At 52.1% G+C, this 230686-nt stretch carries 223 protein-coding genes, 2 tRNA genes, 1 pseudogene and 1 riboswitch (1 of these 227 cut by a window edge); of the genes and pseudogenes, 106 read left to right on the top strand and 120 right to left on the bottom strand.

Annotation, left to right across the window (positions count from 1 at the left end; all coding sequences use genetic code 11):
* The first annotated feature begins 56 nt into the window (after positions 1-56).
* The 5 genes from EHSB41UT_RS01685 to EHSB41UT_RS01665 all read left to right on the top strand — a co-directional run bounded on the left by EHSB41UT_RS01685 (position 57) and on the right by EHSB41UT_RS01665 (position 4562).
* The gene (locus EHSB41UT_RS01685) at positions 57-1907 is read left to right on the top strand and encodes a long-chain-acyl-CoA synthetase (protein WP_087106267.1); all 1851 of its coding nucleotides are present in this window, start codon (positions 57-59) and stop codon (positions 1905-1907) included.
* A gap of 179 nt (positions 1908-2086) precedes the next feature.
* Entirely contained in the window at positions 2087-3586 is a 1500-nt protein-coding gene (gene sctD, locus EHSB41UT_RS01680) for a type III secretion system inner membrane ring subunit SctD (protein ID WP_087106265.1), read from the top strand.
* Positions 3573-3824, top strand: a complete 252-nt coding sequence (locus tag EHSB41UT_RS01675) for an EscE/YscE/SsaE family type III secretion system needle protein co-chaperone (RefSeq protein ID WP_087106263.1) — start codon at positions 3573-3575, stop codon at positions 3822-3824. Before sctD ends, EHSB41UT_RS01675 begins: the two co-directional genes overlap by 14 nt.
* Positions 3825-3861: 37 nt before the next feature.
* Complete coding sequence (sctF, locus tag EHSB41UT_RS01670; protein ID WP_087106260.1) at positions 3862-4110, top strand: type III secretion system needle filament subunit SctF; 249 nt, start codon at positions 3862-3864, stop codon at positions 4108-4110.
* Between the two features lie 47 nt (positions 4111-4157).
* Positions 4158-4562 (top strand): tetratricopeptide repeat protein, encoded by a 405-nt coding sequence (locus tag EHSB41UT_RS01665; protein ID WP_087106258.1) that lies wholly within the window; start codon positions 4158-4160, stop codon positions 4560-4562.
* 11 nt (positions 4563-4573) lie between these two features.
* Here EHSB41UT_RS01665 and EHSB41UT_RS01660 read toward each other — a convergent pair whose 3' ends face one another.
* The 8 genes from EHSB41UT_RS01660 to EHSB41UT_RS01625 form a co-directional block, all read right to left on the bottom strand.
* Positions 4574-6922, bottom strand: a complete 2349-nt coding sequence (locus tag EHSB41UT_RS01660) for a glycosyltransferase family 4 protein (protein WP_087106257.1) — start codon at positions 6920-6922, stop codon at positions 4574-4576.
* Positions 6922-7353, bottom strand: coding sequence for a CesT family type III secretion system chaperone (locus EHSB41UT_RS01655; RefSeq protein WP_087106255.1), 432 nt, complete (start codon positions 7351-7353; stop codon positions 6922-6924). The genes EHSB41UT_RS01660 and EHSB41UT_RS01655 overlap by 1 nt, the downstream gene beginning before the upstream one ends.
* A 128-nt stretch (positions 7354-7481) precedes the next feature.
* Complete coding sequence (locus tag EHSB41UT_RS01650; protein WP_087106253.1) at positions 7482-9065, bottom strand: Na+/H+ antiporter NhaC family protein; 1584 nt, start codon at positions 9063-9065, stop codon at positions 7482-7484.
* Positions 9066-9236: 171 nt separating this feature from the next.
* A riboswitch (Lysine riboswitch) is annotated at positions 9237-9484 on the bottom strand.
* 116 nt (positions 9485-9600) lie between these two features.
* Positions 9601-11178: a glutamine-hydrolyzing GMP synthase gene (gene guaA / locus EHSB41UT_RS01645; RefSeq protein WP_087106251.1), complete on the bottom strand. Its 1578-nt coding sequence runs from the start codon at positions 11176-11178 to the stop codon at positions 9601-9603.
* 121 nt (positions 11179-11299) lie between these two features.
* The gene (guaB, locus tag EHSB41UT_RS01640) at positions 11300-12769 is read right to left on the bottom strand and encodes an IMP dehydrogenase (RefSeq protein ID WP_087106873.1); all 1470 of its coding nucleotides are present in this window, start codon (positions 12767-12769) and stop codon (positions 11300-11302) included.
* A 339-nt stretch (positions 12770-13108) separates the two neighbouring features.
* Positions 13109-13645 carry a response regulator transcription factor gene (locus EHSB41UT_RS01635; RefSeq protein WP_207626536.1) on the bottom strand — a complete coding sequence of 179 codons (537 nt, stop codon included), beginning with the start codon at positions 13643-13645 and terminating at the stop codon, positions 13109-13111.
* Between the two features lie 20 nt (positions 13646-13665).
* Complete coding sequence (locus EHSB41UT_RS01630; RefSeq protein WP_087106250.1) at positions 13666-14979, bottom strand: ATP-binding protein; 1314 nt, start codon at positions 14977-14979, stop codon at positions 13666-13668.
* Positions 14980-15074: 95 nt separating this feature from the next.
* Complete coding sequence (locus tag EHSB41UT_RS01625; RefSeq protein ID WP_087106248.1) at positions 15075-15929, bottom strand: hypothetical protein; 855 nt, start codon at positions 15927-15929, stop codon at positions 15075-15077.
* Between the two features lie 152 nt (positions 15930-16081).
* Here EHSB41UT_RS01625 and xseA point away from each other — a divergent pair, with 152 nt between their 5' ends.
* Both xseA and EHSB41UT_RS01615 read left to right on the top strand, forming a co-directional pair.
* Entirely contained in the window at positions 16082-17458 is a 1377-nt protein-coding gene (gene xseA / locus EHSB41UT_RS01620; RefSeq protein ID WP_087106246.1) for an exodeoxyribonuclease VII large subunit, read from the top strand.
* A gap of 119 nt (positions 17459-17577) precedes the next feature.
* A complete protein-coding gene (locus tag EHSB41UT_RS01615) occupies positions 17578-18429 on the top strand; it encodes a hypothetical protein (protein ID WP_087106244.1) in 852 nt (283 codons plus the stop codon).
* 41 nt (positions 18430-18470) lie between these two features.
* Here EHSB41UT_RS01615 and der read toward each other — a convergent pair whose 3' ends face one another.
* The 9 genes from der to EHSB41UT_RS01570 form a co-directional block, all read right to left on the bottom strand.
* A complete protein-coding gene (der, locus tag EHSB41UT_RS01610; protein WP_087106242.1) occupies positions 18471-19949 on the bottom strand; it encodes a ribosome biogenesis GTPase Der in 1479 nt (492 codons plus the stop codon).
* Positions 19950-20157: 208 nt separating this feature from the next.
* Complete coding sequence (bamB, locus tag EHSB41UT_RS01605) at positions 20158-21348, bottom strand: outer membrane protein assembly factor BamB (protein ID WP_207626535.1); 1191 nt, start codon at positions 21346-21348, stop codon at positions 20158-20160.
* 8 nt (positions 21349-21356) lie between these two features.
* Entirely contained in the window at positions 21357-22013 is a 657-nt protein-coding gene (locus EHSB41UT_RS01600) for a YfgM family protein (RefSeq protein WP_087106238.1), read from the bottom strand.
* 106 nt (positions 22014-22119) lie between these two features.
* Entirely contained in the window at positions 22120-23397 is a 1278-nt protein-coding gene (hisS, locus tag EHSB41UT_RS01595; RefSeq protein ID WP_087106236.1) for a histidine--tRNA ligase, read from the bottom strand.
* Between the two features lie 149 nt (positions 23398-23546).
* On the bottom strand, positions 23547-24569 hold the full coding sequence (locus EHSB41UT_RS01590) for a RodZ domain-containing protein (RefSeq protein WP_087106234.1): 1023 nt from the start codon (positions 24567-24569) through the stop codon (positions 23547-23549).
* Positions 24562-25365, bottom strand: coding sequence for a type IV pilus biogenesis/stability protein PilW (pilW, locus tag EHSB41UT_RS01585; RefSeq protein WP_165767118.1), 804 nt, complete (start codon positions 25363-25365; stop codon positions 24562-24564). Before pilW ends, EHSB41UT_RS01590 begins: the two co-directional genes overlap by 8 nt.
* Positions 25366-25440: 75 nt before the next feature.
* Positions 25441-26595 (bottom strand): dual-specificity RNA methyltransferase RlmN, encoded by a 1155-nt coding sequence (gene rlmN, locus EHSB41UT_RS01580; protein ID WP_087106230.1) that lies wholly within the window; start codon positions 26593-26595, stop codon positions 25441-25443.
* Positions 26596-26726: 131 nt separating this feature from the next.
* Entirely contained in the window at positions 26727-27158 is a 432-nt protein-coding gene (gene ndk / locus EHSB41UT_RS01575; RefSeq protein WP_087106228.1) for a nucleoside-diphosphate kinase, read from the bottom strand.
* Positions 27159-27428: 270 nt separating this feature from the next.
* Positions 27429-28610: a tyrosine-type recombinase/integrase gene (locus EHSB41UT_RS01570; RefSeq protein WP_087106226.1), complete on the bottom strand. Its 1182-nt coding sequence runs from the start codon at positions 28608-28610 to the stop codon at positions 27429-27431.
* A 218-nt stretch (positions 28611-28828) separates the two neighbouring features.
* Between EHSB41UT_RS01570 and EHSB41UT_RS24580 the strand changes: the two genes are divergently transcribed.
* The gene (locus tag EHSB41UT_RS24580; RefSeq protein WP_165767117.1) at positions 28829-29005 is read left to right on the top strand and encodes a hypothetical protein; all 177 of its coding nucleotides are present in this window, start codon (positions 28829-28831) and stop codon (positions 29003-29005) included.
* 226 nt (positions 29006-29231) lie between these two features.
* On the opposite strand, the gene EHSB41UT_RS01555 is transcribed toward EHSB41UT_RS24580, so the two are convergent.
* The 16 genes from EHSB41UT_RS01555 to EHSB41UT_RS01445 form a co-directional block, all read right to left on the bottom strand.
* A complete protein-coding gene (locus EHSB41UT_RS01555; protein ID WP_165767116.1) occupies positions 29232-29888 on the bottom strand; it encodes a helix-turn-helix domain-containing protein in 657 nt (218 codons plus the stop codon).
* Positions 29889-29997: 109 nt separating this feature from the next.
* A complete protein-coding gene (locus tag EHSB41UT_RS01550; RefSeq protein ID WP_133060353.1) occupies positions 29998-30405 on the bottom strand; it encodes a hypothetical protein in 408 nt (135 codons plus the stop codon).
* Positions 30406-30651: 246 nt separating this feature from the next.
* The gene (locus EHSB41UT_RS01545; RefSeq protein ID WP_133060352.1) at positions 30652-31308 is read right to left on the bottom strand and encodes a hypothetical protein; all 657 of its coding nucleotides are present in this window, start codon (positions 31306-31308) and stop codon (positions 30652-30654) included.
* A 125-nt stretch (positions 31309-31433) separates the two neighbouring features.
* Positions 31434-31817, bottom strand: a complete 384-nt coding sequence (locus EHSB41UT_RS01540; RefSeq protein ID WP_087106215.1) for a hypothetical protein — start codon at positions 31815-31817, stop codon at positions 31434-31436.
* 295 nt (positions 31818-32112) lie between these two features.
* Entirely contained in the window at positions 32113-32577 is a 465-nt protein-coding gene (locus EHSB41UT_RS01530; protein WP_087106211.1) for a hypothetical protein, read from the bottom strand.
* Between the two features lie 205 nt (positions 32578-32782).
* The gene (locus EHSB41UT_RS01520; RefSeq protein WP_087106207.1) at positions 32783-34147 is read right to left on the bottom strand and encodes an SNF2-related protein; all 1365 of its coding nucleotides are present in this window, start codon (positions 34145-34147) and stop codon (positions 32783-32785) included.
* Positions 34148-34157: 10 nt separating this feature from the next.
* Positions 34158-34928, bottom strand: coding sequence for a RecB family exonuclease (locus EHSB41UT_RS01515; protein WP_087106205.1), 771 nt, complete (start codon positions 34926-34928; stop codon positions 34158-34160).
* Between the two features lie 26 nt (positions 34929-34954).
* Positions 34955-37504, bottom strand: a complete 2550-nt coding sequence (locus EHSB41UT_RS01510) for a primase-helicase family protein (protein ID WP_087106204.1) — start codon at positions 37502-37504, stop codon at positions 34955-34957.
* A gap of 288 nt (positions 37505-37792) precedes the next feature.
* A complete protein-coding gene (locus EHSB41UT_RS01500; RefSeq protein ID WP_087106201.1) occupies positions 37793-39721 on the bottom strand; it encodes a DNA polymerase in 1929 nt (642 codons plus the stop codon).
* On the bottom strand, positions 39718-39966 hold the full coding sequence (locus tag EHSB41UT_RS01495) for a hypothetical protein (protein ID WP_087106199.1): 249 nt from the start codon (positions 39964-39966) through the stop codon (positions 39718-39720). Before EHSB41UT_RS01495 ends, EHSB41UT_RS01500 begins: the two co-directional genes overlap by 4 nt.
* 242 nt (positions 39967-40208) lie before the next feature.
* Positions 40209-40433 carry a hypothetical protein gene (locus tag EHSB41UT_RS01490; protein ID WP_087106197.1) on the bottom strand — a complete coding sequence of 75 codons (225 nt, stop codon included), beginning with the start codon at positions 40431-40433 and terminating at the stop codon, positions 40209-40211.
* A complete protein-coding gene (locus EHSB41UT_RS01485; RefSeq protein WP_087106195.1) occupies positions 40417-40881 on the bottom strand; it encodes a hypothetical protein in 465 nt (154 codons plus the stop codon). Before EHSB41UT_RS01485 ends, EHSB41UT_RS01490 begins: the two co-directional genes overlap by 17 nt.
* 415 nt (positions 40882-41296) lie before the next feature.
* Positions 41297-41491: a hypothetical protein gene (locus EHSB41UT_RS01475; protein WP_087106191.1), complete on the bottom strand. Its 195-nt coding sequence runs from the start codon at positions 41489-41491 to the stop codon at positions 41297-41299.
* A 199-nt stretch (positions 41492-41690) separates the two neighbouring features.
* Positions 41691-42287, bottom strand: a complete 597-nt coding sequence (locus EHSB41UT_RS01465) for a 3'-5' exonuclease (protein WP_087106187.1) — start codon at positions 42285-42287, stop codon at positions 41691-41693.
* 209 nt (positions 42288-42496) lie between these two features.
* The gene (locus EHSB41UT_RS01455) at positions 42497-42763 is read right to left on the bottom strand and encodes a hypothetical protein (protein ID WP_087106184.1); all 267 of its coding nucleotides are present in this window, start codon (positions 42761-42763) and stop codon (positions 42497-42499) included.
* A 339-nt stretch (positions 42764-43102) separates the two neighbouring features.
* The gene (locus EHSB41UT_RS01445; RefSeq protein ID WP_087106180.1) at positions 43103-43372 is read right to left on the bottom strand and encodes a hypothetical protein; all 270 of its coding nucleotides are present in this window, start codon (positions 43370-43372) and stop codon (positions 43103-43105) included.
* A gap of 52 nt (positions 43373-43424) precedes the next feature.
* On the opposite strand from EHSB41UT_RS01445, the gene EHSB41UT_RS01440 reads away from it, so the two are divergent.
* On the top strand, positions 43425-43703 hold the full coding sequence (locus EHSB41UT_RS01440; RefSeq protein ID WP_133060351.1) for a hypothetical protein: 279 nt from the start codon (positions 43425-43427) through the stop codon (positions 43701-43703).
* Here the strand turns inward: EHSB41UT_RS01440 and EHSB41UT_RS01435 are convergent.
* From EHSB41UT_RS01435 to EHSB41UT_RS24915, 10 genes are all read right to left on the bottom strand, one after another.
* Positions 43700-44059 (bottom strand): hypothetical protein, encoded by a 360-nt coding sequence (locus EHSB41UT_RS01435; RefSeq protein ID WP_133060350.1) that lies wholly within the window; start codon positions 44057-44059, stop codon positions 43700-43702. The genes EHSB41UT_RS01440 and EHSB41UT_RS01435 overlap by 4 nt on opposite strands.
* A gap of 47 nt (positions 44060-44106) precedes the next feature.
* On the bottom strand, positions 44107-44382 hold the full coding sequence (locus tag EHSB41UT_RS01430; RefSeq protein ID WP_133060349.1) for a hypothetical protein: 276 nt from the start codon (positions 44380-44382) through the stop codon (positions 44107-44109).
* Between the two features lie 11 nt (positions 44383-44393).
* Positions 44394-44807 (bottom strand): hypothetical protein, encoded by a 414-nt coding sequence (locus EHSB41UT_RS01425; RefSeq protein ID WP_087106172.1) that lies wholly within the window; start codon positions 44805-44807, stop codon positions 44394-44396.
* A gap of 169 nt (positions 44808-44976) precedes the next feature.
* Positions 44977-45504, bottom strand: a complete 528-nt coding sequence (locus EHSB41UT_RS01420) for a hypothetical protein (RefSeq protein ID WP_087106170.1) — start codon at positions 45502-45504, stop codon at positions 44977-44979.
* 245 nt (positions 45505-45749) lie between these two features.
* Positions 45750-46373 (bottom strand): hypothetical protein, encoded by a 624-nt coding sequence (locus EHSB41UT_RS01415; RefSeq protein WP_087106168.1) that lies wholly within the window; start codon positions 46371-46373, stop codon positions 45750-45752.
* 33 nt (positions 46374-46406) lie between these two features.
* Positions 46407-46643 (bottom strand): hypothetical protein, encoded by a 237-nt coding sequence (locus EHSB41UT_RS01410; protein WP_087106166.1) that lies wholly within the window; start codon positions 46641-46643, stop codon positions 46407-46409.
* Positions 46630-46848, bottom strand: a complete 219-nt coding sequence (locus EHSB41UT_RS01405) for a hypothetical protein (protein WP_087106165.1) — start codon at positions 46846-46848, stop codon at positions 46630-46632. Before EHSB41UT_RS01405 ends, EHSB41UT_RS01410 begins: the two co-directional genes overlap by 14 nt.
* On the bottom strand, positions 46845-47288 hold the full coding sequence (locus EHSB41UT_RS01400; protein ID WP_087106163.1) for a zinc-finger-containing protein: 444 nt from the start codon (positions 47286-47288) through the stop codon (positions 46845-46847). The genes EHSB41UT_RS01405 and EHSB41UT_RS01400 overlap by 4 nt, the downstream gene beginning before the upstream one ends.
* On the bottom strand, positions 47285-48067 hold the full coding sequence (locus tag EHSB41UT_RS01395; RefSeq protein WP_087106161.1) for a hypothetical protein: 783 nt from the start codon (positions 48065-48067) through the stop codon (positions 47285-47287). The genes EHSB41UT_RS01400 and EHSB41UT_RS01395 overlap by 4 nt, the downstream gene beginning before the upstream one ends.
* Positions 48064-48192 carry a hypothetical protein gene (locus EHSB41UT_RS24915; RefSeq protein WP_278248133.1) on the bottom strand — a complete coding sequence of 43 codons (129 nt, stop codon included), beginning with the start codon at positions 48190-48192 and terminating at the stop codon, positions 48064-48066. Before EHSB41UT_RS24915 ends, EHSB41UT_RS01395 begins: the two co-directional genes overlap by 4 nt.
* Positions 48193-48352: 160 nt before the next feature.
* On the opposite strand from EHSB41UT_RS24915, the gene EHSB41UT_RS24420 reads away from it, so the two are divergent.
* Complete coding sequence (locus EHSB41UT_RS24420; RefSeq protein WP_133060348.1) at positions 48353-48589, top strand: hypothetical protein; 237 nt, start codon at positions 48353-48355, stop codon at positions 48587-48589.
* A 439-nt stretch (positions 48590-49028) separates the two neighbouring features.
* On the opposite strand, the gene EHSB41UT_RS01385 is transcribed toward EHSB41UT_RS24420, so the two are convergent.
* From EHSB41UT_RS01385 to EHSB41UT_RS25010, 7 genes are all read right to left on the bottom strand, one after another.
* On the bottom strand, positions 49029-49700 hold the full coding sequence (locus EHSB41UT_RS01385) for a hypothetical protein (protein ID WP_087106157.1): 672 nt from the start codon (positions 49698-49700) through the stop codon (positions 49029-49031).
* 850 nt (positions 49701-50550) lie between these two features.
* Entirely contained in the window at positions 50551-51495 is a 945-nt protein-coding gene (locus tag EHSB41UT_RS01380) for a hypothetical protein (RefSeq protein ID WP_087106154.1), read from the bottom strand.
* Between the two features lie 102 nt (positions 51496-51597).
* On the bottom strand, positions 51598-51936 hold the full coding sequence (locus EHSB41UT_RS01375; protein WP_087106151.1) for a hypothetical protein: 339 nt from the start codon (positions 51934-51936) through the stop codon (positions 51598-51600).
* 87 nt (positions 51937-52023) lie between these two features.
* Positions 52024-52218 carry a hypothetical protein gene (locus tag EHSB41UT_RS01370; RefSeq protein ID WP_133060346.1) on the bottom strand — a complete coding sequence of 65 codons (195 nt, stop codon included), beginning with the start codon at positions 52216-52218 and terminating at the stop codon, positions 52024-52026.
* A gap of 68 nt (positions 52219-52286) precedes the next feature.
* The gene (locus EHSB41UT_RS01365) at positions 52287-52520 is read right to left on the bottom strand and encodes a hypothetical protein (protein ID WP_087106147.1); all 234 of its coding nucleotides are present in this window, start codon (positions 52518-52520) and stop codon (positions 52287-52289) included.
* 91 nt (positions 52521-52611) lie between these two features.
* The gene (locus EHSB41UT_RS01360; RefSeq protein WP_087106145.1) at positions 52612-52923 is read right to left on the bottom strand and encodes a hypothetical protein; all 312 of its coding nucleotides are present in this window, start codon (positions 52921-52923) and stop codon (positions 52612-52614) included.
* A gap of 68 nt (positions 52924-52991) precedes the next feature.
* A complete protein-coding gene (locus EHSB41UT_RS25010) occupies positions 52992-53267 on the bottom strand; it encodes a DUF4326 domain-containing protein (protein ID WP_087106869.1) in 276 nt (91 codons plus the stop codon).
* A 551-nt stretch (positions 53268-53818) separates the two neighbouring features.
* Between EHSB41UT_RS25010 and EHSB41UT_RS01350 the strand changes: the two genes are divergently transcribed.
* From EHSB41UT_RS01350 to EHSB41UT_RS01220, 28 genes are all read left to right on the top strand, one after another.
* The gene (locus tag EHSB41UT_RS01350; protein ID WP_087106143.1) at positions 53819-54346 is read left to right on the top strand and encodes a hypothetical protein; all 528 of its coding nucleotides are present in this window, start codon (positions 53819-53821) and stop codon (positions 54344-54346) included.
* Complete coding sequence (gene terL / locus EHSB41UT_RS01345; protein ID WP_087106141.1) at positions 54336-55847, top strand: phage terminase large subunit; 1512 nt, start codon at positions 54336-54338, stop codon at positions 55845-55847. Before EHSB41UT_RS01350 ends, terL begins: the two co-directional genes overlap by 11 nt.
* A complete protein-coding gene (locus EHSB41UT_RS01340; protein WP_087106139.1) occupies positions 55844-56107 on the top strand; it encodes a Gp49 family protein in 264 nt (87 codons plus the stop codon). The genes terL and EHSB41UT_RS01340 overlap by 4 nt, the downstream gene beginning before the upstream one ends.
* Positions 56104-56358 (top strand): DUF2829 domain-containing protein, encoded by a 255-nt coding sequence (locus EHSB41UT_RS01335; protein WP_087106137.1) that lies wholly within the window; start codon positions 56104-56106, stop codon positions 56356-56358. Before EHSB41UT_RS01340 ends, EHSB41UT_RS01335 begins: the two co-directional genes overlap by 4 nt.
* Positions 56359-56381: 23 nt before the next feature.
* A complete protein-coding gene (locus tag EHSB41UT_RS01330; protein WP_133060345.1) occupies positions 56382-58556 on the top strand; it encodes a portal protein in 2175 nt (724 codons plus the stop codon).
* Positions 58556-59560, top strand: coding sequence for a hypothetical protein (locus tag EHSB41UT_RS24575; RefSeq protein WP_087106132.1), 1005 nt, complete (start codon positions 58556-58558; stop codon positions 59558-59560). The genes EHSB41UT_RS01330 and EHSB41UT_RS24575 overlap by 1 nt, the downstream gene beginning before the upstream one ends.
* Positions 59561-59754: 194 nt before the next feature.
* A complete protein-coding gene (locus EHSB41UT_RS01320; RefSeq protein WP_087106130.1) occupies positions 59755-60900 on the top strand; it encodes a N4-gp56 family major capsid protein in 1146 nt (381 codons plus the stop codon).
* Between the two features lie 50 nt (positions 60901-60950).
* Positions 60951-61130, top strand: a complete 180-nt coding sequence (locus tag EHSB41UT_RS01315; RefSeq protein WP_087106128.1) for a hypothetical protein — start codon at positions 60951-60953, stop codon at positions 61128-61130.
* A complete protein-coding gene (locus tag EHSB41UT_RS01310; RefSeq protein ID WP_087106126.1) occupies positions 61130-61744 on the top strand; it encodes a phage adaptor protein in 615 nt (204 codons plus the stop codon). The genes EHSB41UT_RS01315 and EHSB41UT_RS01310 overlap by 1 nt, the downstream gene beginning before the upstream one ends.
* Positions 61744-62367 carry a phage adaptor protein gene (locus tag EHSB41UT_RS24415; RefSeq protein WP_462938303.1) on the top strand — a complete coding sequence of 208 codons (624 nt, stop codon included), beginning with the start codon at positions 61744-61746 and terminating at the stop codon, positions 62365-62367. Before EHSB41UT_RS01310 ends, EHSB41UT_RS24415 begins: the two co-directional genes overlap by 1 nt.
* Positions 62354-62827, top strand: a complete 474-nt coding sequence (locus EHSB41UT_RS01300; protein WP_165767115.1) for a GNAT family N-acetyltransferase — start codon at positions 62354-62356, stop codon at positions 62825-62827. Before EHSB41UT_RS24415 ends, EHSB41UT_RS01300 begins: the two co-directional genes overlap by 14 nt.
* Positions 62817-63446, top strand: coding sequence for a hypothetical protein (locus EHSB41UT_RS01295; protein ID WP_087106120.1), 630 nt, complete (start codon positions 62817-62819; stop codon positions 63444-63446). The genes EHSB41UT_RS01300 and EHSB41UT_RS01295 overlap by 11 nt, the downstream gene beginning before the upstream one ends.
* Positions 63447-63534: 88 nt before the next feature.
* Positions 63535-64050, top strand: coding sequence for a hypothetical protein (locus EHSB41UT_RS01290; protein ID WP_133060343.1), 516 nt, complete (start codon positions 63535-63537; stop codon positions 64048-64050).
* A 10-nt stretch (positions 64051-64060) separates the two neighbouring features.
* The gene (locus EHSB41UT_RS01285; protein ID WP_087106116.1) at positions 64061-66265 is read left to right on the top strand and encodes a hypothetical protein; all 2205 of its coding nucleotides are present in this window, start codon (positions 64061-64063) and stop codon (positions 66263-66265) included.
* Complete coding sequence (locus EHSB41UT_RS01280) at positions 66265-76083, top strand: NADAR family protein (protein WP_087106114.1); 9819 nt, start codon at positions 66265-66267, stop codon at positions 76081-76083. Before EHSB41UT_RS01285 ends, EHSB41UT_RS01280 begins: the two co-directional genes overlap by 1 nt.
* A 32-nt stretch (positions 76084-76115) precedes the next feature.
* Positions 76116-76469: a hypothetical protein gene (locus EHSB41UT_RS01275; protein WP_087106112.1), complete on the top strand. Its 354-nt coding sequence runs from the start codon at positions 76116-76118 to the stop codon at positions 76467-76469.
* A 1-nt stretch (position 76470) separates the two neighbouring features.
* On the top strand, positions 76471-79500 hold the full coding sequence (locus tag EHSB41UT_RS01270) for a tail fiber domain-containing protein (protein WP_087106110.1): 3030 nt from the start codon (positions 76471-76473) through the stop codon (positions 79498-79500).
* A gap of 13 nt (positions 79501-79513) precedes the next feature.
* Positions 79514-79960 carry a hypothetical protein gene (locus EHSB41UT_RS24410; RefSeq protein ID WP_133060342.1) on the top strand — a complete coding sequence of 149 codons (447 nt, stop codon included), beginning with the start codon at positions 79514-79516 and terminating at the stop codon, positions 79958-79960.
* 26 nt (positions 79961-79986) lie between these two features.
* Positions 79987-80337 carry a hypothetical protein gene (locus EHSB41UT_RS01265; protein ID WP_087106106.1) on the top strand — a complete coding sequence of 117 codons (351 nt, stop codon included), beginning with the start codon at positions 79987-79989 and terminating at the stop codon, positions 80335-80337.
* 56 nt (positions 80338-80393) lie between these two features.
* A complete protein-coding gene (locus EHSB41UT_RS01260; RefSeq protein ID WP_087106104.1) occupies positions 80394-80852 on the top strand; it encodes a D-Ala-D-Ala carboxypeptidase family metallohydrolase in 459 nt (152 codons plus the stop codon).
* 9 nt (positions 80853-80861) lie between these two features.
* Positions 80862-81047: a hypothetical protein gene (locus EHSB41UT_RS01255; RefSeq protein ID WP_087106102.1), complete on the top strand. Its 186-nt coding sequence runs from the start codon at positions 80862-80864 to the stop codon at positions 81045-81047.
* Positions 81028-82692, top strand: a complete 1665-nt coding sequence (locus tag EHSB41UT_RS01250) for a hypothetical protein (RefSeq protein WP_087106101.1) — start codon at positions 81028-81030, stop codon at positions 82690-82692. Before EHSB41UT_RS01255 ends, EHSB41UT_RS01250 begins: the two co-directional genes overlap by 20 nt.
* A gap of 29 nt (positions 82693-82721) precedes the next feature.
* Positions 82722-83705, top strand: coding sequence for a phage tail tip fiber protein (locus tag EHSB41UT_RS01245; protein ID WP_087106099.1), 984 nt, complete (start codon positions 82722-82724; stop codon positions 83703-83705).
* Positions 83706-83728: 23 nt separating this feature from the next.
* Entirely contained in the window at positions 83729-84304 is a 576-nt protein-coding gene (locus tag EHSB41UT_RS01240) for a hypothetical protein (RefSeq protein ID WP_087106097.1), read from the top strand.
* Positions 84301-84954, top strand: a complete 654-nt coding sequence (locus EHSB41UT_RS24570) for a hypothetical protein (RefSeq protein WP_087106095.1) — start codon at positions 84301-84303, stop codon at positions 84952-84954. Before EHSB41UT_RS01240 ends, EHSB41UT_RS24570 begins: the two co-directional genes overlap by 4 nt.
* Complete coding sequence (locus EHSB41UT_RS01230; protein ID WP_087106093.1) at positions 84947-85579, top strand: hypothetical protein; 633 nt, start codon at positions 84947-84949, stop codon at positions 85577-85579. Before EHSB41UT_RS24570 ends, EHSB41UT_RS01230 begins: the two co-directional genes overlap by 8 nt.
* Positions 85579-85968, top strand: coding sequence for a hypothetical protein (locus EHSB41UT_RS01225; protein WP_087106091.1), 390 nt, complete (start codon positions 85579-85581; stop codon positions 85966-85968). The genes EHSB41UT_RS01230 and EHSB41UT_RS01225 overlap by 1 nt, the downstream gene beginning before the upstream one ends.
* Positions 85946-86161 carry a hypothetical protein gene (locus EHSB41UT_RS01220; protein WP_133060340.1) on the top strand — a complete coding sequence of 72 codons (216 nt, stop codon included), beginning with the start codon at positions 85946-85948 and terminating at the stop codon, positions 86159-86161. Before EHSB41UT_RS01225 ends, EHSB41UT_RS01220 begins: the two co-directional genes overlap by 23 nt.
* Here EHSB41UT_RS01220 and EHSB41UT_RS01215 read toward each other — a convergent pair.
* The 7 genes from EHSB41UT_RS01215 to gpt all read right to left on the bottom strand — a co-directional run bounded on the left by EHSB41UT_RS01215 (position 86130) and on the right by gpt (position 90055).
* On the bottom strand, positions 86130-87119 hold the full coding sequence (locus EHSB41UT_RS01215) for a hypothetical protein (RefSeq protein ID WP_133060339.1): 990 nt from the start codon (positions 87117-87119) through the stop codon (positions 86130-86132). The two genes, EHSB41UT_RS01220 and EHSB41UT_RS01215, sit on opposite strands and share 32 nt — an antisense overlap.
* 31 nt (positions 87120-87150) lie before the next feature.
* Positions 87151-87495: a hypothetical protein gene (locus EHSB41UT_RS01210; RefSeq protein WP_087106085.1), complete on the bottom strand. Its 345-nt coding sequence runs from the start codon at positions 87493-87495 to the stop codon at positions 87151-87153.
* Positions 87495-87722 carry a hypothetical protein gene (locus EHSB41UT_RS01205; RefSeq protein WP_087106083.1) on the bottom strand — a complete coding sequence of 76 codons (228 nt, stop codon included), beginning with the start codon at positions 87720-87722 and terminating at the stop codon, positions 87495-87497. The genes EHSB41UT_RS01210 and EHSB41UT_RS01205 overlap by 1 nt, the downstream gene beginning before the upstream one ends.
* Positions 87719-88606 carry a DNA cytosine methyltransferase gene (locus EHSB41UT_RS01200; RefSeq protein WP_087106081.1) on the bottom strand — a complete coding sequence of 296 codons (888 nt, stop codon included), beginning with the start codon at positions 88604-88606 and terminating at the stop codon, positions 87719-87721. The genes EHSB41UT_RS01205 and EHSB41UT_RS01200 overlap by 4 nt, the downstream gene beginning before the upstream one ends.
* A complete protein-coding gene (locus EHSB41UT_RS01195; RefSeq protein WP_087106079.1) occupies positions 88603-88851 on the bottom strand; it encodes a hypothetical protein in 249 nt (82 codons plus the stop codon). Before EHSB41UT_RS01195 ends, EHSB41UT_RS01200 begins: the two co-directional genes overlap by 4 nt.
* Complete coding sequence (locus EHSB41UT_RS01190; RefSeq protein WP_087106077.1) at positions 88848-89264, bottom strand: hypothetical protein; 417 nt, start codon at positions 89262-89264, stop codon at positions 88848-88850. The genes EHSB41UT_RS01195 and EHSB41UT_RS01190 overlap by 4 nt, the downstream gene beginning before the upstream one ends.
* Before the next feature lie 332 nt (positions 89265-89596).
* The gene (gene gpt / locus EHSB41UT_RS01185; protein ID WP_087106075.1) at positions 89597-90055 is read right to left on the bottom strand and encodes a xanthine phosphoribosyltransferase; all 459 of its coding nucleotides are present in this window, start codon (positions 90053-90055) and stop codon (positions 89597-89599) included.
* A gap of 315 nt (positions 90056-90370) precedes the next feature.
* Between gpt and EHSB41UT_RS01180 the strand changes: the two genes are divergently transcribed.
* Positions 90371-91744, top strand: coding sequence for an RING finger protein (locus EHSB41UT_RS01180; RefSeq protein WP_087106073.1), 1374 nt, complete (start codon positions 90371-90373; stop codon positions 91742-91744).
* A 57-nt stretch (positions 91745-91801) separates the two neighbouring features.
* On the opposite strand, the gene EHSB41UT_RS01175 is transcribed toward EHSB41UT_RS01180, so the two are convergent.
* From EHSB41UT_RS01175 to EHSB41UT_RS01120, 12 genes are all read right to left on the bottom strand, one after another.
* Entirely contained in the window at positions 91802-93103 is a 1302-nt protein-coding gene (locus EHSB41UT_RS01175) for an inosine/guanosine kinase (protein WP_087106071.1), read from the bottom strand.
* 142 nt (positions 93104-93245) lie between these two features.
* A complete protein-coding gene (locus tag EHSB41UT_RS24405; RefSeq protein WP_133060338.1) occupies positions 93246-93713 on the bottom strand; it encodes a hypothetical protein in 468 nt (155 codons plus the stop codon).
* 176 nt (positions 93714-93889) lie between these two features.
* On the bottom strand, positions 93890-94084 hold the full coding sequence (gene iscX, locus EHSB41UT_RS01165; protein ID WP_087106067.1) for a Fe-S cluster assembly protein IscX: 195 nt from the start codon (positions 94082-94084) through the stop codon (positions 93890-93892).
* A complete protein-coding gene (gene fdx, locus EHSB41UT_RS01160; protein ID WP_087106065.1) occupies positions 94084-94431 on the bottom strand; it encodes an ISC system 2Fe-2S type ferredoxin in 348 nt (115 codons plus the stop codon). Before fdx ends, iscX begins: the two co-directional genes overlap by 1 nt.
* Positions 94432-94434: 3 nt before the next feature.
* Positions 94435-96330 (bottom strand): Fe-S protein assembly chaperone HscA, encoded by a 1896-nt coding sequence (hscA, locus tag EHSB41UT_RS01155; protein WP_087106063.1) that lies wholly within the window; start codon positions 96328-96330, stop codon positions 94435-94437.
* A 113-nt stretch (positions 96331-96443) separates the two neighbouring features.
* Positions 96444-97016 (bottom strand): Fe-S protein assembly co-chaperone HscB, encoded by a 573-nt coding sequence (hscB, locus tag EHSB41UT_RS01150; protein WP_087106061.1) that lies wholly within the window; start codon positions 97014-97016, stop codon positions 96444-96446.
* Positions 97009-97332 carry an iron-sulfur cluster assembly protein IscA gene (gene iscA / locus EHSB41UT_RS01145; RefSeq protein WP_087106059.1) on the bottom strand — a complete coding sequence of 108 codons (324 nt, stop codon included), beginning with the start codon at positions 97330-97332 and terminating at the stop codon, positions 97009-97011. Before iscA ends, hscB begins: the two co-directional genes overlap by 8 nt.
* A gap of 147 nt (positions 97333-97479) precedes the next feature.
* Complete coding sequence (gene iscU / locus EHSB41UT_RS01140) at positions 97480-97869, bottom strand: Fe-S cluster assembly scaffold IscU (protein ID WP_087106057.1); 390 nt, start codon at positions 97867-97869, stop codon at positions 97480-97482.
* A 99-nt stretch (positions 97870-97968) separates the two neighbouring features.
* A complete protein-coding gene (locus tag EHSB41UT_RS01135; RefSeq protein ID WP_087106056.1) occupies positions 97969-99183 on the bottom strand; it encodes an IscS subfamily cysteine desulfurase in 1215 nt (404 codons plus the stop codon).
* A gap of 61 nt (positions 99184-99244) precedes the next feature.
* On the bottom strand, positions 99245-99745 hold the full coding sequence (iscR, locus tag EHSB41UT_RS01130) for a Fe-S cluster assembly transcriptional regulator IscR (RefSeq protein WP_087106868.1): 501 nt from the start codon (positions 99743-99745) through the stop codon (positions 99245-99247).
* A 304-nt stretch (positions 99746-100049) separates the two neighbouring features.
* Positions 100050-100853 (bottom strand): serine O-acetyltransferase, encoded by an 804-nt coding sequence (gene cysE / locus EHSB41UT_RS01125; protein WP_087106055.1) that lies wholly within the window; start codon positions 100851-100853, stop codon positions 100050-100052.
* 103 nt (positions 100854-100956) lie between these two features.
* Positions 100957-101706, bottom strand: a complete 750-nt coding sequence (locus tag EHSB41UT_RS01120) for an RNA methyltransferase (protein WP_087106054.1) — start codon at positions 101704-101706, stop codon at positions 100957-100959.
* A gap of 276 nt (positions 101707-101982) precedes the next feature.
* On the opposite strand from EHSB41UT_RS01120, the gene EHSB41UT_RS01115 reads away from it, so the two are divergent.
* The 4 genes from EHSB41UT_RS01115 (at position 101983) to EHSB41UT_RS01100 (ending at position 105823) form a co-directional block, all read left to right on the top strand.
* Complete coding sequence (locus tag EHSB41UT_RS01115; RefSeq protein WP_087106052.1) at positions 101983-102795, top strand: inositol monophosphatase family protein; 813 nt, start codon at positions 101983-101985, stop codon at positions 102793-102795.
* Between the two features lie 226 nt (positions 102796-103021).
* Positions 103022-103513 (top strand): bacteriohemerythrin, encoded by a 492-nt coding sequence (locus EHSB41UT_RS01110; RefSeq protein ID WP_087106050.1) that lies wholly within the window; start codon positions 103022-103024, stop codon positions 103511-103513.
* Positions 103514-103600: 87 nt separating this feature from the next.
* On the top strand, positions 103601-104941 hold the full coding sequence (locus tag EHSB41UT_RS01105; RefSeq protein ID WP_087106049.1) for a hypothetical protein: 1341 nt from the start codon (positions 103601-103603) through the stop codon (positions 104939-104941).
* 24 nt (positions 104942-104965) lie between these two features.
* Positions 104966-105823: a hypothetical protein gene (locus EHSB41UT_RS01100; RefSeq protein ID WP_087106047.1), complete on the top strand. Its 858-nt coding sequence runs from the start codon at positions 104966-104968 to the stop codon at positions 105821-105823.
* A 45-nt stretch (positions 105824-105868) separates the two neighbouring features.
* Here EHSB41UT_RS01100 and secF read toward each other — a convergent pair whose 3' ends face one another.
* From secF to EHSB41UT_RS01070, 6 genes are all read right to left on the bottom strand, one after another.
* On the bottom strand, positions 105869-106867 hold the full coding sequence (gene secF, locus EHSB41UT_RS01095; protein WP_341350342.1) for a protein translocase subunit SecF: 999 nt from the start codon (positions 106865-106867) through the stop codon (positions 105869-105871).
* A gap of 20 nt (positions 106868-106887) precedes the next feature.
* Positions 106888-108759 carry a protein translocase subunit SecD gene (gene secD, locus EHSB41UT_RS01090; protein ID WP_087106045.1) on the bottom strand — a complete coding sequence of 624 codons (1872 nt, stop codon included), beginning with the start codon at positions 108757-108759 and terminating at the stop codon, positions 106888-106890.
* Positions 108760-108826: 67 nt separating this feature from the next.
* Positions 108827-109159 carry a preprotein translocase subunit YajC gene (gene yajC / locus EHSB41UT_RS01085; protein ID WP_087106864.1) on the bottom strand — a complete coding sequence of 111 codons (333 nt, stop codon included), beginning with the start codon at positions 109157-109159 and terminating at the stop codon, positions 108827-108829.
* Positions 109160-109375: 216 nt separating this feature from the next.
* Positions 109376-110494, bottom strand: coding sequence for a tRNA guanosine(34) transglycosylase Tgt (gene tgt / locus EHSB41UT_RS01080; RefSeq protein WP_207626550.1), 1119 nt, complete (start codon positions 110492-110494; stop codon positions 109376-109378).
* Positions 110495-110594: 100 nt separating this feature from the next.
* Positions 110595-111623, bottom strand: coding sequence for a tRNA preQ1(34) S-adenosylmethionine ribosyltransferase-isomerase QueA (queA, locus tag EHSB41UT_RS01075; RefSeq protein WP_087106041.1), 1029 nt, complete (start codon positions 111621-111623; stop codon positions 110595-110597).
* Positions 111624-111722: 99 nt separating this feature from the next.
* Positions 111723-112991, bottom strand: a complete 1269-nt coding sequence (locus EHSB41UT_RS01070) for a hypothetical protein (protein ID WP_133060337.1) — start codon at positions 112989-112991, stop codon at positions 111723-111725.
* Between the two features lie 115 nt (positions 112992-113106).
* Here EHSB41UT_RS01070 and EHSB41UT_RS01065 point away from each other — a divergent pair.
* From EHSB41UT_RS01065 to EHSB41UT_RS24795, 3 genes and pseudogenes are all read left to right on the top strand, one after another.
* A tRNA-Leu gene (locus EHSB41UT_RS01065) sits at positions 113107-113193 on the top strand.
* Positions 113194-113625: 432 nt separating this feature from the next.
* A pseudogene (locus tag EHSB41UT_RS25005) lies at positions 113626-114087 on the top strand (DUF2971 domain-containing protein); the annotation flags it as partial.
* Positions 114088-114177: 90 nt separating this feature from the next.
* Positions 114178-114351 carry a hypothetical protein gene (locus EHSB41UT_RS24795; protein ID WP_242667214.1) on the top strand — a complete coding sequence of 58 codons (174 nt, stop codon included), beginning with the start codon at positions 114178-114180 and terminating at the stop codon, positions 114349-114351.
* Between the two features lie 226 nt (positions 114352-114577).
* On the opposite strand, the gene EHSB41UT_RS01055 is transcribed toward EHSB41UT_RS24795, so the two are convergent.
* Entirely contained in the window at positions 114578-115147 is a 570-nt protein-coding gene (locus tag EHSB41UT_RS01055) for a hypothetical protein (protein WP_087106036.1), read from the bottom strand.
* Positions 115144-115926: an AHH domain-containing protein gene (locus EHSB41UT_RS01050; protein ID WP_087106034.1), complete on the bottom strand. Its 783-nt coding sequence runs from the start codon at positions 115924-115926 to the stop codon at positions 115144-115146. The genes EHSB41UT_RS01055 and EHSB41UT_RS01050 overlap by 4 nt, the downstream gene beginning before the upstream one ends.
* Before the next feature lie 519 nt (positions 115927-116445).
* On the opposite strand from EHSB41UT_RS01050, the gene EHSB41UT_RS01045 reads away from it, so the two are divergent.
* Together EHSB41UT_RS01045 and EHSB41UT_RS01040 are read left to right on the top strand one after the other, a co-directional pair.
* Positions 116446-116967: a GNAT family N-acetyltransferase gene (locus EHSB41UT_RS01045; protein WP_087106032.1), complete on the top strand. Its 522-nt coding sequence runs from the start codon at positions 116446-116448 to the stop codon at positions 116965-116967.
* Positions 116968-117136: 169 nt separating this feature from the next.
* A complete protein-coding gene (locus EHSB41UT_RS01040) occupies positions 117137-117610 on the top strand; it encodes a RidA family protein (RefSeq protein WP_087106030.1) in 474 nt (157 codons plus the stop codon).
* A gap of 70 nt (positions 117611-117680) precedes the next feature.
* Here EHSB41UT_RS01040 and EHSB41UT_RS01035 read toward each other — a convergent pair whose 3' ends face one another.
* Together EHSB41UT_RS01035 and EHSB41UT_RS01030 are read right to left on the bottom strand one after the other, a co-directional pair.
* Positions 117681-119396, bottom strand: coding sequence for a hypothetical protein (locus tag EHSB41UT_RS01035; RefSeq protein WP_087106028.1), 1716 nt, complete (start codon positions 119394-119396; stop codon positions 117681-117683).
* Positions 119397-119622: 226 nt separating this feature from the next.
* On the bottom strand, positions 119623-120714 hold the full coding sequence (locus EHSB41UT_RS01030) for a hypothetical protein (protein WP_087106026.1): 1092 nt from the start codon (positions 120712-120714) through the stop codon (positions 119623-119625).
* 155 nt (positions 120715-120869) lie between these two features.
* Between EHSB41UT_RS01030 and EHSB41UT_RS01025 the strand changes: the two genes are divergently transcribed.
* Positions 120870-121328 (top strand): GNAT family N-acetyltransferase, encoded by a 459-nt coding sequence (locus EHSB41UT_RS01025; protein WP_207626534.1) that lies wholly within the window; start codon positions 120870-120872, stop codon positions 121326-121328.
* Here the strand turns inward: EHSB41UT_RS01025 and EHSB41UT_RS01020 are convergent.
* The 3 genes from EHSB41UT_RS01020 to EHSB41UT_RS01010 form a co-directional block, all read right to left on the bottom strand.
* The gene (locus tag EHSB41UT_RS01020) at positions 121325-122845 is read right to left on the bottom strand and encodes a flavin-containing monooxygenase (protein ID WP_087106024.1); all 1521 of its coding nucleotides are present in this window, start codon (positions 122843-122845) and stop codon (positions 121325-121327) included. The two genes, EHSB41UT_RS01025 and EHSB41UT_RS01020, sit on opposite strands and share 4 nt — an antisense overlap.
* Before the next feature lie 35 nt (positions 122846-122880).
* Positions 122881-123756: an SDR family NAD(P)-dependent oxidoreductase gene (locus EHSB41UT_RS01015; protein ID WP_087106022.1), complete on the bottom strand. Its 876-nt coding sequence runs from the start codon at positions 123754-123756 to the stop codon at positions 122881-122883.
* A gap of 143 nt (positions 123757-123899) precedes the next feature.
* On the bottom strand, positions 123900-125000 hold the full coding sequence (locus EHSB41UT_RS01010; RefSeq protein WP_165767114.1) for an AraC family transcriptional regulator: 1101 nt from the start codon (positions 124998-125000) through the stop codon (positions 123900-123902).
* Positions 125001-125117: 117 nt separating this feature from the next.
* Here EHSB41UT_RS01010 and EHSB41UT_RS01005 point away from each other — a divergent pair, with 117 nt between their 5' ends.
* From EHSB41UT_RS01005 to EHSB41UT_RS00985, 5 genes are all read left to right on the top strand, one after another.
* The gene (locus EHSB41UT_RS01005; protein WP_087106018.1) at positions 125118-125999 is read left to right on the top strand and encodes a metal-dependent hydrolase; all 882 of its coding nucleotides are present in this window, start codon (positions 125118-125120) and stop codon (positions 125997-125999) included.
* Positions 126000-126124: 125 nt separating this feature from the next.
* Positions 126125-127996 carry a hypothetical protein gene (locus EHSB41UT_RS01000; protein ID WP_087106017.1) on the top strand — a complete coding sequence of 624 codons (1872 nt, stop codon included), beginning with the start codon at positions 126125-126127 and terminating at the stop codon, positions 127994-127996.
* A gap of 66 nt (positions 127997-128062) precedes the next feature.
* Positions 128063-128767, top strand: a complete 705-nt coding sequence (locus tag EHSB41UT_RS00995) for a TetR/AcrR family transcriptional regulator (protein WP_165767113.1) — start codon at positions 128063-128065, stop codon at positions 128765-128767.
* 137 nt (positions 128768-128904) lie between these two features.
* The gene (locus tag EHSB41UT_RS00990; protein WP_087106014.1) at positions 128905-130002 is read left to right on the top strand and encodes an efflux RND transporter periplasmic adaptor subunit; all 1098 of its coding nucleotides are present in this window, start codon (positions 128905-128907) and stop codon (positions 130000-130002) included.
* Between the two features lie 2 nt (positions 130003-130004).
* Positions 130005-133079, top strand: coding sequence for an efflux RND transporter permease subunit (locus EHSB41UT_RS00985; RefSeq protein WP_087106012.1), 3075 nt, complete (start codon positions 130005-130007; stop codon positions 133077-133079).
* Positions 133080-133196: 117 nt separating this feature from the next.
* Here the strand turns inward: EHSB41UT_RS00985 and EHSB41UT_RS00980 are convergent, their stop codons facing one another.
* On the bottom strand, positions 133197-133970 hold the full coding sequence (locus tag EHSB41UT_RS00980; RefSeq protein WP_087106010.1) for a ferredoxin--NADP reductase: 774 nt from the start codon (positions 133968-133970) through the stop codon (positions 133197-133199).
* Between the two features lie 194 nt (positions 133971-134164).
* Here EHSB41UT_RS00980 and EHSB41UT_RS00975 point away from each other — a divergent pair, with 194 nt between their 5' ends.
* Positions 134165-135547 carry a class II fumarate hydratase gene (locus tag EHSB41UT_RS00975; protein WP_087106860.1) on the top strand — a complete coding sequence of 461 codons (1383 nt, stop codon included), beginning with the start codon at positions 134165-134167 and terminating at the stop codon, positions 135545-135547.
* A gap of 64 nt (positions 135548-135611) precedes the next feature.
* Here EHSB41UT_RS00975 and pssA read toward each other — a convergent pair whose 3' ends face one another.
* The 6 genes from pssA to EHSB41UT_RS00945 all read right to left on the bottom strand — a co-directional run bounded on the left by pssA (position 135612) and on the right by EHSB41UT_RS00945 (position 141967).
* A complete protein-coding gene (pssA, locus tag EHSB41UT_RS00970; protein WP_087106008.1) occupies positions 135612-136958 on the bottom strand; it encodes a CDP-diacylglycerol--serine O-phosphatidyltransferase in 1347 nt (448 codons plus the stop codon).
* A 162-nt stretch (positions 136959-137120) separates the two neighbouring features.
* Complete coding sequence (locus tag EHSB41UT_RS00965; RefSeq protein WP_087106006.1) at positions 137121-138056, bottom strand: S1/P1 nuclease; 936 nt, start codon at positions 138054-138056, stop codon at positions 137121-137123.
* Positions 138057-138181: 125 nt separating this feature from the next.
* Positions 138182-139420 carry an OprO/OprP family phosphate-selective porin gene (locus EHSB41UT_RS00960; RefSeq protein ID WP_087106004.1) on the bottom strand — a complete coding sequence of 413 codons (1239 nt, stop codon included), beginning with the start codon at positions 139418-139420 and terminating at the stop codon, positions 138182-138184.
* Between the two features lie 200 nt (positions 139421-139620).
* Positions 139621-140772, bottom strand: a complete 1152-nt coding sequence (locus EHSB41UT_RS00955) for an NAD(P)/FAD-dependent oxidoreductase (protein ID WP_207626533.1) — start codon at positions 140770-140772, stop codon at positions 139621-139623.
* Between the two features lie 82 nt (positions 140773-140854).
* The gene (rd, locus tag EHSB41UT_RS00950; protein ID WP_087106000.1) at positions 140855-141022 is read right to left on the bottom strand and encodes a rubredoxin; all 168 of its coding nucleotides are present in this window, start codon (positions 141020-141022) and stop codon (positions 140855-140857) included.
* Positions 141023-141058: 36 nt separating this feature from the next.
* Positions 141059-141967 carry an alpha/beta fold hydrolase gene (locus EHSB41UT_RS00945; RefSeq protein ID WP_087105998.1) on the bottom strand — a complete coding sequence of 303 codons (909 nt, stop codon included), beginning with the start codon at positions 141965-141967 and terminating at the stop codon, positions 141059-141061.
* A 151-nt stretch (positions 141968-142118) separates the two neighbouring features.
* On the opposite strand from EHSB41UT_RS00945, the gene EHSB41UT_RS00940 reads away from it, so the two are divergent.
* A complete protein-coding gene (locus EHSB41UT_RS00940; protein ID WP_207626532.1) occupies positions 142119-142631 on the top strand; it encodes an RDD family protein in 513 nt (170 codons plus the stop codon).
* A 12-nt stretch (positions 142632-142643) separates the two neighbouring features.
* Here EHSB41UT_RS00940 and EHSB41UT_RS00935 read toward each other — a convergent pair whose 3' ends face one another.
* Entirely contained in the window at positions 142644-143255 is a 612-nt protein-coding gene (locus tag EHSB41UT_RS00935) for a TetR/AcrR family transcriptional regulator (RefSeq protein WP_087105996.1), read from the bottom strand.
* Positions 143256-143374: 119 nt separating this feature from the next.
* Here EHSB41UT_RS00935 and EHSB41UT_RS00930 point away from each other — a divergent pair, with 119 nt between their 5' ends.
* Both EHSB41UT_RS00930 and trpB read left to right on the top strand, forming a co-directional pair.
* A complete protein-coding gene (locus EHSB41UT_RS00930; RefSeq protein WP_087105994.1) occupies positions 143375-144271 on the top strand; it encodes an oxygenase MpaB family protein in 897 nt (298 codons plus the stop codon).
* Positions 144272-144376: 105 nt separating this feature from the next.
* Entirely contained in the window at positions 144377-145588 is a 1212-nt protein-coding gene (gene trpB, locus EHSB41UT_RS00925) for a tryptophan synthase subunit beta (RefSeq protein ID WP_087105992.1), read from the top strand.
* Between the two features lie 48 nt (positions 145589-145636).
* Here trpB and EHSB41UT_RS00920 read toward each other — a convergent pair whose 3' ends face one another.
* Complete coding sequence (locus EHSB41UT_RS00920) at positions 145637-146506, bottom strand: hypothetical protein (protein WP_087105990.1); 870 nt, start codon at positions 146504-146506, stop codon at positions 145637-145639.
* Between the two features lie 310 nt (positions 146507-146816).
* On the opposite strand from EHSB41UT_RS00920, the gene EHSB41UT_RS00915 reads away from it, so the two are divergent.
* A complete protein-coding gene (locus EHSB41UT_RS00915; RefSeq protein ID WP_087105987.1) occupies positions 146817-147707 on the top strand; it encodes a hypothetical protein in 891 nt (296 codons plus the stop codon).
* A gap of 75 nt (positions 147708-147782) precedes the next feature.
* Here the strand turns inward: EHSB41UT_RS00915 and lptG are convergent, their stop codons facing one another.
* Together lptG and lptF are read right to left on the bottom strand one after the other, a co-directional pair.
* Positions 147783-148841 (bottom strand): LPS export ABC transporter permease LptG, encoded by a 1059-nt coding sequence (gene lptG / locus EHSB41UT_RS00910; protein ID WP_087105985.1) that lies wholly within the window; start codon positions 148839-148841, stop codon positions 147783-147785.
* Positions 148841-149956: an LPS export ABC transporter permease LptF gene (gene lptF / locus EHSB41UT_RS00905; protein WP_087105983.1), complete on the bottom strand. Its 1116-nt coding sequence runs from the start codon at positions 149954-149956 to the stop codon at positions 148841-148843. The genes lptG and lptF overlap by 1 nt, the downstream gene beginning before the upstream one ends.
* A gap of 287 nt (positions 149957-150243) precedes the next feature.
* Between lptF and EHSB41UT_RS00900 the strand changes: the two genes are divergently transcribed.
* On the top strand, positions 150244-151731 hold the full coding sequence (locus EHSB41UT_RS00900; protein WP_087105980.1) for a leucyl aminopeptidase: 1488 nt from the start codon (positions 150244-150246) through the stop codon (positions 151729-151731).
* 232 nt (positions 151732-151963) lie between these two features.
* Positions 151964-153202, top strand: a complete 1239-nt coding sequence (locus EHSB41UT_RS00895; protein ID WP_165767112.1) for a S1/P1 nuclease — start codon at positions 151964-151966, stop codon at positions 153200-153202.
* 72 nt (positions 153203-153274) lie between these two features.
* Here EHSB41UT_RS00895 and EHSB41UT_RS00890 read toward each other — a convergent pair whose 3' ends face one another.
* Positions 153275-154708 (bottom strand): hypothetical protein, encoded by a 1434-nt coding sequence (locus EHSB41UT_RS00890; protein ID WP_087105976.1) that lies wholly within the window; start codon positions 154706-154708, stop codon positions 153275-153277.
* A 291-nt stretch (positions 154709-154999) separates the two neighbouring features.
* On the opposite strand from EHSB41UT_RS00890, the gene EHSB41UT_RS00885 reads away from it, so the two are divergent.
* The 5 genes from EHSB41UT_RS00885 to EHSB41UT_RS00865 all read left to right on the top strand — a co-directional run bounded on the left by EHSB41UT_RS00885 (position 155000) and on the right by EHSB41UT_RS00865 (position 158645).
* The gene (locus tag EHSB41UT_RS00885) at positions 155000-156016 is read left to right on the top strand and encodes an HlyD family secretion protein (protein WP_087105975.1); all 1017 of its coding nucleotides are present in this window, start codon (positions 155000-155002) and stop codon (positions 156014-156016) included.
* Positions 156016-157566 carry a DHA2 family efflux MFS transporter permease subunit gene (locus EHSB41UT_RS00880; protein ID WP_087105973.1) on the top strand — a complete coding sequence of 517 codons (1551 nt, stop codon included), beginning with the start codon at positions 156016-156018 and terminating at the stop codon, positions 157564-157566. Before EHSB41UT_RS00885 ends, EHSB41UT_RS00880 begins: the two co-directional genes overlap by 1 nt.
* 8 nt (positions 157567-157574) lie before the next feature.
* On the top strand, positions 157575-157805 hold the full coding sequence (locus EHSB41UT_RS00875) for a DUF2789 domain-containing protein (RefSeq protein WP_087105971.1): 231 nt from the start codon (positions 157575-157577) through the stop codon (positions 157803-157805).
* A gap of 73 nt (positions 157806-157878) precedes the next feature.
* Positions 157879-158322, top strand: a complete 444-nt coding sequence (locus EHSB41UT_RS00870; RefSeq protein ID WP_165767111.1) for a DNA polymerase III subunit chi — start codon at positions 157879-157881, stop codon at positions 158320-158322.
* Positions 158319-158645 carry a hypothetical protein gene (locus EHSB41UT_RS00865; RefSeq protein WP_087105968.1) on the top strand — a complete coding sequence of 109 codons (327 nt, stop codon included), beginning with the start codon at positions 158319-158321 and terminating at the stop codon, positions 158643-158645. The genes EHSB41UT_RS00870 and EHSB41UT_RS00865 overlap by 4 nt, the downstream gene beginning before the upstream one ends.
* 23 nt (positions 158646-158668) lie before the next feature.
* Here EHSB41UT_RS00865 and EHSB41UT_RS00860 read toward each other — a convergent pair whose 3' ends face one another.
* On the bottom strand, positions 158669-158878 hold the full coding sequence (locus EHSB41UT_RS00860; RefSeq protein ID WP_087105966.1) for a CPXCG motif-containing cysteine-rich protein: 210 nt from the start codon (positions 158876-158878) through the stop codon (positions 158669-158671).
* 301 nt (positions 158879-159179) lie between these two features.
* Between EHSB41UT_RS00860 and EHSB41UT_RS00855 the strand changes: the two genes are divergently transcribed.
* The 3 genes from EHSB41UT_RS00855 to EHSB41UT_RS00845 all read left to right on the top strand — a co-directional run bounded on the left by EHSB41UT_RS00855 (position 159180) and on the right by EHSB41UT_RS00845 (position 163197).
* Positions 159180-159635, top strand: coding sequence for a hypothetical protein (locus EHSB41UT_RS00855; protein ID WP_133060336.1), 456 nt, complete (start codon positions 159180-159182; stop codon positions 159633-159635).
* Positions 159636-159666: 31 nt separating this feature from the next.
* The gene (locus tag EHSB41UT_RS00850; protein ID WP_087105962.1) at positions 159667-160158 is read left to right on the top strand and encodes a hypothetical protein; all 492 of its coding nucleotides are present in this window, start codon (positions 159667-159669) and stop codon (positions 160156-160158) included.
* Positions 160159-160341: 183 nt separating this feature from the next.
* Positions 160342-163197 carry a valine--tRNA ligase gene (locus EHSB41UT_RS00845; RefSeq protein WP_087105960.1) on the top strand — a complete coding sequence of 952 codons (2856 nt, stop codon included), beginning with the start codon at positions 160342-160344 and terminating at the stop codon, positions 163195-163197.
* A gap of 72 nt (positions 163198-163269) precedes the next feature.
* Here EHSB41UT_RS00845 and EHSB41UT_RS00840 read toward each other — a convergent pair whose 3' ends face one another.
* The 3 genes from EHSB41UT_RS00840 to EHSB41UT_RS00830 are packed head-to-tail and all read right to left on the bottom strand — an operon-like array spanning position 163270 to position 166598.
* Positions 163270-164976, bottom strand: a complete 1707-nt coding sequence (locus tag EHSB41UT_RS00840) for a hypothetical protein (protein ID WP_087105958.1) — start codon at positions 164974-164976, stop codon at positions 163270-163272.
* Positions 164977-165019: 43 nt separating this feature from the next.
* Complete coding sequence (locus EHSB41UT_RS00835) at positions 165020-166015, bottom strand: dienelactone hydrolase family protein (protein ID WP_087105956.1); 996 nt, start codon at positions 166013-166015, stop codon at positions 165020-165022.
* A gap of 46 nt (positions 166016-166061) precedes the next feature.
* Positions 166062-166598, bottom strand: a complete 537-nt coding sequence (locus EHSB41UT_RS00830; protein WP_087105954.1) for a hypothetical protein — start codon at positions 166596-166598, stop codon at positions 166062-166064.
* A 243-nt stretch (positions 166599-166841) separates the two neighbouring features.
* Here EHSB41UT_RS00830 and EHSB41UT_RS00825 point away from each other — a divergent pair, with 243 nt between their 5' ends.
* Together EHSB41UT_RS00825 and EHSB41UT_RS00820 are read left to right on the top strand one after the other, a co-directional pair.
* Entirely contained in the window at positions 166842-167402 is a 561-nt protein-coding gene (locus EHSB41UT_RS00825) for a chalcone isomerase family protein (RefSeq protein WP_087105953.1), read from the top strand.
* 99 nt (positions 167403-167501) lie between these two features.
* Positions 167502-168344 (top strand): 23S rRNA (adenine(2030)-N(6))-methyltransferase RlmJ, encoded by an 843-nt coding sequence (locus EHSB41UT_RS00820; protein WP_087105951.1) that lies wholly within the window; start codon positions 167502-167504, stop codon positions 168342-168344.
* Between the two features lie 4 nt (positions 168345-168348).
* Here EHSB41UT_RS00820 and EHSB41UT_RS00815 read toward each other — a convergent pair whose 3' ends face one another.
* The 3 genes from EHSB41UT_RS00815 to EHSB41UT_RS00805 all read right to left on the bottom strand — a co-directional run bounded on the left by EHSB41UT_RS00815 (position 168349) and on the right by EHSB41UT_RS00805 (position 171389).
* Positions 168349-169020, bottom strand: coding sequence for a hypothetical protein (locus EHSB41UT_RS00815; RefSeq protein WP_087105949.1), 672 nt, complete (start codon positions 169018-169020; stop codon positions 168349-168351).
* 108 nt (positions 169021-169128) lie between these two features.
* On the bottom strand, positions 169129-170370 hold the full coding sequence (locus EHSB41UT_RS00810) for a hypothetical protein (RefSeq protein ID WP_087105947.1): 1242 nt from the start codon (positions 170368-170370) through the stop codon (positions 169129-169131).
* A gap of 101 nt (positions 170371-170471) precedes the next feature.
* Complete coding sequence (locus EHSB41UT_RS00805) at positions 170472-171389, bottom strand: acyl-CoA dehydrogenase family protein (RefSeq protein ID WP_087105945.1); 918 nt, start codon at positions 171387-171389, stop codon at positions 170472-170474.
* A 56-nt stretch (positions 171390-171445) separates the two neighbouring features.
* On the opposite strand from EHSB41UT_RS00805, the gene EHSB41UT_RS00800 reads away from it, so the two are divergent.
* From EHSB41UT_RS00800 to EHSB41UT_RS00790, 3 genes are all read left to right on the top strand, one after another.
* The gene (locus tag EHSB41UT_RS00800; protein WP_087105943.1) at positions 171446-172384 is read left to right on the top strand and encodes a hypothetical protein; all 939 of its coding nucleotides are present in this window, start codon (positions 171446-171448) and stop codon (positions 172382-172384) included.
* Positions 172385-172505: 121 nt separating this feature from the next.
* Positions 172506-173291 carry a GNAT family N-acetyltransferase gene (locus tag EHSB41UT_RS00795; protein ID WP_087105941.1) on the top strand — a complete coding sequence of 262 codons (786 nt, stop codon included), beginning with the start codon at positions 172506-172508 and terminating at the stop codon, positions 173289-173291.
* 24 nt (positions 173292-173315) lie between these two features.
* A complete protein-coding gene (locus EHSB41UT_RS00790) occupies positions 173316-174251 on the top strand; it encodes a lysophospholipid acyltransferase family protein (protein WP_087105939.1) in 936 nt (311 codons plus the stop codon).
* Between the two features lie 70 nt (positions 174252-174321).
* On the opposite strand, the gene EHSB41UT_RS00785 is transcribed toward EHSB41UT_RS00790, so the two are convergent.
* Positions 174322-175848, bottom strand: a complete 1527-nt coding sequence (locus EHSB41UT_RS00785) for a fumarate hydratase (RefSeq protein ID WP_087105937.1) — start codon at positions 175846-175848, stop codon at positions 174322-174324.
* Between the two features lie 208 nt (positions 175849-176056).
* Here EHSB41UT_RS00785 and EHSB41UT_RS00780 point away from each other — a divergent pair, with 208 nt between their 5' ends.
* Entirely contained in the window at positions 176057-176965 is a 909-nt protein-coding gene (locus EHSB41UT_RS00780; RefSeq protein ID WP_087105935.1) for a 2Fe-2S iron-sulfur cluster-binding protein, read from the top strand.
* Between the two features lie 33 nt (positions 176966-176998).
* Here the strand turns inward: EHSB41UT_RS00780 and EHSB41UT_RS00775 are convergent, their stop codons facing one another.
* Positions 176999-178366 (bottom strand): PhoPQ-activated protein PqaA family protein, encoded by a 1368-nt coding sequence (locus tag EHSB41UT_RS00775; RefSeq protein WP_165767110.1) that lies wholly within the window; start codon positions 178364-178366, stop codon positions 176999-177001.
* Positions 178367-178627: 261 nt separating this feature from the next.
* On the opposite strand from EHSB41UT_RS00775, the gene EHSB41UT_RS00770 reads away from it, so the two are divergent.
* Entirely contained in the window at positions 178628-179392 is a 765-nt protein-coding gene (locus tag EHSB41UT_RS00770) for an enoyl-CoA hydratase (protein ID WP_087105931.1), read from the top strand.
* Positions 179393-179414: 22 nt separating this feature from the next.
* Here EHSB41UT_RS00770 and EHSB41UT_RS00765 read toward each other — a convergent pair whose 3' ends face one another.
* Positions 179415-180065 (bottom strand): DUF2846 domain-containing protein, encoded by a 651-nt coding sequence (locus EHSB41UT_RS00765; protein ID WP_087105929.1) that lies wholly within the window; start codon positions 180063-180065, stop codon positions 179415-179417.
* A gap of 211 nt (positions 180066-180276) precedes the next feature.
* Here EHSB41UT_RS00765 and EHSB41UT_RS00760 point away from each other — a divergent pair, with 211 nt between their 5' ends.
* On the top strand, positions 180277-180804 hold the full coding sequence (locus tag EHSB41UT_RS00760; protein WP_087105928.1) for a hypothetical protein: 528 nt from the start codon (positions 180277-180279) through the stop codon (positions 180802-180804).
* A 9-nt stretch (positions 180805-180813) separates the two neighbouring features.
* On the opposite strand, the gene EHSB41UT_RS00755 is transcribed toward EHSB41UT_RS00760, so the two are convergent.
* A complete protein-coding gene (locus EHSB41UT_RS00755; RefSeq protein ID WP_133060335.1) occupies positions 180814-181026 on the bottom strand; it encodes a hypothetical protein in 213 nt (70 codons plus the stop codon).
* A gap of 105 nt (positions 181027-181131) precedes the next feature.
* Here EHSB41UT_RS00755 and EHSB41UT_RS00750 point away from each other — a divergent pair, with 105 nt between their 5' ends.
* The 6 genes from EHSB41UT_RS00750 to EHSB41UT_RS00725 all read left to right on the top strand — a co-directional run bounded on the left by EHSB41UT_RS00750 (position 181132) and on the right by EHSB41UT_RS00725 (position 187777).
* A complete protein-coding gene (locus tag EHSB41UT_RS00750; protein ID WP_087105924.1) occupies positions 181132-181707 on the top strand; it encodes a TetR/AcrR family transcriptional regulator in 576 nt (191 codons plus the stop codon).
* Positions 181708-181740: 33 nt separating this feature from the next.
* Positions 181741-182733: a nucleoid-associated protein gene (locus EHSB41UT_RS00745; RefSeq protein ID WP_087105922.1), complete on the top strand. Its 993-nt coding sequence runs from the start codon at positions 181741-181743 to the stop codon at positions 182731-182733.
* A 71-nt stretch (positions 182734-182804) separates the two neighbouring features.
* Complete coding sequence (locus EHSB41UT_RS00740; protein WP_165767109.1) at positions 182805-183455, top strand: cytochrome b/b6 domain-containing protein; 651 nt, start codon at positions 182805-182807, stop codon at positions 183453-183455.
* Positions 183456-183649: 194 nt separating this feature from the next.
* Entirely contained in the window at positions 183650-185200 is a 1551-nt protein-coding gene (locus EHSB41UT_RS00735) for a hypothetical protein (protein WP_087105918.1), read from the top strand.
* Between the two features lie 79 nt (positions 185201-185279).
* Positions 185280-187358, top strand: a complete 2079-nt coding sequence (locus EHSB41UT_RS00730; protein WP_087105917.1) for a hypothetical protein — start codon at positions 185280-185282, stop codon at positions 187356-187358.
* An 11-nt stretch (positions 187359-187369) separates the two neighbouring features.
* Positions 187370-187777 carry a hypothetical protein gene (locus tag EHSB41UT_RS00725; protein ID WP_087105915.1) on the top strand — a complete coding sequence of 136 codons (408 nt, stop codon included), beginning with the start codon at positions 187370-187372 and terminating at the stop codon, positions 187775-187777.
* Positions 187778-187806: 29 nt separating this feature from the next.
* Here EHSB41UT_RS00725 and EHSB41UT_RS00720 read toward each other — a convergent pair whose 3' ends face one another.
* From EHSB41UT_RS00720 to EHSB41UT_RS00705, 4 genes are all read right to left on the bottom strand, one after another.
* Positions 187807-188271: a c-type cytochrome gene (locus tag EHSB41UT_RS00720; protein WP_087105913.1), complete on the bottom strand. Its 465-nt coding sequence runs from the start codon at positions 188269-188271 to the stop codon at positions 187807-187809.
* Between the two features lie 148 nt (positions 188272-188419).
* Positions 188420-190504 carry a hypothetical protein gene (locus tag EHSB41UT_RS00715; RefSeq protein WP_087105911.1) on the bottom strand — a complete coding sequence of 695 codons (2085 nt, stop codon included), beginning with the start codon at positions 190502-190504 and terminating at the stop codon, positions 188420-188422.
* Between the two features lie 151 nt (positions 190505-190655).
* Complete coding sequence (gene ychF / locus EHSB41UT_RS00710) at positions 190656-191747, bottom strand: redox-regulated ATPase YchF (protein WP_087105909.1); 1092 nt, start codon at positions 191745-191747, stop codon at positions 190656-190658.
* Between the two features lie 103 nt (positions 191748-191850).
* Positions 191851-192972, bottom strand: coding sequence for a Ca2+-dependent phosphoinositide-specific phospholipase C (locus EHSB41UT_RS00705; RefSeq protein ID WP_087105908.1), 1122 nt, complete (start codon positions 192970-192972; stop codon positions 191851-191853).
* 346 nt (positions 192973-193318) lie between these two features.
* On the opposite strand from EHSB41UT_RS00705, the gene EHSB41UT_RS00700 reads away from it, so the two are divergent.
* The 7 genes from EHSB41UT_RS00700 (at position 193319) to focA (ending at position 203025) form a co-directional block, all read left to right on the top strand.
* Positions 193319-194974: a peptide ABC transporter substrate-binding protein gene (locus EHSB41UT_RS00700; RefSeq protein WP_165767108.1), complete on the top strand. Its 1656-nt coding sequence runs from the start codon at positions 193319-193321 to the stop codon at positions 194972-194974.
* Between the two features lie 193 nt (positions 194975-195167).
* Positions 195168-196700 carry a DUF3500 domain-containing protein gene (locus tag EHSB41UT_RS00695; RefSeq protein ID WP_087105905.1) on the top strand — a complete coding sequence of 511 codons (1533 nt, stop codon included), beginning with the start codon at positions 195168-195170 and terminating at the stop codon, positions 196698-196700.
* Between the two features lie 214 nt (positions 196701-196914).
* A complete protein-coding gene (locus EHSB41UT_RS00690) occupies positions 196915-199212 on the top strand; it encodes a hypothetical protein (RefSeq protein WP_087105903.1) in 2298 nt (765 codons plus the stop codon).
* A gap of 85 nt (positions 199213-199297) precedes the next feature.
* Positions 199298-200446: an exonuclease/endonuclease/phosphatase family protein gene (locus EHSB41UT_RS00685; protein WP_087105901.1), complete on the top strand. Its 1149-nt coding sequence runs from the start codon at positions 199298-199300 to the stop codon at positions 200444-200446.
* A 112-nt stretch (positions 200447-200558) separates the two neighbouring features.
* Positions 200559-201404 carry a sterol desaturase family protein gene (locus tag EHSB41UT_RS00680; RefSeq protein WP_087105899.1) on the top strand — a complete coding sequence of 282 codons (846 nt, stop codon included), beginning with the start codon at positions 200559-200561 and terminating at the stop codon, positions 201402-201404.
* Positions 201405-201488: 84 nt separating this feature from the next.
* Positions 201489-201932 (top strand): phosphomannose isomerase type II C-terminal cupin domain, encoded by a 444-nt coding sequence (locus EHSB41UT_RS00675; protein ID WP_087105897.1) that lies wholly within the window; start codon positions 201489-201491, stop codon positions 201930-201932.
* Between the two features lie 241 nt (positions 201933-202173).
* Entirely contained in the window at positions 202174-203025 is an 852-nt protein-coding gene (gene focA, locus EHSB41UT_RS00670) for a formate transporter FocA (RefSeq protein ID WP_087105895.1), read from the top strand.
* 212 nt (positions 203026-203237) lie between these two features.
* Here focA and pth read toward each other — a convergent pair whose 3' ends face one another.
* The 6 genes from pth to EHSB41UT_RS00640 form a co-directional block, all read right to left on the bottom strand.
* The gene (pth, locus tag EHSB41UT_RS00665) at positions 203238-203840 is read right to left on the bottom strand and encodes an aminoacyl-tRNA hydrolase (protein WP_087105893.1); all 603 of its coding nucleotides are present in this window, start codon (positions 203838-203840) and stop codon (positions 203238-203240) included.
* A gap of 43 nt (positions 203841-203883) precedes the next feature.
* The gene (locus EHSB41UT_RS00660; protein ID WP_087106856.1) at positions 203884-204507 is read right to left on the bottom strand and encodes a 50S ribosomal protein L25/general stress protein Ctc; all 624 of its coding nucleotides are present in this window, start codon (positions 204505-204507) and stop codon (positions 203884-203886) included.
* Between the two features lie 201 nt (positions 204508-204708).
* The gene (locus EHSB41UT_RS00655; protein WP_087105892.1) at positions 204709-205650 is read right to left on the bottom strand and encodes a ribose-phosphate pyrophosphokinase; all 942 of its coding nucleotides are present in this window, start codon (positions 205648-205650) and stop codon (positions 204709-204711) included.
* A gap of 87 nt (positions 205651-205737) precedes the next feature.
* A tRNA-Gln gene (locus EHSB41UT_RS00650) sits at positions 205738-205812 on the bottom strand.
* Positions 205813-206063: 251 nt separating this feature from the next.
* Positions 206064-206723: a lipoprotein insertase outer membrane protein LolB gene (lolB, locus tag EHSB41UT_RS00645; protein ID WP_165767107.1), complete on the bottom strand. Its 660-nt coding sequence runs from the start codon at positions 206721-206723 to the stop codon at positions 206064-206066.
* 26 nt (positions 206724-206749) lie between these two features.
* Complete coding sequence (locus EHSB41UT_RS00640; protein ID WP_087105889.1) at positions 206750-208570, bottom strand: tetratricopeptide repeat protein; 1821 nt, start codon at positions 208568-208570, stop codon at positions 206750-206752.
* A 352-nt stretch (positions 208571-208922) separates the two neighbouring features.
* Between EHSB41UT_RS00640 and hemA the strand changes: the two genes are divergently transcribed.
* The 8 genes from hemA (at position 208923) to hemH (ending at position 217445) form a co-directional block, all read left to right on the top strand.
* Entirely contained in the window at positions 208923-210170 is a 1248-nt protein-coding gene (gene hemA, locus EHSB41UT_RS00635) for a glutamyl-tRNA reductase (RefSeq protein WP_087105887.1), read from the top strand.
* A 201-nt stretch (positions 210171-210371) separates the two neighbouring features.
* The gene (gene prfA / locus EHSB41UT_RS00630; protein WP_087106854.1) at positions 210372-211460 is read left to right on the top strand and encodes a peptide chain release factor 1; all 1089 of its coding nucleotides are present in this window, start codon (positions 210372-210374) and stop codon (positions 211458-211460) included.
* A 10-nt stretch (positions 211461-211470) separates the two neighbouring features.
* Positions 211471-212349 carry a peptide chain release factor N(5)-glutamine methyltransferase gene (prmC, locus tag EHSB41UT_RS00625; RefSeq protein WP_087105885.1) on the top strand — a complete coding sequence of 293 codons (879 nt, stop codon included), beginning with the start codon at positions 211471-211473 and terminating at the stop codon, positions 212347-212349.
* A gap of 7 nt (positions 212350-212356) precedes the next feature.
* Positions 212357-213121, top strand: coding sequence for a HesA/MoeB/ThiF family protein (locus EHSB41UT_RS00620; protein WP_087105883.1), 765 nt, complete (start codon positions 212357-212359; stop codon positions 213119-213121).
* A gap of 73 nt (positions 213122-213194) precedes the next feature.
* Positions 213195-214124, top strand: coding sequence for a polysaccharide deacetylase family protein (locus EHSB41UT_RS00615; RefSeq protein WP_087105881.1), 930 nt, complete (start codon positions 213195-213197; stop codon positions 214122-214124).
* The gene (locus EHSB41UT_RS00610; RefSeq protein ID WP_087105879.1) at positions 214121-215020 is read left to right on the top strand and encodes a GNAT family N-acetyltransferase; all 900 of its coding nucleotides are present in this window, start codon (positions 214121-214123) and stop codon (positions 215018-215020) included. Before EHSB41UT_RS00615 ends, EHSB41UT_RS00610 begins: the two co-directional genes overlap by 4 nt.
* 129 nt (positions 215021-215149) lie before the next feature.
* Positions 215150-216343, top strand: a complete 1194-nt coding sequence (nhaA, locus tag EHSB41UT_RS00605; protein WP_087105877.1) for a Na+/H+ antiporter NhaA — start codon at positions 215150-215152, stop codon at positions 216341-216343.
* Between the two features lie 64 nt (positions 216344-216407).
* Positions 216408-217445: a ferrochelatase gene (gene hemH, locus EHSB41UT_RS00600; RefSeq protein WP_242667213.1), complete on the top strand. Its 1038-nt coding sequence runs from the start codon at positions 216408-216410 to the stop codon at positions 217443-217445.
* Positions 217446-217519: 74 nt separating this feature from the next.
* Here the strand turns inward: hemH and EHSB41UT_RS00595 are convergent, their stop codons facing one another.
* On the bottom strand, positions 217520-218104 hold the full coding sequence (locus tag EHSB41UT_RS00595) for a YajG family lipoprotein (RefSeq protein ID WP_165767106.1): 585 nt from the start codon (positions 218102-218104) through the stop codon (positions 217520-217522).
* A 225-nt stretch (positions 218105-218329) separates the two neighbouring features.
* Here EHSB41UT_RS00595 and EHSB41UT_RS00590 point away from each other — a divergent pair, with 225 nt between their 5' ends.
* From EHSB41UT_RS00590 to rimI, 3 genes are all read left to right on the top strand, one after another.
* Positions 218330-219871 carry a 2-isopropylmalate synthase gene (locus EHSB41UT_RS00590; protein ID WP_087105874.1) on the top strand — a complete coding sequence of 514 codons (1542 nt, stop codon included), beginning with the start codon at positions 218330-218332 and terminating at the stop codon, positions 219869-219871.
* A 105-nt stretch (positions 219872-219976) separates the two neighbouring features.
* A complete protein-coding gene (locus tag EHSB41UT_RS00585) occupies positions 219977-220822 on the top strand; it encodes a hypothetical protein (protein WP_087105872.1) in 846 nt (281 codons plus the stop codon).
* 9 nt (positions 220823-220831) lie between these two features.
* A complete protein-coding gene (rimI, locus tag EHSB41UT_RS00580) occupies positions 220832-221329 on the top strand; it encodes a ribosomal protein S18-alanine N-acetyltransferase (RefSeq protein WP_207626531.1) in 498 nt (165 codons plus the stop codon).
* Positions 221330-221379: 50 nt separating this feature from the next.
* Here the strand turns inward: rimI and EHSB41UT_RS00575 are convergent, their stop codons facing one another.
* The gene (locus EHSB41UT_RS00575) at positions 221380-222714 is read right to left on the bottom strand and encodes an RICIN domain-containing protein (protein ID WP_087105871.1); all 1335 of its coding nucleotides are present in this window, start codon (positions 222712-222714) and stop codon (positions 221380-221382) included.
* 162 nt (positions 222715-222876) lie between these two features.
* Between EHSB41UT_RS00575 and EHSB41UT_RS00570 the strand changes: the two genes are divergently transcribed.
* The 3 genes from EHSB41UT_RS00570 to EHSB41UT_RS00560 all read left to right on the top strand — a co-directional run bounded on the left by EHSB41UT_RS00570 (position 222877) and on the right by EHSB41UT_RS00560 (position 226100).
* Positions 222877-224784: a bifunctional metallophosphatase/5'-nucleotidase gene (locus tag EHSB41UT_RS00570; RefSeq protein WP_087105870.1), complete on the top strand. Its 1908-nt coding sequence runs from the start codon at positions 222877-222879 to the stop codon at positions 224782-224784.
* Between the two features lie 95 nt (positions 224785-224879).
* Positions 224880-225503, top strand: a complete 624-nt coding sequence (locus tag EHSB41UT_RS00565) for a carbonic anhydrase (protein WP_087105868.1) — start codon at positions 224880-224882, stop codon at positions 225501-225503.
* Between the two features lie 90 nt (positions 225504-225593).
* On the top strand, positions 225594-226100 hold the full coding sequence (locus tag EHSB41UT_RS00560) for a DUF2947 domain-containing protein (protein ID WP_087105866.1): 507 nt from the start codon (positions 225594-225596) through the stop codon (positions 226098-226100).
* A 2-nt stretch (positions 226101-226102) separates the two neighbouring features.
* Here the strand turns inward: EHSB41UT_RS00560 and EHSB41UT_RS00555 are convergent, their stop codons facing one another.
* Positions 226103-226672: a LysE/ArgO family amino acid transporter gene (locus EHSB41UT_RS00555; protein WP_207626530.1), complete on the bottom strand. Its 570-nt coding sequence runs from the start codon at positions 226670-226672 to the stop codon at positions 226103-226105.
* 149 nt (positions 226673-226821) lie between these two features.
* On the opposite strand from EHSB41UT_RS00555, the gene EHSB41UT_RS00550 reads away from it, so the two are divergent.
* A complete protein-coding gene (locus EHSB41UT_RS00550) occupies positions 226822-227718 on the top strand; it encodes a LysR family transcriptional regulator ArgP (RefSeq protein ID WP_087105862.1) in 897 nt (298 codons plus the stop codon).
* Here EHSB41UT_RS00550 and EHSB41UT_RS24565 read toward each other — a convergent pair.
* The gene (locus EHSB41UT_RS24565) at positions 227715-227867 is read right to left on the bottom strand and encodes a hypothetical protein (protein ID WP_165767105.1); all 153 of its coding nucleotides are present in this window, start codon (positions 227865-227867) and stop codon (positions 227715-227717) included. The genes EHSB41UT_RS00550 and EHSB41UT_RS24565 overlap by 4 nt on opposite strands.
* A gap of 14 nt (positions 227868-227881) precedes the next feature.
* Positions 227882-230341, bottom strand: coding sequence for an inositol phosphate phosphatase SopB (locus EHSB41UT_RS00545; RefSeq protein ID WP_087105860.1), 2460 nt, complete (start codon positions 230339-230341; stop codon positions 227882-227884).
* A gap of 228 nt (positions 230342-230569) precedes the next feature.
* Here EHSB41UT_RS00545 and EHSB41UT_RS00540 point away from each other — a divergent pair, with 228 nt between their 5' ends.
* On the top strand, positions 230570-230686 hold the beginning of the coding sequence (locus EHSB41UT_RS00540; protein WP_133060334.1) for a hypothetical protein. Its footprint extends 624 nt past the window's final position; 117 of the gene's 741 nt are visible here — the first part of the coding sequence; the start codon lies at positions 230570-230572; its stop codon lies beyond the right edge, outside the window.

Below are 230686 nucleotides of genomic sequence, written 5' to 3'. Positions count from 1 at the left end.
TCTCCGACGTATTGATAAGAGTTCCAAAGGCCTAAATCTCTCACAAGGGCATAGCTATGACAAAAACAACAATAACAAGTGTCGAACATCGCCCACCACGGCTGGTTAATTTGTGGAATATTATCCGTTCCCAGCCCGCGATCGTGCCCAACATCCCGAAAATCGCCAAAGGTTTGTATAACCTCTTGAGCGTCAAGCCCAGCCAGAAAAAATCGATCGGCCGGTTGCTGGAACAGCAGGCTCAACGCTATCCGGATAGCCCTTTTCTGGTTGATGACACGCAACAGCTCAGTTATCACCAGGCCAACTCAACCGTAAACAGACTGGCCCACCTTTTACAGCAACAGGGCGTCGGCAGTGGTGACGTGGTCGCACTGTTTCTGGAAAACCGTTGTGAGCTGATGCTGGCCTCTCTGGCCGCTCTAAAGCTGGGCGCGGTAGCGACCATGCTGAATACCAGCCAGCGTCAGGATGTGCTTCTGCACAGTATTAATATCACCAACCCGAAGCTGGTTGTTGTTGGTGAAGAACTGGTTTCCGCCCTTGAGCCGATTCGCAATAAGCTGCCTGAACAGCTTGGCGATAACCTTTGGTATATCCCAGATAACTCCAGACAGCCAACGCCAACCGGTTACCGTGACCTCTTCAAGCATGCAGAAACGCAGCCTGATAATAACCTCGCTGCGACCCGTGAAGTCTGCCTCCACCAGCCGGCCTTTTATGTGTTCACCTCTGGCACCACCGGCATGCCCAAAGCCTCGATTATGAGCCACTATCGCTGGTTCAAAGCAATGGGCGGTATCGGTATGGCATCCATGTATATCCGTAAAGACGATGTCTTCTACTGCGCGTTGCCGCTCTATCACAACAATGCTCTGAGCCTGACGCTCTCGGCAGTGTTGGGCAACGGAGCGCAGATGGTGATTGCCAGAAAGTTCAGTGCCACACGCTTCTGGGATGATATTCGCAAACACAAGGTCACAGCCTTCTGTTATATCGGAGAGCTGTGCCGCTACCTCTACAACCAGCCAGCTCAACCGGATGATGCCAATAACTCCCTGCGGGTGATTCTTGGCAACGGTCTGCGCCCGGATATCTGGATGCCCTTCAAAGAGCGTTTTGGTATTCCCCATATCAACGAGTTCTATGGCGCCAGTGAGGTCAATCTGGTTTTCACCAATGCTCTGAATCTGGATTGCACTGCCGGCTGCTGCCCTCTTCCTCACGCCATTGTTAAATGGGATGTGGAAACAGATAAGCCGGTGCTGGATAAACGTGGACGCATGCAGAAAGTCAGCACAGGAGAAACCGGCCTGTTGCTGGCCAAGGTGACCGATAAAAGTCCGTTCGATGGCTACACATCCAATGATGCGACCGAAGGTAAGCTGCTGCGCAATGTGTTTAAAAATGGCGACAGCTATATCAATACCGGCGATCTGGTCATCAAACAGGGCTTTATGCATATTGCCTTTGCTGACCGTCTAGGCGATACCTTCCGCTGGAAAGGGGAAAACGTGGCCACAGCAGAAGTGGAAAGCATTATTAACCGCTATCCCGGTATTGAGCAGGCTGTGGTTTATGGTGTCGATGTACCGGGAGCCGATGGCAAAGCCGGCATGGCTGCGCTGACTCTCGACTGCACCATTGCCGAGCTTTCTCTGCAGGATCTCACCAGCTATCTGCGCAATGAACTGCCCGTGTATGCCGTGCCACTTTTTATTCGTATTCGTGAACAGCAGAAGATGACTTCAACCTTTAAGTACCAGAAGGTGGAGCTGAAAAAGGAGTCGTTTGATGTGGATGCCGTTAAGGAACCGATACTCACACTTCTGCCGGAAGAGGCCCGTTATCAGCCTCTGACCCACGATCTGCTCACCCAGATCAACAGCCAACAGATCCGCCTTTGAAAGATGCCCCGCAAGGGGCTCTTTTATTTCCTCTACTTATTCCCAGTGGAAATATCCAGATCTCTCACATAACCTTTCTTAATCAGGGAATATCTATTTCCATGAAGGCTTTGGATCGCCGCAGGATGCCGCCGATACTTTAATTAAGTCGCCATTTCAGCACGTTACGGATAACGACGATGGCAGATGTCTGGGCCCTTAAAATTTTGTCCGGCCCCCATGTAGGGGCGGAAATCACACTTGATCCCGGCACCTGGATTCTTGGCCGGCATGAAGAGTGTGACCTTGTACTGACCGATGAAACTCTGGCCGAACGCCAGCTGGAGCTTCTGGTCGGTGCCGAAGGCGTGCAGGTCACAAACCTCGCCCATGGCCAGAGCATCACCATTTCCGGGCAACCTCAACCAGATACTTTCAGCCTGCCTTCGCATACGGTTGCGATGGCCGGCAGCCTCTACTTTGCTGTTGGCGTTATTGGCCAGCCCTGGCCAGAGCTTAACCTCGGCGGTCCACCAACAGCCGCCCCTCAACCGGCAATGCCGCAGCCACAACCAGTCCAGCCTGCACCGGCTCCGACTGAAGTTGCTCCCGATCCTGCTATTCCCATAGTGGATGATCAAGTGGATGAGGACGAGCTGGCCCAGCTACAAAACCTTGATAATGATCTCGCGACCGAAACAGAATCATCTCCTTCAGCCATCGATCGCTTTCTAAGCCGCTTTGCCGGTCAGAAGTTTGATCTGCTCGGCTGGTGCAGGAATCACCCCTTTATTGTTGGTGGATCGGCGCTTGGGCTGTTTATGTCCTTTCTGATTGGGGGCTTTGCCTGGCTCTGGGCCATGACCGACCCGGAGCAGACGGCACTCGATAACATCACCCCAGCTCAGAAAGCCGAGCAGATTATTACCCAGATGAATTTTTCTGATCTGCGCCTGAAGAAACTGCCTGACGGTTCGGTGCTTATCTCCGGGTATGTGGCAGACAATATTATGAAGAACAATCTGCAGCAGGCTCTAAATACCGCTCAGGTGCCTTATAACTTCCAGGCCGTAGTTATGAACGAGATGCGAGCCACAGCCGCGTCGGTACTGGATCAGTATGATTTCAAGCAGATGAATATCGAGCTAGATACAACGCCCGGCTCACTGGTGCTCAGCGGCTATGCCTCTAATCCCAAAGAGGTCAGCCGTATCCGTGATGTGCTGCAACAGGAAGTTCACGGCCTGATCTCTATTGTCGATCAGGTTCAATATCAGGCTACTCGCCTGAAAGCCTTACGCACCATGCTTAAGGAAAAGAACCTGAATCAGCTAATCCGATTAATGGAAACACCCGGCAAGGTTGTACTCAAGGGCCGACTGGCCGATGCCTCACAGGGATACTATCTGAAAGAGGTAGTTCAGGACTTCCGGGAGAAGTACAAGCGCCCTGAACTGGTGATTGATGTCACGCTGCCTGCAACCGATCTTGCCACCATGCAGCCACTCTTGAAGATCAAAAGTGTGAGCCTTGGCCGCATACCTTATGTGATTCTCGATAATGGCGAGAAATATCTGCGCGGAGCAAAGCTTAAAAACGGTTATATACTGGAAGGTATCAACCTTGAATATCTGACCCTGCGTCTCGGTCAGGAACGGATCAAGTATTTTATTGGAGGAGGGAGCCATGGCGGACAATGATTTTGTTTCGCTGTCAGTCACGGAAGATCGCCTGTCGACCGACAAAGATGGTAAGCACAAGCAACAGCTTCTGGCGCAATTGAATCAGGATCTGGATACCGTCAGAAAAAAGCGTAACAGCGGTCTGGCTCCGGATGAATTTGCCTGCGCTGATGCCTTAATTGACGCGATTGATGATGCCATCAAGGTTGTAGAGCTCACCTGGCATAAACATCACGATAATAAAAAGACTCACTAGCCGCAGTCCCTTGGGCTGCTGAAAAGGACTTTGAATTATGAGTGACAATTTAAGCTCAACGCCAAATCTTAGTTTTGATTCAACTACTCAGCGGTTGAATGAAAAACTGAACGATTTTGAGAGCACAGTTAAAACCCGAATGGACTCCCTTGATCCCAGTAATATGGCTGACCTTATCGCTTTCCAGCAGGAAATGAATAAGCTCACCATGATGTACAGCCTGGAGAGTGGTGTCATCAAGTCCATAAAAGATACAGCCCAGGGCATTATCCAGAAGATCAACTGATCCTGACTTGATAACCAGATAACGCAACTGATTCAGGAAACACCATTATGGTTAGCGCAGACACTCTCAGACTCCTTGCCGACATCGGCTTTATGGCCACCAGCGGCGGTTTCTCACCTCAGGCTCAAAGCATGTTCAAGGCGATTGAACAGGCGCGTCCTGACAGCGTACTGCCCCATATTGGCAACGCCCTGAACAGTATGAATATGAACCGTCATCAGGAAGCTCTGGATACGCTGGAGAAGAAAGCTCTGAAGCTGGAGCCGGAAAATCCGACGGTCAAAGCATTTATCGGTATGGCTTTGATGATGCTGGGCAGAAACAGTGAGTGTGAACGTTACCTCAACGGCCTGACCGACAGCGATGACTCTTTAGCTGCCAGTCTGGCATCCAATCTGTTGGTTGAATTGAAAGAGCAGGCCTCCAAGAAGTCCTCATCCGGACTTCACTAAACTATATAAGTTCAGCTCTGCATGAGCTTCTCGGTTAGCCACTCCCGATAGAGAGCCGTCAGCCATACCGCCGGCTTCTCAGCCCTTCCAGATGTGAATAACTCTTTTAACTTATCCACCGCCTGTACAACAGACTTATCAACCTTTCGCTGAGTTTGATAATGCTCGCCCTTGCCCCAGCTCGCGGCTACGGCCTTAATCAGTTTTCTATCCTGATAGTCTTCCCCGGATAGCCTGAGCTCCCGCCACGCCTGCTTCTCTAATTCCGTATCCAGATTCACAACACTCAGTCCGCCCAACGATTGAAAAACACTTTGGGTGATATCCCGGGATAGAGGATCATAGGGAAGTGGTTTGGCTAATCGTTGTTTCAGCTCTCTATGCCAAGCCTCTGGAGACTGAAAGGTTCGCTCCAACTCTTCGGCAAACTCCGTGCAGATTCTGTCTATCTCAACACTATGAAGTCTTTCCAAAAAGTGATCACTGATACATAAGCCAAGACTGGAGGATGCAAAACTGGTTGGGAGATCTTCCCCTGATAACTCCCTGGCTAAACACATTAAAATTTCAGCTTGGAAGCATGGCGCCTCACCATCTATCAAATCAAACGAACGATCTGAGATGCCTGCCAGTAAAAGCTGAGCCGTTTCAATGCCCGGATTTTTTATTGGTGGCAAATTGGAAGATGAAGGTTCTTCATACTCCTCAATCTGAAATATTTTCTGCTCACCAACCTCTTCTATGTATTCGCAATGTAGCAGGCCATGCTTAGTTGCCCATAGCATTAGGAAGTCCGCCTGCGCTCTGGCCAGAGGTAATATCTCTCTAATTTCACCCACACTCTGCCTTACCCGGCAAACCTTCAGAAGCTCCTCCAAAGACTCAACCGGCAAAGTCTGTCGCAGACTATGGTAATCCACCGGATAAAACCGGCCAGTTAAAACCTGGCGCCCCAACATTGTCGTTTGCAGCTGCCTGTTTTCAGCCAGAGAATCACTGCCATAGCCGGAAAAAATACGATTGGGGTGAAGAGCGTGCATCTGACCGGAAGGAACACATTCCAATGGCGTTTTTAGACTTTGAGTTTCAAAGACCTTATCAAACGCATCTATTACCAAAGACCACTGATAGGATTTCGAGTATCGCTTTTGCGCTTTCTTTCCGCAGTTCTTGCGAAGTGTGACATTCGTTAACAAGCCGATAAGTGCTGTCTTTAAGGCCTCAATATCAACAGCAACAGATTGCGCCTGAACAAAGCCGGACTGCATTGGCGAGAAGTAGGCATGAGGCACAGCCAGACCATCAGTATCGCCCCATAGCGTGGGAATCAGAAAACCTTCCTGACCATCCTCGATTAATTCCCGATAGCCATCCCAGTCGGAAAGAATAACCGGCAAGCCTGCAGACATCGCTTCTACAGGAGCAATACCAAAGCTTTCCTGTACCGAGTCCGCAAGGGAAACAAAAGTATCACTCGCCGCAAAGGCCAACTGCTTATGCTGCGGCTGCAGATCAAATTTAAAATAAATACGGTTCTCAAGACCAAGCTGCACAGCATACTGAACCAGTGACTGGATATAATCATCGTCATCCGCAGCCTGACCAACAATATACAAATACCAATCCTGCGCATCGGTTTCATCAGCCACTTCGGCCAGTGCCACCAACAACGGATGAAGGTCTGACTTATCCAACGGTGACAATCGCCCCAGACATAAGATGGCCAGCCCCTGCTCCGGGATACCAAGAGATTGCCTCGCTTCCTGAGCAGAAATATCGCAGGACATATCACTCACACCCAAAGGCAAAGTCAGAATATCCCCAGCAAAGCTCTTGTTATCTCGCTTTCCAGCTTCTGCCAGCAAGTTATTCAAAGCCTGCCCGGAGGCCTGACTGCTGCTCAGCAATGCATCGCCGCTGCGGGACTCCGCATGGAGAAGACTACGCCAAGCGCCCAGAGTGATATCCTGACTTAAGGAATGGCAACGCCCCCAGATCGGCCAGGGGGATGAGGCGAAAGCGGCGCGCAGCTCAAGCAGCTGCCCGATATAAGGATCGCCGCTATAGAACAGGTCATAGTCATCTGAGGAAAGGCTGGCAGCCATATAGGTAATGGGAAACACAATAATTTCCCGGCGGTCACTAAGCCCGTTTTGATACAACCAATTAAGCCAATACAGTTGTGAAGAGCGAATATCCGTCTCGACGGTAAAAAGATGAAAACGCTGGAAGCATCGGGTATGCCGAATCAGGTTCTGAAGAAAGCTGTCGTTCGCTTCCCGCAGGCCATTGATGTAACCATCCCGGGAAGTGCCACTGGCTGAAAGTACCGTTCCAAACAGCCGGCTCTTTGAAGCCATCAAGGCATCATCATGCCATTGGGAAGAGGAGGCGCGGATGATTCTCCGCCCTGCCCCAGCAGTCCTTTGTAATAGATGCCGCAGCCACCGAACTTCTCAACCGCTTCCTGAAAGTCTTCAATATTCAGATCTTCCAGCGGCATTCTTTGATAAAGCTGATAGATACCTTTTTCTTCATCAATGGATAATGAGCTGCGCTGCTCGAGAATCAGTCCCATGGTCTTTTCCAGCAACAGACGGCTCTGGCTCTGCCGCTGTCCCTCACTCTTAGCAAGCGGAGCAATCTCAGCCTGCAGACAGATCTTTCCTGATTCCTGATAGCAGTGAATACCCACGCCTTCCATCGGGATAAGGTAATGCCCATTCTGATCATCGGGCTTATCAATGCCATTATTTCTGGCAAACAGTGTTATTAGCTCATCCAGCTTCATGGGATCGTCCTGATCTTTCACACTCTCTATTAAATGTTGTCAATCAGGCGCCAGACTGCAAACACAAAAAAGCCACCGCCCTTTCGGGAGGTGGCTTTCTGAATTATAAGGCTGGGGGTTCTGAATTTTTATGAAACCACTTCAGAAGTTGCCTGACCGGAAAATGAAATCTTCTTAAACAACATCAGTGTCAGTGCAAAAAGAACGGCCGATGCCAGCAGAGCCATCGCAACAGAACCGGTTCCGCCCATTACCAGATAACCAACAAAGCTGATGGTTGCCACAGCCAGACAGTAAGGCAGCTGCGTCACTACGTGATCAATATGGTGACAGGACGCACCGGTTGAGGACAGGATGGTGGTATCGGAGATCGGTGAACAGTGATCACCAAATACTGCACCAGCCAGCACAGAACCCATCATCGGCATAATCTGGGCGATATCGGTTGCAGCCGCCATATCACCGGCAATCGGCAACATCACACCAAAAGTGCCCCAGCTGGTGCCCGTTGCAAAAGCCATGATACCGGCAATCACAAACATCAGCGCAGGCAGCCAATGTGCATCTATGGATTGGCTCACCAGACTGGCCAGGAACTTTCCGGTTTCCAGATTACTGATCACATCCACCAGCACCCAGGCCAATACCAGAATATAAATGGCTCCCATCATGGATTGCGCACCGGTTCTGGTTGCATCCACCACCTTGTCACTCACACCCTTGTGGCGCATCAGCATCAGGAAGCCACAGGCCATACCGATCACACCACCAATCATCAGAGAGTTGGCAACATTGGTGTTCTCAAAAGCCCCCAGCACAGAGAAAGGCAGACCAGCTTCAGTCAGCGCCTGGGCACCGGTTCCCACCAGTGCGGAAACTGTTGCAATCACCAACACCAGTATAGGAACAACCAGATCAGAAACCGTGCCCATATAGGCATCCTTCAGATCTCTGGAACCCATCGGTTCACCACGACGCGGATCATACAGCTCACCCTGAGCTGCCCGCATGGCGTGGGTTTTCATCGGACCGATATTCAAATCCATAGCGGCAGCAGCAAACACCATCGCCAGAGCAATCACTGCATACAGGTTCATCGGAATGATCTCGACAAAAGCAGAGAACGGAGAGATACCGGTTACCTGATGAGACGCCAGAATCGAACCAATCAGAGCAATGATATAAGCGCCCCAGCTGGATATCGGGCTGATAACACACACCGGCGCTGCGGTTGAATCGATCAGATAAGCGAGCTTGGCGCGGGAAACCCGGTTCCGGTCCGTCAGTGGACGACTGATATTACCCACAGCCAGAGAGTTAAAGTAATCATCAATAAAGATGATGATACCCAGAGCCACGGTCAGCAGCTGGGATCCACGAGCGGTTTTCACCCGCTTACGCGCCCATTCACCAAATGCGCGAGTACCACCAGCGACAGAGATATAGCTGGTCATAATGCCCAGACAGATCAGGAACAGCAGAATAAATACACTGCCGGTATTCACACCGCCATCACTCCAGAATACGGAGATAAAGGATTTAAACAGATACTGTGCGGTATGGGTCAGCTGAAAATCTGTCAGTAACAGACTGCCAACCAGAATACCGGCCACCAGTGAGATAATTGTTTTGCGAGTAATAATCGCAAGTCCGATCGCCACAGCCGGCGCCAGAAGGGAAAGATAAGACTGGGAAAAACTTGTTAAATCCATACTGCTGATCTCTAGTTTTCCTTGCAGGCACAGTGCTGAAATCCAGCTCTGCTACCTCATATTAGATGATCAGGAGCGCAAAAAATGAGAGAAGGCGGACAGTCGTTCACATAAATGACGACTATTGCGATAACTGTTTTTGCGAAACAGTATCACTGCAGGTTTCTCTCAAGATTCGGTAGCACTCCACGGTTCCCTGCCCGGTACACACCGGAACAGGCAAGCCCAGATGGCAATAGAACGTACTGCTTTAACCCTCGCGGGTTAACACAACACCGTGACAGTGTGGCGCTTATTCAACGACACCCCAACCAGCAGTTTCGACACTCTGCTGACTTCGGCGACAAGCCCTTTCCCGAATCCCCATTGGTGTCACCCCGGAACCCGGTACTGATGCCTGCCGCACCTCTACCATTCAAAACCTGTGGGTATTATCCACAACGCTAAGGTTATGAACAATAACAAGTTTCTTATGAACCATAACAAAAACGCCGGCAAGGCCGGCGTTTCAGATCAACTCACAACGTGAACAGGATTATTCCCACTCGATCGTTGCCGGTGGCTTGCTGGAAATATCGTAAGTCACACGAGATACATGGCTGATCTCGTTGATAATCCGGCTGGAGACCTTCTCCAGGAATTCATACGGCAGATGTGCCCAGCGTGCGGTCATAAAGTCGATTGTTTCAACAGCGCGCAGAGCAATAACGTACTCATATCGACGACCGTCACCGACAACACCTACAGACTTCACCGGCAGGAATACTGCGAACGCCTGGCTGGTCTTATGGTAAAGATCAGCCTTGTGCAGCTCTTCAATAAAGATCGCATCAGCTTCACGCAGAATATCGGCGTACTCTTTCTTCACTTCCGCCAGGATACGAACGCCCAGACCCGGGCCCGGGAATGGATGACGGTAAACCATGTCGTAAGGCAGGCCGAGTTCGAGACCGATCTTGCGTACTTCATCCTTGAACAGCTCACGCAGCGGTTCCACCAGCTCCATGGCCATATCATCAGGCAAGCCACCCACGTTGTGGTGAGACTTGATCACGTGCGCCTTGCCGGTCTTGCTGGCAGCGGATTCGATCACGTCAGGATAGATAGTTCCCTGGGCCAGGAACTTCACGCCCTGCAGCTTGGTAGACTCTTCATCGAACACTTCGATAAAGGTATTACCGATCGCCTTGCGCTTGGCTTCCGGATCCTGAACACCTTTCAGGCGGGACAGAAACTTCTCTTCTGCATCGGCACGAATCACACGTACGCCCATGTTCTCAGCGAACATAGCCATAACCTGATCGCCTTCGTTCTTGCGCAGCAGACCGTTGTCCACAAACACACAAACCAGCTGATCACCGATCGCCTTGTGCAGCAGTGCGGCAACAACGCTGGAGTCTACGCCGCCAGACAGGCCCAGCAGAACTTTCTGATCACCCACCTGCGCACGCACACGCTCGATGGCATCTTCAATAATGGCTGCAGGATTCCACAGCTTGTCACAGCCGGCGATTTCACAAACAAAGCGCTCAAGGATACGACCGCCCTGCTGAGTGTGAGTGACTTCAGGGTGGAACTGCACACCGTAGAAGTGACGATTCTCATCAGCCATACCGGCAAACGGGCAGCTGTCAGTCCAGGCCATACGGGAGAAGCCTTCCGGCAGAGTGGTGACCTTGTCACCGTGGCTCATCCAGACGTCTAGGCTGGCCTGACCACCTTCAGCGATATGATCCTGAATACCGTCCAGCAGGGTACCGGCCTGATCGATATTCACGCTGGCGTAGCCAAACTCGCGCAGGTCAGAAGTGGACACCTTGCCACCCAGCTGCTCGGCCATGGTCTGCATGCCGTAGCAAATACCCAGAACAGGAATACCCATTTCAAACACACACTGTGGTGCACGAGGAGTATCAGAGCCGGTTACAGACTCCGGGCCACCGGAGAGGATAATCGCTTTAGGGGCAAATTCGCGGATGGACTGTTCGTCCATATCGAAGGCGTGAATTTCGCTGTAGACGCCAATTTCACGGACACGACGGGCAATCAGCTGGGTGTACTGAGAACCGAAATCAAGAATCAAAACGCGCTGGGAATGAATATCCTGGCTCATTGGGCATCTTTACCTGATAGATAGCCCGCTCAGGGCAGGCTATCGGAATTTATAGTGCGGACAAACTCATAGCCTGTCCGTATATTATTTAACCTTTTAGCGAACCTCGCACAAGACCGTATTAGCCAGCACGGTAGTTCGGCGCTTCCTTGGTGATGGTCACATCATGGACGTGAGACTCACGCATACCGGCATTTGTCACCCGCACAAACTCAGGCTCGGTGCGCATGGTTTCGATATCTGCAGAACCGGTGTAACCCATGGAAGCGCGCAGGCCACCCATCAACTGGTGAATGATGGCGCCCAGGGTGCCTTTGTAAGGAACGCGTCCTTCAATACCTTCCGGTACCAGCTTGTCTGCACCGGCATTGGCATCCTGGAAGTAACGGTCGCTGGATCCGGAGCTCTGCGCCATGGCCCCCAGAGAGCCCATACCACGGTAGCTCTTATAGCTACGGCCCTGATACAGGATAATTTCGCCCGGCGCTTCGTCAGTGCCGGCCAGCATACTGCCAACCATCACAGTGCTGGCACCGGCAACAATTGCCTTGGCTAAATCACCGGAATAACGGATACCACCATCGGCAATCAGAGGAACGCCAGTGTCCTTCAGCGCTTCAGCGACATTGGCTACAGCTGTGATCTGAGGAACACCAATACCGGTCACAATACGAGTGGTACAAATAGAGCCAGGACCGATACCCACCTTCACACCATCTGCGCCGGCTTCAACCAGAGCTTTGGCCGCTGCACCTGTGGCGATATTGCCGCCGATTACCTGAACATTCGGATAGTTCTCTTTTACCCAGCGAACGCGATCGATAACACCTTTGGAATGACCGTGGGCGGTATCAACAATAATCACGTCTACACCGGCAGCAACCAGAGCAGCTACACGATCCGGAGTTTCCGGGCCGGTACCGACAGCGGCACCAACACGCAGCTGGCCGGATTCATCTTTACAGGCATCCGGGAAGTCCTGGGTATTCTGGATATCCTTAACGGTCATCATGCCTTTCAGGGCGCCACTATCATCAACGACCAGCACCTTTTCGATACGATGCTTCTGCAGCAGATTCAGGACTTCATTCTGGTTGGTGCCTTCTTTGACAGTGACCAGACGATCACGAGGCGTCATTACCTCGAATACACGCTTATCCAGATTATTCTCAAAGCGTACATCGCGGCTGGTAATAATGCCGACAAGATCGCCATTATCAAGAACCGGTACGCCGGAAATATTGTATTGCGCCTTAACCTGCATCAATTCACGAATCGTTGCGCTGGCTTCAATAGTGATAGGGTCAAGAACAATACCGCTCTCATGCTTCTTAACCTTGCGAACTTCTGCAGCCTGTTCTTCCGGGGTCATATTCTTATGAATAATGCCAATACCGCCGGCCTGGGCCATGGCGATGGCCAGACGGCCTTCAGTCACGGTATCCATCGCAGCAGAGAGCAGCGGGATATTCAGCTCGATACCACGGGTCAGTTTGGTTTTCAGAGACACCGACTTCGGCAAAACTTCCGAGTAGCCGGGTACGAGAAGGACATCATCGAATGTGAGGGCTTCTTGAGCGATACGTAACATTTTTTTTGCCATCCAGGTATGAAAAGCGGTCGTTCGTTACCGGTGCTCAATTCACTCTTTCGCAACGTCAGGTTGCACGAAACCCTCAGCGCCTATAAACCGGCCCGAGGAAAAAAGAATAAATTGTGCACGCAAACTGGCTTGAATACGTGGTGGGTGAACCACTACCAGCGGAACTGAAATAAATTTATGCAAGTATAAATGCCATTTCCCATACCGACAATTCTTATATTTTTGATTTTTTTCAGGGATAATGGCAGGGTTTGGCTAATTAAAAGCTGAATTAATCCCCTTCTGTTAATTCCCAACTGCTCTCCCCCTCTGGAATCAAATACCACATCATTCCCGCACCGGGTGCTTATCCAGCTTTCTTTGTAATGTTCTCCGATGCATGCCCAGTTGGCGGGCTGTCGCACTGATATTGCCATCATTGGCTGCCATCACCTGCTGGATATATTCCCACTCGACCCGGTCAACCGATAAGCGCTTCTCTGCTGGCTCCGGCAGTTCATCAGTCACAGCTTCACACTCCAGCGCAGCCAGAATCTGATCAGCATCCGCCGGTTTACAGAGATAGTTATGAGCGCCCAGTTTTACCGCTGCAACCGCTGTCGCCACACTGGCATAGCCGGTCAGCATCAATATTTTACAATCCGGGCTGGAATCCAGAATGGGCTCGATCAGACTTAAACCGCTTGGCCCGTCCATTTTAAGATCAAGAACGGCGAAGTCCGGTTTAAACTCTTCCAGGCTCTCTATGCCCTGTCGGGCATCATGGGCGACCCGCACATCCAATTGACGTCTGCGCATGGCGCGAGCCAGCACCTGGCAAAAGGTCGGATCATCATCCACCAGAAGAATGGCTTGTCCTGACAAAATACTTTGAATCCCTGTGTTTATTTATCACCGGCAACAACCGGCAGGGTAATTTCGGTCACTGTCCCACCTTCTGATGCTGTTTTCAAATTTACGACACCAGAGAACTTTTCCACCGTTGCCACACTCAATTGCAACCCGATCCCTAAACCATTCTGTTTATCAGACTGCGTTGTTGCACCGGGACGCTGAGCAACCTGACCAGCAACACCGTCTCCCCGATCGTGGATACTGATCACAAGATGTGCGATTGTTTCATTAAACGACAGACTTACAGGTGCTTCGCCCCCGGCATCTGCGGCATTATTCAGTAGATTAATAAGAGCCATACCCAGAGACGGATCGGTTTCCAGAAAAGTTTTGAGATCAGCAGGATTATTAGCGTTGAGCGCAACACTGGGTCTCAGCAATTGCCACTCCTCCAAAACCTGATGAATAAACGCAGAGGACGGCTGCACTTTTATAGTCTGATCCCGGCTGCTGTTTACTATCCGCCGCAATCGCTCACGACAGAGTTCAACCTGTGACTGCAGTAGAGAGATATCTTCTTTAAGCTCGGGATCCTCAGCGCCAAACAAGCTCATATCCTGCAGCACGACGCTCATAGTCGAGAGCGGAGTACCCAGTTCATGGGCAGCGCCTGCGGCAGTCAGAGCGACAGAAACTATCCGCTCATTACGCAGCTGCTGTTCACGGCTGGCGGCAACAGCGGCTCTTTGCTGTCGTAGGCTGGCAGCCATGGGCGCAACCACACCCGTAACCAGACAGGCACTGACTGAAAAGATCAACCACATCCCGCCAAGGTGTAAGAGCGCCATAACGGATAATTCCATCGTCACGTCATGAGCAGAGTGATCCATTCCGGACACATCCCCAGCGGGAGCAGCACCAATCATCGCCAATGGCAGATACCAGACCTGCAACAATGTATAACCACAAATGGCCAGCGCGGTGATGGTCCATGCACGACGGCGGGGCAACAGTGCTGCACCAATAATGACAGTAATCAGATAAACAAAAATAAAGGGGTTGGTATAACCACCGGTGAGATAGAGCAGTGCCGACTGAAATAACACATCAGTGGCCAGATGCCGTTCAAGCTCTTTCGCCGTTACGCCCGAAGATGAACGACAACGGATAGCGGTATAAACCGTGAGTGCAAGAATCAGCACAGAGACAACAGCTATCCCTTTCCAGGGCAAGGTGAAATCCAGAAGCGATGAAGCAACCGCCAGACTGACCAGCTGCAACAAGAGGACAATCCAGCGAACACTGTTCAGGCTTTGCAGGTTACGCAAACCCACATCACCGATAGTCGTAAAACGAAGAGGCATTGTGATAACACAGCCTTATTATTTTGTTGGCTGTTATTGTCTCGAAAAACTAGTGCTATCGGTATGGCATAAAAGCAGTTTTAGCTGCTTAGCCATCAGCCTCTTTTTTCCAGCAGAAGAATCCTGTTCCTGCCCTGTTCGGCTACCAGCATCTTTCCCGGCGCATATTCAATTATGGTTTGGGCGCTGCGCAGGTGTCGTGCAATCACAGTCAGCTGATTGTTCTGCCAAAGCAAGACCCGGCTATGAGCCGTTGCGTCTTCCGTTATCCACAGACCTTGGTGATTACATAACAGAAAGCCTGGTTTGTGTAGACCTGTCAGTATCTCAACAGGCTTTACGCCCCTTTGAAATTGGAAGACTTTCCCCAGTTTCTTATCACAAAAATACAAATCACCATTTGGACAAAGACTGACCCCTTCCAGTGCAGTCCCACCTTCATAGAGAGTACTGACCAGTCCACTCCCGGCCTCATAAGCAAGTAGCCGACCGCCCTGACGATCTTCAACTGTGTAGAGAAACCTATCCTGCCCGTTGGTTATACCTTCTGCAGAGTCGGCCTCGAATAATTCCTCAGACTGGCTGTCGTGATACCAGAGTACAGGCGCCTTACCTCCCTCCTGCGTCAGAGCCACTCCATCACGAAACACCGTCAATCCATCCGGCTTGGCCAGCTGATCCAACAGCAGTTGACGATCACCATTCTCTGCAAGATGTAATAAGGTACCGTCAGGCCAGGCCTTCTCCTGCGTAACAAATAAACTACCATCCGGGTGCAAAGCCAGAGCAGAAACCCAATCAATATCCGCAGCCCAAACCTGTACATCCCAGCCATCTGCACCTGCCACGGGAAAAAAGCGTACATAAAACCCAACGCCACCAAAGACCAGAACTATCCCTACAATCAGCCCCACTATCAGCCAGGCTCTCAGCCAGAAAAACCGTTTCATGGCATGTTCCCCTATTCTTTGGGCGAGCAGTTAAGGCGGCATTCGCAAAATCTGCCACTCCCCGCCACTGTTACCTTGCAGCATCAGAACAGCTCAAGGACAATGTCACCGATAAGTGTTTTTTACGGCTTAGAAGATCTCCGGCGACCACTATGTCTTTCTACTTTGACCCACCCCAACACCAGCCCGGCGCTCCTTCTGCCGATCGCAAGGTGCTTTCTGTCAGCGATCTGAATCGTCAGGCCAAGCGACTGCTGGAAGTGTCTTTTCCTTCGGTGTGGGTTGAAGGGGAACTCTCTAATGTCGCCCGCCCTCGCTCCGGGCACTGGTACTTCACCCTGAAAGATCAGGATGCCCAGGTGCGTTGTGCCATGTTCCGGGGTTCCAATATCAAGGTGCGCTTCCAGCCGGCAGAAGGCCTGCAGGTCCTAATCAGAGCTAAAGTCAGCCTCTATGAAGGTCGCGGTGATTACCAGCTCATCGCGGAGCATATGGAAGAGGCCGGTGCCGGAGCACTTCAGCGGGCGTTTGAGCAGCTGAAGAACAAACTGGCTGCTGAAGGCTTGTTCGCTGAGGCCAATAAACAACCTCTGCCAAACATGCCGTCCCATATCGCCGTAGTGACCTCACCGACCGGTGCAGCCATTCGCGATATTCTGACCGTATTTCGCCGCCGTTTCCCGGCCATGACCATTACCGTGATACCGACTGCCGTACAGGGTAATGAAGCGGCCCCACAGATTGTGTACGCCCTTCAGCAGGCACAACAGCTGCGGGGCGTTGATGCCATTATCGTTGGGCGCGGCGGCGGCTCAATGGAAGACCTGTGGCCGTTCAATGAGGAGATCGTTGCCCGCGCCATTGCTGCCTGCCCGATCCCTGTAGTCAGCGCTGTTGGTCATGAGGTGGACTTCACCATTGCAGACTTCACTGCAGACTACCGAGCCCCAACCCCATCGGCCGCTGCAGAGATCCTAAGCCCAAACCAGATCGAATTGAATAACTCCTTGCTGGGCCACCAGCAAATGCTGACCCGGCTCATGAGCCAGCGCCTCTCAGTCGCAGGACAAAACCTGAATCATCTGCGCAGCCGCCTACGCCATCCGGGCGAACGCTTAAGAGAGCAAAGCCAGCATCTGGATGATCTTGATATCCGGCTGCGTCAGGCCATGCGCCAGAATCTGCACCAGGCTTCTGCCCAACTGGCCGATCGCCGGGAACGTCTCCAGAAGCATAACCCGGCCGGAAAGCTGGAACGCATGGCCACCTTGCAGCAGCAGCTTGAAGAGCGCCTGAAAAGAGCGATCAGTGCTGTGATTCAAAATCGTAAGCAAGGTCTCGGCTCACTGGCTGCCGAACTGGATGCCTACAGCCCTCTGGCTACCCTGCAGCGGGGATATTCGATAACCCAAAGTGCCACAGGGCAGATTATTACCAGTAATAATCAGGTCGAAGTCGGCGATAAGATCACGACCCGTCTGGCTACCGGAAAGCTGCACTGTGAGGTCATTGAAACTCAGGACGCCTGAACACTGGCAGAGACTGGACTCTCGGCTATTCTGCATTGCCAAAATCATAAGTTCTGCGGCTTGCTCAAACACGATGCGAAGAGGCCGTAAGACAGCAATCAGACAATAACGAGATAGGAATGCCGAGAGCCCTTCTGCCACGAGCTCTGTTACAAACTTTGCTGGGTGCCAGTATTGGTCTGATTGTCATCATGACCAGCCATCATTCATGCGCAGAGCCCATCAGTCTGGCAGCGCACCAGGCTCACTTGAACCAGTTGGAAGAACGCCTTGGTGTGCTTGAGCAAAGGAACACCACCCAATCACGGTTTTTAACCACTGGTTTAGCTATTGTTCTCGATCTGGCTCTAGAACTGAGTCACGCCTGGATATTGCAGAACTACGCTCCGGACTATTTCTATAACCGCCCGCTGACGGATGTCGCCGGCTTTGATCATTTCACCCGCAACCTGCTTGGTTACACGCTTGCCCACGGACATGTGCCTGCCCTGCTTGCAGGCGGCGCAGTCTGGGCCAGTGAAAGTCTATTTGAAGAGCTTCCCAACCTGCCGACCAACAATAGTCTGTTACAGATTGGAGCTGTCGCCGGGCTATTGGCTGGCAGCTATGGTGTGGCTTTCCATCAGTTGATGTATAACGGCGCCAGCTGGCAGGGCGCTATAGGTGATAAAAGCGGGCTGATTTCCCGTCTCGAACCATCTGCCCGCCCCTGGTTCAAGGCCGGCATGCGGCTGCAAAGCTATAAGAACTGGCTGCAGGTAGCAGCGGTAGCCATTCTATTCACCAGCAGCTATCTACAGCGCAAAGGTCAAAAGGCAAAAATAGAAGATGTTAGAGATGCACTCTCTCTGGCGAGAATACGCCTGCAGAAAAGTGTACAGAGTGAAGAAGGAAGCGTTGAGGAAAGTATTAGCGAGGATGAGAGACCCGAGCTGGAGAATATCCTGCCCGAATCTCTTAAATACCAATAGCCTTAAAGACCAATAGCCTGAAAGACCGCTAGCCTGAAGCGTTAGACACGGGCCTTGTTCTTACGCTTGTTTGGACCAGCTTTCTTGGTTGCAACAACCTTCTTGCCCTGTGCCTTAGCCTTCGCCATACGCTTCTGAGCGCTGCGATCCAGCTGGCGCTTTTTGGCATTTTGCTGAACCTTTTCTTTACGCTGCTTATCCGCAAACGGGTTTTCACTGCCCTTGAAGTTGATCTTCATTGGTGTACCCATCAGCTTCAACACGTTCCGGAAAGTGTTTTCCAGATAGCGAACGTAGGACTGCGGAATGGAATCCACCTGGTTACCGTGAATAATCAGGGTCGGTGGGTTGCTACCTCCCATGTGACAGTAACGCAGCTTGATTCTGTGGCCGCGCACCATTGGTGGTTGGTGTGTGGCGACAGCGTCTTCCAGAATGCGGGTCAGCTGGTTAGACGTCCAGCGCCCCATGGCAGACTCGTAGGCTTCCTCTACAGACTCATACAGGTGCCCTACATTGGTACCGTGCATGGCAGAGATAAAGTGGATGCGGGCAAAGTCGACAAAGTTCAGACGACGATCCAGCTCACGCTTCACATCTTCGCGCTCATCGTTGCTCATGCCATCCCATTTGTTGACGGCAATCACCAATGAACGACCACTGTCGAGTACAAAGCCCAGCATGTGCAGATCCTGCTCAACAATACCCTCGCGGGCATCGAGAACCAGAATAACCACGTTAGCGTCTTCCATCGCCTTCAGGGTCTTGATAACGGAGAACTTCTCTACCGTCTCATGCACCTTGCCACGGCGACGCACACCCGCCGTATCGATCAGCGTGTAACGCTGTTCAAAACGCTCGTAAGGAATGTAGATGCTGTCACGGGTGGTACCAGCCTGGTCAAAAACCACAACCCGCTCTTCACCCAGCATACGGTTAACCAGCGTGGACTTGCCCACGTTCGGACGACCAACGATCGCCATCTTGATGCCTGGCTCTTCCGGCTCGCTGTCGAACTCGTCTTCAACTTCCGGGATTTCTTCCAGCACATAATCAATCAGCTGACGAACACCCTTGCTGTGGGAAGCAGCAATCGGCAGTGGCGTGCCCATACCGATGCTAAAGAATTCGGCAGCAGCGGCATCTTCATCGATACCGTCCGTCTTGTTCAGCACCAGGTGTGCCTTCTTGTGAGAACGACGCAGGTAATCTGCAATCATCTCATCCGCAGCGGTCAGACCGGCGCGGGCATCCACCAGGAACAGCACCACATCAGCTTCGTCGATCGCAGTCAGGGACTGCTCCGCCATATGGCTGTCGATGCCGTCTTCATCACCGCTGATACCACCGGTATCCACTACGATGTAGTCACGGTCACCCAGACGACCTTCGCCGTATTTACGGTCACGGGTCAGACCCGCGTAATCGGCCACCAGCGCATCGCGGCTGCGGGTCAGCTGGTTAAAAAGCGTTGATTTACCAACATTGGGACGCCCAACCAGGGCAATGACAGGAAGCATTCTTACTCTTTCCAAAAATCACATCAGTGTCTTCGGAGAGGCCAACATCTGGGTCAAAATGACGTTGAAAGCCCGAAGACAGAAAACAGCAAACGGCCACCTCTCGGTAGCCGTCCATGTCTGTTGCCTGCACCCGCAATCGGTTACAGGCTCAAATTTTAGTTCCACCCGGACTCTTTATCCTGAAAGAACCCGTGATAACGGTGGGTTATTTGCTCTGGATAGTCAGAGCAAACAGATAGCCATCATTGGTGTAGACATAAATCATGTCATCAACCACCAGAGGCTTTACGCGGATACCGGAGGAATCCACCTTGGTGCGGCCAACAATGCGGCCATCAACCTGAGACAGCGCATGGAGGTAACCTTCAAAGTCACCCGCCACAACCTGACTGCCGGACGTTTCCGGGCCGGACAGGCCACGGTTTTTCAGATCTTTCTGGGTCCAGACCACACTGCCGGTACGCTGATCCACACCGGATACAAAACTTTCCGCATCGGTCAGATAGAGGTTACCAAAACCTTCGGACATGCTCTCATAGCTGGACGCTTCACGGGCCCACAGCACACGACCACTGGCCGGGTCGATAGCAACCACATTACCCTGATAGCTGACCATGTAGAGCAGATCATCACTGATCAGTGGTGTTGCTTCCACATCAACCATACGCTCCAGTTCGGAAGAACCACGCGGTACGGCGACCTTGGCATCCCAGAGCAGGCTGCCGTTGTCAGCACGGAAAGCACGGGCTTCACCATTGGCAAAGCCGGCAAAGACCACGCCACGGCTAACCAGCGGAGTCGAGGTACCACGCAGGGTCAGCACCGGCTGCAGGGTCTCCTGAATCCACAGCGGCTTGCCGGTTTTGGCATCCAGACCGGTAATTTTGGAATCAATGGTCTGCACCACAACCACACCGTTGGCAACTTGTGGAGCAGAGAGAGATTCACTGGAAACCGGAGTTTCCCAGAGCTTGCTGCCATCGGCAGCATTCAAAGCAATAACGTGGCCGTCACGGGTTGCGACCAGAGCCAGGTCTTCACCAATACCGGCACCACCACTGATGCGACGGTCCAGCTCAACAGCCCAGATTTCCTTACCAGAAGTACGATCCAGAGCAGTGACCTGACCGGATGCACCGGCGGTATAAATACGATCGCCTTCAACCACCGGAGTCAGATGCAGCCAGGAATCACCCTGACCACTGCCAACACCATGGCTCCAGACTTCCTTGATGGTGACTTCAGCGGTGAAGTCGGGAAGTGGGGCGGGCTCTACTGCTTCCTCACCGTCACTGCTGCACCCGGCAAGACCGAGCAGCGCAAGACTCATTACAGCCGTGAGAAATCCTTTATTCAGGCCTTCATGCCCTTTTTTCAGTGCGGCGAGGTTCAGCATCACTAATCTTATTCTCCGGTCTTGGCCAGATCATCCAGTTTCAGGGCAACCAGCGGACGAGGCTGACCATTTTGCTCTGCCAGATCAACAGCCAGTTGGTAGGCGGTACGTGCTTCATCAGAGCGCCCCAGCGCCAGCAGTACATCGCCACGATATTCTTCATAGGATGCTTTGAAAGCTCCTGGCTGGTCAATCTGGTTCAGGATTTCCAGAGCCTTCTCAGCCTGACCGTCAGCCATTTCAACACGGGCAAGACGCATGCGGGCGATAGTGGCAACATCCTGTTTAGGGTTCTTCTGCAGCACCCATTCCAGCTGTTCACGGGCAGCACCCAGGTTGCCGTCCTGAACGGAACGGGCAGCCTTCAGCAGCGCAGCAAACTGTGTGTAAACAGTATCCTGGTGATCCGCTTTCAGGGTGTTCAGCAGATTATCAAAAGATGCCTGCTGCTCAGTGGTCAGAGCCTGACCAGGCTGATTCAGGGAAAGATCCAGAAGTTCCTGATACAGGCCGGAAGACACCTGAGCCTGCTCCGCCTTATGGTTGTTCCAAGCTTTCCAGCCATAGACCAGGGCCAGAGAAATGAGCACCCCGAGAAGAATGGCAGAGCCATAGTCTTTCCAGAACTGCTTAAGGGCCGCGACCTGTTCCTCTTCGGTACGCATACTATCCACTCTAAACTCCCAAGTTCTTAGTATCGCCTTACTGCGCTTTGCTCCGGTGCGCTCCGCAGAGAACACCGGGATCGAGTGTTATTAGCTCTGTTATTTATTAACAGTTCGCTGCCAGCTCGGTGGCAATCAGTTCATCCAGGGTCAGAGTCACCTGAGGCTTCTCTTCACGCAGGAATTTCACGCTGACCTTGCCATCGCGCTTTTCATCTTCACCAACCATCAGAGCGATACGGGCACCACTCTTGTCGGCTTTTTTCATCTGGCTCTTCACGCTGCCACCGCCACAGCTGACCTGCAGACGCAGGCTCGGGCAAGCTTCGCGCAGACGCTCCGCCAGCACCATGCCGTAGGTGCCAACATCACCAAAGGTGACCAGAGCAGCATCAACAGTTGTGGAAATCTCTTCCGGCACCAGACCGCAGGTTTCCAACAACAGCACCAGACGCTCCATACCCATGGCAAAACCACAGGCTTTGACCGGCTTGCCGCCCAACTGTTCCACCAGACCGTCATAACGGCCACCACCGCAGACAGTGCCCTGGGCACCCAATGCGGAGGTAATCCATTCAAACACGGTTCGGTTATAATAATCCAGACCGCGCACCAAACGCTGGTTGATCACGTATTTTACACCAGCATCATCCAGAATCGCACACAGTGTTTCAAAGTGTGCACGGGACTCATCATCCAGATAGTCGTGCAGCTTTGGAGCATCCACCAGAGCGGCCTGAGTACCCTTGTCCTTGCTGTCCAGAACCCGCAGAGGGTTGGCGTACATCCGGCGCTTGCTGTCCTCATCCAGAGCATCCACGTGCTGCTCCAGATACGCGATCAGGGCTTCACGGTAACGCTGACGGGAATCCAGATCACCCAGGGTGTTCAGCTCCAGAGTAACGTGCTTGTCCAGACCCAGCTTTTTCCACAGGGACCAGGTCATCAGAATCAGTTCGGCATCAATGTCCGGACCGTCCATACCAAAGGTTTCCACACTCACCTGATGGAATTGACGGTAGCGGCCTTTCTGAGGACGCTCGTAACGGAACATTGGACCGGAGGTCCAGATACGCTGCTGCTGATTGTGGAACAGACCATGTTCAATGCCGGCGCGTACACAGCAGGCAGTCGCTTCAGGACGCAGGGTCAGGCTGTCGCCGCCGCGGTCCTCGAAGGTGTACATTTCCTTTTCCACAACATCGGTGTTCTCGCCGATGCCACGGGCAAACAGGCTGGTAGATTCAACAATCGGCACCCGCATTTCACGGTAGCCGTATTGAGCCAGAGTATGACGGACATGATTCTCCAGCCAGCCCCATACCGGAGTCTGATCAGGGAGAATATCGTTCATACCACGAATGGCTTGCAGCTGTTTAGCCAACTTACAATCCTTAATATCTGTAACAACAGGTCAAATATATACAGCCACAGGTTACGTTTCCTTCCGGAAAGGTAACCTGTGAATCAAGAGACATGCATGCATTCCGTTCACGCACGCCTCCAACAAATATCCACAGGGGCGTAAGTTTATCAGCCCAGATTCAGGCGACCAACTCCCCGACTGCTGGCAGGAATATTCTCGCCAACCGCCTGGCCGTTAAACAGCACAGATTCCACCGCTGCCACATTGCCGAATTTGATACTGACCGGGCCTTCTTCTTCAAGGCTCAACTCAGTACCGGCACGCTTGAGGTCTGCAACCAGCACTCGCCCTTCAGCGTTTTTAATCTCTACCCAGCAGTCTTCAGAGAAGCGAATGACCAGCTGATTACCTGCAGACGGCTGTTGTGGCACTTCCTCGGTAACACTGGCAGCAGCCGGCGGTTCCACAACTGCAACCGTTTCCTCAGGTGCAGGCTCGACAATAGCTGGCTGCTCGACAACCTCTACAATGGAGCTCTCAACAACAGGAGCTGCTGGCTCAACCACCTCTTCTGCCTGTTCAACAGGTTCAGAGTAAATAGGGGCTCCAGTCTCTAACGAGGCATTTGCCTCTTCCTGGCCTGCAGACTGCTCAACAGCACTGTCAGTTCCAGCAGGCGCCACCACTGAAGACTTTTCTGCACCCGAAGGCAGGGTGGCTCCCTGAACCGTCTGTACAGAATCCGCTTCCGGGGTACTGCCGCTCATCCACCAGTAAGTGCTGCCACCGACAATGCCGAGCACCAGCACAATAGAGAAGATAGTCAGCCAACGGCCGGATGGGGTATGGCGTTCCGGCAAAGGTTCCCGCAGCAGCTGGGCAACTTGCTGGTCCGCCTGCACAGTTTCACCGAACAACGCGATAACACGCTCTTCGTCCAGATCAACCAGACGGGCATAGCTGCGCAGGTAGCCTTTGACAAAAGCACGACCAGGAAGGTGCTCGTAATGGCAGGCTTCCAGATCCTTGAGGTAATTCACAGACAACTTGAGCCGCTCGGATACCTGATCCAGAGTCAGCCCTTTCTTTTCCCGGGCTTCAGCAAGCAGCTCACCTGCGCCCTGGAATTTTTCCTCAGTCCGGCCATTACTGCCTTCTGAGGCGTCATTCGATGAAGTTTCTTCAGTCATTTCGCAATGAAGCCTGATATTTGCGATATTCCGCCGAGCCCGGATAGAAACGGGTCAGCTGGTCTGCGTAGTCTGCCAGTCTGTTCTCTTGACGGAAAACCCGTGCCAGTTCGATACCAAGCAGCAATGCCCGGGGCGATGGCCGTGAATTCTGGGTTAACCGCTGGTAATTCTGAAAATAACGTTCCGACTCTACGAAGTTGCCATCTTCATGGAACATATCGGTTAATTCAAGACTGGCCCGCACAAGATTTTGATCCAGACGGAGTGCTCTCTTGAACAGCTGTCTGGCCTCTTCCCTATCACCGGTCTGAAGGGATACAAAACCCAGGTTCTCGAAGGCCCGGCTGCGGTTATCGTAGTAGATATCATCCGTAGCCAGCTCGAACTGCTTGCGGGCCTGATCGTACTTGCCGGTGGTGTAAAGCAGCACACCGAAATTGTTACGAACGTCGGACGCGTCAGAGTCGATATCCAGCGAACGAACAAAGTTCTTCTCCGCCAGATCATATTCACCCTGAGACTGATAAACGACACCCAACATGCCATAGGTGCGGGCGGACTGACGATTAACCTTCAGGATCTCTTCCAGACGGCTGATCGCACGCTGGGGATACCCCTGCTGTAGAAAACCGTGGGCAATTTCGAGGTTTTTCTGTTCAAAGATTTCCGGTTCGACCTTTTTCTGGCCTTCCGGCGGGAGCGTACTGACACAGCCAGCCAGAGTAAAACTGGCGGCCAGAGTCAGTAGTGCAGCTTTTATGACGGGGTGCGCGTAGCGCCTCGGGTTATCCATAGTGTGCTGTTCGATTAATTCCTGCCTATGGTGAGACGCTACGGGTTCCTGCATCAGACGATGACAAATCTCTGATCAGGAAGCCTGGTCTACCATCTTGACGGCTTCAGGCTCTGCCTGCTGAACAGCTTCATTCCGCAGCGCTTCATAACGGGCGCTGCGACGGGTCTTATCCATCACCGAACCAACCAGCTGGCCACACGCGGCATCAATATCTTCACCGCGGGTCTTACGGACAGTTGTGTTAAAGCCAGCATCAAGCAGCATCACCTGAAAGCGTCGAATTGCATTGTTACTAGGACGCTCATATCCCGAATGAGGGAATGGATTGAAGGGTATCAGGTTCAGCTTGCACGGTACATCCTTGAGCAGAGCAATGAGCTGTTCCGCATGTTCTGGCTGATCGTTCACGCCAGCCAGCAGGGTGTACTCAATGGTCACCACACGGGAGTTATCCGGCAGGCTTTCCATGTAAGCATCAATTGCTGAAAGCAGTTCTTTCAGGTTGTACTTTTTGTTGATCGGTACCAGCTCGTTACGCAGTTCATCATTTGGCGCGTGCAGAGAAACAGCCAGAGACACATCGGTACGGCCGATCATCTTGAGCAGGTTCGGTACCACACCAGAGGTACTCAGAGTCACCCGACGCTTGGACAGACCGTAGGAGAAGTCGTCCATCATCAGATTCATGGCATCAATGACGTTATCCAGGTTGAGCAGAGGTTCGCCCATACCCATCATCACCACATTGGTAACAGAACGCTGTTCGCTGGAAGCCGGTGGACCAAAAGACTTCACCGCCATCCATACCTGACCGATGATCTCTGCCACAGTCAGATCGGAGTTGAAGCCCTGCTTACCAGTGGAGCAGAAGCTGCAATCCAGAGAGCAACCGGCCTGGGAAGACACACACAGGGTGCCACGGCCATTATCCGGGATATAAACCGTTTCCACACAGCTGCCGCTGGTCACACGGACAACCCACTTACGGGTACCATCGGAAGATTCGTTAAAAGAAACAATTTCCGGGCCACGGATTTCAGCAATCTCTTTCAGCTTGGCACGCAGGGCCTTGCTGACGTTGGTCATAGCATCAAAGTCATCGACACCAAAGTGATGGATCCACTTCATAACCTGCTGAGCACGGAAGGGCTTCTCACCAATTTCCTTAAAGAAATCGCCAAGCTTCTCTCTCGTAAGACCCAATAGATTAACTTTTTCAACACTCATTGATCACATCACCTCAAGGTATAACGCGCCGCTGAGAACGGGCCGGCTTTCTGTTTAAGCTACTGTCTTCAAACAAGAAAGCAGCCCGAAGGCTGCTTACTGCTTTAGCTACAAGCCGGAGCCCGCAAAACTCAGCGGGTGCGAGGGCAGATTTCGCTGTCCTCAAAGAAGTAAGCCACTTCACGGGCAGCTGACGCAGGGGAGTCAGAACCGTGCACAGCATTTTCATCAATTGTTTCAGCGAAGTCAGCACGGATGGTGCCTTCTGCCGCTTCTTTAGGGTTGGTAGCACCCATCAGCTCACGATGCAGAGCAACAGCGTTCTCGCCTTCCAGAACGGAAACAACAACGGGACCGGAAGTCATGAACTTAACCAGATCGCCGAAGAAAGGACGTTCTTTGTGCTCTGCGTAAAAACCTTCTGCCTTCTCCTGAGAGAGGTGCAGCATTTTGCCAGCGACAATTTTGAGATCCGCTTTTTCAAAGCGGCTGTAGATTTTGCCAATGACATTCTTGGCGACAGCGTCCGGCTTGATGATGGACAGTGTGCGCTCTACGGCCATGTTTATTCTCCCGACGTTTGCTTGTTGTAGTGAATCTCAGAGAAAACGATCCACATTATTGTTTGGCTGTGACTGCGTGTTGGAATAAAAAATTAGCAGTCCAGACCAATTAGTGCTTTTCCGGAGGCGATTCTAACTGATTCCCTTCCTAATGCAACTTACCCCCCGCAAAACCCTGACTTAGACGGGTTTGTTGTTTTGGGCAAATCTGTCTGGGCAAATGCTTGGGCAAATCCATGTGAAATTAGGCATTTTTTCCAGTAGTGAGACTCAATCGTCCAGTGTTTGTACTGACTTGCGGACGTACTTTCCATCATCACCCCGCATGATGTCAATCCCGTAGGTCTCGATTAACATTTTCGTGTTCGCGTGCCCCATCTGTTGGGCTATCCAAACTACGTCTTCCCTTTTCGCTATTTGTCGGGACGCGAAAGTGTGGCGTAATTGGTACGTATCTCTGTATTCTACACCCGCCTTTTGGCATACCTTCTTGAACCCTTTTGAGTACGCAGATTGGCGGCAAGGAGTTTTCCTTTTTTTCCTACTCCCAACGAATACGACCCCGGAGTCCCGACCTGTCCTCTCCTTCTCCCTCATGAGTGCTTCTATTGCCGGTGGGTCTAAGTCCACCAATCGGGTTGAGCTTACCGTCTTTGGGTCGTCTTCTTCTCCGCTGTAAACTCGCTTGTTTATAGAAGCCACCCCTTTATCTAGGTCTACGTCCCCCCATGTCAACGGCATCAGCTCCCCCGTCCGTATGCCGGTAAACGCTTGGAACAGCGCAGCGTTCACCCATATAGTATCCCCTGAGTTCTCGCGGATAGCTTTTAGCTCCGCCCCAGAGAAGACCTTAATTTCTTTGGATCGTTTCGCTATCTCTTTTTCGACCTTTCTGGGGCGCAGAGGAACCTCAAAGCCCACTACGGGGTTATTCGATATGTCGCTACCATCTGATTTTATCGCCCATTTGTACGCATTTTTTAGTGGGGTTAGGTATACCCGGAGTGTTGTCTTGTTGTGCTGTGAGTTTTCTAACTTTTTTTCGATCATGTTTGTCGTCAGTTCAGAGGCTAACTTATCGCCGAAAAACTCCTTACACCTCCGTATGTTCCTTTTATATGTAAGTGCTGTAGAGTTTTTAAATATGTCCTTTTTCGCTTTCCACCACATATCCAACAAATCAGAAACAGTATCCTTCGTCTTCGATACTGCCGTGCCGTACTCTCTAAATAGCGCGTTGTCCGGCTCGAATGTATCCATGTAATCTTTTACTCGGAACTCCCCAGCCTTGAGCTTCCGCATAATTTGACCACGTATGAAGCCAGCATATTGGATATTGTCCTCGCTTTTTGGGAGGTCTTTAAACTTTAGTACGTATGCTCTCCGGTTCCGCATGAAACGAATCCGCAGATTCGCCCCGTGTAGTTCTACACCTTTCGGTAATTTTTCCATATATCCCCCAGATAAAAAGAGAGCCGCCAGTGGCGACTCCCTTTGTTGTATTTCCTATTCTTTTTCGGGTGGTACGTAGATACTTTGCTCCACCCAATCTTGCATCCGTTCGTAATGAACCCACACCGCTCCGTCCGCAGCTTGTTTAACGTGATACCCCTCCCTTATGAGGTTTCGACGCCGCTTGGCTCGAAGTGTGTGGGTGGTTTCTTTCGTACATGCGAAATACAGTTCAGCTTTCATCCACCCTTGGGGAACTACTTGGACTACGACTGGCTGGCTCATGCTGTACACCTCGCCCCCGGTGGCTGGATCGCCTCGACGAGAAAGAGTCCATCGTGCTCCGCACCATGCACTCTGCGCTCGTTACTACCATCCGGGTTCGTCACTATTAATGTTGCGCCTTCAATGGCCGAGAATCTGACGATTTCCCACTTACCCCTATCGAGTAGGGCACAGAGTCTCCCATATTCCCCGTATCTGTTCGTATTGATATGAATGATCGTATCTACGTCAAAGTACGGAGCATCCGCCTCTGTGGTTTTGTAATGTGCAGACATCCAACTCTCATATTATTTTGTTTGAGTTTTTCTGGGTCGCCGCACACTTTCCAATGTCGTCTTAATCTACGTATCTGCTTTCGCGGACTGCGAAAACTTTACTTACCTTCTCCATTTCTATCTCGTAAATCTCACTGCCTTCTTCATCTGCCACCACGCTTAGAATGAAGACACCCTGATCTTCGTCTATCTCATGTAGACGATGAAATTCGTAGGACTCTCTGTTCTTACGACGAACCGCGACTATCCCGGCCTTGTCGATCATTCGCATTGGGTCTATTACAACAACACTGCCTTTAGGGATAACAGGCGAATATGCGGTAGTATCAACCTTCACTGCGAAGAGGTGTCCACTTCCTGCGGTTCTCCGAGTAATCGACTCTCCCATTTCTGGAATCTTCCCAGAGGTAGTTCCAAGGATAGAAATCTCTTTCTTATCTTCCTCAAAACTTACGAGGTCATTCACAAGTCTACCGACACGGGGATCAATCTCCCCTGGGTGAACTCTGAGAACTTTTGCAAATTTCAAAACAGCTTCGGTGTTCAAAGCAATTTTGCCGTTCATGTATTGGCTTATGGTGCTTTGTTTCATATCGAGCTTTTTTTGGAGCTTCACTTGAGTAAGATTCAGCTCTCCTTTTTTTCTCAGATACGTGTTCTTGAGGTTTCTTGCGACTGAAACATCTGCACCAGTGATTAGCCGAGTAATACTAGCCACGTGGTTTCCCTTTGGTTGTTTGCATTGTAGGGAAGCCAACTATATAACTAACTAATGACTTATTTCAATATAGGCTAGGACTATTATTATAGGCTATGCATATATTTTTCTAGCCGTTTACAAATTTGAGCAATATTTGTACTGCCTCTTTTGTAGGCACTGTTTTCTTTTCAAACTCTTCCCGAGTTAGAGGGGTTTGCCACTCAAGCCCTCTAAATAGGGCTGTGCCGCCGGGGTGTCCCACGATCACAAAAGCATCGCCTCTGGTTTGAAACCGGCGTTTTAACCACTTTTGTTGTAGGGGAGAAAGATATTTGGAATTTGTTAAATCTATGAGAGTTTTTTCTCTTTTTGGCAGACTTTTGATGTATTTCGCTTCAATAAAGGCGTCACTTTGAGACCCTTCTATGAATATGTCTGGGACTCCACCTTGGTAATCATCTTTGATCTTCCAGATCAGCGACACTTGTCTTTTTAGTTTACCTTTGAGTGAATCTACGTAAGAATGTTCGTTCATCTACACCCCAAAATTGATTCAAAAACTTAAAAAATGGACTCCCCCCGAGGCCAGCGGTAGCTTTTCGCCTAAAGAAAGTGGTCAATAATTAACCAATTCTAAAAATGTGAAACAGTTATTAAAATTCGTCTTCACCGCCCGTTAACAAGCACCAAAAAACGCTACCGCCCTCGGTTAAACAAACAAAAAAGGGGAGTAGCCGTTAAGCTACCCCCCTTTTAAGCGCACACAAGAACGGTTTGGCGATTACTCGCCCATGATCTGCTTACGCTTCTCTTCCAGACCTTCGATGGCAGATGGGGGAACCCAACCTACCTGATCCACAGCCGGCATGAACCACTCACCCTTAGAGTTGGATTCCTTCTTGCTGGTCATCTTCCATACGGAAGCGCAGCGTGGGGTTTTGCTGGACAGGAACTTGGCGTTCCAGTCACGGCTTACGCCCTGAGAAGTGCCACGGAAGCGGATTTCTACCGGCATGTCTACAGTACCATCCGCTTTCAGCAGCAGACAGGTGTGCTTGTGGACATCAGTCACACGATAGTTGTCTGGGTTCTGCTGTTCAGCGATTACCGCAGCCGCTTCATCGTAGGTGTCATAAACACCCAGAGTCGCGCCGCCGTACTGCTTCTCACCAGCGATGTAGGACTTGCGGAAACCCAAGTTAATGAGAGTCACAGAGTCGGAGCAAACATCAGTGATGTTGTTCCACAGTTTACCGGGCTTGGCTCCTTCCAATTCACCGATAACCTGGGAGGTCTTTTGCAGTACGAAGATTGCAGGCGTTTTAACGTCGTCGGCGCTGACGTTATCGTTGCCTGCACCTACGTACTGTTCATCGTAGACCGGGACAGCAGAGAGGTCGGTGGACTGTTCACCGAAAAGTGCGATTTCGTTGCTCATAGTTTCCTGTTTCTTCTTTTTAGCGGTTGCCATAGTTTCAAGTTTCTCAATATCACTGGCAGGCGATATAGGGACTGCCTATATTACCTTTGGGGGTTACGGGTGCAACAAATTACTTGCTGCGGTTAGACCGCCTTCACAGACAGCTTACGGACGGGTTTCATTTCGACGCCGGGGAAGTCGCCATTAAGCTGCAACTCTTCCCGCAGTGCCGGAGTGGACAGGCGGCGTTGGAGCAGATGCCAGCCTTTGATCTGGATAACGTGGGCGAGGGTGGTATCCCAATCTTCGACAGACGGTTCCTTGCTCTCGCTGATTGCAGCCAGATACTTGTCGGAGTCATCCCCGGAATCGAGGCGTTCCATTACCTGTGCTTCCAGCTCGGATTTTGTCTTGGACAGTTTACGGGCTACCTTGTTGGCTTCGGTAAGAGCCTTCTTGGTCTCCTGCAAATGGTCGATAACTTCGTCCAAGGATAGTGGGTTTTCCTGAGTCACTGCGATTTGCATTAAGTTACCTCTGGCATATCTATACGGAGCATTCGCTCTGCGATCGCTTCTCGTAGTCTCTTGTTGTCGATGACGGGGATTTGTTCTGCTTTGCATTTGTCGGACGCCACCGCTTTCGTCAGGTGTGCCTTTCGGCGATCCACGACTGTCGCGTACATGGATACCCAGAACTCTTTCCCGCAGGTGTTCGGCTTCACTCGGGATTTAATGTCGCTCAAAAAATCCCGATCTTTTTTAGTGAGGTGATCGAGTATCCACTGTGCGTAGATACTCAAGTCCGCGTCAGAGACCCGCATTAGGCGGCTTTGGCTGCGTCTTCGCCAGCCTCTTCCTCTTCGCCTTCTTCCAGCAGCGGGGAATCTTCTTCCTCAGTGTCTTCGTTGGACACCTCAGAACCCGCACCGTGGAGGGCTTCGCGTTCGGCATTAACCTCTGCCATCTTTTCGTCCAGCAGGGTCTCAACATAACCGGAAGGGTCGGCAGCCAGCTTTTCGGCAGCGTGGTTCAGACTCGCCAGGCGGTCACCGATGTTGGCAGCAATTTCGTCCTGCTTCTCGATCACACGATCCCACTGGCGGTTCAGGCTGTTAAGCTGGCGGGTCTGGTCAGCGATACCAGAGAAGCGACCGGCAGCGGCAAGCTCCTGAATGTAAGCCTGCTTCTGGGTGATTTCGCGGCGAACCTGAGCGGCCTTCTGAGCCAGAGAGTTCAGGGAGCGTTCGGTTTTAATCAGTTCGCGTGCTTCGTTGTAAAAGTTCATAGCTTCAAGATTTCCTTGATATTGTTGTTTATGTGGTTTTCGACTCGGTACATCGTTGAGTCGTGACAGATTCCGGGGGGCACAAGGTCATAATCGACCTCATGCTTCCACCCGTTGAACAACTTCACTTCCCAGCCTGTCAGTTTGGGAACTATGCTCTGGACAACCTTCGGGACGCCCTCAGAGTCACATCGAGTAAACGTCTTCATGCGACCTTCGCGGTTGTGTGGAACAGGTTCAAAAGGTCGAGCATGTGCATCATCTTTGCGCCCATGCTTTCGTAAACCTCTATCTCCTTGCTGTCTTCGTAAGCGATTCGGATTATCTGGGTGCGGCGTTTCTGGCCTGCCCGGTAAATCCGGTGTTCCGTCTGCTTAACGAGTTCGGCGTTGTAGTTGGGAGAACACCAGATCAGGGTGTTTGCTGCGGTCAGCGTGATACCGTGTCCTGCTGCTTGCGGGTGTACGAAAATCACCCGCTTCTTCCCAGCTTGGAAGTCCTCAACCGCTTCCGTGCGTTTCAGGTTCGGGACACTTCCGTCGATCAGCGTGTAGCTGAGTTTGCGCTTCTTGGCTTCCTTAATCAGCGCATCCCGTTCGTGCTTGTAGTTGAAGACAACTACGGTGTGATCCCTTTCCTCTACCAAGTCCATGACGAGATTGTGTCTCTCGCTGTGAACCTTGATAGCGTCGCCTTCTTCCCCGTACACCGCACCGGAGAGCAGTTGCAGGAGCTTCCTTGCTCTTGCGCCTGCGTGAACCGCCGATACATCGCCTTGTTCTAGGGCGATGTGTGAGTCGTAAAGCATGTCGTTGTAATGCTTCTTAACCCAGCTCGGCATTTTCATTTGCATGTAGCGGGTGCTTGTCTCCGGCATGTCGATACACTCTTCCAGTGTGAAGCGGATCGTTATGTCGGATAGCTGGTCATGCACGAAGTCCAGCGCACCCGGTTTGTCCTGCCACTGGATTGCGTTTGCGTTCGCAGCAACTTGGATCGGTGTGCAGACCTGCTGGCGGAAAGCGAAGAACTTCTTACCGAGCCGTTCCCCATAATCGAGGATCAGTGCGGGATGCCAGAGGTCGAGAACGCTTAACGGATTCGGCGTACCGGTCAGCAGCCAGCGGCGTTTGAAGTACCGGCTGACTACCAGAGCGTTCTTGCTGCGTTTGGACGTGGCGTTTTTGACGTAGGTGGATTCATCCATGACCACCGTATCGAAACCGTCCAGCAGTTCGCAGTTATCAACCAGCCAGTTACAACCTTCGTAGTTCATCGCCACGATGTCAGCGTTGGACTTGAACGCTCGTTCGCGCTTGTCCTTGCTTCCGTGGGCGATGGCGACTTTCAGGTTGCCTCCGAATGCTTCGTTGTACTTGCGAACGTCCGCCCCCCATGCGTTTTCCAGAATGGAGAGTGGAGCTAGTACCAGCATCCGGCCTTCCCTGAGCCGGTTGAATGCCTCAATGACCGAGATTGTTTTCCCGGTTCCACAGTCGTTCGTGACAAAGGCCGAGGCGTGGTCAACGAGAAACTGGGCTGTGGCTTCTTGGTGATTGAATAGCTGCATCCGTTCCCCCTCAGTTCTCTGCAAATTCGCAGTTGCCAGTTTCGCGGTGCGGGCAGAACCGGCACGACCACTTGGCGGGCTTGGGAGGGAAATGGGTTTCTGTCGTGAGTGCCAGGGCGCGAAGATTGATACGCTCTTTCAAGCTGTCCATCCGCCCACGGGTGTACGTCTTCTCGAACGTGTCGCCCTTGTCCACGTACAGGAACCGGGACTTGATAAACTCGAGCTTCGGGTAACGGGCAAACGCTCCGAGGGCATACACCATCCCCTGAAACCCGGCTTTCATTGGGTACTTCTTACCGGTTTTCCAGTCGTTAATCTCGGCACTGGTTTCGTCTTCAAAAACCATGATGTCGAGCTTCATCCGACCCCAAGTATCGTCAGCTACCCAGCCGGTAGGTTCCCATTGGGTGTTGTAAGCCCAATCGTCTTCAACGATCACCTTTCCTTCGGCGTAACCTTCACGGAATCGCTTGGCTTCGTCGATGAAATACTTCACCTCGCCCAGCGTGTCTTCTTCCGTGTGCCCCATGACGAAGTTTTCCAACAACTCATGGATACGCGATCCACGCTCCAAAGCCTCGGCGGGAGGCTCCGGGCACTTCTTCACTTTGGACAGGTAAATCCGGTAGGGGCAATCCTCGAAAACCTGAATCGAGGAAACCGACCAAGTGCGAATGTCTCCGCACTGTGGCTCACGTTCCAGAAGCGGGATCTTTTTCGGCTCTGGTGTGTCGGCTATCAACGGAGCTTGTTCAGCGTCCGGGTTAAAGAGCTGCATATTCGCACTGCCTATATTGGTTGTTATCAGTGTTGGGTTCCGCTACTGAGTGCGGCTGCGTGTCGTACCTTGGCATCTTCATCCGGGCACATACGCATTTCGAGTTCCGTCAGATACTTCGCTCTGAGGTCGTCGATGGTGTTCCCCTTCATGTTGAAGTTAATTTCGAGTCCGTTGCGATTAACTCCGTCCCGCTTCACCCCCTTAGCAATGATCCCGTAGTGTTTCAGTATCTTGCCGAACTTCACTGGGTTTTCCGCCTTGCCAATCAGGACGTTGTAGATTGAGCGGAACTCGTCTACAAAAATTCTCTGTTTTTTGGCAGGGTCGAAATCTCTGATCCACGCTTTCAGGTGGTTGTGCGCCGCCCGCGTGTAATCATCATTCATCCCTTTCGGGTGCTGGTCGAGAACCTGCGAGAAGTAATTAAGGTCGCCTTCGTTGATGGCATTCACAAATTCATCGACGGAGGTCTGGGAGGCTTCACGCATGTTGTTCTTGGCCTCGTTGTCGATAACCTCGGTGACCTTCTTCGCGTCCACACACATACTCATTAGCATTGATGCAAACCGTGGAAGTTCTTCGGCTATGACCCCGCTGGCTATGGCATCCACAACTTCCATGCCCCCTTCCTGTTGTCGGATAGGAGTTTCCTGTCGTGGGGCTATGTTGTAACGCCTGTCCGTGTTTTCCAGCTTTACCCCGTCATGGACGTTCAGGAACATCATGTAGTTGGTGTAAAACTCGACCTTTTTATGGTTCTCGCGCATCGCCCGCACCACCCCACTTTCTTCCGTGGTGTAGTTCTTGAGTTTGTTCTGCACGGCATCCCCAGCTTTACCGTCTGGGAATTTCACTTCGTCGATTCCACAGATTAGGCAGGTTTCACGCCAAGCATTGAATTGGTCTTCGATGTTCTCAAGTAGGAGCATCACCGAGTAATTTCGGCTGAACATCGGCTCGATTATCTGCTTGAATAACACGCCTTTACCTGTACCGTTCACTCCCTGAAAAACCCAAACTGTCTGGGTCATCTTCCGTTTCTGGGCGATGAACGCCAACCAGTTAATGAAGTGCTTAAACTCCTGCTCACTCTCCCCGATTACTGAATAGATAACCTTGAAGATTGTTGGGCAAAGCTCCTTAAACTTCATACCTTCCCCATACTCCAAACCCATGTATTCAGCCGGTATCTCTACCGGGTTGCGGAGCATCGGGGGCAGGGAGAACTTGTTTAGGAAGTAGTTCTTTTCATCCAGAACCCTGTCATCTGTGGGCTTGAATGAATACTCCCAGGATGGAACGATTTCAGGCATAAGCCCCCCAAACTGTGTCATCCAGTCACCGAGCACTTCACGCTTGCCGGTCTGGTGCATTTCAATGACCGAGCCACCGTCACGCATATCAATGAGTCCTGTGTGGTAGGAGTCACCAATCTTGTCGCGGAACACAAGCGGCTTGGTGTATTCATCTGCGGAGCTGTCTTCGTCAAACTCCGGTGGAAAGGTGTTCAGGAAGTGGGCGTAAGCGTCTTCGTCGGCGTCCTTGAAGCTGAACGGCTGCTCACCCTTGAAGTTCCACACAATCTCAGGCCGATTCTTCCGAACGTAATACGCCCCAGAATCACCGTTGTTCACGTTCACCCGCACGAAGTCGCCTTCATCAGCAACAACCGTCACAGAAGCCTTCGCCGGGTTCGTGGAGACGTAACAAACCTCACCGTTTACGTCCATCATTGCCCGGACTGACTTCTTGGAGCGTCGAGGGAGGCCGTGTACCTCACGCATAGACTCGAGTTTCTTATCTTCGAGTTTGGATAGCTCCTGCTTCTCGAAGGCCAGCATGAGGTCTTTTACGGCGACTGTGTGCTTCCCTTTCTCGACAAGGAACAAACGTGCTTCCGGTTCGATTGGATCGTCAACGTCATGGAAGACCGGGGGAGCAATGAAAAGCGTCCGCGAGTTCTGGCCTACACATGGATCAATCGGGTAACTCAAAGCCGTGCCCGAAGCCGACAGGTTGATCTGGCCTTTAAACAGGTCGGATATGAAGTTCAGGTGTTTCAGGAACGACTGCCGGACTTGTGGGAGCTGAGGCTTGTCTATCCAAAACTCAATGTGCATCCGAACTTCGTCAGCCTTGATACCCATCTTCGCGCTCGGGTGTCCGATGTAGCTAACCCCATGAAACGGGTCGGGAAGCTGGGACACAATACGTTCGGCTACTGTACGCATATCAGCGACCGTAGCGGGTTCACTCAGGCCGAGGTCAGGGAGGTGGATACCGTCGATGTCCAGAATCAAAGAATGGGTTTCCGCCATCTTCTCGCCCAGCCCTTTACGTGATTCGTTTTTCAGATCACGTTGGAGTGCGCCGATCAGTAGGCAGTTACCAGAGTCCGCATGTTCCCGGTAGATTTCCAGCTTCCTGCGGAGACCTTCTGGGGACACCTCTACTTCGTCCGTATGCGAGGTGACTCTCTTTACCAGTGGGTAGTTCTCTACCTTGTCCGGGTAAATGTTCTTTACGAGGGGGCGACCCTTAGCTGAGAGAAACGTCAGCTTATCCTTGTTCATAGACCCTCCCTCGGTCGTAGCGAGTACGCTCTGTCTCGCTTTTCGTAATCGTCTCTGCAATCCGGGTCGCAGAATGCACCGGTAGGAAGGGGTTCATCACAGTTGTAACAAACCCCTTTCTGCCGCAGTTCTTTTTTCTTATTCGCCAGAGCCACTTGTAATAATTGTTCTGTGTGGTCTGACGCTTGATCCACGATGTCCATTACTCGGTTTCCCAGAGGGGAGAAATATAGGCAGTGACTATATTGCCCCCAACACAAATGTTCAACCGTCCTTGGTGGAGTTAATTTACTTACAGTCCCCGTAGGAGAGAGCTATATCCCCCTCGGCATCCAGTGGTAGGGACTTCGCCCAAGCTGGGGAGGTGGACATAACCTCGACCATTTTTTTCAATGCTGGCTCGGCTTCATTCTCTGGCATAAGCAGAATGATTTCGTCGTGTACCGAGCTGACAACCCGGCCACCGTTCGCCTTAGCCCATGCGCTCATGGTCAGGATCATTTCAGCCATAACCAAGCGAGAGAGTGCCTGAACAATGTTCTCTGTCAGCAGCGCACCATACAGGTTCTTCATGAACTTGCCGTTCCAGTATTGGAACTTGTATGTCCCTGTTTCTTCGTCCTCGATGCACTCGAGACCGGGGTAGGTCAGGTACATGCCGTTCGGCAGCTTCAAACGCTGATGATGTACTTCGATGCAGCCGATGTAATACGGCGTCAGGTTCTTGTTCGCCATATCAATGATGATCTGCTCACACTGTTTCCAGTACCGGGCGATCATGTTGTTCTTGTTACGGTAAGTCCTCACGATTTCGTAACAGGTGTTGGTGTCGAAGAACACGCGGGGGCCACCTAAAGCACCCTGCTTGAGGGTGGTCTGGAATGTCTTGCCGCCCATGCCGTAGCCCAGCCCCAACTCTGCAACCTTACCGATGAAGCCCTCCATCTTGTCAGAGTCGAGCTTTCGGTTGATCGGTCGCCCGTAGATCAGAGAGGCCAGAACATTGTAGAGGTCTTCACCATTGGCGAATGCCTCCACTTTCCACTCTTCCTGCGAGTTCCAGGCGTTCACCCGCCCTTCAATGTTTGAGAGGTCACAAACCACCACCTTCATGCCCGGTGGAGCCATGAGGGACTTACGAATCTCAGAACCACGTTTGAAGTTCTGGAAATTGCACTTGTTTGTCCCGCTCCATCTGCCTGTTCCCGCTCCCCAATAGTTCAGAGGTACGGAAATGGTGTGGTTCTTCTGGTTTTCGGAGTGGGACAGGAGACGGGCGCAGCGGGTCAGCTCACCTTTCGACTGAACAGCCAGTCTTGCTTCCCAGACAGCGGAGAGGTCTGTGTATTTCTCCATCATATCCAGAAACTCTACGTCGCCTTTTCCAAGTGCCGGTTTGATGTTCTGGGGGTTGGCCTTGGTGGGGGCTGGTATCATCGGTACTTCGATACCCCGGTCTTCCAGCCATGCTTTAAACTTCGGGTTTGAGGCCAGAATCTTCTCAGCTTCTTCGAGGCTCAGACCCAGACCGTTCTGTTCGTGGGCGGCAACGATCTTGGCGTTCCGTTCTTCCAGCAGCTTCGTCTGGTAACGCTGTACACGCTCACGATCCACGATGAACGATGGGTTAATGAACCAGTCCAGTGTCTCCGCCAGAACGTCCTGCTCAAACACAGGGAACCACTGATACATTTTCTTGAATGCCTCAAAGCACAGATCAACGTCCTGTATGCAGTAGCCCCCCAGCTTCTTACGCTGCTGGGGTGTAGGCTCAGGGATACCGTCAACCTCTTCCAGCTCCTTCCCCTTACGCATGGTCTCGTCTTTAGGCCAGAGACGTTTAGCCAGATGCTCGAGGCCGTGACGAGCTTGGAACCACAGGCCACGTGAGATTTGCAGGGTACACAGGGCACGTTTGATTTCGCACCCCAAGAGCCAGCTCAGTACCGCACCTTCAAACATGCAGTTATGGGCGAGCAAGGTGTGTTCATTACCGGGGTGGAAGAGTCGGCGCAGTTCAGCCACAGCTTCGTCATGGCCATCTACGTAATATGTGGGCTGGTTATCAATCTTGATGCCGACACCATATAGCTTGAACCGAGGATCAAAGATATATTCCTCATACGTCATGCCTTGTAGGGAATACTTGGTTCCGGGTGTGCCTTTGTTGGCTCGAGAACGGTAGAAAGTTTCTACGTCAACGGTGATGAAACTCATTGTAGTGTCACCTTCTTTTCGGGTGAGTTATGCGTCTTGGCTGCGTGGTGTATTTCCACCCACACTTTCAGAACGTCCGGGGTGTCCATGTTGAACATTCGGAGGAACAGGGCAGCCAGAGCTACGCCTGGGGGTATTTGGTATCGCGTAAAAAGTTCTTCCAGAACCTCGATTGCATCCATGCCAAAACATTGTTGATATTCTGGTGTGAAATGCTCCCCCATTGCTTTTTCAAAATCGGTCATTGCTTAATACCGGATAAAGAAAACCCCTGCCGGTGGTGGGGACAGGGGTTTTCTGTGCGTAGAGTGGTGGTCTACACAGCCTAAGACGACATTGGAAAGTGTGCGACTAGGACTGTGCGATATTACCTGTGCGAATAGTGGGGTTCAAGGGGATGGATATAGTCTATGCCCATAAAATAAATCCGTCCCCCCTTTACCATGTACGTTCGGCATCCACTTATTTTTAAACCTGTCGGGTGTGACTAATCTTTAACCACTCGCGCATTTAAGATGGTGTTGCCGTTGAGGTCGTTCACATGGAACTTATCCTCCGGCTGTAAAGGCCAGCCTTTGAGTTTCTTCACCAACTTCTCAAGCATTGCGGCTACAGCATCGCCAGAGGCCACGTTCGGGATTACATCACCGAACCCGTCCTCAACGACAAAGGCGTCATTGTCGAGGTCTGCCAATTCAATCAGTAGCTTCATGCTCGTCCCCCGGTAGAAGTTTCAGGCCATCAAAGTCTTCGAGCTTGATCCACGTACTTTCGTCCGTGGTGTCGATCATCTTTGACAGGTAGAGACACCCGCCAGCGCAGCGCAACTTTGCATACTGGTTGGTGATTGTCCCTGTCCAATACTCCATCATTCGGAAATGCTCGAATGATCCCCCGCGTTGCCAGTTCTCAGGTGGCAGGACTTCCAGCTTATCCCACCATTCCGCCCGGTCTATCTGCTTCGGTGGGGTAATATACTTCTCACGCTGGGCTTGAAAGAACTCCGCCCAGGTCATCAGCTTGTAGTCGTCCTTTTCTTCGATGTTTGCCTTGCGGCAACTCTCAATGGCAGCTTCCCGGTCAGTGAACGGGTAGCAGAGGAGGTACAGCATCTTGGTGTTGACCACCAGAATCTCGTTCTTTTCTTGTTCTTCTGTCATGGCTCGCCTGTGCGTCCGTGAAGTAATGCTTCGCGTTCGTCATGAGGGCTTCACACTTCTGAATCCCGAGTGCGCTCAGTTCCAGATGCTCCCAGCCCTTCATGACGACGAAGCTCCTACCGCTCTGGTTAAACAAAGGTCTCAAGTGCCGGTTCACCATTGCCTTCTTCACCTTCAACTTCCGCGACAGGCTCTCGAGTGGGAGAGGTTCACCGTGGTCATAGAGAGTGAAAAGGATTGCCAGTTGTAGGCAGTTCAGAGGTGTTCCGATCTTGTGGCTCTGCACTAGGAAAGTGCTGAGTGTTTGAAGTTCGCTTGCCAAAGCGGGTTCCTCGATACTACTTCTGCGAGGGTTGTTAATTACAGTGACGAGGGGCGTACCGCATTGCCCCCGGTCACTGTTATTAAAACTTGGTCATGCAATGAAGAAGTCTTCTTCCTTGCCGTTCATTGTTTTGCCATCCTGCCATGTGAGGCCGATAGCGGAGTCGTTGTCCATACAGACAATCAAGTAGCCCCCAAAGTGGTCGTTTATGACTTCGTAGAGCTGGGACTTCCAGAAGACACGCTTACCGCCCTCGATGGCCTGTTTGATTTCTTCGAGAGTCATACCCGCTTACCTTTATAGAACCGGGGGTAGATGACCCGCTTCACCTTTATAGTCCCGAGGTTATACGGGTCGCCGAAGAGTACGTGGCCAAGGAGGGGGCAACGCTTTATGTCCTTCTTCCCCACCGTCCGTTCGTGGGTTTTGTGGATCACCGTATCGCCCGGTCGGATTTCGGAAATGTGTACCTGTTCTATTTCCATCAGAATAACCAGATGTCGGTTTCTTGGTGGAACCAGCGATTCACCAGTGAGACATAGTTCGCTTGGTGCGCTGCATCGTCGAGCGCGTCATGGTGCGTACCGGCACGGGGCTGGGCGTCCCATTTCGGAGCGCGTTCGTGGTTGTCGGCGATACGGCGAACGGTACGGACACAGTTCTCTGCCCAATACTTCCACGGTACGTCTACGCCGGAGCGGGTGTACATAGCGGTTAATTTAGCGCAGTCGAAGCTCGGCCCCATCCCCCACATGCGGACGTTCTCAACGCCGCCTGCTTCTCTTGCCAGCCCGTTAATGAACGTGTTGATTTCCCCGATCACTCCCCCCTGAGACATCCCAGAGGTCTTGATGTTGTCGATCAGCTTGTTTCTGGCGTGGCTATCCTGCCCCATCCACCACATGACGGTATCTCCGTCCATCTTGCCGCCGAAGTGCTCCGCGCTTTTCGGGTGTATATGGCGTACCAATGCGGCCTTCATGTCGCCAGTACGTATGTCCACCGCGCAAAGGCCAACGCTAACGATCATAGCGTCAGATCCTTTTCCAAATGTTTCAAGGTCGATAAATACATCAATCATTGATGGTGATCCCCACTTCGCAGTCCTTTCCCTTCTGGTATCCGCGAATTGTTGTTATGTGTTCGACCGTGTAGGCCAAGTTATGTGTGAGCAGGTAGTCCTTTACCCGGTCTTCCAGTGACGCACCTGTCGGAACGTATACCCAGACATCGTTTGTCGGGAGTCCTGGCAGGTTCACGAAATGGAACGCTCGCGTGTCGCCTGCATCGTCAAATATGACGAGCATTACCACGGTTATTTTTTTCAAACTCTTTCACCTTTCTCATAGCTTGTTCGTAGGTGAAAACCAGATCGGGGTTGTACCCGGCTGGCGGCTTATCTGTGAGGTAGAGGACGTTGTGGTAGGCTCTCGGTTGGCCTTCTACCCATCCATCGTGGATTTGTTTCAACCCCAGAGCTTTACGGATGCGGTTTGCATTGCCCCGCAGCTCTTGAGTCATACCGCTATAAACAAATGCGCTCACAGGCTCTTTCATTACTGCTCACCGTATGCGGCTTCTATTGGCTTGTTGCAGTGGGCACAGGTCAGGTGGTTACATTCGTAATTGGTGGTTGTCAGCTCCACCTTCCAGCCTGTGTCCGTTCCGTTGCGTATGTCCCACACCGCTTGATAGAAATTTTCCTTAACGCAGTCGAAGTGGAGTCCGTCACCTGATCGCGTTACAAGGTAGAGAGGGTAGCCCCCCGGCCAAGCAAACTGCCCAGCGCGGAGAGTTGCCCGAAGTTGACGACCGTTCTGGATTTCCCGGTAGTGTTTGGCATAGTCGTGTCGCTCTAAACTACCAAAAGATGCAGAACCGTCGTCGTATACATGGTCAGGTTTCCTCCCCTGTACCTTCAAAGTCTCGCTTCCACTGTTCAAGTTTCCCCTCCAAAACTTTGATTTTGTGGTTCGCCCTGATGTGCTTCTCAGAGTCTTCCGTGTACAGCGGATCGTTCGGAGTGCCCATGCGTTTGTACCAACGCTGTAGCTGTTCCAGTTCTTCCTCGGCGACCATGATTTTTATCATCACTGAGCGAATCGCCGTGTACTTTATTTCGCCATCCGACTTTCTGGGCACTTGCCCCAGATGGATTCTGTTCATGTTTCCCGATACCTGCGGAATGTTTTCTGTTGGTTTGTGCTTGGAGCTTTCTTTGCAGCCGACTGAGGGCTTCAACTTCGAGATTCGTAAATACCTGTTCGCCATCGGTGACCGCTGCTTGTACGAGTTCCTGTTGCAGCCTTCTCTTGGTATGTCTCCGGCTGTCGCCGGGTTCTACTTCGATAGTGACTTCATACCCCGCGAGTGGGGTTCCCTCACTCCCGATCTGGGAGTAATAGGTGGCTTTCCCTGCCAACTCGCTCGTTTTGCGGAATGTGAACTGAAAACTTTCACCCTCCCAATAGTGCGTCTTGGGTGCTTTAGTCATTAACCCCCGCCCCCATGAACCTTGAAGTCGTCACCTACGTACAGGTCGAACGAACCGAAATCTTTGGATGCCTTATCCAGCTTGTCGCCAGCATCCCCCCAATCACCGTCCCAGAACCCGGCTCCATGGCCGTTCCGGTTCAGCCAAAAGTCGTGGCCTGCTTGCGAAGCTCCCTGGCCATTGTCGATCAGCTCCCGATTCCCGATATAAAACTCCATACAGTCTTGGTGCATCATTGCGCGGGTGTCTTCGTGTATGTCGTCTATATCGAAAATGTCATCCATCGAATGACCGTCTTCTGTTGTCGATGCCCACAGCGCAGTCTCCATGTACTGCTTGTGGAATTTTTCTATTTCCATGTTTGTTGTTTCCATCCATGACCTAAAGGCTATGGCTTCCATTTAGGTTACAGTCCGAAAGAGCTGCCGGACTGTCTGAGGATTTGGTTTACCTCCTTTACGCATTCTTGATAATCAGGTTGGTCTGGGGCGTCCATTTTTGCCGACTTAAACAGCCATGCTAACTGGTGAACGATCAGGCGAAGTGCCGGGTCTTTTAGCGCGTGTTCTGTGCCGGTGTATCCGTTAGAGTCACGGAGTTCGTCAATCCCCTCCTTGACAGCGTTCAGGAGTGGGTATGGGTTACACGCGCCTTTCTGGGCGAAATAGGCGTTCTTTGCCATGCGAGCTGTTGTCATATTATTGTGTCCCACGGTTCGTACTTTTCTACGAGGTCGCCCCAAGTTCCCAAGAACCAGCGGTTTTTCTCATAGTCGAAAATTATTGTTCTGACGTAGGGGTCTGCCATGTCCACGCACTCGAAGCGGTGGGCGTCGAGGGTGTGTGCGAGTACCGGGCAGACGCGGATGGAGTCGTTAGGTGCTTCCAACGCCTCTTGTAACATTTTGAATTGGATTTCCCGCTTCTTCGGGAGGTGCCAGCAGTCCTTTAGCCAGCTTGCGGTCTGTGGGAATCCTACCCCCGCAGTCAAAGAGAGTTCCACGGCGTTTGCCCCGGTCTTACAAACCTCTCGGATTGATCGAGCCTTGGTCTTGTCAATGCCGAAGAACTCAACCAGCTTTTTTATGCTGGGTGCTTCCGGTGTCATACGTCCCCCTGATGAAAGGCTTCAACCCACTGTCGCTCACAGCACTTACACCGGATACGTTGGTGGGTCTCGTCATCGTGGCGTTCGGACTTCCCTGCCTGTACTTTCTTGCTCCCGCAGTGGGGGCAGATGCACACCCCCGTATCCACGAAGTATTTCATTCGCATCTTCATAGCGCGTAGAACGCCCAATCGTTCCAGTCCGTCTCCTTCTCACTGAGAACGGAGTCTTTCTGTAAACAATGGTGTTTTGCGAGTGACGGTTTGATGTGCTCGATCAGCCACTTCGGGCCAATCAAGTTTGCTGCCGGAACTTCAATGATTTTCAGTGCAGCCGGATACTTGGTGCGGAGGGGTTCGTCCCAAGTGACCGTGATGAAAGGTTTCACGCGCCCGAAAGTCTTGGTGTAGGGGAGGTTCACCATGCGGAGGTATTGGGCGACATCATGGCCTACGTTCTTGTTGTCCAGTGTCCAACCAAGCGTAGGGGCGATTTCCATCAAAATTTCACGAAATTCATCCAATGTTATCTTGGACGTTGTTTCGTCTACCCAACGGTTCACGGCTGGGTGTCGTACACGCTCGAGAAAATAGTCCTTATCTGCCATGAAGAATGCCAGAGTGACTTCGGTCAGGGCGTACAGGTGACCTTTCTGGATTCCCTGTAGTTTAAATGGTAATCGGTCGGTGATATTCATAACTACTCCGATGGCGGATAGTAATATGTGTCTGAGTAATATTGGAATAGGTGGTGATAATATTTAGGCAAAAATGCCTAGTTAGTTTTCCCACCCCAGAACACCAGTAAACGCCTGTAGTTCTCCTTGTCTTTGATACGGGCGTCCAAAGACGCCCTTTTAAACTGAGCTTTACACCATTCAACCGGTGACATTTCTTACCTTTTTGCTTGTGGTCAATATATAGGGGCTGCCTATACTACCACTTAAAGGGCTTGGCGTATGATTCCCCGGATTTGTTTGTGGATTAGCGAGTCCTCTTCCAGCAGGTCGTTTACCTTTTGCTCTATCTGTTCGTCTATGTCCGTTTGTGTCAGCATGTGTTCGCCGACATCGAGGCCATCATTCACCGACTTTGCGAAGGCCGGGTTAGCTGTCACAGCTTCAAAGACTGTCTGACGGAACAGTCGGTGGTCGCGGAACGCCTGCATCACGGACTCGTTGAAGTCCGGGTGGGTAATCAGCGCGGTGGTGAAGTCGTCGATATGGCTTTCTACCATGATCTTCTTGATGTACTCACTCACCATGTCGTCATGTAGGATGAAGTGTCGGGCGTTCTCTTTCAGTTCTTCGTTGTCTTTGAATGAAAGAGTGCCTACTTTGGCCTTGGCATCGAGGTACGCCCGCTCTGCCATAGCGTCCATGATTTCCTTGACCTGATGGTCGGTCGCCAGGAAGTTACGGAACGTGTCAGCAGCGATACCTTCATCAATGGAACGCTGGATCACATCACCGGGGCGGCGTGTTTCCATGTATTTCGCAATGCGGCTATCAATGAAGCCTGCCAGCCAGTTCTGGGCGGCTTGAAATAAGGAGATTTCTTGAGACATTACTATCACTTCCTGTAGTGAGTGTTGTTATTGTTACCAGCGAGAGCCGTACTTACGGTTTTCTTCGTACTCGTCTATCTGGTCTTCGAGCTTCTTTGCCAGCTTCGCAGCCACCCGGAAGGGGTCTTGGTCGCGCTGGGCTGCACTAACCACCTTTACCCATTCATCATCCCCAAGCTCCGGGTAGTGCTCTACCAGTTGCTCGGCGTCCTGAACGTCCAGATCGGTGTTCGAGGTCAGAAGCATCACGGTTGAGTCATAAGAGGGCATTATCTTCCCCATCTACAACAGAGGTCATGGATTCCTGCACTTGCTCGTTGTCCCAAGCCCCGGCGTTCTTTATATCCTCACGCACAGCTCTCCAAGCTACACGTTTCAGTTCGTCCGGGTCTTGAAGAACATGATCCTCAACCTCGATGCTGACGTAGTGGTGACGGGTCAGTGTTTCCGTTACACAGGCTGTTATTGTTTTCATGTTCCCCCCAGCTCAATAGCGGCTTGTCGGGCACGTTCACACATCGCAGCGTCAAACCATCCGAAATGACACTCAGCCACCGGTATTTGCAGCTTGGCGGCGAGCTTCGCGTAGGCTTCGTTCCGGCTCATTCGACCGGAGCGGTGCAGGTCTTCAAATGGGGGCTTGCAACGCTTACGTGCTTCCCGTGTCGCCTGATCCGCCAGCGTCCCGAGTGGGATACTGGTGAACGGGTGCAGACCTACGTAGGCATGGCAGCTCGTACAGCGGTACACGTAAGGCCAGTTGCCATACGAGCGACCGTAGAGCTGGTCGTGGTGCTGCAACTCCACGGTGTCCTTACCGCAGCAGTTACAGGTGGTCGGGGCGGGCAGTGGGTTCTTCACCCGTTCCGTTGCCCGCCGACTGGGGTTCCAAGGGGAGACTCGTTCTTTCTTCATACGTACTCCGGGTAAGCATCTGGAAGCTCAGACCGTACCCATTTCAGGGTGTAGTCCTTCTTTTCGTCCGTGTACTTGTCCCCCGCCCCGTCCATGAGGTCAGAGAGCGTATCAATCAGGGTGTCTGGGTCGTAGTCGTAAACGTCTTCAATCTCAGAAGCTACGTCCAGCTCGTCTTCGTCCACCGTTACCCGGCAGTAGAGGGGAGCGTTCCAGATCAGCTTGTCGATATGGTCTCCCGTGGCCTTGATCCCCAGACCATTCTCGCCCTGAATCTCTACCAGAACCTCGGGCGGAATAATCACCTCGGCGTGATCCCCCTGGGAGTATCCGGTGGAGTGGTGCGTGTGCCAGAGCGGGAGGTAGTTATCCTCCATGAACTCGCAGTACGTATCGTGGTCGTAGAAATGAGTTTCCACCGCGTCCAACATATCTTCCTGACTGATGGTTCTCAGCGGCTCCCCAAGAATCAGTTCCCGGAGCATCGCTTTGGCAGTAGTTAGGTCGCGGTCTTCCCCGCAGTGGTGATCCAGCAAATCCTTGAACACCTGCTTGGCGCCGGGGTAATCGAACGTCTTGCGGAAGTCGTGCGGGTTGTAATCAAACTGGCCTGTGTAGATCAGCACCGTCTTGTCACGGAAACCCTTTGCCTTGTAACGTTCACTGCGAGTCAGCGATTCGTTGAACCAGACCTGTGCCGTATCCGTACACCAGAAACACGACATTTCGACGTTAATCCCGGTGCTGGACATATCAAAGTTGTTGGCGAATGCGCTCATCGTGCTATGGCCTCGATCAGTTCTTCTTCTGTATGGATCGGGCTTCCTGCCGTGAACATATCAATGTCGTGGGTGTCCCGCTCAACATGACAGCCTTCCTCTGGCTTCACGGTTGAGAGGTTCACGTTCACACTGCCTTTTACACAGTGCCAGTAGTAACCGGGGCGGTGTTCAAAAACTATAACCTCGCATCGGTGGCCTCGATGGTTCCCGTAGAAGCCGGTCACCGTGTATGATCCCCCGCTTGGCATCGCGTAGCCCTCTTATTAGATTGTTGTCACGGAAATGTTCGTCGAACCACGCATGATCGTCCGTGAAGTATTTGATCTGGTGGTTTGGTGCGTACAGGCTCGGTACAGTGATCGCCTCCCCGTCACTGCCGGTTATTGGGTAAAACTCACCCGCACTAAAGGCCAGTGTTCCGCAGTTCTTCATGCGGACGTCTTTGGTGCAGCGCACGTAGCCCAAGAGAGGGCGTTCACCCTGAATGAGTTCAGCCATCTTCTGGGTCGTCCTTTGTGAAGTAATTGTGGAGCTGGCTCTTGTAGAAGTAGTGCGGGTCTCCCTGTTCATCACGCAGGGCGATAAGGTGGGAGTTTGGTGGACTAACCATTACCGGGTACGCTTTTCCCTTGATGAAAGCGACCTCTTTGGTGTCCTCCATCACTACCTCTGTGTGGCAGTATTGGATTGAGCCATCTTCACTCACTGTTCTATGACCTCTCTGCTATCCCCAGGGAACAAAATTTCAAGGACGGAAGTCTCCCAATAGAAGACACCGCAATGCTGAACCGGGGAGTAGTCCAACCCTCGTTCGGTGATACCGAATCCATCACCATCTACATCAAGTAGGCCAGCCGTGCAGAGCAAGTCGTACATTTCCGGCTGGGTCTGGTTATAAGCTCTGCCTATACTGGCAGTCGAATAAAGACGCCCTCGAACGAGGTCTTTTATTAGGTGCTTACCGCCATTTGATCGGGTAGCCATAAACGTGTCCCCCATCCTTGTAGATTGTGTTCAGTTTCCCGAACCCGTGCTTGGTCAGCGCATCCTGTACCTGTCGCGGTGTGGTTCCTGACTTCGGGTAGATGACGTTGTAAATATCGGTCAGCTCCCCAAGAGTCACCTTCGTAATGACCCCGTGTGAGGCATCCATTACCCAGCCATCAGTCAGGTGCTTAACGTGTGCGTAGGCGGAGGTCTCGAGATTCACCGCACTGGTCAGGAAGTTCATGATGAATTGCAGATCGCCAGCCTTAACAATGCGGCAGAAACCCATGAGAGTCGGGCGGGTGTCAGGCTCCACAGTAGGCTCTGAGCCGGTCTCTATGGTCTCCTGCTCTGGCTTCAAGGCGATGATGGAAAGCATCAACTCTTCCTGAAACTCTTCCTTGTTGGGGGCGTGGAGACCCACACGATCCAGCACAGAGAGGACTTCACCAGCCAACCGGATTTTCTGGTTCAGGGACATAGAAGGCAGGGGTTGGTTATTTTTTATACAAGTGAGGACAGTCTCGATCATAGGTAAACGACCATTGTTGTTTGATTTTGTGTTGTTACCGGGCGGGGAGTCTATATTGGCAGTACCAATATTGGAAGGAAAAAAGGTAGAGGGTAGAGGATAGAATTTCATCCTCTACCCCATCCTCTACCTTTTTAAACCGCTCTAGACCGGGGGCTACAGCCAGATTTAGCCAAAAAGGTAGAGGGTAGAGGATAAATCAACTTGCTACAGGAAAATGTCGGAACTTTTAAATCCCGACATTTTCAGTCCGAACCTTGGTTCATCCTCTACCCTCTACCTTTTTGGTGTTTTTAGGCAACGAACCGCTCTAGCTCGCGGGTTGTAGAGGGTAGAGGATGGGGTAGAGGATGGGTTTTCTATCCTCTACCCTCTACCTTTTTTAAGGGTCTATTGGCTCAAATGACAAAAGTTCCGACAGTTTGAAAACCAACTTCTCCCTTCCTCTACCCTCTACCCGGTGTTTTTACGTCCCTGTAAAACTTCCCTTCTGCTTGCGAGTGCTGGCTGTTGGCATCCTTGGGTTCGTTACTCCCCAAGACGCCCTCCACACGCCACTGTGAAGCTCTGGTGTCACCGTGTATCCACGGCACTATGTTCGGTAGGTTTGAATCTGGGGGCTATATAGACTGCTTGTGAGTGCCCGTAGTTCTCTGTTCACCGTTCTTTGCCCTTCCCCCAAGAACCCCAAGAGACGCCCCACCGAGCGGAGCGAGTGAGCCGAAGGCGATACCTGACTTGAGTGCGCCAGCACGAAGATTCGAGCGTAGCGAGCCTAGCTTTCTTGGCTCTTTATTCTTTCTGCCTAGGCTTCCCGAGGTACGAGGGAGGCCCAGGCGGACAGAATAAAGGTGCTTGTGGGTACGTCTGGATTCGGTGGTTCTTGATGGGGAATGCGAAGATGCCAGTTCCCAGAAGAAAACGAGCAAAAGCCTCTCCCGTTTCCGAGAGAGGCTAACCCTTATGCTACGTTGTTGTATGCCGCCTGTTGCTTGGCTTTAAAACGCGCAAGCACATCCTTGGTTTTTCGGATGGAAGCCGCCCGAGCGTTGACTTCCTCTTCCAGCGCCATTAGACGCTTACGTTCCGCTTCCTGAAACGCGTCTTCCAGAGTGAGCAGCGGGTAGAACGCCGGAGCGTACTGCGGACCAGTGATCTTGAACCCAAAAGGCAGGAATCCACGGCGGCGGGTCGGATCAAAGGCGTAAGCGATCTTTTCCGCGTTCAGGTAGATGGCGTTTAGTTCTATATACAAAACTTGGATACTTGCCTCTACTATCTCCACGGTTGGGACGTATCCCTCTTCGCCCATTTCCGGTGCTGCGGCATACGGTTCCGCTTCCAGTTCACCGCGATTATCCATTGGGTCACTCTGGGAGTGGTTATACCCGCCAGCAGCCCGGTATTCCTTTGCCCGCTCCTCGTCACGTTGGTTCTGGATGCGGCGAGCAGCGATGTACTCCCGAGCCAGAGCTTTGTTCAGGTGGGAGCATACTGCGAGTACCTGCTTGGCGTGTTCGAGTTCGGCAACAGTACCGAATACCAGTTCAAACAGGTCATTCGGGTCTTCGTTCACGATGATGCGTGACCAGTCGCGGGCGAACTCTGCCGCCGCGCCCTGGGGGGCATCGTTATTGGCGAGACCTATCAAGGCTCTCTGGATCAGGAACGGCACGTACTTCACCGCTTGACTCTCGGTTTCCGCCTGATGCTGGCGAGCCTTAGCCTGAGCCTTTGTCTCATGCTGGAAATCCTCAATGCCCGCAGGCATCTCAGCGACCAGCTTCTTGTAGGTGTTCAGGGTGATGTCCTGATCGTCCAGCAAGCGTTTTGCTTCGGCACGGGTCTGAGCCTGTGCTTTAGCCTGAGCCAGAGTGAGCTTCTTAACAGTGACTTTCTTAGCCATGTTTCTATATCTCCATATCAAGGAAAGGTTGTTGTAAGAACACCATTGTCCTTACACAGAAAAAAATCCCTCTGTTCCATTGCGGGAACAGAGGGTTCTTGGTTAGGTGTACATCAGTGAGTACATGCGGATGGTCAGCTCAAGCTTCTCGTCGAAGCGAAACCGCTCCATCGCCAGCTTATATGGCAGGCGGCGGTTGCTGCCTTCACTGCGCCAGTCGGCAAAAGCAGCGTGTACCTTTTGCAGTGCCAGTTCCTGAATGTCAGACTCCATGCGGGAGAGCTGCTTCTCTACCGTGAGGTATCTGTTTTTCTGCCCCGCAGCGGACAACGCACGATCCAGATCAAATATACCTTCGCCAGTGGCAGGCAAAGCTCCAAGCTGCTCGCCATTACGGTCTTCGATCTGGAATCCAGTACCGCGATACTCTTCCTTACCCATTTCACAACTCCTGTGTGAGTTTCGTAGAACCGAATTGCCCTACACAGGAAAAAACCCCTCTGCTCAGAGAACAGAGGGGAAGGCGGCTCAAACGTCTATTACATCGTCCCCAATATCGAGAGTCAGGTCTGATTTCTCCTGCAATTCGAGGGATTTTCTAACCTCCATCAGCATCTCGATGGCCGCCTTTACGTGCTTCCGTGCCATATCGCTGATTTCGTTATCGAGGACGAAGTAAAGACTGGCGATACTGTCAGCAATACATTGGGACTCAAGGCTCATTGTCATATCTCCTATGTTGATGACACAGAAAAAAACCCCTCTGCTCAGAGAACAGAGGGGAAGGCCATTTAGATGCTGGCGAGGATGCGCTCGACGACCGCACCACAGTTATCTTCTCTAGGCGCGATTGCTGTCAGGATTCGGGCAGCGTCACGGATGCACTCAGGGCGTTCGCCTGCGTGGTCGATGGTGAGAGAAGTCAGTGTGTTGCGGTAAGAGAGGGTATCTTCGGCAACAGTCTCAGGCTCGGCGTTCACCAGAACAGCGAAGAAAATAGCCAGACCAAGGAAGTAACGGATCATTTCACATCTCCTGTGTGAGTTAGTTGTAGAAACCCAATGCCTCTACACAGGAAAAAACCCCTCTGTTCCGAAGAACAAAGGGGAGTGGTGCTTATTTGCGCTTGAGGTGCCAAGTGTTGTCGTCGATTTGCACAAACTCGGTGAACCCGTCAGCAGCCATTTCGTCGAAGATCGCGCAATCTCGAGGTATGTACGTCAGGCCGTTATGCTCAGAAGCCAGCTTGCCGATAGTTTCACGGAGCGTTCTGCATGTGATGTAGTTAGCACCGGCAGCTGCGTTCAGTTCGTAGTGGCTCGTCTTTGGCTCTTGCGCCTCGGCTTCATCGAACCACTTACCGAAAGTAAGAGCGATGATGGTCAGAGTCAGAGCCAGAGTTGCGAGGGTCTTTTCTACGTTGTCCATTGTTATCTCCTTCGTTAATTACAAAGGAAAAAACCCCTCTGTTCTAAAAACAGAAGGGCTTGCGATGCTTACAGGCTAAATGCCCAACACATCGCACTCTTAATAACATCACCGTGGCACGGTAATGGCTTGCAGAAACACCCAAGCCTCTTACCTTCCAGCGAGGTAAGATCGTGCCATGTGATACGTTCGGCTTTAATCTCTTGCCACAACCACACACGGTACTTGGCTATCACCTCTTCCCGCGTACCATCACGGCCTATTACAAATGGGTTGCCCCACTTAGAACCACGGCCTATATAAACGTCATACGGCTCATGCTTCTTATTCACCACTTCACACATACACACCTCCATCCAATAACACAGCACAAAACCCCTCTGTTCTAACCACACCAAACACACACAACTATCAAACAATAAGACCACTCGCGCAGGCACACTGCCTGGGGGATGCACGATGGGTAGCGCGAGTGCTGATGTTCCCGGTATGCAGTGAGTGGCAGGTGGTACTCGGTCTGGGTGCTTGGTTCTTTGTGCGGTGATAGGTGGTTCTATCTCGGTCTGCTTGTGAGTGCAGTGGTTGGTGTTCGTGGTTGGTGTTCCTCGGTGCTGGCTTGAGTGAGAGTGGCAGTGGGTTCTTGCTCGGTGTCGCTGGGTGCAGCGAATCCGGTACCTTTTTTGGGAACTAGGGGGGGGTAGGGGGTGGGGTGGCTCTCGGGTTGGGAGTCCCGTTTCCTTTTTACTCCCAAAATGACACTCAGAGACCCTGACCAATATCCGTTATCCAAAAATATTTTTCAGAAAATTTTTCTGCATGAATATAGGTACTCCCTATATTGCCCCGAAAACAGTATAATTATTGGTCATTATAGGCAGCACCTATATTCGAGGTTATGGGCGTACTGATTCCCGACGCTGAAATTGCCGAAATCCAATCACTTTACCCTTACCTGAAAGTGAAGCCGTTAACAGGCCAGCAGGAACAGTTGGTCATGTTCGTTATGCGCGGGTTATCTATCCCGGCAGCGGCGGAACAAGCTGGGTATCGCAGTGCGGAGAAGGCCAGACAGATAGTAAAGCGTGAGGACGTTCAGGCCATCATGTCCTATCTGCGTGAACGGCATTTTCAGGACACCCGTGTCACCCGTGATCTGCTCACGGGAATGCTGTTTGAAGCACACTCCAAGTCCGAGACCGCAACCGAAGAGGTTATGTGCATCAGGGAACTGGGGAAGATGCACGAAATCTACCCCGACTCGAAGCGTAATCTGGTTGAGACCAACACCAAAGGCGAAGTCACCAATATAAAGCAGGTTCGTCGTATGTCTGACGAAGAACTGCTGAAATTGGCGGGCGGTCAACTCTCCCTGAACCCCGAAGACGAGTTTAAGGACGTCGAGGGAGAAGTCATTGACGGATAACTTCGACAGCTTAGAGGCCGCCCGCCAGGAACTCGCAAAACGTGAGCTGGCTCGACGCCGCCTGATGCCATTTATCCAGAAGTTTAACCACTCATACGAGCCGGGTTGGGTTCACAAGGATATTTGTCAGCGGTTGGAGAAGTTTTCGGACGATGTTATTGCCCGGAAGTCCCCCCGACTCATGCTGTTTATGCCCCCACGCCACGGGAAATCGGAGATTGCCACCCGTAACTTCCCCGCTTGGCACATGGGACGCGCACCCCAGCACGAAATCATCGCATCGTCGTATTCTGGCGCACTGGCCATGAAGTTCAGCCGAAAAGCGCGTTCTATTGTCCGTGATCCTGAATTTTCGACCCTGTTCCCTGACACGAAAATCGACGAAACCAGTGCCTCGGCTGAAAACTGGCTGACGACTGAGGGCGGCGGGTATCTGGCAGCAGGTGTCGGCGGTGGTTTGACCGGTAACGGTGCTCACGTAGGCATTATTGATGACCCCGTTAAGAACCGGGAAGAAGCTGAGTCCGAGAATACCCAGCAGAACATTATTGATTGGTACACCTCCACGTTTTATACCCGTTTGGCTCCCGGTGGCGGCGTATTGGTGATATTGACCCGGTGGCACGATAACGATCTTGCTGGTTGGCTGCTCCGTGAAATGGAGAAAGGCGGGGATCAGTGGGAAGTGGTCGTTTATCCGGCTATCGCCACCAAAGACGAGAAGTTCCGTAAGAAAGGCGAACCCCTCCACCAAGCCCGTTACCCACTCGAAGCCCTACACGGCATTAAACGAGCGGTCGGTGCGCGTGACTGGCAGGCACTCTATCAGCAGAACCCGGTTAGTGAAGATGGTGATTTCTTCCAGAAGAAGGATTTTCGCTACTACCGCGCCGCCGAACTCCCCCCGCTTGACGAGCTGAGTACATACACGGCTTGGGATATGGCAATCGGTACTCAGGAAATGAACGACTACTCGGTAGGCGTCACTGTTGGTATTGATCGCCGGGAGCGTATCTGGGTACTCGATGTTGTACGTGGTCAGTGGGGTTCCCTCGATCTGGTAGAGCAGATTCTCGATACCTATGCCAAGTGGCGGTCGGATATGACCGGCATCGAAAAAGGTGTGATTGAAATGGCACTCGGGCCATTCCTTGAGACCCGCACCAAAGAGCGTGAAATGTGGGACTTCTCCTACACGAAGCTGGCCACCGGTAAACGTGACAAGGCTCTCCGCGCCCGACCGATGCAAGGCCGGATGCAGCAAGGGATGGTTTTCTTCCCCGAAGACGCTCCTTGGTTCCAAGACTTCCAGAACGAATTTCTCCGATTCCCGTCCGGTGTCCATGACGACCAAGTGGATGCACTGGCGTGGATCGGTCAGATGATGCAGATGTTCAACCCCGTTCCCGAGCCTCCGGTTGTGAAGCCTCCGAGCTGGAAAGACAAGTTGAGCAAATTCATCACCCACGGCGACAGCGATAACAACTGGAGAACGGCTTGAGTTTCAAAGTCACGAAAGAACACCTTGAAGAACTGATCCATGACGTTCGATACGAGCGGCACGGTGATACGACCACGACCGTCTGTTACCTGCACGTTGGTAACCCAGAGTCTCCGTTCGTGGTAACCGGTACGTCCGGCTGCATTTCAAAAGAGAATTTCTGTGAGCGTATGGGTAAGCAGATCGCTTACGCCAATGCGTTTGACGAACTGTGGAAGCTGGAAGGTTACCACCAGAAGCGTAGCCGGGGGATCGTATGACCTTCGGTGAAGCTATCGAGGCCATCAAACAGGGTAAGTCAGCCAAGCGTTCCGGTTGGAACGGCAAGGGCATGTTCATCTACTACGTACCGGGCGGCGACTACAAAACCCAGACCGAAGTAGCCCAGAACGTGTTCGGCGAAACAGCCCACTACCTGCCCTATATCGCATTCTGCACAGCCCAAGGTGACGTTGTTCCGTGGCTGGCATCGCAGACAGACATTCTCGCTACTGATTGGAGCATCGCTTAATGGTGAAAGGCGTTTCGAGCGATTTGCGCTCGGCAGTCGATCCGAACCCTTCCCGTGGGGTTAATCAATCCGCAGAAGAACGGACTATTGCTGATCGCCAATGGCAAATGTACACCCGCGCTCGGGACGCCGGTCACCTTGATTACATTGAACACGCCAAAAAGTGCGATGCGTTCTACCGGGGCGAACAATGGGAGCAGTCCGATCTGCAACGGTTACGCCGTTCCGGTCGTCCCGCACTGACCATCAACAAGATACTCAGTACGGTCAATACGCTGCTTGGCGAACAGTCAACACGGCGCATGGATATTCAGTACAAAGGCCGTACCGATGCGACACGGGAAAGCGCGTTCGCACTGACACAGCTCGCAATGGCGATATGTGACATCAACAAGTTCGACTGGTCGGAATCGGAAGTATTCGCTGACGGTGTGATCGAAGAACGTGGGTATTTCGACATCAGAATGGGGTTCACCCGGAACTTCCAGGGTGACGCTGAAATCACCGTGCTAGACCCTCGGGACGTAGTTCTCGACCCGGACGCAAAGACCTACGACCCGGAAGGCTGGAAAGAAGTATTCATTACCCGTTGGCTCTCCATTGATGAAATCGAAATGGAGTACGGCGAGGACAAAGCCAAGGAAGTTAAGGCGTATGTTGGGCTTGGTGATACGTATGGCCCCGACTCCATCCGGTACGACCTCGATAACAGTTTCGGGAACGGTCACGAAATCGGTGCGGCTACCGTAACGGATGCGGATATGCGCGATTTCATTACTGCGGTACGGGTTATCGAACGCCAGTGGCGTAAGAACGTAATGGTGTTCTCGCTTGTCGATCCAGAGACCGGGGAGTTTCGAGACCTGCCGATCGGCACGAAGAAGGAAGAAGCCGAAGCACTGGCGATGAAGTACCAGACTTTCATGCACCGCCGCCGTGTACGGAAAGTGCGTTGGACTGTCACCGCTGACCATGTGACTCTGCACGATGATTGGTCTCCCTATAAGAGCTTCACGGTTGTTCCGTATTTCCCTTATTTCAGAAGGGGCAGACCGACCGGGGTTGTGTCCAACCTGATTTCTCCGCAAGAGCAGCTTAACAAGGTTCGCTCTCAAATCCTGCACGTTATCAACACCACCGCTAACTCCGGCTGGAAGGTTCCGACCGGCTCCCTGGTCGGCATGACTGCGGACGAACTGGCGGTACGTGGTTCCGAGACCGGGCTGGTACTCGAATACAACGCCACCCGTGGCGAGCCTGAAAAGATCCAGCCTAATCAGATACCGAGCGGACTTGACCGGGTAGCACAAACTTGTGAGGTGGACGTTAAGGAAATCTCCGGTGTCTCGGACACGATGCTGGGTATGGAGAGTGCCGAGGTTTCCGGTGTCGCTCTGCAATCTAAGGAAGGTCGCGGTCAGGTACAGATGCAGATTGTCATGGACAACCTCGCACGTACCCGTGATCTGGTTGCCCGAAAACTGATGGAACTGATGCAGGCGTACTACACCAATACGCGCCGTATCACCATCGACAAGAAAGACGACATCGGCGGCATGGAACGCGAAGAAATGGTGATTAACGAACCGCAGTCTGATGGTTCTATCACCAATGACATCACGATCGGGGAATATGATGTAGCCATCAACACCCTGCCACCACGGGACACGTACAACGATACGCAGTTTGCCGAAGTCCTGAATATGCGTCAGGCCGGTGTACCGATCCCGGCGTATCACGTAGTCCGGTTCTCGCACCTGAAAGACAAAGACCAGATTGCCGAAGAACTCAAGTCTCTGGAAGGACTGTCCAAAGACCCAGCACAGCAACAGCTCATGCAGGCGCAGCAGCAAGTCGCGCTGGCAGCAGCACAGGCCGAAGTTGCCAAGTTGCAGGCCGAGGCTGACGAGATTAAGTCCAAGGCCACGCTCAACCGTGCGAAGACTGACGACCTCAACAGCACAAATGATGCTCGCTTGAATGAACTGGAAGGCCGCATTCAGATGAAGCGTGAAGAAATCGCGCTCCGTGAACGTCTCGCCCAGCTCCAAGCCGGTACGTCCCTGAACCAGACAATGATGTCCGGTCAGGCGCAGCTTGCCACGGCCTCGCTCCAAGCGGCTACCCAGAAGGAAGTCGCTAACCGCCAGGCGCGCAAAGAAACAAACCCAAAGACCAAGAAAAAAGGTGACAAGTAATGGCTGACGCTTTTGTTGAGGAACTGACCGAAGCAGCGGACAACGATATTTTTGCCGGTGCAGATCGTGACGATGACGATCTTGCAACCGCAGACCGTGGTGATGACATTGAGGTGCAGGATGCGAGCGAACCGCAGCAACAAGAAGAACAAGAGCCAGAAGCTCAAAGCACACCAGAAGAAGAAAGCCAGCCGGAGCCTGAACAGGAAGAAGAAACTCCTGAGCCGGAAGCCGATCCGGAGCCAGAACCGGAAGCCGAGCCAGAGCAGCCAGCAGGCAAGCACTTCATCCCGAAGTCACGCCTCGACCAAGAATCCCGCAAACGCCGTGCGCTCGAGCAGCAGGTTCGGGACTTACAAGCTCGCCTTTCTGCTGACAGCCCTGATACTGGCTCTGTTCCTACTGCCGACCCTAATCAGCTCGAGCTAGATTTTGGCGACACTGCCAAGGATATGTTCGACAAGGTTTTGGACGGTGATCTGGAAGACGCCACTGTGCTGTTCAACAAGGCACTAGGTCAGGCTGTTCAGACCGCCACCAAAACCGCTCAGGAGAAGACGCAGGGCGCGTTGAAGCAGGAAGACGCCATGCAACGCTTCCACAACCGCGTAGAAGAACTGGTGACCGAATATCCGATTCTCGACTCTACCAACCCCGATACTTTTGATAGTGATCTCTGTGATCGCGTTACTATTGTCCGTGATGGTTTTATCGCAAAAGGTTACGACCTCACTGACGCACTGGATGAAGCCATCAGCCTTGTACTCCCACAAGAAGCTGCCCCGGCTACCGAAAGTCCTGCCCCCGCGCCCAAGCCAGCCCCGAAGCCGGTTCAGGTCGAGAAAAACCTTCGTACCGCGAGGCAACAACCGCCACGCCTGAGCGAAGCCGGAGCCACTGTCGCCCAACATTCCAAGCCGAACATTTTTGAAATGGATGATGCGATGTTTGAGCGTGTCAGTGAGGACGACCTCGCCCGTATGCGTGGGGACTACGTTGACTAAAAGTTGTTCAGGTAGTGTCTGAATGTTAATATAGGCACTACCTATATTCGCTGTGGTGTCTTGCGATAAAGTCACCTCCGCCAGCCGGGACTCGGGCTGCAATTTTTCGTGCTCCTTCCGCGATAGCGAGGACGGTCAAGAGGAACCGCAAACCCTCGGATCATTTTCTCTATTGTGTGGAGCACGAATAACGTATGGGCGTACCAAGCGCACCGGGGTCTGACAACCTCACGAATTTTTCCCGCCTGACCAACGAGCAAAAAACTACGTGGTCACGCGATTTCTGGAAGATGGCTCGAAACCTGTCTTTCATGAATCAATTTGCTGGTCGCGGCTCGAACGCCATGATCCAGCGTGTTACCGACCTGACCAAATCCGAAAAAGGCACTCGCGCTGTCCTGACCTTGCTGGCGGATATGCAGTCTGACGGTATCGTCGGTGACAACATTCTGGAAGGCAACGAAGAAGGTCTGCGTTCCTACGACACGGTAATCAACATCGACCAGTTGCGTAACGCTAACCGACTGGAAGGCCGTGTTGCTGACCAAAAAAGCATTGTCACATTCCGTGAAAACAGCCGCGACCAGTTGGCCTACTGGTTCGCTGACCGTCTGGATCAGATGGCGTTTCTGGCACTGGCGGGTGTCGGTCTGGATAAGACCAACAAGGGCGCGGATCGTAAGGCTCTGCCGGACGGTAAAAAATGGACTGATTTGGAATGGGCGGCTGACATCAAAGCCCCTACCGCCAACCGTCACCTGCGTTGGTCTAAGACTGACGGTGATCTGGCAACAGGCGACACCTCTGCACTGACCGCAGCCGACACCATTACCTACAACTCTCTGGTATGGGCTAAGGCTCACGCTAAGGACGAGTATATCCGTGGTATCCGCAGCTCTGGCGGTGAAGAAGTCTTCCACGTATTCCTGTGCCCGAAAGCGATGGCTCGCTTGAAGCTCGACCCGGACTACATCGCCAACGTGCGTTCCGCCATGCCTCGCAGCGGTAAGAACCCACTGTTCGCCGGTACAACCTCCGTGATGGTTGATGGCCTGATTATCCATGAGTTCCGCCATGCGTTTAACACCGTTAACGCAGCCAGTGGTTCCAAGTGGGGTTCCGGTAACGTGGACGGCTGTCGTGTTTCCCTGTGTGGCGCACAGTCCCTCGGCTTCGCTGACATCGGCACGGCTGAGTGGAACGAGAAAGAGTTTGACTATGGGAACCAGAAAGGTATCTCCATCAGCAAAATCTTCGGCTTCCTGCGTCCGCAATTCCACAACGACCACACCGGTCAGGTGGAAGACTTCGGCGTACTCAACATCGACTACGCGCTGTAATAACAGCCTGGGCGGGGGCGCATTGCGCCCCTTTCCTGTAAGGAGAACAGATGCTTTTTGTATTCGATGAAGACACGGTAGTCCGGGGCGGTGATGGCATCCATGCTATCCGTTTTCAGGCCGGTGTAGCACGGGAAGTTCCCGAGCACATGCACCAGACCGTGATTCGTGAAGGCGGTAAGCCTGACGCGAAGAAGCCAGCTAAGAAGGCTGCACCGAAGAAAGATTGATGATAAGCACCGCAAGCGTACTGAGGCGAGCGAGACGCCAACTGCACGACCCATCAGCTACCCGGTGGTCAGATGACGACTTACTGGACTACCTGAACGAAGGTCAAAGGCAGACTGTCATATTCCGCCCGGAAGCCAATGCGGTGTTAATCAAACACGATCTGGTTGCCGGGGCGACCCAGCGACTACCCGACAACTGCCATGTATTGATCGACGTTCTGTACAACATCGAGAACGGCGAAGAAGGCCGATCCGTTACGGAAGTCACGCTTCCGAATCTGGATGCGAGTTTGCTCTCTTGGCGTTCTGAACCCCGTTCCGATCGCTCGGTACACTTCGCACGAAACGCCAATACGCCAGCCGTGTTCTACGTGTACCCGCCTAATACGGGGGCTGGAACGGTGATGCTTAGTGCCAGTGCGGAACCCGAACCGACGACACGGGATGGCAATCTCACGTTACGGAACGGATTTGAAAGTGCGTTGATGCACTTCGTTTGCTACCGCTGTCTTGAAGAGGATCGGGAGTCTGAGCCAAGCGCACAGCTCGCCTCTTACCACGAACAGCAATACATGAAGATGATAGGTGTGACACTGGCTCAACAGGAGGCGTAATGGAACTTGAAGAACTCCTGTACGAAGTTCGGACACAGCTACCGAACGCACCAGTACCACTTATCGCTCGGGTCATGCGTACCACGATAGACGACTTTTTCTGTCGTACCCACACGTACCGCCATACCAGCACAGATACGGTTGCCGGGAAGGTATCAAAGTACCGACTCCGTACACCCGAGGGCACACGCCCTTGCTTGTTGGTATCCGCCACACTGGATGGCAAACCGCTGGAACTGACCAGCCCCCGCAAGCTCGATCTTGAGAATCCCCGGTGGCGTGAACAAGAAGGCCGACCCCTTGAATGTTGGCTGGAACACGACACGCTCCATGTAACGCCCGTACCAGACAAGCTCTATGTGCAGGCACTCCACACCACTGTAGCTCTGACCATCACTCGCAATTCAACGTCGATTGATACCGCAGTAGCCGAAGAACATTTCAATGCGTTCGTGAACGGCACTCTGGGACGGTTGTTCGCTACAAAAGGTGTGGACTGGTTCGACCCTGCTTTGTCGCAGTCCTACGGGATGATGTATGAACAGGCCATCGAAACAGCACGTATCAGGGGTGACAAGAACGATACAGCGAAGCGGCGGGAAGCAGTGTATGGCGGCTATTAACATTCGATGGGCAGCACCGGACGATTGGGCACAGGTTAAAGAGCTATCGAAGAAGCTCCATTCAGAAGCCGCCTGGTACAACTCGCACCCGTTTGACGAAGACCACGCACACAAAGAATACCTCCGCCGCATAAACGGCGGTGATCGTTTTTCATTTGTCGTGGAGCTGGAAGGTCAGATTGTCGGGATCTTGGTCGGGTTCTTCTCCACCCTCCACACCTGCCCCCTTAAAATCGCTACGGAAGAGATCGTGTACGTCCTTCCTGAATACCGATCCATGAAGATCGGCTTTTTGCTGATCCGTGAAATGGAGAATTGGGCAGAGTTTAACGGTGCTGACGTTGCCAAGGTCGGGAACAGTACCGGTATCACTTCCTCACGTACCGCAGAACGCTATAAGGCGATGGGCTACCAGCCTTACTCGGACGTATTTCTAAAGGAGCTGCCAAATGAGCGGTAGTGACGCCCCCGAAGCCGAAGTATCGGAATCCTCAAAACAACAAGCTATCCAAGCCGCCGCCAAGTATGAAGAGTGGCGCGATGATGGATACAAACAGCTCGAACTTGATGCCCTTAACACCGCAGGGAAAGACACCTCCCGATACTTTGAAGGCCGTGCTGCTGCGGATATAGCAGGCGGGGCGCAAGGTGTTCCCCAACACATCATGCAGAGCACGGGCGGACAGGCTCTCGCTATGGATGCTGGCGGTCGCAATATCGCAGACGCTTTCTCCACGGCCTCTCAGGATGCACGAACCAATGCACAAAGTTTGCAGCTCCAACAGAAGCTCGAGGCAGCGGGTATCGGACAGAACGTAGCTCAACAGTCAGCCGGTGCATTGAACAGCATGGCGGCAACTTCTACGAACAACGCCCTACAAAAACTCTCCCGCGACACGATGGTTCACCAGTCAGAACAGGCCATCGCTCAGGGAGCAATCTCCGGGGCAAGTTCTGGCCTGATGATGCGAGCCGGTAACGCAGTGGGTAGTGATGGCAGCTTCGACATGAAGAAGTTCAAGGATGGTATGAGCTGGGAGCAAATGTCTGGGGCAATGAATATCAATCCGGGGGGTTAATCCGTTGGTAGAGAAACAAAACATCGAATCCCCCGGTGCAGCGGGGCTTAACTACACCCCTCCCGGCGGGACTGCGGGACTCCGTTCTTTGGCGGAAACAAACCCGGATAAAGTGCTGTCCCAAGTGCAGCAGGAAATGGACTCGTTCTATAACGACCATTACCGCCCGAATAACAAAGAAATCATTGCCAGCATCGGCAATGGAGCGATTCTGGATGCCGCCAGAGAGAACGCCGGTAACCAGTACGCTAAAACACTCGAGCAGAACGAGCGGAACCTTGCTCGATATGGCATGAGCCGCACCGCTTTCGATACAGAAATGGCGAAACATTCTGCTGCTGTCGGTGCGTCGAACGCCTCCCTGGGGGAAGTGAATCAGGCTCGTATCCAACAGTACGAGCGGGACAACCAGATTCGCCAGCAGATGATTAACCAAGGCCGTGATATGACCGGTCAGGCTATTAGTGGCCTGTCGTCTGCATCTAATAACTATGCGTCTGTCGAAAACGCTAACGCCCAATCCGCCGCCGCCGCCGAAGCCCAACAAAACCAAATGATGGCTCAGGGCGTAGCGACTGCGGCGATGATGGTCATGATGATGTGATGGGGGGAGTATGAGTCTTTTAGAAATTGCTGCCGGTATAGGCCATATCGCCCCGTCTGCTTTGCAGATGTATCAAGCGGGCATGAATACCTCCATGCAACGCGAGGAACTTGCGCTCGCCAAACGCGCCCAAGATGAAGCCGAGAAAACGGGCGAAGTCTCCCGCGCTTTCACCACATCACAAACCCAAACGATGGATTTCGAGCGTGAGCAAGCACAGAAGCGGCAGGCGGCGTTCAAACACAACACGATAAATAGTGCCTTCCACGATTGGGCAGACCAGAACCCCAACAAAGGGCGTGGGGCTTATTTGTCCGAAAACCCGGAATACCTCGACTACTACTCGAAGGGCATCAGCATGATTCCGGGGGTCAATGCTGCTCTCGACAAAGCTGGTATGTCTGATCCTAAGTTTGAGGTTGTCGGCGACCAATTAGTAATCACAGGCGTCAACAAAGAGGGCAAACGAGAACCGTTCGAGATTCAACACTCAGACGGTAAGAAGTCCGGGGTTATTGCGTCCATCAACCCGCAGAAGGCTATGGATGCTATCGGCGCACAATACGCCGAGTTTGGTGTCCGTAAGCTGGTCGCCCGGAAAGGTAAAACCGTCGAAACAACCCCGCAAGGTGAGGTTTGGTATCGAGACACCAAGACCGGGGAGTTGGTGTCAGAAGCCGAGAAAAACCAGATCGACGCCGAAGTTAATTCCGAACTTGGCTTGCAGGAAGGGTCTAACCCCATAGGAGATTCCAAAGACCAAAACGAGTCTCTGGCTACCGAAATGCTGTCGGCCACCAAGCTGGTAGACCAGCAGCGCAAAGAACAACAGATGCTCCGCGAGTCAAAAAGACAGGCACTTACCAAGATCGGCAAGACTCCTGAGAGCACTAATCAGCCGGGATATAACCCACATAAGCAGTTTGACACTCATATCGCTGCGGTACGTAAAGCGAGAGCCGAGGCCGAGGCAAACAGTCTCACAGGCAAGGCGAAAAAACAGGCCGCAGCCGCGCTAGACGACTTGCGAAACCTACCTGACACAATTAAGTCAGGCGTCGCTGACTATACCGATAAGGTGTCTGGGATATATGAGGAAGCAGGCGGTGGTTCCCGAGGCATCGGTGCAGCAACAAAGCAAGTTCTTGGTGACTATGGAGAGTTCTACAAGGACACAACTTTCGCTTTCCCTAAAGCGGTTAAAGAACACATTTACGACCCCGGCAAAAAAGAACTTTCTGAGTTTGTAGATGGTTGGAAAGGAAAACCCAAAGAGAAATACCCGAACGGTCGCCCGGACAACGTGAGAACTTTGGAAGAGGAACTTGCCGCGAACCCGAACCTCCGTCTCGAGAACCAGATGGGTAAGGGCGAAGGCTCCAACCCACCAAAGAACAGGTTCGATAAATTAACTGATCGTCAGGTTCAGCAGCTCGCTTATTCCGGCGCACTGTCAGGATACTCTGTGGGCGGTCGTCCGGGGCAAGCCCAGATTAACCCGCAACGAGCAGCCATGCGGGAAATGGAGTCCAACGCCCAAGGGCTGAACGCAGCACAGGCTAAACACGTTTCCGGTCTCCACTCTGGCGTTGATTACCATCAGCTTGAGGCGCAGAAAGTCGCCAATGATGCCGCCCGAGTCCAAGCGTCTTTGATGCAGGCACGTACAGCCAAAGCAAAAGCGTTGGCGGATATGACCCCCGACCAAAATAAAGCGTTTGAGGATGTCCGTACAGAGTTCACCAAGCGTATAAAAGACGAGTACCACGATGGTAAATATTTAGGCGTGCCGTTCAACTCCCCAGAGGACGCCGCCAATACCATTATGGACGTACTCACTCTGACCCCGGCTATGGCTAAATATTTTGGCGTTAGAGTCACACGTAACGACAACGGTCAAGTTCAGATCGACTACGACAGCCTCTATAAAGACAAGGCCACACTCCAACGCTTCTACAATCAGGCTATCCCGGTACTCAAACGCCACAACCCGAACCCCGGATGGTTTGAGGACGCCTACAACGTGCGCCAGGACAAAGACGCCTTTATCCGTGCAGTTGTCGCTACAGACAAGGCCGAGGCTCCACTGGCGCACATGAAGAAGACTAATCGGGAATATTACGACGAATTGCTTGGTGAGCTTGGTTCCGAAGCTCAAGTGCTTGGCTATATCGCACTCCAACAAAAACTATACGCTGATGGTAAGGGGCAGTAATGGACGACAGACTTAAAGCTATTTTCGACGCTGTAGATTCCCAGCAGCTCGAAACAGAAGCCATGCCCGAGTTTTACGATGCGGATACGACCTATAAGGATGGTACAGATCGGCGCGAACGAGAGCGTTGGAACGGGGTAAACGCTTCCGAGACTGACCAGACAGGCAGTGCGGAACAAACCGATGCAATGCGCGAGCTTACAGCCGAAGGCTACTCGTCCCGTGAACACCTCGGGCAAGGTAAGTACGGGCGTGATGTTGTTGCGTACAGGGACTCTAAAGGCCGGGATTACTCTATCCGCGCTATCCGTGAAGGGATCATGCGTCCGGCGTACACCAATAGCCGTGCCCACCATGACGCCCTCTACTCTAATGCCACGCAGTCCGCAGACGAGTTTGGGGATATAGAGCAGGCCAACGCCGAGGCTATGCGTAACGCGGGAAACCTCATGGAGTCCTACGAGGACAACATGAATCCCTACGCCTCCCGCCCCGGTTTTCAGAAGTCTTTCCGCCGTGGCACAGATAACATGCAGGCGGGTCTCTACGGCTTCGCCAACATCATGGGAAATATCTTCGGCTCTGAGGACATGGAGAGTTGGAGCCGCCGAGGTATTCACCGGAACATCACCGAAGCTGCCCGAAACCCTGCCACATTCAACAGCTTCGATGACGTAGATAATTGGGCTGAGTTTGGCAACTATGTGATTGAGGCTCTGGGAGAGAACGTACCGGGGCTTGCCGCCGATGCTGTTTCGTTACTTGGTGCTGGCGTAACCGGTGGCCTTTCCCTGTCTTCTATCGCTGGTCGCCGTGCTCTGGGTTCATTCGGTAAGGCTTACGCTCGCAGCTTCGGCACGAAAGGCATTACCAAGATGACCGGCAGTGAGGCTTTTAAGAAAGGCTTCACTCGATACGGTAAACCCGCAGCGTTCGGTTCCATGTACGCCCAGCTTGCCGGTGAGAACCAGACAAGTTTCATGCAGGACGGTATCGACGCACCGTTTACTGCGTTACTGGCTGCGATTCCCCAAGCCGCTCTCGAATACAAGTCCTTGGACGTTGCTCTGCGTGGTGCTGCCAAAGCACTGAATATGGACGTTAAAGGCTTCGACAATATTCTGGGTCAGGTGGCCAGCCGGATAGGTGTTTCTTCCCTGTCCGAAGGTACGACCGAAGCAGGCCAACAGCTTATCCAGAATGTTGCCGCCGCTATCCATGATGGCCGTGACCCCCTCTCTGATTCCGCCCTGGCTGAATATAAAGAGGCCGCGATTAAAGGTGGTCTGGTAGGTGGTGCAATTGCCACACCTTCTGAGGTTGTGAATCAGCTCGCAGACAACCACATGAAGAAGCTCCGGGCACAGACTGAAGCTGCGGCTAATGGTGACGATCCTACAGAGCCGACACGTAAGGAAAGCCCTACTGAGCAATTAGGTTTCGGCTTCGAGTCCCGGCAGGAAATGCTCGGCACCGACCAAATGGGTTTCGACTTTTCAGAGCCGAAACCTGAGCAGTCTAATCTCGACTTCGGCGACACTGGACACGGCGGCAAGCCCAACCATGAAATACAGCCCCAGATTCAGGGTAAGTTGGATTTCGATGCGCCGGACGACCTTAGCGACCTCCCCTTGTTCGCTGAGTCTGGTTCCCCAGCACAAGCGGCCGCGAATACCGAACACGAGCAAGACGAACAACTGCCCATGTTCGGCAGCCGTGGTGGTGTTATCAGAACCCCCGCTATTAACCGGGAAGAAGGTAGAAAACGCCGCGAGGCTGCGAAGGATAAAAAGGCACATGACGAGCTATTCTATGAACAGCCAAGCCTGACAGATGAATTTGTAGGGGCTGAACCTCAGACAGCTACGCCAGAACCAGACACACCTCACAAAAGCCAACAAAGCCTGTTCACCCCAACAGGCCGGGTGTCCAAAGCCGCCAAGCAGCCGACGACTGCGGAACCTGCCAAGGATATTAAAGCCCAGCTCCGGGCGTTGAAGTCCGGTAAAAAACCAGCTGTCTTCCTGTCCAAGAGCAACGCCAAAGAGACTAAAGACCTCAAGGCTAAAGGGTTCCTGACCCGTAAGACGCCGACCGGCACACTGGTTACCCGCCGACAGGAAGTTCTGGATCAGTACAAGAAAGACCTGAAAAAGTACGGCGAAGACGAAGCCAATAAACGTGCCCTTGGTTACCAGTTTTCCAAGCAGCAGGTTATGGAAGGCATGGAGCAAGGCGACCAGCCAGCGGTCGTTGTTGCCCAGCAGGACGGAGCCGTTATCCACGAAGAGGCCGTGCCAGCTTCACAGGCCGAGGCCGTAGCAGAACAGGTCGGTCTGAACTTTGCCGGTGCTGATGTTTCCATCACTACCCCGGAGCAGGTTCAGAAACGCCGGGAAGATATTCGTGCCGAGACCGACCCACGACTAAATAGCCCGACCTATCGAGACCATGTGGGTACGGTCGCCAGTGAAGCCAAACAGGAACACGCACCAAAACCAAAACCAAAGAAAGGCTCCAAGGGTGTCAGCGAAGACGACACTTTGCTCCAAGCTATCGGGAAGCTCGGCGGCATAGACCGGGATACGATGGAAAAGCCGGTTGCGGATAATATGCTCGCCCATGTTAAAGGCCAGTCTGGGTATAAGCCAGCAGGCTTCTACCACCGCCGTTCCGGTAGTGGATTGTCTATGGATGACATGGGACGCACCCTTGCTGAACATGGCTACTATGACAAGGACGGTTCCGAGTACGGGGCAAATAGTCTCGCTGACGCCATCATGGACGAAGCTAACGGGGAACCCCGCTACTCCCGTGCCAAGCAGAACTATTCCTATCTCGAGCAGGACGTTTCCAGCTACGTAGAGACCAACCCCAAGACTGCCGCTATTTTGGACGCCGCTCTCCGGGGTGTTATGCTCACGCCGGAGCAGCAGTCCGAGGTTGTCCGGGTACTGGATGCCATCGACGCTGACCCGGTGCTGGATACTTCTAACATCGAACCGTCTGATGTCCCTACTGTCTCTGCCGAACTTGGGGTAGACCTCGAGAACGAAGCTGCTCCTGTAGACTGGTCAGAAATTGAACGTGACATAGCCCTACTTGATGCGTTCGAGCACGAATTGGAGAACACTAATGAAGAAAGTCGATTCCAACCATTCGGAGAACCCCCAAGAGCGACCGAAGGGAAATCTGACTCGGGAACAACGCCTACAGGCCGCGATACTGTTCAGGAAACTCAGGGACGAAAGGAAAAGAAAGGCCAACAAACCTTAGATGGTGTTTTTGAACCTTCCGAGCAGCCGCAGTCTGAATCTACCCCGCAGACCCAAAAACCTGTAGTTGACGTAGACTCCCCGCAAAGTGATATGGTCGGCTTCTCCCATGACGCCCAGGGGGAATATAAGGCCAAAGACCACAAGGCCAATAAACTCCGCCCGTGGGTTGCCGAACAACAATCAAAACAGGATCAGCAGGACGCCCGGAAGAAGGCGTTAGCTAAGGCGGCTAAGAATGCAGAAAGAAATAACACTGAGTCCAAAGCAGTTGGAAGAGTACCAGAGGCTACTCAAGTCGGCGATAGTGCGTCAGGTACGTCCGCCGACTCTGGAGCAATTTCTGGAGTGGTGGGAGGAAACCGAAAAAGAAATTCGTCTCAAAAAGCAAAGAAGGCAGAAGTTGCTCGACAAAATAGGAATACCGAGGAACTTAAAGAAGATTACGGATACGAAGTAACTCTCGAGAATATACAGAACGCCGAGGAACTTCTTAGCTCTGGGGATACAGAAGTTACTAAACCCCTCGCGGATCGCGTAGCAACCCTAACCGGGTACTACGGCATCAACAAAAAAGATGCCCTCCGCTACGCTATCACTGAGCAGATTCTCACTAATTTACGGGAGGAATCCAACGAAGTCGAACTCATTGCGGACGCTGACGAGGAAGGTGTTCGCAGTGCTTGGAGCTTGGTCGAAGATGATGGTTTCCAGAACGCCCTCGATGATCCTGAACAGGTTCCCGATTACGACCAAGAGCTTAACCCGTATTTCAACCGCACCCTGTCACGGTACGCGACTAGCACTTACACCGACACCCTAGACTTCTACGAAGAATGGTTGGCGATGGTCAACCCTACGTGGGAGGCTTACCGCGAACCGACAGGCCGTGGCGGTAACAAGGATGAACTGGACGATAACGGCGAGCTGAAATACCCGGAGTTCCAGCTCAAGGTTCGCCGCCGCGAGTTCTCTAATCTACGAGAAGCCTTGAACTTTATCAGCGAACTTGACGAGTCCGGGGCGTTCCCTGACTCCGAGTTTTCTCCCGAGCGGGACGGTGACAAGTTCCATATTAAACATACACTCGTAGACGCCGCTGCCCGGAAGAACCCGATGGCCGACCAGCAGACGCTTCGATCCATATTCTATAAGTCGAAGAACAACGCCCGAGGTGCTATCAACACTACGGTTAGCGCGGAGAATGGTCGTCGGAAAACTCGCGGAGAGCCAGCACTCACCGAGTCCGACAAAGAAGACCTCAATATCAATAACGTCATCTGGTTTGACAGGGTTGACCCTAAAACCGGGGAACCTAAAGCTGGCGAACCTCCTGTACCACTTCATGCCCCCAGCTTGACGGAAGGGTATAGAAATATCACCCCAATGCCTGAAAAGACTCCACTTTTCGAGCGCAACATGCGGGGGTTCCTTTCAGCTATAACCGACCTGACCGATCGGGGGTTCTTGCCACGTAACTTACTGGACGATAAAGGCGAGCTTCGCGGCACTCTGGTTATGAACCCGACTAACCAGAAAGAGAATGCCTACACAGTCCGTAAGGCCAACCGTGAGTACCGGGATAGTAACCTTACAGATTACGACAAGCGTCAGAAAGAGCGACACCGTGAGCGTAAGCAGCTCCGCAATGTTTTGGATTCTGGAACGTCTGAACTTTCGACTCTGGCTGAACTCATGACTGAGTATCGCAGAGCTGCCCGCGAGAACCACGGTGAGCTGCCACCAATCGTTGCCGAGCAATACAAGGTTGTCCGTAAAGCTCTTGAACGCTTCTATGCGTTAAAGGAGACCAAAAAGAAAGGGGATCAGTACCTAGAGAACGCACGCGACCGCCAGATCGCTAAGGACGGGTCTTTCAAAGAGAAAGAGATAGCTGGCAACGAGGGCACTTCCGATCAGTATTTTAAGGATCACCTTAAAGCGGAGCAGAACCCCCGTGAGTTTGACGAGGTTACTCAATCCACCACTACAACACCTATTTCTGACGGTATTGGCAAGGCCGGTAAAAAAGAAATCGACGCCGTGGGTGGGCGCACCCCACAGGTTATCTCCGACCCCCGAGCCAGCAAGGAAACGGAAGACAAGCTAAACGAAACCCTCCGTAAGCGTTTCACCCCTACGGATCGTGATGCTGATATAGACCTCACCTCGAAGAAAGGTAAAGGCTATCTCGCTAAACTCCGCAGAGACGACCGGCAGGCCGCTGAGTCAAACGCTAAGTTCATAGCGGCACTGCAACGCCTGACAGAAGTCCCCGACTCGGACTCCCCGAGTGAGAAGGCACGTAAAGCTCGTAGAGCAAAGGCTGTCGGTAAGGCCATTGAAGCCCGTAGACGGGATGCCAAAAAGGTCGAAATGCAGAAGGCCAAAGGGGAGTCCATTCGTAGAGGCGAGACCCGTAAGAAGATAGCCAAGCTGCTCCCACAAGGCGAACAGCTACAGATGGATTTGAGCGTCAAAGGGTTCAAACCCAAGTATGACGCCAGCCAGAAGACTTTCGGGGAACACCTCGCGGATAAGCACGAAATAGCGAACCGTAAAGCCATACGCAAGGCGAAGATTGAGGAACAGCGTAAGGCTCGGGAGTACCATAAACAGGCGATGATCCAGACCCCACTCTTTGATGTGGTCGAAGATAAGCCGATCCCTGACGCGCCGAAACCGAAAAGCAAATCTGAGGCTGTAGCCAACTGGAACCCAGAAGGCCACGATAAGGATAGCTACAAAAAGAAAGACCGCCTCGAAGACCACGAACAGGAGTGGCTGGACAACGCGGGTACGGGAAAGAACCAAGAAAAACTCCGCCGCCACACGCCGGACGAATCAGTTGGTCGTGCCCGTAAATCCCGCGAGGGCGAAGAATCGAACCGTAAGAAATACCACCAGGATCGAGTAAAGCAGTCTGCTAATTTCCGTGGCCCACAGGGTCGGGAAGCCGACCAGAAATCCGATGCTGCAAAGCTACGCCAGAGAGCATGGTCAGCCCTCAAGGACATTTACGGCGGTAAAGATACCGACCAAGTGAAAGTCCTCGGCACGATTAGCAAGTTGGAAAAGGCACTCGCCCAGACGATCCTGAAAATCCTCAAGATGAAGACGAAAGTGGTCATCACTGACGATTGGGGTACTGTGTCTTCGATGTTCACAGCGGAGGGCGATAAGTCACGTACTCGCCCGGAGGCTCCCACTTCCCAAGGGCGGGTATTCCATGACGCTAATCGCGGCTTTACTGTTGTCTATCTCCGCCCCCGACTTGCAACCCGCCAAGGACGGGTAGACGATCGCCCTATCAACGTCTGGGCTGGGAACCGGGAGAATGCTCAATTTAGCAACCTTACGCACAGACCGTTTAGGTACAAAGGCAACAATTATTACTCTGTCGAACACGCATACCAGACTTTAAAATCTGGCCGTTTTGACCCCGAGGTTTATCGCAAGTATGCCCGCGAAACTCGCTCACCTATCAGGGGACAACACAGGGCGAAAACGGGTGGGGACTACAACCTCAAACTGATGGACGAACTTGTCCACGAGTCGTTCAAACAGAACCCGAACGCAGCCCGCGAGCTTGTCGGTACTGGCGATGCTACGTTTACCCACAACCGCCCGGACGGTAGGGATACTGGTGTGTGGGCAGAAAGGTTCCCCGAATCATTGACCAAGGCTCGTTCAGAGCTTGCGAAGGATAGCAGGTTCAACCCCGCCAAGACGGATGACGTTAAGGGCGCACTCAACCGTGCCCATATTCTCGCGCACGAATTAGCGCACGTTTACGTCAATGACTACCTACTAAACAACGTGAACCCCGCTCAGTTCCAGAAGCTCATGCGAGCTTACACAAAGGATCGGAACAGTGCTGGGGTTAAGCAGTGGAATAACGGGCGTACATTCAACCCACATACAAACAAGTGGTCGGATGATCCGTGGACTGATGACGCAGGTCGGGACGAATGGTTGGCGGATAAGGTTGCTGCCGAAGTAATCCACATGATTCGTACCGGTAAGCGTGGGGGGGACAAAGACAATGCCAAGGTGTTCAACGCTCTAAAGTCTCGCCTCTCCGCCATGTTTAAAGCGGTTGCAGACTTCATCCACCGCCGTTTCAAGCGTGACCAGACGGTTTCGGAGACGTTGGACGATCTGTTGGATTCTCACGCCGAGTACAAACCAGAGAGCACCCGCTTCGAGGCGGCATACTCGCAGACCACCCAGCAATTTGCGCAGTCCCCAATGGCTAAGGGGATCGCTGATATTGTCCGGGGCATGATGGCTCGCTTGAAGGCCGGTACTCTGTTCCACCCGAACGAGGGTCTTCTGGGTCGGATGACTACTGGTGACGGTCAGCTCCGCCACCTGAGTAAGAACCTCGCCGACTTGTTCTTTGTCGGTGCAGGTAAGGCCAAGACCTTCCGTGAGGGCTGGTTTAACCGCCGTGCCAAGGATCGGGGTATGTGGGAAGCCCAGATGCAGAAACTCCTGAACGAGTTTGGTGTTCAGGAACCTAACTCTCTGGACATCCTTAAAGCACTCAAGAAAGGTGAGACGCCGGAGCTGAAAAATGCTGCCCGGTTTAATGCTGCCTGGAAGGAATTGCAGGAGGCCGGGGAAGGTGCTGATCTTTCCAACGTGTCTGAGGACGCAAAAAAGATCCGCAAATTCCTTGATATGTTTTATGACAAATACGCCAAGCCAAACATGCCAACTTTGGGGCGTATCAAGAACTATATCCCGTACTACTACAAGGCTCCTGCCATCGAGTCGCGCCGAAAAGAGTTTATCGAAATCCTCAAGAACCACCGCTTCGGTTCAATCGAGGCAAACGAGCTGGCTAACAAGCTGATCGAAGGTGCTGGTTCCTTTGAGGAAAACTACGGCGATTTGGCAGAGACGACCAGCCCAAGTTTCACTCATAACCGTGAACGGATACTCCGTGACCCAGACCTTCACAAAGCCCTGCTCGATGCTGGTTTTGTCGTCGATAACGGGGCAGAGGTTCTGGCTCAGTATGTCCACGCGACTACAGGCCGGGGCAGTTTTGAGAACACGATGGGCGGTTTCCATCCATATGAAAACTGGCGTGAGACGAACGACCCGGAGAAGAACGTAAACAACCTACTCCACTACCTGTCTGTTAATACTGGCAAGCCGTTCGCCGGTAAGACGCTGGAAGAAAAGGTGGATTCTCTGGCCTCAAAGCTGGGGATTACCTTGCAGGGTTCGACCGCAGCCGAGAGAGTTAAAGACTTGGGCGTTAAGTCCGGCTGGGTTAAGTATGATCCCAAAGCCCCGGATGACCTGACTGTCTACTCCCCGAACGCCAAAATCAGGCACGAAATGGAGTCCCTGAGCGGCAACGACAGGGAGCGGGCACAGGCAATCGTGAAGGGTTACCTCGGTCGTTACCAGAAGGAAATGCCCACCAATGCTCGTAAGTGGCAGAGCCGGACAATGGCGTACATTTCCTACCTGACTCTGGCCTTCTCCACGGTCGCCAGTATTCCAGACTTCGGGGCGATTATGATCCGTGCCCGTACTGCTGGCGGCTGGCCTGCGGTCAAGGCCGTAACGAAAACGATCATGAGCTACAGCGATGCACGGGAACGGGCGCAGATGATGGGCTTCATCAATTCCCGTATGTCCCAAGCTGCATTGCAGGAGGCTTACGGTATCTCGTTCGCTGACCCGCTCGCCAAGAACAGTGCTGACCTGTTGTTCAAGATGAACGGTCAAGAGGCATACACCAACATGACCCGTATCATGGCGAACGCTGTTGGCGAGGCCGTACTGCGGAACAACCTTGACCGTATCAAGCACGGTACGGCGAAACAGAAGAAGATCGCACTGGAAGAGTTGGATTCCTTGGGCATCGACAAAGACACGCTGGATCGCTGGGTTAAAGGTGGCGCACCGGTATGGTCTCCAGAGAAGGACACGCCGCTTAATACGGATGCGAAACAGGTCAATGATGCACTGCATCAGTTTGTCGATGAAGCCGTACTTCGTCCCAACGCAGCACAGCGTCCGGTCTGGGCTAATAATCCTTGGTTCGGTCTGATCTGGCAGCTCAAATCGTTCAGCTATGCGTTTGGTAAGGTCATCACCGAGGGCATCTGGACGGAAATGAAGAAGCAGTACGCCCATGCTGACGGTGGCGCAGCCAAGAAGACCGCAGCCGCTACCCTCCCGCTGGCTTACTCATTGGCTGTCATGGCTCCCTTCGCCGCATTGACTCTGGCTCTCCGTGAGGCCATCACTAAAGAGGAAGAGGAAGAACGAGACGAATGGCAGTACATGGGGGAGCTTCTTTCTCGCTCCGGTATGCTGGGGCCACTCGACTTGGCTATGGGTACTCTGGGGCGTTGGGATCAGCAAGGCGTTGGTGCGCTGTCTCCGGGCTTCTCCAAAGCGGCGTCAATCTGGGAGGCTGACGGTATGGCGGAACACATGAATCAGATGATCCCTGTATTGTCCCAAATGCCGCGCTGGAAAGACGATGTAGAACGGGCGTTTCCTAAAGGTTAAAATATAGGCACTCCCTATATCTGGAATGCCTAATGTCCAACACCCTCAAGCCGTTCTATCGGGGCGACACGCGACCTTACACCGTGTCGCTCCGTGACGAAGCCGACACCCCAATCGACATTTCCGGTTGGGTTCTCTCCTGCACCATGAAGCTCTCCACAGAGCAGCCCGACTCTGAGGCTCCTGTCCGTGTCTCCAATACCATTTCCTCGGCTGATGGTGTGGCTGGCGTTGCCCCTGTCGTTCTGCCGAAAGAGCAGACACAGAACCTACTCGCCACGGTTTACCAGATCGACTTTCAGTTGGAGTCCCCAGAAGGTGCAGTGACCACGTTGTTTGCTGGCGAGGTTGAGGTGTTGGCTGACGTTACGCGGGGTACTGAATAACTTGGATATTCAAATCGTTTCAGTCGAGGGGGTGGAGATTACGCAGTCTGCGGGCGAGAACATTATTGTTCCCCAAGTCTCCGGCGAAAACCTCGAGGTTTCTGTCCGCCCAGGGGAGAGTTTCACTGCCAAGTTTGAGCTATATACCTTGGCTCCTGAATCCCGCGCCTATCTTGACGGTGTTGTTAAGCGGGTAGAAGACGCCGAAAATCTTGCAGAAAATGTTGAGCTGCTGCATGGCGAAGTAGTTCAGTCCCACGGTGAAGTCCAAGAGACTGCGAAAAACCTACTCGAGAAGCAGGAAGAGATTAACACCGCCATTGAGGACGTTAACGAGAAACAAGAGGCCATAACCGAAGCTGCGGCTGACGTAGCCCAAGGACTCGTTACTTTCGGTCAGATGAAGACCGACATGGAATCTATTTCCGTGACCGTTGCGGAAAATAGTTCCGCTGCCAAGGTTTCCGAAACCAACGCCGCTAATTCCGCTACCGAGGCGGGGGAGTCAGCCGCCGCTGCTGCAAGTTCCGCTACTGAGGCCGGAAAATCATCCACGGCTTCTGCCAGCTCCGCAGAAGCATCTTCCAATTCTGAGAAAAAGTCCAAGCAACACGCAGACGCTTCCGGCCAATCAGCCGCGGATTCTGCCAGCTCGTCCTCGTCTGCGTCCGGGCACAAGACCGCTGCCGCCAATTCCGCTGCTGCTGCTCTGGATTCACAGAATAAGTCGAAAACGTCCGAGACCAATTCCAAGTCATCGGAGACAAATTCTAAGGCCAGTGAGACAGCCGCTCTCGAACACAAGAACACTGTCGCCGAGTTAAAGACAGGTGTCGAGGCCACGGCGGAAACAATCTCAAGCCAAGCCGATCAGGTGGCCTCGAACGCTGTAGGTGCTGCTCTCAGCGAAACACTTGCTCGACGCTGGGCGAGTGAGACTGAGGGTGTAGAGGTTGAGCCGGGTAAATACTCTGCTGAACATTGGGCGCGTATTGCTGAACGCTTTGGTGGTGCGGCGGTAAACAGCCTGACCTTCCGAGGTGCTTGGGACGCTACGAAAGGTGCTCCACCTGAACCAGTCCCAGAGACCCCGGACTTCTACAAGATCACTGTCCCCGGAACCATTGCCGGTGTGGAGTATGACGAAGGCGACAATATTGTCTGGGACACCGAAGCCGATCTGTGGTTTCGGATAGACAACTCTGACCGCCCAATCTCCGACAGCCTGACTTCTACCAGCTCGGTTACCAGTGCCTCGAGTAAAGCTGTAAACCTACTAGATAGTAAGAAGTTTGATAAGTCTGGGGGTGAAATAACCGCCCCTGCTGCCATCGTATCCCTCATAAGTGAGGATGATACCCAAGCATCCACACTCAACTTACATGGGGTTGGGGTCAAACCGGGCGCGGGCAAGTTGTTCGTCGGGAAAAACACCTCTCGCGGAGGCGGCATAGCCTACTTCGGGTCTCAATCCCCAGACACCCTTGGGGTAGGCTCCGAGCAAATCGCCATTTACCGCCGATACGGAGCTAACGAATACTGGACGGCGAAAAACTCCTACAGCTCAAATACTTGGTATTTCCGGGGTCAGTTGTACGCCGACCAAAACCAACGAGTCTTCGCGGACAACTACCACCCTAATGCCGACAAGCTGACCACCGCCCGCAGTATATCCGTCACTCTTTCCGGGGGTGTATCCGGTACAGTCTCCCAGACGTTTGATGGTTCTGAGGATATAGCTTTCACAGTCCCGGTTGAGTTGGGTAGCCACACACACGCTATAAGTGAGATTGTAGAGTTACAAACCGCCCTCGATGGTAAATATTCTCCGAACAACAAACCAAGTAAATCTGATGTCGGCCTCGGGAGTGTTCCCAACTACTCGGCTTCCTCTTCCGTAACCTCGGATTCTGCGTCCACGTTTGCCACTTCTCGAGCAGCGAAGCTCGCTCATGACAAGGGTGTCGAGGCGTTGGGCGTGGCGAACGCTGCACTCCCTAAATCTGGGGGGACTCTTACTGGCAGCTTGGTCGTACATAAGACCAACCCCACAATCAACATGCAGTCTACTGGTAGCGGTGCATCGCTATCGGCTTGGATTTCGTATCGGGACTCAGGAAACACAGAGCGGGGGTATGTCGGGTACGGCAGCAGCGGCAATACCCACCTACATTTACATAATTCGATAGGTAGTGTTTTCCTCAGTAGTTCTGGGGGCAATTCTACACGCATTTCTAACGACAACGGCTATTTAGACCTGGGGGCGCAAAACACCTCGCACTGCCACTACATCACCGATCGCCCGAACCATTGGTTTAATAAAGAAGTACGTGTGAACGGGGAGATTTACTGCGGGTCAAGCTACGACAAGAGGGTTTACCATACCGGGTATAAGCCCTCCAAGTCCGATGTCGGTCTAGGCAACGTCCCGAACTACACGATCACCAGTTCTGTTTCCGATAGCTCCAACTCGAAGTTTGCTACCGCTGGGGCTGTCCGATCAGCCTACAACCTCGCAGCCGGTAAGCTCGCACGGGTCGAAAGTTCTGGGCATCTTGTTGTTCCCGAAAGCAAATGGTTTCGTGCAGCGACTACCGGAGTCGGTTTCCTACCGAACACTTCCGGCACATCGGGCACTTCGTATTTAGGTACTTCCGGTTGGTACTTTAAAGAGGCGTGGGTTCGGAATTACCGGGGCTACCACATGAATATCAGTAGCTCCGTAGTGTGCTCTGATCTGGGCATCACTTCTGACTACCGGTTGAAGTCGGAAATCAAGCCTCTGGAAAATGCGTTGGACACCGTTTGCAGCTGGAACGCCTACTCATACACCAAAGATGGTAGTGTCGAGACCGGTTTTCTTGCTCAGGAAATCGAGAAGACCCAGCCGCACCTCGTATCTACACGGGAGTCCGACCACTTTGACGATGAACGTGTGCTCCACTACACGCAGACCATCGCTTACCTCGCTGCGGCGGTGAAAGAACTTCGTTCCGAGCTTGCGGAGGTGAAACGTGGCCTTACCAAGTAGCGGGACTCTTTGGATGTCCCAGATTCGGACTGAGTTTAATAAAGGTAACTGGCTGTCCGCTTATCGTGGGCAGGCCGGGTTTCCCACTTCCGGTACGGGTTGGATGAGTCACTTTCGCGGCAAGTCCGCTAATGTTGCGCCAAATGTTACTTACTCCGTAGTCTACAGCAGCTCGGGTAACTACGCCCTAGACGGCATCCGTATAAAGTTGAACTCATCCGGTACTTCAAACCCGACCGTCACCGTACACATAGACCATGCCCCCGGAAGTGACACAACTTCCAGCATGAGCAATGGGCAGACCAAGGACGTATACCCTCGCGCAGAACCAACAGGCCGGGTAAGAGTCCGCGTCAGTAACTCCGCTGGGTTGTATTCTAATTGGTCATGGAGTGGAGTCGCCGAATCTCTTGGCGGAGGTGGCGGCGGTGGTGGTGGTGGGGGTATCGGGCCACTATGACGATGGACACAGGAGATATTCGGAAGATGGTCGAAGAAGTAGCCGAAAAGGTAGCCGACCGTACTGCCGAGCGGGTTAGCGATAAAATGCGTCTGGAAATGATGGAAATGGAAACCCGGATGCGGACTGAAATTTCCAAGGACATCGACGCCAAGCTGAAAGAGTTTCTGGGCATGTCCCCAACCGACCACGCTGTCCAGCATGGGAAACTGGATCAACTTGTTAAGTTCGCTGAGTCTACGACTACCGCCGTTTGGAAGAAGGTTGCGGTGGGCGTGTTTGTGTTAGTCCTGGCGGCTACTTCTTCACTCAACCCATTTAACATGCCCGGACTCCCACCAAAGAACACCGACAAGGCACAAAAACAGCAGCAGTAAGACAAAGCATTTCCGTTCCCGTAAAATATAGGGACTGCCTATAATGCGGAGCGGGAATGCAACTCACCACAAACTTCTCCAAGGAAGAACTTGAACGCTCGTCAATGGCGATCAAGTACGACCTCGATAACTCAATCCCTTCCCACTTACAGGGAAACGCTTACCGGCTGGCTGAGTGGTTGCAGGTTCTTCGTGACCGCCTGAAACAGCACTTTGGTAAGGACGTTCCTATCGTCGTCAGCTCGGCTTACCGCTCCCCGGCACTGAACGCCAAAGTCCGAGGCTCCGCTACTTCCGCGCACATTGAATGCCTCGCCGCAGACATCAAAGCCATTGGCCTGTCCGTCCCGAGTCTGTGGAACTTCATCAGAGAAAACATGGCTGACGTTGGGTATGACCAGAACATCGAAGAACACCAGTCATGGGTTCACATCGGTCTGTCGTCTACCCGCAAACGCCGACAAGACCTGATCGCCCGCCGTGAGCATGGCGAGACGGTATACCGCAGAGCGTAAGGAGACCCCATGAAAATTCTGTTGATGAAGGTTCTGACCAAGATGATCGCTGGCTTTCTGGCAGAGAAAGTCCTCACCGAATTTATGTTGATGCTCGGGGAGAAGATCGTCAAAAGCACCAAGAACACCCGCGATGACGAGTGGTTCAAGCACTACGAGAAAGCAGTGAGGGGCGATGACAAGCATAGTTCTTGATGGTTTTGGGGGTATCGCCCCCAAGATCAGCCCCAAAAAGCTCAGTGACCAGATAGCGACTGTTGCGGAAAACGTCCGGCTGGATCAGTCCCGGCTGGATGGCTGGCGTGGCATCAAAAACGTGTCTGGCCTAAACAACGAGACGACCACCGTCTTCAAGTATCAGGGCAAGTGGATCGAGAGTGTTCACCGCCGATCCTATGCAAGAACACCGATCCCGAATGACGACAGGGAGCGGATATTCTTCACGGACTCCGACTACCCGAAGTTCCGCACGTTTGACCAAGAGTTTCGGCTCGGTATCCCGAAGCCAGAACCCACTCATGCAGTGGTCAAAAACAAGTGGGAACCGGGCACTGAGGTTGAAGGTTATGAGGCTGGCGAGCTGCCGGAAGAACGCCCGGAGCCAAACGCCGCACCGCTTGATTTCGATGACCGGGCTTACCGTTTTTCGCTGGTAGACGCCTTTGGTAATGAAGGCTCTTTGTCGCTCGCTACGGCAGCACTCCCAGACGTTTACTACCTCGATGTGGTAGAGGTGACACTACCGGCAGTCCCGGCTGGCGATTACAACTTTTCCGAGGGGGCAAAGTGGCGTGTCTACCGGAACAACACCGGTACGCAAGGTAACGTGTTCCAGTTTCTCCGCGATGTGGAAATCAACGCCAAGACCTTTGACGATGTGACTCCCGCTAAAGAGTTGCAGGAAGTCGCACCGAATGAAGACTGGATAGAGCCACCAAACGACGATAAGACGCTATATCCTGACGGTGCTCTGGCTGAAATGCTCGAGTGCCCCGGTGGTTTCCTGTTTGGTTGGTCAGGCAACCAGTTCTGTTTCTCCGAACCATACCTGCCCCACGCTTGGCCAGCCGCCTACCGCAAAGCCCACTCTGACCGACCAGTCGCAGCTTGCGTGGTTAATGGGGGCATCTTCGTAGCCACGGACGAACAGCCGGTACTCATTGCCGGTAACCACCCGGCAGCGATGGCGATTATGCCCATTGATTCTGACCACGCCTGTCTCTCCCGAGAGTCGATGGTAGATATGGGCGGTTATGCCTTGTACGCCAGCACTGACGGATTGGTTCGTGCCGAGGGCGCATCAACGCAAATTGTCACCAGTATGTTCTTCACCCGTGAACAGTGGCAGTCGTTTAAGCCTTCCAAGCTAATCGCCTACAAGCATGAGGGTAAGTATTTCGCTGAGAACCCGGAGACAGGTCTGGGATTCTGTTTCGACCCGGCTGGGGACACGGCGACTTTCACGAACACTTCTGGCCTACGAGTAAAGTCCTACTACTACGACATCGAAACCGATAAGACGTTTGTCGTTTACGGCGAAGGTGACGAATCCAACCTGGGGGAATTTAACGAGGGCGAAAAACTACCTTACCGCTGGCGGTCGAAAGAGTTTGTCCTGCCCCAGCTTGTTTTCTTTGCTGTTGGTCGCCTCGAGGCCAGAGGGGTAAACAAGTTCCGTTTGTGGGCTGACGACTCGCTGGTTTTCGAGGCTGACATTCACGGCAACGTGCCTTTCCGGTTACCACTACTCCCAGAGTCGAAGCGGTGGCAGTTCGAGGTTGAGTCCTCCAACTCCATAGAAATGATCGGTATCTATGGCAGCATGGGGGAGGTTAAGTGAGCCGGAGACCAAATCGAGGGACGCCGGGGATGCTCCCTGTCCCTGCCAATGTTGACCCAGCACTTCGCCAGTACCTTAACCAGATGCAGGAAGCCCTACAGGTTCAGGCTGGGCACAGGGGCGACCCACTGGATCGTGCTGTCACACACCGGGATTTCGAGGGTGGCATGTATGTCGGTGTTGGCGGCTCCGGGTCTGGTAGTAGCGGGTCTGGGGGTTCCAGTGGTTCTGGTGTAGGTGTTCGCCCGGATCGAGACAAACCAACCGCCGTACCGGGTGCGCCCACCAATGCGGCGTCCCGTACTACGATCCAGAACGTGTACCTTACTTGGGATATGCCCCCGCCGTTCTGGTACGTAACGATCACAGAAGTTTGGCGTTCCGAAACGGACGATTTCGATACGAAAGAATTTGTCGGTACGGGTGCTGGAGGCATCTTCGCCGATGTGGTCGAACCCCAATCCACGTACTTCTACTGGATACGCCACGTAAACGAGATAGGCCATAGCGCATGGCATGGCTCCGAAGGCATTGAAGCCACGACCAAAGAAGATCCCGAATGGGTTCTGGATGCCATCGCTGGCAAAGTCGGTATGCGGGAGCTGGATAATGCCCTGAGTGCCGAGGTTGATAAGATCGAGCAGCATGGCGGTAAGTGGGGCGTCCGAATGACCGTCGATGGTTACTCCACTGGCTTCGCCATGAACAACGATGGTCAGACCAGCGCAGCTCTGTTCCGAGTGGACACCTTCGGGGTTGGCTCTCCGGGTAAAACCGGACTCACGTTTGCCGTTGATGGTAACCGGGTCGTGATGGATGGTGCTTTCATTAAGAACGCCACCATTAAGAGTGCCGCTATCTCTGACCTCACGGTGGATAAGCTGACGGGCAACATCGGTAACTTCGTCTCCGCCAACATAAACAACGCCACGATAACCAGTGCCAAGATCGCCGGGGAATTGAGGTCCGACAATTACGTCCCTGGTAGCACGGGGTGGATACTAAAAAAGTAGGTAGCCTCCGTCGGACGTTCTACATGGTAGACGGGACGGAGGTAACCCGAGACTACAAAGCCGAGTTCAACAACGCCATTTTCCGGGCGGATATTTCCTCTATGGAGGGTACGTTTGCCGGGAAGCTGACGACCAGCGCTCTGCATGTTGTTAAGAACCTCACTATCGGCGGCAGAGCCGTTGCCCGCCACTGGCTCGCCCATATCCCAAAGCGTTGGTATGGGGACGGGTTTAGTGGGGGTGGCGATAACATTTACCACAACCTGATCCGGTTAAATTGCAACGTCCCGTCCGGGGAGTCCGGCGTTCTTCTGGTTACCTGCCAGTACAACCTCGATAACGCCGACGATGACGATTCCGGCACAAACTTCGTGTGTTGGCATGAAATGAACATTGCCGGGGAAACGATATTCAACACCGGGGCGCAGCCGTGGGGTACTTACTACATCACAGAAAAACGGATGCTCCACATGGGGGCTAAATCGGTCGGCGCGGGTAGCCATGTTGTCGATGTGAATTGGCGGTGGAATGACGCCTCTACGACTGTTTATCCGGTTTTCACCGACATCACTCTCAAGGTGGACTTTATAAAGAAATGAGTTACTTCGAGATTAACGATGTTCTGTTTCGGGGGCAGCTAATCGGTGCGACTGGCTCTGCGAAGTTCAAGATGGCCGCCAGTGCTATCGACGCCGTGGACACCATAAACATTGGGGCTGGCGAAGTCTCCTACCTGCAATACGTCCGCTACGAGTCCCCGAAGCAGGTCACCAAGGGCGCGGATATGTTGTCGGTGAATGTGGTTCCGAACGGGGACTACCAATATATTGAGATTAACGCCTACGCAGACAAGGCCAGTCATGTTGCCCTTCACGGTGTATACGACTCTATGCCCAGCTGGGCTACCGGCGTTATCCCTCCCCCGCCAGATGGGTACACTCCTGACCCATTGCCGCCTGATCCTGACCCCCCAGACCCCGAGCCGCCTGATCCGGGCGGGGGTGGTGGCATTATCCCCAACCTCAACGATGTATATCTTCGGAATATGGCTGCTATGGCTCCACGATCCACGTTGACCGTGCCCGATATTTCTCGGTTCCGGTCTCATGTCGGGAGTCAGGTGTTTACCCATGTAGGTCTTCACAAAATCACCAAGTCAGCGCGAATCAGTATCGTGGCCTATGAAACTGGCGTATCTGCTTCTGGCTGGCTGTTGGTTAAATATATGCGGGAGACCGGTAGTGACTAGCGTACCTGATGGTTGGGCGGAGTTTAACGACACCACGACAATAATCCGTGGACACATGGCAGCGGCGACAGGTACTTTCAGCGGCTCTTTTGCCACTAATAACGCCAATGCTGTTCGAGAAATCAACCTGAAAGATGGGTGCGTGAGTAGCTGGTATCAATTCACGCCCACAAACAAACGGGATTTCACGTTTACGATCCCCGGTTCTCCGTTTGCGATGATCCAAGAAATCGTAATCCCTATCACTTTCCATTGGGTCGGAGACGATACCCCTATTGCGTACCAAGGTTCTGATACTGTTCGGAAGGTCGGGGTAGAGCTTTATAAAAACGGGTCGAAGTTGTTCACAGGCGTTACTGGCTCAAAGTTCGCTGCACTCATTAAAGATATGTCCGGCGTCGATTACATATCCAACAACCGAACACTCGACGAGGCTTCGTTCTGCCGCTTTGTGTTTAGCGCAGCCCCAAATACCCCTACGACTTTCCGTTTCCGAACGATCGGTTACCAATCGAGGGGTACAAAAAAGCGTCTTCGTGACGGGGACGTTGTTTTAAATACCGTCTTGAACAATGACTACGCAGAAATATCTTCAAAAATCTTGGTAGGGGTCTGGAAGGGATAATGTTCATAGGAACCGTGTACAACGAGAAGACAGGCCAGATCGAAGGGGTGATTTCCAGCTCCGATATGGATGGTCTTTATGCGCAGAGGCGGGAAGGTTTTGCCGTGTGTCTGGGTGAGTTCGATAATGGTGAGAAATACATTAAAGCCGGGGAAGTTCTGGATCGCCCGACTATGGGTATCTCGATCCAGAAACCCACTACTGTTGGCGAAGATTTAGTTATCTCCGGCGTCCCAGACAACACCCTTGTTTTCTACCCCGGTGGTCAGGCCGTTATAGATGACGGTGTACTGGAATGGACAAGTGAGATACCGGGCACGTTCCGCCTCACGCTAACCAACTTCCCATATAAGGAGCAGATAATCAGTGTCACGTTTGCAGACGTATAAGGACGACTACGCCGAATATAACAAGGCCAGCACCGAGTATGCACAGAGTAGTTTTGAGTTGATGAAGGAGCTGGAAAAGCTGCTCCCAGAAGACCACCCGGTTCGGGTCAGAAGGGCGGAGCTTCGGCAGATCATGGCGACCGCCAAAGCTCCGGGTGACGTTACTCCGCAAGCGGTTCCGGTGGCATTATAAAAGAGCCGTTCGACTCTTTTACCAGCAACTCTTCTTCCGCCAGCTTCTCAAGTACCGCTTTAACCCGAGCAGCCCCCACTTTCAGTTCAGCAGCAATACGCCGTTGGACAGGGGGCAACGCCTGTTCCTCTATCACCAGTTTCTTGATCCGGGTGTAGAGGTCATCGTTCGCCGGGACTGGCTTTATTTTCCTGACCGTTGTCAGTGGGGCGTGGGGATCGGGGTCAGTCATAACCTCCAAGGCCGACCGCTCCACTGTTTCGTATACCGGTTCAGGTTCAGGCTTCGCCGGTTCCACTTTAGGCGTTGCAGGTTTCGGAGTCTCACGAACACTCATGGCGTGAACCCAAACGAGCCACGCAGCAACAACTTCCAGGGCGACACTGAACCCGACAACCAACCACCACATCACTTTATCCGGTTTCCCCCCAACCAAAGCAGTCACACCTACCGCCAATGCTTGCAGCTCGTTTGGCACGGGTGCTTTCAGTGCTGCGAGTTGGTTCTGGTAACTGGTCAACTGTTCCAGCAGTTTCAGGTTCTCAGCTTGGATGGGGCGGGCGTCTGCCTGTAGCCTGTCCAATTCTGTGTACCGAGCAATAAACTGGTTATTCTGGTCGATAACGCTCTGAACATTGTCGATCTGGGCAAGGAGGACTGCCCGTTGAGGCGAGGTTTCCCCAGCCGAGATAGCCCCCTTGTTGATCGTGGCTACACTGGCAAGGACACTGACCAACGTCAGCACCAGCCAGAGGGTGAAGTTCCAGCGTTCAGCCGGAACATGGATTCGCTCAACCGCTCTTTCCAGTGCGGCGAATCGTGCCCACTCCACAACCAAAGCGATTGCGGCAAAGGCCAGTGCCAGAAGGCCGGTCGAGAAAGACCAAAAAAGGGCGACTGTCAGCGCCGCAGAAGTGCAGCAAGCAACCAGCATCGCCCGGAAGTTCCAAGTATTCATAATTATTGTCTCAAGGTTTCGAGGTTGGTGTTTAGCAGTCACCCCCGCCACTGCTGCTGAAAGAGGAACCGGAGTCGTAGCTGCTCGAGCTGTAAGAGCTGCTGGAACCTGAGCTGCTTGGGGAACAGGAGCCGGAGTCGGCGACCATCGTTCCCGCTACAAAAGCGGTAGTCGTGTCCGCCTGTTGGTGCTGGGTAGCGACTACTCGAGACTGGTTATCCTTCCGCGCTAAACGCCCGTTGTGTCGAGCGGCAGAAACTTCCAGTGCTTTCTTCGCTTCCTCGCGGATTAACTGGAACTCGATTTCCATCCGTTCGATTTCTCTTCGGTGTTCTTCACGCTTCCGCTTGATGTTGAAAGGCCAAAAGTTGAACATTACGCTGCCTCCTTCTTCGGCATTACCCCAAGAGTCGTGCCAGCCGTCAGGAACGACATAACCTCTTTACGTTTTCTCCGCATCCCCTGAATCCGTATCCGGTGACAGGTGATACATTCCCCACTGGCTAAAGTCCGCTCGTCATAGTGCCCCCGGTGACACGGTTCCCCGGTGTAATAGCGTTTCAGTTTCAGGGCTTTGGCTTCCTGTCGGGTCACGATCTTCATGCCGCCAGCTTCTCCTGCTTCATGTACCGGGTCAGTTCCGTACCCACCCAGAAACCAATCGGTTCAGGGACACCATTGCCAATCTGCTTCATGGCGGCGTTATCAGTTACGGGAAAATGAAAGGTGTCTGGGAGTCCTTGGAGTCGGGCGTATTCACGAACCGAGTAAGGCCGGACGCCAAGTTTGTAACGACGATCCACGACGAGGCGCGTACTTCTATCTTTCGAGTAGTGCGCCACTGCACAGGGCGCAACGTCTCCCTTCGCAGGGTCGGAAATAATCGGGCGGTCGCGGTATTCACCGTTCATCCTTTTTGCTATCGACTTGTGATAAGTCACTCGCGGATCGTCTTCAATAATTTCTGCCAGGGTGACCGGGCGAGTGGCTTCTGGGGGGCGCATGTTGAAGCTGCGTTTTGTCCCGACAATGATTAGTCGGCTGCGGCGTTGTGGGAGCCAAGTCGTTGCTTCAACCGGGGCGAAGATTTGGACGTAGTAGTCCGGCATCTTGCTCATGGCCTCCATCACCAGCGGAAAGGCGGCCATACCCGGTACATTTTCCACCACGTAAAATTCTGGTCGCGCTACAGCCAAGTGGCGAAGGGCGTGAAGGAACAGGTCATCGCCGAGACGGGTTCCGTGCATTTCCCCAGCCGAGGAATATTTAGTGCAGGGGTAGGTAAACACCATCCCGTCACAGGTGTCTTGTTCCAGAACGAGTTTCTGGGTCAGGTCGCACTGTTCCAAGTGGTCGCCGAAGTTGGCTCGGTATGTTGTGCAGGCGTCTTTATCCAGCTCGAATGCCTGTCCGATCTTTATACCCGCTCGGGTAAGACCGGCGTCCATGAGGCCAGCCCCACAGAAATAACTGTTCACGGTAATCATGCTGCGTCCTTCTTATTTTGGAGGTACTTATCCATAGCCCCCTGAGTAACCTGCCCGGATAACTCGAGGTTCTTTAGCATCATGCGACCGCTTATCTGCATTTCCATTTCGACTCGCTTCTGCAAGTCTTCGATCATCTTCAAGTGCCCAGCTTCTCGAGCGGCGATGTTGAAGACGATCCGCATTAAATCTTTCTTGGACTGGCCTTTCAGGAGGTCTTTTGTTTTTGCGTCAACTGGATTCATACCCAAGCCTTCATTAGCAGCACGTTTCTAGGATCGTGAGTTAGAGTTTCTTTGAGTGAGATTTTGTAGCCATTCCCGATAAGCCCGAGCTGGAACGCTCTGACCAGTACCGTGTTACCTGATACGTCGAGCTGTCTTGCAAGCTCCGTAATGGGCATCTTCCCGTACTCTTTTTTGAGTAGGTTGTCTTCCCATTCTGTGTACTCTTTTACAGGCTTGGCTTTTGTCGCCTTTTTCAGCCCCAGACGGTTCGCCCTTTTAAAGATGTCTTGAGCCGGTCTTTTTATCTGGGCGATAAGGTCATGGATCGTTGCGTGGGCGTACTGGTCGAAAAGAATCTTGTCCTGCTCTGGTGTAAACGGGACTGAGGGGCGGCGTGGAGATTTCGGCGCGACTTGGTTATGCGAGTACATAGTTCTTGTTGTTCGTTTCTAGTTGCTTGTTATTAGTTTCGAGCTTGGGCGTGGAATATTACCCCAGCCTATAATCTCCGTATATAGGCTGTGTCGATACTATCGGGCAAATTTTGGGCAAATGAATATGTATGGCCTAGCAATTTATATTTGCACTGCCAATATCGAGAAAATAAAAAAACCCCTGCGAGTGCTGGGGTTTCGTGGTTGTGCGGGGGTGCTTGATTTGAACGAGGCGATTCTAACTGAACCCCCTCCGTTTAGCGAGCAAACGCCAGGAAAATCGTACAATTACAAACACATATGCCTACAGCAAAATGTGCATTCAAACATCACTCTTCCCAGGGGAAGAAAACCCAGCATTTCTGATCCACACGGGTCAGGTAGGTATCTGCCATATCCTCGCCTTTTGGCTTGGCGTACAGGGCAGCCACGTGCGCCTGAGGCAGGATTTCCTTGACCAGCTGGATTGTCTTGCCGGTATCAACCAGATCATCAACAACCAGCCAGCCTTCACCGCCATCTTCCAGACTGATGCTCTTCAGCAGCTGCAGCTCACCCTGATCCTGATGATCGTAGCTGGTGATGCAGATGGTATCCACATGAGTAATATCCAGCTCACGGGACAGAACGGTTGCAGGGCCAAGGCCACCACGGGTGATCGCCAGCATGCCTTTCCACTCGCGGTCCTTCAGCATTTCTGCCAGTGCCCGGGCATCACGGTGAAACTCTTCCCAGGAGATGTGCATTTCCTGGTGGTATGAGCCTTGATGGTCTGCGGCTTCGGCCATAGCGATATCCTGATTACAACTTTTTTTGGTATTGATTCACAGCGCTGTCACCCGGACAACGCTGTACGAAAACTGACGGGCATTCTAGAAAGAGGCAACCGTTACCTCCATGCGCAATTTCCACGCACGATACCGTACGCGCGAAGGTTACGACGAAAACACCAGACATCTGTCAGGCTGGCTCCGAAAACTTCCACACCCGACCTCCTCCCCGACAGCAAGTTACTGGCAAACCGGTAAAAAGCACTGACAAAAAGGGAACCTGCCCCAGCGGGACTGATCAAAAGGAGGCGCACAAGTATAAGGAACCCGGCCATGAATTCAATCGAGTACCGAGGCCAGTCGTACAACACCACAGAAAATAACAGAACCCTGACCAGCATTATCGAAAAAGCGACCTGCGGGATCTGCAAAAGTTTGTTCAGCCAACCGGTTGAAGCTTGTGCGAATCACCATATTTACTGCCGAAGATGCATTACCGAATGGCAAATTGCAGTACAGGACTGCCCCTCCTGCAGAAGTCCTTTGCACAATGATCTGAGCACCCGTGAAACGGAACGATCAGCGAACGTACTGATTGATCTGATAACAGTCCAGTGCCCCCAAAATTGCGGCAGCGACCTTTCACTGACGGATATCGAAATCCATCAATCAGAAACCTGCCCTAAGAAAGAACACTGGTGTCCGCTACTCTGTGGTCAGAAGATGTTTCGCTCACAACTGGAGGAACACCAGCGTATTGCGTGTGATCATCGCCTGACACAATGTGACGACTGTCTTCAGCAATATCGCCTGAACAGCCGAAAAAGACATCTGGCCTTTTATTGCCCACAACCTCTTCAGAAAAAAGCGCCTGACGGGAACGACACTAAACCCGACACCACAGACCTCACCAAACTCCTTCAGTACGCTCGGGAAAACTGTGCCAGCCTGACCCCATCCATGACTCTGGGAGAACAGGTTTTGGACGCTTTCAGAAAGCACCTTTTTTCAGCAACATTGAATCAAGCCCAATTGAATGAACAGCTGGCGTTATTAAAAGATCTTGATGCCACCGTGGATATCCTTCCGGCAAGATCATTCTCGGAAGTAATCATCATCAATCTGGCCAGTTACGAGACCAACCCTGCCTTTCTGGATCAGTCCGGACTTATATTTTCGCAACAGGGAAGCTCTGCAGCACGACCACTCATATTGCTGACAGGGAGCTATAACAACCAAGAAGATTGGTTATCGCTGGAAGGAGGCACATTTATTGGCAGCCTGACACCAATAAAGATTAGCGGTCGCAACTTTTATCCAAACACACCCAGGGCGGTGATAAAGGGAGATTCAAACAATAACAGTGCGGATAAAAATAAGAATTGGTCATGCACATCAGGGCGGGCCGATGAATCCTGCATTCGCTCTGCCCAAGACCAACTGGGCTGGCCTCCCCATGTTGTGCTGCGTGACGCTTCGCTGATGGGTATCACCATAGAATGCAGTAATGAGCAGGGAATTCTTGTTCTTGTAAGCACGTCACAAACGGTGAGCCATTGCCAGATTCACAACACCATGCCCCATGGGATAACCCTCTACAAATCATCTGACATCACGCTTCATAGCAACTCCATGATCCCGGCAGCCGGCATTGCCAGCAGTGAGCTCGGCATTGTGCATAGATATCCGAAAGGCAGCGGACTCTGAAGAACCCACAACCCTTCGGGAAACAGACGTGCAGAAGCGAAGAAGCCTGATCAGAGCTTAACGATCCCAGTAAGCTTCTTCCAGACTATCTTCACGTTCCGGCAAACCGCGGGACAGACGCGGCGAACTCTGCGCCAGCACCTGGTAGCTCACCCGGTTGGCATACTTGCAGACCTGAGCGAAGGAGGAGTAAGTCAGATACTGATTCACATGCTTGCCGGAGGTCGGCAGCACCTTGCGGTGGAAGTCGTTAGCTGCAATATCGTGCACAACCGCTGCCAGAGCACCATCACCCGCACCATTGGTATTACTGATGCGCTCCGGTCCACCCATGTAAGGATCAATCTGGGCGAAGACTTTCACCGCATCCTCACACTGAGCACGTAGCATCGGACGGCTGAACTCATAGCGGTTGAAGTCACCAATAGATCCGGAGCGAATCGGGTTGTTGGACTGACGCAGCAGGTCCCGATCAGAGTAGCCGCTCAGATACAGACCAGCCGGGCCGGCCGTCAGCAGAACCATATCCACAAGATCAAGAATCGCCTCGCTGGCCATTAGAGGATCACCAAGACCGGTCAGAGCCTCAGCCTCCTCCTCATTCATGGCAGCCACGTTCACATACTCATCCAGAAAAGCAGTGAACTCCTCACGACGTGCCGCCACCATCTGACGGGAGCCCATGGTCATAACTACCGGAACATGGTTTTCCTTAGCGACTTGAGCCGCTTTCACAGTGGCGTCATAAATCGGCAGGTCAGGGTTTGCCAGAGTGTAGGCACACAGCAGCAGTGCAGAGCCACCAGCAACAACATCACTCGGAATATAACGTGCGCTCAGCTCGTTCATCATCCCCGGGCTGATACCAAAGGTACGCTCACCATCCGGGGTAATCAGTGCAAAAGCACGACCAATGGCACCGGACACCGGCTGCAGGTGAGTCAGATCAACCTTACTGCTGGTGTTACAGAGATAGCGGTAGGCGGAAGTGCCGATAATGATATTCTCGCTCATCACCCCAAACTGGATGGAGCTGTCGTCAGCAAGCACAGAATAGTTATGCAGGGTGTTGCCAATGGTTCCACCGGCAAACTCTTCTTCAATCAGTTCATGCTTGAGCAGATAGGTGTAAAGACGCTCGGCAGCGGCGTCATCCGCCAGCAACTGGGAAACGCCCTTGAGCAGGCCAAACTCTTCCAGCACTGCGTCGTCTACCTGGGCAGTAATATCGACCATGTTTTGATCGATGCCAGTAACATAGGTATTCACATGACCGAAGGCCACGCTTTCACGATCAAAGCGGTTATCTGCATTGACAGGAAAATAGTGTTTGATTTTCCGCTGACCAGGAAACTTCATGGATCACCAGCCTTCAAGGGCGACAACAGGGAATGATGACAACAACTGGACAGTTTATGACCAGCGTTTGAGAGGCCGCGAATTTTACGCCTCTGCCACGGACGTGGCTAGAGACGATATACACTTAGGATGTGTAGATGTTTCAGGATGCGGTATAACCACCCTGCATCTCAGCAGCAAGTTGAAGATGAGCTCGGGTTGTACTCGATAAGCCTCTCCGACGGGCCACTTCGACGGCCTTATCCAATGCGGCCTTATCAATACGACCATCTGCAATCATAATGGCATAGAGAGGAATTTCAGGATCGCTGTCGCTTGCGAAATTAACCTGGCTGACGAGTGGGGCAAAGCAACTGTCCTGCGGCCCAAGCCCCAACGCTACAACCTTGTTCCGCGCCACTGTAAATCGCTCCATAAGACGGCGCTCATGGGCCATCACACCTGATTCCCCAGGAACCGACACTGGCATTGACTGACACTGCCGAGTGACAGTACGTCCATTACAAATACCCACATCAGACGAACCATCCAGCGAGGATAACTCACGCCGATTCGGTACAGAATTCTGCCTTTGCCCTATCCCATCCGTTGTCACGTATCGGCTGGCCATGACGCTCTCCTTAAAAACTGCCCATCTCTGGATTATGTAATTTGGAGTAACAACAGCGTTAGAAGTTCAGGGACAATCCTCGCTCTAACCAGCCCGTTAGCAGCCCTAACAATTTATCTCCCCATAAAAAAAGCGGCCCACCTGAGTGAGCCGCTTTTCTTCAAAAGACCTTACCGTCAATCCATCTCTTCAATCCAGGCCATCTGGACCGCTTCAAGGATTTTTTCCCCGCAGCGCTCCGGATCATCATCAAAGTCTTCCAGTTCGATAATCCAGTTACGCAGATCAACAAAGTTCACGTAACGAGGATCAACATCCGGCTTGGCTTCGGTGAGCTCAATAGCAATATCCTGGATATCAGACCATTTCATCAGTGCTTCTCCGACACCTGGTTGATGGTATAGCGTGGAATTTCGACAACCAGCTCTTCGTCGGCCACGAAAGCCTGACAGCTCAGGCGGGATTCAGGCTCAAGCCCCCACGCCTTATCGAGCAGATCGTCTTCCAGCTCATCAGACTCTTCCAGAGAATCAAAGCCTTCACGCACAATCACGTGACAGGTGGTACAGGCACAGGACTTCTCGCAGGCATGCTCAATCACAATGCCTTCAGACAGTGCTGCATCCAGAATGCTGGTGCCCGGCTCAACTTCAACCACCGCACCTTCTGGACAGATTTCATCATGGGGTAAAAAGACAACCCGGGTTAACTCGGCCATGACTTACTCCTCCGGCCCGTCATTTTGTGTACCCGACACCTCATCGGCCAGGTCCTGCACAGTGTGCCCGGACAGCGCCTTATGAATACCGGCATTCATTCTACGGCTTGCAAACACTTCCGAGGCCTTGGCAACGTCTTCGGTTACCTGCGTGATAAAGGCATTATCATTACTCTTTGTTGCCTGAGCAAGACGACGCGCCTCGTTAGTCAGATGCTCATACTCTTCAGAACTCAGCAGAGTATCACCATCTTTTTTCAGGGCGCTTTCCAGCGCCTCAAAAATTCGTTCCGCTTCCACCCGTGCTTCCAACAGCCGGCGGGCGTCTTTATCTTCCTGCGCGAATGCATAGGAATCCTGCAGCATATCGGCTATCTGGCCTTCGGACAAACCATAGGACGGCTTGATCTCGATAGTGGCTTCAACACCACTGGACAGCTCGCGGGCACTCACGCTCAACAAACCATCAGCATCAACCTGGAAGGTCACCCGAATACGGGCCATACCGGCAGGCATTGGCGGAATACCATTCAGCACAAAGCGAGCCAGAGAGCGGTTAGCATCGATCACCTCACGCTCACCCTGAAGGACATGGATAGCCATAGCAGTCTGACCATCCTTGAACGTGGTGAATTCCTGAGCACGGGCCACAGGGATAGTGGTGTTACGATGAATCACCTTCTCCATCAGGCCGCCCATGGTTTCCAGACCAAGGGACAGAGGAATCACATCCAGCAGCAGAAGATCATCGGAAGACTTGTTGCCAACCAGAACATCCGCCTGCAATGCAGCACCAATGGCAACCACACGATCCGGATCGATACTGGTCAGTGGCTGCTTGCCGATCAGCTCGGCAACACGTTCGCGCACACGCAGAACGCGGGTCGAACCGCCAACCATCACCACGTTATCGATATCCACTGCCTTGAGCTTCGCATCACGCAGGGACTTCTTTACGCTCTTCAGGGTCTGGTCGATCAAAGGATCAATCAGACTATTAAACTGCTCGCGGGTGAACTCACCCTGCCAGCTTCTAAAGGCAACAGTGGTCGTCTCGTTATCGCTTAAGGCAATTTTGGCGGCGCAGGCGGCATCCAGCACTTTACGCTGCCCTCTCGGGCACAGGTCAGCCATCTTCAAACCGGCTTCCTGCAGAATCCAGCCAGCGACAGCATTATCGAAATCATCACCACCCAGTGCGGTATCACCACCGGTCGCCAACACCTCGAATACACCTTTGTGCAAACGCAGGATGGAGATATCAAAGGTACCGCCACCGAGATCATAAACCGCGATAGTGCCTTCACCACCCTGATCAAGACCGTAGGCCACAGCAGCGGCAGTCGGCTCATTCAGCAGACGCAAAACCTTAAGACCAGCCAGACGGGCTGCATCTTTAGTAGCCTGACGCTGGGCATCGTCGAAATAGGCAGGAACAGTGATAACCGCGCCGAGAAGATCACCACCGAGAGAATCCTCGGCACGGCGGCGCAGGGTTTTCAGAATTTCCGCAGAAACCTGAACCGGGCTCTTTTCACCCTGTACCGTCTGAATAAACGGCATACCCTGATCGGTACGGGTAAAGTTGTAAGGCAGTACATCATCAAGAGCATGGATATCGTTAATACCACGCCCCATAAAGCGCTTAACAGAGATAATGGTATTCAGGGGATCTTCAGCCGCCAGACGACGGGCATCGACACCGGTAATGGTGCAATCACTGCCATAATGAACGACAGATGGGAGGAGGTGCTCACCGGAGATATTGGGCAGTGTTTCTGCTGTACCACTGCGCACAGTGGCAACCAGAGAGTTGGTGGTACCAAGATCAATCCCAACGGCCAGCTTGCGCTGATGGGGATCAGGGCTCTGACCCGGCTCGGATATCTGCAGTAACATGGTCCTTCCTAACCAGCCATCTATCACGAATAGCGGCGGTGATATCGAGTAATAACGTCTTAATCAGTTGTTGATGTTCGCCATTAATCACTACCGGCGAACATCACAATACATCAGCTGTCGAGTATCTCTTCTTCCAGCTGTTCAGCTTCGTCCAGCAGCTTTTCTGCGAAGTGCATCTTACGGGCACAGTCCGCAGCCTGCTCATATCCGGTTTCGCCTTCTTGCCACAGACGGACAAACTCGTCTTTCAGAGCATCCATCATGGCTTCGGCATTCTCCCGCACCGACTCAACAGCCGCCTCAGGATCAGCACTGTCACGCACTTCACTCAACTCTTCGCGCAGGGACATCTGCTCCATCAGAAAGGCTGCATCCATAACTGTGTTGCGTTCAACATCAACAGGATGACCAGACACTTCCAGCAGATAAAGCGCACGTTTCAGTGGGGAGCAGAGTGTATCAAAGGCTTCATTTACAAAGGCAGCATACTGAATGGCCAGACGCTGCCCGCGCTCACCCAAACCGGCAAAACGATCCGGGTGAACCACACGCTGAAGCTCAAGATAACGTGGCTGAATCGCGGAGCGTTCCACATCATAGCCGACGGGAATACCGAACAGCTCAAAATAATTGGAACGCAGATCTACACCACCGGTGTGATCAGAGAAGGGAATATCAGACATTAAAGCTTTCGCCGCAGCCGCATTCACTGGAGATATTAGGGTTGTTGAACTGGAAACCTTCGTTCAGGCCTTCCTTAACGAAATCAAGCTCAGTGCCATCAAGATAAACCAGGCTTTTCGGATCAACAAAAACAGTCTCACCAAAAAACTCGAACGCTTCATCTTCCGGGTTTGCCTGGTCAACAAACTCCAGAACATAAGCCATCCCGGAACAACCGCTGGTCTTGACCCCAAGACGGATGCCAAGGCCTTTTCCTCGTCCGTCCAGCTGACGACGAATATGTTTTGCTGCGGCTTCGGTTAAACTGACTGCCATGAAACTTCCTGATGACGTTGCAACCCCTGAGAACGGTCAGGGGGGATTCCAGACCTGAGAGCATGACAGGCAGCACCTGTGATACTCAAAAACCTGCAGCGTCGCACTCTTTATATTCGCGCCGGAGCAGGTTTACAGACTGCCGGTTCAGGCAGCGCTATCGTTTTTCTTACGGTAATCGTCGATCGCTGCCTTGATAGCATCTTCTGCCAGCACGGAGCAGTGGATCTTAACCGGAGGCAGAGCCAGCTCTTCAGCGATCTGGGTGTTACGGATTTCTGCCGCTTCATCCAGAGTACGGCCTTTCATCCACTCGGTAGCCAGAGAGCTGGAAGCGATAGCAGAGCCACAGCCATAGGTTTTGAACTTGGCGTCTTCAATAACACCGGTTTCATCAACCTTGATCTGCAGACGCATTACGTCACCACACGCCGGTGCACCCACCATGCCGGTGCCAACAGATGGATCCTTGTCATCCATCTTGCCAACGTTGCGTGGATTCTCGTAGTGGTCGATTACTTTTTCGCTGTAAGCCATGAGTCTATCCTCCAGCCCGCATACCCGATGCAGACTTCATATTCCCGTTGCGGTGGAGGCTGCATTCGCTCCACCGCCCGATAAATTCCTGTATGTCGCTTAGTGAGCGACCCACTCAACCTTGCTCAGATCCACGCCGTCTTTGTACATATCCCAAAGCGGAGACAGGTCACGCAGTTTCTCAACCGCCGCACGAACCTGGGCAGCTGCATGATCAACTTCTTCTTCTGTAGTGAAGCGACCAAAGCTGAAACGCAGGGAGCTGTGCGCCATTTCATCATTCAGACCCAGCGCACGCAGCACGTAGGATGGTTCCAGACTGGCTGAAGTACAGGCAGAACCGGAAGACACCGCGATATCACGCAGGGACATGATGAGAGATTCACCTTCAACAAAGTTGAAGCTAACGTTCAGAACACCAGGCACACGCTGGGTAGCAGAACCGTTGATATGAACTTCTTCCATACCATCCAGCTGGCCTAGGAAACGCTGCTTCAGACGCTCGGCACGCTCGGCGTCCGCCTGCAGTTCGTTTTTCAGAATTGCACAGGCTTCGCCCATACCAACAATCTGGTGAACTGCCAGAGTACCGGAACGCATACCACGCTCATGACCACCACCGTGCATCTGGGCTTCCAGACGGATACGTGGCTTACGACGAACATACAGAGCGCCGATACCCTTAGGGCCATAAACCTTGTGACCGGAGAAAGACATCAGGTCAACTTTCAGTTCATTCATATCGAGTGGCAGACGGCCAAGGCTCTGGGCTGCATCAACATGGAAAACAATCTTGCGCGGACGGGTAATTTCACCGATCGCGGCAATATCGGTCACAGTACCGATCTCATTATTCACGTGCATGAGCGAGACGAGAATCGTGTCTTCACGCAGCGCACCTTCAACCAGCTCAGGCGTGATAATGCCGTCGGTGCCTGGCTCAAGGTAAGTGACTTCATAACCTTCACGCTCCAGCTGACGACAGGTGTCCAGGACTGCCTTGTGTTCCAGCTTGGAGGTAATAATGTGCTTGCCGTTGCGCTTGTAGAAGTGAGCAACACCCTTGATGGCAAGGTTATCGGATTCAGTGGCACCGGAAGTCCAGACGATCTCGCGAGGGTCCGCATTGATCAGTTCGGCAACCTGGGAACGGGCGTTTTCGCTGGCTTCTTCCGCTTTCCAACCAAAAACGTGGGAACGTGACGCAGGGTTACCAAAGTTTCCTTCATTGGTCAGACACTGCACCATTTTCTCTGCCACTCGTGGATCGACCGGCGTAGTCGCGGCGTAATCGAGATAAATCGGCAGTTTCATTCTATGTTCTCTCCCGGATATTTACGGCCCACTGTCATCAGGTAACAGCGGGAACAACAGGCTAGAGCGACTCGATGGAAATTCGGTGCTCTTCACTCTCAGCATTCAGTTTGCGGGTTTCTTCCTGTTCCCTATCCTGCCGTTCGGCAACAGAGCGAACTTCCTTTCGCTCTACAAGATCCCTGAGAGTGATACCACTGAGAAACGCGTGTATCTGCTCACTGAGATCACACCACAGATGATGAGTCAGGCAGACATCGCCCTGCTGGCAGCCTTCACTGCCATGACAGCGAGTTGCATCAACAGACTCATCAACTGCATCAATAACTTCGGCAATACCGATTTCGCTGGTATCGCGCCCGAGGCGATAACCACCACCAGGGCCACGAACACTGCTGACCAGCTGCTTGCGACGCAGCTTGGCAAACAACTGTTCCAGATAGGAGAGCGAAATACCCTGACGCTCAGAGATATCCGCCAGAGCCACGGGACCACTACCAGCGTGTAACGCCAGATCAAGCATCGCTGTCACCGCATAACGGCCCTTGGTAGTGAGACGCATATATTCGCTTGACCCCATCCATAGATGCCCAACCGGAGCACCCTGTATAACGAATCCCTATAGAACCCCGGCAAAATCTGCGCAATCAGCAGCAGAAACAACCACACAATCGCTTTAAATATGGTTACGTGCCGAGTTTACGGGCGGATTATCCAATACCTGAGTATTTTAGTCAACTAAATGAAAAAGCGCGCTGGACCGGGCTTTGCCGCCCAAAAACAGGGCTGCCACCGAAGGGGAGTGGCAGTATAACAAAACTAATTGAAATAGCCGAAATTCATATAAAACCCGGCTTTATCAGCAATCAGAGACTGGCACTATCCAGAGATGACTCTTTGGTAGCCTCGGAGTCATCCGCACTGGTAACCGACTCAAAGTCTTCCCGTCTCAATTCTGGCAGGGAGATGTCTCCGCAGTCGACGCCTTTCTCTTTGAGGGTGCAACAAAGTGCTTCAAAACGCGCATCCACGGCCTTGATGTGATCCAGCATGGCATTGATGGCATGCGCCGTTGGGTCTGGCATCTCCCGGGTTATCGCGTAGGCATCAAAACCAATCTTCTGAGCCACTTCCTGCTGGGCATCCCCAACCACAGGCTGGCGCCTGACAATCCGGCCAGGAATGCCAACAACCGTTGCGCCGGCAGGTACCGGTTTGACCACAACAGCATTAGAACCCACCTTGGCCTCTTTACCGACAGTGAACGGGCCGAGAACCTTGGCACCAGCACCGCACACCACTCCATCCTCCAGAGTCGGGTGACGTTTGCCACCGTTCAGACTGGTACCACCGAGGGTCACACCCTGATAAAGAGTGACATCATCACCAATCTCGGCTGTCTCACCAATCACCACACCCATACCGTGGTCAATAAAGAAACGACGACCAATGGTGGCGCCCGGGTGAATCTCAATACCGGTAAACCAGCGGGAGAAACTGGAAATGATACGTGCCACCCATTTCCAGTCCCGACACCAGAGCGCATGAGCCAGACGGTGCATCAGCAAAGCATGCACGCCCGGGTAGTTGGTCAGAACTTCAAAGGTGTTTCGTGCGGCCGGATCTCGATCCAGCACGCTGCGTACATCTTCACGTATCCTTTCAAACATGGTGAAGCATTCCTGTTTTCCGATCCTGTTACTCACAACTCTGGCACCATTGCAGACGTGTGATTCGACTGGTGCCTGTTTTTCTTTTACTACGACTCTTTTACTACGACGGCTTGCGAAGATTTTTTACCGCGGCCTGCGTTTCCGTCAGGATGCCTCGCATAATGTTGTATTCCATCCGATCCAGACGGCTGCGTCCATAAATACGGCGCAACTTGGCCATAATTTTTTCCGGATTACAGCTTTTGAAAAAGCCTACATCATTCAACATATCGCGCAGATGGGTATAGAAACTCTCCATCTGCTCAGAAGAGGCAAGCTCATATTCCCGTACCTCTGGAACACTCGCCTCACCTTCGTGAGACAGAGAAGTCATACGCAACTCATAAGCCAGCACCTGAACAGAAGCCGCAAGATTCAGGGAGCTGAACTCAGCAACCGAAGGGATATGCACCTGACGATGACACAGACGCAGCTCTTCGTTGGTAAGGCCACGATCTTCCCGACCAAACACCAGCGCCACCTTACGACCCGTTGACGCCTCAGACACTGCCACCTGCGCAGTATCACGGGGATCGGTCAGCTCCAGAGAAATACCGCGCACCCGCGCACTGGCACCAATTACCAGCTCACAGTCAGCAATCGCCTCTTCCAGGGTCTGGGTAACAACGGCGCTTTCCAGCAGGTCGGTCGCACCGGAAGACAGCGCACGCGCTTCACCGGATGGGAAGTCCACCGGATCCACCAGATACAGGGACGACAGCCCCATGGTTTTCATGGCCCGGGCGGCAGACCCGATATTGCCCGGGTGTGTGGTGTTAACGAGAACAATCCGGATATTTTCTACTGACATCGTGTATGAAAACCAAGGGGTCAAAATTTAAAGGCGGGAAATTCTAACAAAACTCTTCGGCATTGGCAGGTTTAGAGCACCTAACAATAGGAATGAATGGCAAGTTAGACGACTTTCTTTCAGCCCACCAATACGCCTGACAGAGAGGCCCAGACAATTGAGCCACTCTTGAGTGAAACTGTTTTTTTCTACGGGCATCGCTGTGAAACATGCCGACTAGTGATATAATCCCTCGATTATCTGAAGTTCATACACCTCACAAACGCACATCCCAATATGCAACCAATGGTTACTATGGCCTTGCGCGCTGCGCACAAGGCGGGTGAAATTATTGCCCAAGGTTACGAGCAGCTGGACGTTATCAAGGTTCAAAACAAAGAACCAAACGATTACGTGACTGAAATCGACAAGGCTTCTGAGCGTGCGATTATCGCCAGCCTCAAAAAGTCATACCCTGACCATGGCTTCCTGGGAGAAGAGACCGGTCATCAACCAGGTCAGGGCGAAGGCGCTGACTACCTGTGGATTATTGATCCACTGGACGGCACTACCAACTTCATTCACGGCGTACCACACTTCGCCGTGTCCATCGCCTGTGTATACCGTGGCAAAGTTGAACACGCTGTTGTTTACAACCCGGTAACCCGCGAAGAATTTACTGCCAGCCGCGGCAAAGGTGCTGCCATGAACGGCCGCCGCATCCGCGTAACCAACCGTCTGGGCCTGCGCGGCGCCCTGCTGGGTACTGGCTTCCCGTTTCGTCAGGACCAGATGAACTATCTGGACAACTACATGAGCATGTTCCGCAGTCTGGTTGGCCTGACTGCCGGCATCCGCCGCCCTGGTGCTGCCTCTCTGGATCTGGCTTACGTTGCCGCAGGCCGTTTCGACGGTTTCTGGGAATTCGGCCTGAAAGAGTGGGATATGGCTGCCGGCATCCTGCTTATCACCGAAGCCGGTGGTCTGGTTGGTGACTTCCGTGGTGGCAACAAGCACATGGAAAAAGGCCAGATCGTGTGTGGCAACCTGAAGGTGTTCAAGGAAATCCTGACCACCATTCAGCCTTTCGTTGCTGAAGACATGAAGTAATTCACTTCAGTTCGTGCCCATTAATGCAGGTTCTTTCTGCATTAATGGGCACAACCCCTCCTTCCATTGACTCATATCAAAGCCTTTTCATAGGTATTCACCACAATAACTCCCCTCCAAGAAAAACAGCTTCCCCAAGCACGATAAATCCCCACCCTACTCATACAAATATGTGGGCGTTTTCTTGATAAGACTAAAAACAGATTATTAGACAGGAGGGAGTCCGATGGGACACGCAGCGGCAAATCTCAGCGTCAGCAGTTCACAAGAATTAATTACCTGGTCTGACAGCTTGAGCGTAGGTATCCAGGAGATTGATGAACAGCACAAGATTCTGGTGGATCTGCTGAATAAACTCTACCTTGCGATCCGTGAACACCACGGCAATGAAGCGACAGTCACAATACTGGATGAACTGGTTGATTACACCCGCATCCATTTTTCTGTTGAAGAGAGCCTGATGCGGATACTTGACTATCCCGACTACGAATCCCACAAGCACCACCATGAACTGCTGATCGAGCAGATCAACGAACTCCGCCGCAAAGTCCAGAACGGCAAGCATATCGGCTTTGAGCTTCTGCACTTCCTCAAGAACTGGCTGACCAAACACATCATGGAAGAGGATATGGAATACGCTCCTCACATGCTGAAGAAAGGGGTGAAAGCCAACTACGAGCAACGCTCATGGATGGATCGTCTTTTTCATAGACGCTGATACTCCATCGCCCTTTTACGTTCCGGCCGGGAAGAAAACCCATGGTTTACACTGTAAAGCAGGATCTTCCCAGCCCAAGGAACGGACATGCCAACCAATATCGGCAAAACACCCTCGCCACCCCCACAAAGGCCGATTGAGAACCCGGGCACACCACAGCACAAACATCTGCAAAAAGCGGCTTCTGTTTTTCACAGCCTGCCCAGGTACGATACCAACTCTCTGACACCTATCCATGCCCGCAAGATAGGATTGCTGGAGCGGGAGAGTACGGTCGTTCAAACCAAACTTAGGGACTGCCTGCAAACATCCATGACCGACGAAGGGCTGCTTGCTGCAGTTGAAGGCAACCGACTGGAGATTCTGAGAGAGCTGCAGGATCTCCCAATGAACAGCATCAATAAAAGCACTTTGCAGGCTATCGCTGAACGAGAGATGTTCTGCACCAACCCAAGGGCTGCACTTCCTAAAGGTATTGTCGCAGAGCTACAAGAATCTGGAGCCCAATACCGATCTGATCCCGTCAAAGTGCGCTTTGATACCGACAACCCCAACCACAAAGCTCTTCTCGCGCTGGAAGAATCCATCACCATCCTCGAAATTATGCAACAGCAGGCTGGTATCACTTACAGTCAGCAAGGCCCCGTACTACATAACCTTCGCGATCTGAGAACCTGCATTCTCCAGAATGAGTGGCCAGAACATTTCACCGAAGAACATATCGATAATGTTCAGCTGACGGATGCCCGTGGAAAGCTGTTATGGCGCAGCGACCTTGCCCTGTTCCCACCACCCGCCCATCACCTCAATAATGAAAGAAGCTTTTTGCAGGGGATATTGCCGGTCAAAACCGGGATACCAGAGATCACCAACCAGACCTGGCAGAACCTCAGCCAGCACCTGCTTCCGGATGAACTGCAGTCTCTGATCCCACCATTGAACAACAGCCACTTAAGCAAACCCGTTCTGGAATACGCCCTCAACAATCAGGAAATTCTGGCCAGCGCTGACTTTGATGATGAAAGCACCATCACCGGCGCACTGGGACAACTACAAACACCTCAAGCTCCCAATGGGGTGAAATACGACCCGGACCAACAGCAGACTGTTTATGATCCGGATAACCCTAACCACCAGATCATTGCCAAGGCTTCAACACTGAAAGCCTTAAATGCCGGATTACGAGAGCATTACGGTGATTTGTACCGGCAGGGACAAATACAGGATGCCCAGCTTCAGCAGTTGACCAGCTTTCTTGAACAAAGCGACAAACACCTGAACACCCTGTTTCACGAAGCCTGCGCAGAAACCTGGCCAGATCGCTTCTCACCAACCACATTTTCTCACCAGACACTGGTGACGGATAACGGGAAACCTATCTTCTGTACGGCTTCCTGCTATCCAAGAAATGCCAATTACCTTTGCTGATTCAATCCACGGACGGACGACATTATGCAACCCAATACCACCGACGCTACAAGCTGGAAAAGCAGCTTTGCCAACTTTCTCAGCTACAACCCGATCGCCAAACTCATCCCGTTCCGAAGCTGGCTGATTAAAAAGCTCGCTCCACGGGAACCGTTGATGAAAGATGTGCAGACAACCACAGGGACAGCCAGCAAGTCATTATCTAGCAGAAGTATCAAAGGCTTCGGAGAGCAGTTAAAGGACGCCTTTCAGGATTGGAAGTCCAAGGGACAACCTTATTTTGAACATGCCAATATGGCTTTGTACAAACAGGCATTTCGCACCAAAGGCGGCGCGGCAGACAAACTGTTTCAAAAGTTAGAACACGGCAAGCATCAAGCGGCCATTGAGCTATACAACAAACTCGGTGAAGGCGACCGCCCACACATTGTTCCGCTGCTGCACAATGCCGCTAACGCTGGCGAAAAAGCCGCCCTGCCATTGCTGATTGATTACTACATGGAAGTTCAGGCTAATATTCGCCCCGACCTCGGCAATCGCGCAAACTGGCCACAGCCTATGGAAGACGAATACACAGCAGCGGAAGCTCAGATTCAGGACTGCATCAGGCAGGCTGTCGATGAGGATGCATACTTGGCCAACAAATATCTACAGTTTCTGGCCAACTCCGTTAATGGTGGCGAGCAGAACGAAGAAGATTGCTTTGCACTGGCACAGCATTTCAGCAAAACACTGCCCGATACCGCCTTCACCTTTTTACAGCCGTTGATGATCGGCAACAGCAATATGTCATCTGAACTGAAAGCTGTTGTGAAAGAGGTTCGCAAACATGCCAGCCCCACCATCAAGAACATGATGAAGGCTATTCAAAAGCGCAAATGAAAAAGCCTGCACAAAGGCAGGCTTTTTCAAAGCTCGACTCAACCGTTATGGCATTTCGTCGGCATCTTCCTCTTTAGGTGGAGGAATCAGATCTTCACGGGTCACATTCAAGTACAACAGCATGTTGGATGCGATGTAGATGGACGAGTAAGTACCGATACCCACACCTACCAACAGCGCCGTTGAGAAGCCGTGAATGGTTTCGCCACCCAGGAAGAACAGCGAGAACAGAACCATCATGGTGGTACCGGACGTCGCCAAAGTACGACCCAGGGTCTGACTCAGGGAGATATTAATAATATCTTCCGGTGTTCCACGACGTACCTTACGGAAATTCTCACGCACCCGGTCGTACACGATAATCGTGTCGTTCAGGGAGTAACCAATAACTGCCAGAATCGCCGCCAGAACCGTCAGATCAAACTGCAGTCCGAGCAGAGAGAACAAGCCCAGAACCACGATCGCATCGTGGGCCAGAGCCACAACAGCACCGATAGAGAACTTGTACTGGAAGCGGAAAGCGATGTAGAGCATAACCAGCGCCAGAGCCAGCATCATACCCAGACCACCCTGGTCACGGAGCTGCTCGCCCACCTGCGGGCCTACAAACTCAACCCGCTTAACAGTGATATCACCGTCATACAGGTCATCCAGCTGCTTGGCCACACGGCTGCCCAGATTCACATCAGCTTCAGCACCCGGAATACGGATCAGCACATCAGAAGCAGAACCAAACTCCTGAGCAACAGCATCCGTATGCCCCAGCTGCTCCAGCTGGTTGCGAATCTCTGGAACACTGGCGGCCTCTTCATAAGAGAGTTCAACCAGCGTACCACCGGTAAAGTCCAGACCGAAATTAATACCGTTCACGAACAGTGAGCCGATCGAACCCAGCAACAGGACGACCGAGAACACTGTTGCCAGCGTCCGGTATTTCATGAAATTGATGACTCGGGTATGCCCGAACATCTTTTTGCCTGATCCATTCTCTTGAGAGCTGGTCTCCTGAGAGTCAGCCTCAAGCCGGGAATCATCGTTAGACATGATTCTTCTCCTCAAAAGACTCAGATAGACAGCTTCTTCAGCTGACGCCCACCGTAAACCATATTCACCAGCGCACGGTTAATCAGGATCGCCGAGAACATAGAGGTCAGGATACCCAGCGACAGAGTCACCGCGAAACCTTTCACCGGACCAGTCCCAATCGCGTACAGAACCACACCCACAATCAGAGTGGTGATGTTACCGTCGAAGATGGAGACAAAGGCACGGTCAAAACCTTCACTGATGGCGCGCTGTGGCGACATGCCGTTCTTAATCTCTTCCCGGATTCGGGAGAAGATCAGCACGTTGGCATCTACCGCCATACCCAGGGTCAGAACGATACCGGCAATACCCGGCATGGTCAGCGTCGCCCCCAGCATGGACATAATGCTCATCAGCAGGGTCAGGTTCAGTATCAGAGAGATATTGGCCAGCAGACCAAACACCCGGTATACCACCACCATGAACAACATAATGGCTGCCAGACCAATCAGAGTGGACTGAACACCCATACGGATATTCTCTTTACCCAGGCTAGGACCTACAGTCCGCTCTTCCACGAAGTGCATTGGTGCAGCCAGGGAACCGGCACGCAGCAACAGGGCCAATTCAGAAGACTCGGCACGGGAATCCAGTCCGGTAATACGGAAGCTGCTGCCCAGAACTGCCTGAATAGTAGCCAGACTGATAATGCGCTTGTCTTCCCGGTACATTGGCACCAGAGTTTCTACCAGCTCGCCGTCCACCATCTTGGTTTCCGTGCGGTTGCCGATGAAACGCTGTTCAATGAACAGTACAGACATACCACGACCTACATTGGTTCGGGTTGCGCGGGTCATCAGTTCGCCGCCACGGCTGTCCAGAGTAATGTTTACTTCCGGGCTGCCGGTCTGTGCATCTACGTTGGAACGGGCGTTGGCAACCTGATCACCAGTCAGAATGATGTCACGCTCAAGGTTGGCAGTACGGCCTTCCTGAGAACGGAACTCAAAGGTTTCGTAGGTGCCAGGAGCAGCATCGTAGCCAGCGGCCAGACGGAACTCGAGGTTGGCAGTCTTACCCAGAATACGTTTCGCTTCGGCAGTGTCCTGTACGCCCGGCAGCTCCACAACGATATGGTTACGGCCCTGACGCTGTACCAGCGGCTCAGCCACACCCAGTTCGTTCACACGGTTACGGACGGTCGTCAGGTTCTGCTTGATGGCATAGTCTTCAAGATCACGTACCTGCTGTTCAGTCATGCGAACAGTCACCAGGAAGCGACCATTGCTCTCACGGGTATCAACCGTCAGATCAGGGAATTCTTTGGCCAGAACGGACCGCGCCTTGCTCTGGGCTTCCGCATCGGAGAACGCCAGCTCACGGGACGTTGGGCTTGGATTAGGTACGGTGCGATAGCGCAGACGCTCTTTCCGCAGAGCTGTTCTCATTTCACCTGCATAGATATCCATGCGGGTTTCAACAGCTTTCATGGAATCAACCTGCAGCAGGAAGTGCACACCACCGGACAGATCAAGGCCCAGCTTCATTGGTGAGGCACCCATACTACTCAGCCAGTCCGGCGTAGTAGGCGCGAGGTTGAGAGCAACAACATAGTCATGCCCCAGCTTCTTGCTGATGGCAGCCTTGCCTGGCAGCTGATCTTCGTTGCTGTTCAGACGAATCAGCACATTGCCGCGCTCACTGATCTCAGCATCCTTGATAGAGACGCCGGACTCTTCCAAAGCGGCAACCGCCTGCTTCAGATGACCGTCGTTCATTTCGACAGAGGAGCTGACACTGGATACCTGAATAGCCGGATCATCCGGATACAGGTTAGGCAGGGCGTAGAAAACACCTAAAGCCACACACAGAAATATTGCGAGGTATTTCCACAAAGGGTATCGGTTCATAAGACCCTCGGGTTCCTTTTTATTAAGCAAAATGGCCTGTCGTAAGACAGGCCATTCGCAATCCCGTTCAGTTAATCGCCTTCATCGTGCCCTTCGGCAGAGTGGCGGCCACAGAGCCTTTCTGGAACTTCAGCTCAACATTGGTACCAACCTGCAGGGTAACAAAATCGTCAGCTACGCTAACAACCTTGCCCACGATACCGCCGGTGGTTACTACCTCGTCGCCTTTGCCGATGCCTTCCAGCAGCTTCTTGTGATCCTTGGCGCGCTTGCTCTGCGGACGCCAGATCAGCAGCCAGAAGATCAGGACAAAACCACCCAGCATGACCAGCTGGCCAACCATGCTTGGGCCTGCAGCTGCCGCTTCACCGGAGGCGTGAGCCAGAGAGATCAAGCTCATTTCCATACTCCCTAATTATCAGATGGATGTTCCAGATTAATGTCGCTTTAAAACACCACTTCCGAAGAACAGTGCTTTAATTAACCGAACCTTCACAAAACCCGGGTACAACCTGTTCGGGCATATCCCTTATGTCTTGTGTCGGCAGTATCCTTTTTCAAGTCTGTGGCCTGATTCTTTTCACTTGAACAGTTTATCAGGCCACAAAACTGCGCCTTAGCCAGCCAGTGGTTTTGCCACCATGCCGCGCTCTGCGTAGAACTCAGTTACGAAGGCGTCCAATTTACCCTGTTCAATAGCCTGCCGCAATCCAGCCATCAGACGCTGGTAATAGCGCAGGTTGTGGATGGTATTCAGCATGGAGCCCAGCATCTCGTTACATTTATCAAGGTGATGCAGGTAGGCACGGGTGAAGTTGCGGCAAGTGTAGCAGTCGCAACCCGCTTCCAGCGGCTCTTCCGCATGACGGTGCTTGGCATTACGAATCTTGACCACACCCTGAGCAGTAAACAGATGACCGTTACGGGCATTACGGGTCGGCATTACGCAGTCAAACATATCCACACCGCGGCGCACGGCTTCCACGATATCTTCCGGGGTACCCACACCCATCAGGTAACGCGGGTACTCTGCCGGGATACGGCGCGGAGTGTGGTCGAGGATGCGATACATATCTTCCTTGGATTCACCCACAGACAGACCGCCGATCGCGTAACCGTCGAAGCCGATTTCCAGCAGGCCATCCAGAGAGCGGGCACGCAGATCTTCAAACATACCGCCCTGGATAATACCGAACAGTGAAGACTGGCTGTCGCCATGGGCCTTACGGCTACGGTCTGCCCAGCGCAGGGACATTTCCATGGAGGTACGGGCACGCTCGTGATCCGCATCACCCGGGGTGCACTCGTCGAAGATCATCACGATATCGGAACCGAGATCGCGCTGAACCTGCATGGAGGATTCCGGGGTCATAAACACCTTGGAACCATCCACCGGGGAACGGAAGGCTACGCCCTCTTCGGTAATCTTGCGCATCGCACCCAGACTGAATACCTGGAAGCCGCCGGAGTCGGTCAGGATTGGTTTGTTCCAGCCGTTGAAATCGTGCAGGGTTCCGTGTTCCTTGATCACCTCAGTGCCAGGACGCAGCATCAGGTGGAAGGTGTTACCCAAGATAATTTCCGCCCCGATCTCATGGATATCGCGGGGCAGCATGCCTTTCACGGTGCCATAGGTACCCACCGGCATAAAGCACGGGGTCTCGATGGTGCCGCGAGGAAAGGTCACCCGGCCACGACGGGCCAGGCCATCTTCACCAAGCTTCTCGAATGACATAAAGCATTCCGGGCGCATGGCGCAGTCTCCTGTTATCTCTGCAGGGCTTTCATGCAAGCCCTTAAAACATACTTTCAGTGTTTGCGATGTTTGCCGGCATTCAGCCTTTGCGGTTCAGGAACATCGCATCGCCGTAACTAAAGAAGCGGTACCGTTCGTCAATCGCGACCCGGTAGGCATTCATAATTTCATCGTATCCGGAGAAGGCAGACACCAGCATCAGCAGGGTGGACTCCGGCAGGTGGAAGTTGGTAATCAATGCATCCACCACGTTAAAGGTGTAACCGGGATAAATAAAAATATCCGTTTCACCGGCGTAAGGCTTCAATTCGCCATCACGGGCTGCAGTTTCCAGACTGCGTACAGAGGTTGTACCGACAGCAATCACCCGCCCACCATTGGCCTTGGTACGCTTAATAGCCTCAACAACCTCTTCGGAAACTTCCAGATACTCTGAGTGCATGTGATGATCTTTAATATCATCCACACGAACCGGCTGGAAAGTACCAGCACCAACATGCAGGGTAACAAAGGCTTTATTGATGCCTTTGGCTTCTACTTCAGCCAGAAGCTCTTCATCAAAGTGCAGACCGGCCGTTGGCGCAGCCACGGCACCTTTCTTTTCGCCGTAAACGGTCTGATAACGCTCACGGTCACCCAGTTCATCTTCACGGGTAATGTACGGTGGCAATGGCATATGGCCATGCTGTTCCAGCAGATGAACAACAGGCTCTTCACCATCAAACTCGAGCAGGAACAAAGCATCCTGACGCTCAACCATGGTCGCTTCCAGACCACCTTCCATCAGCAGGCGTGCACCAGGCTTGGGGGACTTACTGGAACGAACATGGGCCAGCACACGGTGCTCATCCAGAACACGTTCCACCAGCACCTCAATCTTGCCGCCACTCTCTTTCTGGCCGAACAGGCGTGCAGGAATAACCCGGGTGTTGTTCAACACCAGCAGGTCACCTGGATTCAGGTAGTTGATAATATCCCGGAAGGTACGATGCACCGGCTGCCCGGTCTCTGGCTCAACCACCAGCAACCGGCTCGCGCTACGCTCGGGCATCGGGTAGCGCGCGATCAGTTCATCGGGAAGCTCGAAATGGAAATCGCTGACGCGCATTGGCCGTAAAACCTCACCGCACAAAAAAGAGCGGGAGAATAACGAAACTGGCGCAAAAAGTCAGGTATCAGGTCATCATTTATCGCGGAAAAATCAGGTTTACTCTTCCTTTTCGGGACCAAATCCGGGCGGAAGCGGATCACCTTTCTTCCAACCCGGCGGAGGTGGTGGCGGTGCTTCAGGAGGCATTCCACTGGTCGGAGGTGGAGGCATCATGGGAGCAGGTTTGACCGGCTCACCTTCGTCTTCTTCATCGTCCTCATCGCCAATTCCAACCCCACTCACACTGGAGACTCCACTCATTCGTGAGCTTCCTCCCAGGCTGCCCTGATAACCAGAGCTGGTCGAACCGGTTTCCGGGCCATCATCGTCATACGGCAATGGCAGGTCTTCATCGTTCACCATGCCGGACTCACTCATATCCCTCGGATTAGCGGACAGATAATAACCATCGGTATCAACCCGGGCCCTCGGCAGGTGGCGCAGGCTTTCATCCGGAATATAGAGTTCGTATTTGGGTTCTCCGGACACTGTTCCGGAGCCATTATTCATATCAAGAATAATGCGGGTATTGCGCAGCCACTTATCCTGAACATCAGAATTAATTTCAACCTTGTACTTTTTCAGCTCTTTCTGAACCTTCTTCAAGGCCTTCTTATTGGCACTTTTTTCGCTGCGTAGCTCATCAATAGTGGGCATGCTCTCAAACATACCAATTGCGGAAGACTGCACAAAGCGCAGATAACTCTCTCGCTGTTCAGGGGTAAACTTTTCATTCTCCGCCGGCGGTACCAGCTGGATGGCATGACCACTTACTTCCAGAACCACCTTGATCCCCTGCTCTGCAGCAAATACCGGGTCAGAGAGTGCCTTCAGAAAAACCGCTTCCTGTTCGCGCATATGCAGTTTGGCAAGACAGTCTCTTTGCTCTTCAAGAATGGCCTGACGATCACCCATTAGCTGGTCACGCCGGTCCACTACACTCATCTCTTCGCCATTTACGCTGACCAGCTTTTCAGGGTTAAGATCCCCCTTAATTTTCTGGGAAGGGTCGTAATAAGGCAGAGGTTCCTGATTCAGATTATCCGGTGCTGTCGTATAGGAGGCATTACTGGAGCCGCTGGTCGTGCTGACATTGGACACCTGCCGACTTGGCAGCGAGGGCGTGGGCTGGCTTGGCTTGAATTCACTTGAAGGAACCCGGGTACTTTTCAATAACTCCTGCTCGCCCAGACTCAGGCTTCTTACCGGCCTTTTACTGCTGAAGGGCGCCTCTCCCTTCTTGGGTGTTTCCTGATCAGGCTGGCGCAAATCGGGAACGGAGTTCCCCCGTTGAGGCCCGGACGGCTTGTTCCCAGTGGGTCCCACAGCCAACTCCTTGATATTCAAGACGATTGCTGGGTATATCGGCAATATACAAAGTATCTTGCATGCTTATTCGCAAATGTTATACTGCGCCTCGCTTGTCGCTATGCAAGCCAATGCCAGTGTGATGGAATTGGTAGACATGACGGATTCAAAATCCGTTGCCTTTGCGGGCGTGTCGGTTCGAGTCCGACCACTGGTACCAAGATTCGATGAAAAAGCCTCAACTTCGGTTGGGGCTTTTTTGTATGTTCCGCGTTTTCAGTCTGAGACCTTTTTCGTAGGCTTTTGTCCACTCACGTCTCTCACCTAACGACGACCTTTGCGTGTGGAAAATGAGTTTACCTGCTCATGCTCGGTCTTTTGATTTAGCTGCCGAAAGCCAAAACGTTCTTGTACCGATGTTTTCGGCCTGAACATTATCAAGAGAGGATCAGGATTCAAGTCCCGTCTGGGTACTGTCTTATAGTTTAAAGCTCAAAGAACATTGCGATATCATTTAGGTATCAGTCAAAGGTAAAGCCAATGTTCAAAGAAGAAGATGTCATTTACCTGTATAAGTACCTTCCATTCAATGAGGGTTCGTTATGCGTGTTAACAGAGGGAACAGTTAAATTCACCTCTCCTCTAAATTTCAATGACCCTTTTGACTGCCTCCCCCACTGACTCATCTGTTTTCGATAAGCCTCCTAAAGGGCGGTTAGAGTTCTTACATCACCATCAAAAAGCTTTAGGGATCAAACCAGCTCAACGGATTCAAAAAAGGCGACAAGCCATAGCCCAATTAAAGGCACAAATGGAATCGCCCCAATTTCCTCAAAGTGTCCTTAGCAATGTTGGTGTGTTCAGTCTGAGTGAAGACCCCTTAAATATTTTAATGTGGTCACACTACGCACATTACCATCAAGGTTTTGTGGTCGAATTTAGAATCCCGACACGGTGGTTCAGACATTACGCACATCGAATTGACCGCCTTTTAGTGTCACTTCCGGTAACCTACTCAGACCAAAGGCCATCCTTCAAATATTGGCCTGATGACAACTTGGACGCAATCACCACACTTCTACTTACCAAAAGTGACATATGGAGCTACGAAAAAGAACACCGTGTCGTGAAAACATCCGGGGGTGATGGAGTATATAAGTACGCTAGAGATGAAGTGCTATCTGGAGTGATAGCTGGAGCTAAGATGAGTGACGATAATCGACAAGTACTCGCTGACATTGTGTCTACAATAAAACCAGAAATAGAAAATGACCTAGCGCTGTACCATGCAAAACAATCCACAACCGAATACTCTATCGAAGTACCTGACCATCCTCGTATTAGCCCTGAGAAGCAAGAAAAGCTCTTTCCGGCATAGTATCGAAAGGTCTACTACCGAAAAAGCAACGCTTTACGAGCACACAAGACAAACCCAATTAAAATTAAATCCGGTACACCTATAACATTATTGGTTCATTTCCAAGTGCTTATGAACAGTATAAATAAGTCCATGACGATCAACTAACATAAATACTGATCGGCCTTGAAAATGTTTACCAACCCTTTTTGAAGGCATGTATACCTACGCTTGCAGCGCACTCAGTTCAGATCGGAACATTTGCGATAAGATTCTCGGTAAAGGCCAACCCTCTTAAATCAGCCTGCTTATAAGCTTCCACTAACTTCTGAGAACAATAAAACGTAAAGCTGACTTTATTCTCATGCTTGAAAACATCATCCCGCTCATTTTCTAAAAAAGTGATCGACTCCACTTCCGCATATATATCTTGATGCATCCGATATCGTATCTGTGCAGCATTAGTAGGTTTAAGATTCAAACAATTGAAGAAAAAGGCTGGATTGCCATGAAGTTCACAGGGCAGAATTTCACCAAAGGGCGTCAGTACCTCTTTCAAAGCATTGAAGGCTTTTTGATTCAGTAGCAATCCACCCGATCTCCAAATGCTTATGTCAGCCAGGCTGACCGCCCCCTCATTGCGATAATAACCAAGCTCTAGAGGCTTCCAAAAAGCCCTGATTGATATATTCTTTTTTCCAAGCTGCATTGCCGCCGCTTCACCAATGTGTGGATCTAAAAGATCCAAGAAATCATCTATATCCAGAGTCAAGCTTTGGTAGCCGCCTGCATCCTCATGAACTTTATATAGTGTCACGGCTTAAAGACCTCCTCCCGTGGCGGTTGAGTCACATAATCAGGCTGCTGCCCATCTCGTAACAACGCTCGTATAGCCAAAAGCTTATCTCTAAAAGCTTTTTCATTATCGATATTTCTGGTTCGATCATACACCCAGTGTTCATAGTTATAGGTATGAATCTCCGTATGAGCACTAGCATGCTTCATAACAGGGTGACCTTTATCAGCCACTTCTCTGGGCATCCAAACCCCATTATCCGGATCATTTATCCTTATCCCATGAAAGTGCAAATCAATTCTGGCTTCTGCTGCAAACCGGGTTCTACCTTTACCTTGCACAATATGATGGGCGGTGAATCTTGACTTTGGTTGTGGTGCATGTCGCCCATCCTTTTCCATAAACTTTGCAAGAACTTTGGTGGGATGATGAGCTTCAATACCCATTGCCTGTCGAAAAATAGAGCGATCTTTTCGTGTTGAATTTTCTGAAGGTTTTAGTGCTTCACGATACTTTGCAAGATCATCCTGTACACTCACTTGAGTCAGGGTTAGCAAACGCTCTGCCGCTAATTGTTTAAGTAAACGATTTAGCTCACGGGATTTATTTGAGAGGTTCTTTTCAATTGCTTTTGAAGGCTTAACACCATCTCCACGTTTAGCTGCTTTTTTGGCTGCGTCGAGAGCATCTCTATCAGAGTGATATTTTTTACACTTTTTCTCAAAATCCTCCATCATGCGTTCAAGCGGAGTCATTTCATGACGAGGTGTTGTTATACACACACCGTGGTTGTATTCCATACATCCATTCCATGGTTATCCTTTCTCAAAATGCAGAGTACCATAGCGCAGCAGAGAATCCAGACGACAACTACGCATTAACCACTACAACAATCGTCTAACAATCTAAGCTTCACCACCGATTATAATCCCCCTCGATGAGAGCAGATTTTCATCGGAGGAACGAAGGCTTCTTCGACTCAATTACACGCTACCTGATCCCAACTTATACGTATTTACACGATACAAACTAACCAAAAGAGTGTTGCTACCCGTCATTGTTGGCCTATTGGCAGCGTGATAATTTGCTTCCGCTTTTTATGGATTGTTGTTCCTGATCCATTGCCCCTGCGAGCGTGTCGGTTTCACTCCGGCCACTGGTGCCATGAATTCTTAAAAAAGCCTCAACCGTTGTTGAGGCTTTTTTAAGAATTCATGGCTGTCTGTTCCTGCCAGCCCGCCATGCCTTTCCAGCCGCGCTCCAGCTTCCCAATCCAGGCACAAAACCAAATCGTAGTATTTTTTGAGTTGTAGTAGACGATGCGTACACCTGTTTTAGAGACCGAAAGACTGATCTTAAGGCCGCTGGCCGTATCCGATGCACAGCATATTTTTGACTCCTGGACCTCCTGCCCGGTCGTTACCCAGTACATGATTTTTGACCAGCACGAAAACGTGCAGGAAACCATCGACTGGCTGACCTTTGAACAGGCCAACTACGACAATGATCATGTATATACTTTCGGGCTGGTATTGAAGGAAACCGGTGAGCTGATCGGCTCCGGCGGTTTGAGCTGGGAAGACGACTGTTTCTATATTGGTTACATCCTCTCCCAGAACAACTGGTACAAAGGCTTTGCCAAGGAAGCAGCATCCCGCATGATCGAGTTCGCCAAAAACGATCTGGGTGCCAGCAAAATTATTGGTCGCCATGCCAACGGTAACGCGGGTTCAGAAAAGATCCTGCACAACCTGGGCTTTGAGTTTTACAAAGACATCACCTTTTCCAGCTTTGGCAACAAGAAAACCTTTGATGGCAAGCTGCAGGTTCTGAACTTCTAACAGAACCACTCAAACCTAAGCCCCACTCACTTTGACTGGGGCTTTTTTACGCCCCGCCAGGTCGTCATAACAAACAGAAAAACTAGTTATTGACTTAAACTTAACTTCAAGTTTTACGATGCACTACATTGAGGTCAGGCTGACCTCATGAATAACCGGGTATGACTCCATGAAACGCATCGTAAATATTCTCCTCTCCTCCGTTGTTGCTTTGAGTGTGGCCAGTACTGCCACTGCCGGCATAAAGCGCATCAATCCCGACAATCTGGTCGATACCCGGCAGTTCGGTTTTTCGCAAATTGTTATCACACCGCCCAGCGGGCATACAGTTTATATTTCCGGGCAGTTTGCCGGCGATGAGGATGGCAACCTCATTGGTAAGACAGTTGAAGAGCAGATGCAGCAAAGCTTCAAAAACCTGAAAACTGCAATCAAGGCCTCCGGAGCAAAACCGGAACAGGTGGTGCAGATTCGGGTTTTGATCGTCGATCATCAAATGAAGTATCTGGAGCCTCTGGAAAGAGAACTGTCTGGCCTGTTTGGTAAAAAGCTGCCGGCAAGCACGCTGATTCCGGTACCGCGTCTTGCCCTTGATGGCATGTTGTTCGAGATTGAAGCCACACTGTTTATTCCAGCCAAATAAAGCTCCCCCTAAAAACAAAGCCAGTTATCCACAAGGAATAACTGGCTTTCGTAACCTGTAAAATCCGGTCTTATTCAGTCTTCAGACTAAACCGGGCACTCAGAATATCGGAACGATACTGTTTAATAGCCGTATCCTTCTTCTGCCAGTACCGCCAACTGATCAGTACAAAAGCTGTGGCAATGGAGAAGGTGACAATCTGAGGCCAGTTCTGAATCAGCATCTCCAGACCAAACTTGTACCACTCCACATGGGTGAACTCTGTAGGCTTACCGAACTTGTCACTCACGAGTTCCACCATCATCTGCCCCCAACGATACATGTACGGGCACAGCCAGAACCAGATCAGAAAGTGGAACGTTGTTTCCATCTTCGAGCGTTTCTTCTTGTGGATGGTCTGCAACAGCCCAGCCCATATCAATACGCCCGTGATCCAGATAAACAGATCATCAGTTCCGATACCCCCATAAGGAAAGCGGGAGATATGATAGGGAACAGTTTCATGCAGATTCAAAAGATGCAGATCACTGATATCAAAGGAACGCAGATAACTACTCATACCTACGGCCGCTTCCGGAATAAAAATACCAATCAGGAATAGAGGCACTACAAACGCCAGCAGCACCATAAAGTATCCGCCGAGCACCGTTTTCCACAGGCCTTGCTTGTTATTCTTTTTCAGGTCGCCGACAAAGCTTTCATATTTATCCACAACGGCTTCATAAACATCCTCTGATATCCACCGACTGCCAACCAGAGCGGAATCTTCATCGGATTCATGCTTACGCAGCATTTCTTCTACAGCCGGCATATTCAGTATATTTCTGTCCCGCAGTGCATAGTCACCATGGCCGAGATTGATCGCCCGCTCCCACACCGTGGCATCCATAATACAGCCAGCATTAATAACATGATCCTGACGGCCAATAAGCTGCATACCCGTCGTTCCGGCAGGTATAGTGGCATTACACTCCAGCGTTGGCAGCACGGCCTGCATCTCATAAGCAATCGTGTAATTACGATCTGCCACTTCCTTTATAGATATATCCGAGAGGAAGTTGCTGATTTGTCTATCGGCAATCCTGACATAGAGTTCCGTCCAATGGTGTGGCGAAGGGTCCTGTATTGAATAGGATGAACCACGCTTGGCGGAAACACTGATATAAAACCCGGAATACTGTTTCCCGCTACCACTACAGGTGGAGCACTGGGTTTTGCCCTTCCCATAACAGGCGTAACAGTTAATCTTTCCCCGGCCACCACAGGAGTTACAGGTATTGGTCACCATCTGGTTCTGGTTATTGATATACCGCATCTCCTGCACTGTGCCGCGCCCATAACAGGTGTTGCACATGGTGGAACCGTTGGTGCAGGAGTAACAGGTATTCTCACCACGACCATGGCAGCCCGAACAACTTTCGGAGCCGAAATACAGCTGCCCGTCATTGCCAAGGTTCATATTCCCCTGACGAAACCCATCGACAGTCGCCGGAGCCTTTTCACGAAGCTTGCGAATAAAACGGTCATCTCTTCCGGACTGGTAATAGGATAAACGTTCATTCGCCTGTACTTGGGCACCTGCCGGTGAGCCACAATCCAGCCCCTGGCGCGGATGGCTGCTGCCCAAAGACATGTAGTCCAGGCTGTAAGAAAGCTTCCAGCCGTAGCTGAAGCGGATCTCGCTGTTACGACGATCTGCATCGTGAATCTGAACGTCGGTTTTTTCTCCGGTTTCCTCGAAGATTTTGTTGTTTATTCTTTTGGCCAGTTGCTCTACAGAATTCATAGACCATCTCCCTCCTGAGATTTAAGGGAAGAAAAGCCTGCACAACGAGCGCGCGTACTATTTCGAGAATAACGAGAGAGAGCCGCTGGCAGTAAATTCAGCGGACAGGGCTTTATAGATTGAGTCATCCCTGGCGATATCCGGATTTTTATAATAATTAATGTGTCGTCTATATTAGCGAGATATAACGCAAAAATCAGCGGGCCTGCCAGCCGAGACTACAATCTTATGCGTCGCTGGATGGATAATCGGTACAGGGACGTTTTCGTGGTGGCCTGTATCCTTCTCCTCCACTATCCGTATCGCTAGAGTAAGAGCCATCGGATTCAATGGAATGAAAAGCATTAATTTCTCTTTCCAGGCGGGCATGAAACATCTCGCGCTCTGGAGCAGGATCCCTTGCCAGCCAGCGTTCAATCTGCTGAACGATGGACTCTCTTTCTGTACACAATCCCTGCAGATCAGAGAAGGTTTCCGTTATGGCAATAGCTTGGAATGATGAGCTGGGGAGCCTATTGGGGTAACCATCATGAAGCTCCCGAATATAAGCGTTCATTCTGCTAATAAAGTGGGGATATGCTACTTTATTCTTTTCACACCAATCTTCCAAATCCGCTTTACTGCTGGAAAACGTGATCTGCCGATTTATATCCTCACTAAAATGCAGTCGCGCTGTCGCCAAACCATTAATGCGGGCCATGGTGTTAATTTCTTTTATTTTCTGAGTTCCCATCCCTTCAACCTGATCCCAATGCAACCAGGGCCAGTCTTCTATAGAGATATCCTGCACTTCTTCACACAACACACTCAGAAACCAAGGATACTGGCGAGCCAACATGCCCTGATCGCCTTCTTCTGGCGCAAAAACATTCATGATAGAGCGGTCAAAAGTACCGCCATGCAGATAAGCCCAGACAGCCGAGGTATTCACACGGTCCTCAGCGGAGGAGAGATAGGCCCGCTCAAACCAGTCTTTAGCGTTGTCTCCAGAGCGAAAAGGAATACCGACAACAGGGAAAATCGCTTCACACACCTGGGCTGCCAGCTCAGGGGCCGATGTATTAATCGTATCGATGATTTCCTGTGAGACCAGACTGATCTGTGCATCAGGAAGACAGGATGCCGTGCGAGTGCGAATATTCTGAGTTGATGGTGTTGACCGATATTCGTCACGAAACGGTGCAGGGAAGGTGATCGCCGTTTCATTCTCCAGCAGATCAATACCATTGCTTTCAGAAACACGTTGAAGTGCTCCCAGCCCTTGATAGCCTGGTGTATTTCCACCTGAAAAATTGCGACTTCCGTAACCCGGTTCCATGTCCTTAATCCCTGAACCTGAGGAGAGAATCTTAGACTCAGGCTCTATCTGGAAAGTGCATTTAATAACCGGCTTGTTAGCTGCTCTAACTCAATATTTTGCGTGGCTCATCGCGATATTCTGCTCGAATAACAACTTCCGAGCATAAATACCTGATGAACTGGCTCTGCCTTTCTTTTGCTGAACTCACAACCAACCAGCTTTATGAACTGATTAAGCTGCGCATCGATGTTTTTGTAGTTGAGCAGAACTGCCCTTACCCAGAGCTGGATGATCTTGACCGTCTGCCTGAAGCCCGGCATTTAATGGGATACAAAGATGGTAAGCTGCTGGCCTGCCTGCGAATTCTTCCACCTGGCTCGGTATATAGCCAACCCTGTATAGGCCGTGTTGCCATCGATAACAGTCAGCGTGGACAGGGTCTTGCCCACACCTTAATACAAGAAGGTATGAAGCAGTGTCTGGCACTTTGGTCAGAACCGGGCATCAAAATTGGTGCCCAGTCCTACCTTGAAGGGTTCTATCAGAAACACGGTTTCCAGACTGCATCAGAGGAATACCTGGAAGATGGTATTCCTCATATAAAGATGATTTATCCAGCCAAGGCTGTTTAAACCACCTCTTCAGCCTGCTCCACAGCTTGCGTTCTGGCAGGGGCCGATGGTTTGCCGCGGGTGAACTCCAGCGAAGGATCATCAACCCGGCCAAGGCGCAGGCTGATCATATCCAGCACATAGTTCTGGTACAGCTTCCACGGCCGCTTGGAACCCTGATGAGGGATCTTCCCGGCGGCCCGCTGAATATACCCTGAGCGCATATCTACGAATGGCGTATGCTCTGCGTCGTTTACATTGTGTGGCGTACACTGCCGGTAACCGTGCTCGTCCATATGGTTCAGCACCCGACACATATGCTCCATAATCAGATCAGCTTTCAGAGTCCATGATGCGTTGGTATAGCCAAAGGTCATGCCCAGATTAGGCACGCCTTCAAACATCACGCCCCGATAGCACATCCGCTCTCCCATAACAGCGGGCTTGCCATCCACTTCCAGCTCCATACCACCGAACATTTGCACATCCAGACCGGTTGCCGTCACGATCAGATCAGCCTCCAGCTCTTCACCGGATTTGAGACGTATACCCGTCTCGGTGAACGTGTCGATATGGTCAGTGGCGACTGAGGCCTTGCCCGTGGAGATAGCCGCAAACAGATCGCCATCCGGCACAGCACACAAACGCTCATCCCAAGGGTTATAGGAAGGCGAGAAGTGCTTCATATCGTAGCCAACCGGCAACTGCTTTCTGGCCAGATTGATAATGAGTTTACGGGCAGCGTTGGGGAACGCACGACAGTAGCTGTAAATCAGCCAGGAGATTGAGATATTCCGGCCACGGGTAATGCGATACACCCAGCGCTCGGGAAGAATCTTGCGCAGACCATTCACCATCGGGTCATCCTGAGGCAAGGTCATCACATAGGATGGTGAACGCTGCAACATGGTGACATGCTCTGCCTTGTCGGTCATGGCCGGCACCAATGTCACCGCCGTGGCGCCACTGCCGATCACGACAACGCGCTTGCCGCTGTAGTCATAGTTTTCATCCCACTGCTGGGGATGCTTGATCTCACCTTTAAACGAGGATTCACCCGGGAACTCCGGCCGGTAGCCCGCTGCATAGTTGTAATAGCCGGTACAGCACAGCAGGAAGTTGCAGCTCAAAAGCTTCTCAACACCGGTTTCCGTCTGCTTGATGGTTAACAGCCAGCGGCTTTCCTCCGAGCTCCACTGCGCTTTCACCACCTTCTGACTGAAGCGAATCTTGCGTTCAATATCGTGCTCGGCAGCGGCTTCGGTAATGTATTGGCGGATATCAGGACCGTCGGCAATGCCCTTCGGACTGGTCCATGGCTTGAAGTTGTAGCCGAGGGTGTACATATCGGAATCGGAGCGAATGCCCGGATAACGAAACAGATCCCAGGTGCCCCCCAGGCTCTCGCGCCCTTCAATAATCGCGTAACGCTTGCCCGGACACTGCTTCTGAAGATGACAGGCGGCGCCTATCCCGGACAAACCCGCACCGATAATCACCACATCAAGATGTTCAACTGCCTGACTGGACTCGGTCATACCTGACTCCTTATCGTTATTCTTTTGACTAGTTCTTAGGCTGCGGTGATCTTTTCGATACGATTTTTCATCTTGCCGATAATCTTAACGACAATGTTTTGATACTTGGCCGGCAGAGTGCGCTGCAACAGATCGAGAGCTTTGGCATCACTACCGACCAGAATCCGTGAGCGATCTTTCTTCATGCCGGTGAGGATAATCTGAGCCGCCCGCTCCGGAGTCATTTTGGCCAGCTGGGTATTGAAGTGCTTTTTCTGCTGCGCTTCGGAGAGCTGCATGCCCACCTGCTCGCCCATCTTGGAGTTATTCACAATATTGGTCTTGATCCCGCCGGGGTGAACACAACTGATGCTGACATTATCCGATGACATCAGCAGCTCCATTCTCAGGCTTTCACTAAACCCGCGCACCGCAAACTTGGCCGCATTGTAAGCCGTCTGGTTGGGCATACTGACCAACCCGAACAGACTGGAAATATTAATAATGTGGCCCCATTCAGAAGCACGCAGGTGGGGAAGGAAAGCTCTGGAACCATGGGTCACGCCCCAGAAGTTAATATCCATCAGCCAGGAGAAGTCTTCATCAGACATGGCTTCTGCAGACGCTGCCAGACTCACCCCGGCATTATTAATGATCACATTCACCCGGCCAAAGTGTTCGTTCACCTTGTCTGCCCAGGCATAGATCTCATCACGCTGCCCCACATCCAGACGATCACTCATCACATCCGGGCACATCTTACGACAGTAATCGACTGTTTCCTGAAGCCCTTTCTCGTCAATATCAGACAGAGCAAGCAGTGCACCTTCCCGCGCACACTGAACAGCCAAAGCACGGCCTATACCGGAACCGGCGCCGGTAATAGCAACAACGGCTTTATTTAAATCTGCTGGCCTGGAACTGGCTGACATGGTGATAGACTCCCGATCGGCACACAGTCTGATCTGTGCTTGTTATTGTTATACGGTGATTTCTGAAAACCATACTAATGCATGGGTGCCTTTGCGTCAGTGCAGTCTGACGTCAAAGATATGGTGCTGAGAGGTCATTGCAATCAAACGCCTGAAGTGCTTCGGCTTTTGCGGAAAGCCATGGGCGTTTGTCCGGTCCAGAGCTTGAACGATTTGGTGAAGTTGGACGCATCACTGAATCCCAGCCGGGCAGCAATCTCATCTGCAGGCAATTGCGTCTGCTCCAGAAGCTGCCGGGCCTGCTCAAAACGTGCCTTGTCTTTTAATTGCTGAAACGTCAGCCCCTGTTGTTTTAAACGACGCTGCAGAGTACTGACGGACATATGCATCTCATCCGCCAGCTGATTCAAAGAGGGTTTGGCGCCCTGAACATCGCGAATCTTTTCTAACAGTCGTTCAACAATATCCTTTGGCTTCAGATTGCGCAGTTCATCGGCACACATCTGCCGGGCTACCTTGCTCAGCTCACTGTCTATGGGGCTGATACTCAACTGCAACCAAAAAGTGGGCACGGCCAGCTCAAGGTAAGGTTGATTGAAACGCACCTTACCATCCAGATTTTGCAGATAGTCCGGCCAGACTTTAGGCTCCGGTACTGTAAAGCTGAGCTCCATCTGCCCTTCGCTCTTATGCGCCTTCAACATATTACGGATGATGGAGTAAAAGCTGATCAGCAGGGAGATTTCAAACATAACAGACAGATTCTCGGCATGATCCAGTTCCATGCTGGGAACCTCGGCAATCCGCAGCCGCACGGTATCACCTTCGGCGATCATTTCTGCCACCTGCAGACTGGCACGGGTCTGGATGAACTGCACCAGCAGATTACTGGCTTCCAACAGGTTACGCGCCCCCTGAATAGCAATACCCAAAGTGCCGTGGGCATTCAGACCCATAAACAACCCATAATCGACACCAGCCTGATATTCATTGCCCAGCTTACCCAGCAGGTTGTACATAATCTGCTCCATCTGGGAATGAGGAATACGGGGTGGCGGATTCAGCAGCGTCGCCAGAGAAAAGTCGGTTCCTTCCAGAATCGCAGACATGCTGACGCCACGGCTCAGGGCGAAGTCCCGGCTCAGGGTCAGATAGTCGCTGGACAGCGTCGGCTCATCACTCGCCTGTGCAATTTTGGATGAAGCAGTCAGGGAGTGAGGCTCTGAGATCGGACTTTTTATCATTATTTTATGACCTCTCAGCACCATAAGAATGAAACCGTACCACCTGTCTGAATGTGCGGCAACTGACCATACTTAATGCCATGTCTACATTTCGATGAGAACAGGCAGGGTTAATGTATGAACAATAATGACAATCACAGTCATGCCGGTGATGTCGCCATTCAGCCTCGGCGGATGGTGTTCCCCTTCAAGCAAATGAAGGCCAAACGCTTTTTCGACAACAACGCTCTGAAGTCGGCTCTTGTGGCTGCACTGTCTTCTACCTTCCCTCCCGGCGAAGGTGAGTTTATTGCCTCCGTGCGTAACTACCGTGATCAGATTCAGGATCCGGTTCTTAAAGAGCAGATTCGCGGCTTTATTGGTCAGGAAGGTCATCACAGCCATCAGCATAAACAGGCCAACCGCGCGCTCAAAGAACTGGGCTGGGATGCCGAACGCCTGGAAGTCGGCTTCCAGAAAGAGCTCGATCGACGAGCACCAAAACTCAAAAAACGTTTCCGTCTGGCCATGACAGTCGGCATGGAACATGTCACCGCCATAATGGCCCAACACCTCCTGAATAACCCACAAGTCTTTGATTCTTTGGAACCCGCTGCCAGAGAGCTGCTCTACTGGCATGCCGTGGAAGAGATTGAACACAAAGCCGTCGCTTTTGATGTGTTTATGCTGTGCGATGGTGATCAGAAATACCTACGCCGCATACTGCGCCTGGCGACTGTTTTGTTTGCAGTGCGTATCGGCATTTATATGGTATTGCTGATGAAGTGGGGCCGGATGTGGCCGAGCTGGAAAGAGGTGAAATCTTTCGCCTCCTTCCTGTGGGGCAAAGAAGGCTTTATGACTGCCATGAAGCAGCCTTACAAGGATTACTTCAAGCCGGGCTTCCACCCCTGGGACCACAAGAACCAGCATCTTGTGGAGAAGTGGGAAACCTCTATCTACAACCCGAAGTATGATCGGGCCAGTGAGCAGTTTCAGGCAGAAGCCAGTCCAGCCTGAGGCTCATAGATGATTGCCATGCATTCTTTCCCATACGGTTAGTTATTCTGACTGTATGGGAGGGAACGTCAGAACAACTCTCCTGCCTTATATGTCTTTGAGCATGAAAGGCAAGGAGAACCATCATGGAAGCCAGAGGCACAACTCGCCCTACCGATACAGGCTGGGTCACACGCACCAAACGCCGCTCCCCGGAAAGCAAGAAGAAACCAACCTCCCCGGCAGTGACCCTGCAAACTATCACCGCATGGAAAAACAACCCGACCGCACTCACTTGTGAGCAGGCGCAGGCCTTTAACACTTTCTGCAAGAAAACACTGAAAGAACGCAAATGTGAGCAGAATGAAGATGTAAGAACCTTACAGGCCGTACGTGGTGTCATGAGCTTCATACTGGGCCAAAATAAATGTCTCTCCAACCAGCTGAATTACATTACCCACTACCTCACCCCAAATGGAAAGCGCGCCGAGGCTCGTGCTCTGTTTTCCGCACTGCTGACCAAATCGGATTTAGACCCGGCTCTGCAGACTTCAACCACACTGCTGAATGTGGCAATAGGCGAGTTCTGGGACCAGAACTATTTCAATGCGCAAAACCTGCCTGCCTCTGTACGCGTACCTTACGAACAGCTACTGAACAGCAATGGCAGAGACAAGACAGCCTACCAGAACCTGCTGCTGGCCATTGAGATTGCTATTACCGCCCCCCCCCAGCCCCGTCCACTCGCCTGCCCCGAGTTGATTGTGTTACTCAACCAGTTTCAATCACCCGATTATGTGCAGCATGCTTTTGGCTGGGATCACTTTACCCACGAAAACTGCACCCCCGCATTTCGCATTATGAGTTACCTGAAAGTTCGGGCACTTGGCGCGCATTCCACCATCAAGTTCATCATGATCAATGATTACCTGGATATGGTCGCTCGCCATCCTGAATCACTGACCACAGCCAAACTCGACGCCTTTATTCAGGACGTCCAGAGTAAGCACCCCACTTACGATGGCCGCAGTCAATTTATTCGTGCCCGCAATCAGGTGACTTATTACCATCAGTGGAAAAGTGGTCTCTCCACATCAGACAAAGAGCTTTTCCATAAGGTTCAGGAGTGTATTCAACACCCTCAAAGCGTGAGTGATAGCGAAGCAGTACAACGACTGCATGCTTTTGTGATCAGGCACGATGAGATGCTGCCACCGGTTCTGAAATCACAGATTCAACGTGCCTATTATCTACGCTGCAATACTATTTTAAGCAGCAACTCCGCCGAGTTGTGCCGAAAACACATCACGGAATTGCGCCACTGTGCCAACTGGCTGCCCGATGAACAGCGTTATCTTTCGGTGAAAACCCGTGTCTATCTGGCCTGCGCTCAGCTGAGTCAACTCAAAAATCTGCTGCAAAAATTCCCGTCTACAGATCACCCCAGCGTTGCCAGAAAGCTGCGTACATTTGAAGGGATTATCAAGCTGGCAGAAGGACAGGATACGGAAGGCTGGCAGCTGCTGGCTCCTGTTCTGGGCACAGTTTCCACCGCCTGCTTTCAGTCACTGATGGGGTATACCATGCCTGCCAGCCTTGGAATGCTTGGTGATGACAGGCAAACGACACGGGAAGACAGCTACTTCTGCCAACTGCAATTGAATCAGTTTGCCCCTCAACTGGCAGAGATACGCAAACGAAGACAGCTTTTTCTGATCCAGATGAAACATCTGCCTCTGCAAAAGGCTCAAAGCAACACCTACCATTACTCTTCCAGCAGCTCGGAAACCTCACCAGACAGCAGCCCGGAGACACCAACCCGCAAGTTTGAACTGGCTCCTGGTGCGCACTTATCCAGGAGCAATAATCCAACTAACCCTCTTGCATTTAACCGGCCACTGTCGGGTACATTAATGACTCCCCATATAACTGGGAATCATCACATTCATAATGCAGTGTTTCGCTCACCGGCTCCGGTTAGCTGGTACCCCGGAACGACCATCTATAACAATCCTTAGACACAAAAATTGATTTATTAAACCAAACCCCGAATAATATTCGATTATTATTTTCGGGGTTTTTCTGTGCTCACTCAGCAAGTCAGCAGCAAACAGCTTAAACGCAACCAGCGAGAGGCGGAGATTATTACCGCAACCGTTGCGTTGCTGAAAGACCGGGGGTTCCTGGAGCTGAAGATGTCCGATGTTGCCAAGGCAGCAGGCTGCTCAATGGGTGCTATTTACTCCCATTTTTTCAGCAAGGAAGATCTGCTGATTGCCTGTACCTCAGCCACCATGCAGTCCTCCCTGGCTGATATGCAGAAGCTGCTGGATTCGACCTCGAAACCTCTGGATCGCCACTTTCTGGTGCTGTTCTTTCTGTGGCACAAGGATAATGCCAATCCTCACCACTACATGCTGCGACAATTGTCTTGGAATCCATCGGTCTGGCAAAGGGCTTCGGATTACCGGCACGCCCAGCTCAATACGGCCTGTGAACAGTTCGATGAACTGATGAAAGTGAACTGCCACAAACTGCTGGCCGAAGAGCTTGGCTCTGAACCTGAGGAAGCTGACGTGAATGACTTCATGGTCAGTACTGCGGGTCTTTCCCAGGGAACCTATCTATTCAAAGAGTCCGGACTGGGCATCGTCCACAGCATGGCCGCAGATGATGATATGGAAAGAAAGCATCTGGTCAGCCTGCGCTACATGCTCCGGGGCTGGGGTATCCGCCGGGACGATATGGATGGCTATCTGAAACGCTTATTCGAGCAGGCTTCGCACTGATGACTTAGCAATCATTCTTCACTGAAGCCTTCTTTTAATATTTTGCGAATAATATTCGATTTTTATTTTAAACCACTGGTGTAGTCACAAAACCAAGAACAGTGACTGCCAGACAACAATTGAGAAAGGGATAACTGATGCAATCACGTTACCGACCGTTCAAAGCGGCACTTCTGACCATGGCTCTGACAGCCCTGGCCGGGTGTTCCAACGAGGCTCCACCAGCTCAGGAAGTGATCCGCCCGGTCAAGCTGTTTCAGGTGACAGATGATTTCCAGGGAGATATTCGACGCTTCCCGGCTACCATTCAGTCCACAGAAGAATCTCAAATCTCTTTCCGGATTCCCGGTGAGCTCACTCGACTCGCCGTGAATACTGCGCAGTATGTTGAAAAGGGCGAGCTACTGGCTCAGCTCGATGACCGTGATATTCGCAATGAGCTGGATCTGCGCCAGGCCGACTTCGATCTGGCCGACACCAACTACAAGCGTATGGTTTCTCTCTGGGAGAGCAAGGTGGTTTCTCAGGCTGAAATGGATACTGCCAGTGCCAATCTCAAGTCTGCCCGTGCCAGTCTGAAGCTGGCTAAAGACAAGCTGGCTTACACCACACTGACCGCACCTTTCAGTGGACGTATTGCCCGTACCGATGTCGAGAATCATCAGTTTGTTCAAGCTCAACAGACCATTCTGGTGCTGCAGGATGACAAAATGCTGGAAGTGCATATCCAGATGCCGGAAAGCGTGCTGACCCGCATTCGCAAAGACAGTGTTGATCCTGACTATCACCCTTATGTGACCTTTCCAGGTACTGGCGAAAGCAACTATCCGGTGACGTATAAGGAGCACTCCACCAGCGTGTCTCCGGGCACTCAGTCTTATGAAGTCACCTTTACCCTGCCTGCACCGGAAGAACTCACCGTTTACCCTGGCATGGGTGCCATCCTGCATATGGACCTTTCCCGTCTGTCCGGCAAGCCAACAGATCTGTCCAGTTTTACCGTTCCACTGACCGCCGTTCTGAAAGACGACGCTTCTGGCAAAAGCCTGGTATGGGTCTTTGATGAACAAAGCGGAGCCATCAATCCGGTTGAAGTCACCACCGGTCGTATTACCCAGAACGGTATTAATATCCTCAGTGGCCTGAATGGTGGTGAACAGATTGTTGCCGCTGGCCTGAGCAGCCTTTCTGCCGGTATGAAGGTGAAGCCTCTGGTTCGTGAGAGAGGTCTGTAAGCGTGAATATTGCTGAGTACTCTCTCCGCCACAAGGTGATCAGCTGGGTGTTTGTCACCCTGCTGCTTGTAGGTGGTTCATTGTCGTTTACTGGCCTTGGTCAGCTGGAGTTTCCGGAGTTTCCGATTCCCCAGGCCATGGTGAACACCATTTACCCGGGTGCATCCCCTGAGCAGGTCGAGGAAGAAGTCACCCTGCCGATTGAGCGGGCGATTATGGAGCTTGAATACATCAAGCATCTCACGTCCATATCCAGCGCCGGCACATCCCAGATCACTATTGAGCTGAAGGACTCGGTCAGCCCAAACGACCATCCACAGATATGGGATGAGATGCGTCGTAAGGTGAACGACGTACAATCCAGCCTGCCGCCCGGTGTACTTCCCTCCATGATCAACGATGACTTCAGTGATGTGTTTGGCATCCTGTATAACATCAGTGGTCCGGATTACAGCTATCGCGAACTGGAGAACTATGGCGATCTTTTACGCCGGGAACTGTCTCTGGTTAAGGGCGTAAAAAAGGTCAAGCTGGACGGCACGGTTGATGAACAGGTTGTGGTGGAGATTTCCCAGCCCAAACTCAATGCGCTGAATATTTCCCCGGCCTGGATCTATGGCCTTATCCACAACCAGAACGTCGTGTCCAATGCGGGCAAGATGCTGATTCACGGCCAGTCGATTCGCATTCATCCAACCGGTGAGTTTCGTGATATCAGTGAACTGGAAAGTCTGATTATCAGCCCTCCCGGCAGCGACAAGCTGGTGCGTCTGGGCGATATCGCTACCATCACCCGTATTCTCGATGACACACCTCAGAAGACCTACCGAATCAATGGCGAAGACGCCATCTCCCTCGGCATCTCCTTCAATGAAGGCGTGAATGTGGTGGATGTCGGCAAGGCTGTTGAGGCCCGTCTGAATGAGCTGGAATCCAGCCGCCCCATCGGTATTCATCTGACTCAGGTGTATAACCAGCCTGAGGTTGTCGATCAGTCTGTTTCCGGATTCCTGTTCAGCCTGCTGCAGTCAGTCGTGATTGTGGTGATCGTGCTGCTGTTTGCTATGGGGTTCCGTGCAGGCCTGCTGATGGGTGGTATTCTGCTGCTGACCATCCTCGGTACCTTTATCGGTATGCGTATACTGGATGTGGAGATTCAGCTGATCTCCCTCGGCGCTCTGATCATCTCCCTCGGTATGTTGGTGGATAACGCCATTGTGATTACCGAAGGGGTTCTTGTCGGGCTGCAACGTGGTATGACTCGACTGCAGGCGATCAGTCAGGTCGTTCTGCAGAACCAGTGGCCGCTGCTGGGCGCGACGGTTATTGCCGTACTGGCATTTGCACCGATCAGTCTGTCTGATGACACCACTGGCTACTTTATGATCTCCCTGTTCCAGGTGCTGTTGATCTCCCTGATGATCAGCTGGGTACTGGCACTCACCCTCACCCCGTTCTTCTGCAACCTGATATTCTCTGAACCGGATCAAACCCTGACCGGCACAACAGCCGATCCTTACAAAGGCTTCCTGTTCATTGCCTATCGGACCTTGCTGAAGAAAGCCCTGCACCACCGCCTGATCACGATTTCCATCACGGTAACGGCGCTGTTTCTCGGTGTTGCCGGATTTGGTCAGCTGAAGCAGGCGTTCTTCCCACCATCCAATACTCCACTGTTTTATGTGGATGTCTGGCAGCAGGAAGGCGCGGATATCCGTCAGACCCGTGCCACCATGGCCGAACTGGAACAGCAGGTTAACGCGCTGGTCGATGTTGATAATGTCACTACCGTGACCGGCATGGGCGCTCAGCGCTTTATCCTGACCTACTTCCCAGAGAACGTTTATAGCAGTTACGGTCAGATGATTATCGAGACCGGCAGCCTGGAGCAGATCAAAGGTCTGGTGCCACAGGTTAAGAAGATTCTCGATAACACGCCGTCTGTCGAATATCGCATCAAGCTGATGGAAGTCGGTCCATCACCCAAGGCCGCAGTAGAAGCCCGCTTCTATGGTCCGGATCCGGCAGTATTGCGAGAGCTGGGTGCTCAGGCGGAAGAATTGTTCAAGGCTGAACCGACGACAACATCTGTACGTCACTCCTGGCGCGAGCAGGTCAATATTGTACGTCCGCAACTGGATGAAGCAGCGGCCCGTCGCAGCGGTATCTCTAAACAGACCATCGATGAGGCCATGCTGGTGAACTTCTCTGGCAAGCAGGTCGGCGTATATCGAGATGGCAGCCATCTGTTGCCTATCATTGCTCGGGCACCGGATGAAGAACGTTTGAATGCAGACAGTATCTCCGGCCTGCAGGTCTGGAGTGATGAGCGTAACAGCTTTGTACCTGTCTCCCAGGCGATTACCGGATTTAAGTCCGAGACTGAGAATCCGCTGATTATGCGCAGGGATATGAAGCGCGTACTGACCGTGATGGGCGAAGCCATTCCGCTCAGTGGCGACACTCCGGAATCCGTACGCCAGCGTCTGAAAGACAAGATCGAAGCTCTGCCTCTGCCGGATGGTTACACCCTGGAATGGGGTGGCGAGTTCGAGATGGCCGGCAACGCTCAGGCCAGCCTGTTCAGCTCGCTGCCAATGGGCTATCTGATGATGTTTCTGATCACCATCTTCCTGTTCAACACCATACGACAGCCAATCGCTATCTGGTTTACTGTACCGCTGGGTGTGATCGGTGTATCCGCAGGTCTGCTGTTGCTGGACAAGCCGTTCACCTTCACTGCCCTGCTGGGTCTGCTCAGTCTGTCCGGTATGTTGATCAAGAACGGTATCGTGCTGGTCGAGCAGATCAATATCGAGATGGAGAACAGCGACAGTCCTCAGCAGGCGCTGATTGATGCCTGTGTGAGCCGTGTGCGCCCGGTGTGCATGGCCGCACTGACCACTATGCTGGGGATGATCCCACTCGTGTTTGATGCCTTCTTCAGCTCCATGGCTGTGGCCATTATCTTTGGCCTTGGCTTTGCCACATTGCTGACGCTGGTGATTCTGCCGGTCGCCTACGCGCTGCTCTATCGCATGCGCTTTGATGGCACGCAGGATGCGGTTTTTAAATAAACCGCACTAAACTCATCTCAAGCTTGGTTCCCATGCTCCGCGTGGGAACCCATATGCATTCCCACGCAGAGCATGGGAACGAGAGTAGAGTACCTTTGTTTTTATCGGGTCTGAGGATTACTTCTCCACAAACGCCCGCTCAATCACATAATGACCAGCGTTACCGTGTCGCGCTTCCTTAAAGCCACGGGCATCAAGAATCGCGCAGGTATCTTTCAGCATCGCCGGGCTGCCGCAGATCATAAAGCGGTCATCTTCCAGAGAGAATTCTGGGAGGTTCAGATCACTGGTCAGCTTGCCGTTATCCATCAGGTCCGTTAAACGACCCTGGTTATGGAACTCTTCCCGGGTCACGGTTGGGTAGTAAACCAGCTTGTCGCGAACAATATCCCCAAAGAATTCATTCACGGGCAGCTCATCCTTAATCATATCCTGATAGGCCAGCTCGGACAGATAACGGACGCCGTGGGTCAGAATGACCTTGTCGTACAGCTCATAGACTTCCGGGTCCTTGATAATGCTCAGGAATGGCGCGAGGCCGGTACCGGTGCTGATCAGCCACAGGTTTTTACCGGGCAGCAGATTATCGGTAATCAAGGTTCCGGTCGGCTTGCTGCTGACGAAGATTTCATCACCTTCTTTCAGGTGCTGCAGGCGGGAGGTCAACGGGCCATCAGGCACCTTGATGCTGAAGAATTCCAGCTCCTCTTCATAATTGGCACTGGCAATACTGTAGGCTCGCATCAACGGACGACCCTCCACTTCCAGGCCAATCATCACAAAGTGACCATTCTTGAAGCGGAAGCCGGAGTCGCGGGTCGTGGTGAAACTGAACAAAGTCTCATTCCAGTGATGTACGCCAGTTACCCGTTCAGTCCTTATCGAGCTCATGAGTTCTTTCGTTCCTGTGGTTATGCTTTTTATATGTCTGTTTTATATGACCATGAATGGTTGAGAAGATTACTTGGTTTTAACGGCTCGGTTAATGGCTTTCTTAGAACAATATGTAATCAGCTTATATAGCCCGTAATTTATAGCCCGGAACGCCCTATAGTCATATATAACTCTTGTGGAGCATGCGCCGTATGAACACTCGTACCGAATCTGACAGCATGGGTGAGCTGGAGCTTCCGGCTGACGCCCTTTACGGCCCCCAGACCCAACGCGCCATTAATAATTTCCCGGTGAGCGGCCAGCCGATGCCGGAAGCCTTTATCCGTGCGCTGATTACCGTAAAGATCGCGGCCGCAGAGTCCAATCGCGAACTGGGGCTGGTTGAAGAGGATATTGCCGAGGCCATTATTTACGGAAGTCTGGATCTGCTGCAGTCCAACGATCTGATGAAGCACTTCCCTGTGGATATTTTCCAGACCGGCTCCGGCACCAGCACCAATATGAATGCCAATGAGGTGATCGCCCATCTGGCCAGTGAACGTCTGGGACGGCCGGTTTCCCCCAATGATCATGTGAACTATGGCCAAAGCAGCAACGATGTTATCCCCACCACAATCCACGCCAGCGCCGCCATTGAGTTAAACAATGCTCTGCTGCCAGCCCTCAGCTATCTGATCACGGTTATCCACAACAAGGCTGATGTGCTGGATGGTTATGTCAAAACCGGTCGCACTCACCTGATGGACGCTATGCCGGTGCGTCTCAGCCAGAGCCTGACCGGCTGGGCTGATCAGCTACAGTCCGGGCTGAACCGACTTGCCACCATTCAAGATGAAGTCTTGGCTCTCGCTCAGGGCGGCACTGCTGTCGGAACCGGCATCAATGCCCACCCGGACTTTGCCCGCACCTTCTGCCAGCACCTGAGTGTGATTACCTCTTTGGAATTCCATCCGGCGGAGAACTTCTTCTCCCATCTCAGCTCTCAGGACACGGTCGTAGCTTTATCCGGGCAGCTGAAAACTCTGGCCGTTTCCATTATGAAAATTGCCAACGACCTGCGCTGGATGAACTCCGGCCCACTGGCCGGTTTTGGAGAGATTGAGCTGGAAGCCCTGCAACCAGGCTCTTCAATTATGCCGGGCAAGGTAAATCCGGTGATTCCGGAGTCAGCCGCCATGGTGGCCGCTCAGGTGATCGGTAACGATACAGCGATAACACTGGGCGGACAGGCCGGCAACTTTGAACTGAATGTGATGCTGCCGATGATTGCCAGTAATCTGCTGTCCAGCATTCAACTGCTAAGCAATACCTGTCGTCTGCTGGCGGATAAGGCCATCGCTACCTTTACCGTTAATGGCGAACGTTTGCGGGAGGCGCTGGATCGTAACCCGATTCTGGTAACAGCCTTGAACCCGATTATTGGCTACCGTGCTGCCGCCGAGATTGCCAAGCAGGCCTACAAGCAGAAACGACCGGTGATTGATGTAGCCGAAGAGATGACTGAGATAGCGCGGGAAGAGCTGGAGAATCTACTGGATCCACGACGACTGACCGAAGGCGGGATTACCGAGTAATCGCTTTTTTGAGAGTCTGTTGAGGTTTTGTAACGACAGCACAAAACCTCAACGTCTCGCTGAATCAGATAATTTTCTTGATCAGCACATGGGCTTTCAGACGATGAATACGGTTCAGCAGCTTTTGTACTTCACCGGGATAGTCTGAGAGCTGTTCCAGTTCCTGATAATTACTGATCTTGGTAGTGCAGCACAGAATTTCAGTCTGCTCCGCTATCAGCTGATCATGCAGAAGCCCCTGCTCATCCTGCACCAGAATACCGTTCTCAAGATCCAGTCCCCAGGCTCGCGGATTCAGGTTGCTGCCAGTGATCATGGCGCGCTTGCCATCCACATACAGACCTTTCAGGTGATAGCTGTTGGTCGAATCTTTCCACAGCATCAGATTCAGCTGACCACTGTCGATCGCCTTCTGGTGCTTGCGGGCAAACTCTCGCAGGTTGCTCTCATAGAGATACGGCAGACCGCCAATCTTGGAGAAGCTCTCCTCGGGTGGAATGTAGAAGTCGTTCGCCGTCTTGTCGCCGACAACGATCGTGATCTTCACACCACGCTTGAGCAGCTGGCCGATATCACGGGCCAGCACACCTGGCGGGTTGAAATATGGTGTACAGATAAACAGTTCGTTCTCAGCAGAACGAACCAGATCACGAATCATGCTGTTCAGAGCATTGCCCCGTGATCCCATACCACACACAGGAGTCAGGCCAACGCTGTGCTCCTTGAGTACCGGAGTAAAACGGTAGTTGGCCTTGCGCATGCTTTTACGGAAGCGACGAAACTCCTGCTTAAGCTCTTTGCGGGTCGGAACACTCTCACCATCAAGTGCCTGTACAGCGGAGTGACTGCAAAAGTAGTGATCAATAAACTCAACGAAGCTGTTGCTCAGCTCCGGACTTTTGATTTCGTGGTAACGGTCATAGCGGTAGCGTTCATCCTGATGCAGATACACATCATTCAGGCTCGCGCCGGAATAAAGCACGGTGTTATCGAACACAAAGCCTTTCAGGTGGAGAACACCAAAGATTTCCCGGCGGTTAACCGGAACACCGTAAATCTCGATCTTGTGCTCATACTCGTTGGTCAGGCGGTGATAAAAGTCCCGGTTGGTCAGGGAAGCTTCTTCACCAATCCGGCCACGCTGGGCACGATGGAAGTCTACAAAGACTTTGATATCCAGTGCTGGATTGTTTTGCTTGGCCTCGAACAAGGCCCGCAGGATATCTTCACCTGCTGCATCGGCTTCCAGATACAGAGCCGTGAGATAGATACGCTTTCTGGCACTTTTGATCAGTTCCAGCAAACGGTTTTTGAAGTCGCGCGTCGATGTCAGGATCCGGTAATCGGCAACATCAACTGCGATCTGGGGTAATTGATTCAGTCTTTCCCGATAATACGCCGGTGAAAACATACTTCTGCCTGAGTAGGGGTTCGCACACCCGGAGTGTGAAAAACCGGGCAATGCTCCCGACAATGACAGGCCGGGAACAACCAAACGGCAGACTTTACCAAAACAGCCAGCGCGGGAAAATAGCGCCTGACGTTACATGGACTGCATAACAGCCACCGATATTCAGTGAAGTATACGGGTCAATCGGCAGGCAGCCATGGCCATTCGGTGAGACGCAGCATGGCTGGTTTTGTCGAGATATTCCTCATGGGGCTGCTGGTATTCCGGTGTGCTGAAAATAAATTCGGCCAGTTCATGATTCTCATCCAGCCAATGGCCAACCTCATGCACGTCACAGCCGTTCAGGAACTTATGGGGATGAGCAGCCAATAGTTTCTTCACATGCTCCTGGGTCTTGCTATGGGGGCTATTGCTCTTGATATAACCCCCACCAGAATCCCAGAGTTCATGCAGGGTATGACCGCAGCGTCGATGCCCCTTGCCATCCTGATGCGGAGAGGTCAGACAATAATTAATGCCACCACCTTCTGAGGCACTGTCACAGCCCTTGGCAATGTTAAATACGGAATGGAGAGGCTGGTGAAAATCGGCCACCACATGCGCCAGCATGGCATTAACAATGCCTCGTCCGACCGGCGTTTTTACCTCTTTCCGGGCCGCCTGCAAACGGGTAAACCAATTATGGATGCGATCACGCTCTTGCTCTCCAAGATCACCACACTGACCAGTATCCGGCCAGGGAAGATCAACAAAGTGCAGCTGCCGGATTCTGGAGTCTGCGATCGGCTGAAGAGCTTTTGGCACCGGCACACCGTACTTTTGGAACACAGTTCCCAGCTTCAACATGCGCCATTCATCAAAAAGAATGGCTGTCCGAGCAAATGGTGAAGCGGTATCGAACCGATTGACTTCATTCAGCCAGACCTTATCAAGAACAGCCAGCAGAGCCTTGGCATCACTGTCGAGCTGCGCCTGTTTCTTTGTAGACAAATGCCCGTAGGCCAGTTCAGCAACAGTGGCATGCACCCGAAAGTTCCAGCTCCATGCCGGCAGGGCGAATACAGAACAAAGTAAAATGATCAGATACCTGAATTTCATAAGGCACCCTATTAACCAGAGAGGGTGGTTTCAGGATAGAGAGAGAAGAAACAGCGAGGTAAACCCAATTGGAATAAAAAAACCACCCGCAAGCAGGTGGTTTCAGAACAGTAGTCCAATGACGTTTAGAAAACGTACTGGATACGGCCTACAACTGCAGAACCGTCGTCGTTCTTGGCGCCGCTGCCGTAAACGTTGGTTTCACCGCTTACGTAGTTCAGGCTGGCACGTACATTCTTAGTCGCGAAGTAGTTCACACCAACAGTGTAATCGGAAGCTTCAGCATCCTTACCGGCAATCACTTCAGCCGCAGCTTCAGCATCAACGTCGATCACAGTGTAACGGGCAAAGACTTCCCACTGGCCGCCCTTAGGCTTGCCGAAAGCGCCTTTCTTGTAAGAACGCTTGCCACCGTCAACCATGAAGGAAGCCTGAACGTAGTAGCCAGTCAGATCAACGTCAGCATTCGCCTGCACGCTGTCCTTAACGGACACTTCACGCTTGAAGTACTCACCCTGCAGCAGAGCCGGGCCGAACTGGGCAGCACCTTCAAAACCCCACTCAACGTCAGTATCAGCTACGAAAGCATTGAACAGCTTAACTTTCTCGCCTTTCTTAACACCAACCTTGGTGGTGTTCTTGGCAGCAGTAGCAGAGTTGTCGATGTTGCTGTTGTAGTAGTTGGCACCCAAGTGAACCAGCATGTCGTCAGACATGATAGGAGCGACAGTGGCACGGCCGTTAAAGCCCCATGCGTCATCATCGCTGTTCTTTTCATCCTTGTAACCACTATGATGGATACCAGCGGACAGGGTGTACTGCTTGTCAGCCATGGAAGCCTGAATGCCGTACTCGTTGGTGGAGTCGCCCTGCAGAACGTCATAGATAGCTGGACGCTCGATACCGGTAATCCAGGAAGAGCTCACGCTGTTTTCCAGGCCGAAGTCAGGACCAAAACGACCAACACGAACCTTAACTGGCTTCAGGTGGTAGAAATCGAGGTAGGCGTTGTCCAGCTTGATGTCGCCGTCATCGTTAGCCAGCTTCAGGGCGTAACCGTAGTCGCCATATGCCTTACCGCTGAACTTGATCTCGCCACGACGGATATAACCGGTGGACTTGTCTTTGCTGGTACCGTCGTCAGCACGGTTGTACAGGCCGTCCATGCCGGCATAGTCCCACTGCAGCTTGCCGCTCACCTTGAAAGAGAAGTCGCCGCTTTCAGTTTTGGCACTGAAACCACCTTTGCTGGTGCTGATGATGATGTCTTCACCTTCAGTCTTAACGGTGCCAGCCTGAGCATTCATGGCCAGACCTGCAGACATGGCAGCAGCAACGGCCAGAGAAAGAGCTGTACGCTTCATTAACCCACTCCTTGATGAACTGTCGTTCGTTTTTTGTGTTTTGTGTTTGTTGTTAAACGCTTGGTGTTAGATGACTACGGAGGAAGAGTTTGGACGGGCTATGTTTCAGGCGGGTGATTGTTTTATGAAGGTTTTATGCACGGGAGATGACCGATTTATTACACGACGCACACTGTACGCCGTGCAATAAATCACATGGATCAAGGCATGATGGCTGGAAGGCGTTTGTTCAGAGAGATACGCTCGGAGGTAGCTGTACCGGTCAGAACATACCCCAGCAGATCATTTTCACGGGTGCAGGTGATACGCAGACCACCTTCCACTTCTTCAGTCTGCCACTGTCCACCATTCTCCAACGGTGGAGCTACAACCACCGGGCAGGCGGGCGTTTTTACCGTGACCGGCATCGCACCATAAGAAACTTCGTTCGCTTCCCCGGCCAGAGTTTTAGCCAGGGAGCGGGCACAGGCCATCAGTGGCATCACATAGAGCTGAACCAGCCCTTCCACCTCTGCACAGTCCCCGAGCGCATAGATATCCGGGTCACTGGTCGCCAGAGTCCGGTTCACACAGATGCCCGTTTCTGTTGCCAGACCGGCGTCTTTGGCCAGAGCGATACGTGGACGCAGGCCAATAGCCGAGAGAACCACATCGGCCTGTACCGCGCTTGAGGAATCGCCACCTGCTAGACCGACTTCCAGCCCGTTAGCCCCCTGATTCACCGAAGTACCGACGCTGTTCAGGTGGAAACTCACGCCCAACAGGGTCAAGGCTTCCTGAACAGCACTGGCAGCCGAGGAAGGCAGCAGACCAGGCATAACATGTTTGGAAGCACCAACCACTTCAACCTGATAGCCACCAGCGACCAGATCATTGGCAAACTCACAGCCAATCAAACCAGCCCCAAGAATCGCCACCCGACCACCTTCCGGCAGACAACTGCGAAACGCATGATAGTCCTCCAGATCATTTACCGAGAGTACCCGGTCAACCGCATCGCCACTCAGGGATGGTTTAACCGGCTCCGCCCCCAAGGCCAACACCAACTTGCCATAAGATTCCGTGCTGCCATCTTCAAGACGCACTACTTTTTCGGAGCGGTCGATAGAGGCAACCTGAGTCTTGGTAAGAATGCGGGCATTCAGCTGTTCAGCCATCTGCTCCGGTGTCTGCATGGCCAGACCATCCGCATCCTTGCCCTTGGCAAAACCGGTCGACAGCATGGGTTTGGAATAGTTACGGCCATCGTCGGCCGTGATCAGAACCAGAGGCGTTTCTTTATCGAGCTTGCGAAACTCTCTTGCCAGGGTATAACCGGCCAGCCCGGTCCCCAGGATAACAACGGAATCCATAATGATCGGCTCTTGTTATTGCTATTGTTATTGCTCTAGTGCCTGCATAGCTGCAGAGGATTTAAAATGGTGAAGGCCGTTATCAGCCGATCTCAACCATTTCAAAATCATCCTTGCCGACACCACAATCCGGGCACAACCAGTCTTCGGGAACATCTTCCCAGCGGGTGCCCGGCGCAATACCCTCATCCGGCCAGCCCTCGGCTTCGTCATAGATAAAGCCACAAACAATGCAATGCCACTTTTTCATGGATAATACCTTTCCTGCTACTGCGTTTACATCAATTTAATAAGAGGCTGTGTGTTCGAGAATCAAGCCGCTGATCCTCTCAGCCAGCTGTTCTGGAAAATCATGCCCCATCCCCTCAAATTCCTGATAACGGGCATTAGGGATCTTACCCGCCAACTGCCGACCACAGGCCGCCGGGACCAGTTTGTCACTGCCTCCATGGAGTACCAGCGTCGGGATAGAAACTGTTTTCATCAATTCACTGCGGTCACCAGAAGCCAGAATGGCGGCCATATGCCGCAGATACCCCTGTGAGGAAATGCCTCGCTGATGGATACCTTTCACATAGTCATAAAGCTTGTCATCAGGGGCCGGATAAGCCGGGCTGCCGATGACCTTCCAGGTTTTCATACTGTGCTGAATCAGGTTTTCCGGGCTGCGGTCTTTAGGGCTGTTAAGCAGCCGCATGCGCACGGACAGGCTCGGACCGGGAAGATGTTTCGCTCCGGTACTGGTCATCACTGCAGTCAGAGAAGAGATGCGATCCGGGTAGCGGGCTGCCAGCAGCTGACCAATCATTCCGCCCATGGAGGCTCCTACCACATGCGCCTTGGGAATATTCAAACCATCCAGTAAACCGATGGCATCAGCGGCCATATCTTCCAGCGTGTAATCGGCCTTGATGCGTTTCTTGAAGAGTGAGGCAACGGCCAGATCCTTGAAGGTGGGAAGGCGGGCATCCGGTACACGGGAAGACTGGCCGACATCGCGATTATCGATCAGCAGAACCCGGCAGCCGGCATTGACCAGAGGCTGCCAATAGCTTCTCGGCCAGCCAGTTAAAGGCGTGCCCAGCCCATGGATCAGCAAAATAACGGGGGCGCTCTCCACACTTCCAGAGGAGCTGCTGGCCGGAGGATGATCTTCATAGGCAATCGAAAGCCCGTTCACCTGAACTGATGGCATAGCTTCTGACCCTGTCGTTTTCGGCTCTCTGCAAGTCGGCAGACTGGCCGTATTGTTCTTGTTATGGCCGGACTTTATAGCACGAGAGGCAAGCGAACCCAATTGGCCTGTGCGTCAACAACCAATATCACTGACGCCAGCACTTGCCCTGTTGCGCACTATACGTAAACTGGCAGCAACCAACGAGAAGCGTTTTATGCCAAAACAGAAAATAAAACCAGAATCATCACCTGCTTATTTGCCCGCACCGCTATGGCGACGGCTTGCGGCCATGGTTTACGACTCCATGCTGCTGATTGCCTTGATCTTTGTGGTAACCGCCATCTATCACGGGGTCGTCAACAACTGGCTGCTGGGTGTTGAGGATGCGCCGGTGGGCTTTAACCCATTTCTGTCTACTATCTATGTGTTTATCTGCTTCTTCTTTCTGGCCCATTTCTGGGGGAAAAACGGCCAGACTCTGGGCATGCAGGCCTGGCGGTTAAGAGTGCAGAAAAGTGACGGTAGCAATATCAGCCTGATGCAAAGCCTGCTGCGCTTTGTGGTTGGCATACTTTCTCTGGCACCGGCCGGGCTGGGACTGTTCTGGATGCTGGTCGATAAGGATAAGAAGACCTGGTACGACCGTTACGCCGAAACTGAAGTAGTTTACATCCCCAAATAATTATCCTGCGATTCAGGGTGCTGCCGGCTCCGGCAGCCCTTGGGACAACACCTGCAAAACCCCGGGCCGGGTCAGATCAGAATAGAGAGCCGCAATCTTGTCCAGCGGATATTGGAAGTCCGTGCGCACCCAGCGTTGCAGAATCAACAGTGACGCACCAGCCAGATAGTCCACCACAAACGTTAAGGCTTCAGGATCTTTTATCGCCACGGCATGGTTGCGAATATAGAGTCCCATAATCCGGGTAATGTAGTTTTTAAAACTTTTGATTAAAAGATGTTCAACATCAGCATCGACAATCAGCCGGACAAACGGAGCATGATCCTTCCACTGCCGGAACATATGCCAGGCAATGGCATCATCCGGTTCCGGGGAACTGACAATATGGGGTTCGATATCCTGATAGAACTCTTCAAAGACAGTATCAATATATTCCAGCAGTACCGCATCCCGACCTGAGAAGTGGAGATAAAAGGTCTGTCTGGCCAGCTGTGCTCTGGCAGAAATATCCTGCACCTTAATCTTGTGATACGGCTTTTCCTGCATCAGAGCAGCCAGTGCTTCAATGATCAGCGTCTTGCTACGGACGACTCTGGGATCTTCATTAGACGCTGGGGTTTTCATTAATAGACACAAGCGGGAATCTGTAAATTATTGGACAGTCTTATTCTTTGTCCATTGAGGCTACAACCGGCATCCGGCCAAATCAAGACGACACTCTTTCAATTCTGTCGTGGAAAATTATGCTGGTACCAAGAAATAACAAGAAGCTTAAAAGCCTTCAGTCCAACCCGTCCGATTACCATAACCTGGTCCGTTATCTGGCCAATCACGATATGCCGCTGGACTTTTTAATCGCCGGTGAGCTGGCACAGATTCAAACCTTTGGCATCCCATCCATCAGCAAAATCCTTCGACGCACCCGGCAGTACCAGGATCATGGCACCAAGCGTCTGGATGACACCAAAGCCATTCTGGTGGAGATTATGACCGACTCCGTTCATAGCCCCCGCGGCCAGCATATGGTGAAGCACCTGAACTGGATTCATAGCCACTACCCCATCAGCAATGAGGACTATCTCTATACGCTGGCGCTGTTTATTCTTGAGCCTGACCGATGGGCCAGACAATTTTCCTACCGCTCTCTGACTGATGCCGAACGTGATGCTCTTTATCAGGAGTTTCGTGATTTAGGGGAAGCCATGAATATCAAGGATATCCCCGACAGCTTTCAGGCATTCCAGCATTGGCATTCAACTTATAAAGCCAGACACCTCACTTACCACCCGGATAATCATGTTGTCGCGCAAGGGTTGATTGACGGCATGAAACCTATGGTTCCGTCTTATCTCCGACCGTTTATTCAGTCGCTTATTCTGGTACTGCTGAATGATGGTGACCTGGTCACCGCTATTGGTATGAAGAAACCATCGGCGCCAATGCGCCTTATGGTTCACAGCGTTATGGGCATCCGTCGTTTATGGTTAAAGTTCTTTAACCCCTGGCAAAACACGCCATTTAACGAAGGGCAAATTGCCACAAACTATCCAAGCTACCCAGGCGGATATCAGGCTTCCTGCCTGGGACCGGAGAAGCTGATTCGTAACGTAAATCAAAGAAACGGCTGTCCGTATCAGTGAAGTGATACAAAATGCTTTTTTAATTATTAAGACCGTGGCATTATCTGCACATGCACCGTACTGGTTGAGTAGTACAACCAAATAATACAAAAGGTAGGATGTGTCATGGGTCATAACAAAGCATTTGAATTTGCGGCCATGCCCAATGCTGAGGGCTATTTCGGTGAATACGGCGGTAGCCTTGTTCCCGAACAACTGCTCAAGGTGATGCAGGATATCGATAAGGCCTACCAGGAAATTCGGGTAACCCCGGAGTTCCAGAATGAGCTTCGTGATCTGCACCGCTACTATGTTGGCCGTCCTAGCCCTCTCTACTACGCACGTCGTTTAAGTGAACACTGCGGTGGCGCAAAAATTTATCTGAAGCGCGAAGACCTCAACCATACCGGTGCCCACAAGATTAACCACAGTCTGGGCGAAGCCCTGCTGGCCAAGCATATGGGAAAAACCCGGGTTATCGCCGAAACCGGCGCCGGACAGCATGGCGTAGCCATGGCCACCGCCTGTGCCCTGGTTGGCATTGACTGCGAAATCCATATGGGCGAAATCGACATTGCCAAAGAAGCGCCCAATGTCGTGAAGATGAAAATCCTCGGTGCCAAGGTTGTCCCTGTTACCCGTGGCACCAAAACTCTGAAAGACGCTGTCGACAGTGCCTTTGAAGAGTACCTGAAAGACACCGACAGCACGCTGTATGCCATTGGCTCCGTGGTGGGTCCGCATCCTTTCCCAATGATGGTTCGTGACTTCCAGCAAGTCATTGGTGAAGAAGCCCGTGATCAGATTCAAGAGATGGAAGGCCGTCTGCCGGATGCGCTGGTTGCCTGTGTGGGTGGCGGCAGTAACGCCATGGGTCTGTTTACCGCATTCCTGAACGATACCGACGTTGAGATCTATGGGGTGGAACCAGCCGGTAAAGGTCTGGATACGCCTGATCACGCCGCAACTCTGACTCTCGGTAAGCCGGGAGCCGTTCATGGTTTCAAGTGTTATGTCCTGCAGGATGAAGATGGCGAGCCGCTGCCGGTTCACTCTATTGCCTCAGGTCTGGATTACCCTGGCGTTGGTCCGCAGCACTCCTACCTGAAAGACCTTGGTCGTGTGAATTACATCAGTGCGACAGATGACGAATGTCTGGATGCGTTTATGACCCTGTCCCGTCGGGAAGGCATTATCCCGGCTCTGGAAAGCTCCCATGCTCTGGCTGGTGCCATGCGTCTGGCCAGGGAGTTGGATAAGGACAAGATCATTGTCGTGAACCTGAGTGGTCGCGGCGATAAGGATGCTGACTACGTCGCCAACAAGCTGGGCCTCTGACAACTGATGTCGATCCAGAGATAGAAGCTCCCGGCTTCTATCTCTGGATTACGGCTTGGCCTGCGGATCAGGCAACCGCTCACGATAATCGTTAATGCCTTTTAACTGAGCAAGAGTATAAGGACAGTCTGCCTTCTTCTCTCTGCGTACCAGATTGATAAACCGCACCAGATTCTGACGAATGCCTCCGTCCTGCTCATCCTGCTGGCCATTATCAGCCCAGAAGCATTGAATATTCTTGCCAGCGTTGTAGTAACGATCCGTGGCTTTGCGGAGGGTACGCTGAAGATTCCACTCTTCTTTCTGGATGCCCCGATCATGGCTGTAATTCTGGCAGAGCAGGAACAGTGAGAGACCAACAGCATACAACCCACCTCCGGGAATAATACACAGAGGCACTGCAGCACAAACACCATAGCTCAGGACTTTGGTTGCCAGACCGCGATAAGACCAGGGCTGATTCAGATACTGATCTTGAGCTTTCAGCTGCTCCAGTACCTTTCCATGACTCTCAACGATCGCGGAATAACGCCACTCTCTGGTGTAAAAGTCCTGGGCATCTCCAAGGTTTCTGAAATCAGCATCCTGCTTACCCTGCTGCCAGTTTCGCTCATCGGCTTTGAGTTGACGATCAATCAACTTTCTCTGAGCGACCAGTTTGGCGATTTTTCGTTTCTTCAATAAAACCGGAACATAACCAATAAAACTGATAATCGAAGGGATAGGCGGAACAGGAAGCCAACGGCCTGTGTGCATTAATGCCCACTGTCCATTGGCAGGAAGGCGCAGGGCCATTTTCAGGTGCAGCGGCCAGCAAAAGGTGACGATTCGACCATGCAGGCTACCCGCAGCTGTCGCAACTGTACTGGCCACAGCCGCCAATGATTCTCGAACCGGAAGATTCCAGATCCCATCCATAGTCTTGTTCCTGAACTGACTCCATTCACAAGTTGAGACAGGTAGATCACCCTAAATTCAGAACCTGCCTGACAGTACTGATAACCAGACTGTCCACAGTGCTGACACTCCTGCCACCACAGTTAGCAAACCAGCCAGAAGTGAAGTCTATATATCCGGAATAGCAGACAGAGCAGGCTCGACCACAGTTTTACTGATCCAGCCACGCACCGGCTATACAACCATGGTCTTATTACCAACGCCTGACCTCTGGATTACTCTCCCTCCGTTATAACCGGACTCAGGCCTGAACAGTACAAGGAGTGTAACTATGGCAACTCGTATGGATACCAAGCCCCCTTCTTCAGGAGCTTTGCCGCAACTCCCGGAAAACTGGGATGAGTGGTACCGCGAAAAGAGCGCGGTGATGGGACACAGAACAGTGAATACCGTGGTTGCGCCTATGTCTCTGCTTGATACTTTCAGGATGAGTGTTCAGGCCACAGTTCTGGGCGGAGTAGCATGCGGAGCCGTATGGGCAACCTGTTCAGCGCTGGAATATGCCAACGTCACTATTCAACCAGGCCGCAAAACCTATGCGGCTGTATTCACTCTTGTAGCCGCTGGCTGGATGTGGCTGGAAAGTACAGCAGACCACAATCTCAAGCTTCATGATGCCGCCCGCAAAGAAGTTGAGAGCCTTCTGGATAAATATGATGATCAGGGCGCTGCGAAAAAACTACAAGACCTTGGCAAACTGCGTGCTTATTTCAAAAAAGAAGGTCTTGGCCCAGATGATATGAAGCTGGCTCAAAAAATAGGTCTACCATCAGCCATCCAGGAAGAGCTGCAGCAGGGTTATCAGGCGCTGCACGGCAAGATGCAGGAAATGAAGCCGGCTGCGGAAACCCTGGGCAAGTATGGATATCAATCCCAGCAACATATAGAGCAGCTGGACAAGCAGCTCCAGAAGATCTCCAAAGAGGACTACTGTAAACGGAATCCAAGACGCCGTGCTCCACAGGATCGTGCGGTCATCTATGATGCCTGGTCACAGCTTCGCTCCGTTGCCAAAGACTTTGAAAATCAGAAAGCAACCCTGCTTACCAGATGGAATGAAGTACTTGATGGTATGGAAGCCGAAATTCGCAATGAAAAAGCCAAGCTTGAGCGTGAACACACATTACTGACCAAAAAGCCTGACGAGGCCAAGGATCAGTAATCGTTAAGCTGCAAGCAGGCAATACGACAAAGGCTGCAAAATTGCAGCCTTTGTCTTTTGGAGAAGAGAAAGATATCAGCCTGCCCGCTTCAGCAGCACCACACCAATAACAAAGCAAATGCCAATCGGCAGAGTCACGGCAAGCAGTGGTGAGAAGCCAAAGACCAGACTGGCCGGCCCAGCCAGGTTCTGCAGGATCATAAAGGTAACCCCGGTAATCACCCCACTGAATAGACGCAGTCCCATAGGGACGGTACGCAGCGGTCCGAATACAAACGACATACCAATCAATACCAGAGCGAAGATGGCTGCCGGCTGCAGCACCTTTTTATAGAAAGCCAACTGGTACTCACCGGTTTCCAGATCCTGCTTGTCGAGATAGTCGATATAAGTCAGCAGGCCGGTCATCGACAAATCATCTGGCTTTACGACAACGACCTTCAGCAGGGTCGTGGTCAGATCAGTCAGCCACTCTTTAGTGCTTTGAACCCTGGTTTCAACCTGCCCATCGGTATAGGTGCTGGTCTCAACATTCTCCATCATCCAGTGGTTGCCCTGATTGATGGCGCGCTCGGCATAGATGGTTTCCTGTACCTGTCGCTTCTCATCAAAGCGGAAGATGCTGATGCCATACAGAACACCATTCGGCTCAACAGCATTGAAGTACATGTAGCTGTCGCCTTCCCGGTGCCACAGGCCTTCATCGGTATATTTACCGTCCGCAGAACGGGTGATCTTTTTCAGGGACTGCGCCATCTGCTCTGAAACAGGCGACACATATTCACTCAGCACCAGGCCAATTAGCATCAACACAATCGCCGGTTTCATAACTGCCCAGCCGATACGGGACAGAGAGACGCCCGCCGCCCGCATAACGATCAGTTCACTGTGGTTGGCCAGTGCACCAAGACCCACCAGACAGCCAATGAGGGCGGAAACCGGGATAATTTCATAGATGCGTTTAGGCGTGGTCAGCAACATGTACTGCATCACCTGCGGCAGTTGGTAGTTGGCGCGCATGGCATCCAGCTGCGTCATAAAGCCGAACAGGGTATCCAGGAAAACTATGATCACCATAACCACCAGCATGGAGACCAGAACATTGAGGCCGATGTAACGATCCAGCTTTTTCATCAACTGGCACTCCCTGTCGTTTTTCCTTTCATGGATATCAGCAGCTGCGGGCCAAAGAACATCAGCAGAGCAATCGTGCCGAAGACACCATGAACAGCCCAAAGGCCAACACCGGCTGGCAGGTTGCCATCTTCAATAGCACCACGGGCAGCAATCAATAACGCAAGATAGAACAGGTAAAGCAATACACCCGGCAGCAGTTTAAGGAAGCGTCCCTGACGCGGATTTACCCGAGCCAGCGGCAGGCCCATCAAGATAATAACCGGCACGAGTAACGGCAGAGAGATACGCCATTGAAGTTCAGCTTCACGGCGAGGACGGTCACTGCCCAACAGCTCCGTTGTCGGCAGCGTATTCTCCCGTGTGACCGGACTGATTTCCTTATCCTGCATCTGGATGCCGTAAGTCGTGTATTCGGTGATACGACTCTCCGGCTTGCCGGCGGTCAGATCATAACGATAGCCATCATTCAAAAGCAGGTAACGTTTGCCGGAATCGGAATCGACATAAATACGGCCCTTCTCCGCCAGCAGGATCGACATCTCTCCACGGGAACCCTGAACCGGTTTGCCACTGCCGCTGTCGGCAATAAACACCTCATTCATAATGGAGTTGTCGCTGTTCAGGCTTTCGGTATACGTCACCCTCCCACCTTTCTCCATGGACTGGAAGCGACCTGGAGTCAGAGTGTCAAACTCGGTCATGGCATCCTGGGTGTTGAGTATTCGTTCAACATTCCCTGCGCCCCATGGGCTGAGCACGAAGCTGATCACACCAACAATCACCATCACCGCCAAACCCGGGATCAGGGTATATCCGAGCAGCTTGTTACGGCTCATGCCACAGGCTTCGAGCACCACCATCTCACTGTCGACATACAGACGACCATAGGCCAGCAATATCGCGAGAAAGAAACCAAGCGGCAGAATCATTTCCAGAAAGCCGGGCATCCGGTAGCCCATAATGGCGAACAGAAATTCCGGATTCAGCTCACCGGTCGCGGCCTGCTGAAGATATTTAATAAACCGGCCACTGACGATAATCAGCAGCAGTATGCCGCTGATCGCCAGCCAGCTCTGAATGAGTTCTCGGGTGAGATATCGAAGGACGATCAAAACTGGAAATCCCGTTACGTAAGTTTCTCTCAACCAAACAATGAAAGCGCAGGTGCGCTCAGTGCGCTTTCATTACAAAAAGCCACGACAGAAATCCTTTGGATCCGTACAAATCTGCCGTAAATTCGGAGTATACTGCCCATCTGCATTCATAGTGCAGTTAAAGTCATATACGATGCTCTGGATTTAAACATTATCTGTGTCTTAACCCAGCGAATTCTAAACCGGCCATTATCCATTAAAGCGCAGGTGAGCGCACCGGTTTTTGCCTCTAAACAGGAGAGAAAATGGAAATTGCAGTAAAAAGCGGTAACGCAATCAAACAACAAACTCAATGCCTTGTTCTTTTCACCGGAGAAGCCGGAAATGAGCCTGTATTCACTGGTGTTGATAAAGAGACTGGCGGTGCTCTGAGCGCACTGGTCAAGCGTGGCGACCTCAAGCAGGCTGCCGGCCAGGTTCTGATGGTTCCTTCCGTTACCGGTATCAAGGCTGAGCGCGTACTGCTGGTTGCTCTGGGTAAAGAGCAGCCAAAAGCTGCTGATGCACAGAAGATCTTTGCCGCTGTTGCCGGTGCTCTGAAAGGTGCCCGCGTTGCTGACGCTGCCATCGCTTTTGACGATATCACTCTGGCGGATCAGGACGCTGACTGGCTGGTACAGCAGCTGGCCCGCAACGTATCCCTCGCTGCCTACAAATTCGATTACTACATGAGCAAGAAGGCCGATGAGCCAGCTCTGGTAGAACTGGGTCAGGTGACCCTGCTACAGGCCGGCCGTAAAGGTCTGGAAGCCGCCAAGAAAGCTGCCGCCCAGGGCGCAGCAATCGGCCACGGTATGGCTCTGGCTCGTGATCTGGGCAACCAGCCGGGTAACGTCTGCACGCCAAAATACCTCACCGCTCAGGCCAAAGAACTGGCCAAGGGCGCTGCCAAGCTGACCGTTAAGGCGCTGGGCGAAAAAGAGATGGAAAAGCTGGGCATGTTCTCCTTCCTGTCGGTATCCAAAGGATCTACCGAAGAAGGTCAGCTGATCATCATGGATTACAAAGGTGGTAAGAAAGGCGACAAGCCTCTGGTTCTGCTGGGCAAAGGCATCACCTTCGATACCGGTGGTATCAGCCTGAAGCCTGGTGCCGGCATGGACGAGATGAAGTACGACATGTGTGGTGCAGCATCCGTTCTGGGTGCTATGAAGTCCATCGTGGAAATGGGTCTGCCAATCAACGTAATCGGCATGATTGCCGCCGCTGAAAACATGCCTGCCGGCCACGCCAGCAAGCCAGGCGACATCGTAACCTCTATGTCCGGTCAGACCATCGAGATCCTGAACACCGACGCCGAAGGCCGTCTGGTTCTGTGTGACGCCCTGACTTACGCCGAGCGTTTCAAGCCTAAGGCTGTTGTTGATATCGCCACCCTGACCGGTGCCTGCATCGTGGCTCTGGGTCACCACACCAGTGGTCTGATGAGTAACAACGATGAACTGGCCGAGTCTCTGCTGGCTGCCGGTATCACTGCCGGTGACAAAGCATGGCGTCTGCCGCTGGCTGAAGAGTACGACAACCAGCTGAAGAGTAACTTTGCCGATATGGCCAACATTGGTGGTCCAGGCGCTGGCACCATCACTGCCGGCTGCTTCCTGGCTCGTTACACCAAGGAATACCCTTGGGCGCATATCGACATCGCCGGTACTGCCTGGAAGAGCGGTGCTGAGAAAGGCGCCAGCGGTCGTCCGGTTCCACTGCTTGTTCAATACGTTCTGAACCAGCTGTAATCGTTAAATCCAAACCTGCGCCTTAATTGGCGCAGGTTTACTCCACTCTTTCCCTGAACAAGCCCTATCCAACAAAAACGTCAAAGTTCGTCTTTATTGCTAAAACACTGTCTTTTATTAGCAAACCTGCCTACAACAGCTCAAATAGCCCAACTGATTTTGTTATAAACCTTTCCCGTTCCGTACTTTTTCACCCTCTATACTTGCCGCTCCTTTTTACAGGGGAATGGTAATGAAAACTGGTAATCACAGGCTGCACGTTTTGCTGCTGCCTCTTCTGCTGGCGTTTTCACTGTCAGCCTCAGCCTGGACATTTCGGGTCCATGTCATGATTGCAGAAATGGCTTACCGGCAGCTGCCTCCAGATATTCAACAGGCTCACGACCAGGATGCGCTTGCCCTTATCGCCAAGCTCGAACCCAAGCTGGCAAAGGCAGTGAACTCGTTTGCCGTAGAAACTCCGGAAGGCAATATTTCCCCAATGGCCTCCACCGCCATCCTGCTGGACGAGTGGGCCAGCCAGACCTTGGGCAACGTGTTTGCCAAACACGGCCAGACACTGCCGGATCGCCTTCAATATCTGAAAGATCAGAAAGTAGAACGTCTGCACTTCGTTGATTTGCCTTTTCCCAAAACCGTTAACTGCGGCGAGTTACACCAACAGCGAAAAACATTTATTGATACCTGGTTCAGTGGTCTGAATGCTGAGCTGTCTGAGAACCAGAGCCCGGTTGTTCGGGGAATTTTAAGAGCCTGCCTCATTCACGTGATTGGTGACTACCACCAGCCTCTGCACGTGATCACCAATGTCACCAACGGCTGTCAGGGCGATAAAGGGGGCAATCTCTACTGCCTGAAGAGCTATAACGTGGCAGGGAAAAGCACTTCCGGCGAAACAGAAGGGCATCACCATTACTATTTGAGAGATCATGATTACGATGATCATTACTTTGATGAGCACCATGAGTGCCGTCACCTTAGTGATGATGAGTATGACCACTACTACGGTTCCTACGATGGTCACTACTATCGTGAGCAGGATGCCAGAGAACACTCTTATCGGGAGAGCGATTATGGTGAGTATGAAGCCTCTACCCACTCCCAGCTTAAAAAGCAAAATCCAAAATACTGCAAAACCAAGCTGCATCATTACTGGGATATCGTGGGCGGGTTTATGCCTGACCGTACCCCCAAGAAAAAGCTTCCCGCATTGGTAAGCCAACAGGAACAGGAGTTTCCTCTCTCAGGCATCGTGAATGACTGCTCAAGCACCCTGCCCTGGCTGGAAACCAGTCTGGCACTGGGCTCATTCGTCTATAGCATCCCGGAATGGTCAAGCCCTGATGAACAGTACCAGCAGAAGGTTCAGAAAATTGGGCGTCACAGGGTGAGTGAGGCGGGTAAATGTCTGATTCGCTATCTGGATGTGGATAACGCAAAAGCTCAAGCAGCAGCGAATGAGAAGAATTGAGTCGAATTAGAAGACTATAGAGGGGCAAAACGATCAAAGCCCGGTTTGGTTGCCGGGCTTTGGTCATCAGACTTAACGGTTGGTTTCTTCGATAACCCAGTTATGGAACATCTTGTCGAATGATTCGGGGTTTTGCTTCAGATACTTCATAAACGGGCTGATCTTCTCATCAGGCTGACCGCGGGTCAGCAAGCACAACAACTGCCCGGAGACATAGTTAGACATTTTATCCAGAACTGCCTGTTCATCCTCTTCTTCATAACCACCCTGGGTATCGAAGGGGAACAACCGAAGCTCCCCGTCTTTCATACAGAAATTACAGGTCTCACGGGTAAAGGTCCGGCCGAAGGTTGAGAACACAGCCGCATCGCGTATTACGCCGCCAACAATATCCTTTAATTCCTCTTCGCTATTGGCAGCAGCAGGTGTCAGCTCCAGTGAGGCTCCTTTCAAAAGAGTATCATCGGGAAGGTCGTTCTTCTTGATATCAAGAACCTGACCATCAAGAGACTGGAAGGGCCGCATAAGGATGGCTGGAATTTTTTTGCCATCAAATGTCACATCCACCAGTCTGGTCATTGGGTGAGTCAAAAGACCTTTTTTACGAAACTGATGGCAGTGCCCCACCTCATCTAATGCCATATTCCACTCGTTAACCGTGGTATTGGCCGATGGTATAGCCAGTGCGTAACTACCTTCCTTTTCAGTATTCAAAATAACAACCGTTTTTGATCCACCGGAGGTCACAAACTGTTCCCACCCAAGGGAGACAGGCTTTCCGCCAACCAATATTTCAACAGGAGGATTGCCGGATTTGGCACGCTGAATATGTACAGATAGCGGGTTCATGGCTGCCATGGTTTCAGCTGTTACTATTCCGTAGGCTTCTTCCAGTGGTACGGTGCCACAGTCGTTAAAAGTAACGTTCTGGGGAGCTCCGTAAATCTCTTCCATGACTTCATCATGCACATATTCCATGGGCTGATACTCGATCTCTGACGCCCGTGCTTTCACTTTATCCAAGCTGGTAAACTCCGGCGCCCTATCCATCCATGGCGTTTCAAATGCTGGTTCTGTTTTGACCTTTGGCTTTGGTTGCGCTTTTGCTTGAGGAATAACGAGCTCAGCAGCCTGAGGGGTAACAGATTCAACTTCCGGAGGCAGACCATCCGGCTCGCCAGCCAAGTCGGTTGGAGGATATTGAAAACCGAACGACTCTGAAGGAATAACCCGTCCAGGTGTTTCCGGTGCGTCACCCCAATCATCCGTATCATCGTCGTACACAGAGGTCTGACTGCCAGAGGAAAGACTGCTCGTTCCAGCATCATGGGGTTTAATGTCTCGTTCGGAAATATCTTTGCGGAAAAGATTAATTAAGGAAGTGAATAACTGCTTGATCGAGGTAACAACGGAGATATAAGAATCTTTGCTTCTATGGAGAGCCTTGCCCAAAGTTGTTTCTGGGGAAAACAGCTTCTGCCAGTGGCCATTGGAGTTAATTTTCATACTGCACGTCCTGTGATATTAACCATGGCCTATACCGGAAGGCCCAAATGACTTGGTAAATCCACAATAAACACTAGCCCAGCACACCCTGAATTCAGTGCAATTGGCAGGATTTCGCCATTTCCATGACGGATCGCATCTGCGTTACGAAAGAGTCGAAGAGACATCTGACAGGTAGACAACCCCCGGCGCTGTACTAATCTCCATGCACCGCACTGGCCATCTACAGCCTTTCCTTTGCTGTACCGGTTCAGACTATTCCAAACCACTCAAACAGTGTCGTTTGCAGCAATGGAAGAAAAGACCCCTCTGTCCAAAACCACGCGCTGGGGCATTGCTCTGGTTGTCATCATTATTTTGATTGGCGGCGGCTACTTTTATTACGAGCATGAAGAGAAATACCCCAGCACCGATGACGCCTATGTACACGGCAATATTATTTTTGTAGCGGCTCAGGTTGGTGGACGACTAAAAGAAGTGGAAGCACGTAACTATCAGTTCGTGCACAAAGGAGAAATCCTGTTCCAGATTGACCCTGCGCCTTATCAGGCTCAGGTTCAGAGAAGCAAAGCAGCGTTGCAGCTGACCAGCCAGGAGAATGAGGCTGACAGCAGCGGAATTCTGGCAGCCAGCGAGGAACTGATTGCCGCTACGGCCTCTCTGAAAGATACACAACTGACCTATAAGCGAACCATGGAGCTGGTCGCTGATGGCGATCTCCCGGCTCAAAGTGCAGACAACGAAAGAGCCGCACTCGCTAACGCAGAAGCCAATGTCTCTGCTGCCAAAGATCATATGGCACAGCTGGTTGCCGAGCAGGGCGCGAAAGGTGCGCAGGCTCCCGCTGTTCAGGAAGCCGCTGCGGCACTGCTGCAGGCGACGCTCAACCTGTCTTACACCAATATTCCGGCTCCCAAGGATGGCCAGCTTGGGGTTGTATCCGTTCATATTGGCAGCGTAATTAACCAGAGCCAGGCTTTGACACCCTTGGTGCAGGCCGACAGTTTCTGGGTTGCGGCAAACTACAAAGAGAGCGATCTGCAACGTATCAGGTTAGGCATGCCGGCTTCCATAACTCTGGATATGTATCCCGACCAGCCATTTAAAGGTCATGTGTCGGATATCTCTCCGGCCAGCGGTTCCTCCTTCTCCCTGCTCCCGCCAGAGAATGCTTCCGGCAACTGGGTCAAGGTTACCCAGCGTTTTCCGGTCAGCATTCAGTTTGATCCTGGAAGCGATACCAGCAATCACCCACTTCGGGTTGGGGCTAGTTCTACCGTCACCATCAACACTGTTGCCTCACAGTAATGAGCAGTGAACCCAGCCGGGGAGCGATTACCGCAACCCTCGTGATCACATCAATGATGGTGTTGATTGATACCACCATCGCCAATGTCGCGCTTCCCAAAATGATGGGGACTTTAGGAGCCACCTCCAACCAGATCACCTGGGTTCTGACCAGCTATACCATGGCCGAAGCAGTGATGATCCCTTTGGCCGGTTACTTCACCCGCCGAATCGGGGAACGTAAGCTGCTGCTGATCTCCATTGTCGGTTTTATTATTACTTCAGCCTTAAGCGGTCAGGCAGACTCCCTTGGTGAAATTGTCTTTTTCCGCATACTGCAGGGGCTTTTTGGTGCCTCGGCCGTACCCCTGTCTCAATCACTGCTGGTTCAGGTTTACCCCAAAGAAGAACGGGGCAAAGCCATGGCGATTTTTACCGTCGGCGTTCTGTTTGGCCCGATTCTTGGACCAGTGATTGGCGGCGTGATCACGCAGCATATGAGCTGGCGCTGGGTCTTTTATGTCAATGCCCCTGTCGGGCTGATCTGTCTTTACATGATCTACCGGAATATCAAGATCAGCAATATCGGAAAGGCGACAGTGGACTGGTTGATTGCCATCAGTATGGCTGTGGGTATTGGTCTTCTGCAGATGGTGCTGTCCGTTGGGAATCAGGATAACTGGTTCAATTCCAACTTCGTTCTCTACTCTTTTGTCCTTTCGTTGGTTGCTCTTACATTCTTTATTGGTCGCTCCATCATCACCAAAGCATCCATTGCGCCGGTTTGGATGCTGGCCAACAGGAATCTGGCTGTCGCCTGCTTTAGCGTGGCCGGTTTTGCGGTCTGTACTTTTGGCATCCTTCAACTGCAGCCCATGATGTTGCAGGAATTATTAAATTACCCTGTGGAAACCAGTGGACTGGTTATGTCCCCACGCGGTATTGCATCTGCGTTGTTGTTGTTTTCCATCGCCAGCAGGATGGACAAGATCGATGCCCGCATCCTGATATTCATTGGCCTCTGTCTGAACTTCACGGGTGTCTGGTTTATGACCCAGTACTCCCTACAGGCCAGCATGTTCTGGATGATATTCCCGGAAATTATTCAAGGGGCCGGGATGGGAATGCTGTTCGCATCCTTATCGAGAATGGCCTTTGCAACCCTGCCGCCGGAGCTATCTACCGATGGCGCAGCACTGTTCAGCCTGTGTCGTACGCTGGGAGCTTCCTTTGGCATCGCCATGACCAACACCTATTTCAGCCGGGTCAAACAGGCAGAGTGGAACAGCCTTGGTGGAGCACTGTCGCCTGATAATCCGATATTCCAGCAGTTTGCAGAAAGTCAGCACGCTCAGCTCACCGATCCTACATTCCTGCAACAGATCGCGAATATGGTTGAACGACAGTCAACCATGCTCGCCTTCGTAATCAGTTTTGGCATGTTTCTGTATATCTACCTTATAAATATGCTGCTGATTCCCCTGTTCAAGAAACCATCGGAAAAAGAACCACCGTCTCAGGTTCAGTCTCAGACTAAACTGACTCATCCCGAAACCAAGCCTGCATCATGAGGCCGACAATGCATACCAGCGTTCATACTCTTAATGAACTGTTCAGCCAGCTGGGGCTGCCCAGTGGCGATCAGGATATTCATCAGTTTGTAAAAGACCACACTCTGCGACCGCATACCAAGCTCTATAAAGCAGACTTCTGGACGCCGTCCCAGTCCGGGTTTATCAAGGAGAGCTGGCAAGATGACTCCGAGTGGTGTCAGCCTATCGATTATCTGGATACGCTATTACGCCACTAGAAGCTTGCCATGCCTGCTGTTCACTGAATATCCTAGTGTCACTTCGCAGCGACAGAACAAATGGTCTTTTGGCATGCTTCCCCAGGTCAGCTTTTATATTCTTGCAGACGATTCGCCTCTGGTACGGGGAAGATTCGCCTGCCGGCTGGCTGAGAAAGCCTGGAAAAACAACGTGAAGACTCATATCCATCTCAGTAAAAAAGAGGATATTGAGCCGATGAGTGATCTGCTCTGGTCTTTCCGGGAAGACAGCTTTGTCCCTCATGCCACAAGTGACTCTGATGAAGCTGGTGAAGTGCCCGTAACGATCAGTTGTTCTGAAGACGATCTGCAAAAGCACGATGGCTTGCTGATCAATCTTGGCGATATCATCCCCGACAACATCAATCATTTCAGCCGTGTCGCTGAAGTTGTTGTTCAATCCCCGGAGATTCTTGAGCTGGCCCGCGTGCGCTTCCGCCAATACCGGGACAGAGGCATGCACCCGCAACACCAGAAAGTGGGGCAGTCCGCATGAGCAGAAAAGATGATCAGGCCGAAGGGCTTCTGGACGAACTGGAAAACCTTAAGAAACTACTCAACCAGTCCAATAACGTTCAGGATCAGGGGTATACCAACCAGAACCTGGAAATGGTTGAGGGCATTCCCATGCTCAATGACCAGATTCCTACCCTGGATGCTTCCGAACTGGTATTAGACGACAACATGGATGATCCGTCGTCGGCGCTCAGTCAGGAGTTCATCGAAAATATTGTCGATGAAATCGTGGCTTCCTATTTGCCGGTGATGGAAAAAGAGCTGCGCAACCGCTTACTCAGTGCGCTGAGTTCAAGGCTTTAAACCTTTTAAATCATAACCCGTTTTCACATATCCCCAGCCATCTCGTCCTCGCTGCGGACCAGAACATGTATGTTCTCATCGTCATCAAGAGTGACTGTGATATTGATAGGGCTGCAGCAGACCTGGCAGTCCTCTATATAGGTATCCCCTTCATCTTCGGCATTCACCAGAATCTGAATATTCTCCCCGCAGTTCGGACAGGCAATCACCTGAGTTTTCAATTCGTGATCCACAAGGCGTCTCCAGCTGCTCTAACAGTCCTGCAAGTATGGCTAACAATACTGCAGATACGAAAATCCCTGCTGTGTCCTGCCGTGGCGTTCTCAGCAGTCGTTAATATGGGCTGGAATCTCTTTGCTGTGCATCAGGCAAAAAACGCGACCAAGCCCAAAAAGACACACATTTGTAACCCCTGATCAACAAAACCCTATATAACACGGGTAAAAAGTTCTTTTTTCGCGACCAAAGCCCTACATCTTTCACAGCCTGCCGGGTGATAGCTTTATCTGCATAACAAACATGGAGGTTGAAGTTATGAAAATTGTTCCCGGTTTTGTGCAGCAGGCTTATGCCGAACTCAAGGCATGCAATATCCTGAGCGCCCTGAAAGTACTGATTACTTTTGGCCTTTTAAAAGGAAGGTCGGTATCCACGGTAGAAAACCCGATCACACAATACAATGACCTGCCAAAATTTGACCTGAAGAAAGACACAATGTCTTTAAGAGACCTTATCGCTATCAAGCACCCAACTCAGTTTGATCGCCATCCTTACTTGAAGAAAGTGACCTTGAGTCCATCAGATACTAAGGCATCACTGGAGAAGCGACGAGATGAAATGCTTGCCGAAGTAAAAAGGGCAAATGTGTTGGCAGAACAGTCCTGCTTGAGCGACAAAAAACTTTCTGATCAATATGACCACCTCGCTCACCAATGCAGGAAGGCTGCGAATATAGCCAAACACAAACTGGAGCTGCTGGCGGCCCAATAATCAGCCCGAAAAATACACGGAGGTTAATACCATGACAGTAAAAGACGGAATCACACCAGGGTTTATTCAACGGGCATACAACGAACTCAAGGCTCACAATGTGTTGAGTGCTCTGAAAGTACTGATCACTTTTGGTTTACTGAAGGGAAAGACAGTGTCTGAAGTCACAAACCCAGAGCCCCATATGAAGCACTCTCTGGCTGAACTTGAAACCTTTATGAATCTTGAACAGAGAGATATTGAGCGGAAAGAAGTGGATGATCCTGAAGCCTTATATCAGGAGTACCTCGGTTTTGATCTGACCAAAGTGAAGCTGCAAAAAACCGATACTCGAGATGAGCTGGAAGCCCACAGAGATGAAATGGCTTATAAGGCACAGGATTGCGACAAAATGGCAGAAATGACGTTTGAACGCGACGGTGCCTCAGACATCTACGAAAGCTATAAGAAACAGCAGCAGGCTTTTGAAAAGGCCACTGCAATCGCGAATCGCAGACTGGAGCTAATAGCTGCGAAAAGCTAAGGTGCTACCTGATTTTCACTTTCCATTCGGGAGGCTTTTGCCTCCCTTCTCCTTTTTCCTGCAGGATTCCTGAAACTCCTATTCGATCTCCCCTTCATGGCAGGTATACTTGCTCGTTTAGATATTCTGGCCCGCTTGGTAAAGGCCCGCTAGGTTAACGGCCCATTAGGTTGAAGCAGCATTATGGAAAAGACTTACAATCCGAGTGCCATTGAAGGCACCTGGTACAAAACCTGGGAAGAAAAAGGTTACTTCGCACCTTCCGGCGAAGGCACCCCTTACAGCATCATGATCCCGCCGCCGAACGTCACCGGCAGCCTGCATATGGGTCACGCCTTCCAGGATTCCATCATGGATGCTTTCATCCGCTACAAGCGCATGAAAGGCTTCAACACCCTGTGGCAGGTCGGTACCGACCACGCCGGTATTGCGACCCAGATGGTCGTTGAACGCAAGATCATGGCTGAAGAAGGTAAGACCCGCCACGACTACGGCCGTGAAGCCTTTACCGACAAGATCTGGGAATGGAAGGAAGAGTCCGGCGGTACCATTACCAGCCAGCTGCGTCGTCTGGGTGCATCCGTAGACTGGGAGACCGAACGCTTCACTATGGATGACGGTTTCTACAAGGCCGTTCAGGAAGTGTTTATCCGTCTGTACGAAGATGGCCTGATCTACCGCGGCAAGCGTCTGGTTAACTGGGACCCTAAGCTGCACACCGCTATCTCCGATCTGGAAGTTGAGAGCCAGGAGAAGCAGGGCAACATGTGGTACCTGCGCTATCCGCTGGCGGATGGCGAAACCACCGGCGAAGGCAAGGATTACATCGTTGTTGCCACTACCCGTCCGGAAACCATGCTCGGTGATACCGGTGTGGCCGTTAATCCGGAAGACCCGCGTTACAAGAACCTGATCGGCAAGGACATCATCCTGCCGCTGGTTGGCCGCCGTATTCCAATCGTGGGCGACGAACACGCCGATATGGAAAAGGGTACCGGCTGTGTGAAGATCACCCCGGCCCACGATTTCAACGATAACGAAGTTGGCAAGCGCTGCGGCCTGCCAATGATCAATATCATGACCCTGAACGGCGATATCCGCGATCAGGCCGAAGCCTTCAATATGGACGGCTCTGTTAACGCGGATATCGATACCACCATCCCGGAACAGTTCCGTGGTCTGGAACGCTTTGAAGCGCGCAAGCAGATCGTTGCTGCCTTTGAAGAAGCCGGCCTGCTGGTGAAGATCGACGATCACACCCTGATGGTGCCTTACGGTGACCGTTCCGGCGTGGTTATCGAGCCTCTGCTGACTGACCAGTGGTTTGTTCGCACAGCACCGCTGGCCAAAGAAGCGATTCGCGCCGTTGAAGATGGCGATATCCAGTTTGTACCGAAGCAGTACGAAAACATGTACTTCTCCTGGATGCGTGACATTCAGGACTGGTGTATCTCCCGTCAGCTGTGGTGGGGTCACCGCATCCCTGCCTGGTACGACAACAGCGGCAAGGTTTACGTAGGTCGTAACGAAGCGGAAGTCCGCGAGAAAAATGGCCTGGGAGCAGACGTTGAACTGCGTCAGGACAACGACGTGCTGGATACCTGGTTCTCCTCCGGTCTGTGGACCTTCGGCACTCAGGGCTGGCCTGAGCAAACCGAACGTCTGAAGACTTTCCATCCGACTGATGTTCTGGTCACAGGCTTCGATATCATTTTTTTCTGGGTTGCCCGGATGATTATGATGACTATGCACTTCATCAAGGACGAGAATGGTAAGCCGCAGGTTCCATTCAAGTATGTGTATGTCACCGGCCTGATCCGTGATGAGAACGGCGTCAAGATGTCTAAGACCAAGGGCAACGTACTTGACCCGCTGGATATGATCGACGGTATCGATCTGGAAGATCTGGTTGAGAAGCGCACCGGCAATATGATGCAGCCGCAGCTGGCCCAGAAGATAGAGAAGCAGACCCGCAAGACCTACCCGGAAGGCATCACCCCACACGGTACCGATGCCCTGCGTTACACCCTGTACTCACTGGCCTCTACCGGCCGTGATATCAACTGGGATATGAAGCGCCTGGAAGGTAACCGGAACTTCTGTAACAAGATCTGGAACGCGGCCAACTATGTGCTGATGATGACCGAAGGCAAGGACTGCGGTCAGGGTGGCGTTGACGTTGAACTGACGCTGGCTGATAAGTGGATTATCTCCGAGCTGCAGCGAGTGGAAGCCCAGGTCGCCAAGAACATGGACGACTTCCGTCTCGATCACGCCTCCCAGAACCTGTACGACTTTATCTGGAACGAGTACTGCGCCTGGTACCTGGAACTGTCCAAGCCGGTTCTGTGGGATGAGAACGCTTCTGAAGAACGTAAGCGCGGCACCCGTCGTACGCTGGTCCGTGTGCTTGAATCTATCTGCCGCATCCTGCATCCGTTTATGCCTTACATCACCGAGGAAATCTGGCAGCAGATCAAGCCTCTGGCAGGCGTAGAAGGCGACACAATCATGCTGGCCGCTTATCCTGTTGCTGATGAGAGCAAGATCGACGCGCAGGCAGAATCCGATATCACCTGGCTGAAGGGCTTTATCACCGGCATCCGTAACATCCGTGCCGAGATGAATCTGGGCCCGAACAAGCCGCTGGACGTTATCCTGCGCAACACTTCCGAAGAAGATCTGCGTCGTCTTGAAGAGAACAGCAGCTTCCTGATCTCTCTGGCCAAGCTGTCTAACCTCACTGCTCTGAAGAGCGATGAAGAAGCACCAATGTCCGCTACCCAGCTGGTTGGTGAGATGGAAGTGTTGGTACCGATGGCGGACCTGATCGACAAGGACAAGGAAATTGCCCGTCTTGGTAAGGAAGTAGAGAAGCTTCAGAAGGAAGTAGCTCGCTTTGAAGGCAAGCTGTCCAACGAGAAGTTCGTAAGCAGTGCTCCAGCCGCAGTGATCGAGAAAGAACGCACCAAGCTGGCTGATGCCCAGACTGCGTTGAAGAAGATGGAAGAGCAGATGGCGGCTATTAAAGCCCTGTAAGCGACACCGGAATTCTTTTCCAGAACGACAAACGGCACCTGCGGGTGCCGTTTTTTATGCTGCCAGTTTTATTCATCCACCCTGCCACTGAGCCGGCCCATCAAGGTCCGGATCAATCGCAGAGAGGTTCAAAGCTTCGGTATCATCGAGGGTATCCAGTACCCGAAATTTTCCGGCATCGCTGCTCTGTGGGCGACAGAGATGATTCACCATTTGCCTATGAGAAATACCACTCTCCTTTAACGCCTGCATTAAATCGCTCATATGCAGGCCTTGTGCATTACGATCCAGCAAGAGATAGTCAAAATCATTGACGACATCTTGCTTACGGAATTCTGCCAACTGACGGGCTGCATCCTCCGGATGCGTACGGATTCCCCCCTTTATGGTGTAATCCGTGACCTCAGTCTGCAAACGGCTATAAATCTGAGAATCATCAGTAAAGCGCGCCTTACCTGCAGCCAGCCCTTCGGCAAACAACTGTGTACGGGATGTCAGGATATTATTGCGGGTTCCAGCAAACAGCATTGTCGTCGACAGGTCCTTCTGAAACTTCGGGCGGTTGTTACGACCAGAGGCATGGCAGGAAAACAACACCCTGTCCTTGGGCTTACCATCCGGCGACGAGGTGAAGAGGTAAGCAATCTCTTTACCATTCAGTTTGATAGGAACCGTTGTTACGCCATAGGCCTGCTTTAATTCCACACGCTGGGTTTCATTAAGACTGGGCGTATGGGAGAGCTTAAGCTGATCACCAACGCCAGCCATTCGGTCGGCATGGTTCGTCCCTCGCGACGAACCTGAAAGTAGCGAGGGTTTCGGTCTGGACTTTCGCGGAATGGGAACCGGACGATGAGGTGGCGGAGAAGGTGGCATCTCTTCGCCCATCTCTACGGCCTTATCCAACTGAACCAGCTTCATCAGTAAACTGATATCCATCGGCATCTCTTCGGTATTGGCTGACCGGTGGATATCCCCACACATCTGCAGTACATGTTCAGAGTTGATACGCCCTACAGCTATTTGCTGATCCAGCGCTTTCGCAAAAGCCATCATACGGGAAGTGTCTGAAAGACTACCGGGATCACTGGCATGCAACATGTAATACAGCTGCTGCCCTTTGGCACTGACATTGCGCTGCTCCCCTTTTTGTAAAGAGTCCAGCGCAACCATAGCTTCCATCACATAACGCTGGGGCACCTTTCTGGTCGTCAGTTCAGAGCTGAGCTGGTGCTTTGCCCGATCAAGAGACAATCCCGGATTCTTGGCCAGAAACTCCTGTCCCTTCCGAACTGCCCAGGCCTGACGCGCAGTATGCAGGGCCTCCGATGGCAACTTACTGGTCGTACTGCGATTCCAGGCCAGATCCCGCAACTCGCCATAAGGCATATCGGGCTTTAACAACGAAAGGTAGAAAGCCGTGTCACCACCCTCCATATTCATAATTCCGGAACAGGCATTACTGACGGCCTCTCCCGCATTTTTGGGTTGGGGGTGCATGACGGGCAGGGAGATAACTCGGGCTAACTTGGGTTCCGGCGGATGAGGTTTAATATCACGGGAAGCAAGTTCAACATGTGGTGTACTGGTCGAACTCTTCATTTCCATAGTTCCGGGCAACAATCTGGCTGACTGATTCAACCGGGCCATGCTGCGACCATGGAATTTACGGGGAGCTTTAACCGACTCCGTCGATGGTCTTTCGGTTTGGGAATGGGGAGCACCCACACTGCCGGTCAGTGAAATACTACGTCGTGGGGGAATCGGGGGAGCATCCATACTCTCAGACCAGTCCTTTGGCAGATAAACCCAGTATAGAGTTTTAGTACCAACCTGAGCTGTGCCTGCGAATGAAGCCCAGAACCTGTTCTCTGGCCCGAACTTCATCGTCGGGGGCATAGTTTTCCGGATATTCCGGCATATCAAAGTTGTGCTTATGACGGAATATCGTCTCTTCAATCAACGGCTCAGGAAAAAAGCTGTTGGCCTGACGGTTAGCCTTCTGGCAAAGGGCTGGGCGACACAGCTCATCCTCTGAGGCCAGCAGCATGAAAGCCGGAACGACAGGCCATCGACCATGCCACGGATAATAATTACCCGGACGACAGCTTGGGTAATAAAGAGAGGCGGATTTCACCTTCTCAAATAATCCAAGGTCTGCAGTATCCTCAGCCCCCGGAATTGTCTTACCTAAAGCTGACAGAACCCCAGCCTCCAGAATGGCGGAGGCGCCATGGGAGTATCCCACTAAGTGAATATTATCCGGATCGATATGGCTTTTACTCAGAGCAAACTCTAACGAGACGAGTACATCCGCTGCCCGCACTGCAGGTAGCATTGCCATGCCTTGCGAAACCTTATCCGAGAAACGCTCAAAAACTGATTCCAACTGAGGCTGGTCGGCAAAAGCAGCTTCTCCACTCATTGCTTCGGGTGCGTAAAGGCTTCCGCTGTGTTTAGAAACACTCTCCATCACCCGATTATGGGAGAAACTGTCCGGCACCATCACTGCATATCCCTGCTGCAGAAAATAGTGACGGCGTTTGTCCATACTCTGGCTGTGCGCGCCGGATGCACCATGGAACAAAATGATCAGTGGATAACGCTTCCCATTGTCCGTCGTCCCGGGATAATACAGCTCATAATCCAGCTCCTGCTGTATAACCGACCATGGTTTCTTAACGGGACAGATAGCCTGATGATATTCACGGAATATCAGGTTGGTTCCGATACAGGCAGCGTCGTAAAGATCACCGGATGGTGTCAGCCAACTCATGACGATCATCATCAAATATTGACTGAACTCCGCCGGTGACATTGATGCTCCTTAAGCTCAGGAAATAGAAACAATCATCCGTACAGACTCATTCCATGGACATGGTGATAGGGATTTCACAGTCGTACTTATATTCCCAGAACAACTTGTGAACATGCTTCTTGGTGTAAGTGCAGCACTTCATGGTGCCCTGAGCATTGGGTGAACGGTCACAGAGCGTGGTATCCACGAACGCGGAGTAACCCAGCTCGGAATCATCGATGGAAAAGCTGGACTCACTGACATGCTTATCCAGTGCGTACTTCAGATAGAAGTGATCCGAGATTCCCTGCACATTAAGGGTGAACTTCCCGGTAGCAGAATGGGACGTGTTATTAACATCACCAATAGCTTTAACATCACCAGGCTGAAGAATAACCGGCGTAGTTGTCAGCGAGCAGCGGTTGTGGTCTTTTTTATCAGCACTGCACCCCGAAACCACAAATACGGTTCCAGTATTGTTTCTGATGGAGATTGTTCCCTCGTAAGTATCCGCATTACCAGCATGGGCAGAGCTGATTCCTGCGGTACCGAACAGTGCGCCGACAAGTCCGGCAGCCAGGACAACATCGCGAGACTTCAACATTTGTAAGCTCCGCCTGCTATTTTCGGAGCTGGAAAGATAGACCACGCAATCCAAACCGCCAGCCAAGTACCGGCTGGTACTGATTCTGTATGATTTCAGTAACTGAAGACCTGAACTTGTAAATATTACGTGATGGCTGGCAACACAAAACGCCTACAGCCCCTGTTCATGGCGATGCTAATATAATTCTCTTCTCTTGCTGCTGTCTGGCTGCTGGCGGAAGTTTCTTACTGGAGCGCTTTCATGAAATTCCTTTCCTCTCTTTTACTGTCCCTGCTTGTTATCACTTCCGCCCATGCAAAAGAGGTAGGTGGCGTCCAGCTCAAACCTTCCATTGAAGAAGATGGCAAGACCCTGAACCTTAACGGTGCCGGCATTCGTTCCAAGTTCTTTGTGGATGTTTATGTCGCCTCCCTTTATACCACCCAGCCAGAGAAGAAAGCTGCTCCCATCCTGGATGGCGAAATTCTGTCCGCTGTGCGTCTGGATATTATTTCCGGGCTGATCACTTCCGATAAAATGGTTTCTACTGTTGAGGAAGGCTTTAAAGAAGCCACCGATGGTAATGTCGCGCCGCTGCAGGAGCGTATTAACACCTTTATGCAGGTCTTCTCCAAAACTGAAATCAAAAAAGGCGAAAGCTTCACTTTGGTAGGTATTCCAAAGGTTGGTGTGACGGCCTACAGAAATGGTAAAGAGGTAATCACTATTCAGGGTGATGATTTCCGCAAGGCTCTGTTTGCCATCTGGCTGGGCCATAAACCTGCCAGCAAAACGCTGAAAAAAGAACTGCTGGCAGGCTAATGGTAAGCTCGATGTGATATCACTCGCTATCACATCGGGCGCAAACATCAGTTATAGTCCGCCTCCCTTTTTTATTCGATCAGGTCAGGCAACAGGCCCATGCTCAGTTATCGACACGGCTTTCATGCCGGCAACCACGCCGATGTTCTCAAACACCTTGTTCAGACACTGGTGCTTGAACACCTGACCAAAAAAGAAAAACCGCTGCGCTATATCGACACCCATTCCGCAACCGGCGGCTATGCACTGGATGACGCCTTTGCCCAGAAAACCAGCGAATGGCAGGAAGGCATTGGTCAGCTTTGGCAGGCTGAGAACCTTCCCGAGGAACTCTCCAGCTACCTTGATGTGATTCGTGAGTTCAACAGCAATAGCGAGAAGCTAAAGGTTTACCCGGGCTCCCCTTCTGTTGCAGAAGCTTTGCTGCGCCCCTACGACAAACTGGCGCTGTTTGAACTGCACTCAGCGGACTATCGAGATCTGGTCCGTAACTTCGAGGGCGATCGCCGGGTCAGCACCAGCAACACCGATGGTTTTAAAGGCCTGATTTCACTCCTGCCGCCAGTCGAGCGCCGAGCTTTTGTGTTGATCGACCCACCGTATGAGGTCAAGGACGATTACAAGACTGTGATCAAGACTCTGGAAGGCGCAATGCAGCGTTTTGCCACCGGTGTTTATGCGGTCTGGTATCCCATGCTCGACAGCGAACACTCCCGCATGTTCCCGCGCAATCTTGAGCGTATGGGCGCTCAGAAGTGGCTGCATGTAACTCTACAGGTACGTGGCAAGCAGACTGGCGGTATGTACGGCAGCGGCATGTTCGTGGTGAACCCGCCATGGATGCTGGAAAAGCAGTTGAAGGATGTACTCCCTCAACTGACAGCGCGTCTGAAACAATCTCCAGACGCGACCTTCAATATCAAATCCTTTGGCATGGATTAAGCGATTAATCGGCTTCGGATAAAGATTGGGCAGACACTTCGGCGGCGACAGTGTCTTCCCGATCATCAGACTCCAGCCGTTCAATCAGCCAGGCAATGATGTGCGCCATCACTATACCGGCCACCCAGATAGTGCAGGCCTGAGCAATAATACCCACCGTTATCATATCCCAGGACTTGGCCAGATCATTTGTGGGCAGCCCGAGTGCAACCGGCCAGTTGGTGAAGGCAATCAGAAAGAACGCCAGAGAGCCAGATGCGGTTGCTACAGCATTGGAGAAGCGCATCCGAACATGGGGCTTCTCACTGATAAAGCGCACCCACCGGAACACCCGGATATCTATATATCCCCCCACATTCACCGCAACGATGGCTCCCAGAAAAATAGGGTAAGGCAAACCGGCTTTCCAGGAACAAAAGAATGCCACTGTCGTTGGAATAGTCAGCATGTGGAAAAGAGTTTTCCGGAAAGGAACCTCTGCCTGTTCCGCATAATGCTGAACAAATGAACGCCCCACATCCAACAGCGGGATAACGGTAATGGCCGAAAGCGGCAACCAGACATCAATCCCGAACCAGGTTCCCAAAGAGAAAGGTATGGTGGAACCATACTGACTGATAACCGAGGCAGCAGAAAAAATTATTAACCACAGACCATATTTCTGGAGTGGAGTCATGGGCAAGAGTCCCCATACAGCAAAAAGGAGTTCAGCAGCTGATTGCTCAGCTGGTCTGATTTACGTGTTAGCCCTTAAAAAAATAGTCGGATTAATTGATTCGTCTGCTTAATCGGCATCGGCGTCCTGCTTTGTACTCAACAACATATTTTCAAGAATCACATCCTGCCCGCTCCCACCCACTGCCGAGAGCAACCCCCAACCATCACGATGGAATACGCCGGAAGCCAGTAGGACACGACCTTCCTTATCGTAGTAAGCCACGATAGAACCCTTTGAAGCCGGCTCTGAGAACTCCCAGTCCAGAGTCAGCTCATTACCCCGACACTCAAAGTTCCAGGGTTCTGTCCGGAATTTTTGAATATGTCGCCCCTCGATTACGGTTATCTGCGGCCATGTTTCTTCGCCCTGTTGCCGCACAGGCAGCAAAATATCCAGAGCCCCGGTTCGAGAATTACCCCATAGCCCGCGGTAATACCCTGAAGGAATCAGACACTCCGTTTTATTGCTCACTGACTCCTGCATAAGGCCATGTCCATCGAGGGGATAAGTGCTCTGGCCATCCAGCAGAAATGAAGTCAGGGAAGACAACGTGCCGCCAATAGCCGGAAGTGTCAGGTAGTAGAGATGGTCCTGAATAAAGTAGCGTTTGAACGCTTCCGGCACGACAGCGCGCCAGTCACCTTTCAGGTTGGCATAGAGTTCTGAGAAAGGCCGCTTATATTGGGTTCCGGCAATGATGACCGACTCTTGTTTACCGGCATACCACTTGGCAGCTCTCACAAAAGCTTTGACGTCCTTCCAGTGATGCCAGAGATACCATCCGGTGTAGCCGGCAGTTCCCACCGCAGCAAGTGCCAATCCATTGCGAAGCGCCCATCGTGGCCAGGACGATGTGCCGATCCACACACCGCTGATTTCCAGTGAGGAGTGCGCACGGTTCCATTGCAGATTCAGATCGAGATGATAACCATCAGGAGAATCGTAAACCGCTTCAAGAGTATCGCCATGGCAGGACATACTGGCGGTCTGCCGATCCAGCCAGACTTCATAAACAAGAGAGTCACGGCTGATGTTTCCTCCCGAAGCTCGAGAGGCTTGTTCATTGTCGAACACACGATAGATGACCCGGAAATCTCCGGATGTGGTCACAAGAAGGGTTAAGGCATCAAATCCGGCACCAATCTGATGAGCCGTATACATTCCCGGAGGGAAGGTGCAGTGACTATCACGCCCACCAGCCATGCTGAGGTCTGAAGCCGTTAGCAGCAGGCTGATAAGAACAACGGAAATATATCGCCAGTCCTTATCTCGGAACAAGCCCTCAAACGCAGCGCCCTGAACGGCCATCAACTGGCTCTCCCTTACTTCCCCGACCAAGGGAAGCAAGGTAGTCGAGGGATGTCAGGACGCCAGTGTTGTTTTGTTATTCGTTTGTACGCCTGTATTTTTTAACTCACCAGCCACTCTCTGGCTTTCTGCAAACGTATCTTCCGAGCCTTGCCGGCAATCGATAACAACGCAGTATCTCTTTTCCAGATTTGCTGCTCTTCCGGGCTTGGGAGCGTGGCGATAAATGTCTCCAGAAGATTCTTCAGCAATGGCGCCATACCACCAATGGCCAGATGTGTTTGCGGGCATTCCCCGCGCTCCCAGCAGGTTTCCAGAATGCTGAAGAGGGCAATGGCTGTTTCCACCAGCTCTGGCTGATTCAAATCCTGACTCTTGCGGGCAAGCATCCCCAAAACAGCCGCCTGAACATGCATATCTTCCTGCAACCGGAAAGGCTTGATGTAGTTCTGGTAACCATCTCCTGTCAGCAGCTCTTCTTCTGACAACGACACATTGTCGAAATCGATCATGGCGTGGGCCAGTTCCGGAATCATGGGCAGAGCCGGCATATTGTTGAAAATGATGCCGTCGCTACCGGCATCAACAGCAGCCATTTTCAAAACCGGGCGGCCATTCTGTTCCTCACCCGTATTGAGGGCCACGAACAGCAGGTCAGCATCGCTGCCACCGGACACAAAACGTTTATGACCACTGATACGGTAGCCATCCTGATCAGCCGTTAAACGGGCATGAATGCTGCGGGGATGACCGCCCTTCTCTTCGGTAATACATAACGCCATAAGGCCAGGATTCTGCTGAAAAGCCGGTAACAGGCTGCGAATCGCCCACTGGTAACCGCAGGAGAATGCCCAGGCAAAACGATCGGAAAGGCTTCCCATCACAAAAGCCTGTTCAAGCGTTTGAGTTCTGCCTTGTTCATCAAGCTGAGAAAAATATCTCTGCCACCACAATTTCCATTCCTGAAAGTTCTCAAGTTCAGGAACCGGCATCTGAAGTAATGCACGCAGGTTTGTCATTGTTATTCACCTGTAATCTCCAACAGCTAAGCTTATCAGGTCAGCAAGGAATAATAATGCCTATGGACCCGCAAAAGCCCAGCCAGCCCGGATCAGTTTCCACCCAGCCGTTAACGGCCCCCGAAACACACGACACTGAACATAAGAACACGCCAAAAGCAGAAGAGAAGAAATACCTTCCCGAGCCGGATGCTGACCGGCACAGCCAGGCGGCCCGGAGCCTGCAGGATTTTAAAGTTACGGCTCAACCGGTAAAAACATCACGTATCAAGGCCTTGTCCAACTGGGCTTATAAGCAACTGGTCACTATTCGCAGTGCCATTATCGGGGTGATCCCAACCGGGCTGAAGAATGCGGCTCAGGATATGAAGAATCTGACCAGCAGCCGCGAGTTTGGTACCCGTTATCCACAGGGCATTCCTGACAGTGAACTCAAACACTTTCATACACCACGAATCGTCGTACTCAGCGGTATGTCCGTAAATCCGCTCTACCATGCCCTGCTCTGTTTTGGCGATCCGCTGAGTGATGATGCCCGGTTTATTCAGATCAACGATACCAATGCTCATCCGGAAGTGATGAACAGAGATCAGTTTGTGGAATTTCTGAAGGCCGAAGGTGGGGATGTGAAGTTTGTCTACCAGCCTAAACCCACTGAACAGTCCGAGGATCCGAAAACCAAAGAGGCCTCTGGCAAGTATCTGCAGAGAGTGACCGGAAGAAAATGGCGCTGGATGCCCCACTCGAATTGTCTCACCTTCTGCACACGATATTTAAAGCAGGCAGGTTACGATACCAAACAGCTGAAGGCGGCCATCGATGTTCCCCGCCTCCACATTGTTGAACGTCAAAATCAGGCAAAACAGAAAAACATGGCTAATCTGCGCAATAAGTTCTCTCAGCTTCCTCCTGAGCAAAGAACGATCTCCGCGCCCATTATTCCGCCGCAAAACAGCGCTGCTGCAGCCAATAAACCGGAGCCTCCCGATGCCTGAATTGACCGCCCCAGCCAGTTTCACAAATCTGTCACCACAGTGTCACCGAAACGTAAGCCCCCTTTCATAGTCTTCTTACTGAGAGCTTCTTTTTCAGGGAACCACTATTCGGGGCTTACCTATGGAATCAATTACCCGCCAGGCTGTTGTTAGAAAACCCGCCCGGGAGTCGGCCTTTGTGGCAGGCTTTGCGGAAACCGCAGAGGATATGGAAGATATCTTCAGACTCCGCTACGAGGTTTTCAACAGTGCATTCAGCGGTAATCTGGCCGGCATGCAGAACCGTGATGAACCGGATCTGGACAATGACCATTACGATGCACACTGCAAACACCTGCTGGTACGGGATGCCCGCACGGGTGAGGCCATAGCTACAACCCGTCTGCTCACCGATGAAGCCGCCGGTATGGTCGGTCACTTTTACAGCCAGAGTGAGTTTTTCCTGCCCGGGCTAACCAGCCTTTCCGGTAAGGTTCTGGAGCTCGGTCGTACCTGTATCAAGGAAAACTACCGGGATGGCGCAGCCATCTTCACGCTCTGGCAGACACTGGCCCGTTACCTTGCAGACAACCGTTTCCGCTTCCTGATCGGCTGCGCCAGCATCTCTATGGATGATGGTGGCATCCAGACCGAAGCCATCATGAAAGATATCCGCCAGAAGTACCTGGATACCTCTCAGATCAATGCCAAACCCAAGACGCCGGTGCCTTCTATCCAACTACCTGAGAATGTTGTGGCACGTGTTCCGGCCCTGCTGAAAACCTATCTGCGCCTGGGTGCTCGTGTGTGTGGTGAGCCTTGCTGGGATAAAGAGTTTGGCTGCGCCGATGTGTTTATCCTGCTGGATATGCACAACCTTTGCCCACGCTATGCTCGTCGGTTCCATCTGGAAAACTGGAAACCCTGAGACCGGATCAAAACGAGAAACACTATGACCGCGCTAATCAATGAAGTCGAGCAGGACGAAGTCAGTCTGGCTGCTGCCGCGGAGTTTCCCCTGACTGTCCTTCTGCGGCGTATCTGGCGGGCCACCGCCATTGTCGGCATTATCGCTCTGGGTATAGTGCTGGCGTTCTGGATCCAGCTGCTGATCTGGGCCGAGCCGTCCCGCACACCATCCAAATGGGTGAATGACTTGCGTCTGAATCTGAAGCAGTGGTGGCTGGGTCTGCTATGCAAAACCATGGGCGTTAAAATCCATAAACGTGGTGGCCCATGGACCGGCACTACGTTGATGGTCTGCAACCATATCTCCTGGCTGGATATCCCCATTCTGGCCACCAGCCTGCCGTTTCACTTTCTGGCCAAGTCAGAAATCCGCAAATGGCCGATTATTGGCTGGCTGGCAGCGGTTACAGGCACGCTTTTTATCCGCAGGGGATCAGGTGACAGCCGTTCCATTACCCGACAACTGTCCTGTTACCTCAGCCTGGGCAACAGCATTCTGTTCTTTCCGGAAGGCACCACTTCCGATGGCAACCGGGTGCTGCCCTTCCACAGTCGTTTGTTTGAGAGTGCCATAACCAGTGATGTGGTTATCCAGCCGATTACCCTGGCTTACTGCGAAGCCGGACGCCCTCATCCCAGAGCACCTTTTATTGGCGATGACAGTCTGGTGCCGCATATCTGGCAGATGCTGGGCGAGAAACAGATCCATATTCATCTGGTCTACCACCCTCCACTCAAGCCCAGCACCCGTGATGCACGTGCTTTGGCCAAAGAGACGGAAGAGATGATTCGCAAGGGTCTGACGGACATTTTCCCCTTGGTACAACTACCCCAAAACAGTCGGCAGGCTGTGGGATCTATCCGAATGAATGGCACACGGGGCAAACCATCATCAAAACCCAGGGCCGAAAAAGCCTGATATTACTAAACCTATAAAATTAAAAAGGGGTGCTATGAAAGCGCCCCTTTGTTATTCACTGACAATGGAATCAGCTTTCAACCATCTTCACCGGATCAAACTGGGCGATCTTGGCTTTCCACTCTTCAGGACCTGTCTGGTGAACAGAGCTGCCGCGGGTATCTACAGCAACTGTTACCGGCATATCCTTCACATCAAACTCGTAGATCGCTTCCATTCCCAATTCCGGGAAAGCGACAACTTCAGCCTTTTTCACGGCCTGGGCAACGAGGTAAGCCGCGCCGCCAACAGCCATCAGGTAAGTGGCCTTGTTATCGCGAATCGCTTCAATAGCGACCGGGCCACGTTCAGCCTTACCGATCATTCCGATCAGACCAGTCTCTTCCAGCATGGTGCGGGTGAACTTATCCATACGGGTAGAGGTGGTTGGACCGGCAGGACCAACAGCTTCATCACGCACCGGATCAACCGGGCCCACGTAGTAGATAAAGCGGTTCTTGAGATCAACCGGCAACTCTTCACCTTTGGAGAGCATATCTACCATTTTCTTGTGAGCCGCATCACGACCAGTGAGCATCTTGCCACTTAGAAGAACAGTGTCGCCTGGCTGCCAGGCTTCCATCTCTTCCTTGGTAACAGTATTCAGGTCAACGCGGCGAACATTCTCATCCACTTCCCAGCTGATTTCAGGGTAGTCATCAAGGCTTGGAGGTGTCAGTTCAGCCGCACCGGAGCCATCCAGCTCGAAGTGCGCATGACGGGTGGCCGCACAGTTAGGAATCATCGCTACAGGCAAGGACGCTGCGTGGGTCGGGTAGTCCTTGATCTTGATATCCAGAACTGTGGTCAGACCACCAAGGCCCTGAGCACCGATGCCCAGCTTGTTCACGGCTTCAAAGATTTCCAGACGCAGCTCTTCGGCACGGTTCTGCGGGCCACGCTCCTGCAATTCATGGATATCCACAGGATCCATCAAAGACTCTTTGGCCATTACCGCCGCCTTCTCAGCGGTCCCGCCAATACCAAGACCGAGCATGCCCGGAGGACACCAGCCCGCACCCATGGTGGGCACAGTCTTCACCACCCAATCCACAATGCTGTCGGATGGGTTCAGCATCACCAGCTTGGATTTGTTCTCAGAGCCGCCGCCCTTGGCTGCTACCTGAAAATCAACGGTATCACCAGGCACCAGTTCGGTATGAATAACCGCAGGCGTGTTGTCTTTGGTGTTCTGACGTTTGCCTGCCGGGTCAGCAAGAATGGAGGCACGCAGCACATTGTCAGGATGGGTGTAGGCCTGACGGACACCTTCATTAATCAGGTCATCCAGGCTCTTTTCCGTATCAAAGCGCACATTCATGCCCACTTTCACGAAGACCGTCACAATGCCCGTATCCTGGCACAGCGGACGCTTGCCCATGGCACACATACGGGAATTAATCAGGATCTGCGCCATGGCATCCTTGGCAGCAGGCGACTCTTCCTTTTCCCAGGCTTTATGAACAGCCTGGATAAAGTCCACGGGGTGGTAATAAGAAATGAACTGCAGCGCATTCGCGACACTCTGCACAACATCATCTTCACGGATCACGACCATGATGTTGGACTCCCTCATCCGACTTGATTTAATAATTTATTTAAATTGTTGTTTTGCGGCGCCATTATATCACCGGAGGCCGAGGTGTCTGCCACAGCACAGCAGAAAAGATTTCTATTGCTGCAATAGCCCTTAAGATGTTTATCTTGGGCTGGTACATTGAATAAACAGTTCACAGATAACGGTGTATTAGGTCGGGATCAAGCCAATGGCTGAGATTCAATTCGATGGTAATACTTACCACAATGCCGAGGGTGAATCCGTTCTGGATACCCTGCTGAGAAATCACGCTCAGGTGCCCTGGTCGTGTCGAGCAGGCTTGTGTCATTCCTGCATGCTGCAAGCAACAGATGGTTTGATTCCATCAGCTGCCCAAATCGGTTTAACCCAGGAGCAAAAATCAGATCAGCTATTTCTGGCCTGCCAGTGTTATCCCGAATCCTCTCTCACAGTCCAACCTCTTCGCCGTGCCCTGCAACCTATGCAGGCCATTATTACCCGTAAGAACCTGTTATCTCCGACGCTGTTGGAAGTAACCTTCTCACCACGGTTGCCTATCAATTACCGCCCCGGACAGTTCCTTTCTCTGTCCCGGGAGAAAGAGATTGCAGGAAGCCGCTACACTTTGATCTCCCGTCCCTGGGCAGAGCCGGATCTGCGAATTCATGTGCACAGAAAGGTGGGTGGTGACTTTTCGGCCTGGCTATTCGATGAAGCTCATCAGGGGCAAATGTTCTGGCTGAATGGCCTGGGTGGAGAGTGCTGTTACCATCCGGATGACAGCAGTGCTTATGTGGTGGTGGGTGTTGAGCAAGGGATAGGGGCTGCCCTGGCTGTCGCCGATGATATCCACTGGCATGATGCCAGAGTATCAGCTCAGATCATGCTCTGCGGTGAACTCACCGGCCATGCCATTCCTGACGCAAACACCTTAACCGTCGAAAGCAAAAAGCAGCTACCGGAAATAGCTACGCCTCTGTTGGCGGACCATAAGTTTCGCGATGCGCGCTGGCTCATGTTCGGCAAGCCCAAAGCGGTTCTGGGTTTTGCAGCATGGCTGGGGGAACAGGGCGTACCCCGTGAGAGAGTTATTCCGCTGGCTTACCGCAGTCTTTAGTTTTCAGAGGCCGCTAGTATTAAGAGCAAGTCTTTAAGAACCAGCCCCTAAAATCTCAACCGGTGTCGTTAATACCAAATCGGGCAAAGAACCATTTTCAAATGCCAGCTCAACAAACCAGGCCTTGTAACCAGATGCTGGCGGTTTGATATCCACATCGATAGAACAACGCACGAAAGCCTTGTTGTATTTCACCTCAGTGCACCAGGCTTTTAAATCCGAAGATTTATAGCTTTCCCCCAACGGCTGCAGCGTAGTCTTTCGGAAGTCCCGGGCATTGGGATTCACAGCCTGCCAGAGCGTCACCCGCACCGGTTTTTCTGATGCCATCAGCTCACCGCCGGACGCAGACAGTTTCTCGGTATCCAGTGACGGGAACTCTTTACCCTGCAAAATATATCCGACAAAGCTGCTGATAGTATCCGTTACTCTCTGCGCATCTTCCCGGTAAATATAATGCCGACTGTTGGGATAGGTTCTCAGCAGTTTGGTGCCGTCCAGATCGGACCAATAGTGACGGGTTCCATCTGGCGGAAAAAAGTCATCTCCAGAGGCTGTAATCACATACTTCGGTAGCGTCAGATAACGCCGGTAGGAGAATGGATCAACCAACTCCATCAGTCGATGCATCGCGGGTGTATGTAGCTGGTCAATCACATTTTGGCCTTCGGCCATATAAGGCTGAAGCGGGGGAATCCAATGACCATAAACGCGCTTCAAATGATCAAGACTCTGCTGCACATTAAGAACATCAATCACCATCGGTGCAATGGCAACCACACGGCTATCAACAGCTGCCGTTAACCATGTCACCCAGCCCCGCTTGGAACCGCCGGTTACGATAAAAGATTCCGGGGCTTTATCACTCATCAATGCCTGTACGACATCCATCGCCTTAACAATGGCTCTGGTCATGGGAAGCTGCACCGGACAATCAGTACAGGTGGGATCCTTCAGAAACGCTGCCCAGCTTCGGGCGATAATTTCATCTTCCTTGCGAGGGCTTTCTCCCTCAATAAACAGATACTGATTTGGTACATCCTTGATCTCCGCCACCAGCGTGCCGGTGTCACGGGCAAGCGCGGCCAGATCCAGCTGATCCAACCCTTCATAACCCCTGATATTATCGCGGGTGTTGCGGCTCCCACCGGTCACATGAAGAATCGCCGGCTTATCGGTTTGATAACCATCAGGGACCACAACTGTTATTCGGTGTTGCCAAAGAGCCGGGGTGAACTTCAGACCCGCAGGGCTCCAGCTTTGTGACGTCATGGAGAGATGAATGACATTCACCCCATTCTGCTTCTGCCCACCCAGCACTTCCCAACTAAATTCGGGAACCTTGCGAGAGATAAATTCAGCCAGCGCTCCGCTGTTCACAACAGGGCGATTGTTATCCATAACCTGTCCCGGAGTGATCTCGGCCATACAGGTAAGAGCCTGGAGCAAAACAATGGGCAAACCCAGCTTTCTCCAAAATCTTGCTCTTGTCATCAAGGCACTCACTTGAACTATCGCTCCCGCTGATATTTTTTCAATCTCATTTGTTTACCCAGTCCCTGAACCACCTGTTATTAACCTTATGCCCTGAACATCCCGAGGAGAACAATGTAGACTGTTCCACCCGCCATATAACAACAAACAGGTTAAGAGAGGGTAACAATGAGCGAACATGTCCGTTCTGAAGTGCGTGAGGCTACCCAGATAATCAGCATCAACCGTCCTGAGCGGAAAAATGCCCTGACCCACGCCATGTACGACGCCCTCAGCTCTGCAATCATTTCAGCTGACAGTAACCCGGAAATCCGCACCATTATCCTGACCGGCACCACTGAGTGCTTTACCGCCGGTAATGATCTGGGTGATTTTCTGCAAAATCCACCACTGGGGGAAGACTCTCCAGTCTCCCGTTTTATGGTCGCGCTGCTGGAATGCACCAAGCCGGTGATTGCTGCCATCAATGGTCCGGCTGTCGGCATTGGTACAACGTTGCTGCTGCACTGTGATCTGGTCTATGCCGGTCTGCAAAGTCACCTGCAGACGCCGTTCACTCGCCTTGGCCTTTGCCCGGAATATGCTTCCAGCCTGCTTATGCCACAATTGCTGGGACATCGCAAAGCCTTTGAGATGCTGGTGCTGGGAGAGCCAATGGGCGCAGAAGAAGCTCTGCGCACCGGACTGGTGAATGGTATTGGTGATGACTACCTTGAGCAGGCTATTGCCCGGGCGGCCCAGATCGCTCAGCTGCCGCCTGCATCTGTACGTCTGGGTAAAAAGCTGATGACTTCAGCTCAGCGGGAAGAAGTACGTACCATGATTAAAACAGAGATGGCCGCCTTTGGTGAGCGACTGACGTCCGAGGAAGCCAAAGAAGCCTTCTCGGCCTTTGCTGCCAAGCGGGCTCCTGACTTCAGTCGCTTTAGTTAATACGCAATAATTACAGTCGGGCTTACCAAAGCTCGACTGTATCCAGACCAAACAGCCACCAGCTGCCTTCTTCCTGCTCAGGCTCTTCCACAACCTCAACAATTTCCGGTGCCGCCAGCACCATCAACGGTTGCAGCATCCGGGTCTGCCCCAGCTCATCCTTTCCGGAACGCCAGCTGACAAACTGCAAAGGGCCATCACCCAGCAGTTCCTGCTTACTGGCCGGATCGTAGGGCGGTGAAGTCAGCTCGGAGTAACGCAGGTAATAGGTCTGGCCACCTGCGGCATTGATTTGAAAGCCGCCAATACGATTAAAGTTCACCGGTTGTTCTTCGAGAAAACTGTCTTCCATAAAGAACAGATCCTGACCAAAGGCCGGACGCTTCAGTACAACGTCATACTTTCCCGGCTCCAGATTAAACAGCGCGTAGCCGTTGCTTTTGATATTCACCGCCACATCGCCGTTTACATAAACGGAGGGTGCTTCCAGCTCATCCTCAGCCCATTCGCTGTAGGGGCGATAAATCACCAGATAGGCGCGATCTTCCGGTGCGGCACCGGGAGCCTGAAAGCGTGGACCATCGACAGGATCAAAGAAGGCGCCCAGGGTACGATCCCAGGTACAACCTGTAAGAAAGAAAAGCATGCCGAGAGCAGCCAAAAGCCTGATCATTATTGTTATTCTCCGTCAGGGCGGTTTGTGTGAGCTTTCCCGATAATAGGGAGGAGTGCAATCCGTGGGATTGACCTGTTAACCTGTTATTGCAAAGCTTACGGTCAATGCAGCTTTATGCCAAACAGATAGAGTAACCTTGTAGTCTTGCGCAGTGTTCCCCGTTAGCTGCCACAATAATAAGAACAACAAGCAATAATGTAGACCTGACATGGCCAGACTGTTCGTTACCACGCCTCGCTCTCTTCCTCTGCTCAGCACCCTGTTGCTGCTCCTGACCTTGCCTGTTAAAGCAGAAGAGAAGCCCGCTGAAGAACAGCCTGTCGATAATCCTGATATCCCGACCTACGATATTGGCGATAACTTTCACCAGTATCCACCGGATTATCGAGAGCCAGATCCTGAAGCGCCGGTTCGCTACGGTCGCTCTACGTCCAAGTCTTTCCCGCTGCAGGCCCTTGATGTGGCCGAGCTTTCAGAAGCTCAGGTACCAGGAGCTCTGCAGGCTACTGCTGCCGGTGAAGAACTGAGTGAGCAGGAATCTCAACTGCTGAACAGTGATGGTACAACAACGATTGAAGAGCTGGAAAACAGTGGTGTGATCTCATTATTGCAGCCTGTCGCCGATGGTCCAATCAATAACACCAGCCGGGTGACCATTAACAATCAGACTTACAATACCGACTCTGCCAGTGGCGTGAATGTGCAGATGGATGCGGTGATTACCACCCGAAACTAACGACTTCGATCATGGCTGGTTGGCTTCCAGCCAGCGTTTTAACTCTTCCCTTACTCTGCGTGACTCCATAAGAAATTCCGGACTAACGGTCTCTTTCTGCAGACGGATCTTCTGGTCCAGGGCTTCCAGCCGCTGGGTATCAATGTCAATATTATAACTTCGGATGTATTCGATCATGGCCAGGGCAGGCCCGTTCAGAATCTGTTGTGTGTGAGTAAACATGGGCATCTCTTGGAAGGGATCCGCAACAGGGCAGTTCACGGATATATCGGCAACCCCTCGCTGAATAGAAGTGTTGTAAAGAATGAATCATGGAAGGTTCACATTATGGCACGCCCCAATATTCTGGAACGCCGGCAGATTCTGGCCCGCGCTCTTGATCCGTTCTGGCGCAACGGTTACGAAGGGACTTCGCTTAAACAGCTGGAAGAAGCGACCGGTTTGAATCCGGGCAGTCTCTACCACCACTTCTCGAACAAAAAAGATCTGTTCCGCCATGTTCTGCTCTATTACATTGAAGAGCAGCTGCTGACCCGGCTGAACCACTATCGACGCAATCACCCGCCACTGGAAAGCCTGCGGCTGTTTTTCTCAACCAGCTATCGTCATGACGATATTCAGGATTATCGATGTGGCTGCCTGCTGGTGATGGCCATGACTGAAGGTCACCGGGATACTCTCTCCCCTCTGATAAGAGAAGCAGTGGTGAAACTTGAGGAGGGCTTTGCCAACGCCTTGGCTGCGGCCGGAAAATCAAAAGAACATAGCCGTATATTGCTGGATCGTTACATTGCCCTGCAGCTCTCCGGACACCTGCAGGGGAGTCGGAAAAAGCTCGATAAATATGTGGCGCGAATATTTGCCGCACTTCCAGACCAGAAAAGCGGAGCTGAACTTGTATAATGGGCGTTTTGTTGAATCAGCAGCCGACGTCCCATGAGCATTACCAATCTTATTGTCCATCGAATTGAACGCCAGCCTGATGCGGAAACCTCCGAGCTGCGCACCCGTGCCACCCCATTGGCCAGCAACAATATATCCGAAGGTTTTCTCGAGGATCTGGTTGCCGCCTACAACAAGAAAGGCGACAAAGGTCATGGTGCATTCGGTGGTGAAGCCACACCATTCCGCACCCAGTTAGAAGACTACCTTGAAGAACGGGAGTCATTTACCGACTTCAGTCTGACCGTGGCCGAAGGCCTGAAAAACAAACTGGATGAAGCCGGCATGTTCCCTGGCGGCTTTATTGTCGTTGCCCATTACACCAGCGGCCTGACCAACTACCTGTTGGTTGCAACCCTGCCGCCATCAACCAGCACGACCATCACCGAGAATCTGGAACTGACCGATACGATGCATATCGATCTGGCCCGTATCAGTCTTGCGGCCCGTATCAATCTGAGTGAGTGGCAGGGCAACCAGACCAGCTCCCGCTATATCTCCTGGATCAAGCCTAAGGCAGGTCGTCGCCTGAGTGATTGCCTCACCACATTTGTGGGTTGTGAAGAAACTGGTGATACCAAGAACGACACCAAGCAGTTGATGGGCGCCGTAGCCGACTACTGCAAAACCATTGAGTCGGATTCCGAACGCAACACGGTTAAGAAGAAAGTCTTTGAATACTGCGACGGCCAGCTGCAGGAGTACAAGACCATTTCTCTGGATGAGCTGTCTGCCCATGTGAACCAGGAATCCCCGGACAGCTTTGAGCGTTTTATCAATACCCGCGACTATGATGTGATGCCGGAGATACAGCCGAGCCGTGGTCAGCTGAAGAAACTTATTCGCTTTGCAGGTCGGGACAAAGGAATTAATATCGCGTTCGACTCCGATGTTCTGGGAACCCGCATCCAGTACGACAAGGAAAGGGATACCATCACCATTATTGGTGTACCGGATTCACTCAAGAAGCAACTTCAAGAAATTTGATTCCGTCATAGCGAACAGTCCTGAAGGCCTACTATTGAGTTAACAGGATGTTCATGCCTTCAGGGGGCACAATGGATAAGCTGCGCAGTATTCGGGTATGGGATATTCCTACCCGGCTGTTCCACTGGCTACTGGTTCTCAGTGTTGCCGGCTTGTGGTACACCGGCGAAGAAGGGGATATGGATCGCCATGTGATCCTTGGTTTTGTTGTGCTCAGCCTGCTGATATTCCGGCTGTTCTGGGGATTTTGGGGTGGCGACCTCAGCCGCTTCAAGGCTTTCCAGCTATCCCCTAAAACCACAATCCGCTTTCTGAAAAATGGTATGAAAACGGATTACCCCGGCCATAACCCTCTGGGCAGCTGGGGCGTGGTGTTTATCCTGCTCTGTCTGACCGTGCAGGTCGTTACCGGTCTGTTCTCTAACGACAGCATTCTGTTTGATGGCCCGCTGGTACGGTTTGTCAGCGGCGATTTCAGCAGCCTGATGACCACCATCCACTCCATCAACTTCGATATCCTGCTGGGTATTCTGGCTGTGCATATTGCCGGCGTGCTGTTCCATATTATCTTCCACAAGGAAGATATCCTGCAGGGTATGATTCATGGCCGCCGTAAGATCAGCAGCCGCTATGAAGAACCGGACCGTGGCTCCTGGGAAGTTCTGGCCGTCGCCATACTGGTTGCCGTAATGGTGATCACCTGGATGCTGGATCTGATCTAATACTCAACTTCACAGATATTGGGAGGTGGTGGTCTGATGTTTCCAAAGGCCATGGATGGCCGACTAGCACCGCTGGGCAGGGACTGCCCATGGGTGCGGGAAACAGCAGGCTACCATCCAGCAAGCGCTCCTCGTCCAGACTCCACCCAATCCGCCGATAACGCTTTGATAGAAAGGCGTTATCGGTGACTTTTATGTCCATGCAGGTTCCAGGTGGTGGCGGTATCCGCCCCTTACAGCCACCCACAACACAACCTCCCATATCCAGACCCGGGCAGCAGCCGGCACAGCCTCAGGTTGATCAGCCGCCAGCTACCGGAGGCAGAGCCGGACCACAGCTTCACGGCATCAATCAATTCAGCTCTGAGCCGGTATCCCCTGAACTTGCCCAGATGAACAGCTGGCTGCAGTCACATCAACAGGCCGCGCCGCCAGCACCGCCCCTACCCCGCTCCCATCCTCCAATGCCACCGATGCATCCCCATGAAACCATGGCAATGCAGGGTATGGATCATATGGCCAGAGATTTGGGCATCCCTCCAGCCGCCGCACACGATTTCGGACGGGGAATCGATCAGGATCGCTCTCGTCTGATGTCCCTTGCCGATCAGATTGGCATTCCAAGAGAACAGGCCATGGACTTTCTGAAAGGTATGCAGAGAACCGGGCGCCAGATGGATATACCGCCTGACCGCATGCAGGCCATGATGGAACACCGGAGTTCAGAAACCGATACCCGGTTGATGGAAGTGATGCGCGAAGAGGCCGGGCAACTAGGCATTCCTCCTCGGCGATTTATGGCGATGGGTAATGCCCTGATGAATAACGATAAGGCGTTCTATATGCAGCTCGGTCAGCGGGCAGGATTGCAGCCAGATCAATTAGAACAGCTGGAAGGCAAAATCCGGATGACCTTCGAGCAGCTGGAAGCCCGCCCCGGCATTGGTGGTGAAAAGGTCATGCGTATGGCGATGGATGACCAGATCAAAACCCGGGTCGCCAATGCCGGCAAAAAACTGGGTATCCCTCCACAGGAAAGCCTGAGACTGGCCTTCACCTTTATCGAAGAAGGGGCAGAAGGCATGAAGAGGTTTGCTGCTGAGCTGAAACTGGCCAATAAAGCGGACGCCTTCCTGCAAAGTCTTGAGCAGATCAAGGCTCAGGCTCCCAAAGAGGTTGTTCACCGGGGCATCGAGTCCTTCCGGGATGTGAAGGAACAACGCCATATGGCCCATCAGCTGGGCATTGATGGCAAACCGATGGACTGGCGCACTTCCGGATCAGACAACCAGAAGCCCGGCTTTGCCTTCATGCGCCCGATGGCCCGAATGATGCGGGCCGTCGGTGATCAGGACTTCAACAATATCCGCCATCACAAGATGGAACAGCTGATGGAGCACAATAAGAAGGAGCTGCAGAAATTTGATGACGGCAAATCTGCGCTCTTTTCTCCGGAGCTGAAGGCCAAAGCCCAACAGAAGGCAGATCATCTTCAAGAGCAGAACAAGGCTCTACTGAGTGAATTCAAAAAGATGGAAGATGCCGGCACCACACCTCCTCCCTCAAAAAGCGTGAAAATTGAGCTGGCTGAACAGGTTGACCACCTCAAACAGCGCATTGCCTATCTCACCAAGCTGTCGTCATCCATGGGCGATGAAGGGCCAATGGTCCATGGTCCGGTTATTGAAGATATGAAGAAGAACCTGGACGTGGCTCAGAACAAACTAAAGGCACTGCAGGGCTGATTTTTCAGGATACCGGGCAGTTTGCCGATAGGCATTCTCAATGCCTGACGCTTGCTGAATCAGGTTTTGGGAGTCAGATATGTCCATGAATGTGAATGGTGGCGGCGGTGTTCGTCCGCTCGGTCCACCACCACAACAGACGCAGGTTCAAAAGACGGGTCCCCAGTCAGACCCGAGAGCGGCCGAGCAACAGAGACCCGGGCAGTCAGGGCCGGTCATCAATAGCGTCAACCAGTTTACCAGCCAGCCGGTCAGCAATGATCTGCAACAGCTGCAGCAGTGGCTGAATAATCTGAGGAATGCGGACAGGCCCGAGCTTCAAAAGCCACTGACTTCCACTCCCCAGCAGCAACCTCAGGTCGCTCCGCAACAGCAGCCGCCATCTCAGGAGCCGCATCCATTACAGACAGCACAGAAACAAAAGGAACAGGCTCCACAGGCAACCAAACCCGAGAACAAGCCTGAGCCGAAAAAGACGGAAGCTCCACCTGCCAAACCCGCTCCGGCAGAAACAGCTCCCACTAAAAAACCGTCTGAAGAAAAGAAGGCCGAGGATAAAAAGCCTCCAGCCAAGCCCGAGATACCACCACCGCCTCCAGAGCTCACCAAAAAGCAGAGCCAGATGCTCACCTTGGGCCTCTCTAAAATGGCCGACTCTCTGGACGTTAATAAATCAGATCTGGCGCGACTGGCCTTTGCCAAAGCCAGTGGCAATGACGGGCAGTTCTTCTTCCAGTTGGGCAAGATGAATCACTCCCCGACCAGCTCTATGGGGAAAAAGATTCAAATGGGGCTGGAGAAACTGTTCAAAGCTGTGGATGGCCCGAAAGCCCGCATGGCCGATGCTGTCGTCCCCAGCATTGTTGCGGATGACGTTGCCCGCATGGCCAAAGCTTCAAAACTGATCCCCAGTCAGGTTCTAGATCTCGGGGCACTGACCCATAACGAAGGGGATCGTTTTAAAGAGCTGGCCGGAAAAATGGGCATCCCCGCAGACAAAGCCGACAAAATCATGGATGGCTTCAAGGCTCTCGGAAACCAGTTCGACCTGAGCGCAGAAGAGTTGGACAAGATGCTTGGCCAGACCTCGCAGTCGGTCAATACCTTCCTTGGGCGAGAGTTCAAATCCGCAGCCCAGAGCCTGAAAATGGAACCTCAGGTCTTTAATGATCTTGCCAATGCGGTGATGACCAAAGACACCGGCAAGTTCAAAAAGATTGCTAAAGAAGCCGGCATTGATAGCAGCCGTGTGCAACAAACGCTGACCAACACCACCAAAGCCCTCGTGAATATTCGGAAGAATCCCGCCGTTTCCACCGAGAAGCTGCTGCGCTTCTCCAAAGATGCAGGCGTTCAGAGTCGTATAGAAAGTGCGGGGAAAGAGTTCGGGCTAAAGCCGGATCAAGCCATGATGATGGCCGGCGCTTTTGTTGATGAAGGGTTGATCGGTTTTGCCGAGCTCAGCAAAGAGTACGGTCTAAAGCGCAGTAATGACTTTCTGAACAAGCTGGAAGAGATAGAGAAACAGCAGGGCGATGGCGCCTTGATGCTCTCAACCAATAATGTGGAAAGCATTATTGCCCAGCGTCGTCTGGTGAAAGACCTGAAACTGCAGACCAAACCAATCAGCTGGAATACCACCGATCCGGCACCGTTCAAACCGCCGCATCGTGGTGCCTTCGATTTTTTCAAACCCGTGAGCACTTTACTGAAAAGCATCCAGGACTCGACAACTCAGGCTGCTGGCAAAATCGCCGCCCACAATGTTCAGATGGCTTCCGACAAGGTGCGCTATGCAGCATTGAATAACGATCTGAAAAAAGTCCGTGGTGATATTCGCAGTCTGGAAGGTAAACGAAGAAACCCGTTCCTGCTGATTATCCGCAACAAAATTAATAATCAGCTCAATGGCGCCAGACGTGCAGAAAAGCGCATTCTAGATGAGATCGGCAAGATTAAAGATCGGGGTAACCAACCATCACCGGCTGAAGCCGCCAAACTGGAAATTCAGGGCAAGCTCAACGAGTTGAAAGACAAGTACAACAATATTCTGGAAAAGACTCAGAAAGATCCCCTGGTGGTGATGCTTTCACAATCCAAGGTTACGCATCTGAAGGATCAGATCAGTGTCCTGGAAAAACAATTGAAGAAACTCTGACAGGCTGAATCATGGCATCTGAAAACATCGCACCTGAAAAGATTGGCCGCAGCGTACAGCGGGTCTATCGACACTACAAAAAACACTACGACGACATCAACACCCTGTTCACCATGACCGGGCTGGATGTTCCAAACAGTGCTTCCATCCCTCCTGGCCAGCTCCCAGGTGATCTACTGTCCCTGAAAGAGAAAGCCGATAACAGCCTCAACCATTTAAAGCAGCACACCGGGAATGTGGATGAACTGGCGGCTCTGGATGCACGAAAGCTACCCCAACAGAAACCGGATCTTTGTGCTGCACTGGTGAAATATCGAAAAGATCTTGATGAACTGTTTTCAGCAATTCAGGCGGTACGGGCCAAAGCTCCGAAACCGAAGAAGAAAGCAACTGGCAAGGCCAGAACCAAAAAGTTCTGATTCTGGCCTGATTGGATACTGACGGAGCCTTACTTGAACTTGTAAGGCTTGTGGCAGGAGCCACAGGTGTCAGCAACAGCCTTGAAGGCCGGGATACTGGCTTTCAGATCACCACCAGCAGCCGCAACCTGTAGCTTGGCAGCTGCTTCTGCAAACTCAGCCATCTTCTTGTCAAAGTCGGCCTTATCTTCCCAGATAGCTGGCTTGGCTTTGGAATCGGAATTCATGTAGGTAGAAGATTCAAAGCCGGTAGCAGACCACTGGGCCAGCACAGCCAGACGCTCGGCATCAGTTTTGTACTGTTCGGCATTGAACTTGGCCTTGCCTTTGACCATGGCTCCCATATCACCGAAGTAGGTTGCAACCAGACCCATCTGGGCTTTACGCAGGTCTACAGCATCATCAGCCTTGTTGAATTCCATGGCCTGGGCAGACATGGCACCGGCAGCCAGCACAGCTGGAAGAATAAATTTTGCGACAGATCGACTGATCATCAGGGCGGCTCCACTCGAAATGGTTCTGTTTTTTATCACAGTGGGCCCACTTCATTAGCGTCTTCGATTTCATCAGCAGATGCTAATAGATGCCCACAATGAATGAATCATAGCCGATCAGTCACTCTCCTCAAAGGCACCCTGCCATTCAAAAGCAACCGTCCATCTGCCTACCGCCCGGAACAGGGATGGCTGGCGCCCGGCCCTCAGCAATATTTTCCAGAAAACAGGCATACTGATGCCGGGCCGCTTCCTGCTGGAAAACGACATGATGACCGGACTTGATGCCGTCTTCGGCATAACGAACAACCGCTGCTGTACGACCATCCCGATTCCCTGCAACCGTAGACACCCACTGCTGATAACCGGCCAGCTCCAGATCAGGCAAAAGCTGCTCAGTCTCAGATACAGGCAACTCAGCACCAAACAGATCGGTTCCCAAAGCCACCAGCAGCGGCTTCTGGTTATATAAGCCAACCCAGTCATCAAAGTAGCCTTCGACGATCAAGGTATGCGGCGCATTTATGGACGCATAGGCATCACGATTCCAGCGGGCTGCATTGATGGCAAAGTCCACAGACGAGAGTGCCTGCTGAGAAAGAAGCCAAAGCGGATGGAATGGATCATCGACCACATCATTCTTGCCGGTAAAGTAGAACAGCGGCTCCAGAATATTGCCCAGAGGCTCGGAACCTGTCACCGAGAGGTTCATCACCAGCCCAAGGTTATAACTGCCTGCTCCTGAGCCAATCACACCCTGGAAAGGTTTCGGATCAATCGCAGCCTGAGCAATTGCGGTCATGGCGCCCAGGGACTGGCCCATAACCACCTGGGTGTCATTATCGAAACGCAGCCAGCCATCAGCAGACTCTGCTCCCGGACACAGACTGGAGTCCACTTCCAGATTCTCAATCAACCGACGGAACAGAACCCGTTCCACCACCGACTGCTCGAAGTTACCGCGCATGGAATCCAGGTTCATAAAGTTATAGGTGCCGATATTGAGGGACAGGCCGGGGATCAGATCGGCAATCACGTTCAGAAAACCGGTACTGTCTTCATGGTCCGCGCCCATATGGCCGCCCATTCCGGCAGTCGCCCAGCCGCGCTGACCTGCAACCTGTGCCGGACTGCCGTCTTGACTCAGCGTGCCATCTGCCAGCGTTTCACCACGCTGATGCGCCTGATCGGCATAACCAGCCGTACCATGGTTGTAGAACATCATCGGGTAGCCATCTGCAGGCATGTCTGTCCGGGGAATGGTAATCACCAGCGGCGTTTCCCGCTGATATTGAACGACAGGGTTACCCTGATGATCATATTTGATCTTGCCGCCGGTCAGGGCGTAGGGGAACAGGCCTGACTGTAATCCCGGCACATTCCAGCTGGAACCAATCACACAATACTCCGGCGTCATCTCCAGCTGGCGGAACTCACTGGCCGGAGCAGGAGCCGGCTGCTCACTGGCCCAACGTCCCAGATTACCCATCACCGAAGAAGGGTGACCGGTTGTCCATACTATGGCACCAATCACATCGTCACTGGCAATACCGTCATAGCGCAGCTGCTCAGCCAACGGTGCATAAATAGCCAGAGCCCGGCTGGCATCGGCGGATTTAATTTTTCCATCTACCGAACGGGGATCACGTCTATCAAGCAGAGCCGTGAGTACCGGATTAGGAACCAGATTATTGGCATGGTCTGGAGAAACCTCTCGAGTCACCACCAGTGCATATTGGGTATTTTCTTTCAACGGCTTGCCGGCTGGCAGAACCTGAAGCAAGCCATCCGGACGATACTCATCGCCCTTTTCCCGATAGGAGACGCGAACGGGATAACGGGTTCCCCGTTCATCGGAACGCGGATCAATATCCACCAGCTGGATGCTGGCATCGGCCCGGGCATAGCTGCGCGGATCAGATGACAGGCTCAGATAATCCGGAGAGATATTGCCTTCAAAACGCATATACAGCGGCAGGTTGGGGGCAAAACCAAAACGGTCCTGCTCCGCCCAGCGCACATAGTTGCCAATGGTAATATTCAGCGGCTGTGGGAAACTGTTGAAGTCGATGGAACCATCGTCATTACGACGCAGGTCCGAGGGAAATCCGGAATCGAAGAAACCTTTCTTGCCACTGAGATCCAGCACCATTTGCTTGTCTTCATAACAACCTGACAGGAACATCAGCAAAACACTGAATCCGCACCATTGCAGTACAGATTGAAATTTCATGGGGTCTGACCTTCTTATTATTATCCGACCCAAGTTACCACTAAAACTACAAGAAGCCTTATCGCACCAGCGCAGTGCAACGCTGTCATTCTGGTCAACCCCAAACAAAAACAGGCCGCAATTGCGACCTGTTGTTTAACGCAGAAGAATCTTACACGTTGAAGCGGAAGTGCATGACATCGCCATCTTTAACGATGTATTCCTTACCTTCCAGACGCAGAAGACCAGCTTCCTTGGCGCCCTTCTCACCGTTGCACTTGATGAAATCATCATAGGCGGTCACTTCCGCACGGATAAAACCGCGCATAAAGTCAGTGTGGATAACACCAGCCGCCTGTGGAGCGGTTGCGCCTACAGGAACAGTCCAGGCGCGAACTTCCTTCACACCGGCAGTGAAGTAAGTCTGCAGGTTCAGCAGCTCATAACCGGCACGGATTACACGGTCCAGACCCGGCTCTTCCATACCCAGATCAGCCAGGAACTCGGCCTTCTCTTCATCTTCCAGCTCAGCGATTTCCGCTTCCAGCTTGTTGCAAACCGGCACAACCACAGCATTTTCAGCGGCTGCGAACTCACGCACCTTGTCCAGATAAGGGTTGTTTTCAAAACCATCTTCATCAACGTTGGCGATATACATGGTTGGCTTGGAAGTCAGCAGGAAGAACTGCTTCATGATCTTCTTCTCGTCATCGCTCAGGGCAACGGAACGAGCGGACTTGCCTTCTTCAAAGGCCGGGATCAGTTTTTCCAGAACGGCGATCTGAGCCTTTGCGTCCTTGTCGCCACCTTTGGCCACACGCACCAGACGCTGCATCTGCTTCTCGCAGCTGTCCAGGTCAGCCATGATCAGTTCCATATTGATGATTTCGATATCAGCAATAGGATCGATGCGGTTGGCAACGTGAATCACGTTGTCGTTTTCAAAGCAGCGAACAACGTGGGCAATCGCGTCAGTTTCACGGATGTTGGCCAGGAACTTGTTACCCAGACCTTCACCCTTGGATGCGCCCTCTACCAGACCGGCGATATCCACGAATTCCATGGTGGTAGGCAGAACACGCTCAGGTTTTACGATGGCGGCCAGAGCCTGCAGACGCGGATCAGGCATTGGCACGATGCCGGAGTTTGGCTCGATGGTGCAGAACGGAAAGTTCTCGGCATCAATGCCCGCTTTGGTCAAAGCGTTGAACAGCGTGGACTTGCCCACGTTTGGCAGACCAACGATGCCGCAGTTAAAACCCATGGTGGTATCCCGTAGAAAGTTGTCAGGAACTGAGAAATTTAAAGGCGGGAATTATACGAGCCCTCTTCTATAGGTGCAAAAGTGGCTCACCGTAACCTTAGGGTTAGCGTTCAGGAATTATAGACTCGGAGTCACGAAAGGTGCGGTTAATCGGCACGGTGACATAGCCTTTGCAATGAACATTCCGAAAATCATAGTAAGCCGCATAGGAGACGCCCAGTGATGGGTAGGAGCAGAAGTCGATATCATCCACATTCCAGAGCCTGACCAGCTGCCGCCCCCGGCTGACTTCCATCAATTCAAACAGAGACTGTCTGGCCGTACTGTGATTGGTATTCAGAAAGACCGTGGTATTGGTCATATTCAATGGCAGTCGGGAGAAGTCCTTTGAAGAGTAGGCATAGGGCCCGGCAAAGGCCGCTGCGGTATTCAGAAAAAGCGATAGCTCATCAATGGTGGTGTTGTAGGTGGAGTTGTCCGGACTGATCATCCGGGTAGCATTATCCAGCAAAAAATTCCCGCCATTGACTACGACGATAATACGTCCGGCCATATCCTTGACCAGCGGCCACTTCCAGCCTTTGGGAGCCTGTTGTTTGGCATCATTCAGGGAAACAATATGCCGGGGCTTATAAAGCTTGTTGCCGAACACTTTTTTCAACAGCCAGGACAAATCACTGAACTGGCGCATTTGCCCCTTTTGACTCCAGCGCTGCTTCTTATCCAGAAAAATCGTCACGGGAAAATGTCCCGGATTGCGATCACTCCAATCGTTAATATCTTTCAGGCAGGCTGACAGGCTACCCGGTGCAGAACAATTACTGTGGTTTCCATACAGGCTGCCCCAGGCACCATGACGCACATACCAGTCTCTTTTCATACCAGTACTGAGTGGCAGAGGGCTGTAGGTATCCCAGATATCAATCTCTACAGCTGTTACATGATCCAGCGTTTTTGAGAATGGTAACTCTTCGCCGGTTTCATCTGTAAACAGGTGGGGTTCATAGCAGTTATGACAGGCAACCTGGGAGACACGATTAAAGCGCACATTCCAGACCCTTGGATCAATCGCAGCACTTTGCCACCAGCGCCCCTCAATACGGGACTTGCCCTTCGGATCACGATCTCCCTGTGAAGGTGTTGTGAATAGCAACAATAGAATGGCCAGACCTAAAGCCAGCGATACCTGTCGATCATCAACACGCCTTTCCCAAAGACCCTTCATAAGAATCTGCCCGATTCCTTTCGTTTCCCCAAAGCTTAGAGCCTATTCACAACCTTTACACGGCCTGCAAAGCATTCATGCCTGATTGAATCTCTAAGGATTATATTCCCCGGTGCAATACCGTTTTTTGGGAACTCAGTCACACTGGCACCCCTGCTACACCTACAAAATACGACACACGTTGTATGCAAATAGGCGCAATGTAATAATTCTTAAAAAAAGACCAGGGACGGCGAGGCGGCCTGCGATCCAGGCTACCAATAACAAATCGAAGAATAATAACGCCTGTAACAATCGGGACTAACAGATGTCGAACAACTTCAGGACAACGCCTGCGAGGGGCTTATTGTCCTTATTCTCTCGCCCAGAAACCCTTAAAACGGTCTTCGGTACCCTCTCCATCCTATGCTCCCTGCAGATTGCCACCACAGTTCATGCTGTTGAGCCTGCGGCTCTGGAAGGTGTGGAGCTGAGTGATCAGCAGAGTCTGGTACGCGGTAACGGCATTGAGCCGTCGTCACTGGACCCGCAGATGATCGAAACCAAATCCGACGGCAATATCGCCATTGACCTGTTTGAAGGCCTGGTGACTCAGGATCTTGATGGTAATGTGATTCCCGGTGCTGCCGAGTCGTGGTCGGTTTCACCGGACAGTAAGACCTTCACCTTTATCCTGCGGGACGGGCTGAAATGGTCCGATGGCTCGCCACTGACAACCGCAGACTTCGTTTACAGCTTCCGCCGTTTGGCAGATCCCAAGACCAAAGCGCCCTTTGTCTGGTATCTGAAGAACTCCGCTATCACCAACGCCTCAGAAATTGCCGATGGTAAAAAAGCGCCGGAAACCCTCGGAGTACTGGCTCTGGATGATAAAACCCTGCAGATCTCCCTGGATAAGCCCATCCCCTACTTTGTAAAAATGCTGGGGCACTTCTCCATGGCACCGGTTCCGCAGAACCTGATCGAGCAATACGGCAGTGACTGGACCAAGGTAGGAAACCTGGTCACCAATGGCGCATACAAACTCAAGAGTCACGAGCCTGAAAAGTCCATCGTACTGGAGCGTAACAGCCATTACTGGAATGACAGCGAGACAGTGATTAACGAAGTCACCTTCGTGCCAGTCAAAGATGCGACCAATGAGTTTACGCTGTACACCGAAGACAAGATCGATATGACATCCACCATTCCGTTGGATGAGTTCCGTTCACTGAAGCGCAAGTATCCTGAGCAGATTCATATATCTCCCCAGAGCAGTGTTTATTTCTACTACTTCAATACCCGCAAAAAGCCTTTTGACGATGTTCGGGTCAGAAAAGCACTCTCCTACACCATCAACCGTGAGCTGATTGCCAAGTACATCATGCGACAGGGGCAGGTTCCGGCCTACGGTTTCACCCCGGAACATATGAGCGGCTTTATCAAGCCGGAGCTGGGTTACGAACTGCAGACCCGTAAAGAGCGGGAAGATGAAGCCAGAAGGCTGCTCGCGGAAGCTGGTTACGGCAAATCCAACCCGCTGGAAGTCACCATCTCCCTGAACGACCTGCATGCACATACCAAGACTGCACTGGCGATTGCCCAGATGTGGAAGAAAGAGCTGGGTATCAAGGTCAAGACCCGTCGGGTGGACTTCAAAGAGCTGATGGCCAGTACCAAGGCCGGCAATTACGATATCGCCCGTTTTGGCTGGGTTGCAGACTACAACGATCCATCATCCATGCTGGCTCTCTGGCTTGGCGACAACGACTACAACTTCTCCGGCTGGAAAAGTGCCGAGTTTGACCAGATTCTGAACGATGCCATGGTCACTCAGGACAAGCAGAAGCGCGAGCGGATGTACTCCCTTGCAGAGAAGACTGTAATCGATGAAATGCCTTTTGCCCCGATCTACACCTACGTTTCCAACAGGCTGGTGAAGACCCATGTCGGCGGCTATCCGCCCAACAATGCGGATAATGTTCTGACCCGTAACCTCTTTATCATCAAGAACGAAAGCTGATAGAGCCACCTCCGCCTATCCCCTGAACCATTGTGTTCAGGGGGTATTTTCTAATCAGACATCTTCTCCACCAGCACAGCTGGCTTCTCCATCAGACAGGCTTTTGACTCCGTTCACTCGCGTTTTCGTCGATATATGTTGGGCACATCCAGCGCACCGGGTCGATGTAAATGCAAAGTAGTGAGTTGTTGCCATGAAAGTCTATTGCCAGTATCTGGCTTATCTCATCATTATTGTGGCCTTCTGTGAGCTGGTCACAGCCGCCCAGCCAGGCGATATGCCCGGTGATGGCCGCCACACCGCCCTGTATAAAGAGCTGGAGCAGCAACAGCACGATCAGCAGCAGGCCCGTATAGAACACCGCTTCAACCAGCTGAAGAGCTGGTTCTCCGAGCAAGAGTTGAACATGATGTCCGGCGACCAGCCGGGTATCCATTGGCTTGCTCTGCAGCCAGAACAAAGGATCGCAGTTCACAGCTTTCTGATGACAGCTCTGAGCCAACAGGGTTACCTGCAGCTGAACCAGCAAATTCGGATGCTCAACACACTTACCGAAATAGGTTCCACCTCGGCTGATGCCAGTATCCGGTTATCTCTGACAGACACGGATAAAAGTGCGCAGGTGATGCTGAGAGGCGCCAATATCCTGCTGTCGGTGATTCGCCAGCAGCAGATGTGGGATATCGAGACTCTGGCTTTTGGTCAGTGGCCAAGACAGATTCCACCCGCCCCGATGCCTGACCTGTCGTCACAACAGTCTGTTTACCCTTACCGCCATTGGCAGGAATCTATGGGGACGGCCTTCAACAGCCAGACTCTGACACTGGCAGCCGATCTGCTCAGAAGCCTTTCGGACCAACAACTGAGCATGGCCTGTATGGGAGAGATGGTCAGCCCGCGCCAGTGCACCATGAAGTCTTCAGAGCAAAGCCAAACAGCGTCTCAACCCATAACGCCCTTGATGGCTGAAGAACTGAGCGCCCGGGGTCGTTTTCTTCTGCACGAACTGATTATGAACCTGTCGGGCAATCTGCTGAGCAGCGGCTCTTCAGGTGCTGCAGGGCTGACCTGGACAGGTCTGGTACCACGGAAAGCCAACACACAGACTTACTCGACCTATGCCTTTACGCTAACGCTCAAACAAGGAGAGGCGCTGTGGCAAGTGGTGGTGATGGATAATGAGTCCATGCTCGGTATGACTATCAGCTACAGCCGTGACGGTAAATCACTTAAAGACCTTTGGAAGCATTCTGCACCGCTGCAACTCGCTGAAACGAATCAGGTTGAGCCTGCTTCGCAAAACGAATTATCACCCACACTCCTTCCGGCCGGCGGTATGCAGGAGCCAACACTTGATGAGCAAGAAGGACCGGTCTGGTTAAAAAGCCCTGCGTTTTTAAATGGCCTGACATTTTCCATGGGCTACCAGAATCAAAAGGTGGAGCCCGGTCAGGTGTTTATACCGGTGGTCGAAGTCAAAAAGGACGGTCGTATCCACAAAAATATAAAAGTCAGTGTGACCCTGTTGATGAAAGACAGAGAAGAACCCTGGCTTGAAGACCACCCACTATCATTCCGCGCGGAAGAGCAAAGCTACCAGGCTGAAATCAATCTTCCAGAAAATGTTCCCGGCGATGCCCTGACTATTATTTTCAGTATCCATGAACCCGGCACTCGCTTTGAAGGTGTGTATGAGTATCCGGTGCCCCTCACCACTTCCCAATAACCAATCCCCAATAACCAATCACATTAAAATCACAGCAAATACCCGACACCTGTCTTCATTATTTGCACCATAGTACAAAAAAAGGCATCTTTGTTCCGGCTGAAGATTTGACTGACGCAGTATCAGTCATCAATTGTCGTTTCAGCGGGTAATGGCCTGCTGTATCCCTCTCGGATAGTCCACAAAAAGAATAATAAAATCAGGGGACCCGACAATGCATCGTATCGCCGTCTGGGCAGGGGCTGCAGCCTTGCTCGCTGGCTGCAAACTGCCCGGAAGTTTTCCGGAGCAGGAGCACATCTGCACCTTTGATGGTGCCAGGGAGCAGGAAAGAACTGCTTCTGCCGCCAACGTATCCACTCCCATCATCAACACTGCGGAAGTGAATGGCATTGTTTACAACATTGCCCTGGGGCAAATCCCGGTTATCGCTCCCGGAGATACTGTTACCCTGACGGGCAGTGGCCTTGGTGCCGGCCCGGATATTGATTTTACCAAGATCATGATAGGCAAAAGCCGGGTTCTGGAATCTGACCTGACCATGTTCGAGCAAAAGCTCGCCATTCAGGATGAAGTCAATTATGAGACGACGAAAGTCGTTGATCGCTGGAACAAGGATATTCTGTCCTGGGAGAACAGCCGGGTCAGCTTCACCGTGCCTGTGCATGTTGAAAGCGGTGAACTGGCACTGACCCTGCAGATTCAAAAGCGGGATGGTTATAACTCGTCGTATACCCGCCCCGGTGAACCGCACAATGTGATCGATGCCATTACCCGCCGGATCATTGGTGATTTCGATCACAAATGCGATGTGGTTTCCAAACTCTCCGAAGAACCTTACGGCACCAGTCTGACAGTTCAGGTGAACAACCCGGGGTTTGAAGAACTGGTGCGAGAAGGCCGCGAAGTGTTCTGGTCTTTTGATTATAACCTGGGTCTGGCCCACCAGTTCCGGGATCTGAGCTGGGATGCCATCTTCCAGTACAACTCGATAGACCCGGTTGCCGGTGGTTCAGCCTGGGATCTGGAAAACCTGTTCGGTGCCTACCCGAACGTACCCGGCCAGGTACCGGATGAAGCGATCAAGCCAGTGCACTTTGACCGCTACCCCATGCCTTCACCAATTCCCGGCCTGCTGGGCACCGGTCCGCAAAAACACTCCGGTATGACGACAAATACCGGTTGGGCCGGCTATCGCTACGCCGAAGCTGTCGATCCTTATAAGGGTGATGGCTCATGGGCCGGCTTTAACTGTGCATCCTGCCATGGCAACCGGATTACCTGGGAGCGTGCTCCGGGGGATATCGTCACCAAGATTGTTCCCGGCCTGCCTAACCCGAAATGGTCAATGAAGTGGGCAATCCTGCAGCACAAGGATGGCCTGCAAACCAAAACCTTTGAGGGTATCTATACCAAAGAGGATGGTCCGGCCTTTATGCCCGGCAATAAGGATGTGGCCAAGGATCTGCTGATCTACCACATGCCTCAGGGCGCCGGTGAGCACAATATGATCCGGATTGTCGGTGAAGGTTCTGAGACTGACAACGATAACCAGTTCTCTCCCATCGCGATTCCCAACGTGACTTTCTACACCGGTATACGACGCTCGCTGTCCCATACCGAGAGCTATGTTGGCTTTGAGGGTTCCTACATTCACTCGGAAGAACCGGACGGTGCCATGGGTGCCATGTATGCCCAGCCGTTGAAGGCGCTGACCGCTTACATGACCACTCTCGACCAGTATGACGATGAGCTGCGCAACGTGGGTCTCTACCGGTGGCTTCGTCATAAAGGCCTAATGCCCGGTGATGCTCCCGGCTCCGAAGGCGCCTTTGTGCAGACCGGCTGGCAGAACATTCCGTCAGTCAGCGCGACTGTTGCCCGCGGCAAGCAAACTTATGACAAAGCCTGTGCCAGCTGTCATACCGACAAGGTTGGTCTCCACACCAATGAACAGATGATTCCTCTCTCTGAAGTGGGCCGCTTCTTCGCGCCTACGATTTACCAGAAGAACCAACAGTCTATCCGGGTCTCCTTCCTGCGGGATATCTACTGGACCCAGCAGCGCGGGCTGCTCTCTGACGGCCATGTGCGGAATATTGAAGATCTGGTGAATCCGCAACGCTGTCAGGAAGGTTCATCGCTCTATAACCGTTACTACACGCTGCATCCTGCACTCAACGATGCCAGCAAGTCGTTCCCGGATGAGATTGATCCTTACCCATCACTCAACCGCAAAGGCGATGTCTTCCGGGTGCCGGTACCGGTGATTGAGAAGAAGAACGATATCCACCAGAAGCGGAAGCGCTTTATCAAGCGCCATCGCTACTTTGTACGGCCTGACTTTGATGACCAATACTTCTATTGGGATTTCCAGAAAATGCGCCGTGAATGGGGGCAGGACGAAATGGGCGCACCCGCCCCTATCGGTATGCCGGCAACACCACACCCCTGGTGTGCCGAGAAGGCAGAAGATATGAATGATCTGGTGACCTATCTGCTAACGCTGTAGCCAGAAAGACCACCAGAAAATAAAAACAGAAGAAGCCCCCGTTTTACCGGGGGCAATTTAATAAAAGCCATAACAAGGACACCCCATGAAAGGACGGCTTACCCGCTCACTGGCATTGCTGGCCGGTCTTGCCCTGACCTCAGCCGGTATCGCACCGGCTTTCGCAGACGACTCGGACAACCTGCGGGCCATGACGCTCAACATCCGCCACAAGACCTCCGGCGATGAAGGTGATATCGCCTGGAAAGGCCGGTTTGGCGCCGTGATCCGCAGTGTTCAGGCCAATAACCCGGATATTCTCGGCACCCAGGAAGGTTACTACTCCCAGCTACGTTCTCTGGAAACCGGCTACAACCATGCCGGCGGCGAGGAAGGTACAGCGTTTATCCGACTCTGGGAAAAGGCCGGCGCCAAGATCGGCAATGACTACCACAGAATCGGCCAGGGGATGGGTGGAATCACCATTAGCGAATACAACGCCATCTACGTGCGCAAAAGCCGCTTCGATATTCTCGAGAAGGGTAACAAGTGGTATGGCTTTGATGGTCTGAAAAACTCGGCTGTGGAAGCCTGGCTGGAGCAAGGGTTTGCCAATGTTGTTGTGAATATCGGTACCGCTGCCATTCCAGTGCTGGAGACTGTTGCTGTCGATTTCGGCGCATTCAAACCCCGTCATCTCACTTATGCCAAACTGCGTGACAAGACTTCCGGTCGGATCACCTGGGTGTTCAACACCAAGATGTACGACAACAATAATCCGGAGACCGTTGATGGCCTGCAGCTGACTGCGGCACGCTCTTACGCCCTTGGTCAGCTTCGCCAGTTTATCTTCGAGAAAGCAACGACTGAAGATGGTCGTGTAGAGCCAGTTGTTCTGCTTGGCAGTTATGGAGCCAACTACCTGAACCTGCCAATGTCGTTGACTCTCTCGACCATCCAGAATGGTACAGCCATGAATGACGACTTCTATCGTCTGAATGCCCGCTGGTATGCCCTGGGCACACTGCCGGATGAATCAGAAACCTTCCATAACTTTGGCAAGATCGCCGGTCGCTTTGGCAGCCCTGTGTACCCCATTGACTGGACCTACAGCATGGGCCATGCCAGTGATGGTAAAGGTCTGACCCGGAAGAAGTCCGCGATAGATAAAACCATGCATCAGGGATACCGTAATGGTGGACTGGTTTACCCATCCGACCATTACCCGGTTATCACTGACTACAGCTTCCAGTAAGACATGTCCTCTCCGGTTGAATAGAAGACAGCTTCTATTCAACCGGTTTTCCTGCGAGTGTATTACCGATTATGATGAGCTGACCTGATAAAAATAATAATACGGGTTACTCATGGATGTACTCGCGCTCTGGCAGGGGTTTTATAACGATCCCTGGTTCTGGCAGTATCCTATGGCCACTCTGGCCATCAGCATGCTCACATTTTTAACCGTGGCCATTCCCTGGACCATCGTCGCCTGGATTGATCCTCCCTCTCTTAAGAAATACAAGATTCAACAAAAACCGTTCGAGATGAAAAAGTATCTCTGGCCCTCCTTTGGCCGGATCATCATCAATAACATGATATTGATTGGTCTTTTAATCCTGTTCTGGCCCTTGATGAAACTGACGGCTGTCCATAACTGGGATTTGCCGGCCTGGTACATCATCATTCTTCAGCTTTTGTTCTTTGTGCTGCTGGATGACTTTCTCTATTACTGGATGCATCGCTACATGCATGAGAACAAATGGCTGCTGAAGCATATTCACAGTGTTCATCATCGCATCCGCAATACCTGCGGCATCAATGGCAACTACATGCATTGGGTCGAATATGTGCTGACTGCCGGGCTGGCGCTGGTTGGTCCGATGCTGATCGGTGCCCATATCTATGTGGTCTGGATCTGGGTTGCGATTCGGCAGATTGAAGGGGCAGACGGGCATATCGGCTACGACGTTCCCTGGAACCCCGCTCATCTCTTTCCGCTGTACAAAGGCCCGGTCTACCACGACTTCCATCATGCCAAATTCAAGGGCAACTATGCGGGCTTCCTGCCCTATCTGGATGAGTATCTGGGAAAAACCCATATACCGGCCTATCTACGCTACCTGAAAGGCCGCAAAGCCGGTCTGACAGCTATAGAGATTACCCAACAGGAAGAGGCTCTGCGCAACTCGCAGCGTCAGAGACAGGGCTAACTCTATCGCTCAAGGCCACAATATCTGGCAGCTCTTGTTAACCTGCTCTATATACCGCCACTCCCAACAATAAGTGGCGGTATCATGCTGAGAAATAAAACCTGTGTCCCATATCTCCAGTGGCTGACTTTTGTAGCTGCGGCACTCTTTGCTCTGACAACTTTTGCAGATGAACCTTTCACCGTTGAAAAACCCTGGGGGAAATATGAAGTTCTGGGGAGTGGAACAGACTATGTCATCAAGCGTTTAACGGTTGATCCCGGGCACCGTTTTAGCTTGCAAACCCATCAACACCGGGACGAGTTCTGGCTCATTCTGGAGGGAAGCGGGACAGTGACGGTAGGTGATCAGCAATTCACAAACGTTGATAAAGGGATGATATTCCATGTGCCTGCAGGCAGCAGACATCGCGCTGCTGCAACAGGAGATACCCCTCTTATCATTGCGGAGGTGCAGCAGGGTGATTGTGACGAACAGGATATCGTGCGGCTGGAAGATGATTACCAGCGAGCCAGCGCTGTGAATTAGACACCCAAACAAGAACACTGTCGTAAATGAGTTTCTGCAATTGACGTTAAACAGATAGGGGCTAACCTCTATCTGTTCTAACTCTGTAAACTCTGCAAAATGTAAATTGTGCAAAATTTGTCGAAAAGCTACGTATTTTGTTGAAGAGTATTCCGTCTTATGGTGTTGTTCATTACATTCTAACAACACTCGTAGATCCACTTGGGTCTTTCCCCCTTTGAGATAAACCGGTAACAACTCGATGACAGCAAATGCTCTGGAAACCGGAGCCCGTTCGCCGTATGCAATGGCCGAGCTTGGCGAACAGATAGCTCTTGGCAAGGCGAACAAAGCCGTTTCCAAAACTCTGCTGCTGGCCATTATGGCGGGCATGATGATTTCTCTGGCTGGTGTCTTCTACACCACCGTCTCGGCCGGCGCCGGAGATATGCCTTACGGGATGGCCAAGCTGATTGGTGGTATCACCTTCAGTATGGGTCTAATGGCTGTCGTTCTGTGCGGCGGAGACCTGTTCACCAGCAGCACCCTGATTGCCATTCCTGCCGCCAGTGGCAAGGTTTCTATTCCTCAAATGCTCAAGAACTGGGGCGTTGTCTATGTAGGCAACCTGATTGGTTCCCTGATGATTGTCTGGATGATTGTCTACACCGATCAGTGGCATGGCGGTCATGGTGAGATTGGTCACTCCGCCCTGTACATTGCCAACGCCAAGCTAAGCCACTCCTTTGGGCAGGCACTGGTTCTGGGTATCCTGTGTAACCTGATGGTCTGCATGGCCGTCTGGATGAGCTACAGTGCCCGTGCCGCCAGCGGCAAGATGCTGGCTATGGTTCTTCCTGTTGCCATGTTTATCGCAGCCGGTTTCGAGCACTCTATCGCCAACATGTACCTGCTGCCTGTAGGTCTGGCCATCAAGTCTGTTGCAGCACCAGAGTTCTGGGCAGAGATTGGCAAGACTCCGGAATACTTCTCCAATATCACCCTGGATAATATCCTGTGGATGAACCTGCTGCCTGTCACCATCGGCAACATCATCGGCGGTTCTATCCTGATTGGCCTGTTTAACTGGGGCGTGTTCCTGAAGAAGCACTAAGCGACTTCAAGATATGTCGAAAGCGGATTCTTTGAGTCCGCTTTTTTATTGCCTGAGATATAGGCGCAGATAAAGAGAGAGTCGGAATTGATATTGCTCAGCCAAAGGGCAGGATGCCCGGCTAGCGACTCAATACATGGACGTATTGCTGGAGCGGGAGGAGCACTATCCATTCCGGGGAACGGTTAGAAAACTCAGCTCCAATAAAAAGATTACTTGGCAGTAAAGGTATGCAGCTGCTGAATCGCCTTCGCCATTGAACCATTCAGAAGCTCAGGCATCACATAGGTGGCCTCATCAACGGCTTCGTTGATCTTACGACGGTCTTCAATGGAAGGCTTGCTCAACACATAGCCGGACACCAGTTTGGCATTGCCAGGGTGGTCGATACCGATACGCAGACGATGGAAGTTCTTGTTGTTGCCGAGGCTGCTGATAATGTCACGTAAGCCATTATGGCCACCATGACCACCGCCCTGCTTCAGGCGCGCAGTACCCACGGGAATATCCAGCTCATCATGAGCCACAAGAATCTGTTCAGGAGAGATGCGGTAGAAATTGGCAATAGCTGCCACCGCAAGCCCACTCTTGTTCATAAACGTAGTGGGATAGAGGAGACGGATATCCTTGCCATGCAAGGATATCCGGGCTGTCAGCCCATGGAATTTCTTCTCGGGCTGAAGAGTGGCTCCGCAGGCGCGGGCCAGCTCTTCGATAAACCAGACACCGGCGTTATGGCGGGTTTCCTCATACTCGCGACCTGGGTTACCCAGGCCAACGATTAACTCAATGGAAGCGTTTGCCGCCTTGGTCATGAGAGTCCTTCCCAACGCCAGATATCAGTTTATCTAATGAAGATTACTCTTCGTCGCCAGCTTCTTCTTCAGAAGCTTCTTCTTCAACACCAGCGCGGGTTGCGTTGATGCTTACTACTGGCAGATCGTGTTCTTCGCCGTGAGCCAGCTGAGTCAGAACAACGCCGGCAGGTACGGTGATGTCGGACAGGTGTACGGAACCACCCAGTTCAACTTCAGCCATATCGATAGCGATGAATTCTGGCAGATCAGCAGGCAGACAACGTACTTCTACGTCCTGCAGGTTGTGAACAACAACACCACCAGCCTTCACGCCAACGGAGGTTTCTTCGTTGAGGAAGTGGAAAGGTACGTTGGTGGTGATTTCGTGGTCAGCATCAACACGCAGGAAGTCCAGGTGCATGGCTGCGCCAGTAGCTGGATGACGCTGTACGTCCTTCAGCAGGGCCTTCTGGTTCTTGCCATCAACTACCAGGGTAACGATGGAAGAGTAGAAAGCTTCAGCTTCCAGAGACTTACGTACTGCACGGCCTTCGACAGTGATCTGCACAGGAGCAGTTTCACCACCGTAAACGATGCCAGGTACCAGGTCAGCGTGGCGCAGGCGGCGGCTCGCACCTTTCCCTACGTCCTTACGCGCTACAGCGTTCAGAGTAAAATCGGACATAATAGTCTCCAAAGGTTAACTCTCGGACAGATCTTGGATTCATCCTGAGAGTGGTGGGGGCTGAACCGCGACCAGATCAGCCCAAAAACAAGCGGCGTATAATAACGGCAGAGCCGTCTTTTGACAAATAAACAAAAGCCCGCAAAAAGCGGGCTCTTGATGGCCGATCATGAGGATCAGCTGCGGATCAGCGCACCGTGATTAACGGAACATTGCGCTGATGGACTCTGCATTGCTGATACGACGTACAGACTCAGCAATCAGAGGAGACATGTCCAAGGCACGGATCTTGTCGATCGCCTTGGCAGCCGGGCTCAGCGGGATAGTGTTGGTGATAACCAGCTCATCCAGCTCGGAGTTAGTCAGATTTTCCATGGCACGACCGGACAGAACCGGGTGAGAAGCATAGGCCACAACCTTGATTGCGCCTTTAGCCTTCAGAGCCTTGGCCGCCATGCACAGGGTGCCGGCAGTATCGACCATATCGTCAACCAGGATACAGGTACGACCTTCAACATCACCGATGATGTTCATCACTTCCGCACGGTTGGCTTCAGGACGACGCTTGTCGATGATCGCCAGATCAGTGTTCAGATGCTTGGCGAAGGCACGTGCACGCACTACACCACCGTGGTCAGGAGAAACGACCATGGTGTTCTCGAAGCCCTGACGCTCGATATCGTCCAGCAGAACCGGGGAACCGTAGATGTTATCAACAGGAATATCGAAGAAGCCCTGAATCTGATCCGCGTGCAGGTCGACGGTCAGTACACGATCGATACCAACGCTGGCGATCATATCTGCAACAACCTTGGCGCTGATAGGCACACGGGAAGAACGTGGGCGACGATCCTGACGGGCATAACCGAAGTAAGGAACAACGGCAGTCACACGCTGGGCAGATGAACGACGCATTGCGTCAGCCATAACCAGCATTTCCATCAGGTTGTCGTTGGTAGGAGCACAGGTGGACTGGATAATGAAAACGTCTTTACCGCGAACATTTTCCTGAATTTCAACGGCGATTTCACCATCGCTGAAACGGCCTACAGAAGCCTTGCCCAGGGGAATATGCAGATGGTCAACAACTTTTTGAACAAGTTCCGGGTTAGAGTTCCCAGCGAACACCATCATTTTTGACACGACAGATACCTTGGATCATTGCGTGGGTGAATTAGGCTAAGCTTCCGGGACTTTCTTAAGAAGAAATAACGAGGCGTGTGCAGAATATGGCTGGGGTGGCAGGATTCGAACCTGCGCATGACGGGATCAAAACCCGTTGCCTTACCGCTTGGCGACACCCCAACGACTTTAGCTTCAACGACATACAAAGTATGCGTTAAAAAAGCTGCGACTGTTAACCAGCCTTATTATTAACTTCACACCCGAATGCTGGAAGATACACCGACATCCAAGAGCTCTGCAACCCGCAGGAGACCTGCAAAGATGAACACAGAGTCAGGAGGTTCAATCTCGCAGCTATTCGGAAGAGCCTGTCTCCCGAAGGCGGCGCTACTCTACTGAGGATACTTCCAGCTGTCAAATCGGGATTTGATTCAGGGCAATTCCCACTCTTTTATCGAGAGAATCACCGCAACCCCTTCACGGGTAGCCCTTACCTTTTCTGGCAGCTGAACACCACTCACATCCCGATAACTGCCGTAACTGACCTTCCAGCCATTCTGATGTAGCTCTGCCAGATAGCCTCGTTCATTCAGCACTCGTACATAGTCATTACCGGGGGCCGGCATACCGCGCATCCAGTAATCGAGGGAGGTAAAGGGCAACATCCAGCCCGTCTGCAGATAGAGCAGCTGTTCAGCAGAGCCAGAGACAACCGGTTCATTACCGGGAACATCCAGTGATACCCGATGGTAGTCCCCGTCTTTGCCCTGCCCTTCCAGCCGGGCAAGAGTCTGCCCGAGCGGACCGGTCATATAAATGGAGAAAGTTTCCGGGCTTCGATCCCAGCTGATGGTCACGGCACCAGACTGCTGAGGCGTCTTCACCCCGGCACGGCCACTGACATGCCAGCTGTCCACCTTGCGGGCCTGTGCCAGATTATGCTGCCAGGCCTGTTCCAGCTCAGCATTGGACAAAGGCTTGTCCGGAGCCGGAGTGATACGCTGGTTCGACGCACAGCCAGCCAGAAATAACAGGCTCAAAACTGCGACAACAGGAAGACGTTTACGCACCAGATTTCCAAATAACTGCATGAGATCCATTCCGTTCCGATGAGTCATTACTCGTCGGCAGCCTGCAGGCGTTCAATAGTGGATTTCAGGATTTCATCATCCGACTGATATTCCAGCGCCTTATTCCAAACGGCACGGGCTTCATCCTGCTTGCCCTGAACCCAAAGCACCTCACCAAGGTGGGCTGCCACTTCGGCTATACCGGCGTCATCTTCCTTGAACAGAGAATAGGCACGGCGCAGATATTGCTCGGCCTCCGGGTAGTTCCCAAGACGAAACTCAACCCAGCCCATGCTGTCGATAATGGACGGGTCATCCGATCTCAATTGATAAGCTTTGTCGATCAGCTCCCGGGCTTCGCTGTAACGTTTGGTGCGATCGGCCAATGTGTAACCCAGAGCGTTCAAAGCCGCAGCATTTTCAGGATCTTTCTGGATGATTTTGCGCAGATCGGACTCCAGACGGCCGAGGTCATCCATCCGTTCCGCCAGCATGGCTCGTGAATACAGCAGGTTGGCATCGTCCGGATACAACGCCAGCGCTTTATCATAAACATGGGCAGCCTGATCGTAACTACGCTGTTCCTGAAGAATCTCGCCTTCTACCATATACAAACGTGGCGCGAACTCGGGATGTGCTGCCCGGGCCTTTTCCAGATCCTGACGGGCTACAGACCACTGTTCATGATCCGAAAGCATTCGGGTCAGGGCAGCATAGGAAGCAACAAAATAACCACCTGGCTTAACCTTGAGAAGGTGTTTACGACCTTCTTTCCAGTCATCCATCTGCTGCGCCACCCGCCCCAGATTGTAGTGCGCCTCATCGGCACGCCCTTTAAATTTACTCAGCCGATGAAAATAGAAGCCGGCCTGACCTGGCATGCCATTCTCCATGGCAATCAACCCCACAGAGGCAAGGAGGTCAGGGTTGTGAGGCTGCTGAGCCACCAGGATCTCAAACTCACGCTGGGCACCGGTCAGATCACCACTTTTCACCAGCAGGCGACCAAACAACAGGCGCATACGTGGATCATTCGGAAAGGTTTCCAACCCGGAACGCAGAAGGCTCAGAGCCTGCTGAGGGCGTTCCAGTTCATCCAGCAGCTGAGCCCGGATGCGCGTTACGGTCGCTTCTTGGCCACCTTCAGCCTTGATAGAGCTGGCCTGCTCCAGAGCCGCGTCCAGGTCACCCTGTTGCTGTAGCAGGATCGCCAGACCGATCTGGACGGTAATATCATCCGGCCAGCGCTTTTCAAAACCACGGAACTGATTGATCAAACTATCCCGAATCTCTTCGGAGACACGGGCCGACTGCACAGCCAGCAGCAAAAACGGTGCTTCGCCGCCCTGCTCCTTAACTTTTACAAACGCGGGAATGGCACTTTCAACATCGCCATTCAGTACCTGCTCAACCGCATTGGCCCGAATCGCATTGGGATTACCGGCATCCACCTGCAGCCACAAGCGGGCGGCATCACCTGCTGCCTGACGGGAATTCACCACAGAAGCTACGCTATAGGCGCGCTCAGCCAGACCCGGATCCTGAGTTTTATGGGCCTGCTGGAGGTAGTTACCAAGGGTCAGATCGAGACGCTGCTCATACGCTGCCATCTCGGCAACCAGCAGATCGTAGAGGGTATCCGGTTCAAAATCGGCCGGGGGCAGCTCACTCTGCACAGTGGCGGACTTAGCCACCGGAGCCGCCTTAGCGTCTGTTTTACTGGCAGCAGCCAGCTGGCTCATATGGCTCTCCAGCGTGGAACAACCACCAAGCAGCGCCATAACCGTCAGGGCAGAAACAGCCCGAACGGAGAGTTTTTTCGTCCATCCACAAAACAATGGGGTAAGGCTCACGGTTTGATCCGCCATATTATTGCGCTTGTTCTCACATTCATGTGCAGAAGAAATTCATAATGACACAGCCTAGGGGGCCTTCTCAATGAAGCATCGACCTCCGCAGGTTTAACTGAGAACACACCCTAAATTTGCAGTCATTACACATACATAGGACAATTCTTCCCGGCAGCCAGCACTCGGCTGTATTTTTATTTGATTATGACAGACGTAAAAAAAGCTCTTAACATCGCTTGTCATGCAGCTGCGTCTTTCAGGGATGTTTCAGAACGGCTTCCTTTTGTAGTTGTTTTTCTGAAAAGGCTATATAAACAAAGCCCAAGATCGTGCAATGACACGAACGACCGGGCAGATACTATGGTAGGTTATGGGATTTCTCGCAGTTGGCATTAATCACCGGACAGCTCCGGTCAGCCTCAGAGAAACAGTTTCTTTTACCCCTGAGCAGCAGATTCCGGCCCTGCAGGATATCCAGCAGCTGCAAGGCGTGCAGGAAGCCGCCATTCTCTCGACCTGTAACAGGACTGAGGTCTATCTCTACGGCGAAACAGAATCCCCCGCCATTATTGCCTGGCTGGGACAGTTTCATCGCGCCGATTATGAAATGCTTCATGAGCATGCTTACAGCCATGAAGGGCAGGAAGCGATCCGCCATATCATGCGGGTCGCCTGCGGCCTGGACTCTCTGGTTCTGGGAGAGCCACAGATTCTGGGGCAGATGAAGTCCACCTATGCGGTTGCTCAGGAAGCCGGTTCCATCCACGGCCCGCTGAGCCGGATGTTCCAGAACGTTTTCACCACCGCAAAAACCGTTCGCACCCAGACAGCCATTGGCGAGAACCCGGTTTCCGTAGCCTTTGCTGCTGTCAGCCTGGCCAAACAGATCTTCGCCAACCTGAAGGACAACACTGCTTTGCTGGTTGGCGCCGGGGAAACCATAGAACTGGTGGCCCAACACCTTCGTGAACAGGGTATCGGCAAAATCGTCATCGCCAACCGGACGCTGGAACGCGCTCTGAATCTGGCGGACAAATACAACGCTGAAGCCATCCTGCTAGCTGATATCCCCGAATACCTCCATCGGGCTGATATCGTAATCGCCTCCACCGCCAGTCAGCTGCCAATTCTCGGCAAGGGTGCCGTAGAACGAGCACTGAAAGCCCGCCGCCACAGCCCGATGTTTATGGTCGATATTGCCGTACCAAGAGATATCGAACCGGAAGTCGGCGATCTGGCAGACGTCTACCTCTACTCGGTGGACGATCTGAAAGCTGTTATCGAAGACAATGTTCGCAGTCGTCAGGAAGCCGCCCAGGAAGCCGAACAACTTATCGTCAAAGGCGCAGAAAACTTCCTCGCTCTGATGCGCTCCCTGGATGCCGTCGATGTGGTGCGCCACTACCGGGAACAGGCACAAGAGATTCAGGCTCAGGAACTCCAGAAAGCGCTTAAGATGTTGGAAAACGGCAAAGCACCGGAACAGGTTCTCCAGCAACTGGCTCGCGGCCTGACCAACAAGCTTATCCACACGCCTTGTGTTCAGTTGCGAAAAGCGGGCGAGAATGGTGAAACCACTAAACTGGACTGGGCTCGCGAACTGCTGACGCAGGATTAACCCCTACTCCCAACAGGCCGGTTAATGACTGCTGACTCCAAAGGCCAGGGATGGCCTGAGAACCTCCCAGTGCAGGACAGCACTGCGAGGTGGGAGGCAGCAATCATTAACCGGCTGTTAACCACACATCACATGGCCTGAAATTCAGGGTATGATTACCCCCTCAAATCACCGTCCTTATCTTTGGCACCAACCGACTGTATGAAAGAATCACTGCTCCACCGGCTCGATAGTCTGGCTGATCGTTTTGAAGAACTTGGCGCTCTGCTCAGTGACCCGGAAGTGATTGGCGACCAGGACAAGTTCCGCAAATTCTCCAAGGAATACTCCGAACTTGAGGAAGTGACCCAGTGCTATAACGCGTTCCGCCAGACCCAAGAAGACCTCGAAGAAGCCCGCGCCATGCTCGAAGATGGCGATGAGGATATGAAAGAACTGGCGGAAGAAGAAATTGCCGAAGGCGGCAAGCGTCTGGAAGAGCTGGAGCAGGAACTGCAGATTCTGTTGCTGCCGAAAGACCCGGACGATGCCCATAACGTGTTTCTGGAAGTCCGCGCTGGCACCGGCGGTGACGAAGCTGCTATCTTTGCCGGCGATCTGTTCCGCATGTACTCCAAGTATGCAGAAACCCAACGCTGGAAGGTTGAGGTTATCAGTGCCAGCGAAGGCGAACACGGCGGCTACAAAGAAATTATCTCCCGCGTGGTCGGTGAAGATGTGTACGCTCGTTTGAAGTTTGAATCCGGCGCCCACCGCGTACAACGGGTTCCGGCGACCGAATCTCAGGGCCGTATCCATACTTCAGCCTGCACCGTTGCCATTATGGCCGAGCCGGACGAACAGGAAGAAGTGAACATCCGCAAGGAAGACCTGCGTATCGACACCTACCGGTCCTCCGGTGCCGGTGGTCAGCACGTTAACACCACCGACTCTGCCATTCGTATCACCCACCTGCCAACCGGTCTGGTGGTTGAGTGCCAGGACGAACGTTCCCAGCACAAGAACAAAGCCAAAGCGATGGCTTTGCTGAATGCACGTTTGAAAACCGCTCAGCAGGATGCGGCAGCCAAAGAACTATCTGACACCCGCAAGAGTCTGGTCGGCAGTGGTGACCGCTCCGAGCGTATCCGTACCTATAACTACCCACAGGGCCGGGTAACCGATCATCGCATCAACCTGACTCTCTACAAACTGCCTGACGTTATGGAAGGCGACCTGAACCCGGTGATTGAACCGCTGATGACCGAGTATCAGGCAGATCAGCTGGCGGCTCTGGCTCAGGAATCCTGATTACCGGTTTATGTCAGACACACCACTCAACAACCCTCACCGTATAGACGCCCTGCTGCGCCGCTCCTCCGAGCTGGCGCAGGTGTCTGATACGGCCCGGCTCGATCTTGAGCTGCTGCTCTGCCATATCCTGAAGAAAGAGCGCAGCTTTCTGTTCTCACGGCCGGAACACGAACTGACTGATGACCAGCTCGAACAGTTTTCTGCCCTGTTGGAACAGCGGAAAGCAGGCCACCCTGTTGCCTACCTGACCGGTACTCGAGACTTCTGGAGTCTGGAGTTAAGTGTTGAACCCAGCACCCTGATTCCCCGCCCGGATACTGAGCATCTGGTCGAAACCGCTTTGGAACTGTGTGATCACAAACCCCAAAGGGCTTTGGATCTGGGAACAGGTACTGGAGCCATCGCTCTTGCTTTGGCTAAAGAGCGCCCGGGCTGGACGGTATATGGCTGCGACCGTATTCCGGAGGCTGTTGCTCTGGCGAAAAGAAACGCCATGCGTAACCAGCTAGAGCGTGTGACCTTTGTCGAGAGTAACTGGTTCAGTGCTTTTGCCGGTGAAGGCTTCGACCTGATTGTCAGCAATCCGCCTTATATCGTCGATAACGATCCTCATCTCGCGGAAGGTGACGTCCGTTTTGAGCCCGCCAGCGCACTGACATCCGGTATCGATGGCCTCGACGATATTCGCCTGATCAGCCAACAGTCTCCAGCTTACTTGAACGACGATGGCTGGCTGATGATGGAACATGGTTATCATCAGGGTGAACAGGTCAGAGATATTCTGCACGACAATGGTTTTGTTGATATCCGCACGGTACAGGATCTGGCCGGGCACGATCGTATAACCCTAGGACGTAAGCCGGGCAAACCGGCCGAGGAAGGTTAACCGCCTCATGATGAACGACGATCAACTGCTGCGTTACAGCCGACAGATCATGCTGCCTCAGTTTGATATTGCCGGGCAGGATAAGTTACTGGCTGCCCGGGTTCTGATTATTGGTGCAGGTGGCCTGGGCTGCCCCACGGCTCTCTATCTGGCTGCAGCAGGTGTTGGATCAATTACTATCGTCGATGATGATGCGGTTGACCTGAGCAACCTGCAACGCCAGATTGCCCATACCACCCGGGATCTCGGTACGAACAAAGCGATATCTCTGACCGAAAGCATTCATGCCATCAACCCGGATACCCATGTAAATGCCATTGCCGGTCGGCTGGATGAAGAAGCTCTGGCCGAGCAGGTACAACAGGTGAATGTGCTGATTGAGTGCACGGATAACTTCCCGTCCCGATTCCTGTTAAACAAGATGGGCGTTCGGTTTGGTAAGCCTCTGGTCTCCGGTGCAGCCATTGGTTTTACTGGTCAGCTTTCCGTATTCAACCTGACACCAGAAACCCCCTGCTACGCCTGCCTTTACAGTGATGTGGACGAGCAGCAGCTGACCTGCAGCGAAGCGGGCATTCTGTCTCCGGTGACCGGTGTGATCGGTTCTCTGCAGGCCGTTGAAGCTATAAAAGTCATCACAGGTATTGGCCAGCCTCTGGCCAGCAAGTTGATGATCTACGATGGACTGACCGCAGACTTTCGTACCATGGGTCTGGCCAAAGATCCTGAGTGTGCTGTTTGCTCAAAAGGTGCTTGTTCAAAAGAGGCCTGATCGCTTTTGCGACCCTCGGCATTGTGATCTATATCTAGTCCTGCTCTGTCTGGACAGGACTCGATAGACAACTATGCCTGACTATTATCCGCGCAATCTTCAGGGCTACGCTGGCAAGCCTCCTGCGATTGTCTGGCCGGAGAACAACCGGCTGGCAGTCAGCATTGTGGTCAATTACGAAGAGGGGTCTGAGTCCTGCCCTCTGGATGGCGATGATCATTCCGAATCCTGGCTGACCGATATGCCGGGGATGCAAGCCAGCCCTCATCGCCATATGTCCTGTGAATCCCTGTTTAGCTACGGCGCACGTATTGGCGCATGGCGTCTGCTGGATATTATCAAGTCCTTTAAAGTTCCTGCTTCTGTCTTTGCCTGTGGACTGGCGTTGGAAAGAAACCCGGCACTGGCCAGAGCTTTTCACGAGGCAGGTTGGGAGCTGGTCGGCCACGGCTGGCGCTGGCTGGATTACAGCAAGATCACCGAACAGGATGAACTGCAGCATATCCACAGAACACTGGAGATTATCCACAGCCTTACCGGCCAGAAAGCCACAGGCTGGTACAGCGGTCGCAAAAGCTCGTACACCCGCGGCCTGCTGGCCAGCGCTGGCATCAGCTGGGATTCCGATGCCTATGACGACGAACTGCCTTATTACGTGCCCATAGACGGCCATCACCATCTGGTGATTCCCTACACACTGGTCTGCAATGATTGCCGCTATGCCATGTCTCCCGGCTGGAGTAGCCCGGAAGATGCCTGGCTGACCATGAAAGCCACCTTTGATCAGCTATATCGAGAGAGTGAACACAGCCCACGAATTATGACGCTGGCTTTGCACACTCGCTTCTCCGGTCATCCCGGCCGAGCTGATGCGGTCTACCGGTTTCTGAAATATGCCTGCAGTCACGATCGGGTCTGGTTTTGCCAGCGAGGAGCCATCGCATCACTCTGGCGCAGTCAGATCACAGCGCCTGACAGCTATGCCCTGCGTGAAGCATTGTGAGTAAACCCAACCGTTCAGATCAGCACCACAGCCTGCCTATCAACGCAATGACAGCCACTGAAGCCAGAATGGCAGTCGCACTGGCACAACAGGAAGGTTGGAACCCCGGCTTGAATGATGCAGAGGTCTTTCTGGCTGTGAATCAGGAAGGCATGCTGTGTATCCATTTTGATGGCCAGCCGATTGGCTTCTCATCGGTGATGCGGTACGACAGCCGCTATGCCTTTTTTGGCCTGTACATGGTTCAGGAAGAGTTTCGCAAACTGGGATTTGGTATGGCCATGACCCAGAAACGACTGGAGATGGCGGGTAAGCGCTGTATCGGGCTGGATGGCGTAACAGAAAATGTGACTATTTATTCCCACATTGGCTTCCGCAGCAGCTATCGCAATATTCGCTTCTGCATGCCTGAGGCCATTGTTGAACAATGCCTGGCCAACTCGCAGCTCGAACAACATTCCGATATCACGGTGATCCCTCTGTCCTCAGTCAGCCCACATTTACTAACTGCATTCGACAGATTTTACTTCCAAGCCTGCCGCTCCCACTTTTTGAAAGTCTGGTGCTATCAGGAGGACGTTATCGCACTGGCCGCCCAATATCAGGGGGAGCTTGCCGGATACATCGTGATTCGCCCCTGCGTGATTGGCAGCAAGATAGGGCCGCTCTTTGCCCAAAGTCGTGCCATTGCTGAGAGTCTGCTATTTACTGCTTTAGCACTTTCAAACCGCCCCCCGTTCTACCTTGACATTCCCGAGCCCAATCAAAATGCCATCAACCTGGCAAACGACAATAAAATGGTAATTATCAGCGAAGTCATGCGCATGTACCGGGGCACACCACCTCCCATCAATCTGGCTGGCGTTTATGGCATAACATCGTTAGAAATGGGCTAAAGCCAAGCTCTGAATTCAAATTTTCTTCATTATTTAAAAGTCTGTTGGTACATTTACCGCTTTGCGGGAATGCGGATTACAACGAATTCGCACGCATTACCCCTTAGCAACAAAGGCTACTTTGCTCATATGGTTACGGCGATCCAGAAGTTTTTACACAAGGAAACCTCCGTTGGCATACTGCTAATAGGTGCAGCGATTCTGGCCATGATTGCCGCCAATACGCCGCTATACACCTTCTACGATATGCTGCTGGATGTGCCCATCACCGTCGCTGTTGGTGCTCTGGAAATTTCCAAGCCTATGCTGCTGTGGATCAACGATGGTCTGATGGCTCTGTTCTTCCTGCTGATTGGTCTGGAAGTAAAGCGGGAATTTATTTCCGGTCAGCTCTCAACCCCAAGTCAGATGGTTCTTCCTGGCGTAGCCGCTGTCGGCGGCATGGTAGTACCAGCTCTGTGTTATGTGGCTCTGAACTATGACAACCCGGTTGCTCTGCAAGGCTGGGCGATTCCCACTGCAACCGATATCGCGTTCTCTCTGGGTGTACTGGCTCTGCTGGGTTCCCGCGTACCACCTTCTCTGAAAATTTTCCTGATGGCCCTGGCAATCATTGATGACCTGGGTGCCATTATCATTATTGCCCTGTTCTACACCTCTGATCTGTCCACAGTGTCCATCACTCTGGCCGGTATCTGTCTGGTGATTCTGTTCTTTATGAACCGTGCCGGCGTTACCAAGCTAGGCCCTTATATGCTGGTCGGCGTGATCATGTGGACCTGTGTACTGAAATCCGGTGTACACGCGACTCTGGCAGGTGTAGCTCTGGCCTTCACTATTCCTCTGCGTGCATTGAATGAAGATGGCAAATCACCGCTTGTGGCTCTGGAACACAAGCTCCACAGCTGGGTGAACTTCTTTATTCTTCCGGTCTTTGCTTTTGCCAACGCCGGTGTGGCCATGACCGTTCAACAGATGACCGGTTTGATGGACCCAAGCCCATTGGGTGTTATTACCGGCCTGTTCTTCGGTAAGCAGATTGGTGTTTTCCTCTTTACCTTTGTCGTTATCAAACTAGGCTTTGCCAAACTACCGGAAGGCACACGCTGGATGCATATCTACGGTGTATCGGCACTGTGTGGTATTGGTTTCACCATGAGTCTGTTTATCGGCTCTCTGGCCTTTGAAACAACAGGTGCTCAATATCTGATTGCCGACCGTGCCGGTATTCTTGTGGGCTCCTTCCTATCGGCTATTGTTGGCTTCCTGGTGCTGAAGAATACCGCTCCGGTACAAAAGCCAGCGCAACAGAAAACGGCTTAAAGCCGCTCCTGATAAAGAGCATGCTGCCAACGCAGCATGCTCAAATTATAACGGGAAGTGATCAATGGAAATGAAGGGCAGAGCTGTACTTCTGGTTAACCTGGGCTCTCCGGATTCTACCTCAGTTGCGGATGTACGCCGCTATCTTAACCAGTTTCTGATGGATCCATGCATCATCGACCTGCCGTGGCCACTGCGACGCTTGATTGTCAGCGCGTTTGTCCTGCCAACCCGGCCGGCAAAATCGGCTGAGGCTTATAAAAGCATTTGGTGGGAAGAAGGTTCACCGCTCAAGGTTCTCAGCCAACAGCTGACCGATAAGGTTACTGAAAACACCGAACTGCCGGTGGCACTGGCCATGCGTTATGGCAATCCATCCATGGAGCAGGAAATTCTCAGACTCTCTAAAATCGAGGGGATTAAAGAGATTCTGATGCTGCCGCTCTACCCGCATTATGCGATGTCGTCAGTCAAAACCTGCATCATAGAAGCGGAGCGTGTATTCAAAGAACACCAGCTCACACAAAAGCTGATTACCCACCCGGTTTTCTTTGAACACCCGGACTACATCCAGCATCTGATTCGCAGTGCCGGCCCGGTGATTGAAGAGCTGAAAAACGGTGATTGGGATCATCTGCTGTTCAGCTACCATGGTGTACCAGAGCGTCATATCCGCAAGGATGACCCAACCGGCAACCACTGCTTAAAAGAGAACTGCTGTAACAAGCCATCGGTTGCCCATAACACCTGTTATCGTCATCAGGTGTTTGCCACCAGCAAGGCTTTTGCCAAGCAGGCCGGGTTATCTGATGAACAATGGAGCGTAGCGTTTCAATCACGTCTTGGCCGGGCCAAGTGGCTGGAGCCAGCAACGGATCAAACCGTGCGCGATCTTGCCGCGAAAGGTGCCAAAAAGCTTTTGGTGATCTGCCCGGCTTTCACTGTTGATTGCCTGGAGACTCTGGAAGAAATTGGTATGGAAGCCAAAGAAGATTTTCTGGAACATGGCGGCAAAGAGTTCAAACTTATCCCTTGCCTGAATACCGATGAAGCCTGGGCCAAAACACTGGCAGAATGGGCTGAGTCCTATCAGGCCAGCTGACAATCAGCTCTTACAACAAAGGCTGTTGATGAAATCATCAACAGCCTTTCTATTTTTGGCTCACGATCTACAAATCAAATTCGGGCCATATAGCGCATCAGCCCCGGGTCTTCAAAAGCACGAAGAATAGCCGCCCCGAGAATCTCGTTAATCATGATCTGGTTATCTTCATCGGAAGGCGCCTTGAGTACACGACGACTTTCCTGAGCACCGTAGCTGCCTTCATAAACGCCGCTTTCAGTCCGGACAACCACCCGAATATTTGCTTTCAAATCCACCTTGGTGATGTAACTTTCAGCAGGAACACTGTAAGTCAGGTTATCGATAAAGACCTGAAACTGCGGAGCGGTTGCCGAGTTACCCGGCTGCATGCCGGACTCCAGCAATACCTTTTCGACCGATGTGCGCACGCCATCCTGAATACTATTGGCAATGCCAATCTTGTTGCCACTGTAGACACCACCACGATCACCGATCCATGGAGTCGCTCGCTGGTCGTACACTGTTACCGTTACCGGTCCATTCAAGGCGATCTGACTGGCAGAAGAATTAACCGCTGGGGCAATCGTCACGTTCTGTGGGCTTAACGCACAGCCACCCAACACAAAAATGGCTGCAAACGCCGGAAGCAATCTCTTTCTTACTTTGTATCCGAACACATCCAGTCCTCTTGGGCGTTATTGGAAATCTCTTCAAATTCTCTCCCCATAACCGCTATGACGCAACATGTGCACACAACAAACACGGGCAGGAAATTGGCAAAGTGCCGAGGCGGGGATATAGTTCAGGGACAAAATGAATAATGACAACAACAGCCATAAGCCGGACTACAACCATACGCTCCACTGTGTGGTCAGTTTATTTTATGGCAGAGGGACACGGCCATGAGCAGCAATCGTGTAGTAATTTTCGATACCACCCTGAGAGATGGCGAGCAGAGTCCTGGCGCGTCCATGACCCGGGATGAGAAGCTTCGCATTGCCAAGTCACTTGAACGACTGCGGGTAGATGTTATCGAGGCCGGATTCGCAATGGCCAGCCAGGGTGACTTTGAATCCGTCAGAGCCATCGCCTCCACGATTAAAGACAGCACCGTGTGCAGCTTGTCCCGCGCACTCGACAACGATATTGATCGTGCTGCCGAGGCTTTGAAGCCTGCCGCCAGCGGACGCATTCACACATTTATTGCCACCTCACCCATCCACATGCAGTACAAACTGCAGATGGAACCTGAAAAGGTTATCGAGCAGTCTGTGCATGCGGTTAAGCGGGCTCGTAACCAGTGTGCCGATGTGGAGTTTTCCTGTGAGGATGCCGGACGCTCTGAACTGGACTTCCTGTGTCGTATTATCGAAAAAGCCATTGATGCCGGCGCCCGCACCATCAATATCCCGGACACTGTCGGCTATGCCCTGCCCCATGAGTTTGGCGACACCATTCGTCAGCTGCTCGAACGTATTCCCAATGCCGACAAGGCCATCTTCTCCGTTCATTGCCATAACGACCTCGGTCTGGCCGTAGCCAACTCTCTGGCTGCGGTGGTAAATGGTGCCCGTCAGGTTGAGTGCACAATCAATGGTTTGGGAGAACGTGCCGGCAACGCTTCACTCGAAGAGTTTGTGATGGGGCTGCGTACCCGAAAAGACAGCCTTGGTTTAAGTACAGGTATCCAGACCGAACATATTGTTCCGGCCTCCAAGCTGGTTTCCAGTATCACCGGCTTCCCGGTTCAACCCAACAAGGCTATCGTCGGTGCCAATGCTTTTGCCCATGAGTCCGGTATTCATCAGGATGGCGTGCTCAAGCATCGGGAAACCTACGAGATTATCAAAGCGGAAGATGTTGGCTGGAATACCAACAAAATGGTTCTGGGAAAGCTGTCCGGACGTAATGCGTTCAAGACACGAATGGAAGAACTGGGCATAGGCTTTGACAGCAAGGAAGAGCTGGACAGCACCTTCAAAAAGTTCAAAGCCCTGGCCGATAAGAAGCGCGAAATTTACGACGAAGACTTGCAGGCACTGGTCAGCGATTCCCGCACAGATATTCCGGAAGTCTATAAGCTGGTAGATCTGGAAACCGGCTCTCGTATGGGTTCCTCTCCAGAGGCCAAGGTGACTCTGGCTGTTAATGGTGAAGATAACGATGTCATCAGCACCGGAGACGGAGCCGTTGATGCCGTATTCAAGGCGATCGAAGCTATTGCCCGTTCAGGCGCCCAGCTGGAACTGTATAACGTCAAAGCAATTACCAGCGGCACCGACTCCCAGGGTGAAGTGACTGTCCGTCTGGCTCGTAAAGGGCGCATCGTCAACGGCAGTGGCGCTGATACCGATGTAATTATCGCGTCAGCCAAGGCCTATGTGCATGCACTCAATCTGCTGGAAGCGGGTGAGAAGCGTAATCCGCAGACCGGCCCGATCTGAGATTCATTGAGACAGACCACAGACTATTGCAGTAAAATGATCGGTCAGGAAGATTTTACTGCAATACTCAGGGCTTAACGGCCCGGCTACCAGTGACGGTTAACTATGAACGAAAGGCAGCGACAGGATTATCTGGAGGCGATGGGAATACAGCCCTGGTTTCCTCGTTTTGTGCTGCCTCAAGCCAAGCCATCCGTTGACTGTGACTGGGATTTTGAAGCGGACCCGGTACCGTCTCTGCAACCTGCACCAGTTCCACAGGCTGTTCAAGCTGCAGTCAGCCATACTCCACAGCCACCAGCTCAAACAGGCGGACAGCCGACCTGGGAAGTGGCTCCAGTATCCACTGGCGGTGTTACCCCACAGGCCTCAAGCAATATTCTCAGTGAGCTGGGGTTTGCCTCCGAAGAGCCGGAAGCCAAGTCTTCTGAAACTGAGAAGAAAACAGCTTCACCGGAAGCAACATCTGACATTGTGACTGCAGAGCCTTTCCGTCTGGCGGTTGTGGATATCAATGAAAGTTGCCTGGTGGTTTCTGATCTTCCATGGTCAGGTCTTAACCAGTTCACCGGTTACCATCAGCGGCTGCTTCGCAATATTGTCCGGGCGCTTGAACTGCCAGCGGATCAGGAATGGAAAGAAGGTCTGTTTGCCTGGCCATTGCTGACTGATACTGCACCGGTTGACCGTGCCTATGCCCGGGAAGCCGTTATGGCCTATCTGAACAATCAGTTCGGTTTGAAAAGACGGAAAACCATTCTGCTGTTTGGCCGGAACAGCTGTACTCACCTGTGGAATCACGAAAAAGATTTCGAGCAGTGTCTTGGCGTCCATGAACGTGATGATACCCGCTACGGCATTACCTCCAGCCTGGGTGAACTGATGAGTATTCCCAGTATGAAAGCCGATGCCTGGGCTAATCTCAAGGCGTTACGCCCCTCTGCCCGCTAACATTCCTGCATGACAGAATTCTCGAACATCACCATGATCACTCTTGATGGCGCTGAGGGTTTTACCCTGCGCCCCATGTCCGATACCGATCTGAATCGTGTACTGGTGCTGGAAAAAGCAACCAACCCTCACCCCTGGACGCTGGGAAACCTACAGAACAGCCTTTCCACCGGCGATGCCTGCTGGGTTCTTGAACACGGCGAAGAACTGGCCGGTTATGGCGTCACCATGGTTGCTGCCGATGAAGGCACCATTCTTAACATTGCTATCGCTCCCGCTTTTCAGAAACAGGGACTGGGGCAGAAGCTGTTGGAGTTTTTGGTGTCAGGCGCCAAACAACGTGGTGCCAATGTGATGTTTCTGGAGGTACGGGTCTCCAACCACAAGGCGATAGGTCTTTATCTCAAGAGTGACTTTTCAGAAGTCGGCATCCGGAAAAATTATTACCCTGCCGCTAAAGGGAGTGAGGATGCCATTGTGATGATGCGGGATCTCAGCTTTGATTAAACACAAAAAAGGGAGCTGATGATCAGCTCCCTTTTGTTATTTTCTAATACTCAGTGATCGTAGGTAGGAAGGTAGTTTTTAAGCTGCCCGTCAACCAGGTCATAACACTGTTCCTGAACCCTTTCACAATCCTCAAGGTAGCGGGGCCGAATCAAGTAAGAACCCTCACCCACTTCATTTTTCAGGATGGACTTCCAGTCACCATACTGGAGATCATTCCTTGATAACAAAGCCCCCCAGCTTTTCCTGGGTTCACCAAATTGCTCAATCCCTCTGGCGAAGTACCAGAACTGCGATGACTGGATACCGGGCTGGCATTTGGTCAGTAGGATATCGTCCCGAGTACGGGTCAGACAGAAACCTGAACCTTTGCCCTTGTTGTAGATAGTCTTACGGGCAATATCGTGCCCCCACTGCTGGTTGGCCCGACCCGCCACACAGTATTGCAGTACGACCCGATAAAATTCTGTTTCGTTACCCAGTACATCAACGCCTTTGGTTTTCCGGTAATCCATACAGATTTCAGCGTCTGAACGCTTCTGGCGCAGAATAAACCAGCGGGCCTGCGTGCTGACGATCGGCTTTACCGGAACCTGTGGCTGCTGTTCTTCGGGAACACCTGGAAATTCACGAGAAGGACCCTCTTCTTTGGGCTTATCTTCAGACTGTGGGGCTGGACTGGGATCATTATTATCACCTTCGCCATTACCGGTATCGAGTTTATTCGGTGAAGGTTCAGTATTCTGTGGTGGGTCTTGCTGAGGGTTTTGTTGTGGCTTGCTCTGAGGATCACACTGCTCCTGCTCGGTCACCTCAAGACAGGTACGTGAACAAACTTTCTTCCAGGGAACGCTGTAACAGCTATTACCGCTTGAATAATTTTCACTCACCCATCCGAAAGAGCCTCTAACAGGTTGCTGAGCTACGGACTGGCCATCAGACCCAGCAGGCACCACAGAGGTAAAAGCTTGGCCTTTTTTACCATTGATAACGGTGTACAACTGACCGTCTTCTTCAAAGTGCCAGGACTGAACATCGTTCTGCCCCTGAAAGCAGGTTCCGGCAAACACACCACCATTCGCAGAACGGATCAGACACCAGTCTGTCTCTTCCCCCTGCTTACCAGCCTGAACAATCTCTCCCCGCTCTCTGAGCCTCCAGTAAGACACATCTGGATCAGAGCAGGAGATCACCGAGACCACACCACCTTGGGATAAACTGCCCGGATTATTGGCCTGACGCTGAGGAGCGGACAGGCAAAAGTTCTCACTCTCACCGACACGCAGCTGGAACTTAACAATATCACCATCCTCTGCCAGCCCCTTGGTGGCGAGCAGTCCGGCCAGAACCACAGCCAGATGGCTTATCAATCTGATTCCACGCATACGGTTTCCTATCCCTGAACCCTGTTGTCGCATCCCAGACAGCTGGCATGGCCGAAATTAACTCAAACTATAGCTAGAGATGATATTTCCCCTCGCAGCCCAAGCTCAGTACACTGTCCACCTTGTCGGAACGCCGATGTACCACAATAAAGATAATTAGAAATGACAAGATTCCACCGTTTTTTCGCCGCCATTATCGCCACTGGCAGCCTGCTTGTTTCCGTTGCCATACAGGCCTCCGGCAAGCCTTTTACCATCCTTCATACCAATGATTGGCAATCCCGTTTACTGGGTTTTGGACCCAATACTGAATACACCCCGAACACGCTTAATGATGACCTGACCATGGGCGGCGTCGCCCGTCTGGCCACCCGCATTGATGAACTGCGCCAGCAGAACAGTAACGGGCCCGTTCTGCTTCTCGATGGTGGAGATATCAGTCAGGGTTCCCTTTTTCATACCCTGTATCGTGAACAGGCTTTTGAACTGCGCCTGATGAAGCAGCTGGGCTACGATGCCCTGACTCTGGGAAACCATGAGTTTGATTTCCGAACCGATGGCCTTTCCCAAATGCTGGCGTCTGCCAGCAAACATCTGGATGAACTTCCTCCCATCGTGACTTCCAATCTGGAGATTGCTCCGGCCCAGAAACATCTGGTTGAACAGGGAGTGATTCGTCGCTGGATGATTATTGAGAAAGACGGCATCCGATTTGGTCTGTTTGGTCTGATTGGCAAAGAAGCCGATGAAGTCACGCCACAGGCCAGGCCTTCAACCTTCAGCGATCAGGTGGAAACCGCCCGTAAGATGGTCAAACTACTGCGGGAAGAACAGAAGGCAGATGTCGTTATTCTGATGTCACACAGTGGTGTGATCAAAATGGAAGACGGCTCCTGGGGCGGTGAAGAAGTGGAATATGCCCGCCAGGTCGAAGGTATTGATGCCATTGTCGGTGGCCACAGTCATACCCCTCTTCACGAACCGATTATGGTCAACGGCACTGCTGTCGTTCAGGCCGGCTCAGAGACTCGCTATGTGGGCGAGCTGAAGCTGCGCTTGAACGACAACGGTCAAGTTAATGTTGACGGTTATACCCTGCATGCCATTGATGACAAAACCTTAGGTAAACAGCAAATCAGCCAGAAGGTTGAAGGCTTCAAGGCCTTGATCAGTGACTCCGTTTTGGCCGATACCGGCTACCAGTTCTCCCAGACGCTGGTACACACCCCGGCTACTCTAACCCGGGATTATGATGAGCAGGCACTGGGCAATCTGGTTGCCGATGCCATCCGCAAAGCCACAAACAGCGACATCGCCATCACCACTAACGGTGTGATTCGTGATGATATCCTCAAGGGAGAAAGCGGGTTTCAGGCCGTTTCCGATATCTTCCGTCTGCAGCCTTTGGGAGTTGGACCAACTGATAGTAAGCCAGGTTATCCACTTATTCAGGTCTGGCTGACCGCCAGCGAGATTCGCGGCATGCTGGAAATTATGTCCACAGCCTGGACGGTAAAAGGTGAAGCCTACTTCCCTCGTTTCTCGGGCCTGCGCTTTACCTACAATGCATTACGTCCACCGCTGGACCGTATCACCCGTATCGAGCTGGGCTCTTCAAAAGAAGGCTATACCGAGCTCGATCTGAGTGATGACCAGCGCCTCTACAGCCTTGGCGCCAGCAGCTTTGTCGGCGGTTTCGCCTGGGTTGTGAGTGAAATGAGTTATGGGCTCATTTCAGTGACGCCGAAAGACAAACAGGGCCAGCCGCTGACTGACCTGAACAAAGCTTTGGTTGATGCCGACCTCTCCACCCCGGGTGTTCAGGAGCTCAAGAACTGGCAGGCCCAGCTGGATTTCTTTGCCAGCCTGCCGGACACCGACGGTGATGGCATTGCCAACATAACCCTTGATGAACAGACTACAGAGTCGCGGATGAATGCTATTGTCAGCCTGCATCCCGCAGACCTGTTACGCAATGCAACAGGGATACTATGGACCGTAACGGGCATTCTGCTTGCTGTCCTTGCTATAATCCTGTTCGGTGTCAGACGTATGATTCGTCGCAAGTGAATCAAGGACACCAAGACTGACAGCGTGCTGCTCTGATTCAATAACAGATAAAAAACAGCACGCTCACGACCAGAAGCCAGACAATTTAGGTATTCATGGAAGCAATAAGACAACTTCTCGAACAAAACCGTAAATGGGCTCAGGATCGTGAACAGCAGGATCCAGGCTGTTTCGCCCGTCAATCCAAATCTCAGGCTCCAAAATTTTTGTGGATCGGCTGTATAGACAGTCGTATGCCTGCCGAGCAGCTGACCGGAATGGAACCCGGCGATATGCTGGTCTACCGGAATATTGCCAATCAGGTGAATCCGAAAGACACCAGCATCATGGCGGCAATCCAGTTTGCCGTTGATGCTCTGCAGATTGATCATATCGTTATCACCGGACATACCAACTGTGGTGGTATCTCCGCAGCCATTAAGGGACAGGTAACGGATGACCTGCAAACCTGGCTGAATCCGTTGCAGGAGCTCAACTCCGAGTATGGTGAAGAACTTGGTCATTGTGGCTGCCACGATGAGAAGGTGGATCACCTCTGTGAGATCAATATCAAGAAGCAGGTACTGAACGTCGCAGAAACTGAAGTGGTTCAGAATGCCTGGAAGCGCGGACAGAAATTATCGATCCATGGTTGTATTTACGATGTGGCATCCGGTGAGCTGCGCACCATGGGTATTCATGTGAGTGGGCCTGACGGGGCAGAATCCTTCACTTTCTGATAAAGTTCCCACCATTACATAAAGAGGATGATGTAATACTCCATCCTCTTTTTTTTCAGCGTTTTCTGTCGTGATTCAAGCAGTCATCCTATGAAATATATCCCGCTTTCCGAGTACAAACATGCCTGGGTGTTTCGCCATGCCGAGCTGACCGTGCCAGCGGAGGACCTTGAGCAGATTAAGCCTCTGACACCAACGGCAGCCAATGATCTGTGGCGCAACAATATCAGCAAACAGGGCAAGAACCCGGACGATCTCGCCGATGATGACTGGCCGATGCTGCCCCTGAGTTGGGATGCTAAAGGCCACTGGCAGGAGCGCTGGGAAAGTGACGATGCTCAGATGCCGGAAGAGATCGTTGAAGAACTGAACTTTAATATTGGCTGGACTCCGGAAACCACCGTTTACTACTGCATCGACAGTGACGCGGTGATTGAAACCCGCTGGGATATTTTCTGCCGCCACTGGAAGAACTTCCTGTTCTTTGATGACAACACGATTCTGATTGGTCGCAAGCGTAAGCAGGCTGTTCAATTCCATCAGGACGGCACCTTTGATATTGGCGTCAAAGGCACCGTACCCAGCGCGAGTGAATAGCTTTAAATCATTCGCATAATCAACGATGCGGCTATCACCCACATGATGGTCGCAATCAGCAGATCAATACCCTTTCGTACTTTCGGGCGAGATAAAACCGGAGCCAGCTTGACAGCTCCCAGCGCCAGGGTGAAGAACCAGACAATTGACGCTGAGACTGTACCCAGCACAAAAATCATCTTATCGGGCTCCTGATATTGGTTGCCAATCCCTCCAAGAATCATCACGGTATCCAGATACACATGGGGATTGAGCAGCGTAACTGCCAAGGTACCGCTGACAACCCGGGACAACGATACTGCCTTCTCACTTTCAATATCCAAAGAGCCTGCTGGTGCCAGCGCGCTGCGCAGGGAGTTCAATCCGTACCAGCCAAGAAACAGAATGCCGCCAATCGTGACACTATTCATCAGCCACTGCGTTTCCGCCAATAGAGCGCCCGCGCCATAAACACCTAACGTAATCAAGGTAATATCACAGAGCGCACAAATGGCTGCGACTAATAAAGGATAATTACGTGCGATACCTTTTTGGATAACCCAGGCATTCTGGGCACCAATTGCAATAATCATGGAAGCGCCAAGGAAAAACCCTTCAACTGCGGGTAAAACATTCATCTCAAATGGGCCATTTCTGGTAATTGTTATTTACGATGTCATACTCACCGGGTCTGATAACATAGCAACATGATCGTATATTTACAGCAATAGCCTATAGACTGATGAATAATCTGGATTACCGACTCATTGCCGCATTGGATGCGGTTATTACCAAACGCAGTTTTGAACGTGCAGCTGATCAGCTGTGTATCACCCAGTCGGCGGTTTCCCAGCGTATTCGTCAACTCGAAAAACAGATGGGCCAGCCCCTGCTGATCCGCAGCCAGCCACCACAGCCCACCAGTACCGGCCAACGCCTTCTGGCGCTGTTTCGCCGGGTTCAACTGCTGGAGAAAGAGGCGCTTCCGGAGTTGCAGCCGGAAACCAAAGGGCACTTCCTGCCGATGTCGCTGGCAGTTAATGCCGACTCCCTGGCTACCTGGTTGCTGCCTGCGCTGGCGCCGGTATTGCGCGAGCATCCGATAGAGTTGGACCTTCGTATTGCTGACGAGTCGCGAACTGTGGATATGCTGCGCAAAGGTGAAGTTCTGGGTGCTATCAGTACCGAGCCAACTCCAATGACCGGCTGTATTGCCGATCGACTGGGACGCATTGAATATGTCTGTGCGGCCTCACCGGACTTTATTAAGCGCTACTTCCCGGACGGAGTAACCCGGGAAAACCTGATGCATGCTCCTGCCACGGCATTTGATCATTTTGATGATATCCACCAGCGCTATCTGGAAATGCACTTCAGCCTGCCACCGGGTGAAGTTCCCTGCCATATTGTCGGCACCTCGGAAGCCTTTGTTGCACTGGCCAAGCAGGGTGTTGCTTACGGGATGATTCCGGACCTGATGATCCGCGATGAGCTGGCATCAGGAGAATTGGTGGAAATTATGCCTGATATTCGCCATAACCGGGTTCTGTTCTGGCATCGCTGGGCGCTGGAGTCCACCATGATGAAGCAGGTCAGTCGACATATGATCGACTATGCCAAAGGGCAACTGCTTCCTTAATCCGTGTCTTTCGGACTGAACTCAGGATCATTGCAGGCCTCAAAGCAGCTATCCAGCCGCATCTCTTCCGAGGCCTGCATGGCTTCCTGACTGTTGAAATCGCCTGAAGTAACAGGCCCTTTCTCATCAAAAGGATTGCTATCCTTCATAGCTAAGTTCCCTGTTAGTGGATAACTTTGTACAAAGCCCCTTGGTCAGCTTTGCCTGTCGCCGTTTTAAACGACGGAACATTAATGTTGTACCACTGCACCTCGAGGTTACCGCCGGCAAACATGGCCGTCTGAACCCGCTCCTTGTGCTCCTGGGTCAAAGGCGCATCAAACTCCGGCACATAACCCAGGTTATCAATTTCAATCGCCAGCTCCTTGATACGAGCATCCGCTTCACCGGTTCTGTCTTTCCCGCTTTTACAGCTGAAATGAGGCACCGCGCCAATCATCCAGGCCAGCAGCTGCACCCTTTCCACCAGCTTGTAAGCATCCTTGCCTTCCGTATGATGCTGCTTGCCTGTGTACATCCTGCGAATCTGCTGGGTCAGCTGAAGCACCTTCTCGCGATCCTTGGAATCCCGTCCCGGTCCACGCAGCCAGTCTCCCACCATGCCCCCCACAGTACTGTCGATATGGGCATTGCCTATCAGCACTTCCAGTGCAATGTCATTTTCGCGGTCTGCCTCAGACCAGGTCTGAGCGGGAATGGAATAAAGAGGCTTAAGACCAATCCTGTTGATCGGAATATTGAATGACGCGAGACGTATATCCGCCGTCACCGTACGGGGATTGCCATTGCTGTCGATGATCTCCATCTGCAACGGTTCACGACATAAACGCTGCAGGGTTTCATCCTGCAGACGCTGGAACACCAGTTCATCATCATGGATGCCACTTAAGTGCCGCACCTGATCAGGAGACAACAGTGAGCTGGTCACAAAATCAAACGGTAAAGGCTCACCGGCAAGAATGCTTTTCTGCCGGGTTTCAGAAAGCTGGCTGAACTTCTCCACAAAGGCTGCCTCCAGCAATTCTCTCGCCCGATTTTCAGCAATATCGCGTCTGACCTGATCCTGATTTTCGGTACTCTCACCGAAACCATAAGGAACCAAGGTACCAGTTCTGAGGCCAGAATAGAGCACGCTCCCCTTCTCTTCCAATCGGGAGTTAAAAAGATTGATCGCATGAACCGGTTCTTTTGGATCAGCTGAACTACGTCCTTGCCCGGCATAAGTCACCGGAAAAGGATCGCGTGCTCCCTGAGGCTGGCCTTTGATATGCATGCGCATCTGGGCGGCAGGAACCTGTACGCTGCGATAATCGATTAGCTTCTCTTCTGAGCGAATGGGTATCGTTTTTTCAATCGTTTTCCATTCACGTGCATTACCAAGCTCGGCAGAAACCTTCTTCCACGCCTTGGCCATTTTCTTCTCATTCATACCGGCCTCGACAAGCGACTTGCGCAGAACTCTGGCATCTTCACGAATCGCTTTCTTCATCAGCATGGGTTTGTTACGGGGTTGCTGATGAGTCAACTTAAGCTCTTGCTCCAGGCTTTTCTTCAGCCGATAAAAATGCGGGCGCCGCTTTGAAGAGACAGTGTCGGAATCCAGTGCTGTATCAATAACTCGGATGGCTGTTTGCAGGTTATGAATGCGGGCCTTCTGGAAGCTTTCGGGGGAGCGGAAATCTGTTTTGCTCAAGGCTTCTATAAAACGTGTCTGTCCGTCCGCCTGTTTTAATTGATGGAGGATATCAAAAGCCATGGCCTGCCGGATATTTTCATTTAGCTCTGGTGCACCACCATTTTCAAGAACCCGCAAGCTCTGCTTCAGGCTGCTTCGATGTTTTTCCACTTCTTCAATCTGGCGGCTCCACTCTCTTTCAATCTGCTCCAATGGCGATTGCCATTGCAAACGAGCACTTTGCACACTGTTTGCCTGAAAGTTTCGTAGCAATGCCCGACTTTGAAGACTTAAAGACTGGGAGGACAACCATTTATCAAAGGCAGGTGATGATAAGTCACCTGACATTCCCAATGCGTTGGCGGTATTAGAAGCCGCCTCAGTAAAACCGTAAGAATGCTGCTCCAGTGCAGCAAGAATCAGATGACGCGCTTCTTGTCTGGAGATTGCGTGATCATTCTGCTGATAAAACACCTGCTGAATATGCTGATTTAATCGCTCACGTTCAAAATCCGGCAAGGCTTTACAGGAAACTCCACTGTGCTCTTTAAACAACTTGCCTGCCATGGACTTCGGATTATTCACATCTCCCCATTGTCCAGCATGTTTCTCATTCTTGTGTTCCAGCTGATGTTTAATTTTTGCAGCCTTGCTGTGAAGCTGGACTATCTTTCGTGCCGTCAGCGGTCTATTTGTTGAGCCGGCCATCACTCTGGAACCGACCGACAAGCCATAGTCCTGCTGCAGCATGGCCGTTACCGAGGCTCTGGAATAGGTTGGTTGGGATTGATCTTCGCGCTTGAAGAACTTGACCAGCCAGCGCTGGAAAAGGTTTCCCGCAGGTTTTCCAGCCTGGCTTTTTGAGGAGAGCGAATCGGATTCAGCAGCATTCAGGCGCTCATAACCTCTTGCCTGCCCGCTTTCCAGAGCCTTGCTCAATGCCTTCATGCCCAAGCTTTAGCCTGCATCCATTCCTGTTCAGGTTGTATCGGCCATGGTGAAAACCCCAATAGCAGCGAGGGCGTGTTCTCTCTACGAGAAATACAAAATTCACAGAAATGCAGGACTGAACTGGTTCTGTAATACAAACACGATACAATCACCCGCGCATTACAGGACGTAATACAGCTAAAAAAGATAGGGACGCCACAATAATACAAAGAAACGGTAGCTATTATGTTTGTACGTTTGTCTCTCTTGTACGCTTTAATTCTATCCGTGATACTCCCTGTCACGGCTCATGCCAGCACCTCCCAGGAAGAATTAAAGTACGCCCGACTTATTATGTTCCGG

The sequence above is a fragment of the Parendozoicomonas haliclonae genome, from assembly GCF_900174585.1.
Classification (GTDB): domain Bacteria; phylum Pseudomonadota; class Gammaproteobacteria; order Pseudomonadales; family Endozoicomonadaceae; genus Sansalvadorimonas; species Sansalvadorimonas haliclonae.
The sequence above is the reverse complement of the archived record's forward strand: the minus strand, read 5'-3'. Positions and strand labels throughout refer to the sequence as shown.

What these genes read in the sequence shown, in the direction of transcription:
- EHSB41UT_RS01210 (WP_087106085.1), bottom strand. Translation starts at nt 87,495, where the DNA reads ATGTTCAACTTTTGGCCTTTCAACATCAAGCGGAAGCGTGAAGAACAC.
- lptG (WP_087105985.1), bottom strand. Translation starts at nt 148,841, where the DNA reads ATGAAAAAGCTGGATCGTTACATCGGCCTCAATGTTCTGGTCTCCATG.
- EHSB41UT_RS01100 (WP_087106047.1), top strand. Translation starts at nt 104,966, where the DNA reads ATGCAACCCAATACCACCGACGCTACAAGCTGGAAAAGCAGCTTTGCC.
- EHSB41UT_RS01295 (WP_087106120.1), top strand. Translation starts at nt 62,817, where the DNA reads ATGAGCGGTAGTGACGCCCCCGAAGCCGAAGTATCGGAATCCTCAAAA.
- EHSB41UT_RS01395 (WP_087106161.1), bottom strand. Translation starts at nt 48,067, where the DNA reads ATGAGCGCATTCGCCAACAACTTTGATATGTCCAGCACCGGGATTAAC.
- queA (WP_087106041.1), bottom strand. Translation starts at nt 111,623, where the DNA reads ATGCGCGTCAGCGATTTCCATTTCGAGCTTCCCGATGAACTGATCGCG.
- EHSB41UT_RS01030 (WP_087106026.1), bottom strand. Translation starts at nt 120,714, where the DNA reads ATGGAACCGGGTTACGGAAGTCGCAATTTTTCAGGTGGAAATACACCA.
- EHSB41UT_RS01250 (WP_087106101.1), top strand. Translation starts at nt 81,028, where the DNA reads ATGACAAGCATAGTTCTTGATGGTTTTGGGGGTATCGCCCCCAAGATC.
- xseA (WP_087106246.1), top strand. Translation starts at nt 16,082, where the DNA reads ATGTCTTTCTACTTTGACCCACCCCAACACCAGCCCGGCGCTCCTTCT.
- EHSB41UT_RS24420 (WP_133060348.1), top strand. Translation starts at nt 48,353, where the DNA reads ATGTTCGTCGAACCACGCATGATCGTCCGTGAAGTATTTGATCTGGTG.
- EHSB41UT_RS00760 (WP_087105928.1), top strand. Translation starts at nt 180,277, where the DNA reads ATGGCCAGACTGTTCGTTACCACGCCTCGCTCTCTTCCTCTGCTCAGC.
- EHSB41UT_RS01435 (WP_133060350.1), bottom strand. Translation starts at nt 44,059, where the DNA reads ATGGAAATAGAAAAATTCCACAAGCAGTACATGGAGACTGCGCTGTGG.
- EHSB41UT_RS00895 (WP_165767112.1), top strand. Translation starts at nt 151,964, where the DNA reads ATGAAAACTGGTAATCACAGGCTGCACGTTTTGCTGCTGCCTCTTCTG.
- EHSB41UT_RS01035 (WP_087106028.1), bottom strand. Translation starts at nt 119,396, where the DNA reads ATGAATTCTGTAGAGCAACTGGCCAAAAGAATAAACAACAAAATCTTC.
- EHSB41UT_RS00915 (WP_087105987.1), top strand. Translation starts at nt 146,817, where the DNA reads ATGGCAACTCGTATGGATACCAAGCCCCCTTCTTCAGGAGCTTTGCCG.
- EHSB41UT_RS01280 (WP_087106114.1), top strand. Translation starts at nt 66,265, where the DNA reads ATGGACGACAGACTTAAAGCTATTTTCGACGCTGTAGATTCCCAGCAG.
- EHSB41UT_RS01545 (WP_133060352.1), bottom strand. Translation starts at nt 31,308, where the DNA reads ATGAGCAACGAAATCGCACTTTTCGGTGAACAGTCCACCGACCTCTCT.
- EHSB41UT_RS00725 (WP_087105915.1), top strand. Translation starts at nt 187,370, where the DNA reads ATGGCATCTGAAAACATCGCACCTGAAAAGATTGGCCGCAGCGTACAG.
- EHSB41UT_RS01240 (WP_087106097.1), top strand. Translation starts at nt 83,729, where the DNA reads ATGGTAGACGGGACGGAGGTAACCCGAGACTACAAAGCCGAGTTCAAC.
- EHSB41UT_RS01300 (WP_165767115.1), top strand. Translation starts at nt 62,354, where the DNA reads ATGGCGGCTATTAACATTCGATGGGCAGCACCGGACGATTGGGCACAG.
- lolB (WP_165767107.1), bottom strand. Translation starts at nt 206,723, where the DNA reads ATGCAGTTATTTGGAAATCTGGTGCGTAAACGTCTTCCTGTTGTCGCA.
- EHSB41UT_RS01550 (WP_133060353.1), bottom strand. Translation starts at nt 30,405, where the DNA reads ATGAACGAACATTCTTACGTAGATTCACTCAAAGGTAAACTAAAAAGA.
- EHSB41UT_RS00800 (WP_087105943.1), top strand. Translation starts at nt 171,446, where the DNA reads ATGCCTATGGACCCGCAAAAGCCCAGCCAGCCCGGATCAGTTTCCACC.
- ndk (WP_087106228.1), bottom strand. Translation starts at nt 27,158, where the DNA reads ATGGCCGTAGAGCGCACACTGTCCATCATCAAGCCGGACGCTGTCGCC.
- EHSB41UT_RS00920 (WP_087105990.1), bottom strand. Translation starts at nt 146,506, where the DNA reads ATGGATGGGATCTGGAATCTTCCGGTTCGAGAATCATTGGCGGCTGTG.
- EHSB41UT_RS00690 (WP_087105903.1), top strand. Translation starts at nt 196,915, where the DNA reads ATGCATCGTATCGCCGTCTGGGCAGGGGCTGCAGCCTTGCTCGCTGGC.
- EHSB41UT_RS00835 (WP_087105956.1), bottom strand. Translation starts at nt 166,015, where the DNA reads ATGTCACCGGCGGAGTTCAGTCAATATTTGATGATGATCGTCATGAGT.
- fdx (WP_087106065.1), bottom strand. Translation starts at nt 94,431, where the DNA reads ATGGCCGAGTTAACCCGGGTTGTCTTTTTACCCCATGATGAAATCTGT.
- EHSB41UT_RS01110 (WP_087106050.1), top strand. Translation starts at nt 103,022, where the DNA reads ATGGGACACGCAGCGGCAAATCTCAGCGTCAGCAGTTCACAAGAATTA.
- EHSB41UT_RS00680 (WP_087105899.1), top strand. Translation starts at nt 200,559, where the DNA reads ATGGATGTACTCGCGCTCTGGCAGGGGTTTTATAACGATCCCTGGTTC.
- EHSB41UT_RS01320 (WP_087106130.1), top strand. Translation starts at nt 59,755, where the DNA reads ATGGGCGTACCAAGCGCACCGGGGTCTGACAACCTCACGAATTTTTCC.
- EHSB41UT_RS24795 (WP_242667214.1), top strand. Translation starts at nt 114,178, where the DNA reads ATGAGTGACGATAATCGACAAGTACTCGCTGACATTGTGTCTACAATA.
- EHSB41UT_RS00640 (WP_087105889.1), bottom strand. Translation starts at nt 208,570, where the DNA reads ATGGCGGATCAAACCGTGAGCCTTACCCCATTGTTTTGTGGATGGACG.
- EHSB41UT_RS00570 (WP_087105870.1), top strand. Translation starts at nt 222,877, where the DNA reads ATGACAAGATTCCACCGTTTTTTCGCCGCCATTATCGCCACTGGCAGC.
- EHSB41UT_RS00575 (WP_087105871.1), bottom strand. Translation starts at nt 222,714, where the DNA reads ATGCGTGGAATCAGATTGATAAGCCATCTGGCTGTGGTTCTGGCCGGA.
- EHSB41UT_RS00815 (WP_087105949.1), bottom strand. Translation starts at nt 169,020, where the DNA reads ATGACTCCACTCCAGAAATATGGTCTGTGGTTAATAATTTTTTCTGCT.
- EHSB41UT_RS01490 (WP_087106197.1), bottom strand. Translation starts at nt 40,433, where the DNA reads ATGAAGCTACTGATTGAATTGGCAGACCTCGACAATGACGCCTTTGTC.
- EHSB41UT_RS01120 (WP_087106054.1), bottom strand. Translation starts at nt 101,706, where the DNA reads ATGTCAGTAGAAAATATCCGGATTGTTCTCGTTAACACCACACACCCG.
- EHSB41UT_RS00945 (WP_087105998.1), bottom strand. Translation starts at nt 141,967, where the DNA reads ATGCCATCAGTTCAGGTGAACGGGCTTTCGATTGCCTATGAAGATCAT.
- focA (WP_087105895.1), top strand. Translation starts at nt 202,174, where the DNA reads ATGACAGCAAATGCTCTGGAAACCGGAGCCCGTTCGCCGTATGCAATG.
- EHSB41UT_RS01215 (WP_133060339.1), bottom strand. Translation starts at nt 87,119, where the DNA reads ATGAATACTTGGAACTTCCGGGCGATGCTGGTTGCTTGCTGCACTTCT.
- rd (WP_087106000.1), bottom strand. Translation starts at nt 141,022, where the DNA reads ATGAAAAAGTGGCATTGCATTGTTTGTGGCTTTATCTATGACGAAGCC.
- EHSB41UT_RS00975 (WP_087106860.1), top strand. Translation starts at nt 134,165, where the DNA reads ATGAACACTCGTACCGAATCTGACAGCATGGGTGAGCTGGAGCTTCCG.
- EHSB41UT_RS00930 (WP_087105994.1), top strand. Translation starts at nt 143,375, where the DNA reads ATGCTGGTACCAAGAAATAACAAGAAGCTTAAAAGCCTTCAGTCCAAC.
- EHSB41UT_RS01010 (WP_165767114.1), bottom strand. Translation starts at nt 125,000, where the DNA reads ATGATAAAAAGTCCGATCTCAGAGCCTCACTCCCTGACTGCTTCATCC.
- prmC (WP_087105885.1), top strand. Translation starts at nt 211,471, where the DNA reads ATGTCAGACACACCACTCAACAACCCTCACCGTATAGACGCCCTGCTG.
- EHSB41UT_RS00955 (WP_207626533.1), bottom strand. Translation starts at nt 140,772, where the DNA reads ATGGATTCCGTTGTTATCCTGGGGACCGGGCTGGCCGGTTATACCCTG.
- EHSB41UT_RS24565 (WP_165767105.1), bottom strand. Translation starts at nt 227,867, where the DNA reads ATGAAGGATAGCAATCCTTTTGATGAGAAAGGGCCTGTTACTTCAGGC.
- EHSB41UT_RS01180 (WP_087106073.1), top strand. Translation starts at nt 90,371, where the DNA reads ATGAATTCAATCGAGTACCGAGGCCAGTCGTACAACACCACAGAAAAT.
- EHSB41UT_RS24410 (WP_133060342.1), top strand. Translation starts at nt 79,514, where the DNA reads ATGTCCCAGATTCGGACTGAGTTTAATAAAGGTAACTGGCTGTCCGCT.
- EHSB41UT_RS01025 (WP_207626534.1), top strand. Translation starts at nt 120,870, where the DNA reads ATGAACTGGCTCTGCCTTTCTTTTGCTGAACTCACAACCAACCAGCTT.
- EHSB41UT_RS00685 (WP_087105901.1), top strand. Translation starts at nt 199,298, where the DNA reads ATGAAAGGACGGCTTACCCGCTCACTGGCATTGCTGGCCGGTCTTGCC.
- EHSB41UT_RS01195 (WP_087106079.1), bottom strand. Translation starts at nt 88,851, where the DNA reads ATGAATCCAGTTGACGCAAAAACAAAAGACCTCCTGAAAGGCCAGTCC.
- EHSB41UT_RS00845 (WP_087105960.1), top strand. Translation starts at nt 160,342, where the DNA reads ATGGAAAAGACTTACAATCCGAGTGCCATTGAAGGCACCTGGTACAAA.
- EHSB41UT_RS01425 (WP_087106172.1), bottom strand. Translation starts at nt 44,807, where the DNA reads ATGACACCGGAAGCACCCAGCATAAAAAAGCTGGTTGAGTTCTTCGGC.
- EHSB41UT_RS01225 (WP_087106091.1), top strand. Translation starts at nt 85,579, where the DNA reads ATGTTCATAGGAACCGTGTACAACGAGAAGACAGGCCAGATCGAAGGG.
- EHSB41UT_RS00790 (WP_087105939.1), top strand. Translation starts at nt 173,316, where the DNA reads ATGACCGCGCTAATCAATGAAGTCGAGCAGGACGAAGTCAGTCTGGCT.
- tgt (WP_207626550.1), bottom strand. Translation starts at nt 110,494, where the DNA reads ATGTCATTCGAGAAGCTTGGTGAAGATGGCCTGGCCCGTCGTGGCCGG.
- iscX (WP_087106067.1), bottom strand. Translation starts at nt 94,084, where the DNA reads ATGAAATGGTCTGATATCCAGGATATTGCTATTGAGCTCACCGAAGCC.
- EHSB41UT_RS01315 (WP_087106128.1), top strand. Translation starts at nt 60,951, where the DNA reads ATGCTTTTTGTATTCGATGAAGACACGGTAGTCCGGGGCGGTGATGGC.
- EHSB41UT_RS01245 (WP_087106099.1), top strand. Translation starts at nt 82,722, where the DNA reads ATGCTCCCTGTCCCTGCCAATGTTGACCCAGCACTTCGCCAGTACCTT.
- EHSB41UT_RS01410 (WP_087106166.1), bottom strand. Translation starts at nt 46,643, where the DNA reads ATGCCCTCTTATGACTCAACCGTGATGCTTCTGACCTCGAACACCGAT.
- EHSB41UT_RS01500 (WP_087106201.1), bottom strand. Translation starts at nt 39,721, where the DNA reads ATGAGTTTCATCACCGTTGACGTAGAAACTTTCTACCGTTCTCGAGCC.
- EHSB41UT_RS00745 (WP_087105922.1), top strand. Translation starts at nt 181,741, where the DNA reads ATGAGCATTACCAATCTTATTGTCCATCGAATTGAACGCCAGCCTGAT.
- EHSB41UT_RS00830 (WP_087105954.1), bottom strand. Translation starts at nt 166,598, where the DNA reads ATGTTGAAGTCTCGCGATGTTGTCCTGGCTGCCGGACTTGTCGGCGCA.
- EHSB41UT_RS01420 (WP_087106170.1), bottom strand. Translation starts at nt 45,504, where the DNA reads ATGAATATCACCGACCGATTACCATTTAAACTACAGGGAATCCAGAAA.
- EHSB41UT_RS00980 (WP_087106010.1), bottom strand. Translation starts at nt 133,970, where the DNA reads ATGAGCTCGATAAGGACTGAACGGGTAACTGGCGTACATCACTGGAAT.
- EHSB41UT_RS01335 (WP_087106137.1), top strand. Translation starts at nt 56,104, where the DNA reads ATGACCTTCGGTGAAGCTATCGAGGCCATCAAACAGGGTAAGTCAGCC.
- EHSB41UT_RS01495 (WP_087106199.1), bottom strand. Translation starts at nt 39,966, where the DNA reads ATGACCGATTTTGAAAAAGCAATGGGGGAGCATTTCACACCAGAATAT.
- EHSB41UT_RS01600 (WP_087106238.1), bottom strand. Translation starts at nt 22,013, where the DNA reads ATGCGTACCGAAGAGGAACAGGTCGCGGCCCTTAAGCAGTTCTGGAAA.
- EHSB41UT_RS00720 (WP_087105913.1), bottom strand. Translation starts at nt 188,271, where the DNA reads ATGATCAGTCGATCTGTCGCAAAATTTATTCTTCCAGCTGTGCTGGCT.
- EHSB41UT_RS01365 (WP_087106147.1), bottom strand. Translation starts at nt 52,520, where the DNA reads ATGATCCGTTACTTCCTTGGTCTGGCTATTTTCTTCGCTGTTCTGGTG.
- EHSB41UT_RS01570 (WP_087106226.1), bottom strand. Translation starts at nt 28,610, where the DNA reads ATGGAAAAATTACCGAAAGGTGTAGAACTACACGGGGCGAATCTGCGG.
- EHSB41UT_RS01665 (WP_087106258.1), top strand. Translation starts at nt 4,158, where the DNA reads ATGGTTAGCGCAGACACTCTCAGACTCCTTGCCGACATCGGCTTTATG.
- EHSB41UT_RS00960 (WP_087106004.1), bottom strand. Translation starts at nt 139,420, where the DNA reads ATGAAGCGTACAGCTCTTTCTCTGGCCGTTGCTGCTGCCATGTCTGCA.
- EHSB41UT_RS00695 (WP_087105905.1), top strand. Translation starts at nt 195,168, where the DNA reads ATGAAAGTCTATTGCCAGTATCTGGCTTATCTCATCATTATTGTGGCC.
- rlmN (WP_087106230.1), bottom strand. Translation starts at nt 26,595, where the DNA reads ATGAGTGTTGAAAAAGTTAATCTATTGGGTCTTACGAGAGAGAAGCTT.
- EHSB41UT_RS00675 (WP_087105897.1), top strand. Translation starts at nt 201,489, where the DNA reads ATGCTGAGAAATAAAACCTGTGTCCCATATCTCCAGTGGCTGACTTTT.
- EHSB41UT_RS01255 (WP_087106102.1), top strand. Translation starts at nt 80,862, where the DNA reads ATGAAAATTCTGTTGATGAAGGTTCTGACCAAGATGATCGCTGGCTTT.
- EHSB41UT_RS01475 (WP_087106191.1), bottom strand. Translation starts at nt 41,491, where the DNA reads ATGACTCTCGAAGAAATCAAACAGGCCATCGAGGGCGGTAAGCGTGTC.
- EHSB41UT_RS01360 (WP_087106145.1), bottom strand. Translation starts at nt 52,923, where the DNA reads ATGGACAACGTAGAAAAGACCCTCGCAACTCTGGCTCTGACTCTGACC.
- pssA (WP_087106008.1), bottom strand. Translation starts at nt 136,958, where the DNA reads ATGTTTTCACCGGCGTATTATCGGGAAAGACTGAATCAATTACCCCAG.
- EHSB41UT_RS00825 (WP_087105953.1), top strand. Translation starts at nt 166,842, where the DNA reads ATGAAATTCCTTTCCTCTCTTTTACTGTCCCTGCTTGTTATCACTTCC.
- secF (WP_341350342.1), bottom strand. Translation starts at nt 106,867, where the DNA reads ATGTCTAACGATGATTCCCGGCTTGAGGCTGACTCTCAGGAGACCAGC.
- pth (WP_087105893.1), bottom strand. Translation starts at nt 203,840, where the DNA reads ATGACCAAGGCGGCAAACGCTTCCATTGAGTTAATCGTTGGCCTGGGT.
- EHSB41UT_RS01000 (WP_087106017.1), top strand. Translation starts at nt 126,125, where the DNA reads ATGGAAGCCAGAGGCACAACTCGCCCTACCGATACAGGCTGGGTCACA.
- nhaA (WP_087105877.1), top strand. Translation starts at nt 215,150, where the DNA reads ATGGTTACGGCGATCCAGAAGTTTTTACACAAGGAAACCTCCGTTGGC.
- EHSB41UT_RS00775 (WP_165767110.1), bottom strand. Translation starts at nt 178,366, where the DNA reads ATGGATAACAATCGCCCTGTTGTGAACAGCGGAGCGCTGGCTGAATTT.
- EHSB41UT_RS01020 (WP_087106024.1), bottom strand. Translation starts at nt 122,845, where the DNA reads ATGACCGAGTCCAGTCAGGCAGTTGAACATCTTGATGTGGTGATTATC.
- EHSB41UT_RS00590 (WP_087105874.1), top strand. Translation starts at nt 218,330, where the DNA reads ATGAGCAGCAATCGTGTAGTAATTTTCGATACCACCCTGAGAGATGGC.
- EHSB41UT_RS00890 (WP_087105976.1), bottom strand. Translation starts at nt 154,708, where the DNA reads ATGAAAATTAACTCCAATGGCCACTGGCAGAAGCTGTTTTCCCCAGAA.
- secD (WP_087106045.1), bottom strand. Translation starts at nt 108,759, where the DNA reads ATGAACCGATACCCTTTGTGGAAATACCTCGCAATATTTCTGTGTGTG.
- EHSB41UT_RS01630 (WP_087106250.1), bottom strand. Translation starts at nt 14,979, where the DNA reads ATGCCTCTTCGTTTTACGACTATCGGTGATGTGGGTTTGCGTAACCTG.
- yajC (WP_087106864.1), bottom strand. Translation starts at nt 109,159, where the DNA reads ATGAGCTTGATCTCTCTGGCTCACGCCTCCGGTGAAGCGGCAGCTGCA.
- sctF (WP_087106260.1), top strand. Translation starts at nt 3,862, where the DNA reads ATGAGTGACAATTTAAGCTCAACGCCAAATCTTAGTTTTGATTCAACT.
- EHSB41UT_RS00585 (WP_087105872.1), top strand. Translation starts at nt 219,977, where the DNA reads ATGAACGAAAGGCAGCGACAGGATTATCTGGAGGCGATGGGAATACAG.
- EHSB41UT_RS01465 (WP_087106187.1), bottom strand. Translation starts at nt 42,287, where the DNA reads ATGATTGATGTATTTATCGACCTTGAAACATTTGGAAAAGGATCTGAC.
- EHSB41UT_RS00785 (WP_087105937.1), bottom strand. Translation starts at nt 175,848, where the DNA reads ATGGTCGTGATCCGTGAAGATGATGTTGTGCAGAGTGTCGCGAATGCG.
- EHSB41UT_RS01200 (WP_087106081.1), bottom strand. Translation starts at nt 88,606, where the DNA reads ATGATTACCGTGAACAGTTATTTCTGTGGGGCTGGCCTCATGGACGCC.
- EHSB41UT_RS01445 (WP_087106180.1), bottom strand. Translation starts at nt 43,372, where the DNA reads ATGAACAGAATCCATCTGGGGCAAGTGCCCAGAAAGTCGGATGGCGAA.
- EHSB41UT_RS01405 (WP_087106165.1), bottom strand. Translation starts at nt 46,848, where the DNA reads ATGAAAACAATAACAGCCTGTGTAACGGAAACACTGACCCGTCACCAC.
- EHSB41UT_RS00850 (WP_087105962.1), top strand. Translation starts at nt 159,667, where the DNA reads ATGACAGTAAAAGACGGAATCACACCAGGGTTTATTCAACGGGCATAC.
- EHSB41UT_RS01260 (WP_087106104.1), top strand. Translation starts at nt 80,394, where the DNA reads ATGCAACTCACCACAAACTTCTCCAAGGAAGAACTTGAACGCTCGTCA.
- EHSB41UT_RS24570 (WP_087106095.1), top strand. Translation starts at nt 84,301, where the DNA reads ATGAGTTACTTCGAGATTAACGATGTTCTGTTTCGGGGGCAGCTAATC.
- EHSB41UT_RS01135 (WP_087106056.1), bottom strand. Translation starts at nt 99,183, where the DNA reads ATGAAACTGCCGATTTATCTCGATTACGCCGCGACTACGCCGGTCGAT.
- EHSB41UT_RS01205 (WP_087106083.1), bottom strand. Translation starts at nt 87,722, where the DNA reads ATGAAGATCGTGACCCGACAGGAAGCCAAAGCCCTGAAACTGAAACGC.
- EHSB41UT_RS00855 (WP_133060336.1), top strand. Translation starts at nt 159,180, where the DNA reads ATGAAAATTGTTCCCGGTTTTGTGCAGCAGGCTTATGCCGAACTCAAG.
- EHSB41UT_RS01380 (WP_087106154.1), bottom strand. Translation starts at nt 51,495, where the DNA reads ATGGCTAAGAAAGTCACTGTTAAGAAGCTCACTCTGGCTCAGGCTAAA.
- EHSB41UT_RS01515 (WP_087106205.1), bottom strand. Translation starts at nt 34,928, where the DNA reads ATGCAGCTCTTTAACCCGGACGCTGAACAAGCTCCGTTGATAGCCGAC.
- EHSB41UT_RS01455 (WP_087106184.1), bottom strand. Translation starts at nt 42,763, where the DNA reads ATGAAAGAGCCTGTGAGCGCATTTGTTTATAGCGGTATGACTCAAGAG.
- EHSB41UT_RS00545 (WP_087105860.1), bottom strand. Translation starts at nt 230,341, where the DNA reads ATGAAGGCATTGAGCAAGGCTCTGGAAAGCGGGCAGGCAAGAGGTTAT.
- EHSB41UT_RS00780 (WP_087105935.1), top strand. Translation starts at nt 176,057, where the DNA reads ATGGCTGAGATTCAATTCGATGGTAATACTTACCACAATGCCGAGGGT.
- EHSB41UT_RS01040 (WP_087106030.1), top strand. Translation starts at nt 117,137, where the DNA reads ATGAAACGCATCGTAAATATTCTCCTCTCCTCCGTTGTTGCTTTGAGT.
- EHSB41UT_RS24575 (WP_087106132.1), top strand. Translation starts at nt 58,556, where the DNA reads ATGGCTGACGCTTTTGTTGAGGAACTGACCGAAGCAGCGGACAACGAT.
- EHSB41UT_RS00990 (WP_087106014.1), top strand. Translation starts at nt 128,905, where the DNA reads ATGCAATCACGTTACCGACCGTTCAAAGCGGCACTTCTGACCATGGCT.
- EHSB41UT_RS00875 (WP_087105971.1), top strand. Translation starts at nt 157,575, where the DNA reads ATGCATACCAGCGTTCATACTCTTAATGAACTGTTCAGCCAGCTGGGG.
- EHSB41UT_RS00735 (WP_087105918.1), top strand. Translation starts at nt 183,650, where the DNA reads ATGTCCATGCAGGTTCCAGGTGGTGGCGGTATCCGCCCCTTACAGCCA.
- EHSB41UT_RS00565 (WP_087105868.1), top strand. Translation starts at nt 224,880, where the DNA reads ATGGAAGCAATAAGACAACTTCTCGAACAAAACCGTAAATGGGCTCAG.
- EHSB41UT_RS01660 (WP_087106257.1), bottom strand. Translation starts at nt 6,922, where the DNA reads ATGGCTTCAAAGAGCCGGCTGTTTGGAACGGTACTTTCAGCCAGTGGC.
- EHSB41UT_RS01400 (WP_087106163.1), bottom strand. Translation starts at nt 47,288, where the DNA reads ATGAAGAAAGAACGAGTCTCCCCTTGGAACCCCAGTCGGCGGGCAACG.
- EHSB41UT_RS01625 (WP_087106248.1), bottom strand. Translation starts at nt 15,929, where the DNA reads ATGAAACGGTTTTTCTGGCTGAGAGCCTGGCTGATAGTGGGGCTGATT.
- EHSB41UT_RS00805 (WP_087105945.1), bottom strand. Translation starts at nt 171,389, where the DNA reads ATGACAAACCTGCGTGCATTACTTCAGATGCCGGTTCCTGAACTTGAG.
- EHSB41UT_RS01530 (WP_087106211.1), bottom strand. Translation starts at nt 32,577, where the DNA reads ATGAACTTTTACAACGAAGCACGCGAACTGATTAAAACCGAACGCTCC.
- EHSB41UT_RS01590 (WP_087106234.1), bottom strand. Translation starts at nt 24,569, where the DNA reads ATGACTGAAGAAACTTCATCGAATGACGCCTCAGAAGGCAGTAATGGC.
- EHSB41UT_RS01370 (WP_133060346.1), bottom strand. Translation starts at nt 52,218, where the DNA reads ATGAGCCTTGAGTCCCAATGTATTGCTGACAGTATCGCCAGTCTTTAC.
- iscR (WP_087106868.1), bottom strand. Translation starts at nt 99,745, where the DNA reads ATGCGTCTCACTACCAAGGGCCGTTATGCGGTGACAGCGATGCTTGAT.
- EHSB41UT_RS01265 (WP_087106106.1), top strand. Translation starts at nt 79,987, where the DNA reads ATGGTCGAAGAAGTAGCCGAAAAGGTAGCCGACCGTACTGCCGAGCGG.
- hemA (WP_087105887.1), top strand. Translation starts at nt 208,923, where the DNA reads ATGGGATTTCTCGCAGTTGGCATTAATCACCGGACAGCTCCGGTCAGC.
- EHSB41UT_RS00870 (WP_165767111.1), top strand. Translation starts at nt 157,879, where the DNA reads ATGCTTCCCCAGGTCAGCTTTTATATTCTTGCAGACGATTCGCCTCTG.
- EHSB41UT_RS01385 (WP_087106157.1), bottom strand. Translation starts at nt 49,700, where the DNA reads ATGAAATTCTATCCTCTACCCTCTACCTTTTTTCCTTCCAATATTGGT.
- EHSB41UT_RS00550 (WP_087105862.1), top strand. Translation starts at nt 226,822, where the DNA reads ATGAATAATCTGGATTACCGACTCATTGCCGCATTGGATGCGGTTATT.
- EHSB41UT_RS00660 (WP_087106856.1), bottom strand. Translation starts at nt 204,507, where the DNA reads ATGTCCGATTTTACTCTGAACGCTGTAGCGCGTAAGGACGTAGGGAAA.
- EHSB41UT_RS00840 (WP_087105958.1), bottom strand. Translation starts at nt 164,976, where the DNA reads ATGGATGCTCCCCCGATTCCCCCACGACGTAGTATTTCACTGACCGGC.
- EHSB41UT_RS01015 (WP_087106022.1), bottom strand. Translation starts at nt 123,756, where the DNA reads ATGTCAGCCAGTTCCAGGCCAGCAGATTTAAATAAAGCCGTTGTTGCT.
- EHSB41UT_RS01105 (WP_087106049.1), top strand. Translation starts at nt 103,601, where the DNA reads ATGCCAACCAATATCGGCAAAACACCCTCGCCACCCCCACAAAGGCCG.
- der (WP_087106242.1), bottom strand. Translation starts at nt 19,949, where the DNA reads ATGCTTCCTGTCATTGCCCTGGTTGGGCGTCCCAATGTTGGTAAATCA.
- EHSB41UT_RS00555 (WP_207626530.1), bottom strand. Translation starts at nt 226,672, where the DNA reads ATGATTATTGCAATTGGTGCCCAGAATGCCTGGGTTATCCAAAAAGGT.
- trpB (WP_087105992.1), top strand. Translation starts at nt 144,377, where the DNA reads ATGGGTCATAACAAAGCATTTGAATTTGCGGCCATGCCCAATGCTGAG.
- EHSB41UT_RS00770 (WP_087105931.1), top strand. Translation starts at nt 178,628, where the DNA reads ATGAGCGAACATGTCCGTTCTGAAGTGCGTGAGGCTACCCAGATAATC.
- EHSB41UT_RS25010 (WP_087106869.1), bottom strand. Translation starts at nt 53,267, where the DNA reads ATGTGTGAAGTGGTGAATAAGAAGCATGAGCCGTATGACGTTTATATA.
- EHSB41UT_RS01650 (WP_087106253.1), bottom strand. Translation starts at nt 9,065, where the DNA reads ATGGATTTAACAAGTTTTTCCCAGTCTTATCTTTCCCTTCTGGCGCCG.
- EHSB41UT_RS01675 (WP_087106263.1), top strand. Translation starts at nt 3,573, where the DNA reads ATGGCGGACAATGATTTTGTTTCGCTGTCAGTCACGGAAGATCGCCTG.
- EHSB41UT_RS01275 (WP_087106112.1), top strand. Translation starts at nt 76,116, where the DNA reads ATGTCCAACACCCTCAAGCCGTTCTATCGGGGCGACACGCGACCTTAC.
- EHSB41UT_RS24580 (WP_165767117.1), top strand. Translation starts at nt 28,829, where the DNA reads ATGCGAAATACAGTTCAGCTTTCATCCACCCTTGGGGAACTACTTGGA.
- EHSB41UT_RS24405 (WP_133060338.1), bottom strand. Translation starts at nt 93,713, where the DNA reads ATGGCCAGCCGATACGTGACAACGGATGGGATAGGGCAAAGGCAGAAT.
- EHSB41UT_RS00730 (WP_087105917.1), top strand. Translation starts at nt 185,280, where the DNA reads ATGTCCATGAATGTGAATGGTGGCGGCGGTGTTCGTCCGCTCGGTCCA.
- EHSB41UT_RS01310 (WP_087106126.1), top strand. Translation starts at nt 61,130, where the DNA reads ATGATAAGCACCGCAAGCGTACTGAGGCGAGCGAGACGCCAACTGCAC.
- ychF (WP_087105909.1), bottom strand. Translation starts at nt 191,747, where the DNA reads ATGGGTTTTAACTGCGGCATCGTTGGTCTGCCAAACGTGGGCAAGTCC.
- EHSB41UT_RS01350 (WP_087106143.1), top strand. Translation starts at nt 53,819, where the DNA reads ATGGGCGTACTGATTCCCGACGCTGAAATTGCCGAAATCCAATCACTT.
- EHSB41UT_RS00620 (WP_087105883.1), top strand. Translation starts at nt 212,357, where the DNA reads ATGATGAACGACGATCAACTGCTGCGTTACAGCCGACAGATCATGCTG.
- EHSB41UT_RS01520 (WP_087106207.1), bottom strand. Translation starts at nt 34,147, where the DNA reads ATGCAGCTATTCAATCACCAAGAAGCCACAGCCCAGTTTCTCGTTGAC.
- EHSB41UT_RS01050 (WP_087106034.1), bottom strand. Translation starts at nt 115,926, where the DNA reads ATGGAATACAACCACGGTGTGTGTATAACAACACCTCGTCATGAAATG.
- guaB (WP_087106873.1), bottom strand. Translation starts at nt 12,769, where the DNA reads ATGTTACGTATCGCTCAAGAAGCCCTCACATTCGATGATGTCCTTCTC.
- guaA (WP_087106251.1), bottom strand. Translation starts at nt 11,178, where the DNA reads ATGAGCCAGGATATTCATTCCCAGCGCGTTTTGATTCTTGATTTCGGT.
- EHSB41UT_RS01615 (WP_087106244.1), top strand. Translation starts at nt 17,578, where the DNA reads ATGCCGAGAGCCCTTCTGCCACGAGCTCTGTTACAAACTTTGCTGGGT.
- EHSB41UT_RS01375 (WP_087106151.1), bottom strand. Translation starts at nt 51,936, where the DNA reads ATGGGTAAGGAAGAGTATCGCGGTACTGGATTCCAGATCGAAGACCGT.
- EHSB41UT_RS00885 (WP_087105975.1), top strand. Translation starts at nt 155,000, where the DNA reads ATGGAAGAAAAGACCCCTCTGTCCAAAACCACGCGCTGGGGCATTGCT.
- EHSB41UT_RS01540 (WP_087106215.1), bottom strand. Translation starts at nt 31,817, where the DNA reads ATGCAAATCGCAGTGACTCAGGAAAACCCACTATCCTTGGACGAAGTT.
- iscU (WP_087106057.1), bottom strand. Translation starts at nt 97,869, where the DNA reads ATGGCTTACAGCGAAAAAGTAATCGACCACTACGAGAATCCACGCAAC.
- EHSB41UT_RS00560 (WP_087105866.1), top strand. Translation starts at nt 225,594, where the DNA reads ATGAAATATATCCCGCTTTCCGAGTACAAACATGCCTGGGTGTTTCGC.
- EHSB41UT_RS00810 (WP_087105947.1), bottom strand. Translation starts at nt 170,370, where the DNA reads ATGGCCGTTCAGGGCGCTGCGTTTGAGGGCTTGTTCCGAGATAAGGAC.
- EHSB41UT_RS01175 (WP_087106071.1), bottom strand. Translation starts at nt 93,103, where the DNA reads ATGAAGTTTCCTGGTCAGCGGAAAATCAAACACTATTTTCCTGTCAAT.
- EHSB41UT_RS00865 (WP_087105968.1), top strand. Translation starts at nt 158,319, where the DNA reads ATGAGCAGAAAAGATGATCAGGCCGAAGGGCTTCTGGACGAACTGGAA.
- prfA (WP_087106854.1), top strand. Translation starts at nt 210,372, where the DNA reads ATGAAAGAATCACTGCTCCACCGGCTCGATAGTCTGGCTGATCGTTTT.
- EHSB41UT_RS00880 (WP_087105973.1), top strand. Translation starts at nt 156,016, where the DNA reads ATGAGCAGTGAACCCAGCCGGGGAGCGATTACCGCAACCCTCGTGATC.
- EHSB41UT_RS01430 (WP_133060349.1), bottom strand. Translation starts at nt 44,382, where the DNA reads ATGGCAAAGAACGCCTATTTCGCCCAGAAAGGCGCGTGTAACCCATAC.
- EHSB41UT_RS01005 (WP_087106018.1), top strand. Translation starts at nt 125,118, where the DNA reads ATGAACAATAATGACAATCACAGTCATGCCGGTGATGTCGCCATTCAG.
- EHSB41UT_RS01415 (WP_087106168.1), bottom strand. Translation starts at nt 46,373, where the DNA reads ATGTCTCAAGAAATCTCCTTATTTCAAGCCGCCCAGAACTGGCTGGCA.
- iscA (WP_087106059.1), bottom strand. Translation starts at nt 97,332, where the DNA reads ATGGCAGTCAGTTTAACCGAAGCCGCAGCAAAACATATTCGTCGTCAG.
- hscA (WP_087106063.1), bottom strand. Translation starts at nt 96,330, where the DNA reads ATGTTACTGCAGATATCCGAGCCGGGTCAGAGCCCTGATCCCCATCAG.
- bamB (WP_207626535.1), bottom strand. Translation starts at nt 21,348, where the DNA reads ATGCTGAACCTCGCCGCACTGAAAAAAGGGCATGAAGGCCTGAATAAA.
- hemH (WP_242667213.1), top strand. Translation starts at nt 216,408, where the DNA reads ATGGAAATGAAGGGCAGAGCTGTACTTCTGGTTAACCTGGGCTCTCCG.
- EHSB41UT_RS01485 (WP_087106195.1), bottom strand. Translation starts at nt 40,881, where the DNA reads ATGACAGAAGAACAAGAAAAGAACGAGATTCTGGTGGTCAACACCAAG.
- hscB (WP_087106061.1), bottom strand. Translation starts at nt 97,016, where the DNA reads ATGTCTGATATTCCCTTCTCTGATCACACCGGTGGTGTAGATCTGCGT.
- rimI (WP_207626531.1), top strand. Translation starts at nt 220,832, where the DNA reads ATGACAGAATTCTCGAACATCACCATGATCACTCTTGATGGCGCTGAG.
- EHSB41UT_RS00750 (WP_087105924.1), top strand. Translation starts at nt 181,132, where the DNA reads ATGGCACGCCCCAATATTCTGGAACGCCGGCAGATTCTGGCCCGCGCT.
- EHSB41UT_RS00740 (WP_165767109.1), top strand. Translation starts at nt 182,805, where the DNA reads ATGGATAAGCTGCGCAGTATTCGGGTATGGGATATTCCTACCCGGCTG.
- EHSB41UT_RS01285 (WP_087106116.1), top strand. Translation starts at nt 64,061, where the DNA reads ATGAGTCTTTTAGAAATTGCTGCCGGTATAGGCCATATCGCCCCGTCT.
- EHSB41UT_RS01510 (WP_087106204.1), bottom strand. Translation starts at nt 37,504, where the DNA reads ATGAACAAGGATAAGCTGACGTTTCTCTCAGCTAAGGGTCGCCCCCTC.
- EHSB41UT_RS00705 (WP_087105908.1), bottom strand. Translation starts at nt 192,972, where the DNA reads ATGAAGGGTCTTTGGGAAAGGCGTGTTGATGATCGACAGGTATCGCTG.
- EHSB41UT_RS00795 (WP_087105941.1), top strand. Translation starts at nt 172,506, where the DNA reads ATGGAATCAATTACCCGCCAGGCTGTTGTTAGAAAACCCGCCCGGGAG.
- EHSB41UT_RS00755 (WP_133060335.1), bottom strand. Translation starts at nt 181,026, where the DNA reads ATGTTTACTCACACACAACAGATTCTGAACGGGCCTGCCCTGGCCATG.
- EHSB41UT_RS00765 (WP_087105929.1), bottom strand. Translation starts at nt 180,065, where the DNA reads ATGATCAGGCTTTTGGCTGCTCTCGGCATGCTTTTCTTTCTTACAGGT.
- EHSB41UT_RS00965 (WP_087106006.1), bottom strand. Translation starts at nt 138,056, where the DNA reads ATGAAATTCAGGTATCTGATCATTTTACTTTGTTCTGTATTCGCCCTG.
- EHSB41UT_RS00900 (WP_087105980.1), top strand. Translation starts at nt 150,244, where the DNA reads ATGGAAATTGCAGTAAAAAGCGGTAACGCAATCAAACAACAAACTCAA.
- EHSB41UT_RS01655 (WP_087106255.1), bottom strand. Translation starts at nt 7,353, where the DNA reads ATGAAGCTGGATGAGCTAATAACACTGTTTGCCAGAAATAATGGCATT.
- EHSB41UT_RS00820 (WP_087105951.1), top strand. Translation starts at nt 167,502, where the DNA reads ATGCTCAGTTATCGACACGGCTTTCATGCCGGCAACCACGCCGATGTT.
- pilW (WP_165767118.1), bottom strand. Translation starts at nt 25,365, where the DNA reads ATGGATAACCCGAGGCGCTACGCGCACCCCGTCATAAAAGCTGCACTA.
- EHSB41UT_RS00615 (WP_087105881.1), top strand. Translation starts at nt 213,195, where the DNA reads ATGCCTGACTATTATCCGCGCAATCTTCAGGGCTACGCTGGCAAGCCT.
- EHSB41UT_RS01115 (WP_087106052.1), top strand. Translation starts at nt 101,983, where the DNA reads ATGCAACCAATGGTTACTATGGCCTTGCGCGCTGCGCACAAGGCGGGT.
- EHSB41UT_RS24415 (WP_462938303.1), top strand. Translation starts at nt 61,744, where the DNA reads ATGGAACTTGAAGAACTCCTGTACGAAGTTCGGACACAGCTACCGAAC.
- EHSB41UT_RS01685 (WP_087106267.1), top strand. Translation starts at nt 57, where the DNA reads ATGACAAAAACAACAATAACAAGTGTCGAACATCGCCCACCACGGCTG.
- EHSB41UT_RS00935 (WP_087105996.1), bottom strand. Translation starts at nt 143,255, where the DNA reads ATGAAAACCCCAGCGTCTAATGAAGATCCCAGAGTCGTCCGTAGCAAG.
- gpt (WP_087106075.1), bottom strand. Translation starts at nt 90,055, where the DNA reads ATGGCCGAAGCCGCAGACCATCAAGGCTCATACCACCAGGAAATGCAC.
- sctD (WP_087106265.1), top strand. Translation starts at nt 2,087, where the DNA reads ATGGCAGATGTCTGGGCCCTTAAAATTTTGTCCGGCCCCCATGTAGGG.
- EHSB41UT_RS00715 (WP_087105911.1), bottom strand. Translation starts at nt 190,504, where the DNA reads ATGAAATTTCAATCTGTACTGCAATGGTGCGGATTCAGTGTTTTGCTG.
- EHSB41UT_RS01190 (WP_087106077.1), bottom strand. Translation starts at nt 89,264, where the DNA reads ATGTACTCGCATAACCAAGTCGCGCCGAAATCTCCACGCCGCCCCTCA.
- EHSB41UT_RS01045 (WP_087106032.1), top strand. Translation starts at nt 116,446, where the DNA reads ATGCGTACACCTGTTTTAGAGACCGAAAGACTGATCTTAAGGCCGCTG.
- cysE (WP_087106055.1), bottom strand. Translation starts at nt 100,853, where the DNA reads ATGTTTGAAAGGATACGTGAAGATGTACGCAGCGTGCTGGATCGAGAT.